Consider the following 228,925-nt stretch of genomic DNA (forward strand, 5'->3'; position numbering starts at 1 on the left):
GATCGCCGAACCGGCCGATGACACCCGCGTCTCGGACGCCCTCGCGGCAGCCGGCCTGGACCTGCGGCGCGGCACCCCGGACGAGGCCACGATGCGGGACGTCACCGGCGTGGCCGCCGTGGTGGACGACCCCGCGCAGGCCCTGCACGCCGTGCAGACCCACCAGTCCCTGCGCACCGACAGCCCGCTCTGGCTGATCACCAGCGGCGCCGTGGCCACCGGCCCGCACGACCCGGCGCCCACCCCGCCCGCCGCAGCCGTCTGGGGTCTCGGCCGAGTCGCCGCCCTGGAACTCCGCCGTGGGTGGGGCGGCGTCGTCGACCTGCCCGCCGGCCCGGTCGACGGACGGTTGCTCGCCGCCGCGCTGACCGGCTCCGGGGGCGAGGACCAGATCGCCGTCCGTGACGGGCTGCTCGGCCGGCGACTCGTCCCGTCGGCCGGTACGGGTCGACCCTGGCAGCCGCGCGGCACCGTCCTGATCACCGGCGGCACCGGCGCACTGGGCGCGCACGCTGCCCGGTGGGCCGCCGGCCACGGCGCCGACCACCTGGTCCTGCTCAGCCGCCGGGGGGAGGGGGCACCCGGGGCCCTCGACCTGCGCGACGAACTCGCCGCCGCCGGGGCGCGCGTCACGATCAGCGCCGTCGACCTGGCCGACCGGGACGCTCTCGGTGCGGTCGTCGCGGATCTGAACGCTGCGGGTGACACCGTCACCGCGGTGCTGCACACCGCAGGCGTCGCCACCCAGGCCCCGCTCGCGAAGCTGACCGCCGACGCCATCGCCGACGTCATGGCCGCCAAGGTGCTCGGCGCGACGCAGCTGGACGAGCTGTTCCGCGACACGCCGCTGGACGCCTTCGTGCTGTTCTCGTCCATCGCCGGTGTCTGGGGCAGCGGAGACCACGCCGCCTACGCGGCCGCCAACGCGGCACTGGACGCGGTCGCCGAACAGCGCCGCTCCCGAGGGCTCACCGCTACCTCGATCGGCTGGGGCCCCTGGGCGGACGGCGGCATGGCCGCCGACAACGCCGTGGACGAGCAACTGCGCCGACGCGGCCTGCGCCCGATGGCCCCCGAACGGGCCCTGCGCGGGCTGCGCTCGGCGGTCACCGACGACCGTACGAGTGTCGTCGTCGCCGACGTCGACTGGGCGACGTTCGCCCCGGCGTTCATCGCCGTCCGGCCAAGCCCGCTGCTCGACGGTGTTCCGGAGGTCCACGCCCTCACCGCCCAGCCGGAATCCGAGACGGACGACGGCTGGCGGACCGAGCTGCTGGCCCTCACCGGGACCGAGCGGACACACGCGGTGCTGGAGACCGTGCGGACACACGTCGCGGAGGTGCTCCGGCTGGGGTCGGCGCACGCGGTGGACCCCGGCCGTTCGTTCACCGAGATCGGCTTCGACTCGCTGACCGGCGTCGAGCTGCGCAACCGGCTCGGCACCACCACCGGGCTGCGGCTGCCCACCACGCTGATCTTCGATCAGCCGACGCCGGAGGCGCTCGCCGCGTACCTCGAGAACGAGGTTGCCGGGGTGACCGACACGACGCCGGCCGCCGCCGTCGCGGGCCGCACCGACGAGCCGATCGCGATCGTGGCGATGTCCTGCCGCTTCCCCGGCGGCATCGGCTCGCCCGAGGAGCTGTGGCGGTTGCTCGCCGACGGTGGTGACGCCATCGGCGCCTTCCCCACCGACCGGGGCTGGGACCTGGACGCCCTCTACGACCCGGACCCGGACGCCGTCGGCACCACCTACGTCCGCGAGGGCGGCTTCCTGGCCGGGGCCACCGAGTTCGATGCCGGGTTCTTCGGCATCTCGCCCCGGGAGGCGCTGGCCATGGATCCGCAGCAGCGGCTGCTGCTGGAGACCGCGTGGGAGGCGTTCGAGCGCGGCGGTGTGCCGACCGACGCGCTGCGCGGAAGCCAGACCGGGGTGTTCGTCGGCACCAACAACCTCGACTACGGTCCGCTGCTCACCGGTGAGCAGGAAGCCGCCGAGGGGTACGTCAGCACTGGCAACGCGGCGAGCGTCGTCTCCGGGCGGATCTCCTACACCTTCGGGCTGGAGGGCCCTGCGGTCACTGTGGACACCGCCTGCTCGTCGTCGCTGGTCGCCCTGCACTGGGCGAGTCAGGCCCTGCGGCAGGGCGAGTGCGACCTTGCCCTGGCCGGCGGTGTCACAGTGATGTCGACCCCGGGCGCGTTCATCGAGTTCAGCCGCCAGCGTGGCCTGTCCGCCACGGCCCGGTGCCGGGCCTTCTCCGCTGGCGCGGACGGGACGATCTGGGGCGAGGGCGTCGGCATGCTCCTGCTGGAACGGCTCAGCGACGCCGTCGCCAACGGGCACCCGGTGCTCGCGGTGGTCCGGGGAAGCGCTGTCAACCAGGACGGCGCGTCGAACGGGCTGACCGCCCCGAACGGACCGTCGCAGCAACGGGTGATCCGGGCGGCCCTGGCCAACGCGGGTGTGTCGGCCGCCGACGTCGACGTGGTGGAGGCGCACGGCACCGGAACGAAACTCGGCGACCCGATCGAAGCGCAGGCGCTGCTGGCGACGTACGGGCAGGGTCGGTCCACCGACCAGCCGCTGTGGCTGGGGTCGGTGAAGTCGAACATCGGTCACACCCAGGCGGCGGCCGGTGTCGCCGGCATCATCAAGATGGTCGAGGCGATGCGGCACGAGACCCTGCCGCGTACGCTGCACGCCGACCAGCCCAGCCCGCACGTGGACTGGAGCGCGGGAGCGGTGGCGCTGCTCACCGAGGAGCAGCCGTGGGCGCGGACCGGCGACCGGCCGCGTCGGGCGGCGATCTCGTCGTTCGGGTTCAGCGGCACCAACGCGCACGCCGTGCTGGAGGAACCGCCAACCCCGCAGCCGTCGGTTGCCGCCGAGCCCGAGCAGCAGCAGGCGCCGGTGATGGCGCTGCCGCTGTCGGCGCGTACCGAGCCCGCGCTGCGTGAGCAGGGTGCGCGGCTGCGGCAGCGGCTCTCGGCGGGGGCCGATCCGAAGGACGTGATCCACTCGATCGCCACCACCCGCAGTGTCCTGGAGGAGCGGGCGGTGGTGGTCGGCGCCGACACCGACGCCCTGGTCGCGGCGCTTGACACCCTGGTCGCCGGCGGTGACCATGCCGCGCTGGTCACCGGTTCGGCGGTGCGTGGACGGACGGCGTTCGTCTTCTCCGGGCAGGGGTCGCAGCGCCCGGGCATGGGCCTGGAACTGGCCGCCACGTATCCCGTGTTCGCCGAGGCGTTCGACGCGGCCTGCGCGGAACTGGATCGTTACCTCGACCGGCCGTTGCGCGCGGTGATCGCCGACGGCGGCGAGCTGGACCAGACCGTCTACACGCAGACCGCCCTGTTCGCGGTCGAGGTGGCACTGTTCCGGCTGGTCGAGTCGTTCGGTGTGACGCCGGACTTCCTGGTGGGGCACTCGATCGGGGAGATCGCCGCCGCGCACGTCGCCGGGGTGCTGTCGCTGGCCGACGCGGCGAAGCTGGTCGCGGCGCGCGGTCGGTTGATGCAGGCGTTGCCCACTGGTGGGGTCATGGTTGCGGTGCGGGCCACCGAGGCCGAGGTGCTGCCGCTGTTGACCGGCGGCGTGTCGGTCGCGGCGGTCAATGGTCCTCGCTCGGTGGTGCTGTCCGGTGCCGCCGACGAGGTGGCATCCGTGGCCGCGCACTTTGAGAAGTCGAAGCGGCTCCAGGTTTCTCACGCGTTCCACTCGGTGTTGATGGAGCCGATGCTGGTGGAGTTCGCACAGGTTGCGGAGACGTTGACCTACGCGTCTCCGCGGATTCCGGTCGTCTCGAACGTGACCGGGCAGGTTGGTGCGACGCAGGACGCCGCGTACTGGGTGCGGCACGTGCGGGAGGCGGTTCGCTTCGCCGACGGCATCGCCACCCTGGAGAACCTGGGTGTCAGCACGTTCGTGGAGATCGGCCCGGACGGTGTGCTGTCGGCGATGGGCGCGGACTGCGTGACCGATGCGGTCTTCGTGCCGGTGCAACGCGCCGGCCGGGACCAGCCCACCACCTTCCTGACGGCTCTGGCCGGCGCCTTCGTCCGCGGGGTCGCCGTCGACTGGGACACGTGCAGCCCCGGCGGTCGGCGCGTCGACCTGCCCACCTACCCCTTCCAGCGCGTCCGCTTCTGGCCGTCCCCGGTCGAGCGGGCCTCCGTCGACCCGGTGGACAGCGAGTTCTGGCAGGCCGTCGAGGAGGGCGACCTCAGCCCATTGGGTATCACCGGAGACGGCAGCGACCTGCTGCCCGCCCTGACCGCCTGGCGTCAGGAACGGCGGGCCACCCGAGCCCGCGACTCGTGGCGCTACGAGGAGGCGTGGACCCCGACGACCCCGACCGCCACGACGGTCAGCGGGGCGTGGCTGGTGCTCGGCGACGACGCGTACCCGACTGTCGCCGCTGAAGCCCTCGCCGCGTCCGGCGCCGAGGTGCGTGGCGTCCCGGTCCTCGGCCTGGACCGCGCCGCCGTGGCCGACCAGCTCCGCCTGGCCGACGCCGGCGGTCCGATCGCCGGGGCCGTCGCGTCCGCTGGCACCCCCGAGGCCGCGCTCGTCCTCGTCCAGGCGTACGCCGACGCCGCTGTCGACGCGCCGCTCTGGATGGTGACCACCGCGGCCGTCGCCACCGACCCCGGTGACCCGCTCGACCCGTCCGCCGCGGCGGTGTGGGGACTGGGCCGGGTCGCCGCCCTGGAACTGCCGCACCGCTGGGGTGGCCTCCTGGACGTACCCGCCGACTGGGCCGGCGAGCACCTCGCCGCCGCGCTCGGTGGCGGTGAGGACCAGCTCGCCATTCGCGGCGACCGGGTGCTCGCCCGGCGCCTGCGGCACGCTCCCGCGCCCGTCGGCCGGTGGCGCCCGCGCGGCACGGTCCTGGTAGTCGGCGACACCAGCGGCGACATCGCCCGCTGGGCGGCGGCCGAGGGCGCCGACCGGGTGATCGTCACCGAGAGCATCACCGAGGTGGACCACGGCGTGGTCACCCTGGAAACCTGCACCGGCAACGACCGCGCCGACCTGGCCGACCTGCTGACCCGCGTCCGGGCCGACGGCGTCGCGCTGACGGCTGTCGTCCTCGCCGACCGCTCCGAGCCCGCCCCCACGCCCCTGACCGACACCGACCCCGACGCCTGGGACACCCCGGCGGTACGCCGGGCCCGGCACCTGACGGACCTGATCCACGAGGACCTGGACGCGTTCGTCGTCTTCACCTCGGTCGCCGGCACCTGGGGCGGCGGTCTGCAGGCCGCCGCGGCGGTGGCCGCCACCACAGTGGAAGCGCTCGCCCAGCGGGCCGGCGGCACCGCGATCGCCTGGGGACCGTGGACCGGGAGCGACGAACGCCTGCGCCGCCACGGCCTGGCCCCCCTTGCGCCGCACGCCGCCCTCGACGCGATGGCGGCTGCGGCCGCCACGGCCGGCCAGGTCGTCCTCGCCGACGTCGACTGGCCACGGTTCGCGCTCGCCTTCACCGGCACCCGGCCCAGCCGGCTGCTCACCGACCTGCCCGAGGTGCCCGTCTCGGCGGCGGAGCAGGCCCCGGCCGGGGACGCCGGTGCCACCGCCGCGCTGCGCGACGCGTGGCGCGCCCTGACCGAACCGGAACAGGATCGGGCGGCCCTCGACCTGGTACGCGGCACCGTCGCCGCCGTCCTGGGGCACGGCACCCTGGAAGCCGTCCCACCCACCCGGGCCTTCACCGAACTCGGCTTCGACTCGCTCACCGCGGTCGAGCTGCGCAACCGGCTCGGCCGGGTCACCGGTCTCAACCTGCCGCCCACGGCCGCGTTCGACCACCCGACCGCGCTGGCCCTCGCCGGTCACATCCGGCACACGGTCATCGGCGACGGTCTGGACCTGACCGGCGGGCTCTTCGCCGAACTGGACCGTCTCGAAGCGGGCCTCACCGTGTCCACACCGGACAGCACCACCCGCAGCCGGACGGTCCTGCGACTCCAGGCCTTCATCAACCGCCTCAACGACGTCGTCGAGCCGGTAACCGAGGAGGCACCACCGCTCGAAGAAGCCAGCGACGAGGAACTGTTCGCCTTCATCCGCAGTGAGCTCGGTCGCGCCTGAACGCGCCGGGACAAGGAGGAACACACTCATGACACGCGACTTCCCGGTGCCCGCCATCGAGGACTGGCAGCGGCTCACCCTCAGCGTGCTGCGCAGGTCCGGAAGAGCGGACGAGAACACCGCCGCGGGCGACGCCGCCGACCTGCTGGCCACCACCACGTACGACGGGTTCCCACTGGCGCCGCTCTACACCTCGCGGGACACCACAGTGCCCGACGGGCTGCCCGGGCAGGCGCCGTTCACCCGGGGCGGCGGCGTCGGCGGCCGGTGGGACGTGCGTACGGTGCACACCGACCCGGACCCGGTACGTACCGCCGCGGCGGCGCGTGCCGACCTGCACGGCGGGGCGACCTCGCTGTGGCTACGGGCTGCCGCCCCCGAGCAGCTGGGCGAGCTGCTCACCGGTATCCCGCTGGACCGCACCGGCATCGTGCTCGACGCCGGCACCGAGACCGACAAGGCCACCGCCGCCCTGCTGGACGTGGCCGCTCGGCAGACCATCGAGCCCCGCGTGTTGCGGGGGAACCTGGGCGCCGACCCGTACGGCGCGTTCGCGGCAACCGGCATCGAACCGGAACTCGGCGTCGCCGCGGACCTGGCGGCCCAGTCGGTGACGGCACACCCCGAGCTGCGGGCGCTGACAGTGGACGTGACCACCTATCACGACGCGGGCGGCAGCGACGCCGAGGAACTGGGCTGCGCGTTGGCCACCGGTGTGGCGTACCTGCGGGCGATGAGCGACCGGGGGATCCCGCTCACCAGGTCGCTCGACCAACTCGAGTTCCGTTACGCCGCGACCGCCGACCAGTTCGCCACGATCGCCAAGCTCCGGGCGGCCCGCCGACTCTGGCACCGGGTCACCGAGGTCGCCGGCGCGAACCGACAGTCGGCGCAGCGGCAGCACGCCGTCACCTCGGGCGCGATGATGACCGCCCGGGACCCGTGGAGCAACCTGCTGCGCACCACGCTCGCCTGTTTCGGCGCGGGCGTCGGCGGCGCCGGGGCGATCACCGTGCAGCCGTTCGACGTGGCCCTCGGCCGGCCCGACGAGACGGCCCAGCGGATCGCCCGCAACACCCAGCTCATCCTGCTGGACGAGGCGCACCTGCACCGAGTCACCGATCCGGCCGGCGGGTCCTGGTACGTCGAGTCGCGCACCGACGAGCTGGCCCGTGCGGCGTGGGAGTGGTTCACCACGATCGAGAGGGCGGGCGGCATCGGGACGGCGCTGCGCAGCGGTCTGGTCGCGGACCGGCTGGCCGCGACCTGGGAGCGTCGGGCGACGCGTGTGGCCCGCCGCCAGGACGCGATCACCGGGGTCAGCGAGTTCCCCGATCTCGACGAGCAGGTCCCGGCCCGCCACGCCGTGCCACCGGCTCCGGTGGGCGGTCTGCCCCGCCACCGTTACGCGGAACGGTTCGAGGAGCTGCGCCGACGGGCCGACGGCGCGACCACGGCGCCGGTGGTGCACCTGGTCACGATCGGCCGGGCGTCCGACCACGGCGCCCGGGTCGCCTTCGCCGCGAACCTGTTCGCGGCCGGCGGCATCCGCACCGTGACGACCGCTGCCGACGAGCCGGTCCCGCCCGGTGCCGTGGCGTGCGTCTGCTCGTCCGACCGTCTCTACGCCGAGCAGGCCGCGTCGGTCACGGCCGCGCTCCGGCAGGCCGGCGCCGCGAAGATCTGGCTGGCCGGGCGGCCGGGCGGCCAGGCGGGCGTCGACGACCACCTGTACGCCGGGTGCGACGCCGTCCGCGTGCTGGAGACCACGCTCGACGACCTCGGAGTCCCGCGATGATCCCCTCGTACGCCGACGTCGAGCTCGGCACCCCACCCGCACCGAGCGGCCCCGCTCCGGAGTCGACAGATGTGTGGCAGACCCCGGAGGGGATCGGCGTCAAGCGGTTCTACACCGCCGACGACCTGGCCGGTGTGGACTTCCTCGACTCGCTGCCGGGCATCGCCCCGTTCGTGCGTGGTCCCTACCCGACCATGTACGCCACCCGCCCGTGGACGGTCCGCCAGTACGCGGGCTTCTCCACGGCGCAGGAGTCCAACGCCTTCTACCGGCGCAACCTGGCCGGCGGGCAGAAGGGACTGTCTGTCGCGTTCGACCTGGCCACCCACCGTGGTTACGACTCCGACCACCCCCGGGTGGCCGGTGACGTGGGCATGGCCGGCGTGGCGATCGACTCGATCCTCGACATGCGGGAGCTGTTCGCCGGCATCCCGCTGGACCGGATCAGCGTGTCGATGACCATGAACGGTGCGGTGCTGCCGATCCTTGCCCTCTACATCGTCGCCGCCGAGGAGCAGGGGGTCACGCCCGAGCAGCTGGCGGGGACCATCCAGAACGACATCCTCAAGGAGTTCATGGTCCGCAACACGTACATCTATCCGCCGGAGCCGTCGATGCGGATCGTGGCGGACATCTTCGCCTACATCTCGCAGCGGATGCCGCGGTTCAACTCGATCTCGATCTCCGGCTACCACATGCACGAGGCGGGGGCGACCGCCGACCTGGAGTTGGCGTACACCCTCGCCGACGGCGCCGAGTACGTGCGCGCCGGCAAGACCGCCGGGCTCGACGTCGACGCGTTCGCCCCCCGGCTGTCGTTCTTCTGGGCGGTCGGCATGCACTTCTTCATGGAGGTGGCGAAGCTGCGGGCCGGCCGCCTGCTGTGGGCACGGCTGCTGCGCGACGCCGGCGCGACCGACCCGAAGTCGCTGTCGCTGCGTACCCACTGCCAGACGTCCGGCTGGTCGTTGACCGCGCAGGACCCGTACAACAACGTGGTGCGCACCTGCGTCGAGGCGATGGCGGCGACCCAGGGCCACACGCAGTCGCTGCACACGAACGCGCTGGACGAGGCGTTGGCGCTGCCGACCGACTTCTCCGCCCGGATCGCCCGCAACACCCAACTGTTGCTCCAGCAGGAGTCGGGCACCACCCAGGTGATCGACCCCTGGGGCGGCAGCGCCTACCTGGAGCGGCTCACCCACGACCTGGCCCAGCGGGCGTGGGGTCACATCCGGGAGGTCGAGCAGGCCGGCGGCATGGCCCGAGCCATCGAGCAGGGGCTGCCCAAGCTGCGGATCGAGGAGGCCGCCGCGCGTACGCAGGCGCGGATCGACTCCGGTCGGCAGCCGGTGATCGGTGTGAACCGGCACCGACCGGTCGTGGAGGACCCGATCGAGGTGCGCAAGGTGGACAACACGGCGGTGCGCGCCGAGCAGGTCGCCAAGCTGCGCCGCCTGCGGGCCGAACGCGACCAGCCGGCCTGCGACGCCGCCCTGGCCGCCCTCACCCGGGGCGCCACCGACCCGGCGGCCAACCTGCTCGACCTGGCCGTCACCGCCGCCCGGGCGCACGCCACCGTCGGGGAGATCTCCACGGCCCTGGAGACGGCGTTCGGCCGGCACGTCGCCCACATCCGTACGACCGAGGGCGTGTACCGCGACGAGGCGGGCACCGATCCCGGCGTCGCCCGGGCCCGCGACGCCGCCGACGCGTTCGCCGACCGGCGCGGGGTCCGTCCCCGGATCCTGGTAGCCAAGATGGGCCAGGACGGTCACGACCGCGGTCAGAAGGTGGTCGCCACGGCCTTCGCCGACCTGGGGTTCGACGTCGAGGTGGGTCCGCTTTTCCAGACCCCGGACGAGGTCGCCCGGCAGGCGGCCGACGCGGACGTGCACATCGTCGGCGTCAACTCACTCGCCGCCGGCCACCTCACCCTGGTGCCCGCGCTGCGTGCGGCGCTGACCGCGCTGGGCCGCGCGGACATCATGATCGTGGTCGGCGGGGTGGTGCCGCCCGGTGACATCGCCGCGCTGCGCCGGGCTGGCGCCTCGGCGGTCTTCCCGCCCGGCACTGTCCTCGCCGAGGCCGCGGTGGACCTGTTGGAACGGCTCCAGCGATGAGTACGGTCGCGGGCTGACCCTGGACGACACGGTGGCCGCCTCCCACTCGGGAGGCGGCCACCGTGCTGTGCGCGGGGAAGTGCGGGCTCAGCGGTGCGCGGCGAGGCGGCCGGCGGGCCGGGCCTTCGGGACCACCGGCGCGAGGACGGTGATGGCGGTGACGACGAGGCCCTGCTCGACGAGCCACCGGCCGCTGAACCCGCTGAGCCGCCGCCCGTGCACCCACGGCCCGGTCACCAGCAGCGTGGCGTTGAAGGTGCCGTTCAGCGGGTCGATGACGATGTTCGCGTCCTCGAAGTCGAGCCACCGTGCGGTCAGCGGGAACCAGGCCTTGTAGACCGATTCCTTCGCGCTGAACAGCATCCGGTCCCAGGCGACGCCGGGATGGTCGCGCAGCAGGACGGCGATGCGGTCCCGTTCCTCGGCCAGGGAGACGGCTTCGAGCACGCCGTTGGCGAGAGCCTCGTTGGGTTCGGCGTCGATGCCGACAGTGGTGACCTTCTCCTGCTCGGCGAGGACTGCGGCGCGGTAGCCGGCGCAGTGGGTGATGCTGCCGACCATCCCGAAGGGCCACTGGGGCTCGCCGCGGGTGCCGGGCAGGACCGGCGCGGGAGCGATCCCGATCTGGCGCATCGCCTGGCGTGCGCACCAGCGGGCGGTGGTGAACTCGCGGCGGCGCTTGTCCACGGCCTTGCGGATGACGGCCTCCTCCTCGGGGAAGAGGTCGGCACCGGGCGGGTCCACGAAGGTGTCGACGGCCGTCACGGCGCCGGGAAGGATGGACTCGATCATGGCTTCCTCCGCGCCGGAGAAACGGTTCCGGAGTCAGCGGTGGCCGACCTGACGCCCTCGGGCGGCAGTGCACGGGCACGGCTGGCATTGGTCACGCTTCAACAGTATCGACGCTGGTAGCCGTAGGGAACGAACGCTGCGGCTTTCACGGGCCGCGCTCGCGCAGCTAAGGGAGTGCCCGTCCCGGCTAGGGGCCCGGGCAGTCGGTGGGCGTCCGATCGCGGGCCGCCGCCCCGGCGCCGCCGCCAAGGGTGCGACCCGCGATCCGTCCCGCGTCATTCCGCGATCTTGGTCCGCGCGGTCCAGGTGAACAACAGCGGGGAGCCGTCGCCGAAGCGGCGCTCGAAGTGCTCGTAACCGGCCAGGTAGGGCACTTTGATCTTTCCGTAGACCAGCTGCTCGACGCTGGCCACCACAGTGCGGGGGATGTCGGCAGGTCCACCCTGGAGGAACACCAGCACGGGCTCGGACGGTGCCAGGGCCGGCGGGTCGAGTGTCAGGTACTGAGGCATCGGATCGGTCCTCTCTGCCACGGAGCCTCGTCGCTCCGAATTCAGCATGGGGGCGTCTCCGGTGCCGACACAGACCCCTAGCACCCCGATGCCAGGGCGGGGAGGGCGTCACCTCTTCAGGCCGTGCTCGATCGCCTCGATGATGCGGGGCCGCAGCTCGGCGGTGCTGACGATGGCGTCGACCGAGCCGACCTGGACGGCTCGCTGGATGCTGTGCACCCGGTCGAACTCCGCGGCCACCTCGCCCAGCTTCTCCGCGCGGACCGACGAGCGCACCTCGGCGAGCAGGACGTTGAGGGCCGCCCGTTCCACGCCGGTCGCGCCCGCGACCTGCGCGTGCAGCTCGGCGACGCGGGGGTCCTTCGCGGTGCGGTTGGTGACCTCACCGGAGAAGACGACGGCCGCGGCCGGGGCGCCGCCGAGCACCGAGGCGAACGAGCCTTCCAAAGCGAGCACGGACATGTTCGGGTTGAGGGCCTTGGAGAAGACCACGAACGCGCCGCCGTGGTAGCGGGAGATCACCGTGAAGACGATCGGGCCCTCGAAGTTGACGATCGCCCGGCCGATCTCGGCGCCGTACTCCAACTGGAGGTTGCGCATCGACTCGGGGGAGCCGTCGAAGCCGGACAGGTTAGCCAGCACGACGAGCGGGCGGTTGCCGGAGGCCGCGTTGATCGCCCGTGCCGTCTTCTTCGACGAGCGGGGGAACAGGGTGCCCGCCGTGTAGGTGTCCGGACCGTCGGTGGGCGGGAACCCGCGCCGGGGGACCGGGCGCGACTCGATGCCGATCAGGCAGACGGGATAGCCACCGACGTGGGCGTCCTGGACCACCGACGTGTCGGCGTCGGCCATCCCGGCCCAACGTTCGAGGACGGGGTGGTCCTGGTCGGACAGGGCGCGCATGACGGTACGGATGTCGAAGGCCCTCTTGCGGTCCGGGTTGTGGCTCGCCGAGAAGATCTGCCCGACGGTGGTGAAGTCGCTGCCGTCGACGAGGTGCGGGTAGTCGGAGACGTCCCGGTCGACCGGGTCGTCGGTGTCGGCCCGCCGAGGCCCGGTCTCCCCGGGTACGACGTAGGTGTGGTCGTAGTGGGCCATGAGCACGTCCCGTGCCGCCGGCAGGCTGGGTGCCCAGTGCTGTGCCTGCCCGTTGGGCCCCATGACCCGGTCGTAGCCGCCGATGCCGAAGTTGTCCTCGGCCGACACGCCACCGGAGAAGTCCAGCGAGTGCTTGCCGGTGAGCACCATCGCCGAGTCCGGGGTCATCACCAGAATGCCCTTGGTGTGCATGAGCATCGTCGCTTCGGCGTTCCAGTACGGCTGCGCGCCGACGTTGATGCCGGCCACCACGATGTTGATCTCACCACCGGCCTGGGTGAACGTCACGACGCGCTTGAGCGCGGCGGCGACCCAGTCCATGTTCTCGGTTCCGGAACTCATCGAGATGCGGGCGCCCGCCGACAGGGCGAACCACTCCAGGGGCACCCGCATGGTCTCGGCCAGGTCGAGGGCGGCGATGACGCGAGCGCACTCCGGCTCGGACAGCGCGCCCAGCGCCTTGGTCGGGTCGCCGAGCAGCACCACGCGGGTGACGCCCTCCGGGTAGCGCTCGGTCGGGGTGGTCACCACGCCGGCCACGATGGCCGCCGAGTTCTTTCCCTTCGGCCGTTCGACGGGTACGAGCGTCCCGGACGGGTCGAGGTCGTACTCGGTGAAGCGGCCCAGCAGCCCGGTCAGTTCGTACGGGTAGGTGGTGCCCCGACGTGCGGCACGCAGCACCTTCTGCCGGTAGTCGTCGAGCGGTCGCACCGGCTCGGTGGACGGCGCGCCCACGTTGAGGTGAGCGCCGTTGCCCGGGTCCAGGGTGATCGTCACCGCCACGTCCCCGGCCGAGTGCGGCTGCCGGGCGATGAACTGCACCTCTTCCAGCCCGGCCCCGGTCGAGGTGGGCAGGATCCGCTGGACCAGCGCGTTCAGCTCGTCGAGCGACAGGTTGGTGGGCGGCCAGACGTACATCAGGATCCGGTTGGTGTCGAACCGCTTGTCCTGCGGCCGCCGCGCCTGGATGTCGCGGATCGCGTCCAGGGCCAGGGTGGTGGCCTCCTCCAGGGCGGGCAGCGCGACCAGGCGTCCGTCGGTCTCCCGCAGCGGGGTCAGGTCGCGGACCTGGCCCATGGCGATGAGCCGTTCGTCGGCGGGGTTGCTGCGCGCCACTGCCTTGAAGAGGTAGATCTCCTCGTCGGCCGAGGGCAGCCGGGTCAGGTCGAACTCGCGCAGCCGCTCCAGTTGCAGGCGCTGGGCGATCTGCGGGTGCAGCCCACGGATCAGCCGGTCCTCGGTGAAGCCGGCCTCGCCGGGCCGGAAGGTGAAGTAGTGGTGCATGACGGCGCCGTTGGAGCTGGCGACGGTCGCGGTGACCCGCTGGACGGTCGACGGCAGCGGGTGTGCCGCGAACAGCTCAGCGAGGCGTACCGCGACGGCGTCGTCGTCGGGTTGGTCCTGCACCGCGACGTACAGGTCGGCGACCAGTGGGGCCGGGGCGTCGGCGGCCAGCTCGGCGAGCGCGGTGAGGGTGTCGGGAAGACGGGCGATGTCGGTGGCGCCCGCCACGATGTGGGTCGTGCCGTGCTCGGCGGTGAGGAGCCCGCCCCGCGCGGTCACCGCGGTCAGGCCCCGGTTGCCGTAGTAGCGGCGGGTGAGCACCTCCAGCAGCGGGCCGTGCTCGGTGTGGCCGGGGCGTCGGATGCGCTGACCGATGATCCGCACGAGGGGTTGTCGACAGGAGACCATGCGTTGGATGCGGTCGGCCCGGTCCGGGGCGTCCGGGTGCTCATCGAGGTGGCGCAGGTCGGCACGGACCTCGGCATAGACCTCGGCGCGGGTGCGGCGCAGCAGGGGCTGGGCGTACCAGCGGAAGACCAGACCACGTGCCAGGTCGGCGATCACCGGGAAGCGGACCTGGGTCGCCTCGATCAGGCGCTCGAGGACGACACCGGCGGGTTCACGCAGGTCGCCGACGGGTGCGGGCCCGGCGAGCAGTTGGCGCAGCACCTCGGAGACGACCGGCGTCGCGGCGGCCATCCGTTGCTGGGCCAGGAAGATCCGGAAGACGGCGTCCTCCAGTTCCGGTGTGCGGTCCAGCCCGGTCACGCCGTAGTGGGCGAGGACCCGTTCCAGGCGTGCCACGAACCCGGGGGAGGACGCCGGCCCGTTCGGCGTCGAGGCTCTGCAGGTAGCTGTGGAAGAACTCGCGCGGGGTGTGCACGGCGCTGCCCGGCTGGGCGTCGGCGGTCCGACGCGGCTTGTTGCGGGCCAGCTCCGCCAGGTTCGCGAAGATCGTCAGAAGGTCGAGGTGACCGGCCGGTGCCCCGGTACGCACGGCTGGGCAGCGCCCGATCTCGCCCGGGGCGACGTCGTAGCCGAGCAGCAGCGCGCGCAGATCGTCCAGGACCTCCTCCGCCGACGGCCCGCCCGGTGCCGCCGGCAGGTCGATCTCGACGACCTCGGCCGAAGTGGTCGTCTCCTCGGTGGTGGTGTCGGCCAGTGGTTCGAGGCGCATCAGGGGGGTGCCCGTCTCGACCTGGCTGCCGACCGCGACGGGGCACTCGCGCACGCGGGCCCTGAACGGGGCCCGGAGCACGTTCTCCATCTTCATGCTCTCCAGCACCAGGATCGGCGCGCCGGCCTCGACCTCGTCACCGACGGTCAGGGGAGTCGCGACGACGAGGGCCGGCGCGGGGGAGCGGACCACGCCGCCCTCGTCCCTGCTGACCCGGTGGGTGACGCCGTCGACCTCGATCGTGTGGATCGGCCCGTGGGTCGCGGTCACCAACCGGAAGCGGTTGCCGTTGACCAGCATCTGCCCGCGGTGCTCGTCGAACCGTTCCATCCGCACGTCCACGCGGTGGACGTCCCCGCCGGCCGACAGGCCGATGCGGAAACACCTGCGGCTCACGCGGGACACCGCCACCCGGTAGGCGACGCCGCGCAGTTTCAGGTCGAGCGGGCGGCCGGTCTCGTGGCGCACCTGCGGGCGGCCGCCGTGGGCGGTGGTGAACAGGCGCTGCCGGCTGACCTCCTCCTCGTCCTGGTAGGCCTCGATGGCCGCCGCGGCGAGGGCGATCGCGGAGTGGCGGTGGGTGACGAGGCGGCCCTCGGAGCGGACGCGGTCGATCCAGCCGGTGTCGGCGGAGCCGTCGATCACCTCGGACTGGTCGAGCAGGTCCAGCACGAAGCTCTTGTTGGTGGCGCCACCCTCGATGATGACGGTGGTCTCGGCCATGGCGCGACGCAGGCGGCCGAGCGCCTCGTCGCGGTCCCGGCCGTACGCGATGATCTTGGCGATCATCGAGTCGAAGGCCGCCGGGATGCTGTCGCCCTCACTGACACCGGTGTCGACCCGGATGCCCGGGCCGGCCGGCAGCGCGAGCCGGACGATCCGGCCGGGGGAGGGTGCGAAGTCGCGGTCCGGGTCCTCGGCGTTGAGTCGGGCCTCGACCGCGTGACCCGCCTCCACCGGTGCCGGACCGTCGAGCCGGCCGCCGCCGGCCACGTGCAGTTGGAGTTTGACCAGGTCGGTGCCGGTGGTGATCTCGGTGATCGGGTGCTCGACCTGGAGCCGCGTGTTGACCTCCAGGAAGGCGAACAGCTTCTGGGCCGGGTGGTACAGGAACTCCACAGTGCCGGCGCCCCGGTAGCCGACCGCCAGTGCGAGCCGCACCGCGGCGGCCTTCACCTCGGCGACCTGTTCCGCCGCCAGCACCGGCGACGCGGACTCCTCGATGATCTTCTGGTTGCGCCGTTGCACCGAGCAGTCCCGCACCCCGAGCGCCCAGGCACCACCCTGCCCGTCGGCGATCATCTGCACCTCGACGTGCCGGGCGCCGGTCACCAGGCGTTCCAGGAAGACCACGCCGGAGCCGAAGGCCCGCAACGCCTCCTGGCTGGTGCGCTCATAGGCGTCGGTGAGGTCCACCGGCGAGTCGACCCGCCGGATGCCACGCCCACCACCGCCGGCGGTCGCCTTGAGCATCAACGGGTAGCCGATCTGGTCGCCCGCGCGAAGAGCGTCCTGGAGGGTCGCCACCTCGCCCCGGCTCCACGGGGCGACCGGGACGCCGACCTCCTCGGCGATCAGCTTCGAGCCGATCTTGTCGCCGAGCTTGCGCATCGCCTCCGCGCTCGGCCCCACGAACGTGACGCGGATCCGCTCGCACAGCTCGGCGAACGCCGGGTCCTCCGCGACGAATCCCCAGCCGACCCAGGCCGCGTCGGCGCCGGTCTCGACCAGGGCGCGTTCCAGCAGCTCGTGGTTGAGGTACGGGCGGGTGGCCGCGGCACCCAGTGGATACGTCAGGTCGGCCGCCCGGACGAACGTCGCGGTACGGTCCTCGTCGGTGAACAGGGCGACCGTCTCGACGTGGTCACCCGACTCCGCCGACAGGTCCCGTACGGCATGGATCAGCCGCATCGCGGCTTCTCCCCGATTGATGATCGCGATACGCCTGAACACCGGTCGACCCCTCCCCCGACGCCTGACGCTTCGACAGACGACGATTCTTAAGTGACCCGCGCGCGCATCGCGGTACGGGCACGGCCGGACCGTAACGCGCCCGTGGGAGCAGCCGACACCCCTAGCTTGGCCTGGGACGCGAGCCCGCCCAGGGTGGCGATGCCGGGACGACAGGGGTCACCGGTCGTGCTCACCGTCCACCGCGGACCCCCGTGCCGCTCGGTTCGGCCGTCGGAGTCACCCGGGGGGCTCTGGACCCGGTGCGGCCCATCGTCTCCCGGTACGCCCCGGCGATCCCGGCCAGGCCGCGGCCCAGCTCGGTGCCGCGCAACCCGGCGTAGCCGACGACCAGTGCTGGCGGCCGGTCGTCGGCGCGCAGGGCGTAGAAGCGGCCGCCACGGACCAGGACCGAGCGGCGTCGGGCGGCCTGCACCAGCGCCTCCTCGGCGCACCAGGTGGGCAGTTCCAGGTACGCCTGCAACCCGCCGTGCCCGTTGCGCAGGGTGGTGCCGGGCAGCTCGCGGGCGACGAACTGGTGGACCACCTGACGGCGTTTCTGGATGTCGGCGGTGAGTCGCCGCAGGTGCCGGTCGAACGCCCCGGTGTCGATGAGGCGGGCGAAGGCGAGCTGCTCCAGGCTGGAGCAGCCGAGGTCCCAGCCGGCGCGCAGGCGCTCGATCGGCGCGGTCAGCGTGGGCGGGGTGGCCAGCCAACCGAGGCGGAGCGCCGGGGCGAGCACCTTGCTGGCGCTGCCGGCGTAGATCACCCGGTCCGGGGCGAGGCTCTGCAACGCCGGCATCCGCTGCGCCGGGGCGACGAAGGCGGCGTCGAAGTCGTCCTCGACGATGTAGCCGTCGACCGCCTCGGCCCAGGCGACGAGCTGCTCCCGGCGTTGCGCGCTGAGCGTGGCCCCGGTCGGGAACTGGCTGGCCGGGGTGACGAGCACGGCGCGGACCCCGCTCGCGGCCAGGGCGTCGACCCGGATGCCGTCGGCGTCCACCGGTAGGCCCACCGGACGCAGGCCGGCGTCGGCGATGAACTCCCACTCGCCCGGGTGACCCGGGTCCTCCACGCCGACCGTGTCGTGGCCCCGGTCGCGCAGCTCCCGGCACAGCAGCGCGAGGCCCTGGGCGAAGCCGGACGTGATCATGAGGTGGTCGGGTCTGGTACGCACGCCGCGCACCCGGCCGAGGTAGCCGGCGAGGGTGTGTCGGACGACCGGCAGGCCGGACGGCGGGGCGTATCCCAGCTCGCGGAGGCCGGCCGAGGTGACCACCGCGCTGACCGCCCGGATCCAGTCCTGCCCGGGGAAGGTGGAGGCGTGCAGGCCGCCGGTGCGCAGGTCCCGCAGTGCCGCCGTCGGTGCGCGGTCGCCCGGCGTGAGCGCCGAGCCGATCTCGTCGCGCGCCGCCGCCGCCACCGAGGTGCCCGAGCCGTGTTGGGAGACGAAGTAGCCCTCGGCGCAGAGCTGCTCGTACGCCTCGACGACCACACTGCGGGACACCCCGAGGTCTGCGGCGAGCTGCCGGCTCGACGGCAGGCGGGTGCCGGGACGCAGCACGCCCTCCTCGATCTGCGTACGAAATGCGTTACGGAGCTGCACTGCCAGCGTTTCGCGCGACTGACCGTCTATTGACAGGTTTAGATTCAACAACAAGTGGTCCGCTCCGGCGTAGTCGAAGTGGTATGGACAGCGCGATCTGTACTTGAGGAAAGTGTTGGCCGGACGCGCAACCGTCCAGCGACCGGCGAATCAGGGCGTACGTTCCGAGTTGTCCAATATGGACCTCACTAACGTCCCTGGTGCCGGCGCGGGGCCGGTCGTGCGAGTCCTTTTGTGCGGGGGGAAAGTCCGATCTGCCGTGTCACGCGGCGGGGTCAGCGCCAACGGTGGCGCCGAAATCGGGCTGCTCAGAGGGGGTTTCGCAGTGTCCTCATTGTCAACCAAGACCGCCACGTGGCCCATTCGGTCGCATTCTGTGGCGATGCGGCCTACGCCACTGGCCAACTCAATTCCAATAGAGGTGACATCCGTCACACTGTCGGCAATCAATCCATTGTCGCTCTACACGGCACTCTCCGAATGTCGTCCGCACGACGATCTGTATCTCTTCGAAAGCCTAGACGGCCCGGCTCAGGACCGCTATGCGGCGGCAGTCGGCTGGGACACTCTCGCCGAGTTGCGGTTCATCGCCGACCGGCTTGAGGTGATCTGCGACGGTCCGCTCGGCGACGCCCTGTCCGCCGTGCTCACGGCGGTCCTGGGCGAGCCGGCCCGGCACCACGCGCCGGAGCGGGTCTGGTCGGTTTCCGGGCCACCCGAGGTCTGGGCGGCGGTCCGGGCCGTGCAGCGGGCCTTCGCGGTGCGGACCACCGCCCCCGCCGACAGCTTCGCCTTCGGCTTCCTCACCACCCTGGCGTACGAGGCCGCGCGGGACATGGACGAGCTCTCCGTCGACCGGGTGGTCGACGACATCCCGCGCTGCACCCTCGTGCTGTTCCGGCACACCGTCTGGTGGGACCTGCGCGCCGGCACCGTGCGGCAGCTCACCGCCAGCGGCCCGCACCTGCCCCCCGACAGCGGCGCTCCCCGGCTGTCGGAGCTGCTCGCCGGGCTTCCCGACGATCACGCGGCGGTGCCGGTCGCCCCACCGCCCACCCTGGTGCGGGACACCGTCGACGAGGAGACGTTCGCCGCCCGGGTCAAGCAGTGCCTGCGGCACATCGAGGTGGGGGACAGCTACCAGATCCAGATCGGCCACCGGATCGACGTGGAGACGGCTCTCGCCCCGCTGGAGGTCTACCGGCGGCTGCGGCACCGCAACCCGTCGCCGTACATGTACCTGACGCCCTGGGCCGGCGGGACCGTCATCGGGGCGAGCCCCGAGCTGTTCCTCCGCGTCGATGAGGGCCGGCTGTCCATGCGCCCGATCGCGGGCACCGCCGCCCGCAGCGCAGACCCGGAGACCGACCGCCGGCTGGTGGCCGAGCTGACGGCCAGCGAGAAGGAGCGGGCCGAGCACGTCATGCTGGTCGACCTCTGCCGCAACGACATCGGTCGGGTCTGCGTGCCGGGGACGCTCAGCGTGGACGCGATGTTCGACGTCGAGCCGTTCGCGTACGTGCACCACCTGGTGTCCACCGTCTCCGGGCAGCTCGCCGACGACGCCGACGTCTGGGCGGCGATCTGCGCCGCCTTCCCGGCCGGCACCATGACCGGCGCGCCGAAGCTGCGCTCCATGGAGATCATCGACGGGTTGGAGGACGAGCCCCGGGGCGTCTACGCCGGCTCGATCGGTCTCGTCGACGTACGCGGGTACGCGGTGCTGGCGCTCTGCATCCGCACCGCCGTGCACGACGGTCGCCGCTACCGCACCCAGGCCTCCGCCGGGGTCGTGGCCGACTCCACACCCGGGGCCGAGTGGCGGGAGACGCTGGCCAAGATGAGCGCCACGTTCTGGGCCCTGACCGGTACGGAGCTGCTGCCGTGAAGGTCCTGCTCGTCGACGCGTACGACAGTTTCACCCACATCATCGACCAGTACCTGCGGACCCTCGGCGCGCGGACCGTGGTGGTCCGTTCCCGGTCGCGGTCCACCGAGCAGCTCGCCGCCCTGCGGCCGGACGCGGTGGTGCTCGGCCCCGGGCCGGGGCACCCCGCCGAGTCCGGGCACGTGGAGCTGGTGCACGCCTTCGCCGGCCAGGTGCCGCTGCTCGGCGTCTGCCTCGGGCATCAGGCGATCGGCCTCGCGTACGGGGGAACGGTCACGGTCGCCCGGCACCTGATGCACGGCAAGACGAGCGTGGTCGCCCACGACGGCCGAGGTGTCTTCGCCGGCGCGCCCGCCCCGCTCACCGTCACCCGCTACCACTCGCTGATCGTCGCGGACCCGGCCCCGCCGGCTCTGGAGATCACCGCGCGCTCGTCCGACGACGGCTACGTGATGGGGGTACGACACCTGACCCTGCCGGTGGAGGGGGTGCAGTTCCACCCGGAGAGCGTGCTCACCGAGGACGGGCTGCGCCTGTTCGACAACTTCCTGGGCCGCGCGTCGGCGGCACTGCCGGCAGCCGGCGCCGGGGCGGTGGGGTCGCCATGACCGACCAGTCAGCCCCGCTCGCCGTGGTCACCGGCGCGGCGGGTGGCATCGGCCGGGCCGTGACCGTCGCGCTGGCCGGGGCTGGGCACCGGGTGCTCGGCGTCGACGTCGACCCGGCCGGTGACCCGGCGGCGTACGCCTCGCTGGTCGCCGACGTGGCAGTGCCGGAGCAGGTGGAGCAGCTCTTCGCGCGGATCCACGAGCGGTACGGCCAGCCCACGGTGCTGGTGAACAACGCCGGCGTCTACCACGCCCGGGACTTCCTCGACTACGACCCGAAGACGTACGCGCAGGTGCTCGACGTCAACCTGGGCGCCGCGTTCTTCTGCACCCAGGCGTTCGCCCGTGCGCTGGTCGACGCCGGCCGGCCCGGCACTGTGGTCAACGTGGCCTCGATCAGCGGGCAGTCCGGCAGCCCGGACGCTGCGTACGGGGCGTCGAAGGGTGCGTGCATAGCGTTGACCCGCAGCCTCGGCCGGGCGCTCGCCGAGCACCGCATCCGGGTCAACGCGGTCGCTCCCGGCCTGGTCGACACCCCGATGGCCGCCCGGATCCCGGCCGAGCGCCGGGACGACTACCGGGCCCGGATCCCGGTCGGCCGGTTCGGCTCGCCGGCCGAGATCGCCGCGGCCGTCGCGTGGCTGGCCGGCCCGGAGAGCAGCTACGTCACCGCCTCTGTTCTGGACGTCAACGGTGGCCTGCACTGACCTGCGCCACGGCCGGTGGCGACAACACCGCAGCCGGCTCACCCCTGGAGAGGATCCGACAATGTGGCTTCCGACCACCGGCCCGGCGGCGGACTTCGCCGCCGACTACCTGGCCCTGCACCAGGCCTTCTACGACCGCACCCTCGACACCGCCGACCTGGAGGCCTGGCGGGCACGACAGCTGCGCACGGTGCTCGACCAGGTGTCAACCGGCTCGCCGTTCTACGCCCGTCACCTGGCCGACGTCGACCTCGCCACGATCACCCCGGCGACCCTCGACCGGCTGCCCTTCACCACGAAGACGCACCTGCGCCAGGAGATGCTCGACGTGCTCAGCCGGCCACTGTCCGAGGGCGTCTTCTTCTACGAGACGACAGGCACGACCGGCCGGGCGACCCCGTGTCCCCGCGACGGCCGGGAGGTGGTGGCCAGCAACGCCCACGTCACCGAGTCCTGGGCGTCGATCTTCCGGCACCACTTCGGCGACGGCGCGCCCCGGATCGGGTTGATCGGGGCCGACCGAGGTGCACTCGTTCGGCGACACCCTCGGTGACGTCGCGCGCAACGTCGGCTCGCTGAACGCGAAGATCTGGCCGTACTCGCCGGTGATCGGGTTCGCCAAGGCGTTGCAGCTCATGAAGGACCTTGAGCTGGAGGTCATCTGCTGCACGCCGGGCGTGGCCATGATGCTCGCCAAGGCGGCCGAACACTACGGCTACCGGCTGCGCGAGGACTTCGCCGTCAAGCTGCTCTTCGTCACCGGCGAGATGTGCACCCCGGCGCTGGCCCGCAACCTGGAGTCCGTCTGGGGCGCGGACGTCTACAACATCCTGTACGGCTCGCAGGAGGCGTTCGTCATCGCCACCGCCTGCCGCAACAAGCGGATGCACCTCTCCCAGACCAACTACCTCATCGAGGTGGTGGACCCGGAGACCGGCGTGTCGCACGGCTCGCGCGGCAGCGGGGAACTCACCGTCACCATGCTGATCGACGGGGTGAAGCCGCTGGTCCGTTACCGCACGGGCGACGCGGTGATCATCGAGTCGTCGGACTGCGACTGCGAGATGGCCGGCGACCTGGTGCAGATCGTGGGCCGCACCCTGGACCGGATCGAGCTGGGCGGTAGACGTTTCACCGCCGGGCAGATCGAGATGGCCGTCCTGACCGGGGTCGTCGGCTCGGGCGGATACCAGGTGGTGATCGACCACGACCCGAGCGGCGGTGGCGACCGACTGACGGTCCGCCTGGAACTGCTCAAGGACCTCGTCGACGACCCCGGCGGGATCGCCGACGGCGTCCGGCAGCGGGCCGCCGCCGCGCTCGGCGTACCGGTTGAGGTGGAGCTGACCGACGGGCTCGACCCGATCACGAGCACCGGCGCCTTCGTGAGTTGGAAGGCCGCCCGGATCGTCGACCGGCGTGTGGAGGTCGACCACGAGACCCGGGTGGCGCAGCGAATGGCGGGCAACCGTGGCTACACCACCTGAGACGGCCGCGGACGAGTGGGTGCCGGCGCTGCCCGGCCCGCTCGCCGAGGCGTACGGGCGGCGCTGGCGCGCCGTGGTGGACCGGTGGGCGAGCCGGCCCGGCACGACGTTGGCCACCCTGGGCCCGCCCGGGACGTCCAGCCACCTGACGGCGGCCTTCCTCGCCGAGCGGCACGGGCTGCGCGTCGAGCTGTCCGACACCTTCGACGCGGTGCTCGCGGCGCTTGTGGACCGCCGGGTCGACCAGGCCCTCGTGCCGAGCGCGTACCAGGGGCTCACCCGCTTCCACTGGCACCGCGACCTGCGGCTGGACGCGTACTTCGCGCAGGCCACCCCGGAGTACGGCATCGCTGCCGACCCGGACCGCGAGCCGCCCGCCGGTCAGCTCGCGGTGGCCGCCCTCTGGGAGGTCCGGCGGCTCTTCACCGACCTCGCGCCACCCGCCCTGCGGGACCGCCCGATGCGGTGGGTCGACGCCGACTCCACCCAGCACGCCGCGGAGATCCTCGCCGCCGGAGGCGCCGACCTGGCGGTGACCAACGCGCCCGGGGTCCACCGCCACGCGTTGCGGTGGGTGGCCCGCCGCCCGGGCGCCGAGATCGTGTGGACCCTGTTCGGCCGCTGCTAGAGCCACCGTCGGCTCTCCTGCCCCGACACCGAGAGAACCGGAGTGATCGTCGTGTCCCGACGTACGTTGCTGCACCGCGCCACGGTCCAGGAAGGACTGGGGGTGGCGTCCCGCCCGCACCACAGCGTGCTGCTCGACGGCGAGCGGATCGTCGCGGTGCTGCCCGAGGCGCAGGCCCCGCTGCACGACCCGGACGTGGACGTCCTCGACCTCGACGGCCGGACGGTCATGCCGGGCATGACGCTGGGCCACACCCACATCGCGTACCTGAACGTGCTCGACGGTCGGGAGATGCTCTTCAAGTACACGATCCCGGAGGTCACCCTCGGCGCCGCCGCCAACGCGGCCGACATGCTCCGGCTGGGCTACACCGCCTTCGTCGGTGCCGGCTCGGTGGCCGGCATCGACATGGCCCTGCGCCGGGCGATCGACGCCGGCCGGCTGCCCGGCCCGCGGATCACCCCGTGCAGCCGGGACCTGATGGTGTCCGGCCCGCCGGAGCGCCGCAACCCGGGGGTCAAGCAACGCATCCCGAGCGACCTGATGCGGCTGGCCGACACCCCGGAAGAGCTGATCGAGTACGTCGACACCGAGGTCGCCCAGGGCGCGGAGATCATCAAGGTCTTCTCCACCGGGGACGACACCTTCCCCAACGGTCGATCGCACGAGCTGCTCTTCACCGCCGAGGAGCTGGTGATCGCGGCCCGGGCGGCGCACCGGCGGGGAGTCCGGATCCGGGCGCACTCGCGGGGGCTGGCCGGCATCCGCAACGCCATCGCCGCCGGGGTCGACGTGATCGACCACGCCACGTACGCCGACGACGCGGCCCTGGAGGCGATCGCCGAGCGGGGCATCTTCGTGGTGCCGAGCCTGCATCAGCCGCACCGGCTGCTCACCACCGGCACCCGGTACGGCAAGACCCCGGAATACCTGGAGACCCTCGAATTCCAGGCCGAGGTGGAGAACACCCTGCGCATCCTTCCGCTGATGGTGCAGATGGGCATCCCGATCGTGGCCGGCGACGACTTCGGCTTCGCGTGGACCCCGCACGGCCGCTACGCCGAGGAACTGGAGACGTACGTGACCATGGCCGGCATTCCCGCCCCGGTGGTGCTGACCTGGGCCACCGCCAACGGCGCACGGCTCGCGGGTCGCGGCGACGACGCGGGCACGGTGCAGCCGGGGCGGCTGGCCGACCTGGTGGTCACCGACGGGGACCCGGCCGAGGACATCACGGTGCTGGGCCGGCCGGAGGCGATCGAGCTGGTGCTGCTGGGCGGCAGGGTGGTCGCCGGGGACGCCACCCGTTACCGCGCCGGGCAGCCGGCGGGAGTGGCGTGATGCGCCGGAGCGTGCCGGTCGTCCCGCTGCTCGCCGTGGGCGCCTTCGCCATCGGCACCGACACCTTCGTCGTCGCCGGTGTGCTCCCCGAGGTGGCCCGTACGCTGCGGGTCAGCGTCGCCTCCGCCGGCTGGGTGAGCACCGTCTTCGCCCTGGCGTACGCGGTCGCCGCTCCGGTGCTCGGCGCCCTGACCGGCCGGCTGGAGCGGCGTACCGTGCTGGTGGTCTCGCTGGTCGGGTTCACAGTGGGCAACGTCGCCTCCGCGCTGGCGCCCGACCTGCCGCTGCTGCTGCTGGCCCGGGTCCTCACGGCGGTCAGCGCCGCGCTCTACATCCCCGCCGCCACCGCGTCGGCGGCCGCGCTGGCCCCGCCCGAGCGGCGCGGCCGGGCCATGGCCGTCGTGCTCGGCGGCCTCTCCGCGGCAACCGTGGCCGGGGTGCCGTTCGGCACCTGGCTCGCCGCCGACCTTCAGTGGCGCGCCACCTTCTGGCTGCTCGCCGCCATCGGTGCCGCCTGCGCGGTCGCGGTGACCGTCGGCCTGCCGGCGCTGACCCTGCCGCCCGGCCCGTCGCTGGCCGCCCGGCTCGCCCCGGCACGCGACAGTGGGGTCGGGTTGGCGGTGCTCACCACCGCGCTCTTCATGACCGGCGGCTACCTCGCGCTGACGTACGTCGGGGCGCTGCTCGCGCCGGCCACCGACGGCGACGGAACCCTGCTCGCGGTGCTGCTGCTGGTCTTCGGTGTGCCGGCGGTCGCCGGCACCGTGCTCGGCGGACGGGCCACCGACCGGTGGGGTGGCGTGCCGGTGCTGCTCGTCTCGGTCACCGGGCTTGCCCTGGTCCTGGTCACGCTGCCACTGACCCGGCAGGCGCTGCTGCCGGCCGCGCTGGCCATGGCGGCGTGGGGCATCACGGCGATGGCCACCCAACCGGCCCAGCAACACCGGCTCTTCACTGTCGCGCCCAGCTCCGGGCCGCTGCTGCTCTCCCTCAACTCGTCGGCCACGTTCGTGGGCATCGCCCTCGGCGGCTTCCTCGGCAACCGGCTGCTGCGACACGGTGGCACGGACGCCCTCGACCTGCTCGGGCCGGTCGGCGCGGCACTCTGCGTGCTGGCGCTGGGCACCACGCTGCTCGGTGCCCGGGCCCGTGCCGGCCGTCGCGACGACCAGCCTCCGACCGCCGGATTGGCCTCACCGGATCACCCCGGATTGGCCACACCCGGTGGTCGTCGCGCTGCGTACGGTCGGACCGACAATCGGACCCGAACCACGCGAGGATCACGATGACCCAGCTCAGCGACGGTGGGGACACCCTCACCGTGCGCATCGACGACCGGGTGTTGACCGCAGTGCCGGACTACGTGCTCGGCGTGATCGCCATACCGGCGATCGAGGTCCCCCCGGCGCCTCCCGCCGTGTCGGCACTGCTGACCGCCGCCGAGGACGCGCTGCACGCGGCAGGCCTGGACAAGGCGGGGGTGGCGGAGCTGCCGGGCATCGCCGCGTGGCGGGAGGCGTACCGGGCGGTGGGGGTGAACCCCAACCGGTTCCCGTGCGCCGCCGAGTCGATCGCCCGGCGGGTCGCCAAGGGTGACCGGCTGCCCCGGATCAACGCCCTGGTCGACCTCTGCAACGCGGTGTCGCTCGGTGCGGCGCTGCCGGTGGCCTCGTGCGCTGTCGACGGCCTCGCCGAGCTCGTCGTCCGGCCGGCTGACGGCACCGAGACCTACCTCCCGCTGGGCACGCCCGATGCGCCGGAGCAGCCCGAGCCGGGCGAGGTCGTCTACGCCGACGCCGACGGGCGGGCCCACTCGCGCCGCTGGAACTGGCGGCAGGGCCACCTGGTCCGCACCGATCTGGGCCGGCACCGGCTGCTGCTCACCGTCGAGTCGGCCCACCCCGGAGGCCGGGCCGAGGTGACGGACGCGCTGGCCCGGCTCGCCGCCGCCCTCGACGAGCTGTCCGACGGCACGCGGCAGGAGGCGGTGCTCGACGGCGCGACGACCAGCGCCGTCCTGCGCACCGCGGGTCCGGTCGCCAGCGACAGTGGGAGCCGATCGTGAACCGCGCGATCCTGGTGATCTACCGACCGGCGGCAGGCCGGTACGCGGCCCAGTTCCGCAGCGTGGTCGCCGCCGCAACCGAGCTGGGCGTGGCGACCGTCGCGCTGCTGCCGACCGGGCAGCCGGCCGCCGAAGCAGCTGGTCTGCCCTGCTATCACGCCGACCTCGACGACTCCGAGGCTGTCCGCTCGGCGGTCACGACGATCCTCGCCGCGCACCCGGTGGAGCGCATCTTCCCGCTCTTCGAGGGCGACGTGCTCACCGCCGCGCGCTGCCGCCGTGACCACGGCATCGGAGGGCTCGACCCGGAGCAGGCGCTGGCCTTCCGGGACAAGAACGTGATGCACCGCCGGGCCGTCGAGCTGGGCGTGCCGGTGGCCCGCTCGTGCCGTCCCGAGACGGTGGGCGCGGTCGCCGAGTTCGCCGCCGAGGTGGGCTGGCCGGTGGTCATCAAGCCGTACGCGGGCTGGGCCTGCGGCGACACCCACCGGGTGGACTCCACCGAGGACCTGGCCCGGGTCTGGCCGCTGGTCGCCGACGACCGGCACGACTACCGGGTGGAGGAGTACGTCCGGGGCGCCGAATACCACGTCGACTCGCTGCTGCGCGACGGCGAGGTGGTCTTCGAGCAGCTGTCCCGCTACACGTACTCGGTGCTGGAGTTCCGCGACGAGCCCGGCGGCACTGTCTCCCGCAAGCACGACCTGACCCCGGCGGAGCGGCGCATCCTGACCGCCAGCGCCACGGTGCTGCGCGGCTTCGGGATGCGTACCGGGGTGGCGCACGTGGAGTTCTTCCTGCGCGACGACGGCGAGCTGGTGTTCGGCGAGGCGGCCGCCCGGGCCGGTGGCGGCTCGATCGTCCCCGCCATCCAGGCCGGGCGGGGCATCAACCTGGCGGGGGAGTGGTGCCGGCTGGAGCTGGACCCGGGGCACGTGCCGGCGACCACCCTCGGCCCGGAGATCGGCACCGAATACCTCTGCTCCGACCGGTACGGCCGGATCACCGCGATCACCACCGCCGAGGAGCTGCGGGCGCTCGACTCGGTGCTCGACGCGGACGTGTGGAAGACCGTCGGGGACGTGCTCGCCGTGCCGACCGCCTCCAACGACGTGCTGGGCTGGTACGTCTGCGAGGGCCGCGACTTCGACGACGTACGCGCCCGGTTCAAGGTCATCCGGGACGCCTTCGAGGTGCTCACCGAGCCGGCCGGTGATCCGTCATGTGGCTGAGCCGGTTCCGGGCCCTGCCACGCCCCCTGCGGATGCTGGTCTACGCCTCGTTCATCAACCGGGCCGGGATGTTCGTCTTCCCGCTGCTCGCGGTCTACCTGGTGCAGAGCCGGCACCTCAGCACCGGCGAGGCGGGTGTGCTGATCTCCGTGGGCAGCACCGGCCTGCTCGCCGGCAGCCTGCTCAGCGGCCCGGTCTGCGCCCGGGCCGGTCGACGTGCCGCGCTGGTGTCGAGCCTGCTGCTCAACGCGGTCGGCTACCTGGGCCTCGCAGTGCTCGACGGTCCGACCTGGACGTACGCGGCACTGCTCTTCGTCGCGCTGGTCGGGATGGGGATGTTCGCCCCGGCGGCGAACACGCTGATCGCCGACCTGACCCAACCCGAACAGCGCCCCTTCGCGTACACGGTCAGCTACCTGGCCAACAATCTCGGCATGGGCGTCGGCCCGCTGCTCGGCGGGTTCGCGGCGGCCTACTCCTACCAGCTGATGTTCGCCGGGAACATCCTGCTCGGCCTGCTCGCGGCGGCCACCATCTGGCTCTTCGTACCGGCGGACACCCGGCGGGTGCCGACGGCCTCGCCGGCCGGCACCACCCGTCGGGCCGGCCTGCTGCGGGACATCGACGTGGCGGTGCTGGTGGTGGTCTCGATCTGTTTCGTCGCGCCGCTGATCGGCCTGGAATACACGCTGCCCCTCGCGGTCACCACAGTGCTGCACTCGTCGGTGGCGGTGGTCGGTGCCGTCTACACCATCAACAGCGTGGTCGTGGTCAGTGCGAGTCTGCTGATCGAGAAGCGGATGAAGGCGTACTCGACCCGGGCCCTGCTGATCACGGCGGGCCTGCTCTGGTCGACGGGGATGGCCATCCTGGTCTTCGCGTTCTCGCTGCCCGCCGTGCTGCTGTCGACAGTGGTCTGGACCCTCGGGGAGATCATCGCCTCGGTGGTGATTCCGACCTACATCGCCGACCACGTCCAGGAGCACCGGGTCGGCAGCTTCATGGCGCTGAACGGTTTCGTGCTCAGCTCCGCCCGGCTGGTCGTGCCGATGGGCCTCGGCTTCGTCTGGCAGGCCGGTGGGCACGGCCCCGTCCTCCTCCTGCTCCTGCTGACCCCGGTGGTCGGCGTGGTCGCGTTCGCAGTGCTGCGGATCCGACCGGCTGCCCGGCCCGTGCCGACGCCCGCCGAGCCGGCCACCGCCAGTTCCTGACACCCACCCCTGGAAGAGGCCATGACCGCGACGAAGTTCGTGCTGCCCGACAGTGACATCCCGACGACCTGGTACAACGTGGTCCCCGATCTGCCCAAGGGTCTGCCCCCGATGCTCCACCCCGGCACCCGGGAGCCGATCACGCCGGCGGACCTCGAACCGCTCTTCGCCAGCGGCATGATCGAGCAGGAGTTCTCCACCGAGCGGGAGGTGGACATCCCCGGGCCGGTGCTCGACATCTACCGGCAGTGGCGGCCCAGCCCGCTCGTTCGGGCCCGTCGCCTGGAGCAGGCGCTCGGCACGCCGGCCCGGATCTACTTCAAGTACGAGGGGGTCAGCCCCGCCGGCAGCCACAAACCGAACACCGCGGTCCCGCAGGCGTACTACAGCAAGCAGGACGGCGTGCAGCGGCTGACCACGGAGACCGGCGCCGGCCAGTGGGGCAGCTCGCTGTCGATGGCCTGCGCATACTTCGGCCTCGACTGCGAGGTCTTCATGGTGCGGGTCAGCTACGACCAGAAGCCGTACCGGCGGGGCCTGATGGAGACGTTCGGCGCGTCGGTCACCGCGAGCCCGAGCGACCGTACCGGGGCGGGCCGGGCGGCCCTCGCCGCCGACCCGGAGTCCAGTGGCAGCCTCGGCCTGGCCATCTCCGAGGCGGTGGAGGCGGCGATGCACAGCGGCGGCGCCGCCAAGTACGCCCTCGGTTCGGTGCTCAACCTGGTGCTGATGCACCAGACGATCATCGGCCAGGAGGCGCTGCTCCAGTTGGCGATGGCCGACGACTACCCGGACATCGTGATCGGCGCGGCCGGCGGTGGCTCCAACTTCGCCGGGTTGGCCCTGCCGATCCTGCGCCGGCAGTGGGGCGGCGGCCCGACGGTGCGGTTCATCGCGGCGGAGCCGGCCTCCTGCCCGTCTTTGACCCAGGGCAGTTACGACTACGACTTCGGCGACACCGCCGGGCTCACCCCGCTGACCAAGATGCACACCCTGGGCCACGACTTCCACCCGCCGGCGATCCACGCCGGCGGGCTGCGCTACCACGGCATGGCGCCGATCGTGAGCGCGCTACGGGAGATCGACCTGATCGAGGCGCGGGCGGTGCCGCAGACCGCGTGCTTCGAGGCGGGCGTGCTGTTCGCCCGCAGCGAGGGGATCGTGCCGGCGCCGGAGTCCACCCACGCGGTCCGGGTCGCGGTGGACGAGGCGATCCACTGTCGGGAGACGGGCGAGTCGAAGGCGATCGTCTTCTCCCTGTCCGGGCACGGCCACTTCGACATGCAGGCCTACATCGACTACTTCGCCGGAAAGCTGACGGACTGACCTCGCAGGGGGTGGGCGCCGTGCGGCGCTCACCTCCTGCCTCGCACCGGGGGTTAATGTGCACAGCGAAGCAGGGACCATCCTCGCCATCAACGGATCGGAACGGGTCGGCGGCAACACCGACCACGCCATCGCGTACGCGGGTCGGCTGATCGCCGAGCGCGGTGCGATCCTGCGCACCATCCAGCTACGTGAGCACCGGATCTCGCCGTGCAGCCCGTGCGGTGACTGCAACAGCCGTACAGTGCCCTGCCAGCTGGACGACGACGTCCCCGCCCTGGTGGAGCAGATGACCAACGCCGACGGGCTGATCTACGCGGCCCCGGTGCACGGCTTCGGCCTGGCCCACCTCATGCAGGTCTTCATCGAGCGTGCGGGCGTCGGCTACCTGCGGTTCACCCGTCCGCTGGCGGACAAGGTGGGCGGCATCATCGTCACCGGACGCCGCTACAGCGACTCCTCCGTACACAACCAGATCGTCAACAACCTGCTGCTCAACCGGATGATCCTGGTGGGCAGCGGGTTCCCCGTCCTGCTGCGCAACACCACCGGCACGCCCGGCCTGACCGACCCCGAGGGCATCGACGCGTTGGAGCGGATGGTGCACCGGATGCTCGACATGGTGCAGCTGCTCAAGCGACACCAGCGGGTCGACGGCGACCCGGTGCTTCCGCGCCGGGACCGCAACGAGCGCGTTCCGCGGCCCCGCCGCAACGAATCCGTCCAGACCAGAGGAGATATCGAGAATGTCCACTGAGCAGGTTGCCGCGCCGGTCGGCATCGACTTCCCGGCCACCGAGTGGGAGAGGTGGGACAAGCCGGGGGCCGAGGGGCGTGTCAAGATCTCGTACGTCGGTGGGCAGCGTCTGCGCCTGCTGGAGCTGCCGCCCGGCTTCGACGAGCATCACTGGTGCCTGCGGGGGCACACCGGTTACGTCCTGCAGGGCGAGTTCACCATCCACTTCCGGGACCGGTCGGTGCCGTGCCGCCCCGGGATGGGCTTCGTCATCCCCGACGACGAGGAGCACCGGTCCCAGGGCAGCGACGCCGAGCCCACCGTCGTCTTCGTGGTCGACCAGGTTCCCCAACCGTGAGCGACCAGCACCGGATCACCGCGCCGGCCGGCTCCCCGCCGGCCGGCTCCCCGCCGGCCGGCGCCGCCGACGGCCCGGCCCGGATCGCCGAGCTGCGCGGTGCCATCGACGGGCTCGACCAGCGGATCATCGCCCTGCTGGCCGAGCGCACCCGGGTGGTGCAGGAGCTGACCGCGCACAAGACGGACGAGGCGACCGTCCGGTCACCCGACCGGGTGCGGCAGGTGCTCGACCGGGTGCACGACCTGGCCAGCCGACACGGCATGCCGCCCGAGGTGGCGGTCGGCACCTACCGCGCCCTCATCGACGAGCTGACCCGGATGCAGCTCGACATGCTGGCCGCCCGTCGCGCCGCGGCGCCGCTGGTGGACGAGCGATGAGCCGCCCGCCCGTCGACCTGCGGCACGCCCTGGCCACCCTCGACCCGCTCCCCGGCGAGCTGGTCCGGGTCGCCATGGAGCTGCCGGCCCGCTACGGCGTCTCCGCCCACTATGCGCGCTGGGCCGGCGCGCCCGCCGCCCCGCCCACCGGCGCCGGCCCGGCAGTGCTCTTCGACCGGGTACGCCCCGACCACGGCCCGACCCGGGCGGTGCTGATGGGCCTGTACGGCACCCGCCGACGCGCCGCCGGCCTGCTCGGCTGCACACCGGCCGAGTTGCCGCACCGGCTGCTCGACGCGGTCGCCGCGCCCCGCCCGCCGGTGCCCGCACCCGACCCGGCCCGCTGGCCTCGCGAGACGCTGCCGGTGGACCTGACCGCGCTGCCGGTGCCGGTGCTCACCGACGAGGACGCCGGGCCCTACCTGACCCTCGGCGCGGTGCTCGCCACCGACCCGGACACCGGGGTCCGCAACCTGTCCGTGCACCGGATGTGCGTGCAGGGTCCGGACACGCTGACCATCTGGATGGTGCCCGGACGGGACCTGGAGCTCGCGCACCAGGCCGCGTTGCGCCGGGGGAGCCCGTTGCCGGTGGCCATCCACCTCGGCCTGTGCCCGGCGGTGCTGCTCTCCTCCTGCTGCCCGACCTCACTGGTGCCACCGGACCTCGACGAGCTGGCGGTGGCCGGTGCTCTCGCCGGGCAGCCGGTGGAGCTGCTGCCCTGCCGCACTGTGGACACCGAGTTCATCGCGCACGCCGAGTACGTCATCGAGGGGGAACTGCTGGCCGACCGGGCACCGGAGAGCCGGCACGGCACTGTCGCCACACCGGAGTTCCTCGGCTACCAGGGCCGGGCGCACCCCTCGTTGCCGTTGATCCGGGTCACCGGGATCACCGCCCGGGAGAGCCCGATCCTGCAGGCGGTGTCCGGCCCCGGGCACGAGCAGTCGGTGCTGCTCGGCTTCGGGATGGAGGCCGCGGTGCTGGACCTGCTGCGCCGCCGGGGCACGCCGGCGCTGGCCGCGCACTGTCACACCGCAGGTGGCGGTCAGCTCATGGTGGTGCTCCAGTGGCCGGCGAAGCGCGGCCCGGAGGACGACGTGGCGGTACGCGTCGCCGCCGAGGCCGTGCTGGAGCAGTTCCGGATGGCCAAGCTGGTGCTGTGCGTGGGCGACGACGTCGACATCGAGTCCGATCAGGACCTGTGGTGGGCGATGGTCACCCGCTTCCAGGCCGACCAGGACCTGCACGTGCTGCCGGACCGGGAGGGTTTCCCCCTCGACCCGAGCCAGCACACCGGCTACTCCCCGTCGCTCTCGGCCGACGGTCGGACGGCGAAGGCGGTCTTCGACTGCACAGTGCCGTACGCCCAGCGCGCCCGGTTCCAGCGGCCCCGGTTCACCGAGCCGTCACTTCCCGCACCGCGGCGGCCAGCAGCGCCACACCTTCGGTGATGCGGGCGGTGGGCAGTGCCGCGTACCCGATCAGGAAGGTCGGCTCGGTCGGCGACCGGGTGACGAAGTAGCCCGAGGCCGGGTAGATCCGGACGCCCCGCGCGGCGGCGGCGCGCACGATCGCCGCCTCGTCGGCGTCGGGCGCGCCGCCCAGGGTCACCAGCACGTGCAGTCCGGCGGCCGTGCCGGAGATCCGCACCCCCGCGCCGAAGTGTTCGTAGAGCGCCTCCAGCAGCCGGGCGCGTCGCTGCCGGTAGAGGCGGTCCATCCGGCCGATGTGCCGGGCGTACGCGCCGGAGGAGATGAACTCGGCCAGTGCCTCCTGGGTCAGCGTCGCCGTCAGCCGGTCGGTGATCCACTTGACGCCGAGGAAGGGTCGGACGAGGTGCGGCGGCAGCACCGCGTAGCCGATGCGCAGCGAGGGGAAGAGGGTCTTGCTGAAGCTGCCGACGTAGACGACGTCCGCGTCCTGCGGGTCGGCGGCCAGCGACGGGAGTCGCTCCTCGGCGAAGGTGAACTCGTTGTGGTAGTCGTCCTCCAGCACCGTGGCCGCGTGTTCGCGGGCCCAGCGCAGCAGCGCTCGTCGCCGCCGCTCGGACATGATGAACCCGGTCGGAAACTGGTGCGACGGAGTGACGTAGATCAGGCGTACCCGGGCCGGGTCGAGGCCGTGCGCGCGGACCTGGGAGTCGATCTCGTCGACCCGTAGGCCCTCCTCGTCGACAGCGACCGGCACCACCGCGGCCCGTGAGTAGCCGAAGATCTGCCGCAGCACCGTGTGGCTCGGGTCCTCGATGATCACCACGTCGTCGGGGCCGACGAGCAACCGGACCAGGATGTCCATGGCCTGGGTGGCGCCGCTGGTCACGACCGTGTGCTCGCGCGGGGCGTCGAGTGCCCGGCTGCGCCGCAGCAGCGCGCTGATCTGGGCACGCAGCGACGGGGAGCCCTCGGCCGGGCCGTAGCCCAGCGCCACCGCGTCGGCCCGGCTCACCGCCTCGGTGAGCGACTGTCGCCACCGGGTCACCGGGAAGCTGGCCAGCGCCGGGGTGCCGTGCCGGAAGTCGTACGTCCCGTCCGGCCGGTGCATCGGCGCTGGCTCCCAGGGCTTCCACAGTGGGCTGCCCGCGTCGGTGGGCAGCGGGGGCTCCGGCCACAGGTGCGCGCGGGTGGCGGCGCGTTGGGCGGGTGGCGGCGTGTCGGCCAGCGCGTCACTGACCCGCGTGCCGGATCCGCGCCGCGAGGTGAGCACCCCGTTGGCCCGCAGCAGTTCGTACGCCCGGGTCACCACGGTCCGGGAGACCCTGAGCTGGTGCGCCAGCTCACGGCTTGGCGGCACCGGGTCGCCGGGGCGCAGCCGACCGGTCCGGACGGACCCGCTGATCTGGTCGCAGAGCTGCTGCTGCAACGGCACCGAACTGGCGCGGTCCAGTGCGACGAGAAGCTGGGACGAACTCACCTGCGCACGCTCCCCCGATCGACGCCGGTGCCGAGTCTAGTCGCGCCACCCGCGTCCACCTCCGGTTCCCGCGGCGCGCCGGGCAGCCCGTGCGCTCACTGGTCACGACAGCCGAGCTGGTCGCCGAGCTCGTTCGGGATGCCGAACGGGCTGCATTCGAGCGCGCTGCCCTCGCCCAGCTTCTTCCACCCACCGCCCGTGTACTCGAACACCAGCACGCCGTCGCCTTGCATTTTCGGGTCGACAGCGATCACCCCGGCGGTCGCCCACCGACGTGCGCAGTTGATGTGATCGGGGTCGATCCGGTGGGTGTCGCCCAGCCCTGACGCCCGCTGCAGGGTGGCCGCGCTCACCGGACAGGCAGCCCGGGAGGTGGGTGTCGCGGGCGACGCGCTGCCGGTCGGCGAAACGCTGCCGGTCGGCGACGCGGCGGAAGAGGCGGGCGCGACGCTGGTCGCGGGCGGTGTGGTGTTTCCGCTGGCCAGCGGAGCGGGCGAAGTGGTGGTGCAGGCCGCCAGGCCCGCCAGTACGGTGATCGGCACCAGGGCACGCAGCGCTGTCGGTGTCATCAGGTCCTCCAGTCCAGCAGGGATGGGTCTCCCGATAGACGCCCTTCGGTCGGTCATGGTTGCGGCCGACAAGCCGGTCCGAATGTCGGTGTTGTTTCTCGGCCCTGTCCGCTGCCGAGCAGGCGTACCCGCGTGCCCGGCACCCGGTCCAGTTTCTCGGCCGCTGCGGCGACGGCAGAGCCTCGCGCGACGCACGAACACCAGCGCGCCGACACTCGGCGTACATCTGATGTATGTGGGTCTGAAGTGGTCTTTCCGGGCTGGTCCGCGCCCGCGATCCGCTGGTGGACCCGTTCTCGACGCGCTGCTCGGAGCCCTGCCGATGGGCGCAGACGCTGCCGATTCCACACATCGATCGACCATTGCCTATTCCGTCGCCTCGGAGTAACCTTCGCGAAACACATCGGATGTCTGGCTGGCTAAGGCGTTTTGGAGGATCGATGTCCGACCTGACCCGACGGCAGGCCCTCAAAGTCGGCGCGGCCGGCGCGGGTGGCGCTCTGCTGCCGTTGCCCTGGACCGCCGCGGCCCGAGCAGACTCGGCCGCGCCTCCGCAGGTGCTGGCCGCCGGGGACCTCGCACTCTGGTACGACGAGGGTGCCGGCACCGACTGGCTACGGGCGCTGCCGATCGGCAACGGGCGGCTCGGCGCCATGGTCTTCGGCAACGTCGACACGGAACGACTCCAGCTCAACGAGGACACCGTCTGGGCCGGTGGGCCGCACGACCCCAGCAACCCCAGGGGCGCGGGATCGCTGGCGGAGATCCGGCGGCTGGTCAACGCGAACCAGTGGACCCAGGCCCAGGATCTGATCAACCAGACCATGATGGGCAACCCCGGTGGCCAGTTGGCCTACCAGACCGTCGGCAACCTCCGGCTCGCCTTCGGATCCGCCAACGGGGCGTCCCAGTACGACCGGACGCTCGATCTCACCACCGCCACCGTCACCACGACGTACGTGCTCAACGGCGTCCGATACCAGCGCGAGGTCTTCGCCAGCGCGCCCGACCAGGTCATCGCGATGCGACTGACCGCCGACCGCAGCGGCTCGATCAGCTTCACCGCCACCTTCGACAGCCCGCAGCGCACGACGGTGTCCAGTCCGGACGGCAGCACGATCGGCCTCGACGGTGTCTCCGGCAACATGGAGGGCATCACCGGCGCGGTCCGCTTCCTCGCACTGGCCAACGCCACCGTCACCGGCGGTTCGGTGTCCAGCTCCGGTGGCACCCTGCGGGTCACGAACGCCACCAGCGTGGTCTTGTTGCTCTCCATCGGCTCCAGCTACGTCAACTACCGCAACGTCGGCGGCGACTACGGGGGCATCGCACGGCAGCGCCTCAGCGCCGCGCGGGGGAGCAGCTACGACCAGCTGCGCAGCCGGCACGTGGCCGACTACCAGGCGCTGTTCAACCGGGTCAGCCTGGATCTGGGCCGCACGTCCGCCGCCGACCAGACGACGGATGTCCGGATCGCCCAGCACAACAGCGTCAACGACCCGCAGTTCTCGGCGCTGCTGTTCCAGTACGGCCGGTACCTGCTGATCTCGTCGTCGCGGCCCGGCACCCAGCCGGCCAACCTCCAGGGCATCTGGAACGACTCGCTGACCCCGTCGTGGGACTCGAAGTACACGATCAACGCCAACCTGCCGATGAACTACTGGCCGGCCAACACGACCAACCTCGCCGAGTGCCACAACCCGGTGTTCGCCATGATCAACGATCTGTCCGTGGCCGGGGCGCGGACCGCCCAGGTGCAGTACGGCGCCGGCGGCTGGGTCACCCATCACAACACCGACGCGTGGCGGGCCACCGCGGTGGTGGACGGCGCGTTCTGGGGCATGTGGCAGACCGGCGGCGCGTGGTTGGCCACGATGATCTGGGACCACTACCTGTTCAACGGTGACATCGAGTTCCTGCGGGCGAACTATCCGGCCATGAAGGGCGCTGCGCAGTTCTTCCTCAACACCCTGGTGACCGAGCCGACCCTCGGCTATCTGGTGACCAACCCGTCGAACTCACCAGAGCTCAGCCACCACGCGAACGCCAGCGTGTGCGCCGGCCCCACCATGGACAACCAGATCCTGCGGGACCTCTTCGACGGCTGCGCGCGGGCCAGCGAGATCCTCAACGTGGACAGCACCTTCCGCGCCCAGGTTCGGGCCACCCGGGACCGGCTCCCACCCATGAAGATCGGCTCGCGCGGCAACATCATGGAGTGGCTCTACGACTGGGTGGAGACCGAGCCCAACCACCGACACATCTCGCACCTGTACGGGCTGGCACCCAGCAACCAGATCACCAAGCGGGGCACCCCACAGCTGTTCGAGGCGGCCCGTCGGACCCTGGCGCTGCGCGGCGACGACGGAACGGGCTGGTCGCTGGCCTGGAAAATCAACTTCTGGGCGCGGATGGAGGAGGGCAAGCGGGCCCACGACCTGATCCGCTACCTCGCCACCACCGCCCGGCTCGCCCCCAACATGTTCGACCTGCACCCGCCGTTCCAGATCGACGGCAACTTCGGTGCCACCGCCGGCATCGCGGAGATGCTGCTGCAGAGCCACGTCGGGGAACTGCACATCCTGCCCGCGCTGCCGCCGGCCTGGCCGAGCGGGCGGGTCTCCGGCCTGCGGGGTCGGGGCGGGCACACGGTCGGCATCACGTGGAGCAACGGGCAGGCCACCGAGATCCTCGTCCGACCGGACCGCGCCGGCACCGTCCGCCTGCGCGCCCGGATCCTCACCGGCACCCTCACCGTTGTCGACACCGGCGACGGTACGGCGGCGCGGGTCACCCGGATCGAGTCCGACCTAATCGAGATCACGGTGCAGGCGGGGCGCACCTACCGGGTCACCAGCTCCGGCGTGGCCACGCCCACGCTGGAACAGAGCTTCAGCAACGTCGGCATCACGAGTGACAGCAACACCAACGTCGGGAACTTCGACGGTGGCGGGGCCTCGCTCTCCGCGCAGGCCCTGGCGCAGGCCGGCGCCAGCCCGGGCGGCACGGTCAGCCGCAACGGGGTCAACTTCCGCTGGCCCAACGTCAGCTCCGGGGCCGCCGACAACGCCATCGCCTCGGGCCAGTCCATTGGCGTGACCGGCACCGGCAGCACGCTCGGCTTCCTGCTGACCGGCACCTACGGCACGGTGTCGGGCACCGGCACCGTGGTGTACGCCGACGGCACCCGCCAGACGTTCACGCTGAGCACGCCCGACTGGTACGGCGGGCCGCACTCCGGGGGGACCGCCGCCATCGTGTCCGCATACCAGAACCGGCCCAACAACCAGCGGCAGAACACCGCCGCCTGCATCTACTACGTGGGTGTCGCGCTGCAGAGCAAGGCGGTGGCCTCGGTCGTGTTGCCCAACATCAGCGCGCGGCCCGCGACCAACGTACCGACCATGCACATCTTCGCCATCGCGATCGGCGGCTGAGGGCACCGGATCCCGCATCCGGGGGGCTCTGACGGCTCCGGATCCCATATCGGGGGAGCGGGCCCGTCCCAACCGGGACGGGCCCGGCCCGTTGGGCGCCGACGCACCCCGCCCACCCCTGCCCCCGACCCCGGAAGTGGTGGAATACGACCGGTTTGCGGGGGGAAGATCGAGCATCGCCGACGTGAGTCGTGACAGGATTGTCGGCATGTCTGCTCGCGCACTGAGCTTCGGGATGGTGGCGGAACAATACGAGCGGTACCGGCCCGGTTACCCTGCCGAGCTTCTCGACCTGGTGCTGACGTACGCGGGTCGGCCGATTCGGACGGCCCTGGAGATTGGCGCCGGGACGGGCAAGGCGACCCGTCTGTTCACCGGGCGGGAGGTGACGGTCACCGCGACCGAGCCGGACGGCGCCATGCTCGCCGAGCTGCGCAAGCACGTGCCAGCAGGCGTCCGGACCATGCAGGCCGCCTTCGAGGACCTGCGGCCGGGGGAGCGGTACGACCTGGTCTACGCGGCGGCGGCACTGCACTGGACGAAACCGGAGGGCCGATGGTCGACCATGGCCGCGTTGCTGGAACCCGGCGGTGTGTTCGCCTCGTTCGGCGGGCCAACCCAGCTGGCTGATCCGGCCGTGGCGGACGCGGTCCGCGCCGCCCGGGCGCCCTTCCTGGAGAGCGACGAGGTCCCATCTCCCGATGGCACGCCCCCGGGGCATGCCATGCAGTGGCCGGGCACCGAACTCCAACGCTCCGATTGGTTCGCCGACGTCCAGCAGATCGTGGTCGAGCGTCGCCTGACGATGAGTGCGCGCGACTACGTCGGGCACCTGTCGACGATCTCGGCGTATCTCGAACTGCCGACCTCGGAGCAGGAGCAGGTCTTCGGCCAGATCATGCGGATCCTGCCCGAGACGGTCGAGCTTTCCGCCGACATCGTCGTGCATCTCGCGCGTCGGCGCGCCGAGCGGTAACGCCCACGGGCGTTCAGACCAGGAAGCTCTCTCGCATCCTCGCGCCCAGATTGATCCCACCGACAGCGCGGGGCCCGGCCGGGTCGTGCACGCTGACGGTGTTGTTGCGCCGCATCAGCTCACGGACCGCGGGCGGCAGCCGGGGCGGGTCGTCCATGGCCGCGATGACCTGCCCGGCGCTCAGGATCAGTCGATCGGCCAGGGCCGCCGCGTCGGTGTCCACCCGCACCCGCCCATACTCCCAGGCCGCGGTGGTGAGGTCGAGCACCTCGAACACGCGCGTCAGCAGCGGGTTCGGGTCGGTCACCCGGTCCAGCCGGGGCGCCTGGCTGCCGACCACCGCGACAGCGGCGGCCACCTGGGCGTACGGGTGGAAGCCGCACGGCAACGCGAACAGTGGCCAGCGCAGGGCGTGGCCGGCCTCCATCCACAGCGGCCGGTAGTTGCGGCGGTGCACCAGCAGTCGCCGGCCGGTCCGCCGGTGGATCTCCTGGGCCTGGGCCTGGAGGTCCGCGTGGGCCTCGTCGGCGACCTGGCTCACGATCCGGGCCGCCACCACCAGGCCGTCGTCGCTGTTGAGCGCCGCGGTCAGCGCCTCGACCTGCTCGGGGAACCGGACCTGTGCGTGGGTGCCGTACCGGGACTGGACGTCGCGGAGCAGCGCCTGCTGTCGTCCAGGGTCGAGCTGGACCCGCCTACCGCCCAGCAACCGCCGGAGCCAACGCATGTCGCCTCGTTTCAGCAGAGCCGTCGTGGACGGCGGCAATGCTAGTGCGTCGGGACTTCACCGGGTGCGGACGGGGTGGCTGACCGAGCCCGCGGGTCGTGTCGGCGACGACCGGCGACGCCGCGGCGTGCCACAGTGGTTCATGCCGCTGAGCAGGTATCACCTCAGAGCTTCGATCGCCGTCTCGGACATCGAGCGGGCCGTCGGGTTCTACGAAGGCACACTCGGCCTGCCGGTGCTGCGGTCCGGCCCCAGCGCCCATGTCGCCGGCGGCAGCCGCGTCTATGGTTCCGGCGGCGGGCCGGCACTCAACGTCTACCAGTCGGCCACCGCCGGGAAGACCCCGGCGACGCTGGCGACCTGGTACGTCGACGATCTCGACCAGACCGTCGACGAACTCGTCGCCTCCGGTGTCGAGTTCATCCGCTACGAGCAGCTGGAACACGACGCCAAGGGGATCACGCCTCGGGCCGGTGGTGGCCGCATCGCCTGGTTCCAGGATCCGGACGGCAACACCTTCGCCCTCGAAGCCGACACCTGATCCGGATCCGGTGTACGCCCCCGGGACGGCGTGGGTAGTTTTCCTGTCATGAGTGAGGACAGCTTCCGCTCGGTGCAGATCGAGCGCACCAGTGTGGGAAACTACGTCGCGCGCAACGTCCGCGGCGGGTCGATGTCGTTGGGCACGGGGGAGGACACCAGCTTCACGCCGGTGGAGTTGCTGCTGGCCGCCATCGCCGGCTGCACCGCGGTCGACGTGGACTACATCACCAGCCGCCGTGCCGAGCCGACCCAGTTCTCCGTCGAGGTCAGCGGCGACAAGATCCGGGACGAGACCGGAGGCAACCGGATGCAGAACATCCGAGTCGAGTTCACCGTGACGTTCCCGGAGGGCGCGGACGGCGACCGGGCACGCGAGGCGCTGCCCCGTTCGCTGCAACAGTCGCACGATCGACTCTGCACGGTCTCCCGTACCGTCGAGCTTGGCTCTCCGGTCTCGATCGTCGCGACCGGCGGGTCCAGCGGAGACTGACCCGCTCTGGCAATCAGGTCGGTGCCACCACCCTGACGATCAATTGACGTGCATCTACTTAAGGTTGATGCCGTGGGAGCGCTCCCGTAACATGCCTGACGCGGCCTGTTAACGCTCACAAGCCCCACTTGCAGCGACCACCACCAATGCATGGGCCGCCATCCCGTCAGGAGGGTGCTATATGACCAGATCCAGAGCCACCAATATCGGTCTGGTGTCGGCCGGCGTCGCATTACTGGTGTCGTCAACGGTCGTGGCTGCGTCACCGGCCGGCGCCACGGCTGCGGGCTGTTCGGTGACCTACGCCGTGTCGTCGCAGTGGCAGGGCGGCTTCGGCGCCAACGTGTCGGTCACGAACCTGGGTGACCCGCTGACCAGTTGGGCGTTGACCTGGTCGTACAGCGCCGGGCAGACCGTGACGCAGGCCTGGAACACGTCGTTGACGCAGAGCGGTTCGGCGGTGACGGCCGCGAATGTCAGCTACAACGGAGCGGTCGCGACCAACGGCACGGTGTCCTTCGGCTTCAACGGTTCGTGGACGGGCAGCAACCCGGCGCCGACGAGCTTCGCTCTGAACGGCGTGACGTGCACCGGCGACACGACGCCGACAACGCCACCTCCGACGACCCCGCCGCCGACAACGCCACCTCCCACGACCCCGCCGCCGACGACTCCACCTCCCACGACCCCGCCGCCCGGTGGTACGTGCAACCTTCCCTCGACGTACCGCTGGTCGTCGACGGGCGTGCTGGCGACCCCGAGGTCGGGTTGGGTGTCGCTCAAGGACTTCACCGTCGCCCCGTACAACGGCAAGCAGTTGGTCTACGCGACGACGCACGACTTCGGGACCAGGTGGGGTTCGATGAACTTCAGCCTGTTCACGAACTACTCGGAGATGGCGTCGGCCAGTCAGAACGCGATGAACTCGGCGACCGTGGCGCCGTCGCTGTTCTACTTCGCGCCGAAGAACATCTGGGTGTTGGCCTATCAGTGGGGTGGTACGGCGTTCTCGTACCGGACCTCCAGTGACCCGACCAACCCGAACGGGTGGTCCGCGGCGCAGACGCTGTTCACCGGAAGCATCACCGGTTCCGGCACCGGCCCGATCGATCAGACTCTCATCGGCGACGGTACGAACATGTACCTGTTCTTCGCCGGCGACAACGGCAAGATCTACCGGGCCAGCATGCCGATCGGGAACTTCCCGGGCAGCTTCGGCAGCAGCTACACGACCATCATGAGCGACACCACGAACAACCTGTTCGAGGCCCCGCAGGTCTACAAGCTTCAGGGTCAGGACCGGTATCTCATGATCGTTGAGGCTATCGGCTCGCAGGGCCGCTACTTCCGCTCGTTCACGGCCACCAGCCTCGGCGGTTCGTGGACGCCGCAGGCCGCCAGCGAGAGCAACCCCTTCGCCGGCAAGGCCAACAGCGGCGCCACCTGGACCAACGACATCAGCCACGGCGAGCTGCTGCGCACCAGTGCCGACCAGACGATGACTGTCGACCCGTGCAACCTGCAACTGCTCTACCAGGGCCGATCCCCGAGCTCCGGCGGCGACTACGGCCTGCTGCCCTACCGGCCAGGGCTGTTGACCCTCCAGCGCTGACGCGGGCCGAGCAGGACCGGACGGGCGGGCTCGGCGTTCGCGCCGAGCCCGCCCGACCCACGCCACGACATCCGTCATCGGTACGGGTCTGTGGCCGACGAGTTTGGGATGATGCGCCGGTCGATCCAGCCGACATCACCTGACTCGAAGGGACCTCCGCGATGGCAAAGGTCATCTCCACGTTGTTCATCTCGGCCGACGGTGTGGCCGAGATCGACCCCGACTGGCACTTCCCGTACTTCGACGAGAACATGGGTCGCGCCGTCAGCGAGGACTACGACACCGCCGACGTGCTGCTCATCGGCCGCGAGACCTACGACAGTTTCGCCGGAGCGTGGCCCGACCGTGAGGCCGCCGGTGGCGACGACGCCTCGTTCGCCAGACAACTCGGCGACGTCCGCAAGGTCGTCGTCTCGCGTCAGTCGCTCGACCTGCCCTGGCGCAACTCGGAGCTGATCCAGGGTGATCTCCTCGATGCCGTCGCCTCGCTCAAGGCCGACGCGGGTGTCCGAGGCATCCTCGTCCCCGGGTCGATCTCGGTGGTGCAGCAACTGCTCGCCGCGGGGTTGGTCGACGAGCTGCGTCTGCTGGTGCATCCGGTCGCGGCCCGCAAGGGCCGCAAGCTGTTCGACGAGGGCGATGCCGCGTACCACCTGCGTCTGGTGGCGTCCGAAGCATTTCCGACGGGGGTGCTGCGCGTCATCTACGCGCCGGGCGTGGCCCCCAACGCGGCCGGCTACGACGACGTCAAGGACCAGGTGCCGGCCCGAAGCTAGTACGCGTCCCACACCCTGACCCACCATTTAATTAGCCCCATCTATATTGACGTTCGGCCTTGGCAACGACAGGATCTTGGCACCACCCCCACTGTGATCCCGTCTGGGAGACGCCATGAACCGTCCTCGCCTGCCCCTCCTGCGGTCAGCCACCCGGCTGGCCGCACTCGCACTGGCCACCGCCGGCGTGCTGCTCACCGTCGCCACACCCGCCAGCGCGGCCGTGCCCGCCGGCCGCTACGTCGCGCTGGGCGACTCGTACGCCGCTGGTCCGCTGATCCCCACCCAGGTCGACCTGAACTGCCTGCGGTCCAACCGCAACTACCCGTCGCTGGTGGCCACGGCCGCCGGCTCGTCGTCGTTCGCCGACGTGAGCTGTTCCGGGGCCACCACGGAGGACATCCTCTCCGGCGGCAGCGGCGCGCTGGGCATCGCACTGCCGCCACAACTGAACGCGGTCACGTCGAACACGTCGCTGGTGACGGTGCAGATCGGCGGCAACGACATCGGCTTCTCCGGCATCATCACCGACTGCGCGGAGGCGAGCCTCAGCAGCCCGCTCGGCTCGCCGTGCAAGAACCGTTTCACCGCCGGAGGTGTCGACCAGTTGCAGGCGAGGATCGTCGCCGCGACGCCGAAGGTGACAGCGGTGCTCCAGGCCGTCCGCCGGGCCGCGCCGGGCGCGCGGGTCGTGGTGCTGGGATACCCGGCGATCCTGCCGGACTCCGGGTACGGGTGCTGGCCCGTCGTTCCGATCGCCTACCAGGACGTGCCGTACCTGCGGGGCGTCGAGAAGTCGCTCAACGCCATGCTGGCCAGCGCCGCAGGCGCCAACGGCGCCACCTACGCCGACGTCTACACCCCGTCGATCGGCCGCGACACGTGCAAGAGCAGCGGCACCCGGTGGGTCGAGGGGCTCGTCCCCCAGAACGCGGCCGCCCCGTTCCACCCGAACGCCCGTGGTGAGCAGGGCATGGCCACGGCCGTGCTCGCCAAGCTGAACAGCTGACCCGGCCCGCGAGCGGTTGAACCTGCCCCGTCGGCAACGGCGGGGCAGGTTCGCGCTTGCCGTCTCAGCGACGTGGCGATGCCCAGCCGCGCTGGTGCAGGCGTTCGATGCCGTCCAGCAGCAGGTCCAGCGCGAACTCGAACTCGAACTGGTCGTCACAGCCCTGCCCCAGGACGGACTCGTCGTCGTGCGACGCCGCCATGGCGATCTCCGCGACGTGCGGGAACCTGGCCGCGATCTCCGGTGGTAGGGCCGCCGGCGGTGGGGCCGGGTCGGTCCTGCCGGATCGACCGGCGCGCCGGGAGTCGTCGAAGAGTTCCTGGCTGAAGCCCAGAATTCGGCTGCCCATCGCGTGCATCACGTGGTGCGCGAGATCGACGGAGAATCCGCCGACCCGGAACGCCCCGATCATGGAGTCGAGGTAGGCCAGGACGGCCGGCGTCGCCATGTTCCGCGTCTCGATCGCCAGCGGCGCCCAGGGATGGCGCAGCAGCACCTGCCGCGCCGAGAGGATGCGCTGGCGGACCGCGTGCTTCCAGTCGGCCCCGGGCACGGGCGGGTCGATCTCACCGACGACCACGTCGATCATGCCGTCGAGCAACTCGTCCTTGTTGGCCACGTGCTTGTAGAGGGCCATCGGCACGACGCCGAGGTCCTGGGCGAGGTTGCGCATGCTGAGGGACTCGATCCCGGCCTCGTCGGCGAGCGCGACGGCGGCGCGCAGGATCCGGTCCCTGCTCAGCGGCGTACGGCGCAGCGTCTCAGCCTGCTCAGCCATCTCGCTCCTCGTCGTCGGGCGGGCATTCGAACCCTAATCCCCTTGACAGGTGTACGCCGTATACCTACCGTTCTCTGCAAGGTGTACGGCGTACACCAGGGGAGGGGAGAGGGATGAAGGCCATCGTTCAGGACCGATACGGTCCGCCGGAAACGCTCACACTCACGGACGTGGAGACGCCGGTGCCTGCCGCCGATGAGGTGTTGGTGCGGGTGGAGGCCGCCGCACTCAACGCGTACGACTGGCATGCCATGCGAGGCGACCCACGGATGGCCCGGTTGGCGATGGGCCGGTCGAGGCCCCGCGCGCGCATCCGTGGCCGGGACTTCGCCGGGCGGGTCGAGGCCGTCGGCGCCAGCGTTCGGCAGGTCCGCCCGGGTGATGCCGTCTTCGGCGACCTCGGTGACGCCAACGGCGCGTTCGCCGAGTACGTGTGCGTGCCCGAGACCCTGGTCGCGACGGCGCCGGCGAACCTGACGCCGCAGCAGGCGGCGGCCCTGCCGCTGGCCGGCATCACCGCGCTCATGGGTCTGGCCAGCGCCGGGCGGGTCGAGCCAGGCCACCGCGTTCTCATCAACGGTGCCTCCGGCGGCGTCGGCACGCTGGCGGTCCAACTGGCCACGGTGCTCGGCGCGAGCGTGACCGCCGTGTGCAGCACCCGCAACGTCGATCTGGTCCGGTCGCTCGGCGCCGAGAACGTCGTCGACTACACCCGTGACGACTTCGCCCGCGACACCCGCCGCTACGACGTCGTGTTCGACCTGGTCGGCAACCGTTCCCTCGCGGCGCTCCGACGGGTTCTGACCCCGACCGGGACGCTGGTGCTCTCCGGCGGCGGTGTGTACCGGGGCGGCAGCCTCATCGGCCCGGTCGGGCTCATCGCGCGTGGGCGGCTGCTGGCACCCTTCGTCCGACAGCGCATCGTCATCCTCGCGGCGGTGCCCGGTCGGCAGCACCTCGACGCGCTCCGCGCCCACGTCGAAACCGGCCGCCTCACCCCGGTCATCGACCGGACCTATCCGCTGCGCGAGGTGCCCCAGGCCATGCGTTACCTGGAGACCGAACACGCGCGGGCCAAGGTCGTCATCACCGTCTGACGTGCTGTTTCGCCATCGGTGTCGACGGTGGGGACGGTCAGGAAGCGGCCGGTCGCGCGCACCCACGAGGACGGTCGACCGACCGGGTGGTGCTTGAGATCGGGAAGTCCGGGGTACCGAAAGCTTCATGCCGAGTGTGGGGCAAGTCGTCGGAGACCGTTACCGTCTGGTCGAAAGCATCGCCAGTGGCGGTATGGGTGACGTGTGGCGAGCCGTCGACGAAACCCTCGACCGCTGTGTGGCGATCAAGATGCTGCAACCTCGGCTAGTCACCGACGCCGGCTTCAGCGAGCGGTTCCGCCGCGAGGCCCGGGCGATGGCGGCCCTGCGTCACCCGGGCGTCGCCCAGGTCTACGACTACGGCGAGGTGTCGCATGCCGGAGCGCCGGTCCTCGCCTACATCGTGATGGAATGCGTGCAGGGGCAGCCCCTGTCGCAGCGGATCGCCGAGGTCGGCCGGCTGGATGTGGCCGAGGCGATGTCGATCGCCGCGCAGACCGCCCGTGCCCTCCAGGCGGCGCACGACGCCGGGGTCGTCCACCGGGACGTCAAGCCGAGCAACCTGATCATCGAGCCGGACGGGCACGTCGTCCTCGTCGATTTCGGCGTCGCGGTGACGCAGGAGGCGGTGAGCCTGACCGCTACGAACCAGGTCGTCGGCACCGCCCTGTACATGGCCCCGGAGCAGATCGCGAAGAACGAGACCTCCTCGGCGATCGACATCTACGCGCTGGGCGCCGTCGTCTACCACTGCCTCGCCGGCCGGCCGCCGCACCAGGGCGAGACCGCCCTCGCGGTGGCGCTGCGGCACCTCGGAGAGGAACCGCCTCCGCTGCCCGAGGACGTTCCGGACGCGGTCCGGCGGCTGGTCGCCACCGCGATGGCCAAGGAGCCCGCCCACCGCTTTCCGACGGCGGCGGCCATGGCCACGGCGGCGCAGGCGGTCACCGACCCGTCAGATGAGTTGCTGCGGACCGCCACCGCGGCGACCTCGATCGCGGTGCCCGCCGAGCAGCGGGTTGCCCGGCGCTCAGCCCTCGGCGGCGCGGCGCGGCGGGCGCGTCGAGCGGGCAGCCCTGGGACCACCGGGCTCGCGGTGCTCCTCGGATCGCTGGCCGCCGCGGCTGCCGTCCTGGTGTTCGCCGATCCCACCGGGATGATGACGGGCCCGACCGGGCGGCCGTCGACGCCTCCCGCGGTGCCTCCCGCGGTGCCACCCGCGGTGTCGCCAACGGTGCCGCCGCAGGGGGAGCCCGGCCCCGGTGTCGGCGGCGGCGACCCGGCCACCCGCGATTCCGCGGGCCTGCCGGTGCGGGCACCCGGATCTCCGACCCCGACGGCCACCGGCTCAGCGGGCGGGGCCACGGCGAGCCCGTCGGCGTCGCCCGGTGGGGGCACCGTGGATACGCCCGAGCCCACCACGTCCGAGAGCGCCCCGGCTGAACCGACGGGAGCCCCGACGGGTGAGACGACGGAGGAACCGACGGACGAACCAGCTTCGGATGAGACCGACGAGCCGTCGACCGAGGAGTCGGCGGCGGGGGATGAGTCGGCGGCGGGGCAGACCGCGCAACCGCAGGTGTAAGGCGTGTTTCGGAAGTGCTGGCCGGCCTGCGCCGGGCCCGCCGGGAACGCCGAGGCGAGGTGGGGACGTACCCGTGGCACGGCTCTGGCGTGGCGGCCGGGGCCGCCACGCCAGAGTGTGATTGTCAGGAGCTGATCAGGTCAGCCCGTGCGGCAGGTGACGGTCGGCCAGTTCCAGTTGCCGTTGGCCATGATCGTGATCCCGAAGTTGTTGCCGTTGCCGTTCGGTCTCGCGGTTACCGTGCCGCTCGTGCCGCTGACGGAGGCGTTCCAGCTGTTCTGCACGCTCTGGCCGCCGCCGAGGCCGAGGCTGACGACCCAGCTGTTGGTGCCGCTGACCGCGACGTTGAGGTTGAACCGGTCGCCCCACTGCTGGCCGGCGGAGAGCGTCGCGTTGCAGTTGCCGTTGCCGGGCGGAGGGCTGGTGGTGGTGGTCGGGTCCGGGTTGCTGCCGCCGCCTTCCCGAACGGTGATGTCGGAGCTGCCGCTGCTCTGGTAGCCCTCGGTGGCCATGATCTGGTAGCTGTGGTTGGTGCCGAGGTTCAAGCCGGCACGGGCCCAGGCGTCGAAGTGGTTGGCGGTGGTGATGGTGCCACTCGAGCGCTTCTGCTGGCGGACGCTCCAGAACTGGTAGAACGTCTGGTTGCCGTCGATCGACGGGGCGTTGACCCGCTGGCTGCGCAGGATGTCGTAGGTGCCGCCGTCAGTGGTGACCGTGCCCATCCGGGTGGCGCCGCTGCTCGGGTTGTAGCTGCCGAAGTTCTCCACCACGTAGTACTCGATGAGCGGGTTGCGCGTCCATCCGTACAGGGCGAGGTAGGTGTTGTTGTTGCCCGGGTTGTAGCTGCCCGAGTAGGTGACCGTCCGTCGGTTGCCGGTGGCCCAACCCTTGCCGCCGACCCAGTTGTTGGTGCTCCTGTCCCAACTGCTGGTGTAACGGCCGTCGGCGCGCAGCGTCATGCTGGCGTTGCCGCTGTCCTTCCAGAACGAGAAGAAGTAGCCGTTGTGCGTGCCGGTGAGGTTCGAGGTGAGGGTCCGGTCGGCCTCCGCGTACGCGTTGGTGGCGGTCATCGTGCCGGTGACGGCCAGGACGGCGGCGCAGGCGGCGCCGAGGAGCAGCCGCATGCGGCCACGCCTCCGGGGTCTGGTGGGGATCTCGCCGGTGTCGATCATTAACGTGTTCCTCCTTGTGGCGGCTGGCGGGGGCCAGCGGTGCGATACGGCCCGCAGGCTGTCGGTGGCCCGGGACGGCCATCGGCGTCGTACCGCGTGGTGGTGGCCGGTCGTCCTGCGCGACGACCGGAGGAGTGGGTCGCGGTGACTGGTGCTGACGGCAATTGAGCGCCGTCGATGGCGACCGTATTAACCCGGCCGTCGACTTGTCAACAATTTCCGGAAACACGCTGGCAACGTCGCGACGACCGGCCGTCTGCCATGGGAGCGGTGTCTATCCAGGTCAGTAGTCGATCAGAAGCCGAGACGCTCTCCCTGGGAGCTGTGTCGGTCGACGAGAACGCTAGAAGAACCTGCTGAGAACTTCCGGAGACTTTCCGGACCGCAATCACCCGGCGGTCAAAAGGGTGCGAGGCAGGCAGGAGCCCGGTCAGCTCCGGAGGGCGTTGAGCCGCGCGGCCTGGCGGGTCAGGTGGTCGCGCTCGGCCAGGTTGGCGGCGTTGCGGGCCGCCTCGGCGTACAGCCGCGCCGCCGTCGCCGTGCTGCCGTCGCGCTCGTGCAGGTAGGCCGCGACCGCCGTGTAGCGGGGCAGTGCGTCGTCCAGTGCCGCGAGCGCCGCGAGACCGGCGCGCGGGCCGTCGGCCTCGCCGACGGCGACCGCGCGGTTGAGCCGGACGATCGGGCTGTCGGTCAGCAGCGCGAGTTCGCCGTACCACTCGACGATCTGCACCCAGTCGGTCTCCCCGGCGGTGGGCGCGTCGGCGTGCAGCGCCGCGATGGCGGCCTGGGCCTGGAACTCGCCCAGTCGGTCCCGGGCGAGGGCCGCCTGGAGGATTCCGACGCCCTCGGCGATCAACGCGGTGTCCCATCGGCCGCGGTCCTGCTCGGCCAGCGGCACCAGGCTGCCGTCGGCCGCCCTCCGGGCGGCGCGCCGGGCGTGGTGCAGCAGCATGAGGGCGAGCAGCCCCGCCACCTCGGGGTGGTCGATCGCGGCCGCGAGCTGCCGGGTGAGCCGGATGGCTTCGGCGGCGAGGTCGACGTCGCCGAAGTAGCCCTCGTTGAAGACCAGATAGAGGACGCGCAGCACGGTGGTGACGTCACCGGGCTGGTCGAACCGCACTCCGGAGACGGTGCGCTTGGCCCGGCTGATGCGCTGCGCCATGGTCGCCTCGGGCACCAGGTAGGCCTGGGCGATCTGGCGGGTGGTCAGCCCGCCGACGGCGCGCAGCGTGAGCGCGACCGCAGACGACGGCGTCAGCGACGGGTGGGCGCACAGGAAGTAGAGCTGGAGCGTGTCGTCCACCGTCGGGGTGGGGCCGGGCGGGGGTTCCTCGTCGACGAGGTCCTCACGCCGACGGCGGGCCGCGTCCGCTCGGGTCGCGTCGAGGAACCGTCGCCAGGCCACGGTGACGAGCCAGCCCTTCGGGTCCCGTGGCGGGTCGGCCGACCAGACGCGGACCGCCTCGACCAGCGCGTCCTGTACGGCGTCCTCGGCCGCCGCGAAGTCAGCTCCGCGGCGGACGAGGACCCCGAGCACACTCGGCGTGAGGCTCCGGATCAGTGCCTCGTTCACTCCGTGATGGTGGGCGGCTCGGTCAGGAACGGGCGCAGCTCGAGCCACTCGTGGATCGGCTTCCCGTCCTTTCCCGGGGCGGCGGACAGCTCCCCGGCCAGCTCGACGGCGCGCTCGTAACTGTCGACGTCGATCACCATCCAGCCGGCAATGAGGTCCTTCGTCTCGGCGAACGGGCCGTCGGTGACCGGCGGGCGGCCCTCACCGTCGTACCGGACGAACACCCCGTCGGGGGCCAGGGCCTGACCGTCGACGAACTCGCCGGTCTGCTCGAGCCGTGCCGCGAAGTCGTTCATGTACGCGATGTGCGCCGTGATCTCCTGCGGCGTCCACTGGTCCATGGGTACGTCGTTGACCCCGCGCGGGGCGCCGCGGTAGTGCTTGAGCAGCAGGTACTTCGCCATCGTCTTCTCCTCGGTGCGGGTGTGAGGCCCTTCGTGGCCGCCTTCACCCCGGGGACGGAGCGGGTCGCCGGTTCTCGACATGGCCGTCCGGATTATTTTTACTCTGGCTCAGGAGCGTGGGTGGAACCGGTCGGACACGGTGGCGCGGGATGGGCGTGAAACTTGATTCGTTCCAAAATAGTGAGCTAGTGTTCGTCGGGTGATGTCCGACTTCGAGGCGCAACTGCGGGCCGCTTCGCTGCGGGTGACCCGGCCTCGACTGGCGGTGCTCGCGGCGCTGCGCGACCACCCGCACGTCGGCACCGACGCCGTGATCGCGCTGGTCCGGGCGGATCATCCCACGGTGTCCCACCAGGCGGTGTACGACGTGCTGCGGGTGCTCACCGACGCTGGTCTGGTGCGGCGCATACAGCCGGCCGGGGCGACCGCCCGCTACGAGTCCCGGGTCGCGGACAACCACCACCACATCGTGTGCCGCTCCTGCGGCGCCATCGCCGACGTCGACTGCGCCGTCGGCCACGCTCCCTGTCTCACCGCCTCCGACGACCATGGTTTCGTGGTCGACGAGGCGGAGGTCGTCTACTGGGGCACCTGTCCCGACTGCGCGACCGAACGCACGCCCCAGAGATCCGCAAGCTCGGAAGGAATTACATGAGCGACACCCAGGACAACGGCCCCACCAGTGCGCAGGGCGTGGACCAGAAGGCAGCGGCCGGCTGCCCGGTCGCGCACGACTCGGTGACCGCGCACGGCAGCGAGAGCGAGAACCCGGCGATCGACTCGCCGACTCCGAAGACCGGCGGTCGTCCGCGCACCAACCGGGACTGGTGGCCCAACCAGCTCGACCTCTCGGTGTTGCACGCCCACTCGTCCAAGGGCAACCCGTTGGGCGAGAACTTCAGCTACGCCAAGGAGTTCGCCAAGCTCGACGTCGAGGCCCTCAAGCGCGACATCACCGAGGCCCTCACCACCTCGCAGGACTGGTGGCCGGCCGACTTCGGCCACTACGGCGGCCTGATGATCCGGATGAGCTGGCACTCCGCCGGCACGTACCGCATCGAGGACGGTCGCGGTGGAGCCGGCGACGGCGGTCAGCGTTTCGCTCCGCTGAACAGCTGGCCGGACAACGCCAACCTCGACAAGGCCCGTCGGCTGCTCTGGCCGGTGAAGCAGAAGTACGGCCAGAAGATCTCCTGGGCCGACCTGATCGTGCTCGCCGGTAACGTCTCCCTGGAGTCGATGGGCTTCAAGACCTTCGGCTTCGGTTTCGGTCGCGAGGACGTGTGGGAGCCCGAGGAGATCTTCTGGGGCCCGGAGGACACCTGGCTCGGCGACGAGCGCTACGCCTCCGAGAAGGAGATGGCGGCTGGCGTCGGGGCGACCGAGATGGGTCTCATCTACGTCAACCCGGAGGGGCCTCGCGGCAACGCCGACCCGCTCGCGGCGGCGCACTTCATCCGCGAGACCTTCGCCCGGATGGCGATGAACGACGAGGAGACCGTCGCCCTCATCGCCGGTGGCCACACCTTCGGCAAGACCCACGGTGCCGGCGTCGCCGACAACCACGTGGGTCCGGAGCCCGAGGGTGCCCCGCTGGAGGCGCAGGGCCTGGGCTGGTTGAGCACCCACGGCAGCGGCAAGGGCGGTGACACGATCACCAGCGGGCTCGAGGTGACGTGGACCGACGTGCCGACGCAGTGGAGCAACCGCTTCTTCGAGATCCTGTTCGGCTACGAGTGGGAGCTCACCACGAGCCCGGGCGGTGCGAAGCAGTGGGTCGCCAAGGACGCCGAGGCGATCATCCCGGACGCCCACGACCCGTCGAAGAAGCACAAGCCGACGATGCTCACGACCGACCTGTCGCTGCGTGTCGACCCGGCGTACGAGAAGATCTCGCGCCGCTTCCTGGAGAACCCCGACCAGTTCGCGCTGGCCTTCGCCAAGGCGTGGTACAAGCTGCTGCACCGCGACATGGGTCCGATCGAGCGTTTCCTCGGGCCGTGGGTGGCCGAGCCGCAGCTGTGGCAGGACCCGGTGCCGGCCGTCGACCACGAGCTCGTGGGTGACGCCGACATCGCCGCGCTCAAGGCGAAGGTCCTGGAGTCCGGTCTGACGACCGCCCAGTTGGTCTCCACCGCCTGGGCGTCCGCCGCGAGCTTCCGCTACACCGACAAGCGTGGTGGCGCCAACGGCGCACGGATCCGTCTTGAGCCGCAGCGCAACTGGGAGGTCAACCAGCCGGAGCAGCTCGCGACGGTCCTGACCACCCTGGAGGGCATCCAGCGGGAGTTCAACGAGGCCGGCGGCGCGAAGATCTCGCTCGCCGACCTGATCGTGCTGGCCGGTTCGGCAGCCGTCGAGAAGGCGGCGCGTGACGCCGGCGTCGAGGTGACAGTGCCGTTCCGGCCGGGCCGCACCGACGCCACGCAGGAGCAGACCGACGTCGAGTCGTTCCGGGTCCTCGAGCCGCGGGCCGACGGTTTCCGCAACTACCTGCGTCCCGGCGAGAAGACCCAGCCGGAGGTGCTGCTCATCGACCGCGCCTACATGCTCAACCTGACCGCGCCCGAGATGACCGTCCTGGTCGGCGGCCTGCGTTCCCTCGGCGCCAACACCGCTGGTGCCCAGCACGGTGTCCTCACCGACCGGCCGGGCGTGCTCACCAACGACTTCTTCGCCAACCTGCTGTCCCCGGGCACCCGGTGGAGCGCGTCGAAGTCCGAGGAGCACGTGTACGAGATCCGCGATCTGGCCACCGACGAGGTGAAGTGGACCGCCACCGCGGTCGACCTCATCTTCGGTTCCAACTCGCAGCTGCGGGCCCTCGCCGAGGTCTACGCCAGCCAGGACGCCCGCGACAAGTTCGTGGCCGACTTCGTGGCAGCCTGGACCAAGGTCATGGAGCTCGACCGCTTCGACATCGCCTGACCGCCTGACACCGACGAGCCCCGGTCAATCCATCAGTGATTGGCCGGGGCTCGTCGGCGTTCACGCCACCCGCGCCACTGTCGACGAGCGTCCGGAAAGGCGACTAATCTGTTGCCCCACACTCCATCGATGTGAGGAGATGCGATGGCGCGTCGCACCGGCCGGCCTTCCTACCTGTCGGACAAAGCCGACGTGCGCCATCGCCGCGCGACACGCTCCGTGGCGGTCGCGGGGGCGGTCGCGCTGGTCACCGCCCTGTTGGGTGGGCTGGTCGGCTACCAGGTGGGTCGCCCGGACGCCACCGAGGCGGCCATCGCGACCATCCAGGAGGCCGATGCGAAGCGGGACGCTCAGCAGATCCTGGAGCTGACCGGGACGGCTCGACGCGTCCGCGACCAGATCGCCCCCGTCCTGGCCGCCATCAAGACGGAGACGTCAGCCGGGCGTGCGCCGGATCCGGGCCAGGCGCGCCAATGGCAGGAGATCATGCGCCAGGCAGCCGAGCCGTTCGCTGACCCACCGTCGGGCACCACCGCCACCAACGTGGCGCGTGGAGGGTTGCGGGCGGCGATCCAGCAGGCGTCGCTGGCCGTCGACGCGTACGCGCTGGCCGTCGACGTCCCTGCGGCGCAGCGTGCGGCCCTGCTGGCCGTCACGGCGCGACAGGCGGCCCAGGCGGTGACGATGTGGTCTGTCGCGGCGACCCAGCTCGACCAGGTCAGCGTCGACGCCGGGCACGGCCATCAGCACGTGTTCCTCGACACAGACTCCCACGAGGGGGCGCTCACGCCGGACGGGGCGCCCGAGGGGACCGGCGGCTGAGCGGCGCTTTGCTGCTTGATGTCTGGTTCGACTGCGGGCGCTGCTGCCGTGGCCGCCGGACGGCCGCTCAAGATCTGGGAGTGGTCGGCCGGATCGGGTACGGTCGCTTATCGCAAAGTCTATGAACCAGATTGGCTTTCTGTGCAAGGGAAGCCGCATCGGAGGGACACAGCCGTGAGGTTCCCAACTGCCGTCCGTCGGGCCGGTCTCGTCGCGGCCATCGCCGCCCTCGCGCTGAGCGCGGGTTGCGCCAAGAAGGACGACAGCGAGGTCCAGGCGAGCGGGGTCAAGCTGGTCGAGGCGGGCAAGCTGACCGTCTGCACCCACCTGCCGTACCCGCCGTTCCAGTCGAAGGACGCCAGCGGCAAGGTCACCGGCTTCGACGTCGAGATCATGGACCTGGTGGCCAAGGAGCTGGGTGTCGAGCAGACGATCATCGACACCCCGTTCGAGGGGATCAAGTCCGGCCAGGACCTGAACACCGGCAAGTGCGACGCGGCCGCCGCCGGCATGACGATCACCGAGGAACGGCAGAAGGTGATGAACTTCTCCGACCCGTACTTCGACGCCACCCAGGCGCTGCTGGTGAAGACCGGTAAGCCGTACAAGTCGCTCGACGACCTCAAGGGCAAGAAGTTCGGCGTCCAGGCGGCCACCACGGGTCGTGACTACGCCAAGAAGTTCGAGGCGGAGAAGGGCCTTCAGCTCGTCGAGTTCGAGGACCTCGCCGCCCTGCAGCAGGCCGTCGCCAACGGCCAGGTCGAGGCCGCCATCAACGACCTGCCGGTCTGGAGCGAGTACCTCAAGAAGAACCCGGGCGGGTTCGAGGTCTCCGCCGAGTTCGACACCGGCGAGCAGTACGGCTTCCCCGTGAAGAAGGACGCCAACCCGGAGCTGCTCAAGAAGATCAACGAGGTGCTGGCCAAGGCCAAGCAGGACGGCACGTACGACACGATCTACGAGAAGTGGATCGGCAAGCGGCCGAGCGCCTGATCATCGCGTGGTACCGGAGGGCGTGCGCCCCGCGCGCCCTCCGTGTCGGTAATCTCCGGGAAGGCAACGAGCGAACGTGAAGCTGCGACGCCGCCAGCGGGAGCGGTTGTCCCTCGGGCTCCAGTACCTGGTCTTCATCGCCGTCATCGCCGCGGTGCTCTTCGCCGCCGACTGGGACAGGCTGGCCGACGCGTTCTTCCGCGTCGACATCATCAAGTCGATGTTCCCGACGATCATCACCGTGGCGCTGCGCAACACCATCCTCTACACGCTGGGCGCGTTCGCCTTCGGTCTCGTGTTCGGGACCATCCTGGCGCTGATGCGGCTGTCCCGGGTCGCGCCGTACCGCTGGGTGGCGACGGCGTACATCGAGCTGTTCCGGGGTCTGCCCGCCCTGCTGGTGCTGTTCCTCGTCGGGTACGGCATCCCGATCGCCTTCCCGGAGCGGGAGATCCCGGGCGGGGTGTTCGGTTCGATCGCGATCGGCCTCGGGTTGACCGCGGCGGCCTACATGGCCGAGACCATCCGCGCCGGCATCCAGGCCGTCCCCAAGGGGCAGATGGAGGCGGCGCGCACCCTCGGCATGTCGCACTTCACGGCCATGCGCACGATCGTCATCCCGCAGGCGTTCCGGATCGTGATCCCGCCGCTGACGAACGAGCTCATCCTGCTCACCAAGGACTCGTCGCTGGCGTACGTGCTGGGCGTGACGGCGCAGACCATCGAGATCACCAAGTTCGGTCGGGACATGCTGAACGACCGGGTGAACGCCACCCCGCTGCTGGTGGCCGGCCTCGCCTACCTGATCATCACTCTGCCCCTGTCCCAGGTGGTACGTCGCCTCGAACTCCGCTACGCCAAGGCCCGGTGACCGCATGACGACGACTCCATCCCGCCCTGCCATCGAGATCCGCGACCTGCACAAGTCCTTCGGGCCGCTCGAGGTGCTCAAGGGCATCGACTTCGAGGTCGGCCAGGGTGAGGTGGTCTGCGTGATCGGGCCGTCCGGGTCCGGCAAGTCGACGTTGCTGCGCTGCGTCGACCTGTTGGAGGAGCCGACGGCCGGCAGGATCTGGGTGAACGGGGTCGAGATGACCGACCCGGATGTCGAGGTCGACGCGGTACGCCGCGGCATCGGCATGGTCTTCCAGTCGTTCAACCTGTTTCCGCACCTGACCGTGCTGAGCAACCTCACCATCGCGCAGCGCCGGGTGCTCAAGCGCGGTCGGGCCGAGGCCGAGCGCGTCGCCCGGGCCAACCTGGAACGCGTCGGGCTGACCGACAAGGCCGACGTGTTCCCGGCGCAGCTGTCCGGTGGGCAGCAGCAGCGGGCGGCCATCGCCCGGTCGCTGTCGATGGAGCCGAAGGTGATGCTCTTCGACGAGCCCACCTCCGCGCTGGACCCGGAGTTGGTCGGGGACGTGCTCACCGTCATGCGCAAACTGGCCGAGGACGGCATGACGATGATGGTGGTCACCCACGAGATGGCCTTCGCCCGCGACGTCGCCGACCGGGTGGTGTTCATGGACGGTGGGGTGGTGGTCGAGCAGGGGCCACCGCAGGAGGTGCTGGGCGCCCCGAAGCACGAGCGGACCCGTGCGTTCCTCTCCCGGGTCCTCGACCCGACCCGGGTCGCCCAGCTCGGTCAGACCGACCAGTCGCCCGAGCCGCCGGAGGCCCCCGGCCTGCCGGCTGACGACCGCCACAACCTCTGACCAACTGATCCTGTACGTCGGGCCGCCTCAGCGATGAGGCGGCCCGACGTCGTTCTGGCGGCCTCGTGTCAGCTTCATGTCAATCGACGGCCGTCGTGATGTCAAGGTAATCTTCTTGCAACCAGACCCTGTACTTTCGTCGATGGATTACATAAGTTGCTGTCATCCACCGAAAGTCTTGAGTCTTCCGAGCAAAGTTCGCGACGAGCCTCACCCTCAGTCGTGCTACCGCCCCCGTGCTCGGGTCGATGCACCCTGTCCTCGTCGCGTCTTCGCCCGGTTGGGAACGGAGACCCATGGACGATCACGCCGTTGGCTCCCACCGCCACCTGTCCCGCCGATCGCTGATCGCCACCGGCGCGCTCGCCGCCGGGGCGTTGGGCGCGTCCGCCCCGACGATCGGCACCGCGTTCGGAGGCAGCCCCGCCCGGGCAGCCGCCGGCGTCACCAAGAAGATCACCATCTACGCCGAGCAGTTGCCCGGCAACCTGTTCGGCTACGGCCTCGCGCCCGGTCAGGCCACCGTGCCCGGGCCACTGCTGGAGATGTACGAGGGCGACACCCTGGAGATCACCCTGGTCAACACGACCGACCAGCGGTTGTCCATCCATCCGCACGGGGTGGACTACAGCACCGAGTCCGACGGCAGCCCGTTCAACGCCTCGTTCAACAATCCCGGTGAGACACGGACGTACGTCTGGCGCTCCCACGAGATGGTGGCCGCGGCGGGTCGGCGGTACATGCCGGGCAGCGCCGGCTACTGGCACTACCACGATCACGCGATGGGCACCGACCACGGCACCGCCGGTGTCGCGAAGGGACTGTACGGGGCGCTGATCGTCCGGCGCCGTGGCGACATCCTGCCGGAGAAGCAGTTCACTGTCGTGTTCCACGACATGATGATCAACAATCGGATGGCGCCGGCCACGCCCATGTTCGAGGCCAACCTGGGCCAGCGGGTGGAGTGGATCGCCATCGGCCACGGCAACCTGTTCCACACCTTCCACCTGCACGCCCACCGCTGGGCGGACAACCGCACCGGAATGCTGGAGGGCCCGAGCGACCCGAGCCTGGTCGTCGACAACAAGGACCTCAACCCGGGCAGCTCGTTCGGTTTCCAGGTGCTGGCCGGGGAGGGCGTCGGACCCGGGGCGTGGATGTACCACTGCCACGTGCAGACCCACTCCGACGGCGGCATGGCCGGGATCTTCCTGGTGCGCAACGCCGACGGCAGCATGCCACCGGGCGCCGAGGAGGCGATCCACCGGTTCCAGGGCCACACCCACACGCACGGAAGTTAACCGAAAGTGGGGACGGGGATGACCAGAAAAATACGACGAGCCCTTGCCGCGGTAGCGGCCTTCGCGACACTGATTCCCGCGACGACGGCGGCAGCCGCGCCGCCACCGGCAGCCGCCCCGCAGGCAGTGCAGGCGCAGCGGACCGCCGTCCTCGTGTTCCACGGGCCGGTAGCCGAGCAGCAGGACCCGGTGGCCCGTGCGGTGGACACCATCAAACAGCTTGCTGCCGGTCATGACATCGATGTCACGGCCACCACGGACCCCGCTGTCTTCACCACGGCCAAGCTGTCCGCGTACCGCAGCGTGGTGTTTCTCTCCGCGACGGGAGCCGCGCTCAACCGCGACCAGGAGTCGGCGCTGCAGAGCTACATGAAGGCCGGCGGCGGTTTCGTCGGCATCGCCGACGCCGCCCGCGCCCAGGTCGACTCCACCTGGTTCACCGGCCTGATCGGCACCCGCCCGGCGGGCGCCATCCCGGTGGCCGAGCCGGTGGCCCGGGTGACCGCCAGTGGTGAGAACCCACCCAACGAGACCAAGGAGAAGCTGACCGACGGCGACGCCAACACGAAGTGGCTCGTCCGCACCCCGACCGCCTGGGTGGCGTACGAGTTGAGCGCAGCCAAGCGGATCACCGGGTACGCGTTGACGTCGGCCAACGACTCCTCCGGCCGGGACCCGAAGGACTGGACCCTCCAGGGCTCCACGGACGGCCAGACCTGGACCGATCTGGACCGGCGCACCGGCCAGAGCTTCCCGGACCGGTACCAGACCCGCCGGTTCGACATCGCCACCCCGCAGGAGTTCACGCGCTACCGGCTCAACGTCACAGCGAACAGCGGCGAACCGCTGGTCCAACTCGCCGACCTGCGCCTGTTCACCGGCAGCACCACCGCTCCGGAGCCGCCCGCGGTGAACCGGGCGGTGATCGACATCCTGGACCGGAAACACCCGGCCACGGCGTCGCTGCCGCTGACCATCACCCGCTCCGACCGCTGGGAGAACTGGGACCCGAACCCGATCGGCACGGTGCACACCCTCGCCCAGGTCGAGGAGCGGCACTACAACCCGGGAGCGGCCGCCAACGGCGCCTTCCACCCGGTGTCCTGGTGCCGGGACTACGACGGCGGCCGGTCGTTCTACACCGGCATGGGCCACACCGAGGGCAGCTACGGCGAGGAGGCGTTCCGCACGCACCTCACCGGGGCTCTCAACTGGACCACCGGCCGCGTACGCGGTGACTGCCAGGCCACGATCGCCGCGAACTACAAGGTGGAGCGGCTCACCGCGGCCAACCAGACCGGGCAACTGGACCAGATCGGCGAGCCGCACGGGCTCACCATCGCGCCGGACGGCACGGTCTTCTACGTCGGCAAGGCGGCCTGCCCGAGCGGCCCGATCGCGGACTGGAACAACCCGCAGGTCGGCCTGGGCTGCGGCACCATCCACTCCTGGGACCCACGGACCAAGCAGGCAAAACTGCTCACGACCCTGGAGGTGATGGGCAACCGGGGCAGCGGCTCGGAGCTGGTGAAGAACGAGGAAGGCCTGCTCGGCATCGTGCCCGACCCGAAGTTCGCCGACAACGGCTGGCTCTACGTCTACTGGATGCCGCACGAGTCGGTCGACCGGGTGCAGCGGGTCGGGCAGCGCACCATCTCGCGGTTCACCTACGACCGCCAGGCGCAGACCATCGACCAGAGCACCCGCAAGGACCTGTTGCAGTTCCCGGTGCAGGTCCACAGCTGCTGCCACGCGGGCGGCGGCATGGCGTTCGACGCCAAGGGCAACCTCTACGTCGGCTCCGGCGACAACAACTCCTCCGAGGGGTCGCAGGGCTACTCCGGCAACAACTGGACCCAGGAGTACCAGGGGATCTCGTTCCAGGACGCCCGCCGCACCTCGGGCAACACCAACGACCTCGCCGGCAAGATCATCCGGATCCACCCGGAGGCCGACGGGACGTACACCATCCCGGAGGGCAACCTGTTCCCACCGGGCACCGAGAAGACCCGGCCGGAGATCTACGTGATGGGCGTACGCAACATCGCCCGCCTCCAGATCGACCCGGTGCACCAGTGGCTGACCGCGGGCTGGGTCGGCCCGGACGCCTCGTCGCCCAGCCCCACCCTGGGCCCGGCCAAGTACGAGACGGCCACCATCATCACCTCCGCCGGTAACCAGGGCTGGCCGTACTGCATGGGCAACCGGCAGCCGTACCGGGACCGCAGCAGCACCGACGCGACGGTGCTGACCGGCTGGTACGACTGCGACAACCTGAAGAACACCTCGCCCCGCAACACCGGTCTGGTGGACATCCCGGCCGCCCGGGACAACATGATCTGGTATTCGCCCGACGGCGGCGGCCCGGTCTTCCCGAAGCGGACCGACGGCAGCGGCCTGCCGACCTACGTCGCGGCCGACGCCACCTACACCCAGCCGTACCTGCGAGGCGGCGGCCAGGCCATCATGTCCGGCCCGACATACCACCGGGAACTCGTCGACACCACCAGCGGTGTGGCGTGGCCGGAGCACTGGGACGGTAAGTGGTTCATCGGCGACCAGTCCAACGCCGCCAACCGGGTAGCGGTCACCGTCGACCCGGCCGGCGTGCCGCAGGCCACCCCACCGGTGTACGCCGAGTCCCTGCGCGCCATCATCCCGGGCGGCAACGGCGACGCCCGGCTGCAGAGCTGGATGGACGCCAAGTTCGGCCCGGACGGCGCGCTCTACCTGCTGGACTACGGCGGCGGCTTCTTCAGCCTGCACCCCAACCAGAAGCTGATCCGGATCACCTACACCGGTGGCGCGCCCACCCCGGTGCCGGCGGCGAACTCGGTCGCTGTGCAGAACAAGCCGCTCACCATCGCCTTCGACGGCGCCCGCTCCGGCGGCGTCAGCCACCGGTGGGAGTTCGGCGACGGCACCACGTCCACCGAGGCGAACCCCCGGCACACGTACGCCACTGTCGGCACCTACACCGCGAAGCTGACCGTCACGTACGCCGACGGTGAGACCGCGACGGTGCAGAGCACGGTCACGGTGGGCTGCGCGGTGCCCGACAGCCGGCAGAACGTGTGGCTCGACGACACGGACACCGGGGTGCCCAGTCGCCCGGTCGGGCAGGGATGCACGATCAACGACCTGATCGACGACGAGAGCACCTGGGCCGACCACGACGCCTTCGTCCGACACGTGGGCGCGGTGACCCGCGCGTTGCAGGACGACGACCTGCTCACGGCCCGGGAGTCCGGCACCCTCACCCGCCTGGCTGCGGCGTCGGAGGTCGGTCGGAACGGGCGCACCGGCTACGAGCCGCTCTTCGACGGCACCGCCGAGTCGCTGCGCGGCTGGGAGCAGGCGCCGACGGGCTCGTTCGCCATCCAGCCGGACGGGTCGCTGCGCTCCAGCGGCGGCCTGGGCATGCTCTGGCACACGAAGGAACTGGGCGACTTCTCGCTGAAGGTCCAGTTCCGCGACATCGCACCGGGCACCGGCCGAGCCAACACCGGCGTCTTCACCCGCTTCCCGGACCCGCGGATCCCGCTGGAGCAACGCCCGCCGGGCAGCTGCGGCACTGTCGGATCGGCCCGCACCTCGCAGGCCTGGGTGGCGATCTACTGCGGACACGAGATCCAGATCTACGACGGTGAGACCGGCGAGCCGCAGAAGACCGGCTCGGTCTACAACTTCGACCCGGTGCCGCTCGCCCAGGCCGGCGTCACCCCGAAGGAGCAGTGGAACGACTACGAGATCCGCGTCGTCGGGCAGCACTACACGATGGTCCGCAACGGTGTGGTGATCAACGAGTTCGACAACACGCCGGGCAAGCAGTCGTCCCGCGCCGGCGACCCGCCGACGGACCTGCGGCAGTTCCTGCGTGGCTTCATCGGCCTGCAGAACCACGGTGACAACGACCTGACCGAGTTCCGCAACGTCCGCGTGCGCGAGCTCTAGGAGAGACGATGACCCGACGACTGACGGCTGCGCTGGCGGCGTTCCTGCTCACGGTGATCCCGTGGGCCGCGACGCCCGCCTCCGCCGCCCCGCGCGTCGCGGAACAGGTGTTGACCTGGACCGCCGACGGCGACATCACCCGCTACAAGTCCGCACCCGCCCAGGCGGTGGCCGGCGAGACCACGATCATCTGGGAGAACAGCGAGGCCACCGGCAACACCATCGGGATGCCGCACACGCTGACCTTCGACACCAGCACCGAGGGCTACAACCACGACGTCACGCTGAACATCCTGGCCAGCCCGTTCGACGCCAACAACGGCCGCCATCAGGCGACAGTGACGCTCACCCCGGGCCGGTACCGCTACTTCTGCTCGATCCCGGGGCACAGCCAGATGGTCGGTGAGCTGGTGGTCACCGACGGCGGCGGAGGCGACGACACCACGCCGCCGACGGTGACCGCCGCCGTGGCCGGTGACCGCGACGGCGACGGCAACTACCTGGGCGCGGCCACGGTGACCGTGACGGCCACCGACACCGGATCGGGAGTCGAGACCGTCGAGTACCAGGTCGACGACACCAGCTTCCTGCCGTACACCGAGCCGGTGCGGGTGACCGCGATCGGTGACCACTCGGTGCAGTTCCGGGCCACCGACCAGGATGGCAACGTCAGCGCGGTCGGCTCGGTGACGTTCCGGATCGTCGAGCCGGGGGAGGAGGACACCACCGCGCCGGTGGTCACGGCCGCACTGGCCGGCGAGCAGGACGGCGACGGCAACTACATCGGTACGGTCACCGCCACGCTGACCGCCACCGATGCCGGATCCGGTGTCGCCACCATCGAGTACGCGTTGGACGGGGCAGCCTTCACCGCGTACACGAATCCGATCGTCGTGAACGTGGCCGGGATGCACATGCTGCACTACCGTGCCACCGACGTCGCCGGCAACACCTCGGCGGAGCAGATGTCCCACTTCACCGTCGTCGCCCCGCCGGAGGAGGACGACACTCCGCCGGCCGTGGCCGCCACGGTGACCGGCGAGCGCAACGGCGACGGCGCGTACGTCGGTGCCGCGACCGTCACGGTCACCGCGACCGACGCCGGCTCCGGTGTGGCGTCGGTCGAGTACGCGCTCGACACCGGGGGCTGGACGGCGTACGCCACACCGGTCACGGTCCGCACCACCGGCGCGCACACCCTGCGGTACCGGGCGACCGACGCCGCGGGCAACGCCTCCACCGAGCAGTCGACGTCGTTCACCGTGGTAGCCGACGGCACCGACGCCTGCCCCGGGTCCGACACGCGGGCCACAGTGGTCATCGACGGTGACGACACCGGGGTCGGCAACGTCGACACCGGCGACGGCTGCACCATCAACGATCTGATCGACGAACACGCCGACTACCCCGGCCACGCCCACTTCGTCCGGCACGTCGAGGCGGTCACCACCGCGCTGGTGGCCGACGGAACGCTCGACCGGCGGCAGCAGGGCGCCATCGTCCGGGCCGCGGCCCGATCGGACGTCGGCGCATGAGTCCTCGAATCTCATCGACAGGGAGTACAACGATGCCCGGACGTACCGTCGCCAAGCTGGCCACCGTGAGCGCCGTCGTCGCCGCCTCGGTGCTGGCCGTGGCACCCACCGCCCACGCCGACCTGGTCACCCACTGCATCGGCACCGGTGGGGCGGTGACCGTGCCCAACGACCTGTACGTGCCGGCGGGGGAGTCCTGCGCGCTCACCGGCACCACGATCACCGGCAACGTCACCGTCGCGGCCGGCGGCAACCTGGTGGTGACCGGTGGGCGGGTCAGCGGCGAGGTCCGCGTCGCCGCTGACGGCTACCTCGACGCCACCGACACCACAGTCGACGGCCAGCTGGTGCTGGCCGCCGGCGGATACGGCATCTTCCTCAAGGACGCACAGACCGGCACCGTGACCGTGCGGCCGAAGGGCAGCGCGACCATCGACAGCTTCCTGTTCGCCGAGGAGTCGACGGTCGCCGGGAACGTCACCGTCGGTGCGGGTGAGGTCCGGCTCGACCGGGGCACCCAGGTGCAGCGCAACCTCAGCAGCACCGGCACCTACTACACCGACCTGCACGACTCGTTCGTCGACGGCACGCTGTCGGTGCTCAACAGCGCCACCGGCAGTGTCGTGTGCGGCAGTGCGGTACGCGGCAGGGCCACGTTCGCCGGCAACGTGGGCGGCGTCCAGGTCGGCCCGAACGGCGCCCTCGACAGCTGCGCCTCCGGTGGCTACTGGGGTGGGGACGTCAGCATCACCAGCACCACCGGCGGCGTCACCATCGACGACAACATCATCAACGGTCAGTTGACGGTGACCGGCAACGACCCGGTCGCCCAGGTGGCCGCCAACAACCGGATCCGTGGTGGCGTGACCGGCGACCAGGCGGCCACGACCACCAACCGGGCTGCGCGGGTGGCCGCTGCGGACCGGGACGACGCCGGTGACCAGCGGGCGGAGGTCCGGCGTACCTCGGCCGTGCTGGAGGCCGCCGCGGCCGGCGCCGCGAGGCTCTAGCCGAGCAAGCCCCAACCCTGGCTGGGACGGTGGGCGCAGCTGGCGGCCGGTGGTAATCGTCGGTCACCTCCGTCGGGGTGGATACGGTAGTGAGCGGTATACCTCAGAGGTGTAAATATGCCTCTGAGGTATACCGCTCAACAGCACATCGGCATGGCGGGCCAGCCGAGGCCCACGCCGTCAGCCCTGCCTAGAAGTTACCGGCCGAGTTGCACTTCACGCCCTGGTCGAGGCAGTTGCGCACCCGTGCCGCCAGCGCCTCGTCCTTCCACGCGTTGAAGAAGTCCGCGTGCATGGAGAACGACGTGCCGGACGCGAGGGTGATGCCGTCCGTGTTCGCGCTCAACGGGTACGAGATCACGAACGACACCGAGGGGACCGGCACCGGGTGGCTCTTCGGGCAGGCCCCGGTGTGGTCACCGTTGGCCATGTGCGCCTTGTGGTCCGGACTGTCCAGGTGCCTGCCGTCCCAGCAGTCCGGGAAGGTGATCTGCCGGACGATGTTCGCGGTCTTGGCGCACACCGGGAAGGTCTTGTCGGCGCTGCGGCCGACCTCGCCGCCGATACCGGCGCACCAGAAGTGGTTGCCCTGCTTGTCCGGGGTGTCGACCTGGTTCTTGGCGTTCCCGGTGATCATGCGCAGGCCGAACGGGAAGGGCTGGGTCCGGCTCGGGTCCTTCAGCCGGGAACCGTAGTAGACGGTCACCTCCGTCGGGTCCACGACCTTGCCGTTCTGGTACATCGTCGGCACCCAGTAGGCGGACTGATCGTCCGGCGAGTTGCAGGTGGTCGCCTTCGACGCCCGCAGCGACTCGGCGGTCGAGTTGGCGTCGGTCGACCGGTTGCCCCAGAAGGTGTGGTTGTGTGAGCCGCCGACGAGCTTGGGCAGCACGATCGGGTCGTCGCTGTTGTGGTGGCTGGTCTTGCAGCCGACATTGAACTCGGGGACCTTGACCGGGTTGCCGGTCACCGCCTTGGGTTTGCGCGTGAAGAACGCCTTCGTCGCGGCTGCCTGCGCGGCGGCGTCGATGGTGATCCAGCCCCCGGACGCGGTGGGTGGGACGGTGCCGGCCGACGGGGTGGTCGGCTTACCCGGGGTGGACGGCGTCGCGGACGTGCCCGGAGCGCTCGGCGTGACCGACGGGTCGGCCGGGGCCGCGTCCGTCGGCGCCTCAGGGCCGGACGAGCCGATGCCGGTGTCACCGGATGGGCCGGACGCACCGGGAGTGCCCGGGACCTCCTTGCATCCGCCGGCGAGCGCCAGGCTCACCAGCAGCAGGGCGGTGACGGAACGACGGTGTCGAGGGGTGGATCGCAGATTTATCAAGGGGGCGCACCTTTCTTCCGAGAAGGAAGAGTACGAGTCGCCCACCTGTTCGTTCGCAACCGCAGCGATTAAATCTGCCTTAAATATCGCTCAGCAATTGCCTGGTCAGCTTTGCGGAGCCGCCGCGCTGTCGATTCAATCTCATTTCCCTGATTCTTCTCCAAAAACTGTAATCGGCGACTCCGGCGGCACTCCACTTTTCTGGGCGTCCGGGGTTGCCGGGCGCGACGAGCTGATGGCCAGCACCGCGCGTCGACTGGCACCCCGTCTCGTCAGCAGCTGCCGCGTGCCTTGCGCAGGAAGGCCTTGCGCGACACCACCGTCGTCGCGTCCCGCCCGCGCGGGGCGAGCACCTCGTCCGGGCCGATCCGCGGGAGATCCGCGAGGGTGAAATCCACCGGGATGGAGTCACGACCGGCTGACCCTCTGACGGTGTAGGTGACCCCGGGTCGCAGTTCGGTGAGCGGCTCGACGTCCACATCCATGCCTGACTCGGCGGCGGTGAGGTCGACTGCGTCGGCGACCTCCCAGCCCTCCGGCGGCTGACCCAGCAGGGTGGCCTCCACGACCTCGCTCGTCGATCGGCCTTGGACGTCCCATGTGATCAGTGGTGGCCGGTTGGCCTGGTCACCCTGGTCGTCGTGGTTCACGTGCACGCCGAGCTGCCCGAAACTGCCACCGCACGGGACCAGTACGCCGACCGGCTGGCCATCGCGGACGGCGAGCGCGACCACCGGCTCGTCAGGTGGGCTGCAGGCGGTCAGGAGGAGGAGGGGAAGCGTCAGGAGAATCCAGGAACGTCGTCTTCTGCGCATGTCCGCAGCATTCCACGTCGGTATCACGCTTCGATGCCCCGCAGGTCACGAAAGGCGGACAGCGGCGACGAACCCCGGCCGGGTGGTGTGCGGCCGCGCCTTCCCACCTTCGCTTCGTGATTTCCAAAAACAGCGCGCGGCGCCGTGGACGTGGAGAGAATTGCGGCCACGGAAAGCACGTAGAGCCGGGAGACGTTCGATGGGTTTACGAAGGCGAATGGCGCTCGCGGTGGTGATCGTCGCGGCGACACCTCTGGTGCTCGGCGGATGCACCGTCGAGCGGAAGCCCGCCGCCCGGCCGGCCGAGCGGGAGGTGCCGTCGCCGGAGCTGACCCTCACGCCCGCCGACCGGTCCCGGAACGTGCCGCTCAGCGCCGAGGTCGTGCCGCTCGTCAAGGGCGGGACGATCACCGCCGTGCGTATCGCCGACGACAACGGGATGTTGGTCAGGGCGCAGCCACGGGAGGACGGCTCGGCGTGGGTGCCGACCGTTCCGTTGCAGCCCCAGCGCACCTACACGGCCGAGGTGATCGCCACCGGCGACTCCGGGGGGACCACCACCCGCACGACGACCTTCACCACCATGGCGACGTCGACGAAGCCGCAGGTGACCAGCACGCTGTATTTCGCCGACGAACGGACGTACGGCACGGCGATGCCGGTGACCCTCGCTTTCGATCCGCCCATCGCCAAGGCGGCTCGTGCCGACGTGCAGCGCCGGTTGTTCGTCACCACGAACCCACCGCAGCCGGGTGTCTGGTCCTGGGTGGACGACGGCAGCCAGGTCTACTACCGCGCTCCGGACTTCTGGCGGCCGGGCACGACCATCAGCGTCCGGGCCGGTCTGCAGGGTCTGCCGATCGGCCGGAACCGGGTCGGTGACGCCGACCGCACCGCGACGTCCACGATCGGGCGGCAGGTGGCGATCGAGGTCGAAAACGCCACCAAGCAGATGCGCGTGCTGCGCGACGGCAAGCTGATCCGCAAGATCCCGGTCAGCCTCGGCAAGCCGAGCACGCCGACCTCCAGCGGCAAGATGGTGATCATGGAGAAGCACCAGCGCACCAGGTTCGACACGCGCGGCGAGCCGAACGGCGGTTACGTGGTGGACGTCCAGGACGCCCAACGGCTCACCTGGGGCGGCGAGTTCATCCACGGAGCGCCCTGGTCGGTGTCGGATCAGGGACACCGCAACGTGTCGCACGGCTGCACCAACGTCTCGGCTGCCGCCGCCGACTGGCTGATGGGCATCACCCAGGTCGGTGATCTGGTCACCTTCACCGGCACCGAGGTCCGGCTGCAGCCGGGCAACGGGTGGACGGCCTGGAACACCAGTTGGGAGCAGTTCGTCAAGGGCAGCGCACTGCCGGTACCCGCCGCTCTTCGACCGGCTCCGACCCCGGTGCCCCATGAGGACGCGGTCGGCGGCGGCTCGCCGACGTCCGGTCCCTCCGCCTCCGGCGGCTGAACCGGCAGGTGTCCGACAGGCTCAACGCACTTGCCGGACGTCCCTACCCTCCGGGTCATGACGTACGAGCCGATGATGGTTCCCAGCCGGAAGCCCAACCGGACGACTCGTACCGTCCTGATCGTCGTCGGCGTGGTGTTGACGGTGTGCTGCGTTGTCGGCGTCTGCGGCGGGTTCTGGTTCTACCGCTCCATCAAGGACGCCGTCAAACCGGTCCGGGTTGCCACGGCTGCGTACATCGACGACGTGCGGGCCGGCAACTACCCGGCCGCGTACGGGCGTCTGTGCGGGGAGATACGCGAGACCATGACGCAGGCCGATTTCGCCCGTATCCAGGCTGCCCAGTTGAAGATCGGCAGTTACAAGATCGTCAGTGTGTACGTCAACAACTCCAACGGGCGGGTCACCGGGACCTCGACAGTCGAGATGGTCCAGGAGGCCACGGGTGCACGGATGACCCAGACCATGGTGCTGGTCAAGGAGGACGGTGAGTGGCGCGTCTGCCAGTGAGCGACGACCCGGCGAGTCGGTGGTCGGGGCTCAGGCCGGGGCGAGTTCCGGCACGCCGTAGTGCTGGTCGAGGACCTGCATGGCGGCGCCCGCGGCGATGACGTCGGCGCCGAGGCTGGACAGGGTCACCTTCGTGGTGAGCCAGTCCGCGCGTCGCGCGTCGGCCTGGACGGCCTCGGTGACCGCCGCGAGATAGGTCCGCGAATGCCGTAGGAGATCCGCGCCCGCCAGCACCACGTGGGCGAGGTCGAGTGTCTGGAGCAGGTTGACCACGCCCACCGCCACGACGCGGGCGGCGCGGTCGATGTCTCCGGCATCGGCGGCCTGGTTGTGCACGATCTCCAGGCACCCGTGGCGACCGCAGACACAGCGAGGTCCGTTCAGGTCGACGACCGTGTGGCCGAATTCGCCCGCGTTGGTGTGCGCGCCCCGATGGGCCGTGCCGCCCAGCCAGAATCCGCCACCGATGCCGGACTCGATCATGATGAGTGCCGCGTCGCCGAACGTGGCACCGTGGCGCCAGGCCTCGGCCGTGATCCCGGCGGTGACGTCCTTGTCGAGGTGGACGGGCAGGCCGAGGTGTTTCTCGGCGATCTCGCGCAGCGGTACGTCGTGCCAGTGCCGCAGGCCGTGGGCGTCACGGACCAGGCCGTGGGCGTGGTCCAGCGGGCCGATCATGCCGATGCCCACCCCGGTGAGCCGGCCCCGGACGTCGCTGCTGCCGGTCATCGCGTCGATGCCGGTCGTCAGGGCGTCGAGCAGCTGCTCCGGGGTGAAGTCGCCGGGCAGCGGGCTGACCGTCGAGTGGTGCACGGTGCCGGCCAGGTCGACCAGGACCAGCCGCAGGGTGCGCCGGGCCACGTGCGCGCCGATCGCGTACCGGCTGTCGGGGACGAGTTCGTAGACGACCGCGGGCTTGCCGATGCCCGTACGGCGCACACCGGCGGGACGGATCAGGCCGTCGGCGCTCAGGCGGGCGATGACCTTGGAGACCGCCTGCGGTGTCAGCCCGGTGGCCTCGACCACGGTCGACCGCTCGAACGTTCGCACGGTGCGCCCCAGTGCCATGACCCGTGCCTGGTTGTAGCCGCGCAGGAAGCTCACGTCGGCAGTGATGCGGGTCATCTCACCAGCCTATTACGCAACGCTGTTGCTAAATTTTTTCGGTGATCGAGTTGAGCAGAGGTCGACGGGTGGCGGCGTTGGTCGCGCTGGCACTGGGTGGCGTCGCGATCGGCCTGACCGAGTTCGCGGCGATGGGCCTGCTGCCCGACATCGCGCGCGGCCTGCTCCCGCAGGAGTACGCCCGGTCGTCCTCGGACGCGGTCGCCCGAGCGGGATGGACGATCACCGCCTACGCCCTCGGCGTGGTCGTGGGCGCGCCCCTGATCGCCGCGCTGAGCGCCCGCCTGCCCCGCAAGAAGCTCGTGCTCGGTTTGCTCGCGCTCTTCGCCGTCGGCACTGTCGCCTCCGCGATCGCCCCCACCTTCGACCTGGTGCTGGTGGCCCGGTTCGCGGCGGCGTTGCCGCACGGGGCGTACTTCGGGGCGGCCGGTCTGCTCGCGGCGACCCTGATGGGCCCCGGCAACGAGGCCCGTGGTTTCGCCACAGTGCTCAGCGGCCTGACCGTGAGCAACGTGGTCGGCGTACCCCTCATCACCCGGCTCGGGCAGGCGGCCGACTGGCGCGTCGCGTACCTGGTCATCGCCGGTGTCTTCGTGCTCACGCTGCTGGCGGTGCTGGCGGTCGTGCCGGAGGTCGCCGCGACGGTCGACGGCTCGCCGGCGGCCGAGCTGAGGTCGCTGCGGTCCTCGCAGGTCTGGCTCGTCGCGGCGACGGGGGCGGTCGGGTTTGCCGGGTTCTTCGCGGTCAACACCTACATCGCGCCGGTCACCACCGACGTGGCCGGCCTCTCGGCCACGACGGTGCCGTGGGCTCTGGTCGCGGTGGGGCTCGGCATGACCGTGGGAAATGCCCTGGGTGGCTGGTTCGCCGACCGTGACCTGCAACGGAGCATGGTCATCGGCTTCGTCGCGATGACCGTGAGCATCGCCGCGTTCAGCCTCGTCGCGTCGACTCGCGTCGGCCTTTTCGTCGGCGCGTTCCTGGTCGGTGCGACAAGCCTCTATCTCGGGCCGGTCCTCCAGGCGCGCCTGATCACGGTCGCCCCCCGAGCGCAGATGATGGGCGCGGCGCTCAACCAGTCCGCCATGAACATCGCGAACAGTCTGGGCGCGGCCCTGGGCAGCGTCGCCATCGCCGCCGGGCTCGGTTACCTCGCGCCGGCCCGGGTGGGCGTCGTCCTGGCGATCGTCGGGCTGGCCCTGGGGATGGTCAGTTTCGCCGTCGGACGCCGTACGCGTGAGCGGGTCCCGGCCACCGTCGGGAGCTGACGTGACCGGGCCGCCCGCGCTGGGGGTCAGAAGTCGTCGACGCTGACCGTCACGCGATGGGCACTCGATCTCCAGTTCGGCAGGTTGATCACGTCGTACCCGCCGCCGCGTTGACCCACTGTGATCCGCACCAGGCCGAGGTGCGCCGGCGTCGACGGGATGAACAGGTCGACGCCGGTGATGAAGGTCTGGCTGAAGAACTCCGGCAGGGGAGCGGTCAGATCGGTCACGCCGTCGCTGTCGTCGTCGAACGCGAAGATGGCGATCGTCCGCTTGACCCGCGGCGTGTTCGCCGCGTTCAGGACATCCCGGCCGTTGATCCAGAGGTTGTCACCGGCGTCGCCCTGGTCGCCCCACCACTCCTTCTGGCGTTGGATCGTCAGCGCGGTGTGCCGGTCGCTGGTGTCCACCAGCGCGCCGAGCCCCTCGCCGGGAATGCTGGTCGCCAGGCGGACGAACGAGTCCGAGCGGAGGAACGGCTGGGCGTAGAAGTGGTGCGTCGGCGCGCCGGCACGCACGATCGCGAACTCGTAGCGGGCCGTGGCGAGCACCGGGACGGGACCGAACGCGCCGTCGCCACTCAGGGGCAGCCGATGAGTGGGCCGGTCCGACAATCGACCACCGGTCAGCGAGTTGACCGGGTAGACCTCCAGGGTGGCGTCGGTGACGCCGACGTTGCTCGGGAAGAGCACCGCGCGACCGGAGACCTGGGCCGTGCCGAAGAGTTGCGGCACGATCCGTGTGGTGTGTGGCGCGCGACCCTGAAGGAAGCGGAAGATCTCGCCGAACGACTCCGCCGACGACACGGTCTGCGTGTGGGACTGGTCCGCCAGGTGCACGTTCGTCGCGCCGACGATGGCGCGGGCCGGATCGCCCTCACCCCAGATCGCGAGCGTGGGCACACCGCCCGGCGGGGACGTCGCGGTGCGCCCGTCCAGGTTGACGTAGTGCGCGACCCGGGCGGCACGCGCCGGTGAGCTGGTGAGGTAACCCTGCAGGACGAAGGTGCCCAGGGAGTGCGCGAGCAGGTCGACCCGGTCCGCGCCGGTCGTCGCCAGCAGGCGGGAGATCCGCGCGTCGAGCCCCGCGTACACCTGGGGGAGGATCGTGGCGATGTTCGGCGAGTCGTACTCGTGGGCCTCGATGATGTCGATCGGGTAGCCGTTGCTGGCGAGTCGTTTGGCCTGGGTCTGGAACTGCGAGGCCGACCCGGCGCTGCCGTGCACGAAGATCACTGGGCGGTACGTCGGCGTGGCTGCGGCGTCGGCGGCGCGCGGAACGGGGGTGACGGACAAGCCGACCGCGAGGGCGCCTCCGGCCAGCACGCAGAGCAGTCTCCGGCGGAACGTGTGCATCGGTCCTCCACCCTGAGCGACAAAGTATGTGCACTGTTAGCGCAAGTATCGTGTCAGGGTGAGGCGCGGCGGTCCACACCTTCCTTGGTCAGTTGACCTCTTTGGCGAGCAGGTCGCCGACGGCGGCGCGGACCGGGTCGGGGTTCGCCCAGCTCCAGTTGGGATGCGCGCGGTTGGTGAGCAGGGCCAGGACGAGTCTGCGGCCCGGGTCGACCAGGAGCGAGGGGCCGGCGAAACCGGTGTGGCCGAACGTCCGGGCCGAGGCGAGCCGACCCATGAACCAGCTCTGGTTGAGCACCACTCCCAGACCGTGGGCGGCGGTCCGATTGGGCCGCTCCGGGTCGACGGCGGGTTTCCCGGAGTTCTGGTTGGTGAGCATCCGGCGTACGGTCGCCGCCGAGAGGACCCGCTTGCCCTGGTAAGTGCCCCCGTCGAGGAGCATCTGACCGATCGCCGCCAGGTCGGTGGCGGTGGCGAAGATGCCGGCGTGGCCGGCCACACCGCCGAGGTGGTTGGCGACGTCGTCGTGGACGGTGCCCCGGAGCAGACCCCGCGACGAGCGGGCGTCGGTGGCGACGAGACGACCGGCCTTCGCGCTGCCGGACAGCCAGGTGTTCGGGTTGAAGCCGGTGTCGCGCAGGCTGAGCGGGCCGGTGAGGCCGCTCTTGAGCGCCTGGTCGAGGCGCTGACCGGTGACCTTCTCGACGATCTTGCCGGCGACCATGAGCCCGACGCTGGAATAGCGGAACGTGTTGCCGGGCACGGCACCGGAGACCAGCCCGGTGGTGAGCACGGCGTTCCAGCGAGCCGCGTTGTCGGAAAGCCCGGTGACCTTGGCGCCGACGGGCAGACCGCTGGTGTGGGTGAGCAGCATCTCGACGGTGACCCGCTCGGTGCCCGCGCCGGTGAAGGCGGGCAGGTAGTCGCGGACCGGCGTACCGAGGTCGACGCGTCCCTTGTCGACCTGCTGCAACAGCAGGATGGCCGTGTACACCTTCGTGACCGAGGCGAGGTCGAAGACGGAGTCGGGACGCATCTCGACGCGCTGGCCCGCCGCGAGCAGCTTGGGGCCCGCTCCGTAGCGCAGCGCGTCCCCGACCGCGGTGTGCACAGTCGTCTTCCCGTCGACCAGGACGACAGCGACAGCACCGGGAAAGCCCTTGTGCTGGACGGTCTGCGGTGTGGCGGGCAGGTGCCGCCGCAGCAGCGCGGTCACGTCCTGCGCGTAGCGGGCCTGCCCGGCCGGCGCGGCGGCGCCGCTCGGGGACGCGGTGGCGCTCGGAGAGCCCGACGGCGACGTGGCGTTCCCCGCCGCGCCGAAACCCACAGTGTTGCCAGCGGCGTCGGTCGCGGTCACCGCGTCACCGGGACCGGCCACACCCGGGTCCGGCGAGCCACTGTCGCCGCACCCGGCAATGGCGGAGGTGGCAGCGGCCAGGCCGGCCCCCAGCAGAGTACGACGCGCAACGAGCATGCCGGAGATCGTGACAGTTGACACTGACGCACGCCAACCGGACCGGCCGAACGTCGATGTCGTCCATCCCATCGGCCGACAAGTGGTCACCTGCCGGACACGGTCGGTCGACAACCGTGGGGTTGTGCGACGATCGGCGAGCGTCACGCCGAACGACCGTCCACCGGTCCGACCGCGCACCGAACGCTGGCGGGCACGGCGGAGGGCACACACCTCGCATCCCTTGGAGAGCACGATGTCCCTCTCCCCTTCCCGGGTCTTCGCAGAGCTGAACGCGGCTCGACCCCCTGACCAGGCCGCCCCGATGATGGGAACGGCCGTCGTGGTCGGTGGCAGCATCGCCGGCCTGCTGGCCGCCCGGGTGCTGTCCGATCACGCCGACAGCGTCGTCATCATCGACCGGGACGACCCCCAGGTGGCCGGCGCGCGGCCCGGCGTCCCCCAGGGGACGCAACTGCACGCGCTGCTGCCCGGCGGCCTCCTCCAGCTGGAGCGCCTTTTCCCGGGATTCCGCGAAGAGGCGCTGGCGCACGGGGCGATCGAGGCGCCACCCGAAGCCCGGCGCAACTACCTCGACGGCCGCGCGAAGGTCGTCGTCCCCGACGACGCCGACAGCCTGGCGGGCAGCCGGCCGCTGCTGGAGGGGCTGATCCGTCAGCAGGTGCTGCGGCTGCCCAACGTCAAGACGGTCACCGCCCGAGCCACCGGCCTCGTGTTCGAGGGCGCCGCGGTCACCGGTGTCCGCTGCGAGGTCGGCGGGGTCGTCGGCGTCGAGAGGGGCGACCTCGTGGTGGACGCCATGGGGCGGTCGAGCCGACTCTCGGACTGGCTGGAGCAGGCCGGCTGGGACCGGCCGGTCACCCGGCGGATGACCACGCACCTCAACTACGCGACCGCCCTGTTCCGACGCCCGGCGGTCACCCCGCCCTCGACGGTCGTGCTGGCGCTGCACACCCCGAAGATGGGGCTGGACGTCGCCGGGGCCGCGTTCTTCGCCATTGAGGACGGCCGGTGGATGGCCATGATGGCCGGTTACGGCGACAACCGCCCGGGGCGCACCGCGGAGGACTTCGTCCGCCGTCTGCGGGAGCAGTTCCCACCGGAGTTCGGCGAGCTCGCCGACCAGGAGATGCTCGGCGACGTCCAGACCTACCACCACGCCGACAGCCGGCGACGGGACTTCCACGCGCTGAAGCGGTTTCCGGCCGGCCTGGTCAGCGTCGGCGACGCCGTCGCGTCGTTCAACCCGGTGTACGGGCAGGGGATGACGTCGGCGGCCCTGCACGCGGCCTGCCTGTCGATGTATCTGCGGTCCGGCCCCGATCTGCGGGCGCCCGCGCACCACTTCCTCGCGCTGCAACAGGTCGTGGTCGACGCGGCGTGGTCGATCTCGACCTCCGCCGACCTGGCGTTGCCCCACGTCGACGGGCCCTACCCGCGCGGCTACCGGATCTCCAGCTGGGCGAGCCGGCAGATCATCGCCGCCACCGTCACGGACGTGGCGACCGCGCGCCGGTTCAACGACGTGGTCTCCATGCGCGAGCACCCACGGGCGCTGGCCCGGCCCGGCGTGCTCCTCGGCGCGCTGCGCGCCAACCGACGCGCCCGCTGACGACCCCGCACCTGAGCACTGACGGCCCGGCGACCTCGTGACGAGGCCGCCGGGTCCGATCGTCTAGCGGGGGAGCTTGCGCAGGACGTCGACGACGAAACGGTGGTCGTCGAGCTGCGGCAGCCCGGAGACACCGACCCAACCCACCACTCCGGTGCCGCGGACGCGCAGCGGCACCGCGCCACCGGCCGCCGCGTACCGCGAGGCCGGCAGGCCGTACCTCTCGGCCAGCGTCACCTGCTTGTCCTGGCACAACCGGGCCATGTACAGCGACGAGTGCTCGAACCGCATCACGACCCGACCCTTGCGGCGCAGCCACGCGTCGTTGTCGGCCGTCGACCCCGGCAGGCCACAGTGGAACAGTTGGCGCCCGGCCCGCCACACCCCGATCGAGACCGGCAGCCGCTGCTCGGTCGCGGCAGTGACGGCGAGCATCCCCAGCTCGTACGCGTCCGTCTCGGACAGGCCCGCGAGCTCCAGCTCGCCCTCCTCGCGTCTCAGCTCGTCCAGGGTCGGCCACGCGTCACGGTCAGTTGACATGTTTCTTCTCCTCGTCGAACGGGGCGGATCACCAGGCGCGGGGCGATCACCAGGCGCAGGGCGCGTAGTCCTTCAGGAAACAGCCGTACAGGTCCTCGCCCAGCTCGCCGCGGACGATCGGGTCGTACACCCGGGCCGCGCCGTCGACCAGGTCCAGTGGGGCGTGGAAGCCCTCGTCGGCCAGTCGCATCTTCGTCGGGTGGGGGCGTTCGTCGGTGATCCAGCCGGTGTCGACGCTGGTCATCAGGATGCCGTCGGTCAGCATCTCCTCGGCGCTGGTGCGGGTCAGCATGTTCAGCGCGGCCTTGGCCATGTTGGTGTGCGGGTGCCCCGGCCCCTTGTAGCCCCGGCCGAACTGGCCCTCCATCGCCGACACGTTCACCACGTACTTGCGGCGGGCCGCCGCCGCGGCCATCGCCGGGCGCAGCCGGCTGACCAGCACGAACGGCGCGGTGACGTTGCACAGTTGCACCTCGAGCAACTCGACCGGGTCCACCTCCTGCACCCGCTGGACCCAGCTGTTGACCGAGTCGAGGTCCGGTACGAGGCCACCGGCGTCGATGGCCGTGGACGCCGCGATGCGTTCCGGCGAGGCAGAACCGCTGGTGAGCGCCAGTGCGGTGAGCGCGTGCGGGGTGAGCGCCGTCGACTGTGGCGCGGCGGTCAGGCTCCCCACCGGGCCGCCCTGGCCGTCCGGCTTGGCGAAGGTGATCAGCTCCGGCAGCGGGCCGTCCGGGAGGGCCGCGGCCTCCGCGGCGATGAGCTGCGCGTACGCCCCGGGGGAGCGGCGGACGGTCTGCGCCGCGTTGTTGATCAGGATGTCGAGGGGGCCCTGGCTGCTGACCGAGTCGGCGAGGGCGATCACCTGGGCGGGGTCGCGCAGGTCGATCCCGACGATGCGCAGGCGGTGCAGCCAGTCCCCGCTGTCGGCCATCGCGGCGAACCGGCGGACCGCGTCGTGCGGGAACCGCGTGGTCACCGTCGTGTGGGCGCCGTCGCGCAGCAGCCGCAGAGCGATGTACATGCCGATCTTGGCCCGGCCGCCGGTGAGCAGGGCGCGCCGCCCGGTCAGGTCGGTACGGGCGTCGCGGCGCTCCCGGTTGAGCGCGGCGCAGGACGGGCAGAGCTGGTGGTAAAAGGCGTCCACCTCGCGGTAGCGCTGTTTGCAGACGTAGCAGCCGCGTGGGTTGTGCAGGAAGCCCGCCGTCTCGCCCGCGACGGAGGTGGCGAGCGGGATGCCCTGGGTCTCGTCGTCGATGCGTCCCGGAGCGCCGGTGGCGGTGGCCTCCGTCACCGCCCGGTCGGCCGCGAGGATGGCGTCCCGCCGTTCCTCGCGTCGCCTCTGCTTGATCACCTTGTAGAGCCGGGCGGTGGCCCGCTGCACACGCACCACGTCGGGATGGTCGGAGGGCAGCGCCTCCAACGCCTCGAAGACGCTGAGGCAGGCCTCCAGCCGGCTTCGGTCAATGCCGTCCTGACCGTTTTCGGTAATGTTGTCCACCGTCATGCGTCTTTGTCTCGTCCCGTATCCCGTGCCGGATCCAACCGGCTCGCCCGAAGTCCGACCCGAAACTGTACGCACCGTGCGGCCCGCGACGCACCTCGTGCTTCAGTTGGCGTCGGCGTGGCCGAGGCGCCAGTAGCCCATGAAGGCCACCGCCCGCCGGTCCAGACCTCGCTCGGCGACCAGGTGCCGGCGCAGTGTGCGGATGACGCCGGCCTCCCCGGCCAGCCACGCGTACAGCGGCGCCGTGGCCACTTCCTCGGGCACCTCCCAGAGGATCTCGGTGTCCACGTCCACGTCCGAGACGGGCTGCGTGGTCGCCGACGCGCGAGGGACCAGCAGGTGATCGGCCGCGGCGGCGACGGCGGGCACCAGCCGGCTGCCGTACCCGTCGACACCCCGGGGCATCCAGCGGACCTCGACGCCGGGAGGCGCCACCAGCGGCAGCACGTCGTCGGCGTCGGGCACCTCCAGCAGAACCACCCCCCGGGTGTCGAGGGGCAGTCGCTCGCAGATGCTGCTGATCGCCGGCACGGCCGTCTCGTCCCCGGCCAGCAGCAGGCAACTCCCGGCCGACGGTCGGAACTCGACCCCGCCGTGGTTGCCGTCGTAGCCGGAGTCCGGCCCGACGATGGCGATCTGGTCGCCGGCGCCCACCCGCCGCGCCCAGCGTGTCGCCGGCCCGCCGTCACCGTGCAGCACCAGGTCGAGGTCGACCTCGGCCAGGTGCGGTCGGACGGCCCGCACGGTGTAGGTGCGGATCGGGTTACGCCGGTGCTCGGGCAGCGCCCGCCACTGCGCGTACCAGTCCGCCCCCTCCGGGAAATCCACCCCGCGCTGGTCGGGCAGCGGCAGCGCCAACTTGATGCGCTGGTCGTAGCCGTTGTCGGCGAAGCGGTCGAGGTCCACTCCGGTGAAGGTCACCCGGAGGAAGGACGGGCTGAGCCGGCGTACCGCACGGACGGTGACGGTGAACACGCGCCACGGGGCGATGGGCAGGGTGTTGGTCATGGGTGCCTCTCCGGGTTCGGTCCGGCGTCTACCGGGTGTTGCTCGTCTTTGCGCGTGACCGCCACAGCAGCCAGACGAAGTACGGGGCGCCGATCATGGCGGTGACCAGGCCGGCGGGAATCTGGGCCGGAGCGATGAGCGTCCGGCCGACGGTGTCGGCGATGCTGACCAGCGCCGCGCCGAGCAGCGCGGCCACCGGGAGCACCCGGGAGTGCCGGCCACCGACGAGCGCCCGGGCGGCGTGCGGGGCGACCAGCCCGACGAAGCCGATGACCCCGACGGCCGAGACCGCGGTGGAGGTGAGCAGCGCCGCCGCGCCGAGCGCGATCAGACGGGTGCGTTCCAGGGGGACGCCCAGCACCCGGGGAGTGTCGTCGTCCAGCGCCATCAGGTCGAGTTCGCGACGGGCGGCGACGACGGCCGGGGTGAGCACCAGCAGGGCGATCAGCACCGGCAGCACCTGGGTGGGCATCCGGCCGTAGGTGGAGCCGGACAGCCAGGTCAACGCCTTGCCGGTGTTCCACGGGTCGAAGGCGACGACCAGGTAGGTGATGACCGCCATGCCGCCCTGCCAGGCGCCGAATCCGATCAGCACCAGCCGGTCGGAGCTCAGTCCGCCGCGCCAGGCCAGGCCGTACACCAGGGCGAAGGCCAGCATCGCGCCGAGCCCGGCGACACCGGAGACGGCCCACACTCCGGCCAGCGGCACGAAGGTGAGCAGTGAGACGGCCCCCAGCCCGGCGCCGGCGGTGATGCCGAGGATGCCGGGTTCGGCCAGCGGGTTGCGGCAGACTGCCTGCACTGTGGTGCCGGCAACCGCGAGCGCCGCGCCGGCCAGGACCGCCGCGGCGACGCGCGGCCACCGCTGGTCCAGCACAAAGGTGTACGCGGGCCCGGTGCTGCCGTTGAGCCAGTTCAGCACGTCACCGAGCAGCACCCAGGTGTCACCGGCGAGCATGCCGACCGCCACGGCCCCGACGGTCAGGACGGCGGTGACGGTGAGGACGCTGCGGTGGAAGGCGGCGGAGCGGACGGCCGCGTGCCCGCCGGGCGGGCGGCGGGTGGGGCCCGCGTCGCGGTGCCGGCGGGCCAGCCAGATGAGGATCGCCGCGCCGAACAGTGTGGTGACCACGCCGGTGGGAATGTCGACACCGGCCTGCCCGCCCATCACGGCGCGCAGCAGCACGTCGGAGCCGAGGACGATGATGACCCCGGCGATGCCGGACAACGGCAGCAGGATCCGGTGCCGGTGCACCCCCGGCACCACGGGGGCGAGCAGCCGGACGATCACCGGGGCGCACAGGCCGACGAAGCCGACCGGGCCGGTGAGGGTGACGGCCGCGGCGGACAGCAGCACGGCCAGCACCATGACGGTGAGCCGGGTGCGCCGCACGTTGAGACCGAGCACGGTGGCGGTGTCGTCGCCGAGGGCGAGGATGTCGAGGCGGTGCCCGAGCAGCATCAGCACCACGACGGCGCCGACGAGCACCGGGGCCAACTGGGTCAGCGCCGTCAGGTCGCTCTGCACCAGCGAGCCGTTGCCCCAGGCGAACAGACCGATGGTGGCCTGCTCGAACAGGAGCAGCAGCAGGGTCGTCACCGACCCGAGGGCCAGCGCGGTCGCCGAGCCGGCGAGGATGAGTCGGGTGGTGCCGGCCTGGCCACCGGAGGACATCGCCATCACCAGGCCGGCGGCGGCGAGCCCTCCGCAGAAGGCGAGGCCACCGGCGGGCAGCGCGGGCAGCGAGACGCCGAACGCGGCCACGGCGACGATCGCCAGGTGGGCGCCCGCGTTGACAGCGAGGGTGTCGGGGGACGCGAGCGGGTTGCGGGCGATCGACTGCAACGCGGCCCCGGCGAACCCGAGCGCGACGCCGATCGCCAACCCGGCGAGCAGCCGGGGCAACCGGGAGGCGAGCAGGACGCGGGCCGCCTCGTCGTCGGCGCCCGTCGCCAGCCGCAGCAGGTCGAGGGCGCCGACCGTCGAGGTGCCCTGGGTCAGGTGCACCGCGCCCACCACGAGCAGCAGCAGGATCGCGGCGACGAAGACACCGGCGACGCGGGGTACGGCCAGGCGTCCGCCCGGAGCCGGCCGGGTGGCCGGCTCCGGACGTGGGGGTGCGCTCAGCACGCTCACACCGCGTACGTCTTGACGAGTTCGTCGATGTACTGCTTGCCGGAGAGCGGGCCGCCGAAGGTCCACATGCCGTTGGGCATCTTGCGCACGTTGCCCTTCTGGACGAAGGGCAGCGACTTCCAGATGGCGTTGCCGGCGAGACCGTCGGCGAACACGTCGTCGCCGTCGGAGGCGTTGTAGAAGAAGCGCAGGTTCGGGTCCTTGAGGACCGTCATGCCCTCGACGTCGGTCTGGCCGAGACCCCACGCCTCGTCGACCTTGCCGGTCCAGGCGTTGGTGAGGCCGAGCTGGGTGCCGATCTCGGAGACGAGAGAGCCCTTGCCGAACATCCGGATGCTGACGGTGCTGCCCTCCTTCCAGCCGTCGGCCATGGCGAACGGACGGCCGGCGGCGCCCGCGTCGGCGATCTTCTTCTTGCCGTCGGCGATGGCCGCGTCGAAGTCGGCGAGCAGCTTCTCCGCCTCGGTGGTCTTGCCGACGGCCTTCGCGATCATGTTGAGGTCCGCGCGCATCCGGCCGAGGTTGTCGGTGGCGTCACTGCCCTTGGCGACCACGACGGGGGCGTACTTCTCCAGCTGGCTGACCATGTTGGCGCCCCGGTCGTCCTCCATCACGATGAGGTCGGGCTGGAGGGCGACGATCGAGTCGACGCTGGGCTCGCCGCGCGTGCCGACGTCCTTGACACCCGGGTCGAGCTTCGCGGAGGTGACCCAGGTGCCGTAGCCCTTGGGGTCGGCGACCCCGACGGGCATGACGCCCAGGCTGACCAGCATCTCGACCTCGCCCCACTCGAGCCCGACGACCTTGGTCGCCGGGGCCTTGAGGGTGATCTCCTTGCCGCGGCTGTCGGTGAGGGTGACCGGGCCGCCGGCCGCCGAGGATGAGGTCTCGGGGGCTGCGGCGTTCTCGGTGGTGCCGCAGGCGCCGAGCGTCAACGCGGTGACGACGGCGAGGAGGGCGGTGAAACGGGTACGGGTCATGACGGTCTTTCTCTGCTGGGGATGAGGGGTGTTCAGACCAGGGCGCGGATCGCGTGCCGCCCGACCGGGCGGGTGGTGACCAGTCCGCTGATCGGATCGGTGGTCACCTCGATGCGGATCCCGTAGGTCTCGGTGAGGGCGTCCTCGGTGAAGACCGCCGCGGGGGTGCCGGTGGCGCGCACCCGGCCCTGTTGCAGCAGGACCACCTCGTCGGCCACGGCGGCTGCCTGGTTGAGGTCGTGCAGCACGACGCCGACGGCGACGTCGTGGTCGTCCGCGAGGTCACGGACCAGGTCGAGGATCTCCACCTGGTAGCGCAGGTCGAGGAACGTGGTGGGCTCGTCGAGCAGCAGCACCGGGGTGTCCTGGGCCAGGCAGGTGGCCAGCCACACCCGCTGCAACTCGCCGCCGGACAGCTCGTCGACGGGTCGATCGGCCATCGCGGTCACGCCGGTGACGTCCATGGCGCGGGCGATGGCCGCCGGACCGTTCGGATCCTCCGCGCGCCAGCGCCCTCGGTAGGGGTGGCGGCCGTATCCCACGACGTCGTGGACGGTGACCCCGCTGGGCACCGGCCGGCTCTGGGCGAGCAGCGTGACCCGACGGGCGAACTCCCGGGACGGGAGGCTGGCGGCGGTGACGCCGTCGGCGAGGTGGACCGTGCCGGACTGGATCGGGTGCAGCCGGGCCAGGGCCCGCAGCAGGGTGGACTTGCCGCTGCCGTTGGGCCCCACCAGCGCGGTCACGGCACCCGCACGAAGGCTGATCATGGCACCGTGCACCACCGGCACACCGTGGTAGCCCAGACGGAGGCCGACGCCGGACAGGCTGCGCTCCCCGTTGGCCGACGCCAACTCGCTCTGCATTAGGTGAGGCTAACCTAAGGAAATGCCCGCGTGTCAAGCCGGTCCCGGAGTCGTGGTCCGCGGGGAGAGCGTCGGTGGTCGGGTCCGTGCACGCGTGGGGGATGCTGGTTCCGTGCAGATCACGACCCTCGGCCCACTCGCCGTCGACGGCCGACCGGTCCGGGGTGAACGGCTCGCCGCGGTGATCCGCGCGCTCGTCGACGCGCGTGGACGGGCGGTGTCGACGAGTCTGCTCATGGACGCCGTGTGGGACGGCGCGCCACCCGACGACGCGACCGGGGCCGTCCAGGCGCTCGTGTCCCGGGTACGTCGTCTCGGTCTGCCCGTGGTCGCGGTGCCGGGCGGATACCGGCTGCCCGCCGACGAGATCACCGTCGACGCGGTCGAGGCGCGCGCGCTCGTCGACCGGGCGCGGGCCGCGCTCCAGGCCGGCGACGCCGGTGCCGCCCGCAGCACTGCCGATCAGGCGCGAGCCCTGTTCCCCGAGGTCCCCGAACTCGGCACCACAGAGGACACCCGCCTGTTCGCGGACGTCGCCGCGCTGCGCGCACAGGCGGCACTCGCCGGCGCGGGCCCGTTCGACGAGGTCGACCTGGGTCGGCTCGTCGCGCGCACACCGCCGGACGAGCCGTCCGCCGCCCTGCTCGTCCGGGTCCTCGCCGCTCAGGGACGGGAGGCGGAGGCGCTGGAGGTGGTGGAGAGGCTCCGGGCCGAACTCGCCGACCGGTACGGCACCGACCCGTCACCCGTGATCACACAGGTCCACCTGGCGCTGCTGCGGGGCGAGCTGACCACCCCGGCCGTCGAGCCCTCGCCCCGGCAGCCGATGCGGATCGCCCTGCCCGCCGCGTGGCGCCGGCCGATGACCGCCCTCGTCGGCAGGGAACGCGACGTCGCGGCCGTGGTGGACGGACTCGCCGACGCGCCTCTGGTGACGATCGTGGCAGCCGGCGGCGCGGGCAAGACCCGTCTCGCCGCCGAGGTGACGCGTCGCACGGCGGCGGCCGGACGGTCGGTACGCGTGATTGAACTGGCCGGCCTGCGCTCGTCCGACGAGGTGCTGCCCACGGTGCTCGCGGCCCTCGGGGGCGCGGACACGTCGGCGACCGGCGGCAACCTGGGCCTGGAGCGGCGGGTGCTCAGCCCCGAGGAACGGCTTCGCGCCGTGGCCCCCGACCTCGACGGGTTGGTGGTGCTGGACAACTGCGAACACGTCCTCGACGCGGTGGCCACCGTCGTCGCGGACCTGGTCGCGGTGACCTCGCCCGAGGTCACCGTGCTCGCGACGAGCCGGGCACCGCTGGGCCTCGCCGGCGAACTGGTCCACCGGCTGACCGCCCTGCCGGACAGCGACGCGCTCGCCCTGGTCGAGACCCGGGCGAGGGCCGGTGGCGCGGTGCCCACCTGGGACACGACGCGGGCACTCGCACTGTGCCACCGGCTCGACAACCTGCCGCTGGCACTCGAACTCGCCGCCGCGCGACTGCGCAGCATGCCGATCGACGACGTCCTCGCCGGTCTGAGCGACCGCTTCGCGCTGCTCGACGACGCCCTGCGCGGCCTGCCGGAGCGGCACGCGAGCCTGTGGGCGATGGTCGACTGGAGCAGGGAGTTGCTCGCCGAGGACGACCGTGACCTGCTCCAGCGGGTCGCGGTCATCCCCGCGCCGTTCACCGCGGACCTCGCCGCTGCGGTCGCCCAGACCCCGGACGTCCGTCGTGGCCTGGCGACACTCGTGGAACAGTCCCTGTTGACCCTGGTCGAGGGGGACGGTCCACCGCGCTACCGCATGCTCGAAACGGTCCGTGAGTACGGCGAAGCCCGCCTCGACGCGGTAGGTGCACGGGGTCTGGCCATGGACGGCCTGGTCGAGTGGGCGCGGGAGCAGGCGGTCGCGCTCGCCGACCAGTTCATCGGCCCCGGCCAGATCGACGCGCTCACCCGCTGCGCCGACGAGCAGGACAACCTGCTCGCGGGTCTGCGCTGGGCACTCGGGCAGGACGACGAGCCCGCCGCCGTCGAGATCGCCACCGCGCTGTTCCACCTCTGGGCGGTTCGCGGACTGCACCTGGAGGTGTCCGGGTGGGCGGCGGGTCTGCTGCACGTCGAGGACCCGAAGCGACGGCTCCACTCCGCGATCACCTACGGCCGTCGCAGCGGCAGGCCGCTGCCCAACGCCGACCGGCTGGCCTGGATGTGCCTGTTGATCGGGGTCAACGCCGGCATCAGCGGCGACCTCCGGCTCGCCGTGCTCGCCCGTCGGGCACTTCGGACAGTCCTCGCCGAACGGCCGGACGAGGTGTCGTCCCGGTTGACCGTTATCGCGACTGCGCTACCCCTGTTCGACGCCGTCGACCCGGAGGAGAGCATGCAGGGCACCGTCGGCATGGTCGGGCATCCCGACCCGTACGTGCAGGGGCTCGGCCTGTTCGCCCGCGCCGCAGTCCGGGAGAACGGTGGCATGTACGAGGCGTCGGTCGTCGACGCCGAGCAGGCCTACCGTCGTTTCGAGGTGGCCGGTGACCAGTGGGGCATGGCGATGGCGGCGGGTGCCGTCGGGCAGTTCCTGGTGCCGGGCGAGGGTGCGCGGTCCGCCGAGTGGCTGGCGCGCAGCGTCCGCCACATGGAGCTGATCGGTGCCACGCAGGATGCCCGGTCCATCCGGGTGCGGCTGGACGTGCAGCTCGCCCTGGCCGGCGACCCGGACGCCGAGCGGCGACTGGTCGAGACGGCGGCGCCGGGCGAGGCCGAGGCCGTGGACGCCGCGGTGGCGTGTCTCGGGCTGGCCCACGTGGCGTGGCAGCGCGAGCGGTACGACGAGGCCCGGGCGTACGGCGACGGGGTGATCCGCATCCTGGCCGGCTGGACCGGCCCGCCGCCGCAGCCCCGCGCCATGCTCCGGGTCGCGGTGGCGGTCCTGCACCTGCGGGTGGCGCAGGTGCGACCGGTGCCGGGAGAGAACGCCGACGCGCGCGCGGCCGCCGCACTGACCCTCGCCAGCGACGAGGCGCTCTCCTCACGGGACCTGCCGGTCATCGGGGCATGGGCGCAGGGAGGCGCCGAACTCGCCGCGCACCGGGGCGACGTGGCGGCGGCTCGCGAGTTGTTCGCGCTCGCGACACGCATCGGCACCCATGCCGGGACGTTCTTCCCACCCGGCGACGCCGAACGACTCAACGCCGCCCTCGGGGCCGAGGAGCAACGCGAGTCGTTGGTGGCCGTGTGGCGCGGTCGGTCGGTCTCCGCGACCGTCGCCCGGGTCCGCGAGCTGATGGACGACCTGCTCGCCCAAGGGCCTGTGTCAAAGTCGCAGCTGGGCGCGGGCTGGGGTCTATCGTGAGCGGGAAGTGACGGTGCGGCGTCCCGGACCGGTGTGCTGGTGAGCCGCTGGTCCACCTTCCGGCCGGTCGACGAAATCATCGGGAGCAGGGCATGGGCCTCATCCACATCGAGCTGTTCGCCACCCTCGACCTGGTCGGGCAGTCGCCTGGCGGCCCCGAGGAGGACCCGGAGGGGTTCGCGTTCGGCGGTTGGCAGGCGCCCCTGCTCGACGAGGTCGCCGGGGCGCAGGTCGCCGCCGCGTACGAGGGCACGGACGCCCTGCTGCTCGGTCGGCGGACCTACGACATCTTCGCCGCCTACTGGCCGCACCAGGAAGGCGGCGAGGACAACGCCATCGCCAGCCTCTTCAACCGCATCCCCAAGTACGTGGCCTCCCGGGGCGCACCCGACCTCTCCTGGGCCGGCTCCACACAGCTCGGCCCGGATCTGGCGGGCGCGGTGCGCGAGATCCGTGACCGGCACCAGCACATCAAGGTCGTCGGCAGCCTGAACCTGGTGCAGACCCTGCTGCGCGAGCGACTCTTCGACCGACTCGACCTCTGGGTGCACCCGATCGTGCTCGGCGTCGGAAAGAAGGTGTTCGACGGCGGCGCGGTGCCCACCAACGTGACGCTCCTCGAACCGCCGGTCGCCAGTCCGAAGGGCACCGTTCACCTGCGCTACGGGATCGCCGACGGCACACCCCGGACGGGCGACATGTCCGCGCCCGATCGTGGTGTCGGGCGCGACGACTGACGCCGTCCGGGTGTTGCTGCCGTCGGCGGTGCATCCAGCCGGGCCAGCATTCGGCCACGGCGTCGGCAGGTCGAGGTGCCGACGCCGTGACCAGGTCAGATCTTCTTGCGGTACGCGCGCAGCGCCAGCGGCATGAACACCGCGACGAAGCCGGCGCACCAGGCGAGCGTCCACCAGACGTGGTTGCCGACCGGCGTGCCGAGGAACAGTCCGCGTACCGACGCCACCAGGTGGGTCATCGGGTTGACGTCCACGAACGCCTGCATCCAGCCCGGCAGCGTGTCGGCGCCGACGAACACGTTCGACGCGAAGCTCAGCGGCATGATCAGCGCGAACATCAGACCCTGTACGGCACCCGGGGTGCGCACCTTCATCGACACCAGCACCGGCAGCCAGCTCAGGCAGAGCGCGAACAGCACCGCGAGCAGACACCCGGCGATCGCCCGGAACGGGTCTGTGTCGATCCGGAAACCCATCAGGTAGCCGATCGCGAGGGTCGAGACCGTGACGATCACGTACCGGACGACGTCGCCGAGGACCGCACCGACCAGTGGTGCGGAGCGGGGGATCGGCAACGACCGGAACCGGTCGAAGATGCCTTTGGCGATGTCGGTGTTGAGGTTGACGCCGATCGCGATGGCGCCGGTGGCGATGGTCTGCGCCAGGATGCCGGGCAGCAGGAACTGCAGGTAGTCGTGGGTCGATCCGGCGACCGCACCGCCGAAGATGTACACGAAGATGATGAGGAACAGCACCGGTTGCAGCGTGACGTCGATGAGCGCCTCGGGCGTGCGCCAGGTCTTGATGAGGCTGCGCTTGGCCAGCGCCAACGAGTGCCGGACCAGCCGGAACGGGCGGGGGTTCGGGGTCGTTGTCGAGAGCGCGCGGCTTCTCGTGGGTGCCGTGTCGATCAGAGTGCTCATGCCGCGACCTCCGTGGGGCGGGTGGTGTCGTCAACGGACGCTGTACGCCCGGTGAGGGTGAAGAACACCTCGTCGAGGCTCGGCAGGTGCAGGGAGAGTTCGGTGACCGCGATGCCGGCGGCGGCGAAGCGCGCGACGCTCTCGGTCAGGGCCGCGTCGTCGGTGACCGGCACCGCGAGCACGCCCTTGCGGATCTCGTCGGCCTGCGCGCCGGAGCCGACCTGGGTCAGGATCGCCGCGGTGCGGGCCAGTTGCGCCGAATCGGCCGGCCGGACCTCCAGGGTCTGCCCGCCGACCACCCGCTTGAGCCCTTCGGGGGTGTCGTGCGCGATGACCCGGCCGTGGTCGATCACCGTGATCGCATCGGCGAGCGCGTCGGCCTCCTCCAGGTACTGGGTCGTGAGCAGCACCGTCGAGCCGTTGCCGACCAGCGAGCGGACCACGTCCCACATGTCCTCGCGCTTGGCCGGGTCGAGCCCGGTCGTCGGCTCGTCCAGGAAGATCACGTCGGGAGAGCCGACCAGGCTGGCGGCCAGGTCCAGCCGCCGCCGCATGCCACCGGAGTAGGTCTTGGCCTGCCGGTTCGCGGCGTCGGTCAGGTCGAACCAGTCGAGCAGTTCGGCTGCCCGCCGGCGGGCGCCGGTGCGCCCCAGTTCCAGCAGTGTGCCGAACAGTTCCAGGTTCTGCCGCCCGGTCAGGTCCTCGTCGACCGAGGCGTACTGGCCGGTGAGGCCGATGCTCTGCCGGACGCGCTCGGCGTCCCGTACCACGTCGAAACCGCCGATTCGGGCGGTCCCGCCGTCCGGGGCCAGCAGGGTGGAGAGGATGCGCACGGCGGTGGTCTTGCCGGCGCCGTTGGGGCCGAGCACCCCGAGCACCGTCCCGCGGGGAACGGTGAGGTCCACGCCCTGCAGCGCCCTCGTCTTCCCGAAGTTCTTCACGAGGCCCTCGGCCTCGATCACCAGGTCAGCTGTCATGCGTGCAGCCTGCGCGGGTCGGCTGACACCGCACTGACAAGCCACCGACACCGGCTGACACGGGCGCTGCGAGCGGTCACGGCGGGCAGTGATCGACTCGACTTTCGCAGAGGCGCTAGTCGGCGTCGTCGATTCCCTGATGGATGCGGGCGCGGATCGCCGGAGCATGCTGCTTGAGGTCGACGCGAGCCGCCTCACCCGCCTCGGTCACCCGGCTGTCCCCGTGCACGAGCCGCTACGGCGCAGACCGGCCGGCGACGGCGTTCGCGAGGGTCGTAGCCAGGTCTCCGTTGTGTGTAGGTTGCGGAAGTGACAAGAAGCGAGCGAATCGCGGACCAGCTGGACCGGCACTGGCAGAAGAACCTGCGGCCGCGGCTGCACGGTCTTGCCGATGAGGAGTATTTCTGGGAGCCGGTGCGTGGCTGCTGGAGCATCCGTCCACGTGGCACGTCGGCCACACCGATGTCGGCAGGTTCGGGGAAATGGACGATGGACTCCGCGTCCCCTGACCCGGTGCCGGCGCCGGTGACCACGATTGCCTGGCGGCTGGCGCACATCATCGTCTCCTGCCTTGGTTATCGGGTCGGATTTCACTTCGGCGGCCAGGATGTGGACTCCCGGACATTCGCCTACGCGGGGACCGCTGACGAGGCGCTGAAACAGCTCGATGAGATGTACGGGAGATGGAACGCGGGGGTCCGCGAGCTCTCGGACGCCGACCTGGATAATCCGCCCACTGTGGGTCCCGAACGGTTTCCCATGGAGGGCATCGTCCTGCACGTCAACAGGGAGCTGATCCATCACGGCGCCGAGATTTCCCTGCTGCGCGACCTCTACCGCTGGCAGGACGGCGGGGTCGGTTCCAAGATGGCGCAGCTTCAACGTTGAGGGGCACCGATGGGCAGCACGGTGTTGAGCATGAGCGTGTCGTTGGACGGCTTCGCCGCCGGTCCTGACGTCACCGCCGGACAACCGATGGGCAGAGGCGGCGAGCGGCTGCACGAGTGGCTGTTCCATGCCGACGGGGATCGCGCTGTTGCGGCTGACGGCGTCACCCCGGTCGGGGTCGACGCCGCGCAGGTACGAGAGCGTCATGCCACGACCGGCGCCGTGGTGATCGGCAAACGGACGTTTGATGTCGGTGTGGACCTGTGGCAGGACACTCCGTTTCCGGTGCCGTGCTTCGTGGTCACGCACGAGCCGCGCGACCCGTTGCGGATGAGGAGCGACGTCTTCACGTTTCTGAACGACGGCCTCCACAGCACGCTGCGCCAGGCGCGACAGGCAGCAGGCGACCGGAACGTCCTCATCATGGGCGGGCCCACCACAGGACAACAGTTCGTCAGGGCCGGGCTGGTGGACGAGATCCACGTGCAACTCGTACCGGTGTTCCTCGGCACCGGCACCCGCCTGTTCGACCACCTAGGCACCGACCACATCGAACTCGGACGCACCGCGGTGATCGAATCCCCACACGTCACGCACCTGCGCTTCCACGTCCCGAGGTGACCGCTCGGCGTCGGCCGGCTCGCGGTGCGGACTCGACTTCCGCCGTGCAGGCCGGCTGGCGCTTGCACGGCCGCACCAGTGGTCGAAGTCGCGATATATGCTGGCGACGGCAGAGCGCCTGCCAGCGCCCGATGTGGTGGCCCACGCCTGACCGCATCCCTGGGCCAAGAGTCTCCGACTCCGCGCCGCTGTGTCGACTCCCGGCGTGCCGGTCACGCCGCCTGCTCGGTGGAGTGCGTGGGGCTGCACCGGAGGCGTCATGTCTGATCACCCACCACGGCGGACCCCCACCCCGGGACGTGCTCGCAAGCGCGCCATCCGGGAGCATGCCGCCCAGGCCGGTGTCGCCTACTCGGTGGCTGCCCGCCACCTTGAGTCGGTGGGGCTGCGACCCGGCGAAACCCTCGCCAGGTACGGGCGGACGATCTATCCGATCGGGTTCGATCCGCATCGCCAACTGCTCGTCGAACGCCGTGAGCGGCGGTCGTTCGAGGAACGGGTGTCGGACACCAGGCGGGCCGCGGTCCTGCCTCATGGCCGCGCGCAGCACCTCGTCGAGCGGTTCCCGCCCAGCCGTGGTCGTACCGGCAGCGGGGTGGGCGCGCTCTATCACGGCGAGGGCCGGGTGGAACTGCTCGCGATGGTGTACGTGGTGATCGCGGCCGAGTCCCCGGGGCTGCTGCCCGAGGTGGGGGATCTCGTCTGGATCGCGGAGCTGGGCGAGGACACCGCGCTCGACACAGCCTGCGCCGAGGTCGACCGCGAGGCCCGCCGGGTGCTGGATCGGGAGCCTCTGGCGCTCTGGTCGGTCATCGAGATGGCGCTGGCCGTCGCCGAGCACACCGCGGACTGGCAGATCCGCCAGGAAGCGATCCGGCAGGCCGCGCTCCTCCGCACGATGATGACGCCGCGGATCGGGTACGCGGGCGAGCCGTACGTGCCGGGGCTGCCCGTCGCCGGCGTCCGGCAGATCCTCGACGCGCTGCTCATCGTCGCCGACGACGGACACGCGCCGGGCACCCGGGTACGCCTGCGCAGGCATCCGGACGACGTGGGGTTGGCCACGATCATCGGGGCCACGTGGGGGTCGTCGGGTCCGCCGGTGGGCTATCTCGTGTGGCCCGACGGGGCGACGGCGCCGCAGTCGGCCCGCGCCGACGACCTGATCGTCCTGGCCGACCAGGAGTCGCTTCCTCGGTGAGCGAGGGCCCGGCCGAGTCGGCTAGCTGAGGCGGCCGAGCCCGTGCGACCTCGCGGTGGACGGCCGCTGGCCGCAGCTCGGCGCGCGGTCGGCGCGCCGGGGGTGTACGAGGTGGCACGGCAGTGACGAGAATGGCGACCAACGTGAATGTCCCTCGGGCAGCGGCGCCCGGGGGCGACGGGGGGAGAACCGGTGACAGCATCAACACGCCTCGGCGCGGCGGGGGTGGTCCTGGGCTTGGTCCTGGTGGGCCTGAGCGGGCCCCCGGCCGGCGCGCACCAGCGCGACCGGGGCTACTCGGCCGAGATCCGACGCGCGTCGTACGGCGTCCCGCACATCACCGCCACGAGCTACGCCAACCTCGGCTTCGGGGTCGGGTACGTTCAGGCGGAGGACAACCTGTGCGTCATCGCGGAGAAGGCGGTGACGGTCAGCGGCGAGCGCTCCCGTTACTTCGGCGCGACCGGCCCGACCGACGCGAACGTGCGCAGCGACCTGTTCTTCCGCAAGGCCATCGAGGATCGGACGGTGGAGCGGCTGCTCGACGGTCGCCGCGACGGCGTGCACTCCCCGTCCGACGACGTCCGTGACCAGATTCGTGGCTTCGTCGCTGGCTACAACTCCTACCTGCGCCGCACCGGCGCGGCGAGGCTCACCGACCCGGCATGCCGGGCCAAGCCGTGGGTACGCCCGCTGACCGAGCTGGACATCTGGCGTACCACCTGGGACAGCATGATCCGGGCCGGCTCGGGGGCGCTGCTCGACGGGATCGTCGCCGCCGCCCCGCCCACCGCCACCGGCCCGGCGGCCGTCCAGGACGCGACCGGTGCGGCCGCCGTGCTCGCGTCGGTCGACGGCGCACCCGCTGGGGTGGGCAGCAACGCGTACGGGCTGGGCGAGGCGGCGACCGCGAACCGGGGCGGCATGGTGCTGGCCAACCCGCACTTCCCGTGGGAGGGCGCGGAACGCTTCTACCGCATGCACCTCAAGGTGCCCGGCCGCTACGACGTCGAGGGCGCCGCGCTGATCGGCGACCCGATCATCGAGATCGGGCACAACCGCACCCTCGCCTGGAGCCACACCGTCTCCACCGCTCGCCGGTTCGTCTGGCACCGCCTCGCGCTGGTTCCCGGCGACCCCACCTCCTACTACGTGGACGGTCAACCACGGAAGATGACCACCCGCACCGTCACGGTGCGGGTGCCCGGCCCGATCGGCGGCACGGTGCCGGTCAGCCGGACCTTCCACGACACCCACTACGGGCCGGTCGTGGTGGTGCCCGGCAGCTTCGACTGGACCGCCAGCACCGCGTACGCCATCACCGACATCAACGCGACCAACAACCGGGCCTTCGACGGCTGGCTGCAGATGGGCCGCGCCGAGACGGTCCGGGACCTCAAGCGCGTACTCGACCGTTACCAGTTCCTGCCCTGGGTCAACGTGATCGCCGCCGACGCCAGGGGCGAGGCGCTCTACGCCGACCACTCGGTCGTGCCCCGGGTGACCGACGCCCTCGCCGCCGCCTGCATTCCGGCACCGTTCCAGCCGCTCTACGCCAGCAGCGGCCAGGCTGTCCTGGACGGCTCCCGGTCGGCCTGCGCGCTCGGCGCCGACCCGGACGCCGTCGTGCCCGGCATCCTCGGCCCCGCGAACCTGCCCGTCCGCTTCCGCACCGACTACGTCACCAACTCCAACGACAGCTTCTGGCTCGCCAACCCCGAGGCCCCGTTGGAGGGCTACGCGCGGATCATCGGTGACGAACGCACCCCCCGCAGCCTGCGTACCCGTCTCGGCCTGGACCAGGTGCAGCAGCGCCTCGACGGCACCGACGGGCTACCCGGCCGCGGGTTCACCGCCGACCGTCTGTGGCGGACCGTCTTCGGCAACCGGGTGTACGGCGGCGAACTGGTCCGCGACGACCTGGTGGCGCTCTGCACCGCCCAGCCGACCGGGACCGCCTCGAACGGCGCGACGGTCGACCTGCGCGCCGCCTGCACGACACTGGCGCGCTGGGATCTGCACGCCGACCTGGACAGCCGCGGCGCACACCTGTTCACCGAGTTCGCCCTGGCCAACGGGCTGCGCTTCGCGGAGCCCTTCGCCGTCAGCGACCCGGTGCACACGCCACGCCGGCTCGACACAGCCAACCCGGGCGTACGTACCGCGCTCGCCGACGCCGTACAGCGGCTCGCTGGCATCCCGCTCGACGCGCGTCTCGGCGACGTCCAGACCGAGCAGCGCGGCGACCGGCGTATTCCGATTCACGGCGGGCGCGCCGAGGCCGGCATCTTCAACATGATCGTCAACAACCGGGTGCCCGGCGTCGGCTACCCGAAGGTGGTGCACGGCTCGTCGTTCGTGATGGCCGTGGAGCTGGGCCCGCACGGGCCGTCCGGGCGCCAGATCCTCACCTACTCCCAGTCGACCAACCCGAACTCACCCTGGTACGGCGACCAGACCGCGCTCTACTCGGGCAAGGGCTGGGACACGATCAAGTACACCGAGGCGCAGATCAAGGCGGACCCGAACCTGCGCACCTACCGGGTGGTGGAGGGCCGCCACCACTGACCCGCGAGCACGCGGCGGCCGGGCTCCCTGGCGGGGAGCCCGGCCGGTGCGGTTGCTCATTTCGGCAGGCGACCCCGCGTGGAGACGAAGTGGTACGACATGACGGCGAACCCGGGATCGCGGACCAGCCGCCGGAAGGCGTTCAGTTGGTTCGGTGACAGCCCGGCGGCGAGCAGGTCCGGTTCCAACTGGCGGGAGTTCGTCTCGTAGAGCGACGCTCCGGTCGAGCCGCCAGCCCAGCTCTGCGAGTGGGTGATGGTGTCCAGGTCGGTCAGACCGGCGAGGGCCATCTCGGTGTGCACGTCCTGCGCCCACCCGAGGTCGGCGCCGTGGTCCGCCAGGACACCCATCATGGCGTCCATGACCTGCGCGAAGAGCTTCGCGGCGTCGTCGGTCGGCGCGGTCAGCACCCGCAGCGGCGCGGTGCAGTCGAACTCCTCGACCACCAGCCACCCGCCGGGAGCCAGCGCGCCGGTGAGCGTACGCAGGACCCGTCGCCGGTCGGGGAGGTGCAGCAGCACCAGCCGGGCGTGGATCAGGTCGAACGCGTCCCCGGGTGGCGGTTCGGTGCGCACGTCGTGCCGGCGTACGTGCAGGTTGCCCTCCGCCACGAGGTGCGTGGGGTCGATGTCGGTGGCCAGCACGTGGCCGTCGTCGCCGACCGCGCGGGCGATCCGCCGGGCCATCGAGCCGCCGCCCGCCCCCACTTCCCAGCAGGTCGCTCCCGGTCGCAGCACCGGTTGGGCCAGTCGACGCGTCGTGATCGGGTCCAGGAAGGACTCCAGCGCCTGCATCTGGGGGACGGCCTCCGGTTGGCCGTTGTCGAACGTGTACGTGCCATCGCTGGTAGCGGTTGCCATCGGGTGTCTACCTCTCCGAGGGGTCGGGTGACGTGGGGGTGTCGGCCCAGAGCCGAGGGGCCGGTCGGTTGGGCGGCGGCGGCGGTGGGGCGGCGGCGACGCTCAACATCGCTGCCAGTGGGGCCGGGTCGACGCGCGCCTCGGCCGTCGGACGGTCGTAGACCACCCGGCCGTACTCCAGCACCGCCACCCGGTCCGCGACGTCGATCGCGTGCTGGAGCTGTTGTTCCACGAGCAGCACGGTCAGGCCGTCGGCGGCTAGACCGTTGACGAGTTCACGGACCCGCGCCGCCAGATCAGGTGAGAGGCCCTCACACGGCTCGTCGAGCAGCAGCACCCGTGGTTGGCCGAGGAGCGCCCGCGCTATCGCCAGCATCTGCTGCTCGCCGCCGGAGAGTTCGCACCCGCGGTGTCGCAGCCGCGCCGCCAACCTCGGCAGCAGTTCGAGGGTCCGGGCCACCGTCCAGCCCTCGCCACCGGAGACGGGTGCCCGCCATGGCGCGGCCGCCAGGTGCAGGTGCTCGGCCACGGTCAACCGGGAGAAGACCCGTCGGCCCTGCGGGACGAGACCGACGCCGGACTGGGCGATGCGATGCGGTTGCCGACCGGCCACGTGCACACCGCCGATCTCGATGCGACCACTGGAGGCTCGCACCAACCCGGCGATCGTGTGCACGAGCGTGCTCTTGCCCGCGCCGTTGCGACCCACCACGGCCTGGATGCTGCCCGGGCGGACCCGCAGGCTGACCTCGTGCAGCACGATCCCTCCGGCGTAGCCGGCGCACAGGCGATCCACCGACAGCATCACGCCACCCCGTCGGCGTACGCCTGCCGCACCAGCGGCGAGGTGCGGATCTCGTCCGGTGTGCCGGCGGCCAACGTCCGACCGTCGCGCAGGACGGTGACGGTGTCGGAGAGCGCGTACACCAGGTCCAGTCGATGTTCGACAAGCAACACGGCGACCGCCCTGGGCAGCGCCTGGAGCAACTCGACGAGCCGGCCGACCTCGACGGCGGACAGCCCGGCCGCCGGTTCGTCGAGGAGCAGCAGGCGAGGGCGACCGGCAAGGGCCATGGCGATCTCCAACTGGCGTCGTTGGCCGTGTGCGAGGTGCCCGGCCGGCACCGTCGCGACGTCGGCGAGGCCCATCTGCTCCAGCAGCGGGCCCGCCCGGTGTTGCGCGATGCGCCGACGTCCACCCGGCCACCACCTGCGGTGGGGTGTGAGCCGGGGCAGCGCGGCGACCACCACGTTCTCCATCGCGGTGAGTGTCGGAAAGACGGCGGGTCGCTGGTGGATGCGGTTGATACCTCGTCGGGCCCGGGCCGCCGGGCCGAGCCGACCGAGGTCGCGTCCATTGAAGATCACCCTGCCGCGCTGGGGTTTCGTGGACCCGCCGATCACGTTGAGCAGTGTCGTCTTGCCGGCTCCGTTGGGGCCGATCAGCGCGTGCCGCTGACCGTCGTGGATGCACAGGTCCACGCCGGCCAGCGCGGCCAGCGAGCCGTACCGCACGCTGACCTCCTCGACGTTCAGCAGACCGGTCATCGGTGCAGCTCCGGGACTGTGGCCTGGTCACGGGCGGGTGGCGCGTCCGGCTGATTCGCCGGCGCGCTCGGCAGACGCCACCGGCCCCGTGCCCGGTGCGTGCCGGTGGGCAGCAGATAGACCGTCGCGACGAACAGCGCGCCCAGCACCAGCGGCGCGTGGCCGGGCAGCACCCCGAACAACCAGTCCCGTACGGCGATGACCAGCGCCGCGCCCACCAGGGCGCCGCCGACCGAGGCGGTGCCACCGATGACGACACCGAGCAGCAGCAGCGCGGAGGTGTCGAAGCCGAAATCGGCGGGGGAGATGTACTGCTGGGCGACGACCAGGAGCGAGCCGGCCGCACCGGCTATCGCCCCGGCGGCCATGTGCGCGCCGGACAGGTACAGCGGCACCCGGTGACCGCTGGCCCGCAGCCGCGTCTCGTCGTCCCGGCCGGCCCGTAGCAGCAGGCCCGCCCGGGTACGCAGCAGCAACAGCACCGCGCCGACCAGCACGGTCACGACGACCAGGGCGTACAGGTAACGGGCCTGGTCGCTGGCCAGGACCGGAAGCCCCCAGAACGGGCGGACCGCGGCGATGCCGGCCAACCCGTCCGTGCCACCCGTCACCGACCGCCAGCGGCCGAGGACGGTGACGGCGAGTTCACCGATGGCCAACGTGATCATCAGGACGATCACCCCTCGGGCGTGGACGACGAGCGGCACGGTGAGCGCGGCCAGCACCGCCCCGGCGGCCGCCGCGACGGCGAGCTGCACGACGCCGACATCGGAGATCTGGCTGCCGACCACCGCGCAGGCGTAGGCGCCCGCCGCGTACGGTGCGGTCTGGCCGAGGGTGGGCATGCCTGCGACGCCGGTGAGCAGGGCGACGCTAACCCCGACCAGGGCCAGCGCCAGCGTCCGGGCGAGAATCGCCGTGGTGTAGTCGTCCACCACCCACGGCGCCACGACCAGGCCGGCCAGGGCGAGGGCCGCCACAGCGCCCCGCGCGCGCCGGATCACCTCGTCCCTCATGCCGCCCTCCACCTGCTGGCCAGGCCACGCGCCCGCACCGCCAGCACCGCCGCCATGGCGGCGAACAGCAGGAACGGTGCGGCGGACGGCAGCAGCGCCACTCCCAGCGTCTGGATCTCGCCGATCGCGAGAGCGGCCAGCAGGGTGCCGCCCATCGACCCGAGCCCGCCGAGGACGACGACCACCAGGGACAGCAGCAGCACGGTGTCGGCGGTGTCCGTGCCGGGGCCGATGATCGGCGCGCCCAGCACGCCGGCCGCACCGGCCAGCGCGCCGGCGGCGGCGAGCACGCCGGCGCGGATCCGCGCGGGACTCACGCCCAGACAGGCGACCATCTCGGGGTCGTCGACGGCCGCCCGGACCAGCATGCCGGCCCTGGTGCGTCGCATGACGAGGTAGAGCGCGGCGGCGATCACCGCGGCGACGACGATGAAGACCAACCGGTACGCGGCGTAGCGGTGACCGGCGACCACCACCGACCCCTCCAGGGCCGCGGGCACCAGGACCTGCGGATCGTCGGGACCGAAGCCGGCGACGAGCAGGCTGCCGCCGGCCAGCGCCACACCGAACGTCAGCAGCGCCTGGCTCAGATGGTTACCGGCGGCGACCGGTGCGAGCAGGCCGGCCAGGAGCACACCCGCCGCGGCGGCAGCCAGCACACCGACCGTCAGCGCCAACGCCAGACTCGCCCAGCCGCCGTCGAGCAGCGCCGCAGCGGTGTAGCCGCCGATCGCGTAGAGCATGCCGTGCGCCAGGTTGAGGATGTTGGCGACGCCGAAACAGAAGACCAGGCCCGACGCGGCGACGAACACGAGCAGCCCGTAGGCGACCCCGTCCAGCGCCGGTATCAGGTAAGGATCGATCCGATTGGTGCCGGCCGCCACCACCACCATCATCATCGGCCGACGGTCGCGAGGTCACCCACGACGGTGTTGGACAGCGCCCGCCCGTCCTGGCGGACCTGCCGCAGATACCACTTCTGCACCGGGGAGTGCGTGGTGGTGGAGAACTGCCAGGTGCCGCGCGGGCTGGCGATCTGGCCGAGCTGGCCGATGGCCGTGTTGATGGCCTCCGGAGTCGGGTCGCTTCCGGCGGCGCCGATCGCCCGGTCCAGCACCGCAGCCGCGTCGTACGAGGCGAGCGCGTAGGTCGTCGGTGAGCCGTCGTGCTTGGCCTTCCACGCCGCCACGAAGGCGCGGTTCTCCGCGTTGTCGAGGTCCGGCGAGTAGTTCAGCACGGAGAAGATGTCCCGGGCTGCCTCGCCCTGCGCGTTGAGCACGCCGCCCTCGGTGAGGAACCCGGCCGCGTACAGCGGGACGTCCTTGATCTCGGACTGCGCGTACTGCTTGACGAAGTCGACAGCGGCGCTGCCGGCGTAGAACGTGTAGACGGCTGCCGCGCCGGAGGCCTTGATCCGGGCGAAGTACGGGGTGAAGTTGGTGGTGGCCGGGAACGGGGTGAAGGTCGTCTTGCCGTCGGAGTTCGCGAGCTTCCCACCGATCTTCCCGAACGCGTCGGTGAACCCCCGCAGCTCGTCCCAGCCGCCCTGGTAGTCCGGGCCGATCGCGTAGACGGAGCCCTTCACGTTGTCGCGGACGTGTTGGGCGATCGCGGCCCCGGGCTCGTCGGAGAGGTACGAGGTGTGCCAGACCCGGGAGACGTCCTTGAGTTCCGGTCGCCCGTTGGAACCGACGAGCGGCACCTTCGTCTCGTCGAGCAGGGGGGTGACCCCGGCGACGGAGCCTCCACCGACGATGCCGGTGAGCGCGGACACCCGGTCCTGCTTGAGCAGTTTGGTCGCCGCCGGGACCGCGGTCTGGGCGCCGTTGCCCTCGTCGGCGATGACGAGGTCGACCTGTCGACCGCCGAGTTTGCCGTCGTGGGTGTCCAGGTAGAGCTGGAAGCCGTCGCGGATCTCCGTGCCGACCGCCTGGTACGTCCCGGACAACGAGGCGAGCAGGCCGATCTTTATCGAGCCGCTGGCGCTGGTGCCCGGCGCGTCGTTGCCGCAGGCCGTGCTGGTGGTCAGCGCGGCCGCGAGCAGCGCGGCGGTGAGGGCACGGCTGCGCCAAGGCGTGGTGAGAGGCATGTCTGACTCCAGAGGAAGGGAAGGGGTCACCGGCGTGGGGGCGCCGGGGTGGTCAGCGGCTGCGGGCGAGTGCCGCTCGGGCCGCGGGGGTCAGGGCGTCCCCGATACGGTTGGCCAGCTCGGTCATCTCGTAGGAGACCTTGCCCACGTCGCACTCGGGTGCGGCGAGCACCAGCAGCGAGGCACCGTCGTTGAAGGCCATCGAGAACATGAAGCCGCCCTCGAGCTGCGTGACGTTGGAGATCACCGCGCCGGCGTCGAAGAAGGCCGCCGCGCCCCGCAGCAGGCTGACGAGCCCGCTACCCGTCGCGGCCAACTGGTCTGCCCGGTCCGGCGGCAGGTCGCGGGTGGCGGCCACCATCAGACCGTCGCTGGAGATGGCGATCGCGTGGCTGACCTCGGTCGCCCGCGCAGCGAAGGTGTCCAGCAGCCAGCCGAGATCCTGTTGGTCGGTCACGTGCTCTCCTGTCGCGTCATTTGTTGCCGAGGTTGATCGGGGTGCGCCGGCGGTTCGCCACACCCCGCGCGTACGCCGCCATCGCCGTCGCCACCTGGGCCGGATCGCGGTACTCGGACCGTTGCTGCTGCTGGGGGACGGTCACGCCGCCGGGGACGAGTTGCCGTTGCGGTTGCCGTTTGGGCAGGCCGGAGTTGGTGGTGGTGGCGACCTCGGGGGTGTGCGCCTGGGCAGCCGTGCGCCAGGCGTCGTCGGCTGGACCGGACCATTCCTGGCCGTCGTGGCCCTCGGCGACGTCGCTCTGGAACCAGTGGTTGACCTGTTCGAAGATGAGGAGCTCCTCGGTGGGCGCATCACCCCGGTCCGGGGGCGGGGGAGCCGGTCGGAACACCGGCGCCGCCGGGAGGGTCCGCTCGGCCGGGGGTCGCCCGGCGGTGGGCTCGGGCCGCGGCTGATAGGGCGGCGGGGGACTGGCCGTGCGGGCCGCCCTCCGCGAGAGCCGTCCGGGTGCGAGCAGGTATTCCTCCGGTGGCAGAGACCGGATGATCGTCGCGGGCAGCGTCGCCTCGGCGAGGATGCCGCGTCGGGGGCCGCGTCGCAGTTGGACGGTGGCGTCCAGGCGGGCCGCGAGCTGACCCACGACGACCAACCCCATCGCCCGTACGGCGGCCACGTCGATCGCCGGTGGGCGGGCCAACAGCTCGTTGAGCTGCTGCATCCGTTGCGGGGACAACCCCACACCCTCGTCACTGATCTGGATGATGACGCGGTCACCGAGGCTCCGGCCGCTCACCCAGGTCTCGCTGGCCGGCGGCGAGTACGTCGTCGCGTTGTCCATGAGTTCGGCGATCAGGTGCACGACCTCGTCGACGGTCTTGGCCGCCACGGCGACGTCGCCGTCGATCATGCCGAGCCGGATCCGCGCGTAGTGCTCGATCTGGGACAGCGCCGCCTGGAGCACCTGTTGCAGGGGGACGTCGCGTTGTCGTACGCGACCGACGCCGACGCCGCCGAGCACCAGCAGGCTGGCGTTGATGCGGCCCATCCGGGTCGCCAGGTTGTCCAGCGTGTACAGCTGGTGGAGCCGGTCGGGATCGGTCTCGTCCCGTTCGACGAGGTCCACCTGGGCCAGGACGGCATCGACGAGCCGCTGTTCGCGGCGGCTCAGGTGGATGAAGATGTCGGCGGTGTTGGCGCGCATGACGGCCTGCTCGGCGGCGGTCCGCACGGCGGCCTGGTGCACGGCGCTGAACGCCTGGCCCAGCTCGCCGATCTCGTCACCGGTGGACGGTTCGAGGGCGGCGCTGGACTGCTGGCGGGCCAGTTTGTCCGGGTCGACGGCGGCGCTGCCCGGCTGCTGGAGCTGGGCCACCACGGCGGGGAGCTCTTCGAACGCCACAGCGTTCGCGGCGTCCCGCAGGCGACGCAGCCGCCGGGTGATCTGCCGGGCGACGGCCCAGGTCACCAGCGCGGTGAGGACGAGCGCCACGAGGACGCCGACCGCCTCGGCGACGGCCCGGCGGCGCTGGTCGGTGTGCGCGGCCCGGACGTCGTCGCGGACCGCGGCGTCGACCCGCCCCCGCAGCTCGGCCAGACGGGCGGCACGCGTCTGGGTGGTGGACACCCAGCCGCCGGTCTCCAGTTGCAACCGCGACCCCGGTTGGGCCCGGGACACCTCGTCCTGCATCCGTTGCAGGGCGAGCGCCTCCTTGCCGGTGCCGGCCTGCTCCCACCAGAGGCTCCACTCGGCCGGGGCCAGGGCCAGGAACGACAGGCTCGACTCGGTGTAGCTGGTGCGGGCGGCGGTGATGTCCTGCTGCATGGCCGGGGTCAGCTCGCCGCCCGCGACCGCCCGCAGCACGGCGACCTGCTGTTGACCGATCGCCTCGGCCGTCTTCGACAGTGCCGCCGACGCCCGGATCCCGTCGGCGAGCCGGGCGTCCACCACGCCGTGCGAGACGGTCTCCCGGAAGTTGATCAGGTCGGCGATGGCGATGCGGTAGCTGAAGGTCATCGCCGACACCGAGGCGTGCGTCGCCGTGCGTACCTGGGTGCGCAGCGGGGGGAGGCTGCCCAGGGCCGCGTCGATGCGGCGCAGGAGAGCTCGGTTGGCCTCGGCGTCGGCGGACAGCCGGTCTCGCTGCCTCCGGTAGCGCGTGACAGCGTCGTCGGTGGTGGCCATCTCCGCACCGAAGGCGTCCTGCTGCTCCGGCCCGCCGTAGGTGAGCAGGTCGGCGGCGGCGATGCGTTCGCGTTGCAGGCGGTAGGCGAGGTCACCGGCCTCGGCGCCGACCTGGGCCAGGACCCGCAGGTCGCTGGCTCGGGCTGTCTGGCGTGCGCTCTCGGTCAGCGCGAGACCGGCGAAGCCGATCACGGCGACGAGCGGTGCCGCGACGATGAGGCGCATCCGGCCGGCGATCTTCCAACCGCGTCGCCGGGTCGGGTAGGGTCTGGCCGCGTGGGACCGGGTGCTCGACGCCAAGATTGACTCCCACGACTCGTCGATGACGGTCTATCCGCACGTTGCCGAATGCAAGTCCCATTCGGCCGGAAGCCGCGCTCGTAGGCCAGACCTGGCCGTGGTACAAACTGGCCGTACCAGCATCTGTACCCAACGTCAGCGGCCGGTGACGCCCTGACACCTATCCGGGATCGTGGGGTCAGCGCTGGTCGTCGCGGGGGTCGGCCGGCGGCTGCGGCCGCTGTGCGTCGTCCGGACCGGACGGGCCGTTGAGCACCTGCCCGATCAGCTCACGCAGCTCGTCGATCGCGTCCACCACGGCGCCGGGGTCGCGCGCGTCGCGTCGATCACGCTGACGTGGCGCCGGCCGGTCCGGCCGGACCGGTGGTGAGGCGCGGGGGCCCCGGCGGCCGTCGGCCGCCGCCTGTTCGGCCGCCACCTGCGGCCACAGCGCCGCGAGTCGGCCGTCGGTGCCGAGCACGTCGTCGCAGCGCAGCGCGAACTCATGACTGCCGAACCGGCGACCGGACTCGACCGCCGCGACCGTCTCCCGGCTGAACCGCACCAGATCCGCCAGCGCCCGCTGGGTCAGACCCCGTCGGACGCGGCAGTTGCGCAGTTCCCATCGGAACCGTTCGCTGGCCGCAGGGGGAGCAGGGCTCGACGGGGACGTGTGCTCCATGCGCTCACCTTCGTGGCTTCGGGAATCAGCAGCGGAAGCCGGATCGAGACTGGCCGATGAGCTGAACATTCACAGGGGACAATTCTTAACCCAGGACACGATGGGTGTGAAGACGTTCACCGACCTGAATCGTCGGGCAAAGCAGAAAAGGGTGCGTGTCAGGCCCCTTGCCGGTGCGGGCAGGGGCGAGAAGGTCACCCTTCCCGCACTCGTCCGCGCGCGGGCAGGCCCGTTGGCGCTCCGGCACTGTCAGGCGGCCTGCGCTTCGACGGCCGCCTCACCTCGCGCCGCCGGAACGTCGGCCGGTGCCATGGTGTCGATTACCGCGAGCAGCGTGTGGTGGGCGCGAAACGCGACATTGGCCTTGTACGAGCGCTGTTGCCCAGTCGCCAGGCGGAGGCCGGGAATGGCTTCGGTGAGTCGGGTGATGGTGATTTCGGCTTCCAGCCGCGCCAATCCCGCGCCTATGCAGAAATGCGGGCCGTGGCCGAACGACAGGTGATTGCCCACGTCCGCCCGATGTGGATGAAACTGGTCCGGGTGGGCGAAGACCGCGGGGTCGCGGTTCGCCGCCCCGATCAGCAGCAGGCAGCGTGCCCCGGCGGGGATGGTCACCGTTCCCAGTGTGACGTCCCGGTTGGTCACCCGCAGCCAGCCGTCGATGGCGGGCGCGAAGCGCAGGGTCTCGCCCACGAACGCGGAGACGGCCCCCGGGTCGGTGGTGAGCTCCGACCAGTGCCGCGGACTGGACAGGGCCTGGTCGAGGGCGTGGGCGAGCAACCCGGCGGTGGTCTCGTGGCCGGCGACGAGGAGGTTGAAGGCCAGGCTCGCGACCTCGGGCACGGTCAGCACCGTGTCGTCGTCGTCCCGGTATGCCAGGGCGCGGCTGATGAAGTCGTCGCCCTGGTGTCCACTGTCCACCCGTCGGCGGACAAGCTCCTCGCAGTAGTGCCAGAACTCCAGCAGATCCTGCGCCAGGCGCACCTGCTCCGCAGGCTCCGGTTGCCCCCAGATGAGCGCGATCTGGCCGTCCGCCCAGCTCCGGATCCGCCCGATGTCGCCGTCGGGCACCCCGAGGATGTCCAGGACGACCAGCAGGGGGAGTTCGGTGGCGAATTCCGGGATCAGGTCGACCTGATCGCCCCGGCGGGCGGCGAGCCGGGACACCAACTGGTCGATCCGGCGCCGGATGATCGGGCCATACTCGACCTCGACCCGCTCGGGGGTGCTGGCGAAGGCCGCCCGTAGGGCCCGACGGGTGCGGGGGTGCACCGGCGGGTCGGCGGCGGCCGTCGTGGGGGGCGCGTCGATCTGCATGATCACGCTCATCGCCTCCGGGCACACCTCGTAGACCGGGGCGAGCGTGAGGGCGTTGCCGAACGTCGCGACGTCGGCGAGTGCGCGCCGGACGTCCGCGTGTCTGCTGATCAACCACAACCCCAGATCCTCGGCGTAGTGCACACCGTCGGGATCGTCGAGAATACGCCGCCAGATGCTTGCCGGGTCGGTGAGATAGGCCCCGACGAACGGATTCAACCGCATGGAAAGCCTCCTGATGCGCGCGGCGCGAAACCGGCAGCGCCTCCATTTTCGAGGATCGGTCAGTTTGGGCCGATAATGGCGCGCATCTGCCTCTGGCTCTTTACGGTGCGCTGAGTAGCCGCACAAGTCGAGATTGGTCACCGTCTATTTACGCCGCGACATAATGCGTGCTGCAACGGACGGCTGAAACCGGCTGGATGCAACTTGCGCCTGGGTCCTTGCCGTCGGTCGACCCCATTTCACGACGAGATGCCCGTTGCGCGCGACAACGAGACCATCGGGAAGGGATGAGGCGGACGACCGCCCATGATGGACGGCGAAATCACGGTGCCGCTCTCCCTCATGACCGGAAAAACGATCTCCGGACCGGCAGGTGACGCCGGGCTCGGGCCACCTGCCCGGCCGAGGGAGTGGCGACGCCCGCACGCGTCGCGGGGGCTCCGGCCCAGGCCGGAACCCCCACGATGTTCTGGCGTGACGACCCGCCGGGGTCAGCGGTCAGGGCGCCCAGGGACTGGCGATGTTCCAGGTGCTGTCGGCGGTCCACAACGTCGGCGTGTTGTACGCGTCGCCGCCGGTGCCGTTGCTGAGCCAGACCTCCGAGTTGTAGTGCCGCAGGTACCTGCCCCGGAAGTTGTACGACTCCAGCGACACACCCGAGCCGGTCAGCCCGACCCGTGCGCACCAGGTGGCGTCGGCACGCAGGAGCGCCGAGCCGTCGTCCGGCGAGTTGCGGACCCGGGAGTTCTGGTGGCGCAGGTACTGCCCGGGAAAGTTGACCGACTCGAACGAGTAGCAGCCGGCATCGGCCAGGCCGGCCCGGATGGTGTACGTGGCGTCGGCCTTGAGCAGGCTGGGGCTCGCGGCGGCGACCACCTCGGTGTAGGCCAGGCTGTCCTGGTGGCGCAGGTAGCGGTTGGTGAACCCGGGCGTCGTCACCTGCAACGACCGCCGGGTGTTGACCGGCAGGGCCACCGGCGCCGAGCTGCCGATGGTCTTCGAGGCGTTGACCAGGGCGGTGTTGGCGGCGCGGACCCGCGCCTGATCCATCTTGATCACCTGCCGGTCATAGGTCAGGAAGCCGTTCAGCTCGCCCTCCAGATCGGTGATCTCGGTGTAGACCGAGGCGCTGAGCCCCTTGCCGACCATCAGGTTCTGGCTGCCCTGCACCAGACCCACGTACCGGTCGGTGAGGGCGCTCGAACTGGTCTGCCACTCGTAGGCGAAGAAGCCGCCGCTCGGGCTGTACTCGTGGCCCGGCGTGTGCAGGCCCAGCCCACCGAACTCACCAAGTACGGCGATCCGGCTGCTCGACGGTGCGGGCGCGTCGGGCCCGAGGTAGACATGCCAGTCGTCGATGTCGCCGTTGCCGGGATTGCCGAGGGACTGGCAGCAGTTGTGGCCGCTGTGCGGGTTGACCAGACGTGTCGGGTCCTGGTTCTTGATGTTCTGCGCGACCCGCCGGGTGTCGGCGAGGGATCGCTCGCCCCACCCCTCGTTGTAGGGCGTGTACGCGACCACTGCGGGCGAGCTGCGGTGCTCGTCGACGATCTCGCGTGCCTCGGCCTCGAACTGCGCCTGCTGGGCGTCGGTGGGGTTGATGTCCTGCGCGGTCAGCGACGGGATGTCCTGCCAGACCAGCAGGCCGAGCCGGTCCGCGTGGTAGAACCAGCGCTGTGGCTCGACCTTGATGTGCTTGCGCACCATGTTGAAGCCCAGGTCCTTGTGCTTCTGCAGGTCGAAGGCGAGCGCGGCATCGGTCGGCGCTGTGTAGAGGCCGTCCGGCCAGAAGCCCTGGTCGAGGGTGCCGACCTGGAACACGAACTGGCCGTTGAGCTTGGGGCGCAGCACCCCGTTCACCAAACCCGTGGTGATCTCCCGCATGCCGAAGTAGTGCACTGTGCGGTCCACAGTGGAAGCTGAGCTATTGCGGAGGGTGACGCGGAGGTTGTAGAGGAACGGGTCGTCGGGCGACCACCGGCGTGCGTTCGGCACCGGCACGCTGAACTCGGTGAAGCCGCCGGTGGCCGAACCGACCACGGTGCTCCCGTTCAGCGCCTCGGCGAGCACGCTGTGGCCGCTCACGTCGCCCCGGGTGAAGACCCGCACCCGCAACGTGTTGGTGCTCAGGTTCGGGTAGACGTCCACGCTGCTGATGGAGGCGGTGGGCACCGGCTCCATCCACACCGTCTGCCAGATGCCGGAGCTGGGGGTGTAGAAGATCCCGCCGGGTGTCTTGGTCTGCTTGCCGATGGCGGGCAGGCTGCCGTTCTGTCGGGTGTCGGTGGGGTCCCAGACCTTGACGACGATCTCGTTCGCCCCGGTGGTGAGCTGGGGGGTCACGTCGAAGGTGAAGGCGTCGTAGCCGCCGGTGTGCGCGCCGACCCGTACGCCGTTGACCCAGACGATGCTCTGCCAGTCGACGGCGCCGAAGTGCAGCAGGGTCCGCCGTCCCGACCAGTTGGCCGGGACGGTGACGGTGCGTCGGTAGAACAGGTAGTTGCGGTTGTCGTTGGCGGCCCGCTGGATGCCGGAGAGCGCACTTTCCACCGGGAACGGCACGTTGACCCGCTCGGGCAGGGCGGTGCCGAACTGCGGGGCGTCGTCGGTGGCCGACTGGCGTAGCTGCCACTCGCCGTTGAGGTTGAGCCAGTCCGGTCGCGTCATCTGGGGGCGCGGGTACTCGGGCAGGGGTGTGCCGGCCAGCGCCTGGCTGGTCCAGGGGGTGGTCAGTGGCGGCGTCTTGGCCGGTGCGGCGTACGCCGGTGGGGTTGGCGCGGCGAGAACGCCGGCGATCAGGGCGAGGATGAGCAGCAGCGGCAGGGCGGGGCGGATGGGGACCTGACGTGTCATGCCGTCTCCGAGGGGCGAGTCGCCGCGGGCGGTGCAGCCAGGCCCGAAGCGCGTGGGTGGTGGGCATCGGGTGGTCACTGACGGGGGGGCGGGCGTCATCGACGGATGCCGGTGGGATCTCCACACGTCGGCGGGACTGGCATATTGACATCCATCATCGCCTGTATAACGTTATAGAGCCGCGCCGGGTCTCCCGTCAATCCTTGTCCGTCGATGCGTGCCCGGCTCGGCGGTCCCCCTGGCGAAGGGTCGGTGGATGGGCGTCAACCTCAAGGACATCGCCCAACGCGCGGGCGTGTCGCTGGCCACGGTCTCGAACGTGGTCAACGGATACCGGCCGGTGGGGGAGCGGACCCGGCTGCGTGTGCAGCAGGCGATCGACGAACTCGGTTACAGCCCCAATCTGGGCGCGCGACATCTGCGTCGGGGGCGTACCGGGCTGATCGCCCTGGCCATCCCGGAACTGAACAACCCCTACTTCGCCGAGCTCGCCGAGATCGCCATCGCCGAGGCCGCCGGGCTCGGCTACACCCTGGTCATGGAGAACACCGCCGCGGACCGGGGAGCGGAACTCGCGCTCCTCGACGGGTCCCGGCGGCACATCATCGACGGCCTGATCCTCAGTCCGGTGCGGATCGGCCGGGAGGAGGTGCTGGCCCGGACCGCGGGCACTCCGCTCGTGCTGATCGGTGAGGGCGTCTACGACGTGCCGCACGATCACATCGCCATCGACAACGTCGCCGCCGGCCACGCCGCGATCCAGCACCTCGTGGCGATCGGCCGCCGCCGGATAGCGTTCATCGGCGCCACGCACGGTGGCGACCGGCAGTCCGCCCACCTGCGGGTACGCGGCTATCGCGAGGCCCTGGCCGCCGCCGGCCTGCCGTACCGCTCGCGACTGGTCGCCCGCACCGACGCGTTCGGCCGGCTCGACGGCAAGCGGGCGATGCGTGACCTGCTCGCGCTCGGTGACCCACCGGACGCGGTGTTCGGCTACAACGACCTGGTCGCCGCCGGCGCGCTGCGGGCGCTGGCCGAGGCCGGTCTCCGGGTGCCGGAGGACGTCGGGGTGATCGGGATCGACGACATCGAGGAAGGTCGGTTCAGCACCCCGACCCTCACCACGATCGCGCCGGACAAGCGGGAGATCGGCCGTCTCGCGGTGCGCCGCCTCGTCGCCCGGATCGAGGGAGCGCAGGTCGCGGCACCGCTGACCGTGCAGACGCCGTTTCGACTCATCCGCCGGGAGAGCACGGGTACGCCCGGCGGCTGACGGCCGGTGCGCACCGGGCGAGACCCATAGCCCCGGTGGTACGACCCAGAGAGGATGGCCCAAGAAATCCATGCAGCTCAATATGATGACCGCTATCTCGAACGAGGTGCGCTCACGAGGCGTGCCATCCTGATGCGGAGGAATGCATGGTTCGCTGGCGTACCCTCACTGGCCTGCTGGCCACCACGTTGGCCGCGGTCACCGCGGCCAGCCTCACTCTCACCGCGCCGGCCGCAGCGGCCGACAACCCCATGACGCCGAACGTCGTCGGCGGCACCCGCGCCGCTCAGGGCGAGTTCCCGTTCATGGTGCGACTCTCGATGGGGTGCGGCGGGGCGTTGTACAGCGCCCGACTGGTGCTCACCGCGGCGCACTGCGTGGGCTCGACCGGCACCAACACCAGCATCACCGCGACGCTCGGGACGGTCGACCTCCAGTCGTCCAGCCGCATCACCGTCCGGTCGAACTACGTCTACCGGGCTCCCGGCTACAACGGCTCCGGCCGGGACTGGGCGCTGATCCGGTTGGCCAGCCCCGTCACCGGGCTGAGCACCCTGAAGATCGCCAACACGACCGCCTACGACAGCGGCACCTTCACCGTGGCCGGTTGGGGCGCCGCGCGCGAGGGCGGCGGCCAGCAGCGGTACCTGCTCAAGGCGAACGTGCCGTTCGTGAGCGACTCCACCTGCAACGCCAACTACGGTGGCGATCTCATCCCCGCCCAGGAGATCTGCGCCGGCTACGCCAGCGGCGGCACGGACACCTGCCAGGGTGACTCGGGTGGCCCGATGTTCCGCCGCGACGCCTCGAACGCCTGGATCCAGGTCGGCATCGTGAGCTGGGGCAACGGCTGCGCTCGGCCCAACTACCCGGGTGTCTACACCCAGGTGAGCTACTTCGCCTCGTCGATCGCCTCGGCCGCGGCGAGCCTCGGCGGCTGACCGGGAGAACCATCGGGCGGCCCGGACGACGATGTCCGGGCCGCCCGCTCGTCACCGAGGGGTACGCGACGAGTGGGCCACCCGACAGATTCGGCGGGCCGCGCGTGCGGCGCCCGCCCGGGCGGCCATGATGAGCCGGTGAAGATCCTGTCCATCCAGTCGTCGGTCGCCTACGGTCACGTCGGCAACTCGGCAGCGGTGTTTCCCCTGCAGCGGCTTGGCCACGAGGTCTGGCCGGTCCTGACGGTGCACTTCTCCAACCACACCGGGTACGGCGCGTGGCGGGGGCCGATGCTGGCGGCCGCCGACGTGGCCGAGGTGATCGAGGGCATCGCGGACCGTGGAGCCCTCGGCGGCGCCGACGCGGTGCTGTCCGGCTACCAGGGCGACCCGGCCATGGGCGCGGTGATCCTGGACGCGGTGGCGAAGGTCAAGGCGGCCAACCCGGCCGCGTTGTACTGCTGTGACCCGGTGATGGGCGACGCCGGTCGCGGCATGTTCGTCCGCCCTGGCATTCCCGAGTACCTGCGGGACACCGTCGTGCCGCGTGCGGACATCATCACACCCAACCACTTCGAGCTCGACTTCCTCGCCGGCCGTACGACGACTTCGCTCGCGGAGGTGCTCGACGCGGTCGACGTCGTACGCGCGACCGGGCCGCGGCACGTCCTGGTGACCAGCGTGCTCCACGGCGACCTGCCCCCGGACTCGCTGGAGGTGGTGGCCGTCTCGGACGAGGGCGCCTGGGCGGTGACCACGCCGCTGCTGCCGATCAACCCGAACGGTGGGGGCGACGTCACGGCGGCGCTGTATCTCGCGCACCTGTGGACCACCGGCTCACCCGCGATCGCGCTGGAGCGGACCATCGCCTCCGTCTACGCGGTGCTCGAAGCGACACTCGCGGCGGGCACCCGGGAGATCCAGCTGATCGCCGCACAGGATGTGATCGCCGACCCGCCGGCCCGCTTCACCGCCCGCCGGCTGCGCTGACGACGGGTCGACACCGACCGCCGACGCGTCGAGGAACGCCTCGACGCGGTCGGCGCGGGCGGTGCCGCGTGCCTGCGGCGGTCAGCGGCTCTCGGGGACGGCCATCTCGCCGAGCAGCGACCAGGTCTCCTGCGGCACTGTGGCGTTCACGATGCGCGGCGTCTCGGCCAGGTGCGGAGGCAGGGTCTCCTGCGCCGCGCGGAAGTGGGCGGACTGCACGTGGGCCGCGCCGGCCTGGTCGTCACGGAACGCCTCGACCAGCACGTACTCGGTCGGGTCGTCCACGCTGCGGGACCAGTCGAACCACAGACAGCCCGGCTCGGCCCGGGTCGCCTCGGTGAAGTCGGCGGCGATCTGCGGCCACCGGTCGGCGTGCTCGGCCAGGACCCGGAACTTGGCGGTAATGAAGATCATGGCGTCAGGTTACCCAGCCGGACGGGTCACCCGTCGAAGTCAGCCGGACAGCCGGCCGGACCCGCGCACCTCTGCCCGAGCCACAGTCATGATCAGCTTTAGGGGCGCTCGAAATCCCGACGGAAATGTCAGCCGAGCGGACTACCGTGCGGGACATGCGAGCAATCGGAACGTTCGACGTGGCTGAGTTCACCGCGGTCCCCGTGCCGAGCCCCGAGGTCAAGACTGGCCTGCCGGTCGGCTTCGCCACCATGCGCAAGACATTCACCGGAGAGATCGACGGCCGATCCGAAACACTCTTCACGGCTGCCTTCGATCCCGCGACCGGCACCGGCACCTACGTCGCCATGGAGTCGTTCGAGGGCAGTGTCGCCGGCAACGCGGGCACCTTCAACTTCGTGCACTCCGCCACCACCACGGGTCAGGACCGGCAGGCCGAGTTCCTGACGATCGTCCCCACGAGCGGCACCGGCGGCCTGACGGGCATCCGTGGAACGGGAGGCCTGACAGTCGACGAAGACGGCACCCACAGCATCTGGTTCGACTACGACCTGTCCTGACGCCCGCCTTGCCGACGGTCGGTGGGTCAACCGTCGACGCCGGCCGGGCGGGCACGGGCGATGACCTCCTCGGGGCTCAACGGCGCCTTCGGATGGTGCGTCAGGCACAGCGGGGTACGGACCTTGACGAACGAGAACCCCTCCCCGGCGGCGTAGAACTCACCGCTGTTGAGCAGGCCGATGTCCGGAAGTCGCCCGCCCTTGGCCTCGGCGAGCTGCCGGGCCGCGTCGATCTGCGCGGGTGCGTTGAGCAGCCCGAAGAACTGCGTCGTCGCGTTGCCGGAGATCTGGTTGTGAAGACCCTTGGGCGCCTGGGTGGCGAAGACCAGCCCGAGCCCGTATTTGCGCGCCTGCGAGGCGAGCGCGATTGAGCTGGCGGTGCAGGACGTGGTGCCGGTCGAGGGCGCTAGCGTCTGCGCCTCATCCATCACGAACAGCCCGCCCAGGGGTCGGTCACCGGCCGGGTGCCGCTTGATCCAGGCGAAGAGCGCCATCTGCAACTGGTTGACGAAGCTCTGCCGCTCCTGGTCGGAGGTGAGTCCGACAAAGCTGATCACCGACACCCGGGCCCGCCGCCCCGGCGACGGCGTCAGCAGCAGCCCCGGGTCGGCCGGTGCACCGACCCCACCGAAGAGCGGATCGGTGACCATAGCCGCCTTGAGGGCCTCGGCCAGTTCCTCGGCGAGCTTCCCGGCACGGGCCAGTCGACTGACCCCCTCGGGCAGGTCGGTGAGGAACTCGGTGAAGCCGGGCAGGCCCACCATCCCGCTTCGCGCGTACGCCTGGAGGGCCTCGGTGAGGACGGCCTTGCCCTGCTGGGCGAGCCTGCTCGACCGGTCGACGCCGGCGCGCGGCGCGAGCGCCTCCACGGCGGAGCGGACGGCTTGATCGAACTCGTCGGGCCAGTCGCGCAGTGAGGTGAAGTCGGGCAGCGGCTGGAAGCTCAGCGGCCGGCCGGCGGTGACCCGGGGCGTCCATACCACCACCTCGGTGTGTGCGAGATAGTCGGTGGCTCGTTCGGCGTCGCCGGGCCCCCAGCCGCTCGGCGGTTCGGGCCACGCGTCGCCCAGCCGGGCGAGATCGTTGTTGGGGTCGAGCACGATCGCGGAGACACCCTCCCGGGCGCACTCCTCGACCAGGCGGCGGATGAGCACCGTCTTGCCCGAACCGGACCCGGCGAACACGACGGCGTGCCGGCGCAACGATTCCAGAGCCACCGTGAACGGGTGGCCTCCGTCGACGGTTCGCCCCAGCAGGATGGCCCGATCGCCCGCGCCGACCACAGTGTCGACCGCGTCCGCGGGTACGGGCACGCCGGCCGCATTGGTCGACGGACCACCGGTCACGTCTGCGACCGGCACGCTCGTGGCGCTGGGATCGGCGCCGCCAGGCGCGCTCGTCGCGCCGGGATCGGCGCCGCCCGTCGCCTGGCCCGTGGGGTCGGACGGGGTGCTGTCGCGCGTCCGGTCGGGCCCGGGCAGGACCGCCCGGAACAGCTCGGTGCCGCTGGCCGGACGACGGGCCACCAGCCACTCCTGCAAGGCCGTGGACGGCTCGGTCGCCAATACCCGGAGCGCCGCGAAGACCCGCAGATCCGCCTCGGACACTCCACGCCGGAGGCCGCCGGCCGCGTCGAAGCCAGTCAACACCTCGGTCGTACGCTTCCCAGTCGGCCACGGACCGTTGCGCAGCAGGATCAGCCGCCGCTGTGGGAGGTCCCGGTCCAGTCCGGCCAGTGTGCACGCGGCCTTGACGCGGGCGGTGACGGCGATGGCGTTGAGATGCGTGATGGCCCGGAAGCACCAGTGCGCCTCGTTCTCGGTGGCCTCGTCGAGCACCTCGATCAGCCGCCCGTGCAGCGCGGGCTTGCGACCGGGCGGCGGATCGTACTTGTAGGTGGCACCGGTGGGCGCCTGCTCGGCGATCCAGGCGGCCAGGCCGGCGGCGAGCAACGGCGGCATGTGCTCGTCTTCGCCTGCCGGATCGACGGCGGCTGACACGTCCGCGGCCTGGAGCAGCTCGCTGAACCGTGCGTCCAACTCGCGCAGGCGGCGGTCGTCCGTCGGGTCGCCAGACCCGCCGCGGACGGTGGTGCCCTCCGTCGGCATCGAGTCCGCGCCGTCGATGAGCCGGTCGAGCTCGACCACCTCGTCGCGGTCGCGGCACCAGGCGACATGGCGGTCCACCCTGCGCAGCAGGGCGCGTGGCGTCAGGGTGGGTGCGTCGGCGAAGGCGGCAGGGGCAATCGGCCAGGTGGGGTGCGGCGCCACGAAGTGCGGAACCGCGAACGCGGCGGTGAGGCGCTTTGCCACGATCGCCTGCCCGATCTCCGGGGTGGGGATCCGATCCGGCAGGGTCGCCACCCGGAACCGGTCGCCGACCGGGGTGGGGACGGTGCGTGTCATCAGCACCCAGGTGTCCGGCAGACACGAGACGACGACCAGCGTGCGGCGGGTGATGTCGCGGAGCTTGAGCAGGCCGTCGGCGATCGGGCCGAGCACCCTGGCCTGGCCGTCCTCCAACCCGTTGTGGTGGTTCAGCAGCGAGGTGCTGGTCTGGGCGAACAGCGTGTCGAGCTGATCCACGGCGATGACCGTGGGGTCCAGGGTCAGGGCCATCAGTCGGGAGATGTCCTGCACGATCTGCTGCGGCGTGCGGACCGCGGTGCTCAACCCCCATGCCGCCCGCGCCTCCGGGTCGCCTGGTTCGGAGATCAGGTGGGCGTAACCCACGTCCTGCGCCTCGAAGTCGATGGCACCGTGCAGGACGAGCGCCCGAGCGGTGTCCTGGGTGTCCCGCCCGACCTCCCGATCGCGGGCGCGCAGTGCCCGGATGAAGGCGTCGAGCTGCGCACGGGTCACCGGTCGGGCACCGGCGACCGCATCGCGGACCTCCACCGGCAGACCGAGCTGCGGGGTGAGTCGACGCAGGAAGGTCTTCAGCTGGGTGCCCCAGCCGACGTGGGTGCGGCCCATGCCCTCCACCAGGGCCAGAGCGACGCTCTCCCAGAACGTCTTGCCACTGACCATGTCGACCAGGAAGAAGTAGCCCCCGTCGCGCTGGATCTGTCCGCGGACCGCCCCGAGCAGGTGCGTCTTTCCGGCGCCAGCGCGACCCTGCATGGCGACACCGAGTGGCATGCTCGTGTCGTCGGTGCGGGCCCGCGCCACCCCGCGCAGGATCTCCGCGACCACCGTCTCGTGCAGCTCCGGCACGTTGTGCGGGCTGGGTCGCCAGACGTCATCGGGGGTGACCGCGGGGTTGAGACTCACTGCTTCCAGCGCGACCCGCTGGTCGTCGGGGATCACGCCGGGCCGATCGCCAGGGCGTGGTTGTCCTCGTTCCCGATGCGAACGGCTGCAGCACGATCCCGTGGGGTCAGTGACTTGGTGTTCGCCACCGGGATGATACGGACATCCTCCCGACCGACCATCGCCCGCAACGCCGCGTCCAGGGTGGGCCGGTCGGTGTGGGCAAGCTGGTCCCGGACGTCGGCGAGACCGACCCAGGCGCCCGGCGCGGGGGCAAGCTCCCGGTACGCCGTACGAACCAGCGCCTCCACGTCCGCCGCGGCTGCGGGTGCCGGCGCCGGTGTTTCGTCCCGAGGTTCGCTGGCCGGCGAGGCCGTGGCGTCGGTCTGCTTGAAGAAGTCGCCGTGGCTGACCCGGAGCCGGTCCAGCGAACGGTGCAGGTTGGACAGGACGACGAACAGTGACCGGGTGGTCGAGCCGCCCTGCTTCGGCGGGGCAGCGGTGTGTAGCTGACGTGCCACACGCCAGCCCTCGTCGGTCAGCTCGTGGGCGAAGGTCCGGCGAGACTTGTCGGTGTCGACCAGGCCCAGATCGACGAGCTTCTTGTTGTCCTTGCCGGTCAGCGTGAAACCGGCCAACTCGCGCAGCTCGACGTTGGTGAGTTGGCGCGCCTCGGCCATCAGCACCACGAGGGCGTTGATCTGGTTCGGCGTCAGGTGCGGGACGTCCGCCGGGCTCGTCATGTCTTCTCATCTCCGTGGGGGTGCGTGCCGCCCGCGCGTCGCCGGGCCAGCAGCCGACGGATCCCGTCGACTACCGCCGGCGTGTCGGAGAGCACCTGCTCGTTGGTGAAGCGGAGAACATCCAGCCCGAGTAGTTGAAGCTGCACGTCTCTCCGCCGATCGTTGGCGAAAGCGATTCGCCCACGATGCTCCGGGCCGTCCACCTCGACCGCAAGACCCTCCACGGGCCAAAAAAGATCCAGTCGGTACGCCACACCCAGTACGTGCCACTCGTATGTCTGGTTCCAACGCCGGCCCCGTGCCCAGTCGTGCGGTGCCAGCGCGCGTTCCAACGCCTGCTCGGCCGCGCTGTCACCACGTGGCACGCCAGCGATCGGCGGCCAGACCAACACCGTCGACCCCGGCTCGGCGGCCGTGGCCGGCATCCGGTTGATCGTGCTGGTCAGCCCGGCGAATCGCGCCGGCACCATCAGCGGCACCGACTGGACGCGGTCGACGTGGCGCAGCGGCCCGCCGGCCAGCCACACCGTGAAGTCGGCGTGCCGCACGAGCCACTCGGCGGTGGCCACGAGTGTCCGCTCCGCACCCGCGCCCAGGTCGGGCAGAGCGATGACGAGAACGCAGCCCTCCCGGTCGTACGCCTCGGCAATCACCCGGGCGAGCCCGGCGGCGCGTACACCCGGGGCGAAGCGGGACCGGCCGACGGGCCGGCGCGGACCGCGCAGCCCACGCTCGGCGAGGTCCGCGAGGAACGGGCCGAAGTGCCGGGAACGGGCAGCGGTCCGGGCCGCGAGGGCGCGCACCGCCGCCACGCCGAGCGTGCCCTCGGTCTCGAAGTGGTCGGCGCCCGCCAACCAGCTGGGGAACATAGCGAGCGCCGCGGTGTCCAGTTGGTCGAGGAGAGCGTCCACGAGGTCGCCGAGGGGACCCACGACCGTGGGCCGGTAGTGCACCACCGCGGGCGCCGCTGGTGGCAACGGGTCGAGTGCCACCCGCAGCAGCTCCGGGTCGACGGCCGGCAGGTGACTCACCCGCCGCGTCGGCGGGGCGGCCCACCACGCCGTGCCGGCATCGTCGTCAGCCCGGACGAGGTGCGCCATGTCGGCACCCTACGACAGGGGGATACGGTGGCCCGTCAGCGCCTGCCCGGCCACCGGAGACGCTGCGGTCGCCGCTCAGCGCAGGCGGCGGATGTCGCCGAACGCCCGGTAGAACCCGCCCCGGCCGGCCTCGCGGACCTCGGTCACCAGGTAGCGGGCGCCCGGCTCGCGGATCCCCTTGGGGAACTGCACCGACCAGTCGCGTCGGTAACCGTCGGAGAGCACCTGGACCCGCAACCGCCCCCGATCGTCCAGGCACTGCACCACCACGCCCGCGCCGACGTCGCTGGTCACCTCGACGACCGTCGGCTGCACGGGCCGTGGTGCCTCACGGGGGGCCTTGACGTCGCGCACCTCGGGCACGTCCCCGGCCTGCGCCGCGCGGATCGCCGGCTCGCTCGCGTCGATGCAGGCCAGGTGGCCGCCGGTGGTGACGACGTAGAGCCGGTCGTCGTGGTATTGCATGGAGTAGGCCGAGCCGCAGCCGGTGCCGAGCTTCCACAGCCGCGTGCCGGCCGCGTCGAAGCAGTAGATCGAGGACTGGCTGTCACCGGCGAAGACGTACTGGCCGCCCTCCGCGGTGGCGCACGAGAACACCGGGGCGTCGCACCGGTAGGTGCGATCCAGTCGCCCTGCCTTGGACAGTCGCACCACCTCGCGGGTGCCGGTGCCGGCGAACACGCTGCCGTGCTCCTGCCAGCCGAAGAGCACCGAACCGGTCCTGGTGTGCCACAGCTCGCCGCCGGTCCGCCACTCGTAGCCGGTCACCCCCTGCGAATGGCCGTGGTAGATGGCGTCGCTGTCGCACCGCACCATCCACGCCGAGCGGCCCCGCCCGGGCCGACGCCACAGGAACTCGTCCTCGTGGTCGACCGCCGTGATCCCGCCGTCGGCATCCGACACGCCCAGGACCCCGTCGTGGATGTCCAGCCAGTAGATGTCGATCTCCGGGGCGATCGCGTACGCCACCCGGGGCATCTTGCCCGAGAGGTCGTAGACGTTGCCGTCATCGCAGCCGGCGTAGATCCAGGCGTCGTCGGCGACGATGCACTTGACCCCGTCGGGGAGGCGGACCTGACTGCGCACCTGGGCGTCGTGGTCGAGCGTGGTGATCACGCCGTGCTCGTTGCCGACCATGCAGTGCTGCCCGTCGACGAAGATGCCGAAGGCGGGAGCGCCCGAGTCGTAGCGCCAGAGCACCGGAGCGGTGTGGGCGGTGGAGCGGGTGCTGACGATCTGCCGCCGGGAGACGGTGCGCTTCTGTCGGACGCCGGGAACCGCCGGCGCGTAACCCTTGCGGACCTTCTCCCCGATCTTCTTCGCGGCGGCGGCGCGGGCCCGCGCGTTGTCCGGGTAGGCGCTGGCCTTGATCTGCCCCTGGTCGCCGATCCGGCCGTAGCGCACGGTCAGCGTGGCGTTGTCGACGATGACCTCGTAGAACTTGTGCGCACCGTCCACTTCGGACAGTTCGAGGTAGGTCGTCTCCTGGGACATGGGGGCCTCCGAGGGGTCAGCGACCGGCCAAACGTGGCCGGCGCGGCGACAGTGCGCACACGCTAACGGCGGCCCCCGACAGAATCGGCGCCCGGCCAGCCCAGCGCGTCGTCACGGAGGACCGCGTGCGCGCCGACGGTCTGATTGACGATCTGCGTCACCCGCACGTCGACCGCGATGCTGGCCAGCGCCACCGCGTCCGCGCGGCTGAGGCCGTGCAACCGCTGCATCAGGGTCAGCATCGAGTCCAGAGCCATGAACGAGGCATCGTCGAGGGACGCGCCGACGCCCAGGGTCAGCCACGCGTCCGCGGTGCGGGCCACCGGGCCGGTGACCGGGAAGTCGTCGCGGACGTCGAAGGTCAACGTCACCTCGTCCATCGGGCACTCGATCGCGGTGCCGCCGACCTCGCCGTCGCCCTGTGCGGCGTGGCCGTCCCCGACCGAGAACAGCGCGTCGTCCACCGGGATCGGCAGCAGGAGGGTGCTTCCCGCGGTGAGGTCCCGGCAGTCCAGGTTGCCGCCCCACGGGCGCGGCGGGATCGTCGAATGACGCCCCGGCTCGGCGGGTGGCATGCCGAGCACCCCCATGAAGGGCCGCAGTGCGATCGTGTGGCCATGCTGGTTGCGGCCGGTCATCGTCGCCGGGTCCAGCGTCCAGGCATGCACCACCGGTTGTTCCTGCACGCCGTAGCGCTGGTTGAACCCGCTCGGCCAGCCACCGGCCACTGTGGTGCCCCAGGTGGCGGGGACGACCGCATCGATGCGTACCGCGAGGGTCTGGCCGGCGCGCGCACCGCGGACCGCGACCGGCCCGACCAACGCGTGACCGTGGTCGGGTTGATGCTGCGCGACCCGGGGCCGGTCCCGGTTCGCTCCGCCGGGATACGGACCGGCCGACCACCAGCAGTCCAGGGTGCGGTACGTGACGGTGTCACCGGGGTCGATCGTGAGCACGGGCGGGAAATCGGGGGAGAAGTGGCCGTGCAGGCTGTCGTCGGAGGGGGTGAGGGTGTGTCGCATCAGTGCAGGTTAGTGGCCCCCCGATCCGCGCGACGGGGTGTGCGGCGGGCATCCGGGCGCCCGCCGCACACCGGCTCGGTGTCAGCCCGCCGTGCAGGAGCGGATCTGCGGACGAGCGCCGCTGTTGCCGTTGGTCATCGTGGTGAAGCCGAAGGTGTTGCCGCTGCCGTTGGACCGCATGGTCATCACGGTGCCGCTGCTGTCCCAGGTGGCGGTGCCGTTCCAGATGGTGGAGACCCGCTGCGGTGCGGTGATGGCCACCACCACGGTCCAGGTGCTGGCGCCGCTGACCGTCACCGAGGTGTTGTAGCGGTCGCCCCAGACGTTGGTGGTCGACGCCGTCGCCGTGCAGGTGCCGCCGCTGGGTGGCGGGGTGCCACCGTCGGGCGGCGGGGTCGTGCCGTCGGGCGCGACCGCCCGGCCGGTGGACGGCGAGATCATGCCGGGGCACAGGTTGCGGCTGGTCAGGTTGGCCATGATCTGCGGTATGGCGTCGCGGGTGTTCTGGATCCCGTCGTGCATGAGGATGACCTGACCGGCCTGGAGGCGGCTCGCGTTGGCCACGATCTGGCTGACGCTCGCGCCGTTCCAGTCCTGCGAGTCCACGTCCCAGATCACCTGTCGCATGCCGAGCGATGACGCGACGGACTGGAGGGTGGAGTTGGTCTCCCCGTACGGCGGCCGGAACAGCTGTGGCCGGATGCCCGTGGCGGACTGGATCGCCGAACTGGTCTGGGACAGGTCGGACTGCATCTGAGCCTGGCTCATCGAGGTCATGTGGGCGTGGTTCCAGCTGTGGTTGCCGACCCACATGCCGGCGGCCACCTGTGCCTGGGCCGCCGAGCGGTTGTTCTGGACGTTCTGCCCGACGTTGAACATGGTGGCCCGTGCGCCGTTGCTGCGCAGCACGTTCAGCAGCGCGCTGGTGCTGCCGGTCGGACCGTCGTCGAAGGTGAGACCGACGTAGCCGTTGCAGGTGGCGGCGCTCGACGGGGTCGAGGTGGCCGCGAGGACCACGCCGCACATCGCGACGGCGGTGGCGAGGACGGCGAGCGCGGCGCGAAGCCGCCTCGACCACAGCGCCGTGCGGGGGAAGAGCTTGCTCATGTGGTGCCCTTCTCGCGGGAGGCATAACCGGGACATCACGGAGCCGTTGCATCGACCGTGATGGATCGGAGTATTGCAGCGGGATTTCCGGCACGTCAACAAGTTCCGGAAGCCGTCCGAAACGAGATGGGTCGGCGGTTCGCTGGTCCTGGCAGTCAGCAAATCGACGTCCGATGAGTTGATCCCCAAGGCATCGCTCGCATGATCCGGAAAATGGCCGAAACTTCCAACATCCCGTCACCGCTCCGCCGAGGCGGTGGCTCCATCGCAACAGTAAAGAAAGTAAACAGAAAATGTTACAGTCAGCTATGTCTATACCTGGCCGAGTCTGCGGCCAGTGGGATCCCAGGAAGGAGTGATCACATGACGAGACTGCGCGCGCTGGTCGCGCTGGTGGCACTGACCGTGGTCGGCGGGTTGGCTGCGGTCATCCCGTCGACCGCTGCGTCGGCGGCCGCCTGTTCAGCATCGTGGCAGGCCTCGGCCGTCTACTGGGGAGACGCACAGGTCTCCCACAACGGCCGCAACTACCGGGCGAAGTGGTGGACCCAGGCCGAGGCGCCACCGGGTACGACCGGTGTCTGGGAGGACCTCGGCGCATGCGGGGGCGGCACCACGCCGCCGCCCACCGGAGGCACCTGCAACCACCCGAACTGGGCTGCCGGAACCTGGTATGCGGCAGGGGCGATCGTGCGGTACACCAACGGTCTCTACTACGTGGCCGAGCACGACAATCCCGGCTACGACCCCATCGTCAGCACCTGGTACTGGGAGCCCTACACCTGCGGCGGCCAGCCACCCACCACCCCGCCGCCCACCGACCCGGGCGGCTTCGTGGTCACCGAGGCCCAGTTCAACCAGATGTTCCCGGGCCGCAACTCCTTCTACACGTACTCCGGGCTCGTCGCCGCACTCAGCGCCTACCCGGCGTTCGCCAAGAGCGGCAGCGCCACCGTCCAGCGTCAGGAGGCGGCCGCCTTCCTGGCCAACGTGCACCACGAGACCGGCGGCCTCGTGCACGTGGTCGAGCAGAACACCGCGAACTACCCGCACTACTGCGACCCCGGCCAGCCCTACGGGTGTCCGGCCGGGCAGGCCGCCTACTACGGGCGTGGGCCGATCCAGCTCAGCTGGAACTTCAACTACAACGCCGCCGGAAACGCCCTCAACCTGCCCCTGCTGACCAACCCGTGGCTGGTGCAGACCGATGCCGCGGTGGCCTGGAAGACCGGAATCTGGTACTGGATGACCCAGAACGGGCCGGGCACCATGACCGCCCACAATGCGATGGTCGGCGGTGCCGGTTTCGGTGAGACGATCCGCAGCATCAACGGCTCGATCGAGTGCAACGGCGGGAACCCCGCCCAGGTGCAGAGCCGCGTGACGAAGTACCAGCAGTTCGTCGGCATCCTCGGTGTGTCCGCCGGAGCCAACCTCTACTGCTGATCCGCGGCCGGGCCTCGGCGCACGTCGCCGTACGGCGTCGGGGCCCGGCAAGCGGTCGTGGGTAGCCCGGCCCGTTTCATCGCCATCAACCCGTTGACACGGCCGTGCTGCGCCCGGAACTATCAGCGACAAGTCCACCCGCCCCGACTCTCGTTGTTCGCCAACTCCAATGACAACGATGTCAGGGCACCGCCCACCACGCTCCACTCAGTCCAGACCTTCGACGTACTCGACCCGTTCGAGTCGAAAGGCCCCGTCCCTCATGTCGCATACCCCCCTTGCGCGTTCCCTGTCTCCCCGCCTGATCGCCGCGACGACAGCCGTCCTGCTACCGCTGGGCCTGCTCGTCGCCGCGCCCCTGGCCAACGCCGCCCCCACCTCGGCGACGCCCGGCAACTTCAGCTCCTCGTTTGAGACCGCCGACCCGCAACCCGCCACCAGCACCGTGGAGGTCGGCGCGAACGGAAAACCGGTCCAGGGCAACCTGAGTGGCAAGGTCACCACCCTGCCCGGCAGCCTGCTCGGCCAGGTCAGCGCCGTGACCGCGAGCGACGAGAACCAGCCCCGAGAGATCGCTGCGAACCTCAAGGACGACGACTCGTCGACCAAGTGGCTGATCTTCCAGTCGAGCGGCTGGGTGACCTACCAGCTCGCCAAGCCGGCCACAGTGCTGCGCTACTCGCTGACCTCGGCCAACGACGCACCGTCGCGCGACCCCAGGGACTTCGTCGTCCAGGGCTCCAACGACGGCAGCACCTGGACCGACCTGGACAAGCGCGTCGGCCAGACGTTCAGCGGCCGGTACGCCACCAACAGGTACAGCTTCACCAACACGAACGCCTACGCCTTCTACCGGCTGAACGTCACAGCGAACTCCGGTGACTCGCTCGTGCAGCTCGCCGACTGGAACATCAGCGACGGCTCCGACGTCCGTCCGCCGGCCACGCCGATGGTCAGCGAAGCCACCGCCGGTCCGAACGGCGGCTACACCACCAAGCCGGACGCCGGGTTCACCGGGCTGGCCGCGCTGCGCTACTCCGGTGGCGCCGAGGGCGACGGCCGGTCGTACGCGACCAACAAGCTGTTCGACGTCAACGTGCCGGTCGGGCCGAAGACCCGTCTGTCGTACAAGATCTTCCCGGAGTTCACCACGGGCAACGCCCGGTACCCGTCCACCTACGCCGCCGTCGACCTGCACTTCACCGACGGCAGCTACCTGAGTGGGCGCTCGCCCGTCGACCAGCACGGCTACCTGCTCACCGGTGCCGGCCAGGGCGCGTCGAAGGTGCTCTTCGCCGACCAGTGGAACCTGGTGCAGGCCGACCTCGGCACCATCGCCCGCGGCAAGACGATCGACCGCATCCTGCTGGCGTACGACAACCCGCAGGCCACCGGGGACACCCAGTTCCAGGGGTGGCTCGACGACATCGAGCTGACGGCCGCGCCGGCGTCGATCGACGGCACGAAGCTGACCAACTACGTGGACACCCGTCGGGGCACCAACTCGACTGGCGGCTTCTCGCGCGGCAACAACCTGCCGATCACCGCGGTGCCGAACGGCTTCAACTTCTTCACCCCGGTGACCGACGCGACCTCCAACTCCTGGGAGTACGAGTACCACCGGATCAACAACGCAGCCAACCTGCCGATGTTGCAGGGGCTCGCGATCTCCCACGAGCCCAGCCCGTGGATGGGTGACCGCAACCAGATGTCGGTCATGCCCGTCGTCGGTGGCGGTTCCCTCACCGGCCAGCCCGCCAGCCGCGCGCTCGCCTTCAGCCATGACGACGAGACCGCGCAGCCGGACCTCTACCGGGTCACGCTCCAGAACGGCCTGGTCGCGGAGATGTCGCCCACCGACCACGCCGGGATCATGCGGTTCACCTTCCCCACCGGGCAGGCGACCGGAAGTCTCGTCTTCCACAACGGCACCTTCACCATCGGCACGGACGGCACCCTCACCGGCTGGGTCGACAACGGAAGTGGCCTGTCGGCCGGTCGTAGTCGCATGTTCGTGTCCGGTGCGTTCGACCGGGCGCCGACGGCAACCGCCGCGACCTCGGCCACCTTCGACGTCTCCACCACCCGGGAGGTGACGATGCGCCTCGCGACGTCGTTCCTCTCCGTCGACCAGGCGCGCCGCAACCTCGATCTGGAGGTCACCGGCAAGAGCTTCGACCAGGTCCACGCCGCCGCGACGGCGATGTGGAAGGACCGGCTCGGCCGGGTCGAGGTGCGTGGCGCCACCGAACCGCAGCTGGTCTCGATGTACTCGAACCTGTACCGGCTGAACCTCTACCCGAACTCGCAGTCGGAGAACACCGGCACCGCCGCCGCGCCGCGCTGGCAGTACGCGAGCCCGGTCTCGGCGCCGACCGGCGCGTCGACCCCCACCCAGACCGGTGCGAAGATCGTCGACGGGCAGATCTACGTCAACAACGGCTTCTGGGACACGTACCGCACCGTGTGGCCCGCCTACGCGCTGCTGTACCCGGACGTCGCCGCCCGGACCTCCGATGGCTTCGTCCAGCACTACCGCGACGGCGGTTGGATCGCCCGCTGGTCGTCTCCCGGCTACGCCGACCTGATGACCGGCACCAGCGCCAACGTGGCTCTGGCCCAGGCGTACCTCACCGGGGTCAAGCTGCCCGACCCGCTCGCGGCGTACGACGCGGCCGTCAAGGACGCGACCGTCGCGTCAGGGCGCAGCGCGGTCGGACGCAAGGGCATCGAGACGTCGCTGTTCCTCGGCTACACGCCGACCTCCACCGGGGAGTCGGTGTCGTGGGCGTTGGAGGGCTTCATCAACGACTACGGCATCGGCAACATGGGTGCGGCCCTCGCGAAGGACCCGGCCACGCCGAAGTCGGAGCGCGCCCGGCTCAAGGAGGAGTCGCGCTACTTCCTGGAGCGTGCCCGCAACTACGTCCACCTCTTCGACCCGAAGTCGAAGCTCTTCCAGGGTCGCGACGCCGCCGGTAACTTCCTCGCCGGCGACCCGCTGGACTGGGGTGGCGTCTACACCGAGACCAACGGATGGAACTTCGCCTTCACCGCCCAGCAGGACGGTCAGGGTCTGGCCAACCTGCTCGGCGGGCAGAAGGCGCTGCGGGACAAGCTCGACACGTTCTTCTCCACCCCGGAGAACGCCGACCGACCCGGCGGGTACGGCGGCGTCATCCACGAGATGATCGAGGCGCGCGCGGTGCGGATGGGTCAGCTCGGCATGAGCAACCAGCCGTCGCACCACATCCCGTACATGTACAACTTCGCCGGCGCGCCGGCGAAGACCCAGGCGACGGTACGGGAGATTCTGCGGCGCCTCTACGTCGGCAGCGAGATCGGCCAGGGCTACCTGGGCGACGAGGACAACGGCGAGATGTCGTCGTGGTACATCCTCAGCTCGCTGGGCATCTACCCGCTGCAGGCCGGGTCGTCCGAGTGGACCATCGGTTCGCCGCAGTTCACGAAGATGACGGTGCGTCGCACCACTGGCGACATCGTCGTCAACGCGCCGAGCAACAGCACCCGCAACGTGTACGTGCAGGACGTCAAGGTCAACGGCAAGAAGCAGCACGGTCTGTCCCTGGACGTGGCCGCACTCGCCAAGGGCGGCACCATCGACTTCCAGATGGGCCCCAACCCGTCCTCCTGGAGCAGCGGCAGGAACGACGCGCCGCCGTCGTTGACCAAGGGTGACCAGGCGCCGAAGCCGTTGCAGGACACCACCGGCCCCGGCCTCGGCACCGCGACCGCAACCGGCGGTCAGGACGCCTCGAAGCTGTTCGACGACTCGTCCACCACGCAGCTGACCTTCACCTCGGCGACCCCGCAGATCTCCTGGGCGTTCCGTGGCGGAAAGCAGAAGCCGACGTACTACACCGTCACGTCCGGGGCGAGTGCTGGCGATCCGGCGGACTGGCGACTGCAGGGCTCCAACGACGGCATCACCTGGACCACAGTGGACTCCCGCAGGGACCAGGTGTTCCGGTGGCGCAGTCAGACCCGCCCGTACACGATCGACAAGCCGGGTCGGTTCGCGCAGTTCCGTCTCGCGGTCACGAAGACCGTCGGCGCCGCGCAGACCAGTCTCGCCGAGATCGAGTTGCTCGCCGGTGGCGACGTGGCCATCGGAGGCGGCGACATCGCGGTGACCGCCGCGTCCGGCGTGCACGCAACGTCCGGCGTACCGGTCTCGGTGCCGCTGGCGTCCGTCACCGGTGGCACCGCGACCGGCTACCGGGCCACGATCGACTGGGGTGACGGCACACCGGTCACCGAGGGCACCGTGACGCTGAGCTCGCGGGCCGTCTACAACATCGGTGGGTCGCACACCTACGCCACGCCGGGCTACCACCAGGCGAACGTCACGGTGACCGACGGCGAGAGCCAGAGCTCCGCGACGGTCGGCGTCGAGGTGGCGTACGCCCCGACCTCCGGCCTCACCGCCGCGTTCGACACCGTCTGTGTCGGTGACGAAGGCGTACTCGCGGCGGACTGCGACGCCAAGTCGTGGGCGTACTCGCGGGCCGCCCTGGCGGCGGGCGGTGCGACGCAGGGCCAGCGGCAGCAGGTCCCGGGGACCGCGTTGCAGTTCACGCTGCCGGTGATCCCGGCCGGGCAGCCGGACAACGCCACCGGCAACGGTGCCACGGTCCTGCTCGACCTGCCGGAGGACGCGAAGAGCATCTCCTTCATCGGCGCCGGAACGCAGGGCAACCAGAGCACCACCGGCACGGCGAACTTCAGTGACGGCAGCACGGCCAGCATCCCGATCCAGATGAGCGACTGGACGCTGGGCGGCAACGCCAACGGCACCCCGTCCTACGGCAACATCGTCGTTGCCCGGACGGCGTACCGACTGCACGGCACGAGCCGGGACGGCGCCCAGCCGTTCCTGTTCGCGACCGCGCCGTACCAGATCCCGGCGGGCAAGACGCTGGTGTCGGTGACCCTGCCGACGCAGACCGGTGACCCCCGCTCGGCGGGCCGGATCCACGTGTTCGCCGTCGCCAACGACGGCACGCCGGCCCCCGCGCTGGCCACTGTCGCTCCAAAGGACCAGACGGCGAACGCCGGGCAGGCCCTCGCGGCGAACCTCGGTTCGGTGACCGGCGGCGTTCCCGGCACGACCGGCTACCGTGCCCGCGTCCAGTGGGGTGACGGCACGGCTCCGGACGACGTCACCATCGGTGCGTCCGGTGCGATGAGCGGGCAGCACACCTACACGCGGGAGGGCACCTACACGGTGCGCGTCACCGCGTGGGACACGCTGTCGAGCAGCACCGAGGCCTTCACCGTGACCGTCGCGCGAGGCGGCTCCCAGCCGACGATCGCGCTGTCGGCTGCCGGCGCCGTCACCACCGGCGGCACTGTCACCGTCGACGGCAGCGGGTTCGCCGCCGGCGAACAGGTGACCGTCAGCGTCGGCACCGACCCGGCCCGGGCCACGAAGGTCGCGGCCTCCGCGACGGGCACGGTCCGCGTCTCGGTCCCGACCTCCGGCGACGCACAACCCGGCCGGTACGCGGTCACCGCGACGGGCGCGTCGACGCGTACGCCGGCCACGGCCATTGTCCAGGTGACCGGGCAGGCCCAGGCGCCGACCTACCAGCCGCGGGTGGCACTGCTGACCACCTCGGGTCCGCGTGGCACGTCGATCACCATCGACGGTTCCGGGTTCGTTCCGAACGAGGCGGTCACGATCACCGTCGGGAACGGCCTCGCGGTCAGCACGGTTCGCGCGAACGGTGACGGTGTCATCTCCGGCGCGACGGTCAGCGTTCCGGGTGCGGCGAAGGCGGGCGCGACCAGCGTCACGCTGAGCGGTGAGAAGTCGGCGACGAAGGTGTCCCGGCCGTTCACCGTCACCGGCTAGCACTGAGCCGGGGACAGCGCAGCAGGGTGGGGCGGGCCGTGATCACGGCCCGCCCCACGCGCTTGTCGCGCAACCACTGTTAGCGTCGTCTGCCATGGCCGATCACGCGCTGCTCGCCTCGGGGCGCGACGCCGACGTCTACGTGCTCGACGAGTCGCGGGTGCTGCGCCGCTACCGGCAGGGCGGGGACAGCGCGCCCGAGGCGGCGTTGATGGCGTACGTCGCGGCCGCCGGCTACCCGGTGCCCATGGTGTACGAGGCCCGAGGGCCCGACCTGGTGCTCGAACGACTCGACGGCGAGACTCTCCTGGTGTCGATGCTCACCGGGCGCACCGGCATCGGCGCCGCCGCCGACCTGCTCGTGGGCCTGCACGACCGCCTCCACACCCTGCCGGCCCGCTTCAGCGTCGACCCGGCGGACCGCGTCCTGCACCTCGACCTGCACCCACAGAACGTCATGGTGACCTCGCGCGGGCCAGTGGTCATCGATTGGCGCAATGCGACCGAGGGGCCGGCCGACCTGGACGTGGCCATGACCGCTCTCATCCTCGCCGAGGTGGCGGTCAGTCAGGACCCGCAGGTCGCCGATCTTGCCCGGGACGGCCTCGACGCCTTTCAGCGACGCGCGCAGCCGCCCCGGGCCAGCCAACTACGGCGTGCGGTGGGTCAGCGCCGGGTCGATCCGGCGCTGACCGCCGTCGAGAAGTCCGCCCTGGGCCGTGCCGCCGCACTGGTCCAAACTCGGGAGGGTTGAAGCAGACCGTCCACCCGCGCTCAGCTCACTGCGGGCCCTGGATTCATGACCACACCATCGCGGAGTCGACCCACCTCGGCTCCGCGCCCAGTCGGAGTTGCCAGCGCGTGCCCTGGCTGGTGAGCCGGACGATCGCCAACGGCTCCACGTCCAGCTGTCGGTACGTCGCCGTCGGCAGCCCGAGGGCGTGCACGACCGCGACACGGATCACCAGCGGGTGGGTGACCGCGATGACCCGCCCGCCGGCTCGGTGCTGCTCGTCCAGCCAACTGCCGACCCGATCCCGCACGGCCGCGACAGACTCACCGCCGTGCGGAGCGGACTCCGGTGTGGACAGCCAGTCGTGCAGCGCCTGCGGCTGCGATTCAGCGATCTCCTCGAGCGACCGTCCGGACCAGTCGCCGTAGTCGCAGTCGGCCAACGCCGTCTCGATTGTCGGCAGCAGACTGAAGGCGGCGGCGGTCTGTCGAGCGGCCACCGCGGGGCTGGACAGGCAGGTCGCGTTGACGCCGATAGGCCCGCGCCGGTCCGGATCCGCCTGGGCCTGGGCGAGTGCGGCACGCAGGCCACCCTCGTCCAGGCCGTCGTCAGCGCCGCCGAAGCGGGCCCGGCGCAGGGCGGCGGTGTGACCGTGGGCGACCAGCCGGAGGCTGGTGGCGGTCACGTGCTCGGCAGTGCGGTGCCGACCCGGCGACGCCGCTCGTGGTGCATCAGGGCCGCGAACAGCAGGCCGATCCCGGTCCAGAGCACCACCTGGGTGCCGAGGGAGGCCAGTCGGAAGCTCCACAGCAGCGTCGCGGGGAAGTCGGTGGGGACCTCCTGGAACGACGGAAGCACCACGTAGGACGCGACGGTGACCAGCAGGAAACCGCCGACGGCTGCGGCGACGCGTTGCCACAGTGGCGCCTGCGCGCCGACTGACCGGTAGCCCAGCGAGCCCGCCCACACGGCCACCAGACCGAGCACCACCATCAGCAGGTAGGTGGCGGTGCGTTGGTTGATGGTGGCCGGGTCGCCGACCGCCGGTGGGTTCGCCGGGTACTTGAGGAACGGCACGATCACCGCGCCGAGCAGCGCCGCACCGGCCAGCAGCAGGCCGGAGCGCCCGTCGTCGTCGGTCCGCCGCCGACGGGCCAGCAGGACGTACGCCGTGGCCAGCAGACCGCCCATCGCGGCGCCGAACAGTGCGGTGGCCAGGAAGAGCCCGCCGCGCTGGCCGCTCCGGGTGACCAGGGCCTCGTCGTGCTGGTGCCCGCCAGCGGCGGGTTCGGCGTGCGAGGCCGCCTCCTCGATAGCGATGGCGGCCTCGACGTGCGGTTCGCCGGCGACGTAGGCGAACGTTCCGGCGAGCAGGCCAGCGATCAGGCCGGCGAGCAGGCCGCGGACGAGGACGGCGAGGAACGGGGGAGCGGTGGTGGCGTTCAGTGGCACGGAACACCGAGCAGGTGCCGGCCGTCGTGCATGAGCTCGTGCAGGTACGTCCCGCTGCGCGACACCGCACCCTGGTCGAACGCGACGAGGTAGGCCAGCAGGGTGAGCGCGACAACGGTCGCCAGGACCGTCCACAGAAGACGCGTGGTGCCAGCGGGATTCACCAACGGCTGGCTGGACGTGGAGCTGGACATATGATCACGAACCTCCCCGGGGATGACGCGTCCCCATCGCAAGGCTGCGGACGACCGAGCGTCCTGGCTCGCGGGCCCCATTTCTAGGTGGGGGAACCGCTCACAGTGGCGCGACCGCGCCGGAATCACACCGGCTTCCCTCGCGTCGCCGCAGATAGTGGGTCGACGGTATCGGTGCCGCCGCAGGCGGTCAACCCGGCCCCGCAGTGGGTGAAGCACCTGTGCCCGAGGATTCAGCGCCGCCCGATTCGTCAGATCAAAACCCGATCGCTGGCGGCGGGCATCGTCCGCCGCCGCCGAACCCGACGCGACGGCGAAGCTCTCCGAGCGGTGGCCGGGTGGACGGCGTGGCCTGGACGACTGTGGAACCGCGGCCCGCTGTCGAGCACGCGCTCGACAGCGATCGGCCCGGGCCGGCTGATTTTCGGCTCGGACCGGCCGGTGTGTCTGCTCGCCGCCTCGTGCACCGGCTGAGTCGGAACGAGGCGAGCGCGGCGGGCGTCGAAGGCATAGCATGTTATCGATAACAATCGGAGTGTGGCTCGTTGGCTCGCGGGGCGGCCATCGACAACAGATCATGCCGTTCTGGTCGGACGTAGGGCTCCGAAGGCTCGCGTAACGACGGCAAAACATGGTCGCAAGACCTTGGCAACACACGTACGTGCATGGCATGGTAACGCCTGATCAAGGGAAACATCCGACCTATCTCCATGGGTGGTGCGGGCTTCGAGTCCGTCTCTCCCTGCCGAGGAGGCTCGGCCGGTCACCGGTGCTCCGCTCGCCGACGGCTCTCCCGTCGCGTGCGGCGCCACGCTTGGGGAGGTCAGGGCCGACGATGAGCACCGTCGAGGCAACCACCGGCACGCAGCACGGCACGCCCAGCGACTGGTTCCGGGAACGGATCTCCCACGCCGTCTCCGAGCTGACCGCCGCCACCGCGCTCGTCGTGCTGTTCATCGTGTTGAGTTTCGCCAGTCCCTACTTCCTGACCGCCGACAACCTCTTCAACATCGGGGCGCAGACCGCGGTGATCGCCATCATCGCCACGGCGCAGACGATGGTCATCATCACGAAGGGCATCGACCTCTCCGTGGGATCGGTCGCCGCGCTCGCCGGCGTGGCGGGGGCGCTGGTCGTACGCGACCTCGGCTTTCCACTCTGGGCGGCGACGGCGGTCGCGATCGGCGTCGGCGCACTGGCCGGGCTGCTCAACGGGCTGCTGGTGACCGTGGCTCGGATCCCACCGTTCATCGCGACGCTGGGAACGATGTCCGTCGGACGAGGGCTCGTCTTCATCATCACCGGGGCGGTCGGCGTCTACGGCCTGCCCCGATCCTTTCAACTGCTCGGCAACGGGGAGATCGTCGGCATCCCGTTCGCCGTGGTGATCACCGTTCTGGTCGCCGTCGGTGTCGCTTTCCTGCTCTCCCAGACCCGCTTCGGTCAGTACACGTACGCGATGGGCTCCAATCTGGAGGCCGCACGCCGGTCGGGCATCCGGGTCGGTCGGCACCTGACCGGCGTGTACGTGCTGGCGGGTGTGCTGGTCGGTCTGGGCGGCATGATCGCGGCCTCCCGGGTCAACTCCGGTCAGCCGAACTACGGGATCTCGCTGGAGCTCGACGTCATCGCCGCCGCGGTCATCGGCGGGGCCAGCCTCTTCGGAGGTCAGGGTCGGATCGTCGGGACCATCATCGGCGCGTTCCTCATCGCCCTGGTCCGCAACGGCGCCGTCCTGCTCGACATCAGCATCCACTACCAGCAGGTGATCGTCGGCCTGATCATCTGGGCCGCCGTCTACTTCGACCAGTACCGCCGCCGGCGGCTGGAATCACGGGGTTGACATGCCATTTCGAGAGTCCGAACGAGGAAGGACACACACCATGGCACACACCACCACCAGCCGGCGGGCACGAGGGCCACTCCTGCGCGCGCAGGCGATTCTGGCCGTGGCCGCGGCGACCGCTCTGCTCAGCGCCTGCGGCGGGGTCGAGGTCCGGGACGGAGGCGACGGCGCGACCAAGGACGCGAGCGGGCCGTTGAAGCTCGCCGTCGTCCCGAAGGCGGTAGGGGCCGACTACTGGAACACGGTGAAGGCGGGTGCCGAGTGCGCCGCGCAGCGCGCGGGTGACGTCACCGTCCAGTGGGACGGGGTGACCACCGAAACCGATGTCGAGGGTCAGGTCAACCTGATCCAGAACTACGTCACCAAGAAGGTCGACGGCATCGTCTACGCGGCCACCGACTCCAGTGCGCTGGCGCCCGCCACCGACAAGGCGCTCGCCGCGAACATCCCGGTCGCGATGATCGACTCCGGCACCAGCCCGCAGCCGTCGAACGTGCCGCTGTTCGCCACCGACAACCGTGCGTCGGCCACCGAGGCGGCGAAGCTGCTCGCCACCGAACTCGGCCCCGGCAACCACGAGGTGGCGCTGGTCGAGTTCCAGCCCGGTTCGCAGACCAACACCGAGCGGGTCGACGGCTTCAAGGCCGGTCTCGCCCAGTATCCGAACCTGAAGCTGGTCGGTCAGCAGCCCAGCCGCAGTGACGTCAACGAGGCACGACGCGTCACCGAGAACATCCTCACCGCCAACCCCAACCTCGCCGGCGTCTTCGCTGCCAACGAGCCGAGTGTGCTCGGCGCCGCGCAGGCCATCCAGGCGGCCGGCAAGTCCGGCAAGGTGGTCATCATCGGGTGGGACGCCGCCCCGGACGAGATCGCCGGGGTACGCAGCGGCCAGATCTCCGCGCTGGTCGTGCAGAACCCGTTCAAGATGGGCTACTTCGGCGTCGACAAGATGGTCAAGCACCTGCGGGACAAGGCGCCGCTGGCGTCGGCCGACACCGGCGTCACGTTCGTCACCAAGGAGAACATCGACTCCGCGGAGATCAAGGCGGTGCTCGAGCCCAGCTGCGCCAACCCCCCGGTGCAGTGATGGGTACGACCCCGACGGCCACCGCCGACAGCGACCGGCAGCCCACCGCCGACGAGCCGCCGGTCCTCGAAGCCCGTGGCATCGTCAAGCGGTTCGGGCACGTCGAGGCGCTGCGCGGCGCCGACTTCACTGTCCACCGGGGTGAGGTCGTCGCGCTGATCGGCGACAACGGCGCCGGGAAGAGCACCCTCATCAAGACGCTGTCCGGTGTGCACCCACCCGACGAGGGCGAGATCCGGGTCGGTGGTCGTCCCGTCCGGTTCTCCACCCCGGTCGACGCCCGGCGCGCCGGGGTGGAGACCGTCTACCAGGATCTCGCCGTCGCCGACGACCTCAGCGTGGCCGCCAACCTGTACCTCGGGCGGGAGATCCTGCGCTCCGGGCCGCTGGGTCGGCTCGGGCTGCTCGACAAGCGCGCGATGCGGCTGGGCGCGGCCGCCGCCCTTGACGAGCTGGGCGTACGGATCCCGCGGGTCACCACCCCGATCGCGATGTTGTCCGGTGGGCAACGGCAGTGCGTCGCGGTGGCCCGCGCCATCATCTGGGCGACCAATGTGGTCATCCTCGACGAGCCCACCGCCGCACTCGGTGTCGTCCAGACCGGGCGGGTGCTCGACGTGGTCCGGCGCGCCCGCGACGCCGGCATGTCGGTGGTGCTGGTGAGCCACAACATGCCGCAGGTGCTCGAGATCGCCGACCGGGTCGAGGTGCTGCGCCTCGGTCGGCGGGCGGCCCGACTGCGCGCCGACGAGGTCACCACCGACGACCTGGTGGCGGCGATGACCGGGAGCACCAGTGTGGAACGCGACGAGCGGTGACCGTGGCCGTCGACCGCGTGGGCGTTCACGACCGCGCGGTGTCGGAGCCGGCCTCGGCGTCGTCGGGCAACCCGTACAACGACTCCTCCACCCCGATCAGGTGGTTGGCCATCCGGATGCGGGCCCGCTCCGGGTCACGTGCCGCAAGGGCCTTGAGGATCGCCACGTGCTCGTCGTGGGTGCGCCGGTCCGCGCCTTCCTCGTGCAGGCTCCGCCACAGCCGGCCCCGCACGGTGCGCCCGGCGAACGCCTCGATCAACCCGATGAGCACCGGATTCTCGGCGTGCACCGCGATGATCCGGTGGAAGGCGATGTCGATCTCGAGGATGCGCTCGTGGTCCTGCGGTGACTGGCCGACCATCCGGGCCGCCTCGGCGAGCAGGTCCCCGGCCTGGGCGAGGGCCTCGTCGGTCATCCTGGTCGCCGCCAGTTGGGCGGCCTCGCACTCCAGCAGTCGCCGGACTGTGTGGATGTGCCGGGGGTCGCCCTGGCCCTGGAAGTCCACCACGAAGCCCATCGGGGCCAGCAGTTGCGGCGCGTCGAGGTTGGTGACGTAGGTGCCGTCACCCTGACGGATGTTGACGATGCCGAGGATCGACAGAGCCGACATGCCCTCGCGCAGCGAGCCGCGCGAAACGCCGAGCGACTCGGCGAGGTCCTTCTCGATGGGCAGTCGGTCCCCGGGCTTGAACTGCCCTTCGAGGATCATCCGCTTGATGCCGTTCACCACTTCGTCGGTGCGCGACATGACACCCCCTAGCGGCCGGCGGGGGTGGCCGTCCCACCCGCGATCACGTACGGCTCCGAGGATGACACGGTAGTCGGGTCCGACGCCGCCCAGTAGTGGCCGTCGGGAAACCGGTAGAGCGCGACCGACTCCTGACGCATCCGGGTGGAGTAGCCGGGCTGGCTGGGCAGGACGTAACCGCTGCCCGAACCGGTGTCCCGGACGACGCACGGGTCGGTGAAGTGCTCGTGCAGGTGGTCGACGAACTCGGTGACCCGGTCGGTGAGATCCCCGGAGATCGCGACGTAGTCGAGCACCGACACGTGTTGGACCATCTCGCAGAGCCCGACTCCGCCGGCGTGGGGGCACACCGGCACGTCGAACTTCGCGGCGAGGAGCAGCACGGCGACGATCTCGTTGATGCTGGCCAGCCGACCGGTGTCCAGCTGGCAGAAGTCGATGGCCCCGGCCTGGAACAGCTGCTTGAACATCACCCGGTTGTGACAGTGCTCGCCGGTGGCCACGCCGATGGGAGCGACAGCGCGGCGGACGGCCGCGTGGCCCAGGATGTCGTCGGGACTGGTTGGCTCCTCGATCCACAGGGGTGTGAACTGGGCGAGGGCCTTGACCCACTCGATGGCCTGGCCGACGTCCCAGACCTGGTTGGCGTCGATCATCAGGTTGCGGTGCGGGCCGAGGATCTCCCGGGCGATCCCACAGCGGCGGATGTCGTCGTCGAGGTTGGCGCCAACCTTGAGCTTGACGTACCCGTAGCCGGCGTCCACCGCCTCCTGGCAGAGCCGGCGCAGCTTGTCGTCGCCGTAGCCGAGCCAGCCGGCCGAGGTGGTGTAGGCGGGGTAGCCGGTGCGGTCGAGCTCGGCGAGGCGGTCGGCCCTGGTGCTCTCCTTGGCCCGCAGGATGGCCAGTGCCTCGTCCCGGGTCAGCGCGTCGGACAGGTAGCGCAGGTCCGCGATGGCGACGAGTTGCTCGGGGGACATGTCGACGAGCAGTCGCCACAGCGGCTTTCCGGCGAGCCGGGCGACCAGGTCCCATGAGGCGTTCAACACGGCGGCGAGGGACAGGTGGACGACGCCCTTCTCCGGCCCGAGCCACCGCAGTTGGCTGTCGGAGGTGAGGAGTCGGTAGACCGCGCCCATGTCCGCGGCCATCGTCGCCACGTCCAGGCCGACCAGAAGCTGCGCCTGGTGCACCGCGGCCGCGGCGACGATGTCGTTGCCTCGACCGATGGTGAAGGTCAGCCCGTGACCCGCGAGCGGCACGCCCACGCTGTCGACACCGTCGGTGTGCAGGATGACGTACGCCGCCGAGTAGTCGCCGTCCTTGTTCATGGCGTCGGACCCGTCGGCGGTCAGTGAGGTGGGAAAACGGACGTCCTCGACGGTGACGGCGGTGATCTGCGGCATGCGCTCCTCGCCCGGCTAGGCAAAAGATCGGATGATCACCCGGAGTATACGGAGGGCGGTTCTGGCGCGTCAACGACCTTGATCCACCCTGAAGGACGGACATCCACCGTCCCGGGGCCGTCGAACCTGGTCAATGTCCGAACCCGATCCACTGTGCCCATTGGCGCGATACATCAAATCTTTGCCGGTGTCGGCGGCCCGTGGGTCGTGTCGTGCCGTCAGTCGCACCGCCTGCGGCTGCTGCTGCCGTCGACGTGCCTCGCCGGCCGGGACGAACCCGCCCCGGTGCGGCTGGTGATCACCGTCACCGGCCCGGCCGCGACACGCCGGGACCGACATGTGGGGTGTGACAACGCCTGCATCCCTATATATGGTGTCGAGCGCAGCTGGTTCGACCGCTCATCCGGCGCGGTCGAGGCAAGAGGGAACCCGGTGGAAATCCGGGACTGTCCCGCAGCGGTGAGTGGGAACGACCGCCGTCATCAGCACTGGGCCACCAAGTGGCCTGGGAAGCGACGGCCAGTAGGAGACCGGCCAGCCCGGTTGTGCCCACGAGTCCGAAGACCTGCCAGCGCGCCGCGTACCCGCACCCGGGTGGGCGGCGGTCCGAGGCCGCGTGGGACGGCTGACGCCACCTGACCCACGCCGTGCCGGCGTGGCGTCCGTCGGTGTCTGTCTCCTCGCGTCCGGGCCACCAGGTCTCGAACTCCGAGGAGCGAGTGGTGACAGTCACCGAGGTAGTCCCCGTCAGCGGCGACGCGACAGTGCGGCGGACGCCGATGCAGGTCCGCAAGCGCAGCGGCGCCACCGAACCCGTGGACGTGAACAAGATCGTCCGGGCGGTCGAGCGGTGGGCCGACGACCTGACCGACGTCGACCCGATGCGCGTCGCCACCCGCACCATCAGCGGCCTGTACGACGGCGCGACGACGGCCGAGCTGGACCGGCTGTCCATCCAGACCGCAGCCGAGATGATCGGCGAGGAGCCGCAGTATTCGCGCCTCGCCGCCCGGCTGCTGGCCGGTTACGTCGACAAGGAGGTGCGTCGGCAGGACATCACCTCGTTCAGCGCGGCGATCCGGGTCGGCCACGCCGAGGGCCTGATCGGAGACGACACCGCCGCGTTCGTCGCCGCACACGCCACGATGCTCGACGCCACCGTCGATCCGGACGGTGACCGGCGATTCGAGTACTTCGGCCTGCGTACGGTGGCCGACCGGTACCTGCTGCGCCACCCCACCAGCAGGCTGGTGCTGGAGACCCCGCAGTACTGGCTGCTGCGGGTGGCCTGTGGTCTGTCCACCACGCCCGACGAGGCGACCGGTTTCTACCGGCTGATGTCCAGCCTGGCCTACCTGCCCAGCTCGCCGACGCTGTTCAACTCCGGCACCCGGCACACCCAGATGTCCTCCTGCTATCTGGTCGACTCCCCGCTCGACGAGTTGGACTCGATCTACCAGCGGTACGCCCAGGTCGCCAACCTGTCCAAGTTCGCCGGGGGCATCGGCATCGCGTACTCCCGGGTCCGGTCCCGGGGCGCGCTGATCCGCGGCACCAACGGGCAGTCCAACGGGATCGTGCCGTGGCTGCGCACGTTGGACGCGAGCGTCGCCGCGGTCAACCAGGGTGGCCGGCGCAAGGGCGCGGCCTGCGTGTACCTGGAGCCGTGGCACCCGGACATCGAGGAGTTCCTGCAACTGCGCGACAACACCGGTGAGGACGCCCGACGCACCCACAACCTGAACCTCGCCAACTGGGTCCCCGACGAGTTCATGCGCCGGGTCGAGGCCGACGAGATGTGGTCGCTGTTCGACCCGCACGAGGTGCCCGAGCTGCCCGACCTGTGGGGTGAGCGGTTCGACGCCGCGTACCGCGAGGCCGAGGCGCAGGGCCGCTACGTGCGGCAGGTCCCGGCGCGGGAGCTGTACGGGAAGATGATGCGGACCCTGGCCCAGACCGGCAACGGGTGGATGACCTTCAAGGACGCCGCCAACCGGTTGTGCAACCAGACCGCCGAGCCGGGCAACGTGGTGCACCTGTCCAACCTCTGCACCGAGATCGTCGAGGTGTCCAGCGACGCCGAGACGGCCGTGTGCAACCTCGGTTCGGTGAACCTCGCCGCCCACCTCACCGACGGTGGCATCGACTGGGAGCGACTGCGTGCCACGGTCCGTACCGCTGTGACGTTCCTGGACCGGGTCATCGACATCAACTACTACCCGACCTCGCAGGCGGCGGCGAGCAACCCCCGCTGGCGGCCGGTCGGGCTCGGGCTGATGGGCCTTCAGGACGTGTTCTTCGCGCTGCGGCTTCCGTTCGACTCGTCGGCCGCGCGGGAGCTGTCCACCAGGATCAGCGAGGAGCTGTACCTGACCGCGCTGGAGACCTCGGCCGACCTGGCGCGTCGCTTCGGCGCGCATCCGACCTTCGCGCAGACCCGGGCCGCGCGGGGTCAGTTGCAGCCCGACCTGTGGGGCGTCGAGGGCACCCAGACCGCGCGCTGGGACGCGCTGCGCGAGCGGGTCGAGGCGTACGGGCTGCGCAACTCACTGCTGGTGGCGGTCGCCCCGACCGCGACCATCGCCTCGATCGCCGGGTGCTACGAGTGCATCGAGCCGCAGGTGTCGAACCTGTTCAAGCGCGAGACCCTGTCGGGGGAGTTCCTGCAGGTCAACACCGCTCTGGTACGCGAGCTGAAGGCCCGCGGTCTGTGGACCGAGCGGATCCGGTCGGCGATCAAGCGGGCGGAGGGGTCGGTGCAGGACATCGCCGAGCTGCCGGCCGGCGTACGGGAGTTGTTCCGCACCGCGTGGGAGCTGCCGCAGCGCGCTTTGATCGACCTGGCCGCGGCCCGTGCCCCGTTCATCGACCAGTCCCAGTCGCTGAACCTGTTCCTGGCCGCACCGACCATCGGCAAGCTGTCCTCGATGTACCTGTACGCCTGGAAGGCCGGGCTGAAGACCACCTACTACCTGCGCTCCCGCCCCGCCACGCGGATCCAGCAGGCCACTGTCAGCGCTGTCGCGCCCGTCGCGCCCGTCTCCGTCGACGCGGAGGCGCTGGCCTGCTCGCTGGAGAACCCCGAGTCGTGCGAGGCCTGCCAGTGACCGCCGCCGACACCACCGCCGCCGACACCCGCACCACCGACACGAGGACCACGCACATGCTGCTCGACCCCGGGATGGACCTCACCCTCCGCCCGATGCGCTACCCGCACTTCTTCGACCGGTTCCGCGACGCCATCCGCAACACCTGGACCGTCGAGGAGGTCGACCTGCACGCCGACCTCGCCGACCTGGACAAGCTGTCGTCGGCCGAGCGGCACCTGGTCAGCCGCCTCGTGGCGTTCTTCGCCACCGGCGACACGATCGTCGCGAACAACCTGGTGCTCAACCTGTACCAGCACGTCAACAGCCCCGAGGGCCGCCTCTACCTGTCCCGGCAGCTGTTCGAGGAGGCCGTGCACGTCCAGTTCTACCTCAACCTGCTCGACACGTACGTGCCCGACGAGACCGAGCGCTTCGGGGCCTTCGCCGCCATCGAGAACATCCCCTCGATCCGTCGCAAGGCCGAGTTCTGCTTCCGCTGGATCAACTCGCTCAACGACCTGCGGGAGCTGCGGTCCCGGGAGGACCGGCGGACGTTCCTGCTCAACCTGATCTGCTTCGCCGCCTGCATCGAGGGGCTGTTCTTCTACGGCGCCTTCGCGTACGTCTACTTCCTGCGCTCCCGTGGCCTGCTGCACGGCCTGGCCTCCGGCACCAACTGGGTGTTCCGGGACGAGTCGATGCACATGGCGTTCGCGTTCGACGTGGTCGACACCGTCCGCGCCGAGGAGCCGGACCTGTTCGACGACGACCTCGCCGACCAGGTTCGGCGGATGCTCACCGAGGCCGTCGAGTGCGAGGTGCAGTTCGCCGAGGACCTGTTGGGCCACGGTGTGCCCGGTCTGACGCTGACCGACATGCGGGAGTATCTCCAGCACGTCGCCGACCGTCGCCTCGCCCAGCTCGGCATCGCCCCGCACTACGGGTCGACCAACCCGTTCGCCTTCATGGAGTTGCAGGACGTGCAGGAGCTGTCCAACTTCTTCGAGCGGCGCGTCTCGGCGTACCAGGTCGGGGTGAGCGGCACCGTCGCCTTCGACGACGACTTCTAGACGACCGATCCGGGGGCCTGGCGTCGCTTGGTGAGCCACCGCATCACGTGCAGGGGGTGCGACGCCGGGTCCGGAATCGGGTGGAAGACCTGTTCGACAACGCCGTCGGCGATGATCAGCGTCAACCGCTCGTAGAGCGTCATGTCACCGGCGGTGCGGGTCGGCAGACGCAGCGCGTCGGCGAGCGTCAGCCTCGGGTCGGGGATCAGCGGGTAGGGCAACCGCAGCCGGTGCGCGAGTTCCCGCTGGTATCCGGTCGACTGCGCGGACAGGCCGTACACCCGGGCGGCGCCGGCCGCGCGCAGTTCCGCGTGGTGGTCGCGGAACCAGGCGGCCTGCTCGGTGCTGCCCCGGGCGCCATGGACCTCCAGCAGCCCGTTGGGCAGGTCGACGCCCGGCCGTCCGGTCAGTGGGTACACGAAGATGACGGTGCGTCCGTCGCCGAGCGCACCGAGATCGACCGGGCGGCCGTCGGTGCCGTAGAAGGACAGGGGTGGCAGGCGGGTGCCGACCAGCGCGGTGGGGTCGGTGCCGACCGCCGCGCTGCCGGGCACGACCTGGGTCGCGGCCGCGTCGAGGCGGGCGTCCAGCGCGTCCCGCTGGGCGGTCAGTTTGCCGATCCGTTCCTGCAGGCCGGTGATGGTGCTGCGGTACGTGGCCACCGCCGCCGCGCACACGTCGGCGTCGTCGGCGCCACCGGCGATCGACTCGACGAACGGGCGGGTCTCCTCGACGGTGAGGCCGAGCGCCATCAACTCGCGGATCTGTGCCACCAGCCGCACCGCGATCGCGTCGTACTCCCGGTAGCCGTTGCCCAACCTCCGGGGCACGACCAGCCCGGCCGACTCGTAGTACCGCAAGGCCCGGACCGTCGTCCCGGTCCGTCGCGCCAGCTCACCCACCCGCATCCCGCGACCCTAAACCCGCACCCTGGGGTACGGGTCAACGTGTCCATCGTCGCGGTGCCAGGACCGCCGTTTCCTGCCAGTCTGGCGGCGAAAAGGCATCGTGAACAGGGAGTGTGTGATGACGGCAATCAGTCGGGTACGTGGTCGGCAGATTCTCGACAGCAGGGGCAATCCGACCGTGGAGGCCGACGTGGTCCTCACGGACGGATCGACCGGGCGGGCGGCCGTGCCCTCCGGGGCGTCGACGGGGGCGAACGAGGCGGTCGAGTTGCGCGACGGGGACCGCACGCGCTTCCACGGCAAGGGCGTCACGACGGCGGTCGGCGCGGTGAACGGTGAGATCGCCGACGCGGTGACCGGGCTCGACGCGGAGGACCAGGCCCTGATCGACGAGACGATGATCGCGCTCGACGGGTCGAAGGACAAGGGTCGACTGGGTGCCAACGCGATCCTCGCCGTGTCCCTGGCGGCGGCGAAGGCGGCCGCGCTGGCGCACCGGCAGCCGCTCTACCGCTACGTCGGTGGCGTCGGGGCTCGCCTGCTGCCGGTGCCGATGATGAACATCATCAACGGCGGCGCACACGCCGACAACCCGCTCGACTTCCAGGAGTTCATGATCGCTCCGGTCGGAGCGCGGACGTTCGCCGAGGCGGTCCGGATGGGCTCGGAGGTCTTCCACACCCTCCGGGCGTCCCTGGCGGCGGCCGGGCACAGCACCAACGTCGGGGACGAGGGCGGCTTCGCGCCGAACTTCACGGATGCCGACGAGGCGCTGCGTTTCGTGCTGCGCGCCATCGAGGATACCGGCTACGAGCCCGGCACCGACATCACGATGTGCCTCGATCCGGCCAGCTCGGAGTTCTTCCGCGACGGCGTCTACGACTACGTCGGCGAGGGGCGGGAGCGCACCGTCGAGGAGCACGTCGACCACCTGCTCGACCTGGTCTCGCGGTACCCGGTCAGCTCCGTCGAGGACCCGATGGCCGAGGACGACATCGCCGGTTGGAAGCGGTTGACGGCGCTGGCGGGGGAGCGGGTGCAGTTGGTCGGCGACGACGTCTTCTGCACCGACGTCGACCGGCTGCGCGACGGGATCGAGGGCGGTTACGCCAACGCGATCCTGGTCAAGGTCAACCAGATCGGCACGCTCACCGAGACCCTGGCGACGGTGGACGCCGCCCACAAGGCGGGGTACCGGGTGGTGATGTCACACCGTTCCGGGGAGACCGAGGACACCACCATCGCCGACCTGGCCGTGGGCGTCGGCTGCGGCCAGATCAAGACCGGCTCGCTGTCGCGCTCGGACCGCACGGCGAAGTACAACCAGCTCATCCGCATCGAGGAGGAGCTCGGCGACCGCGCTGTCTACGCAGGCAGCCGCTGAGGCACGGGACCGTGCGGCTGCCGTGCGCCCGTCAGGTCGTCTGGCTCAGCTCGGCGAGGAGCTTCTCCACCCGGGCGCGGATCTCGTCGCGGATCGGGCGGACGGCGTCGACTCCCTTGCCGGCGGGGTCCTCCAGCTGCCAGTCCTCATAGCGTTTGCCGGGGAAGACCGGGCAGGTGTCGCCGCAGCCCATTGTCACGATGACGTCGGAGGACTCCGCGGTCGCGTACTCCAGACGTCTGGGGGTCTGGTCGGTGATGTCGATGCCGACCTCGCGCATGGCCTGCACGGCGGCGGGGTTGACCGTGTCGGCCGGCGCGGAGCCGGCCGAGCGGACCTCGACGGTGTCGCCGGCGAGGTGACGCAGCCAGCCGGCGGCCATCTGGGACCGGCCGGCGTTGTGGACGCAGACGAACAGGACGCTGGGCCTGGTGCTCATGAGGGGTTGCCTTCCGGGTTACGCGGTTGCCGAGGGTGCGGGAGTGAAGAAGCGGCGGCGCGCCCACAGGGACACGTAGACGAGCCCGACCAGGACGGGCACCTCGATCAGCGGGCCGACGACCCCGGCGAGGGCCTGACCGGAGGCGACGCCGAAGGTGCCGATCGCGACCGCTATGGCGAGCTCGAAGTTGTTGCCGGCCGCGGTGAAGGCCAGGGTGGTGGTGCGCTCGTAGCCGAGACCGATGGCCCGGCCGAGGGCGTAGGAGCCAGCCCACATGAGGGCGAAGTACACCAGCAGGGGCAGCGCGATGCGGACGACGTCCAGGGGGCGGCTGGTGATCGCGTCGCCCTGTAGCGCGAACAGGATCACGATCGTGAACAGCAACCCGTAGAGGGCGGCCGGGCCGATCCTGGGCAGGAAGCGTGCCTCGTACCAGGTTCGGCCCTTGGCACGCTCGCCGAGACGGCGGGTGAGGTAGCCGGCGATCAGCGGGATGCCGAGGAAGATGAGCACGTTGCGGGCGATGTCCCAGGCCGAGATCGTCAACTCGGCACCGGACAACCCCAGCCACCGGGGCAGCACCGAGAGGTAGAACCAGCCGAGCAGACCGAAGGCGACGACCTGGAAGACGGAGTTGAGCGCGACCAGGACGGCGGCGGCCTCCCGGTCACCGCAGGCGAGGTCGTTCCAGATGATGACCATGGCGATGCAGCGGGCCAGACCGACGATGATCAGGCCGGTGCGGTACGCGGGCTGGTCGGCCAGGAAGATCCAGGCCAGGGCGAACATCACGGCGGGGCCGACGAGCCAGTTGAGCACCAGCGAGGAGATCAGCAGGCGGCGGTCGCCGGTGACAGTGTCGAGCCGGTCGTAGCGGACCTTCGCGAGCACCGGGTACATCATGATCAGCAAGCCGATCGCGATCGGCAGCGAGATCCCGCCGATCGTCACCGCTTCCAGCGCGCTGTCCAGGCCGGGGGTCAGGCGACTGAGGAGCAGGCCGGCGACCATCGCCAGCCCGATCCAGGCCGGTAGGAACTGGTCGAGTCGGGAGAGGCGACCGACCACGGCGCTCTCGGCCGGGTCGCTCTGGACGGTGCTGGTCACGAGTAGTCCGGTCGGTCGGTGGGCGCGGCTGCGGGTGTGACGGTGAGCAGTGCGGAGAGCTGGCGCAGGAGGGCCGGCCGGGCGCGGTAGTAGACCCAGGTGCCCCGGCGTTGGGCGTCGACGAGCCCGGCCTCCCGCAGCGTCCTGAGGTGGTGCGAGATGGTGGGCCCGGTCAGGTCGAACGCGGGCGTCAGATCGCAGACGCAGATCTCCCCACTCTCGGCGGAGGCGATCATCGACAGCAGTTGCAGCCGCACCGGGTCGCCGAGCGCCTTGAACGCGGGCGCGAGCACCGCGGCGGCCTCTGCTGGCACGCGTCGCTCGGTCAGCGAGGGGCAGCAGGCCGCCGAAACCGGTTGATTAGACATCGCTCTAGGTTGACACTGATCTAATCAGTGTGCAACTGTCTGATTCGACAAGCGTCGAGACAGGCATCGTTGAGCAACGACCCCACCGGGAAGGAACACCTGGATGACTGACCTCACCGTGCGGCCCATGACCGAGGCCGACGCCGACCGGGTCCTCGCGATCTACCAGGCTGGCCTCGACGCCGGCAACGCCAGCTTCGAGATCACCGCCCCGACCTGGACGGCCTTCGACGCCGCCCGGTTGACCGGGCACCGATTCGTGGCCGTCGACCGCGACGGCACCGTCCTGGGCTGGATCGCGGTCTCGCCGACCTCGACCCGCGCGGTCTACGCCGGAGTGGTCGAACACTCCGTCTACGTCGACCCGGCCGCCCAGGGCCGTGGCGTCGCCCGACTGCTGCTGGACGCGCTGATCACCTCCACCGAGGCCGCCGGCATCTGGACGATCCAGTCCGGAGTCTTCCCGGAGAACGCCGCCAGCATGGCGCTGCACCAGCGGGCCGGGTTCCGCGTGATCGGCGTACGCGAGCGGGTCGGGCGCCACCACGACCGCTGGCGCGACGTCGTCCTGCTCGAACGTCGCAGCCCCACCATCACCTGACGAGCCCGCGCCCCTCAGGCGGGCCACCACATCGAGGAGTCAACGGATGAACGCTCTGGACGGCCTTCCCGTCGTCGTCATCGGCGCCGGCCCGACCGGTCTCGCCGCCGCCGCACACCTGCACGAGCGCGGCCTGCCCTTCACCATCCTCGAAGCCGGCGACACCCCCGGTGCCGCCGTACGGCAGTGGGGGCACGTGCGCGTCTTCTCACCGTGGCGGTACAACGTCGATCCGGCCGCCCGTCGGCTCCTCGACGAGGCCGGCTGGGTCGCCCCCGATCCGGAGGCCCTGCCCACCGGCGCGGAACTCGTCGGCGACTACCTCCAGCCTCTCGCGGAGTTGCCGCAGCTCAAGCCGCACGTGCGCTACGGGGCACGCGTGGAGGCGATCAGCCGCCTCGGCCTCGACCGGCTGCGCACCGCCGGACGCGACACCGCGCCCTTCCTGCTCCGCCTCGCCGACGGCGACGAGTTGTTCGCCCGCGCCGTCATCGACGCCTCCGGCACCTGGGGTACGCCGAACGTCCTCGGCGCGTCCGGCCTGCCCGCCAGGGGAGAGGCCGACTCGGCCGCCCATCTGGAGCACGCGTTGCCGGACGTGCTCGGTGCCGCCCGGGGCCGGTTCGTCGGCCGGCACACCCTCGTGGTCGGGTCCGGCCACTCGGCCGCGAACACCCTGCTGTCCCTGGCCGAGCTGTCCGCCGCCGAACCTGGCACCGAGGTGACCTGGGCGATCCGGACCGCCTCGCCGACGCGTACCTACGGTGGCGGGGCGGCCGACGCCCTCCCGGCGCGAGGCGCGCTCGGCTCGCGCCTGCGGGCGCACGTCGACGCCGGGCGCATCCGGCTGCTCACCGGGTTTTCCGTGCACGCGCTCGCCCCGACCGACGGGCGGGTGAGCGTGGTCGTGCGGCATGCCGACGGCACCGACGAGTCGATCACCGTCGACCGCATCGTGGCCGCCACGGGCTTCCGACCCGACCACTCCATCGCCGCCGAGCTGCGGTTGGACCTGGATTCGGTCCTGGGCGCGACCCGTGCGATCGCCCCACTGATCGACCCCAACGAGCACTCCTGCGGCACCGTTCCCCCGCATGGCGTGGACGAACTCGCCCACCCGGAGAGCGGCTACTACGCCGTCGGCATGAAGTCCTACGGCCGGGCGCCGACGTTCCTCATGGCCACCGGCTACGAGCAGGTCCGCTCGGTCGTGGCCGCCCTCGCCGGGGACTGGACCGCCGCCCGCGAGGTCCAGCTCGACCTGCCCGAAACCGGCGTCTGCAACAGCAACCCCGCCGAATCGGCGAGCGGCGACAACTGCTGCGGGCCGGAGCCGACGGGGCGTGGACTGAGCACCGGCATCTCCGGCGGGTTGCTGTCCGCGCCGCTCAGCCTCGTCGCCCTCGACGCCGCGCCCGCAGGCGCCTGCTGCACCAGCTGATCACCGGGTACGACGACGGTGCCCGTAGCCCTCGCGGTCGACGGGCACCGTCACCGCCGGCTGGCGCAGGCCACACACGTACGCGCCGACGGTCGGGCGACCAGCCGCTCGGCGGGAATGGGACGGGAGCACCGTTCGCACACGCCGTAGCTGCCGTCGTCGACCCGCCGCAGCGCGTTGTCCAGCTCGGCCAGGCGTCGGCGGGCCGCGTCCAGGACGGCGGTGAGCTGCGCGCGCTCGAAGGCGATGGTGCTGCCCTCGGGGTCGTGCTCGTCGTCGGCGTTGGACGACCGGGAGGCCTCGAAGAGGCTCCGAAGGTCACCGTCCAGGGCTGTGGCCTGCGCTTCGGTCTGCTCACGCAGCCGCAGTAGTTCCTCGCGGACCGCGCTGGAGTTCCTGTCCATGGCCACTCCACCGTACCCCCGCAGTGAGCGTGGTCGCTCACATGAAGTTGCGGGTGTGCAGGGCGGACAGCGCGGCCGCCTCGTCGGGCCGGAAACCCAGCCGTACCAGTCGGCGCTGGCGGCCCTGATCCATCGCGTGTTGCAGGGCCTGCACCCGGTCGAAGCCGGCGGACACGTCGTCGGGATGCCAGCCGCCCGCCGCGAGCACCACCAGCGCGTCGAAGACGTCCGCGTTGAGGCCGGCGGTGTCGACGAGCGCGTCGTGGCGGCGGTGGATGGCCGCCCGCAGCCGGTCCCGCAGCAGCGGGTCGAGCCGCGCCTGATGCTCCAGGTGCGCCATGCCGAACACCACGTGCCGGCGCTCGTCCTGCATGGCGAGCCAGCAGATCCGCCGCGTCACCGGGTCCGGGGCGAACTGGTGCAGGAACGAGAGCAGATCGACGAAGCTGCCCTCGCCCAGGACGGACAGCAGGAACGAGGCCAACGCGAAGTCGGACTCCGCGACGAGCGTGAAGAGCGACTGTCGACCGCCAGCGGATGACGTGCCCAACTCGGCGCCCCGCAGCAGCGCCCGTCGGCTGAACACCTCCATGTGCCGGGCCTCGTCGGCCATCTGCACGGCGAGAAGCTGCACCACCTCACGGAAGTGCGGATGGATCCGCCCGACGAACCGGGCCGGCACGACGAGAGCGGCCTGCTCGTTCTCGACCAGGTAGGTCATCACCTGCACCACCGCGGCCTCGACGTCGGCTGGCAGCGCGAACGGGTCGTCCCACGGCACCGCGGTCTGCGGGTCCCACTGCCGCGCCGCCGCCTGCGCGTAGAGGTGAGGAGCGACATCGGCCCACACCAGGTCGCGGTCGTCCAGGTCGAACCGGGCCTCGGGGCCACCGGCTTCGAGCAGCGCACCCCGGGCGCCGAGCCCCCACCGCGCCGGCGGACGGCTGCGAAGTGCCGTCGGGAGAGCGGGCCCGGCGCGCTCCGCGCCGAACCAGCGGTCGTCGTCCGCCGTGCCCCGGACCACCACCGCCACCACGTCGGTCCGGTCGCCCGGCTCCGGCGCTTCGACCCGATGACCCCGGCCACGACACCAGGCGGGCAGGTGCACCGGCAACGCCGGGTCGCGTCCGCGGACCGCCAACCGGCCTCCGGGCGGCAGACCGGCCAGGGCTCGGTGCACCAGCAGGTGTGCGCCCCGGCCGAAGCTCAGGTCACCGAGGTGGACCTCGGCGTCGGCGGCCGGCGCCGCGCTCACGGCCGGTAGTCCGTGGCCGTCACCCGCCCGTCAGGGGAGTAGAAGCCGGTGGCGTCGACCGCCCCGGCCAGGGCGTCGTACCCAGTGGTGCGGCCGTCCTTCCAGGCCGTCAGCCCTTCCAGGTCGAGCAGCGGACGCACCTGTGCGTCGGCGTACGACATGCTGAGCAGCAGCGTGCCGAAGAGCTGGACCCCGGCGGACTCCGGCTCGCGGACCGTCATGTTGCAGTGGTCGTACGGTGCGGTCTGCGCGACGATCCGGGTGCCGTCGGGCGGCAGCGTGCCCTCCTGGACGAACGCCAGGTGGTTGGCGTCGATCATGCAGGCGGCGTCGACCTCCCCGGCCAGCAGGGCGCGGGCCGCGTCGCGTTCTCCGCCGATGTGGTCGCCGTGCAGGCCGACGCCGACATCGAAGCGGCGCACGTCGACCTCGACCCCGGTGGCCGCGAGGTGACCCAGCGGAATGAGCGTCGCCTGGGGGCTGTCCACCGCCCCGACCGCGACCACCTTCCCGGCCAGGTCCGTGACCTGCCGCGCCGGCGAGTCGGCCCGAACCACCACGACCGAGGTGAGGTCCTGGTCGGTGTCGCGCATGGTGAGCGCGCGGACGGTCGTGCCGTTGGCGACCGCCAGTCGCTCGGCGCGCAGCCACGCCAGGGGTGAGTTCCATGCCGCGTCGATCCGTCCGGCGACGAGATCCTCGACCTGTCGCTCGTAGTGCGAGTAGAGGACGAAGTCGAAGTCCAGGCCGCGTCCACGTAGCCAGGCGCGGAAGCCCTCCCAGATGGTCACCACCTTGGGGTCGTACGCGACGGCGCCCATCAGGACCGATGGCGCCGGCATCAGCGGTTGGCCTTGTCGAGCAGTGGCAGGCCGGTGGCGACCCGGCCGACGAAGTCGTGCAGAGCGTCGGTGGTCGGTGCCATCACCCGGGCCGCCCGCGAGTCCCGGAAACGGCGCTCAAGGCCCAGCTCCTTGCGGAACGCGCTGCCGCCGCAGAGCTGCATCGCGCCGTCGGTCACGTCGGCGACGGTCTCGCCGGCGAGCGCCTTGACCTGGAGGACCCGCAGCGTCGCGTCGTCGCGGCCGGTCTCCAGAGCGGTGAGGGTGTCGCCCAGGAAGGCGCGTAGCGCGTCGGTGCGGATCATCAGTCGGGCGAGGTCGCGGCGGGTGACGGGCGCGTCGCGCAGGGCGGCACCGGTGTGCGCGAGCGTGGTCCTGGTGACATGGCGGCTCGCCTCGGTGACCGCGCTCTGGGCGAGACCGAGACAGAACGCGGCGTTGAGCACCAGGAACCAGGGGAGGACCGCACCGAGCGCGGTGTCGAGCCCGGCGCCGTCGGCCGCCATCATCGCCGTCGAGGGAACCCGGAGCCCGTCGGCGGTCATCGGCCGGGAGCCGTTGCCGCGCAGGCCGAGCCCGTCGAAGTCGCCCGTCACGCTCAGACCGGCACTGCCGGCCGGCACGAGCCACAGCGTCATCGGACCGGCATCGGGGGTCACCGGGAGGCTCGACCAGACGTAGCTGTCCACCTCGCCGGCGGAGGTGACCCAGCTCTTGCGGGCGTCGAGGCGGACACTGCCGTCGTCGGTGGCTGTCGCGGTGCCGGTGGGCGACCAGAAGTGGCTGCGGGAGCCGTACTCGGAGAAGGCCAACGTGGTGAGATGCCCGCCGGCCGCGATGTCGGCGCGGACCTCGCGCGGGCCATGCGCCTCGATGACGGCGGTCGCCGCGTAGTGCATGAGGACTACCATCGCCGTGGAGCCGCACTCGGCGGCCAGCCGCTCGACGACCTCGGCGACCACCCGCATGCCGTGGCCGCCGCCACCGACCTCGGTCGAGCAGGCCAGGCCGAGCAGGCCGGCCGCGGCGAGGGCGTCGACACCCTGGCGGGGAAGACCCCCTCCCGGTCGACAGTCGTCGCCTGCGGGCGGATCACGTCGTCGATGACGGTGCCGAGGGTGCTCGCGACATCGGTGGTGGGATGGGCATTGTCGACAGTGGTTGTCATGCTGGTGCCCCTTCGACCGAAGCGGTCAGGCCGCCGTCGACACTATCCGGTCTGGAGGACACAGCGCGAGCACCGGATCACCCTCTGGTACGCGTGCCGTCCCGGTGCGGCCGGCCGTGCCCGTCCTCCCGGTCGATCCGCAACTCCCGCTCCAACTCGGCGATGACCGCCCGCAGGTCGTCCAGCCGCTGGGTCAGCGCGATGCGGTCCACCTCGTCCGGTACGCCGTCGCCGTCCTCGTCGTAGTCGGGGGCCAGTCGCTCGGTCATCTCCAACCGGCGGGCCTCCTCCATCGAGTTGACGATGACCGCAATGAGGATGTTGAGCAGCAGGTTGACGGTGATGACCACGTAGCTGACGTAGTAGAGCAGTGTCCACGGCGAGATGGCCATGCCCTGCTCGATGAGATCCGGCAGGGTTTCCAGCGACAGCAGCACGAACAGCGTCAGCAGCGACTTGCCGATGTCGCCGTACTGCTCCGGGTATCTACCACCGAAGATCAGCCAGCCGGCCATGCCGTACACGTAGAGGGTCACCACGGCCAGGGCGAGGAACCCTGTCACGCCCGGCAGGCTGCGCCACAGCGCGGAGACGATGGTCCGCAGACCCGGCGAGAACCGCACCAGCCGGACCATGCGGGCGACCCGCACGACGCGCAGCAGCGCCGGGTCGCCGTGCAGGCCCGGTATGAAGATGGCCGCGATCACCACGAAGTCGAAGACGTTCCAGCCGTGCCGGAAGAAGTCCTGGGGACGCTTGCCGTAGGCCGCCAACCGCACACCGATCTCAACGACGAAGACGGCGCGGAAGAGCAACTCCAGCCAGTGCAGCGCCGTGTTGGCCCGGTTCGGGTCGTCGTAGGTCTCCAGGCCGAGGACGATCCCGTTGGCGAGGATGACCACGACGATGGCGACCTCGAAGGGGCGCGACCGGGCGAGCCGTGCGCAGCGGGCCGTCCAACCGGATCGGTGCTGCGGCGACGGGGTCGGCTCACCTCGCTGGGCGGGCGCGGGTGCGCCACTCACCAGCCGGCCGGCTCGAACAGGTGTGCCGGGGCCGCTGTGCGGGCCCACCTCCGGCCGTCGTGGTGGCGGTGCGGGTGGCGTGCGGGCATGCCCGTCAGCCTATCCAAGATCAATGATCGGGGGTACGGCCGTTGTGGCCGCCGCACACGACGAGGACTGCGAACCGCGCCCGCTATCTAGAGTGGGCCGGTGAGTGACACACCCCCCGTGAGCGCCGGTGATGGTGGCCCCGACCGCCCGCCCATCTGGAGCAGGCCCGAACGCGGCAGCCGTGGCCCCGCTCCCGCCCACAGCCGGGACGCCATAGTGGTTGCCGCCGTCGCCCTGGCGGACGCCGAAGGGCTCGCCGCCGTGTCGATGCGTGCCGTCGCCAGCGCCCTCGGCACCGGCGCCGGCTCCCTCTACCGGTACCTGTCGTCGCGTGACGACCTGCTGGACCTGATGACCGACCGGGTCATCGGGGAGCTGCGGCCGTACCCGCAGGCGGAGGGCGACTGGCTGGACACCATGGTGCTGTTGGGCCGCCGGCAGTTGGCGCTGTTCGGCGCCCACCCGTGGCTGCTCGACGTGTTCCACCGGGCCTCCGGCGTCGGCCCCGAGAGTCTGGCCTGGTTCGACAACTGCATCCGGGTCCTGGAACCCCTGCCCTGCGCGGTCAGCGCCAAGTTCGAGGCCATCGCGATGATGACCGGCGTCGTGAGCCTCTTCGCCCGCCGCGAGGCCGGGGCCCTCAGCTTCGCCGGTGTCGACCTCGCGGCGTACCCGCACCTGGTCGCGGCCTTCGGTCAGCCCCCCGTGCCGGCGCCCCGGGCGGACCTCGTCGAGCGGACCCTGCGCAGCCTGTTGACCGGTCTGCTGCTCGCCGAGGCGGGCTGAGCGGATCGGCCGATGGTGTCGGCCGATCCGTCGCCCGGCCGGTGTCAGCTGGTCTGGTTTTCGGTGGTGAGCGGGGGTCGGCCGGCACCGCCTGGCCGGTGCCGGGTCAGGCCCGCGCGGCCCGGACGGCGTCGCGCAGCGGGGTGCTCGGCCGCCCGATCAACCGGCTGAGGTCGTCGCTGTCGGTCGCCAGCTCGCCGATGGCGATCGAGTGGTCCAGCGCGGCGACGAACCTGGCCGTGCCCGCGTCGAGGCCGACGTTCTCCAGGGCCGAGGCCAGCTCGGCGGCGGACAGATCCCGGTGGACGACGGTGGTGCCGGTGACCTCCGTGACGGTTTCGGCCAACTCGTCGAAGGTGAACGCGGTGCCGCCCAGTTCGTAGACGGCGTTGCCGTCCTCCTCGCGGGTCAGCGCCGCCACGGCGGCCGCCGCGTAGTCGGCCCGGGTCGCGGCGGAGACCTTGCTGCCACCGGTGGCGCCGAGGATCGTGCCGGACCCCAGGTACTGCGGCAGCTGGTCGGTGTAGTTCTCCGTGTACCAACCGTTGCGCAGCACGGTGTAGGCGAGACCGGAGGCGGCGAGGACCTCCTCGGTGGCCTTGTGCTCCGGGGCGAGCGGGTTCGTGGTGGTGTCGGCCTTCAGGATGCTGGTGTAGACCAGCCGCTCGACCCCGGCGAGCGTGGCGGCCTCGATGACCGCGGTGTGCTGGGCGACGCGCTGACCGGGAGTGTCGCCGGAGATGAGCAGCAGACGGCGTACGCCGGCCACGGCGCCGGGCAGCGTCGACGGGTCGTCGTAGGTGGCCTTGCGGATCTCGACCCCGCGCGCGGCCAGGTCGGCGGCCTTCTCCGGGCTGCGGACGACGGCGGCGATGTCGGCGGCGGGAACGCCGGTGTCGAGCAACTGCCCGATCACCAGGCGACCCAGTCGGCCGGTGGCACCGGTGACGGCGTAGGTGGGCATGGGAACCTCCGGTGGGTAGCAGCAGATCTGTAAGCACTTACTAATCTACAGCACCAGTCGAAGCGTAACCGTCAGGTAAGCTGGTGAGGTGAGCGACATGCCCGCCCAGGACCCGGCGGGGCCTACCCAGGAATTCGTCAGCGATGTCTTCGCCCGGGGGTGCACCTCCCGGGCGGCCTTCGAGGACGTCACCTCGAAGTGGGCCTCGCTGGCCCTGTTGGCGCTCGGTGAGGGGCGCTACCGGTTCAACGCCCTGCGTCGCCGCATCGACGGGGTCAGCGAGCGGATGCTCTCCCAGACCCTGCAGACCCTCGAACGGGACGGGATGCTCACCCGCGAGGTGCTCACCGCGATCCCACCGCGCGTCGAATACTCGCTGACGCCGCTCGGCGCCCGCGTCGCCGAGCAACTGCGTGGCCTCGCCGACCTGCTGGAGGCATCGGTGCCCGAGTTGCAGACCGCCCGCGACACCCACGAGCGCGACCGGGGCTAGACGGGCCCACGCCTCGGGCGAACGGGGCCGTGCCTCAGGCGTTGAGCGTTTCGCGGGGCGGTACGCCGTAGCTGGCGTGGTAGCGGGCCGTGAACCTGCTGTGGCTGGCGAACCCCCATCGACTGGCGATCGCCGACACGGTCTCCCGGCGGGGGTCGGCGCGCACCAGGTCGTGATGGGCGCGGTCGAGCCGGATCCGACGCAGGTACGCCGTCGGGGTGGTGCCGAGATGACGGCGGAAGGCGAGCTGCACCGCCCGCAGGGAGACGCCGGCCGCACCGGCGATGTCGGCCGCGCTGATGTCCCGGTCGGCGTGCTCCTCGACGAACGCGATCGCCCGTCGCAGCGTGGCGGTGCTGGCGTCGTTCCGATCCGCTGTGGTCGGTTCGGTGAACGCGGTGTTGGGAAACACAGTGAGCGCCGCCGCGGCGAGCATCCGCGCGGCATTGCCGATCACCAGCGGCTGCACCCCGTTGGTCAGGCTGTTCCGCAGGACGTCGCTGACGAAGCTGGTGGTGTTGCGCCACTGCCGGGCGAGTGCCCCACTGACGGGACCCAGATCGGTGAACCGGATCCGACCGGGCCGTCGCGTCGGCGCCGTGGTGGCGACCTGCGTCAGCACCGACAGGTCCAGCACACAGAGTTCCACCTCGCCGGGATGCCACCGTACGCGGCACGGCTCCTCGGGCCTGGTGACGAGGAGGACGTCGCCGGGCGCGAACCGGTCGGCCGACCCGTCGCAGGAGCGCTCGCCACGGGCGGTCCGGGCGCTGCCGACGACCAACCCGCCGAGGGTGCTGGCATCGATCTCGAGATGCCCGGTCTGGCGGGTGGTCGAAACGACGAAGGGGCCGGCGTCGACACGGTGATGGCTGAGCCGGTATCCGTTCCTGCTGTGGATGCGCAGTTTCGTGTCGTACACGGTGGACAGAAACTGCTGAATGGTGACCGGGTCACAGCTCTCGAACTGGTCGGTCTGCAGTGGTGTTGACGACATCCGCTGTCTCCGTCCGGTGCGGGTGCCGCCGGTTGGTGAAACGGTGTCGGCGGCGAGATCGGGACGTGCCGGAATGCTCGGCGGTGACCCGGCACGTCGTTGGCCGGCGGTGCGGTGCGGTGAGGTGGGGTCGCGAGCGGGACGGCAGCGACCGGTCGAGGGCGTCGGATCTGGTCTGACCGTTGGATGTCGTGAGGACGCAATATCTGTCGATGGGAATGTCACCTTACGACAATCACGTCGCGTCGTCCCGCGAATCGCTGCGATGTGTCGCTAGGTCGACTTCGCTTTCCGGCTAGCGCGCCAACTGTTTCTACGCCTGCTGATCTAGCCACCCTCGTCGCCGACAGCGAAATCTTGTTCATGATTCCCCCGGGAGTCGGAGGACGACCGGGCCACCGCCGGGTGACCGGCCCACGGAAGGAGGAGCGTTGGACCGTATCGATCCTGACCGCGTCGTTCGGCTGGCCGTGGCCGAGGCGCTGGCCCGGGTGGCGGACGAGGACAGCCTGGGGCTGGGCGAGGGTGACGCGGTCGAGCGGCTCGGCCGCGCTCTGCGCGAGGTGCTGCGCCGCGCGCTCGACGACCGGGTGCCCCTCACCACGCCGGACTTCGTCGACCTCTGCCGTGACCTGGGTCTGAACCGGGACGCCTTCGACCTGCTGGGGCATTACCTGATGACGGCGTTGTTGGCCCACCACGTCGGGCCGGACGCCCTGATCCGCGTCGGGGTGCTCTTCGGCACCGTCGGGCGGTACCTGCCCGGTGCCCGCCCGGTCGGGCAGCGCAACGGCGGCCCCGCGCCACGGCGACGCGACGTGCGCGCGGACAACAGCGTCGTCGGCCGGTACCGTCGCACGAAGCTGCCGGAGCACCTTCCCAGCCCACCGAGCTGGACCTGCACCGGATGTGGTCGTGAGTGGCCCTGCGCCACGAAGCAGAGCCAACTGCTCGCCGAGTTCGGTGGCGCACGCGCCGCGCTCGCGGTCTATCTCGGCTCCTGTCTCGTCGCCGCCGCCCAGGACCTGCCCGCGGTGCCGCTGCCCCGGGTCCGGCTCCGATTCCTGGGCTGGCTGCCCCGCGCCCGGATCTGACCAGGACGCCCCGGCCGCCGGTGTCGGAGACCTCCCGACGGCACCCGGACCGGCGTGGGCACTAGTCAGCGAGGACATCGATGCGATGGAATGTGATCCACGCATCGCGCCCCGGGAGGACACCGATGACGCCTGCTCCGTCGCCCACCAGCATCCGCGCCCGCGCCGCCGTCGTCCTGGTCGGCCTGCTGGTCGCGGCACTACCGGCGGCCCCGGTGACCGCCTCTCCGGGGACCGCTTCCCCGATCGCGGCGGAGCCGGCGGCGCGGCATCCCCCGCTGCCCGCGCACGTTCGGGGCAACCAGACGGTCCCCGCCTACTCCTACGCCGACGCGATCCGCGAGAGCGTGTGGGTCCAGACCTCCGCCGACAGCGATGGTGACGGTGTGCGGGACCGGGTGGCCGTGGACCTCGTCCGGCCCCGGGAGGCCGCGGCCGCAGGGGTCCGCGTACCGGTCATCATGGACGCCTCGCCCTACTACCTCTGCTGTGGCCGGGGCAACGAGAGCGAACTGAAGACGTACGACGCGGCCGGTGTGATCGCCAAGGCGCCGCTGTTCTACGACAACTACTTCGTCCCACGCGGGTACGCCTTCGCCGCCGTGGACCTGGCGGGCACCGCCCGCTCCACCGGCTGCGAGGACGTCGGCGGCCCGGCCGAGGTGGGCAGCGCCAAGGCGGTGGTGGACTGGCTCAACGGGCGGGCCCGCGCGTACACCGCCGACGGGCGGCCGGTAAGCGCCACCTGGAGCACCGGCCAGGTGGGCATGATCGGCAAGTCGTGGGACGGTTCGGTCGCCAACGGGGTCGCCGCCACCGGCGTGCAGGGGCTGGCCACGATCGTCCCGATCTCGGCCATCTCCAGCTGGTACGACTACATGCGCTACCAGGGAAACCTGCGGACCACCGACTACCCCGGCTATCTGCACTCGTACGTCAGTGGCCGCACCGACGAAGCCTGCGCGGACGCTCTGGCCCGGCTGCGCGCGGACAGCGCCGAGGAGACCGGTGACTACAACGCGTTCTGGGCGCAGCGCGACTACCGGCCCTCGGCCGGCCGGGTCCGGGCCAGTGTCTTCGTGGCGCACGGCGTCAACGACCTGAACGTCACGACCAACCAGTTCGCCCGCTGGTGGCAGGAGTTGGCCGACCAGGGCGTGCCCCGCAAGCTCTGGCTCTACCAGGCCGGCCACGAGGACCCGTTCGACGTTCGACGCGCCGAGTGGGTGACAGCCCTGCACCGCTGGTTCGACTTCTGGTTGCAGGGGCTGCGCAACGGGGTGATGAACGAGCCACGCGTCGACCTCGAGACAGCTCCGGGCGCCTGGACGACGCAGCGGGACTGGCCCGCCCCCGGCACCCGCGACGTCCGGGTCGCCCTCGGCGCCGGCGACGGCGTGACCGGGACCCTCGGCGGGCGCGGCGCGCGACCGGGCCGGGAGCAGGCGTACGTCGACGCGTCACTGCCCGAGGCCGAGCTGGTCGCCCAGCCGAACACCGCGACCGCCGGGCGACTGGTCTTCCTCTCCGGTGCCCTGACCACGCCGCTGCGGATCTCCGGCAGCCCCTCGGTGCGGCTGCGGGTGCGGGTGGACCGGCCCACCACCGAGCTGACCGCCCGACTGGTCGACTACGGCACCGCCGAGCGGATCCGTTATGACAGCTCGGAAGGTGTGCGGACATTGGCAACCGAGTCCTGCTGGGGAGCCTCCACCGACGTCGACGACGCCTGCTACCGGGACACCGAGGAGATCACCGCGGTCTCCGACCACGCGGTGCTGACCCGGGGATGGCTCGACGCCGCGCACCACCGCTCGCTGCGGTTCAGCACACCCCTGCGGCCGGACCGCTGGTACACGGTGACCGTGCCGCTGAACGCGTACGACGCGGTGCTGCCCGCCGGGCACGTGCTCGGCCTGGTCCTCGGCCAGAGCGACCCGGATTTCACCGAGACCGACGACCAGGACGCCACCGTACGGGTCGACCTCGGCCGCAGTGAGCTGATCCTTCCGGTCGCCGGCCGAGCCGGGTTGCCCGCCGTGGACGTCGCGCCGCCGGTGGTCACCGCGCCCGCCGACCCGTCGGCCGCCTGGACGGCCGGTGACACGCGGCAGGTGCCCTGACCCGACGGGGCCTCGATCGGGCACCACGCGCGGTCGCGGTGTCACCCCCTGCTGCCCCGGCCCGGCCACAAACAGGCCGGGGCAGGGTGTTCATCGTGGGCACGCGTCCCGTACGACGGGTGTTCACCGCGCTCTCCGAAGCTCCTTGATCGAAAGAGCATTCGCTTGATCGAGGAGAGGCTCTCACGTGAGAGACAGACAACCCGAAGAGACCGAGCACGCGCAGCTGTCACGGCGCAAGCTGGTCAAGTACGCGGGCGTCGGGGCGACGCTGGCCGCAGCCAGCCCACTCGTCGGCGCGGGCGCGGCCTGGGCCGACGAGGAGCGCCGGCCCGGTGACGACGACAAGAGCGACCGGGGCGGCTCCAAGAACCGGGTGTGGCGTGCGGGAGACCACCACATCCACTCCGAGTACAGCGGCGAGTTCGACACCACGAAGTCCCCGATCGTCTTCCACAAGGGCGCGGACGCGGTCTACCCGATCGTCACCAACGCCATCATGGCGAAGAACTTCGGTCTGACCTGGGCCATGTGTACCGACCACGGTGGACCGACGCACTCGAAGGTGAACATCGAGCAGGCGTACCCGGACCTGCTGCGTTCGCGCAAGCTGGTCCCCGAGGTGCTCCAGTTCTGGGGCATGGAGTTCGACGCGCCCTCGCTGGACCACCACACGCTGATGATCCCGCGCCACGACGACGAGGCGAAGCAGCTCTTCGAGCTGGAGAGCCGGTTCGCGAAGTACGACGCGTTCCCCACCGACCCGGCCCGGGACACCGAGGCGAAGATGGTGGAGTTCCTCAAGGTTGCCCGGGGCATGCCGCACAAGCCGCTGGTGATCGCCCACCACGCGTCCCGTTCGGCGCCCGGCCTCGGCGTCTACGGCCAGGACACCCCGCGCGAGTTCCGCAACGGCAACAACGCCGCGCCGGACGTCTACATCGGTTTCGAGGGCGCACCCGGGCACCAGGCCGGCCCCCTCAACGGTGGCAGGCGCGGCGGTTACGGCAACCACCCCACCTACGGCGGCTTCGACCAGATGACCGCCCGGGTCGGCGGCCTGTGGGACTCGCTGCTCGGCGAGGGCCGGCGCTGGTGGATCACCGCGACCTCGGACTCGCACGTGCACTGGACCCGCGGCGGCTCCGACTTCTGGCCGGGCGAGTACAGCAAGACGTACGTGCACGCGCGCCAGGACTACGGCGACATCATGGACGGTCTGCGCAACGGCCGGATCTGGGTCACCACCGGCGACCTGATCCGCAGCCTCGACGTCACCGCCACGTCCCAGGGCCGGACCGCCGACGTGGGCGAGACCATCACGGTCAGCCGTCGTAGCCGTACCGACGTCGAGATCGAGATCACGTTCCGTCCACTGGGCGGCCCGAACGCGAACGGCGACCGCCCCGAGGTCCGCCGGGTCGACCTGATCATCGGCCAGATCACCGGACCGAGCGCCAGCCTGGACGCCGACACCAACCCCACCACCACTGTGGCGGCCCGGTTCGGCCCGCGGGACTGGCGCCGCAAGGGTGACAGCTATGTCATCCGGCACACGCTACGCAACGTCGAGGCCGACACCTACGCGCGCGTGCGGGGCACCAGCACCGACGAGGCCGAGCCGCTCGCCGACGGGCTGGAGAGCCCGTGGGACGACCTGTGGTTCTACTCGAACCCGGTGTTCGTGCACGTGCGCTGACCCGGCCCGGCAGTAACACCGCGGGTCCGTCCCGCGCCCCTCGACGTACGACAATCGGGCGGCGCGGGGCGGACCCGCGCCGCGTTCCCGCCCGTCGGTGGCCGTCAGTCGGTGTCGCGGCGGCGGGCTCGGGGGGCGGTGGTCCGCCCGCCTCGTCCGGGCGCGACGCCGGTGCGGCTCGTCGTCGGTGCCGGGGTGGGTTGCACCTGCGCCACCACCTCGCAGAGGTCGCGCAGCGGGTCCACCGCCTGGGCCGAGCAGGCGACCTGTTGGAGCAGCGTCCGTAGCGTCGCCGCGTCGGCTGGCGCGAGCGACCCCAGCAGGTGCGACTCCACCTGCCGCAGCGCCGAGCGCCGCTGCTCCCAGGCGGCGCGGCCGGCGTCGGTGACGTCGATCAGCCGGTTGCGCCGGTCCGCCGGGTCCGCGCGACGGGCGACGAAGCCGGGTCGTTCCAGGTCGTCGATCAGGTACGTGAGGACGGTGCGGTCGAGGCCGAGTTCCTCGGCGATCGCCCCCTGGTTGCGGGACGGCCCGTTGATCGCCGCCGTGAGCAGCTGGTAGCCGCGTGGACCGCCGGGGAAGTCGGTGAGTGTGTGCTCGGCCGCCCGGACGTAGCCACGGAAGACGATCCCGAGCATCCAGCCCAGGTCGTCGTCGAGCGGATCGGGCCGGTCCGGCCGGTGAGTGGCACCCGTCATTCCCCGACAGTAGCGCAGTGGCGCAGACCTTGTTGGCAGAAGATGTTCTGAGCGGCATAAGATTGAGGTCATGACGCATCGCCTGAGGCGTCGTGCGAATCGGGAGGCTCACAGATGAGCGACTACGGCCACGACCTGGTCTTCGGATCCTTCGTCACCCCCAGCAATGACGATCCGGACCGCACGGTCGGCGTCGCCGTCCTGTCCGAGCAGGTCGGGCTGGACCTGGTCACCTTCCAGGACCACCCGTACCAGCCGGCGTTCCTCGACACCTGGACGTTGCTGAGCTTCGTGGCGGCCCGGACCAACCGCGTGCACCTGGCGGCGAACGTGACGAACCTGCCGCTGCGCCCGCCAGCGGTGCTCGCCCGCAGCGTGGCCAGCCTGGACCTGCTCAGCGGCGGCCGGGTCGGCCTCGGCCTCGGCGCCGGAGCGTTCTGGGATGCCATCGAGGCGATGGGCGGCCGACGGTTGACCCCCGGCCAGGGCGTACGCGCGTTGGAGGAGGCCATCGAGGTCATCCGTCAGCTCTGGGACACCGAAACGCGCGGTGGAGTGCGGGTCGACGGCGAGTTCCACCGGGTGGTGGGCGCCAAGCGCGGGCCGGCCCCGGCGCACGCGGTCCCGATCTGGTTGGGCGCGTACAAGCCCCGGATGCTCCAGCTCACCGGTCGCCGGGCCGACGGTTGGTTGCCCTCGCTGGGCTACCTGCAACCCGGTGACCTGTCCAAGGGCAACGCGATCATCGACGACGCCGCGCAGCAGGCCGGCCGGGCACCGCAGGACGTCCGCCGGCTGCTCAACATCTCCGGCGAGTTCTCGGCCGTCGGGCGCGGTCAACTGAACGGGCCGGCCGAGCAGTGGGCGCGGGAGCTGACCGAGCTGGCGCTGGGGGAGGGCGTCAGCACCTTCATCCTCGCCAGCGACGACCCCGACGACCTGCGCCGGTTCGCCGGCGAGGTGGCCCCCGCCGTCCGCGAGTTGGTCGCGGCCGAGCGCGAGCGGGCTGCGGCGCCGGAGCGTACGCCGACTCCGGATCGGGCGGCGGAGCCGGAGCTGGCGGCGGAGCCGGAGTTGGCTGCGGAGCCGGCGCCGGTCGCCGCCGCGCCGGTACGGGCGAGTCGCGCGAGCGTGACCGGCGGCGCGTTCGCCGTGGTGCCTACCGCCGACGACGGCGTGCGGCGCAGCGACCAGAAGGTCTGGGACGAGTCGGTCCGGCCGACCGGGCCGACGCCCGACCCGGACCGTACCTACACCCCGCACGAGCAGGCCACCGGTGCGCACCTGGTGCAGATCCACGACGGCCTGCGCGCCGAGCTGGCCCAGATCCACGACCTGATCGAGCAGGTGGCGGCCGGCGAGATCGACGCGGGCACGGCCCGATCGCACATCAACACCATGACCATGCGGCAGAACCGGTGGACGCTCGGCGTCTACTGCGAGTCGTACTGCCGCATCGTCACCACTCACCACACGATCGAGGACCAGTCGCTCTTTCCCCGGTTGCGGGCGCGCGACCCGCGGCTCGGCCCGGTCGTCGACCGGCTGGAGCAGGAGCACCACGTCATCCACGACGTGCTGGAGGGCGTCGACCGGGCGCTGGTCGCGTACGTCGGGTCGCCGGACGGTCTGACCGAGCTGCGGGCGGCGGTGGACCTGCTGACCGACGCCCTGCTGTCGCATCTGAGCTACGAGGAGCGGGAGCTGGTCGAGCCGTTGGCCCGGTTGGGCATCGCCTGATCGGCACGGCCCCTCCGGGCGGCAGGGGTTGCCCCGACAAATCTGAGAGACTACTTTCGAAACATGTCTCTCAAGAACCCGTACGGGGATTTCGAGATCACCGAGCCGCAGGCGCTGCGGGCGCTGGCCCACCCGGTGCGGCTGGCGATCCTCGAACACCTTCAGCGGCATGGCCCGGCCACGGCGACCGGGCTCTCGCCGCACGTCGGGGCCACCCCATCGGTGGTCAGCTGGCACCTGCGGCACCTCGCGACGTTCGGTCTGGTCACCGACTGGGACGGTGCCAGCAGCAAGCGGGAACGCTGGTGGCAGGCCGCAGCCCGGGGCTTCCGTTTCACCGCGACCGACAGCGTCGAGGGGCAGTCCGCCAGCCAGCAGCTGCGCGGCGAGATGTTCGCCCGTAACGCCGACGCGCCGCAGCAGTGGCTGCTGAGCGAGGAGCCCCGACTGGACCCCGAGTGGCGCGCGCTGGCCGGCATCGCCGACACCCGGTTCGTGGCCACCGCCGACGAGCTGCGGCAGCTGGAGGAGTCGATCGAAGAGCTGATCGCTCCGTACGTGCGGCGCAAGGAGACGTCGGCGCCGGACGGCGCCCGGATCGTCCGGATGCTGCGCTACCTCCTGCCCGAGCTCGGCGACGACGCCCCGGGCGAGCCGGGCGACGACGAACCGGCCGCGTCGTGACCGCCGCCGGCACCGTGAGCGCCACCGGCGCCGTGCCCCCGCCGGCCCTGCACCGCGACCGACGGTTCCGCACCTTCTGGGCCGGCGAGACGATCTCCTCGTTCGGCGACCGGGTCAGCGAACTGGCCCTCCCGCTGATCGCCGTCTCCCTGCTCACCGCGACGCCCGTGCAGGTCAGTGTCCTCACCGCGCTGATCTGGCTGCCCAACCTGCTGGGCCTGTTCCTCGGTGCGTGGGTGGACCAGCGCACCCACAAGCGGCGGCTCCTGATCATCGCCGACCTGGTCCGCGCCGCCGTGCTGCTCAGCCTGCCGGTGGCCTACCTGTTCGACGCGATCACCCTCACCCAGCTCTACCTGGTGGCACTGCTCACCGGCCTCGGAGCGGTGCTGTTCGCCATGGCGCGGCAGGCCTTCTTCGTCGCCCTGGTGCCGCGATCGGCGTACGTGGACGCGAACAGCAAGCTGAGCATGAGCCGGTCGCTGTCCTCCATCGCCGGCCCCGCCGTCGGCGGTGGGCTGGTCCAGGCGCTCAGCGCGCCGGGCGCGATCCTCGTCGACGCGCTGTCGTTCCTCGGCTCCGCGCTGCTGCTGCGCCGCATCCCGGTCACCGAGACACCTCCGCCGCCGCGTCAGACGTCCACTCTCGGCCTGGTCCGCGAAGGGCTCGTGCTGGTGCTGCGGCACCCGGTGCTGCGGGCCGCCCTCGGCTGCACCAGCACTGTCAACTTCTTCACCTTCATCGTCGGCGCACTGCTGGTGCTCTACGCCAGCCGGGACCTCGGCCTGTCGGCCGGCGCGATCGGTGTCGCCCTCGGTTTCGGGGCACTCGGCGGGCTCGCGGGCGCGGCGCTCGCCCCACGGATCTCCCGCGCCATCGGGTTGGGGCGTACCGCCATGATCGGGGCGGTGCTCTTTCCCGCACCGCTGGCGCTGACCGCGCTGGTGACCGGCCCCACCTGGACGAAGGTGGCCATGCTGGCGGCCATCGAGCTGGTCTCCAGCGTCGGGGTGATGCTGATGGACGTCAACCTGAACGCCCTGCTCATCGCCGTGACACCCGACGACGCTCTGGCACGCCGGGCCGGGGCCTACAGTGCCGTCAACTACGGCATCCGACCGGTCGGCGCGCTGGTCGGTGGCGTGCTGGGCACCACCATCGGGCTGCGACCCACCCTGGCCATCGCCGGTCTGGGTGGCGTGCTCGCCGTGCTCTGGCTGGTCGCGTCGCCGGTGCGCCACATCAGAACCCTGGACGACCAGACGGCCTGACGCTGGAGCGGGTCGGCGCGGGCGGCGCTTACCCGGATGAGCGTGATGCCGCAGAGTCATCAACATGCCCCTGAGGCATCACGCTCATCGAAGCGACAGCGGGCCCTCGCCGCCACCGCCGGCTCAGCTCAGTTGGCCTCCGCCACCAGGATCCGGGCCAGCTCGGTGGGCTGGGAGAACATCGGCCAGTGGCCGGTGTCCATGGTGACCAGTCGCCAGTGGTCGCTGGTCAGCAGCTTGGCCACTGTGTCGTTGGGCTCAGGCCCGTCGAGCAGACACTTGACGTACGTCGCCGGAAGCTCACCCAACGGCCGGGTCAGCACGGCCGGCTCGGTCAGCGCGGCCCCCGGGTGCGGCGTGGAGCCCTCGATCAGCCGGGCGACCTGCTCGTCGGTGAGACCCTGACCGTCGAAGTCGGCCGCACCCAGCGGCGGCCAGTAGCCGCCGTTGTCGGCGATCAGCGCCTCGAAAACCGCCTGGCCCTGCCACCAACCGGACGCGAACGACCCGCCGTCGACCGGCACCTCCGCGTCGACGAAGACCACCCTGGCCAACCGATCGCCGATGCGCTCGGCGGCCTGACCCACCGGAATGCCGGAATAGCTGTGCCCGACCAGCACCACGTCGCGCAGGTCGCGGCGCTCGATCTCGTCGACGATGTCCTGCACGTGGGTCTGCTGCCCAGCGAGCACGCCCCGCTTGTCAGCGAGACCGGAGAGGGTCACCGCGTGGGCGCCGTGGCCGGCCGCCCGAAGGGGCGCCACCACCTCGTCCCATGCCGACGATCCCAGCCACGCCCCCGCCACCAGTACGAATTCAGCCATGGGCGGGACCCTAGCGGCACCCTCCGACAGCCCCGACGCGTCAGGACCAGCTGCGGGCCTCGGCGGCGAAGAGCTCCGGCGGGCTTTCCACCGGCAACACGCAGAGCAGGTGACCGCCGGGTGCCCGCAGGACCCGACACTCGAGCCACTGCGACACCTCGGTGGCGCCCAGACCGATCAACCGCGCGGTCTCGGCCGGCACGTCGTCGGTCTCGATGTCGAGGTGGAAACGCGGCTCGTCGTCGACCGCCTGGACCGCGGCGACCAGCCCCGGCAGCGCCTCGTGCAGACCGACGAACTGCGGCTCCGCCGGATGGGACCGGGTGCTGACGCCGAGCGCGGCCGACCAGAACTCCGCCGCCCGCGTGGCCTCCGCCGCGGGGGCGTCGATCAGCAGGGCGTAGACACGGCTTCGATGCATGCGTGGCAGCATATCGACGCCCGTCCACTCACCAATGGTCCAATGGGGACGGCCGGCGCCGGGCGCGCTCAGTCGGTCGGCGGGGCCGGCGGGCCGACCAGGGCGGCGAGCCGCTTCGGGGCCAGCATGCAGTAGCTCTCGGTGAGCAACTCGGCCACCTCGTCCCAGTCGGTGTCCCCGTCCAGGACCATGCCCATCACTGTCGGCCCCCACTCTGGCTTGTAGAAGGGGTGCCCGCCACCGAGGAGCCCGGCGATCTCGTCGAGTGGCGACCGGAAGGTCAGCAGACAGGCCGGCTCGTCGAGCTCGGCGGCCCGGGCGTGGGCCACCTGGCGGTCGGGGTCGACGGTGAGGACGTGGGCGAAGGTCCGCTTGCGGATCCGCCAGCGGGTGCCCACCCAGGCGGGCTCCTCGTAGGTCTCCGGCAGCCCGAGGCAGATCGGCCGCAGCCGGTCGAGGACCTCGGGCGGGACGTCTCCGGGTTCGGTCACGGGCAGCGACGCTAGCCGCCCGATGTGACAATTTCCGCTCGCCCCGCACCGCCCGCGCCGGTGGTGCGGGCCCTGTGGATCCGCCAGGATGGGGCCGGGGCGATCGTGGGCAGTCGTCCCGGCCCGTCCCACCCCCGTGCCCGCTGAGGAGTGCCGTGCCGTCCACCCTGCTCTCCCGCCGTGACCTCGACTTCCTGCTGCACGACTGGCTACGGGTGTCTGAACTCGTCGAGCGTCCCCGCTACGCCGAGCACTCCCGGGAGACCTTCGACGACGCCCTGGACCTCGCCGAGCGGGTCGCCACCGAGCAGTTCGCCCCGCACAACCGCGCCGCCGACCTCGCCGAGCCCACCTTCGACGGGCAGCGGGTGCGGCTGATCCCGCAGGTCCGCGCCGCGCTGGACAGCTTCGCCGAGACGGGCCTGCTCACCGCCGGCCTGGACGCCTCGGTCGGCGGCCTGCAACTGCCGCACGCCGTCGCGGCGGCCTGCTTCACCTGGTTCCAGGCGGCCAACGTGGCCACCTCGGCGTACCCGATGCTCACCCTGGGCAACGCCAACCTGCTGCTGGCGCACGGCAGCGCCGAGCAGGTGGACACCTATGTCCGGCCCATGCTGGACGGCCGCTTCTTCGGCACCATGTGCCTGTCCGAGCCGCACGCCGGCAGCTCACTGGCCGACATCACCACCCGTGCCGAGCCCCAGGAGGACGGCTCCTACCGGCTCTTCGGCACCAAGATGTGGATCTCCGGTGGCGATCACGAACTGTCCGAGAACATCGTGCACCTGGTCCTGGCGCGGATTCCCGGCGGCCCGCCCGGGGTGAAGGGCATCTCGCTGTTCGTCGTACCGAAGGTGCTGGTCGGCGCGGACGGGTCGCTCGGCGACCGCAACGACGTGGTCCTGGCCGGGCTCAACCACAAGATGGGGTTCCGGGGCACCACCAACACCCTGCTCAACTTCGGCGACGGCGGGCACACCCCGGGCGGCCGCCCCGGTGCCGTCGGTCACCTCGTCGGCGAGCCACACCACGGGCTGGCGCACATGTTCCACATGATGAACGAGGCCCGGATCGGGGTCGGGGCGGGTGCCACCGCGCTCGGTTACACCGGCTATCTCAAGAGCCTGGCGTACGCCAGGGAACGGCCGCAGGGCCGGCCGGTCGGCGCGAAGGACCCGGCGGCGGCGCAGGTGCCGATCATCGACCACCCCGACGTACGACGGATGTTGCTGGCGCAGAAGAGCTACGTGGAGGGGGCGCTGGCGCTGGTGCTCTACTGCGCGCGGCTGCTCGACGAGCAGGGGACCGCGCCGGTCGAGGCGGACCGCGAGCGCGCGCACCTGCTGCTGGACGTGCTCACCCCGATCACCAAGAGCTGGCCGTCGCAGTGGTGCCTCGCCGCGAACGACCTGGCGATCCAGGTGCTCGGGGGTGCCGGCTACACCCGCGATCACGACGTGGAACAGCACTACCGGGACAACCGGCTCAACCCGATCCACGAGGGCACCCACGGCATCCAGGCTCTGGATCTGCTGGGCCGCAAGATGACCATGCAGGGCGGCGCCGGCCTTGCCCTGCTGACCGCGACGATCGGGGACACCGTCGAGCGGGCCCGGCAGACCGGTGGCGAGGCGGCCGGTCTGGCGGACCGGCTGGCCGACGCGGCGGCCCGGGTGACGGCGGTGACCCGTCGGCTGTGGGCCGACGGTGACCCGGTGCTCGCGCTGGCCAACGCCAGCGCGTACCTGGAGGCCGTCGGGCACGTGGTGATCGCGTGGATGTGGCTGGAGCAGGTGCTGGCGCTGCCGCCGGAGGGGACCGGCGACGCGTTCCACGCCGGCAAGCGCCAGGCCGCCCGCTACTTCTTCGCGGTCGAGCTGCCTCGTACCGGTCCGCAGTTCGACCTGCTGGAGAGCCGGGACCGGACCACGCTCGACATGCGGCCGGACTGGTTCTGACTTCTCAGCGTCGTCGGCTCTGGTGCTGCATCGCCTGCCGCCCCTTGACGACGCCCCAGACGATCACGATCACCAGTGCGATGACACCGATGATGGCCAGCCAGCGGACCGCCTCGAGGAGCAACCCGAGCAGGATGAGCACGCCGGCGACCACGCCGACGACCCAGAGCAGTGCGCGCATCTCGAACCTCCCGTAACCGGCCGCGCCTGGTGCGGCGGGCCCGGGTTCAGGTTCCCCGTCCGGCCGACACCATGCCGATTGATCGACTCGGGTTCTTTCAGGCCAGGGTGTCCGGGGCGCGGAGACACCCCGACTCTCGAAAATCAGAGTCGATCAAGGACGAGCTCAGCCGCCGGCGCGCGCCACGTACACGGTGTTGGCCGACTCGCCACCGGTCAGCGGGTTGGCGAACGGCACGACGTGCGCCCGCACGTCCACGAACACCTCGGTGAGCGCCGCGGTGAACTCGGCGTCCGGCGGGTCGTCCGACCAGAGCGCGAAGACCCCCTCAGGGCGCAGCAGCGCGGCCAGCCGGCGCAGACCGGCCGGCGGGTAGAACGCGGCATGGCTGGGGTGCAGGACGTTGCGCGGGGAATGGTCGACGTCGAGCAGCACCGCGTCGAACCGCCGCCCGGGCACCTCGGCGTCGAAGCCGACGTCACCGGTCACCGCCGCGAAGAAGTCGGCCTGCACGAACCGGGTCCGCGGGTCTTCGGCGAGGCCCGCCGCGAACGGCAGCAGCCCCTGCCGGTGCCAGTCGATCACGTCCTCGATCGCCTCCACCACGAACAGCGAACGCACCCGGGGGTCGCCCAGTGCCGCGCAGGCGGTGTATCCCAGCCCGAGACCGCCGACCACCACGTCGACCGAGTCACCGGGCACCTCGGCGAGACCGAGCCGGGCCAGCTCGATCTCCGCGACGGGGAAGAGGCTGGACATCAGGTACTCGTCGTCGAGCTTGACCTCGTACACCTCGACCTGAAGTGCCGGGTCCCGGCGTCGACGCAGGCTGATCGCGCCGATCGGCGTCTCCCGCCAGGCCAGTTCCTCGAAACGCGCGCCCACGGGTGGCCCTCTCGCCGTCGTTTTCGTCCCCGGATGGTACCGGTTGCCCCGTGCCGGCCACGCAGGGAACACGGGACATCGACGGAACGCATATCCTGTGCCCGGCCGATCCGTCGGAAGGGACCTGATGCCGTCGCGGCAGGACCAGCTGCACTCCTACCAGTTCAGCGTCCAACGGGCGGTCGCCGCCCTGGTCATGCGGGAGACCGACCCCGCGCAGTCGCCGTTTCGGCGGCTGGCCGGCGCGGGTCTGGCCAGCATCCTGGTCGCGGCGATCGGGCTCGGTGGCTCGGCGCTCTACGGGCTGTTCGCCGGTGGCGGCAAGGGCTGGCGCGACCCGGGCGCGGTGATCGTGGAGAAGGAGTCCGGCGCCCGGTTCGTCTATCGCGAGCAGAAGCTGCACCCGGTGCTCAACTACGCCTCCGCGCTGCTCATCGTCGGTGCGGACCGGTCGAAGACCGTGCTGGTCTCCCGCCGCACGATCGACGGTGTGCCGCGGGGGCTGCCGCTGGGGATCGCGGACGCGCCTGATTCGCTGCCCGCCCCCGGCCGGCTGGCCAACGGGGGGTGGACGGTCTGCTCGACTTTCCCGGCCGGCGCGGGCAACGAGGCACCCCGCTCGGCCCTGCTGATCGGCACCGAGCCCGACGGCGGTCGGCCGCTGGGCGACGAGGCGCTGCTGCTGCGCCACCCCGACGGCGGGTTGTACCTCGTCTGGCACCAACGGCGATATCTCGTGCGTGATCCGAGCCGGGTGCTGGCCGCGCTCGCCACCACCCGGGCGCAGGCGGTGCCGGTGGCGCCCGCCCTGCTCAACTCGCTGCCGGCCGGCACCGACCTCGCCCCGCTCGACCTGCCCGGGCTGGGCCGTCCCGCCAGCGGCGTGCCGGGCACCACCGTCGGCACGGTCTACCTGGTGAGCAACTCCGGCGGCGGCCGGCAGTACGCGGTGGCGCTCGACGCCGGCTTGGCCGGCATCACCGAGTTGCAGGCGGGGTTGTTGCTGGCCCGCACCGGGCAGGGCGAGCCGGTGCCGATGACACTGGGTCAGTTCGCCGCGCTGCCCACGGTGCCCGACCTCGCCCCGACCGGCCCGAACGCCCCACCACCGAGCCCGCCCCGGCTCGCCGCGGGCGGCGACGGGGCCCTCTGCACCCGGGTCGCCGACGACGGCGGGGTTGGTGAGGTGCGGTGGGGCGTACCGCTGCGGGACCTGACGGCCGCTCCCCGCACCGCGCCGACCGGCGGCGCGGTGCTGGCCGACCATGTGCTGGTGGAGCCGGGTCGTGGCGCGGTGGTCGAGGCCGCCGCGGCGCCCGGTGCGACCGGCGGTGCGGTTTCCGTGGTCACCGACCTGGGCCGACGGTACGTGTTGGCCGACCGGGAGGTGCTCGCAATGCTCGGTTACCGCAGTGTCCGACCGTTGCGGTTGCCGGCCGGCCTGGTCAGCCTGGTGCCCGCCGGCGCGACCCTGGACCCGGCCGCCGCCCGCGCCGTCGCCGCCCCCGACTGAGGGGTGCCGCGGCCCGACCGGTGTCAGTCGGCCGGACGGCGCAGGACGCTGACCGCGAACGGCGCGTCGTCGCGCCACGGGCGCAGGTCCCAGGTGGCGAAGCGGTGCTCCACGCGCAGGCCGGCGGCCACGGCGTCGGCGTCGAACGCGGTCAGGGGATAACCGCGTTCGGTGCCGAAGCCCACTGTCAGCACACCGTCGGGGCGCAGATGCGCTGCGATTCGGCGCAGCACCTCCGGTTCGGTGCCGACGGCGACGAAGGCGAGCACGTTGCCGGCCAGCACCGCCGCGTCGAACGGCTCCGCCTCACCCAGCGACGGTAGGTCCAGCTCGGCCAGGTCGGCGACCAGCCACGTCGGGCCCGGATAGTCGGCGCTGGCCGCCGCCACCAGCGCGGGGTCGGCGTCCACCCCCACCACTGTGTGCCCACGCTCGGCCAGCGCGGCGCCGACCCGGCCGGTGCCGCTGCCGGCGTCGAGGATCCGTGAGCCGGGCGCGACCAGAGTGTCCACCAGGCGGGCCTCTCCGGCCAGGTCCGCGCCCTCGGCCGCGAGCTTGCGGAACCGGTCGATATACCACTGCGAGTGCTCGGGACCGGTGTCGGTCGCCCAGCGGGTCGGGTTGGCCATGAGGCCACCGTAACCGGGCCGGTGGGGGAGCGGCGGGGGACCCGGACGAGACGATCATCCCTTCTCCGCGCCGCTGGTCAGCCCCTCGGTAAGCAGGCGTTCGCTGGCGAAGAAGAGGATCACGATCGGCAGGGTGAGCACGACCGACCCGGCCATCAGCACCGTCTTGGGGACCTCCACCCCGTCGGCGAGCAGGGACAACCCCAGCGACACCGTCCACCGGTCGGGCTTGTCGACCAGGAACAGCAGGGCGAAGAGGAACTCGTTCCAGGCGATCATGAAGTCGTAGAGCGCGACCGCCATGACCGACGGCATGGCCAGCGGCAGGCTGACCCGCCGGATGATGCCCAGCCGGCCGGCGCCGTCGATGGCGGCGGACTCCTCCAGGCTGACCGGGATGGTCTCGAAGTAGTTCTTCAGCATGTAGACCGAGACCGGCAGTGTCTGCGAGATGTAGACCAGCACCAGGCCGAACAGCGAGCCGCGCAGCCCGGCGAGGCTGAACACCACGAACAGCGGGATCGCGATGACGATCGACGGGAACAGGTAGACCGCCAGGAACAGGAAGTCGACCTGCCGCCGGCCGAAGAACCGCAGCCGGGCCACCGCGTACGCGCCGGGAATCGCGACGAGCAGCGTGAGCACGGTCGCCGCGACGGCGACGAGGCCGCTGTTGCGGATGAAGGTGAGGAAGCCTTGGCCGCCGTCGTCGGTGGCCTTGAGCACCTCGGCGTACGTGGCGACGGTCAGCTCACCGAAGCCGACCACCAGCGCGCCCGGGTCGAGCAGCAGCCGCTCGATCGGGCGCACCGAGAGCACCAGCATGTAGTAGAAGGGAAAGACGGTGACCACCAGGAACGCGGCGATCACCAGTCGGCGCAGCCAGCGCAGGCTCACCGTCTCGACCACGTCCCGGTCCATCAGCTCACCCTCCGTCCGAAGAAGCGCAGGTAGATCAGCACGAACACGATGAGCACCACGGCCAGCACGACCGCCTGCGCGGCCGCGGCGCCGATGTCGGTACGCGCGGTGAGGAACTCGTACACCCGCACGCTGACCACCTCGGTGCCCGCCGCGCCGCCGGTGAGCAGGTAGACGTCGTCGAACTTGTTGAACGTCATGATGAAGCGCAGCACGCCCAGCAGGGCGATCACCGGCAGCAGTTGGGGCAGCAGGATGTGCCGGAACCGTTGGGTGGGGGTGGCTCCGTCGACCCGGGCGGCCTCCTCCAGCTCACCGGGCACCGCCTGGAGCCGGGCCAGCAGGAACAGGAAGGCGAACGGGAAGTAACGCCACGCCTCGAACACGATCACCGTGGTCAGGGCGGTCGACTCCTGGGACAGGAACGGCACCGGCGCGTCCCAGCCGAGCAGGCGCTGGCCCCACGCGTTGACGATGCCGAGCTGCGGGTCGAGCATCACCTGCCAGACGAAGGTCACCGCGACCACCGGCGCCACGTACGGCAGCAGCATGGACGCCCGGACCAGGGTGCGACCCCGGAACGGCCGGCGGACCACCAGGGCGGCCACCAGGCCGAGCACTATCGACCCGACGGTGCCGCCGACGCTGTAGATCAGCGTCACCCACAGCGTCTCGGCGAAGCCGGGGGTGTGCAGCACCCGGTCGATGTTGTCCATGGTGAAGTCGCCGAATAGGCCGGTCTTGCGCAGCGTGGCAAGCCGGACCCGTTGGAAGGCGAGCACCACGGTCCACACGATCGGAATGCCGATCACCGCGATCGTGACGAGCAGGGTCGGTGCGACCAGCGCGAGCCCGGCCCGGGATTCGCGGCGGCGCAGGGTCAGTGGTCGGCGCCGGGGTGGCTCCGGCCGCTCCCGGGTGGGGGAGCGGCCGGGGCCGGGCGCGGTGGTCGTCAATTGACGCCCGCCTTGATCGCGTCGACGTCCTTCTTGGCGCGGTTGGCGGTGGCCGTCGCGTCGGACTTGCCGGAGACGAGGTCACCCAGCACCTTCGGCACCGGCAACTCCCCGAGCATGGCGCCGACCAGCTTGCCCTGTCCCTGGCTGAGGCCCCACCGCCCGAACGTGTCCGGGCTGCGGCGCAGCGTGGCCAGCACCTCGTCGCCGTACACGTCGGCGAGGGGCTTCTTGGCGTCCACGCCGGCCTGGCTGGTGTTCCACCGGGTCAGGTACGCCTCCGGCTCGGTCGGTGTGCCCTTGCGGACCGGAAAGCGGCCCTCGGGGGACATGCCGAACCAGCTCGGGTAGCCGTCACTGAGCATGTACTCCACGAAGGACTTCGCCGGGTCGGCCGCCGCGCCGTCCAGCACGGCCCAGGAGCTGATCTCGCCGTACTGGGCCGGCTCGGTGCCGTTCGGGCCCTTGATCGCGGTGACGAAGCCGCTGTTCTTCGCGAGGAACCCCGGGTCGGCCTGGCACTGCGGGCAGGTCGGCTTGGCGTCGTTACGCAGACCGGCCAGCTCGTCGAGGATGAACGGCGACCAGATCACCATGGCCGCCTTGCCGGCGAAGTAGGTGGCCCGGGTGGTGTCGACGTCCTGCGCGCCCTTCACCGAGCTGGTGCGGATCAGGTCGCCGTAGAAGCGGAACGCCTCGACGCACTGGGGCGAATCCAGGGTGACCTTGCCCGAGTCGTCGCTGAGCTGGCAGTCGTTGGCCAGCGCCAGGTGTTCGAAGGTCTGCTGGGTGAACACGTCGCTGGGGGCGGTCGCCGCGGTGATTCCGGCGACGCCGCCGGTGTTCAGTCTCGCCGCGGCGGCGGTGATCCGCTCGTACGTGTCGGGGGCTGGCAGGCCGGCCGCGGCGAACAGGTCCTTGCGGTAGACGAGCAGTTGGCCCCAGCCGTCGCTGGGCACGGAGAGCTGCTTGCCGTCGTCGGAGGTGAGCTCCAGCGCCCGCGGTGAGAACGTCTGCCTGCCCAGCTTGTCGACGACCTCCGCGTTCGCCGAGGCGTGCAGCAGCTCGTTGCCGGCGAGCGTACGGATGCCGGCGAGGGAGACCGAACCCACCACGTCGGGCAGGTCACCGGCGGCGGCGTTGGCGGCGATCAGGGAGGGGAACTGGTCCTCGTTGACGGTCACCAGGTCGACCTGGATCCCGGTCTTCGCGGTGAAGTCGGCGACGATCGCCTTGGTGGCGGTGACCCGGTCGGCGACGTCTTCCAGGCTCCAGACGGTGATCTTCTTGCTGTTGCTGTCCGATTCGTCGTCTCCGCAGGCCAGCAGGGTGGACGCTGTCAGTGCCATGATCAGGGTGGTGGCGAGTATCCGCCTCGGAGGTGCTGACATCGGTGGCACTCCTCTCGAAGGGTACATGAAGGATCCAACACCTTCGATTGATCAATAGCAAGACATATGGCGATTTTTTGCTATCCTGGAACCCAGTGCTACCGGGATGTGACACATGGGCAACTGGGTGGTCTCTCTCGCCGGGCCTCGACGGATCAGCCTCGAGCCCTGCCCCCCGGATCCGCTCGGCCCCGGCCAGGTCCGGGTCCGCACCTCCTACTCGGGCATCTCCGCCGGCACCGAGCTGACCCTCTACCGGGGCAGCAATCCCCGGCTCAGCAAGGACTGGGACGATGCCGCCCGGATGTTCGTCCCCCGGCAGACCCCGGTGCCCTACCCGCTGATCGGCTTCGGCTACGAGGAGGTCGGCGAGGTCGTCGAGGTGGCGCCGGATGTCACCGACCGCCACCCCGGGCAACTCGTCTGGGGCATCTGGGGGCACCGGGCCGAGGCCGTGCTCGCCGCCGAGGCGGTGAATCCGCTCCCCGCCGGGTTGGACCCGCTCGCCGCGGTCTTCGCCCGCCCCGGGGCCATCGCGCTGACCGCCGTGCTCGCCGGTGACCTGCACCTCGGCGACTGGGTCGCCGTCTTCGGGCAGGGCGTCATCGGGCTGCTCGCCACCCGACTCGCCGTGCTCTCCGGCGCCCGGGTGGTGGCCGTCGACCCGGTGCCCGGCCGGTTGGAGCACGCCGCCCGGTACGGCGCGCGAACCACTGTGGACGTCCGCGCCGAATCCGCCGCCGCCGTGCTGCGGCGGGCCACCGACGGCCGGGGCGCGGACGTCTGCCTGGAGTTGTCCGGGGCGTACCCGGCGTTGCACGAGGCGATCCGATCCACCGCACACGCCGGTCGGGTCGTGGCCGCCGGCTTCTACCAGGGCCAGGCCGACGCGCTCGGCCTCGGCGAGGAGTTCCACCACAACCGCATCCAGTTGGTGGCCGCCCAGGTCTCCGGGCCCACCCCCGCGCCGAGCATGGCCGGGCGGTGGACCGGTGACCGGGTCGCGCAGACCTTCATGGACCTGGTGGCCGAACACAGCGTCGATCCGTTGCCGCTGGTCAGCCACATCGTCGACGCCAGCGCGGTCGCCGACGCCCTCGCGCTGCTCGACCGCGGCGCCGGTGATGTCCTCCAAGTGGTGCTGAGGTTCTAGATGACCACCATCGCGCTGGCCTGCCAGGAACAACTCCTGCCGGGCACCAACCTGATCCAGAAGTACGCCCTCGCGGCCGCCCTCGGCTACCAGGGCATCGAGCTACGCGGACGCGGTGACCTCGCGTTCGCCCGTCGCCTGCCCGAGCTGCGCCGCGCCCGCGCCGCCGGGGTGGTGATGCCCACCGTCTGCGTCGAGATGGACCACTTCATCGGCGACTTCGACCCCGCCCGGTCCGCCGACGCCGTGCGCAACCTGCGTTCCCAACTGTCGGTCATCGGCGAGCTGGGCGGCATCGGCGTGATGACACCGGCCGCCTGGGGCATGTTCTCCCGGCGGCTGCCGCCGTTCGAGCCGCCGCGCGCGCCGGCCGGTGACCGGCAGGTGCTCCTCGACGCCCTGGGCGAGCTGGGCGAGCACGCCCGGGCCGAGGGGGTCACCCTCTTTCTGGAACCCCTCAACCGGTACGAGGACCACATGGTCAACCGTCTCGACGAGGCGGTGGCGCTCTGCGCCGCTGTCGGGTTGCCGTCGGTCCGGGTGGTCGCGGACACCTTCCACATGAACATCGAGGAGGACGACATGCACCGCGCGCTGCGCGCCGCCGCGCCCTACCTCGGTCACGTGCAGGTCAGCGACTCCAACCGCTACCAGCCGGGCGCGGGGCACCTGGACTGGCCGGCGCTCGTGCGTACGCTGCTGGAGCTGGACTACCGAGGGTGGCTCGCCCTGGAGTGCCGGCTGCGCGGCGACCCGGTTCGGGCCCTGCAACAGGCCGCCACGGTGCTGCGTCACGCCCTGCCCCGGCGGGCCGCCGCGTGACCGCCGGTGCCGGGCCGACGCGCGTCGGCGTGACCGCCCACCTCGACACCGTCCGCACGGGTGGGCCGGCCGACGTGGCCGGGCTGCGCCGACTCGCTGTCGACACGCTCGACGCCAACTGGGAGCACGACCACACAGTGCCCTCCCGCACGCTCTACCCGCACCAGTGGAGCTGGGACTCGGCGTTCATCGCGATCGGGCTGGCCCAGATCCGTCCCGACCGGGCCTGGCGGGAGCTGACGAGCCTGTTCCGGGCCCAGTGGGCCGACGGACGGGTGCCGCACATCGTGTTCAACCCGGCGCTGCGGGTCGGCGCGTACTTTCCGGGGCCGGAGATGTGGCGCTCGGCGAACGCCCAGGGCACTCCTGACGTGGACACGTCCGGCCTGGTCCAGCCGCCGGTGCACGCGCTCGCCGCGTTGCTCGCGTACCGGCGGGCACCCGACCCGACCGGGATGGCCGCCCTGCGTCAGCTCTATCCCGCACTGGTCGCCCAGCAGCGTTACCTGGCCGACCGGCGGGACGTGGCCGGCGACGGGCTGGTCTGCATCGTGCACCCGTGGGAGTCCGGTCTGGACAACAGCCCCGCCTGGGACGAGCCGATGGCCGCGGTCGGAGCCGAGGCCGCGGTGATGCGCGCGTACCGCCGGCATGACACCGCGCACGCCGACGCCGCGCACCGCCCCACGGACCTGGACTACGCGCGTTACCTGGCGATCGTCGCCGCCTACCGCGACAACGGCTACGACGACCGGGGTCTGGCCGACGGCCATCCGTTCCTCGTGGAGTGCTCGCTGTTCAACGCGGCGTTCGGGGCGGCCGAGCACGCCCTGGCCGAGATCGCCGCGCTCATCGGCCACGACCCCGGGCCGCACCGGGCCCGTGCGTCCCGGATCACCGAAGCCCTGGTACGCAGGCTGTACGACCCGGACACCGGCACGTTCCAGCCCCGCGACCTGCGCACCGACCGGCTGGTCAGCGCCCGTACCGTGCTCGGGCTGACGCCGCTGATCCTGCCCGACCTGCCGACCCGGCAGGTCGACGCGCTGGTCGTCGAGGCCCGCTCGGCGCGCTTTGGGGTGGCCCGGCACATGGAGCGGCCGTTGCCCACCCACGACCGCACCGCGCCCGACTTCGAGCCGCTGCGCTACTGGCGCGGCCCGAGCTGGCTGAACACCGGCTGGCTGATCCGGCGCGGGCTGCTCGCGCACGGGCACCCGGAGCTGGCCGCCGGGCTGCGCCGCTCGATGATCGGTCTGGTCGCCGGGGCCGGCTGCCACGAGTACTTCCATCCGGACACCGGCGTCGGGTTGGGCTCACCGGCGTTCAGCTGGACCGCCGCGCTGCTGCTCGACCTGCTGGCCGAGTGAGTGTCTGGCGGGCCCCGGCTGGTAGCGTGCCCGGTCTTCGACCGGAAGGGGCGGCGTGCCCGAGATCGACAAGGTGGCCTGGGTCCTCATCGAGGACGGGCGGGTGCTGAGCACCCGGTCCGTGGGCAAGGACGTCTGGTATCTGCCCGGCGGCAAGCGGGAGCCGGGTGAGACCGACCTGGAGACCCTGCGCCGGGAGATCGACGAGGAGTTGAGCGTCGACGTGGACGTACGCGACGCGGTGCACCTGGGCACCTTCACCGCTGCGGCACACGGCCACGCGGGCGGCACCACAGTGCGGATGACCTGCTATCGGGCCGGATATCAGGGGCGGTTGCGCCCGGCCAGCGAGATCGCGGAGATGGACTGGCTGGGGTACGCCGACCGGCACCGCACCTCGCCGGTCGACCAGATCATCTTCGATCACCTGCTGGCCGAGGGCCTGCTGCGCTGACGGCGCAGTTTGCCGACGCCGGCCGGGGGTAACCGCCCGGGCGTGACCGACGGCGACGGGTTTCCGTACTTCATCGACGCGGTGTCCCGGCGTTCCGGCCTGCCGAGCGAGCAGGCCGCCGCGCTCGCCCGCGCCGTCCTCCAGACGATGGCCGAGCGGGTGACCGGCGACGCGCCCGACGACCTGGTGGGGCACCTTCCGGACGAGGTCGGCCGCTACCTGACCGGTCCCGCGCCGGATGAGCCCGGCACCGTCGGTCCAGCGCCGGACGCGGTTGGCCTCGCGCCGGACGCGGTCGGGACGGTTGGTCCTGCCCCGGGGCGGGGTGGGGTCGCCGGCCCTGGCCTGGACGGGCCGGACGCCGGGCTGGGCCTGGAGGTCGGCGGCACCGCCGTTCCGCCGCCTACGGACGCCGGTCCGGCGGAGTTCCTTCGTCGGGTGGGACGGCGTGCCGCGGTGGATCCGGCGACCGCCCGGGCCGGAACCGGGGCGGTCTTCGCGACCCTGCGCGAGGCGATGACCGTACGAGAGTTCCGGGAAATGGTGGCGAGGCTGCCGCGCGACGACGAGGGCGGGGCCGCGCCCGAACGGCTCTAGCCCTGACCCCTTCCTGTGCCCGTCCGGAGGTCGGCGGCGTCGGCCTCGGGCAGCTCTTCGGGCTCGGTGACCCAGGCGGAGAAGACCGGCACCCCGTGCCACGGCCCGGTGACACCGTCCGCCCGGGTGTCGGTGGCGACGGCCACCACGGCGTACGGGTGGCCGAACCGCAGCTCGGCGGTGCGGGCGACACCCTCGGGCGGCAGGCTGACCAGCCCGAACATGCCGGTGACGGCCGCCGCCTCGAAGCCGTACCGGCCGAACCGGGCCATCGCCACCTGACGCGCGTCGAAGCTCTCGATTGGTTGGGCAAGCGCCTTCGCCAGCATCGTCGACGCCGCCTTGAAGCCGAGCGCCGGCGCGATCAGGTCATGCTCACTGCGGGCAGACCAGCAGGGGAGGACGGCGTTGTGGCGCTCCTCGCGGCCGTCGCGCGCCCGGGTCCGCACCCGCTCCTCGCGTACCGTCCACAGCGGAGCATCACCGAGCGGCAGGTCGAACAGGGAACGGGCACCGGCCGGTTGCGCGCCGTCGGCCGCGCCGACACTGAGGTCGTACGCGACGGCCAGCACCTCGCTCGGCGGCACCTGCGGGTCGGCGGCCACCGAGAGGACCACCAACCCGGCACCGTCGGTCGTCTGGGCAGGGGCGGCGTGCACGATCACGTCACCGAGCCGCTCGGTGGACACGATGGCGCAGCGGTGACCATGGCTCGGGCTGCGCAACGCCCGTCGTAGTCCGCGCGCCCACGGGCTGCCGCCACCGAGCGCGCCGGCGTCGGCGACGTCGAACGGGGTCGCCCAGGACACCCGGGTGGCCAGCGCGCTGGCCAGGGCAAAGACCACGTTCGGGCTGACCTTCAGGGGAAACGTGTCGATCAGGCCGTCGGTGTGCTCGCGCGCCCAGGCGTCCAGACCGGCCTGATCGGGCAGCTCACCGACGTCGGTCGTCCTGGGCAGCGCGGCCCGCCACGCGGCCGAACCGCCGTCACCCCGCCCCGCTCGGCGCCAGAGCGCGGTGGCGGACCTGACCAGCGGATGCGGCGTGTCCAGCAGCACGCGGGCGACCTCGGCCGCGCTGGCCAGGTCGGTGCCCAGGGCGTGAGCCAGGTCCTCGGCGGTCGGGCCGTCGGCGCTCGGGCCCTCGCTGGCCGCGTCCTCGGCGGCCGGGTTGGATTCGGCCGGGTTGGATTCGGCCGGCTCGGTGGCGCAGACCGCGAGCAGCAGCCAGGCCCCGAGCGGGGAGGCGACGTGGTGCCGGTCGCCGACCGTGGCGTGCAGCCGTGCGGCGTACGCGGAGAGCGGCCCGTGCAGATCGGTGGTCATGCCCCCACTCTGCCCGCCGACCCGGCTCACGACCACAGCTCGAACGGCTCGTCGATCTCCTCGCCGGCGAGGAAGGCGGTGATCAGCCGGGGGAGCTGCCCGGGATAGAACCGTTCCGAGCTCGCGATCACCTCCGGCAGCGGCCACCAGCGGAAGGCGAAGTAGTCCTCCAACTCGTAGTCGAGCCGGTGCGCCTCGTCCACGTCGGGACCGGCACCGGCGAGCCGTACGCTGACGACGACCTCATCCTGGACGTGCCGCAGCTGGCGGTGCAGGAAGCTCGCCCGTCGGCGCCAGGTCGGTGCGCCCACCTGGTCGGCGGTGATGAGGATGCCGGTCTCCTCGTGCAGCTCCCGCACCGCCGTGTCGAGGTAGGTCTCTCCGGGATCCATGCCGCCGCCAGGCAGCTCCCACCAGGTGCCCAGCCGGGGGTGGTCCGGGTCGCGGGTGTGGAACAGCAACACCCGATCCAAGCCGTCGGTGACCACCACCCGCACCGCGCGTCGTTCCAGGATCGGCAGGTCGCGGGGCAGCTCGTCCATCGGGCCAGTCTGTCGCACCGAGCACTCGGGGCGGCGGGTAGGCTGCCCGCCGTGGCTGGTCTGTTGAGGAATGTCGCGGCTCGCATCTCCCGGGTAGGCGCGGCGATTCCGTCGCCTCGGCGCACCGGGCCGGCCCCCGCGCAGGTGGCCCGCCGCCGCCAGGTGAGCGCGTTGCAGCGTCGGGAGCTGACCTACGCTCCGGAGCGCGACGGCCAGGCCGACCCGGGCGAGATCGTCTGGACGTGGGTGCCGTACGAGGACGACCCCCGCCAGGGCAAGGACCGGCCGGTGCTGGTCGTCGGACGGCACAGCCGGACGCTGTTCGGGCTGATGCTGTCCAGCCAGAGCGAGCGGGACGGGCAGCGGCACTGGTTCGCGCTCGGGCCGGGCGAGTGGGATCGGGACAACCGGCCCAGCTGGGTCCGGTTGGACCGGGTCCTCACCATGCGTGAGGACAGCATCCGCCGCGAGGGCGCCGTGCTGGACCGGCCCCGGTTCGACCGGGTCGGGCAGGCGCTGCGCGCCGGCTACGGCTGGCGCTGACCCGCACACCTGTAGAGCTGCCCCACGGGTGGGGCGTCTGGGCGGTGCCCTGCGGCCCGATGGTCGCTGCGCTGCGAGCTGCCCCATTACCGGGGCAGCTCTACAGCGACGCAGGTAGGCGTCCGGGGTCAGGAACCGACGCGGACGTGACCGACGTGGTCAGGCCGACTCGCGGCTCGGGCCGACCGCGGCGCCCTTCGCGTCCGGCGGCGGGTACGGCCGGTCGGCGAGCAGCCGCGCCAGGTGTGCGGTGTTGAGCGCCAGCGCCTTCGTGGTGCGACCGGTGGTGTCGGGCTTGGGGCCGGCGTCGCGGTAGTCCACCTTGTGCAGTGCCTCACCCACCCAGTAGGTCGCCGCGGCGGCGGCGAGGGTGAACCCGACCTCGTTGAGCGCCTGCTGCACCTGGCCGATGGTGTGGTGCGCGCCGTCCTCGTTGCCGACGACTGCCACCCCAGCCACCTTGCCGTAGGTGAGCAGCCGGCCCTCGTCGTCGGTCTCGGAGAGTTCGGCGTCGAGACGTTCGAGGACCATCTTGCAGACGCTGGACGGTTGGCCGAGCCAGATCGGCGTGGCGATGATGAGCACCTGCGCCGCCAGCAGCTTGGCGCGGATCGCCGGCCAGCCGTCGCCCTCACCCTCGTCGGTGGACACGCCGAAGCGCACATCGTGGTCCACCACCCGGACCAGTTCGCCCTCCACGCCCTGGGCGGCCAACTCGTCGAGCACCTCCCGACCGAGCTGTTCTGAGCTGGACGGGCCCGGTGACGGCTTGAGGGTGCAGTTGAGCACGAGGGCGCGGATGGTCGCCACGTCGAGTTCCTTTCGGCCGAGTTGCTTGCCCATACCCGGACGGCGCCCGTATATTCAACCAACTGGTTGATTAGCCGACAGGTTGAAAGCGGCAGATGACAACAGATCCCGTCAGCGCGGTGTTCGCCGCACTCGCTGATCCCACCCGCCGGGCCATGCTGGCCCGGCTCGCAACCGGCGAGGCGACGGTCAACGAGCTGGCGGCGCCGTTCCCGATCAGCCTCCAGGCGATCTCCAAGCACCTCGCGGTGCTGGAGCGCGCGGGGCTGATCGTGCGGACCCGTGAGGCGCAGTGGCGTCGTTGCCGGCTCGACCCGGCGCCGCTACGGACGCTCGCCGAGTGGGTCGACCAGTACCGCCGACTCTGGGACGACCGTTACGACACCTTGGACGACTACCTACGCGACCTGAAGGAGACCCGTCATGAACAATCTCCCTGACCTCACGATCGACCTGCCGTCCGATCGGGAGGTCACCCTCACCCGGTCCTTCGACGCCCCACGCGAGCTGGTCTACGCCGCGCACACCCAGGCGGAGCACCTCAAGCACTGGTGGGGGCGGGGCAACCCGCTGGACGTCGAGATCGATTTCCGGGTGGGCGGCCACTACCGCTGCGTCGAGCACGCCCAGGACGGCAACGACTACGCCTTCCGCGGTGAATACCGGGAGATCGTCGTGCCGGAGCGGATCGTGCAGACCTTCGAGTTCGAGGGCATGCCCGGCCAGGTGGCGGTGGAGACGCTGGTCTTCACCGAGCAGGACGGGCGCACCACCATCACGAGCAGCACCCGCTTCGACACCACAGCGCAGCGCGACGGCATGATCGACTCCGGGATGGCCCAGGGGGCAGCCGAGTCGTACGCAGCGCTGGACCGGCACCTCGCCACACTGCGCTGACTCCGCCCCCGTCACCGTTAAGCGGTTCGCTGGTGGGCCGCCCGGTGGGATGGTGTCCGCGTGAGTGAGGACATCACGCGGCAGGTGGCCGAGCGGGTCCACACTGGCTTCGGCCTGCACCTGTCCACACTGGAACGGGTGACCCACGGCGCGGACCAGCGCGCCCGACTGTGGCTGGCCCACAGCGTCGACGGCTCCCGCTACGCGGTCAAACTGAGCGATGGCGGCACTCGCGCCGGCCTGGCCGTGACGGCGTACCTGGCCGGCCAGGGGGTGCCGGGCATCGCCGCACCGATGCTTACCCGGGACGGGCGGCTGTCCGTCGACCACGACGGCCACCGCCTCTCGGTGGTGCCCTGGGTCTCCGATCAGCGGACGCTCGACGGCCCGATGACCGACGCGCACTGGCGCGCGTACGGCGAGGTGCTGGCCGCCGTGCACGCGGTGCCGGTGACCGACGAGGTGCGACGACTGTTGCCGGCGGGCGGCGCGGCGTACCCCTCGATCGTGGCCGGGACCCGCGCGGTGGCCGAGCGGCTGCGCGATCCGGACCCGGACGACCTCGCCGGGCCGCTGGCCGCGGAGCTGGCGGGCGTGTGGTCCGGGGTGGCCGACCTGGTGGCCACACTGACCCGCGAGGTCGAACGCCTCGCCGTCGATGAGCGCGCCCGGCCCGGCCCGGCCGTCGTCTGCCACGGCGACCCGCACCTGGGCAATCTGCTGCTGGGCCCGGACGGGCAGGTCTGGTTGATCGACTGGGACGACGTGGTGCTCGCCCCGCCCGAGTGTGACCTGATGTTCGTGCTGGGTGGGGTGCTCGCCTTCGCGCCGATCAGCACCCGTCAGCAGAAGGCCGTTCTGGCCGGCTACGGCCCGGCCCACATCGACCCGGCCCGCCTGGCGTGGTTCCTCGCGGTCCGCGCGCTCGACGACCTCAGCGACTGGACCCGCCAGGCGCTGGACCCGGACGCCGAGACGGCCGACCGGGATCGGGCGGCGCGCATCGTGCGGGGGCTGGTATCGCCGGTCGGTCTGGTCACCCTCGCCGACGTGGCGCTGCGCGATCTCGACCGGCGGCGTTGACCGCGAGACCGGCCGTCCGAGACGGGAAACAACAAAGGCAAGGAGCTCAGGGGCTCCTTGCCACCTCCAACATATATCGCACCCGGGGCCTTGTGGCAAGACCCGGGTCGTGCCGCAGAATCACCACCCTGAGCCCAAAACTGGGAAAATCGGGGGATTTCATGATCGATGTGATCATTGCCGGCGGTGGGCCGACCGGCCTGATGCTGGCCAGCGAGTTGCGACTGCACGGGGTGCACGTGCTCGTGGTGGAGAGGGAGACCGAGCCGACCCCGTACGTCCGTGCGCTCGGGCTGCACGCGCGCAGCATCGAGGTGATGGATCAGCGTGGCCTGCTGGAGCGGTTCCTCGCGCTCGGCCAGCAGCACCCGGTCGGTGGCTTCTTCGCCGCCATTCCCAAGCCGTCGCCGAGCGGGCTGGACACCGCCCATCCGTACGTCCTCGGCATCCCGCAGACCACGACGGACCGCCTGCTGGGCGAGCACGCCGCCGACGTCGGCGTGGAGATCCGGCGCGGCTGCGAACTGGTCGGGCTCAGCCAGGACGACGACGGGGTGACAGTGGGGTTGGCCGACGGCGGGCAGCTGCGGTCGCGCTATCTCGTCGGCTGCGACGGTGGCCGCAGCACCGTGCGCAAACTGCTCGGCGTCGGCTTTCCCGGTGAGCCCAGCAGGGTCGAGTCCCTGTTGGGCGAGATGGAGGTGGGCGTCGCACCGGAGACGGTGGCCGAGGTGGTGGCCGAGGTGCGCAGGACGCACCTGCGGTTCGGTCTCGGGCCGCTGGGCGACGGGGTGTACCGCGTCCTGGTTCCCGCCGAGGGGGTGGTCGAGGATCGCTCGGTCCCGCCGACCATCGAGGAGTTCAAGCGACAACTGCTGGCGTACGCGGGCACCGACTTCGGCGTGCACTCACCGCGCTGGCTCTCCCGCTTCGGCGACGCCACCCGGCTGGCCGAGCGCTACCGGACCGGCCGGGTGCTGCTGGCCGGCGACGCGGCGCACATCCACCCGCCAACCGGCGGGCAGGGGCTCAACCTCGGCATCCAGGACGCGTTCAACCTCGGGTGGAAACTGGCCGCCGCCGTCAACGGCTGGGCGCCGGACGGGCTGCTGGACAGCTACCACACCGAACGGCACCCGGTGGCCGCCGACGTCCTGAACAACACCCGCGCGCAGATGCTGCTGCTGTCGCCCGAGCCGGGACCCCGGTCGGTGCGTCAACTGTTGTCGGAGCTGTTGGACTTCGAGGACGTCAACCGGTACCTGATCGAGAAGGTCACCGCGATCGGGGTCCGCTACGACTTCGGCGAGGGCCACGAGATGCTCGGCCGCCACCTGCGCGACGTACGGCTCAAGCAGGGACGCCTCTACGAGCTGATGCGCGGGGGCCGCGGACTGCTGCTCGACCAGACCGGCCGGCTCTCCGTCGCCGGGTGGGCGGACCGGGTCGACCACGTCGTCGACGTCAGCGAGGAACTGGACGTGCCCGCCGTGCTCCTGCGGCCGGATGGCCACGTGGCGTGGGTGGGCGACGACCAGACGGAGCTGCTCGGCCAGCTGCCCAGATGGTTCGGCGCAGCCGCTTGCTGAACGGTCAGAGCTCGGTCAGCCAGGCGCTGTCGACCAGTTGCCGGGGTGACCGGGCACCGCCGAGGCTCTTCGCCTGGTACATGGCGGCGTCGGCGCGGCTGAGCGCGTCGGTGAGCTGGGCTGGGCCGGACACCGGGGCGAGCCCGACGGACGCGGTGACACGGACGCTGCACCCGTTGAGCCGGATCGGCGCGGCGACGGTCTCGGCGAGTCGGCGGGTGGAGTGCTCGATCCAGCGCCGGTCGACTGTGGGGCTGGAGAGCAGCCCGGCGAACTCGTCGCCACCGAGGCGGGCGACGAGGTTGTCCCCGGCGAAACCGGCGAGCCGGTCGGCCACACTGATCAGCACCTGGTCGCCGGCGGCGTGCCCGTACCGGTCGTTGATCTGTTTGAAGTCGTCCAGGTCGAGCACCACGGCGATCAACGGCTGACCGGCCGCGTCGGTGAGCAGGGTGGCCGCCAGGCGATAGAAGGCGCGCCGGTTGGGCAGCCCGGTGAGTGGGTCGTGACTCGCGGCGTGCCGCTCGGCGGCGAGCTCGGCCTGAAGGTGATCGATCTCGGCCTCGGCGCGCACCGCCCGTCGGCGTAGTTGCCAGGAGGAGAGCAGGGCGCCGGCCGCGCAGATCCCGGAGGCGACACTCATCGGATCCGGCACGAACCCTCCCATCCCCGCGACCGCCTCCAGCCTCCGGTCGACACGTCACACCGCGTCGGGCCCACTTTTGCCTGATGGTTGCCCCTGCGGGGGTAACTCAACGTGAACGGATGGGCACCGATCATGTGCGTTATCATGCTCGCCGTCCGGTGCAGATGCAATAGCAGATGCACGTGCAGAACTGTCCGAAGTCGATACCGCACCCCTCGCCGTCACCGCTCCTCCCACGGCCACCGGCGGGCTCGTGAGCAGAAAGACGCCTCCATGCATCAGCCACCCAATGGCGTACCGATCCATCAGTTGCCTCCGCTGAGCTGGCAGAAGAGCCGCCGCAGCAACCCCAGCGGCAACTGCGTCGAACTCGCCGAACTGCCCGGGGGAGCGGGCATCGCGGTCCGCAACTCACGGCACCCGGAGGGCCCGGCGCTGATCTACACAGTGGACGAAATCGCCGCCTTCGTTCTCGGAGCGCGCGACGGGGATTTTGACCACCTGATCAACTGACCGTCCCGCGTGAGCCGTCCCGGCGACGGGACTGAATCACCGGTGCGGAGGAGTTCATCTCACTGTCGGTCCATGGCATGCTTACACGTCGGCCGGGCCAGGTACCCGGTCACGGGGGTTGGTGTCCGGAGGTCCGCACGTGACGATGGTTCCCGCCGAGGGTGGCCCGACAACCGGGCCAACAGTGCTGCGCATGCTGCTCGGTGCCCAGCTGCGCCGTCTGCGGGAGTCCAGCGGGGTGACCCGGGAGGGCGCCGGCTGGGAGATCCGTTCCTCTGAGTCGAAGATCAGTCGGATGGAGCTGGGTCGGGTCGGCTTCAAGGAACGCGACGTCTCCGACCTGCTCACCCTCTACGGCGTCACCGAGGAGCACGAGCGTGACGCGCTGCTCAAGCTCGCCCGCGACGCCAACAGCCCCGGCTGGTGGCATCGCTACGGCGACGTGTTGCCGACCTGGTTCCAGTCGTACCTGGGCCTGGAGGCCGCGGCGGCACTGATCCGCACCTACGAGGTGCAGTTCGTCCCCGGCCTGTTGCAGACCGGGGACTACGCCCGCGCTGTCGTGCTGCTCGGGCACGGCGCGGCAGGTCCGGACGAGATCGAGCGCCGCGTCGCTCTGCGGATGCAGCGTCAGCAGTTGCTCCACCGGGAAAACCCACCGCAGCTCTGGGCCGTGGTGGACGAGGCAGCCCTACGGCGTCCGATCGGTGGCCCCGCCGTCATGCGCGGCCAGCTCACCGCTCTCATCGAGGCGACCAAGTCACCCAACATCCGGCTCCAGGTCATCCCGTTCGCCGCCGGTGGTCACGCCGCCGCCGGGGGAGCCTTCACCATCCTGCGATTCGGTGACCAGGAGCTGCCCGACATCGTCTACATCGAACAGCTCACCAGCGCCATCTACCTCGACAAGCGCGACGACCTCGACTACTACGCGGTGGCCATGGAACGGCTCTGCGTCGAGGCCGAGCCGCCGGAGCGTACGCCGGACATTCTCGGCCGGTTGCTGGACGAGCTCTACCCGGCGTGACCGCTGCCTGGGGCGGCGGTTCGGTGCAGGCGGCTCGGGGCGGTGCAGGTCGCTCGGGTGGCATTAGCATGGTCGGCGACCGGCGACAGTGGACGGACGTCATCGCGGAGGCAGCCATGACAAGCGAGGCCTCGGGCCCAACGGCCGGCTCGTCGAGCGACCGGATCGACACCACTGTGGCCCACCCCGCCCGCCGCTACAACTACTGGCTGGGCGGCAAGGACAACTTCCAGGCCGACCGCGAGTCCGGCGACACGATGGCGGCAGCCTTCCCGACGATCCGCACCGCCGCCCTGGAGAACCGCCGTTTCCTCCAGCGGGCCGTGGGCTTCCTGACCCGCGAGGCTGGCATTCGGCAGTTCCTCGACATCGGCACCGGCATCCCGACCGCCGACAACACCCACGAGGTCGCCCAGGCCATCGCACCGGAATCCCGGGTGGTCTACGTCGACAACGATCCGATCGTGCTGGCCCACGCCCGCGCGCTGCTCAGCAGCTCACCGCAGGGCGCCACCGCCTACATCGACGCCGACCTGCGCGACCCGGCGCGGATCCTCGCCCACCCGGAGTTGCGACGCACCATCGACCTGTCCCGACCGGTCGCCCTCATGCTGGTCGCCGTCCTGCACTTCGTGCCCGACGGCGACGACCCGTACGCGCTGGTGCGGCACCTGCTCGACGCGCTGCCGGCGGGCAGCTGGTTGGCCGCCTCGCACGCCACCCACGAGTACCTTCCGCCGGCGGTCGCCGCGCAGGCTCGGACGGCGGCCAGGGGCGGCGGCCCACACGGGCTGATCAACCTGCGCACCCGGGACGAGTTCAGCCGTTTCTTCGTCGACCTCGACGTGGTGGAGCCGGGCATCACCTCGGTCGCCGAGTGGCGGGCCGAGAGCGAGCCGCAGCCGCGCCCGTCGGTGGTCGAGGTGAGCATGTACGGCGGCGTCGCCCGCCTGCCGTGACCGCGCGGACCCCCGTAGGCGGGATTCACCAGCGGAGCGTTCAGCCGGCTGAGGCGTCGTGGCGGGCGCGGGCCGCGTGCACCTCGTCGATGTGCGTCTCGGCCCAGGCCTTGATCGCCCGCTGCACCGGCAGGAGGCTCTCGCCCAACGGGGTGAGCTGGTAGTCGACCCGGGCCGGCGCGTCGAGCCGACGTATTGACCGATGCCGACCGGTCGGGTTAATCTCTGCATCGATACAGACTGGATCGATACAGAGGGGTGCCGGTGAAGCCAACACTGCAAGCCGTGGCCGACGCCGTCGGCGTCTCCCGCAGCACCGTGTCCAACGCCTACAGCCGCCCCGACCAGCTCTCCGCCGCCCTGCGTGAGCGGATCCTGGAGGCCGCCCAGCAACTCGGGTACCCCGGCCCCAACCCCACCGCGCGCTCCCTGCGCCGGGGCTTCGTCGGGTCGATCGGGGTGCTGTTCACCTCGCAACTGTCGTACGCCTTCACCGACCCGTTCGCGGTGCGGTTCCTCGCCGGGGTTGGCGCGGCGGCCGAGCGGCACGGCACGAGCATGCTGCTGGTGCCGCTGCCGCCGGCCGTGACCGACGCCCGACGGGCGGTGGAGAACGCCGCTGTCGACGGGTTCTGCGTCTACTGCGTCGCCGACGAGGAATGGGCGTTGGACGTCATCCGCCAACGCGGGCTGCCGTTCGTCAGCACGGCCTCCCGCGACAACGCCGGCGCCGACGAACGGTTCGTCGGCATCGACGAGCGGGCCGCCGCGCACAGTGCCGCCGCGCACGTCGCCGGCCTCGGCCACCGTCGGGTGGCGCTGCTCGCCGACTCCGTGCTGCCCGACGCGCCGGCCGGCCCTCTCACCCTGGCCGGGGTCGACCAGGTGCCGCACCCGACCACCCGAGGTCGGCTCACCGGGTTCGCCGACGCCTTCGCCGAGGTCGGCGTCGGCTGGGCCGAGCTGACCCTGGTCAACGTCCTCGGCAACAGCCGCCGGGCGGCAGCCGAAGCCATCGCCGGGCTGTTCGACCAACCCGCACCGCCGACCGCCGTGCTGGCCGGCTCCGACGTCCTCGCACTCGGTGTGCTGGACGCCCTGGCCGCGCGGCCGGCCCATGATCGTCCGACCGTCTCGGTGACCGGCTTCGACGACGTCCCCGAGGCCGCCGCGGCCGGCCTCACCACCGTCCGGCAACCGGCCGAGGAAAAGGGCCGGATCGCCGCCGAACTCCTGCTCGACCCGCCCGCGGACGCCGCGGCCGGTCATGTGTTGCTGCCCACCGCACTCGTCGTCCGGTCCTCCACCGGACCTGTCCCGAGGAGTTGACCATGGAACTTCCCACCGGCTACGTCACCGCGCTCGACGCCATGAACCGACACGTCAACTCGGCCCGACCGGACGCCCCGGTCCAGCTCGAACGCCCTCGCCGGGCCCTGCTCGCCCCCACCCGGCAGGCCATCGCCCTCGCTCTGCGCCGGCTCGCCGACCGCATCCAGCCGCGACCGCTGCCCGGCACCGCCCGCTGCTCCTGACCCGCACGAAACCCATTCCGGCATGCACGGGACGAACAGTGTGGGCCCGGACACGGAGGGTGGTCGAGTTGGGCGTGACCAGGCAGACTGGTGAAGCCATGTCGCCCTTCATGCCCACCCTCCGTCTCCGCGACCGCTACGTACTGCACGAGCGGATCGGTCTCGGCGGCATGTCCGAGGTGTGGCGGGCCGACGACGACGTGCTCGGCCGGCCCGTCGCCATCAAGGTCCTCGCCGGGCAGCTCGCCGCCGACCCGCAACTGCGGGCCACCATCCAACGCGAGGCCCGCGCGGCCGCCCGCCTCACCCACCCACACGTGACCCAGGTGTACGACTACGCCGAGGCGACCCTGACCGGCGGCGTCGTTGTGCCGTACCTGGTGATGGAACTCGTCGACGGCCACAACCTGGCCGACCGGCTGCGGACCGGACCACTGCCGTGGCCGGAGGCGGTCCGGGTGGCCGGGCAGATCGCAGCCGCACTGGCCGCCGCGCATCGCATCGGCGTCGTGCACCGCGACGTCAAGCCCGGCAACGTCATGCTGACCGACACCGGCGCCAAGGTGCTCGACTTCGGCATCGCCGCCCTCGGCGGGCTCGACAGTCAGTCCGGCGAGCCGCTGATGGGCACACCCGCCTACTTCGCCCCCGAGCGGCTGACCGCCGGCCCGCCCGACCCGGCCAGCGACATCTACGCCCTCGGCGCGCTGCTCTACCGCACCCTCACCGGGCAGGCGCCGCTGCCCGTGCAGAGCTGGGAGGACGCGCTGGAGGTGCACCGACGTGGCACTCCGGTGCCGCCGCTGCGGGTGCCCGGCCTCCCCGCCGACATCGCCGAGCTGACCCTCGCCTGTCTGGCCGCCAACCCGGCCGACCGGCCGAGCGCCGCGCACCTGGCCCGCCGCTTCGGCGCCGGCCAGCCGGTCGAGCCGCCCACCGAACTGCTGCGGCGTGTCCTCCCGGCGGCTCACCCTCCCACCCTGATCGACCGCTCGGCGGCACGCCCCGCCCCGGTCGCCGCCGCGCCGGCCCGCCGCCGGTCGCGCCGACCCCTCGCCGTGCTGGTCGCAGCCGGCCTCGCCGTGCTGGTCGGCGTCGGCGCCCTGCTCGCCGAAGGTCCCCTCGGCACACCAGGCGCACCCAACTCTCCGCAGGTGGCCGCCCCACCGTCGACCTCCGCCCCCAGGCCCACACCCACGACGCAGTCGCCGACGCCGACGGCACCCTCCTCGCCCCGACCCAGCGCCAGCACCGCCCCACCGACCGCCGGGCAGCAGGTGCCGGTCAGCCTGCGGGAGGTGACCAGTGGGTTCTCCGCCGTCCTCGCCAACGCGGTGGCCCGCGGCGACGTCGACCGCAGGACCGCCGAAGATCTGCGCGACGACCTGGCCGACGTGAGCCGGCACAGCAGGGACCGGGCCAAGCGCGTCGCCGACCTGCGGGAACGCATCGCCGAGCTGGTGGAACGCGACAGGCTGGCAGCGCGGACGGGCGTCCAACTCGACGCTCTGCTCGCGCAGACCGGCAGCTTCACCACCGGCCGTACGGACGACTGATATCCGCGTCGATACCGCTGGCATGATGTCCCGATGCGGACACGTCTGATCTTCGTGCGACATGGCGAGTCGCTCCACCAGCTCGAAGGGATCGTGGGCGGGCCACGTGGTTGTCGGGGCCTCACCGCCCTCGGCCACGAACAGGCACACGATCTCGCCAACCGGCTCACCAACGAGGTCGCCGCCGACCGCCCGGTGGCGGTCTACTCGTCCGTGCTGCGTAGGGCGGTCGAGACCGCCCAACCGATCGCCACCGCCTTCGGCGTTCGGCCCGTGGCCGACTGTGGCCTGTGCACCTGGCACACACCCCCGTACGCCGACGGCCTGCCGACCGCCCGCTTCCGCACCGAACACGCGGTGCCCGGCGGGGGCGTGTTCCGGCCGTTCGAGGAGGGCAACGAGAGCTGGGCCGAACTGGTCGTCCGGGTCAGCCGGGCGATCATGGAGATCGCCCACCGGCACCGGGGCGCCACAGTGGTTCTGGTCGGTCACAGCGAAACCGTCGAGGGCGCGTTCCACGCGCTCGCCGCGCAGCCGGTCTTTCGGGGGTTCGACCTGGACGTGCCTCCGGCCTCGATCACCGAATGGACCACCGACCACGACCCCGGCGGTTGGCCTCCCGCCCGGTGGACGCTGCGCCGCTTCGGTGACACCGGCGGGTGGGCTAAGGCGTGATCCAGTACCGCCGTGCACCCGGTCGTTCTCGACGATCCACCGGTACGTGCATGGATGTCGTCGGCACGGCGTACTCGCCCATCGGTTTCTGCCGGTCGTAGTCTCACCGACATGACGACAACGCAGACACACACCCTCGCCGTACCCGGCGTCGACCTGGTCTACGACGTCCGCGGTCCGCTGCCCCCGTCCGGCGGGCACCCCGTGCTGCTCATGATCGGTCAACCGATGACGGCGGAGGGCTTCACCGCGCTCGCCCCGCACTTCACCGACCGTACCGTCGTCACCTACGACCCACGCGGGCTCGGCCGCAGCGTCCGCAGGGACGGTCGCATCGACCACACGCCGCGGCAGCAGGCGGCCGACCTGCACCTGCTGATCGAGGCGCTCGGCGCCGGCCCGGTCGACGTGTTCGCCAGCAGCGGCGGTGCGGTGACGGCACTCGAACTCGTCGCGACGTACCCGCACGACGTCGTCACGTTGGTGGCGCACGAGCCGCCGATCAACGCGGTGCTTCCCGACGCCAGCGCCGCCGAGCGCGCGCGGGCCGGCTTCTACGAGGCGTACCAGGCGAAGGGCACCGGCGCCGGCATGGCCGCGTTCATCGCGATGACGTCGTGGCAGGGCGAGTTCACCGATGCCTACTTCGCCCAGCCGACGCCCGACCCGGCGATGTTCGGCATGTCGACCGACGACGACGGCACCCGCGACGACCCGTTGTTGTCGCAGAGCTCGTGGGCGATCACCGACTACCAGCCCGACGCGGGCCTGCTCACCGCCGCACCGACCCGGATCGTGATCGCGGTCGGTGAGGAGTCGGCGGGGACGTACACCGCGCGGACGGCCCTCGGCATGGCGGCCGTCCTCGGTCAGCAGCCCGTGGTGTTCCCGAGTCACCACGGCGGCTTCCTCGGCGGTGAGTTCGGCTACGCGGGCAAGCCGGAGGAGTTCGCGACACGGTTGCGGGAGGTGCTGGACGCAGGCTGACTGCCCGCGCTATTCGGCCAGGAGCTGCTCACGCAGGATTTCGGCGTGCCCACAGTGCTGGGCCAGCTCGCGCAGCACGTGCAGGTACACCCAACGCAGCGGCAGCGGGCCGCGCCGGTTGCCGCGGAGCACGTCGTCCAGGCCCAACGACGCCGTCGCGCGGTGGGAGGCTTCGCACGCCTCGCGGTGTGCTCGCTGGATCGAGGCGATCGTGTCGTCGTCATCGAGGATGAACGACTCGTCCGGCGTCGCGGGAATGCCGATCTCGGAGCGGGGCCGGCAGGTGACGGCCTCGTCGAACCAGACCTTCTCCACGAACGTGGCGTGCTTCACGAGACCCAGCAGCGTGGTCCGGGACGGCACCAACGACCGGCGCGCCTGCTCCTCGGTCATCCCGTCCAGGCAGCCGTTGAGCGCCCGGCGGTGCTCGTCGATGAACGCCTCGATCTGCGCCTGCGCCGGCTGGTCGATGACATCGTGAGCGAACGTCCCCGGAAAAGAAGTCACCCGCGAAGCATTCCAAGGTCATGGTCGAGACGCAAACACCAGCCGCTCAGCCGAACGAGGTGAGCGCGCCGCGCTCGTCGAAGCGGGCCGTGCCCGCCCAGGCGATCTCCCAGCGGTTGCCTTCCGGGTCTGCGATGTAACCGGAGCGCCCACCCCAGGACCGATCGGTCGGCGCCGCCACCACCGTCGCGCCCGCCTCGACGGCCGCGGCGAAAGCCGTGTCGACCTCCTCGCGGCTGTCGACATTGCAGGCCAGGGTTACGCCCGACCAGCCACCGGCCGGGGCGGGCGCGTCCGGCGCCGCCTCGGCGGCCAGCTCCGGCAGCGGGTAGAGCGCGAACAGGACACCACCGAGCAGGAAGGCCGACCAACCATCGTCGCTGGCCGGCAGCTCAGGCCACCCCAAAGACCGGTAGAACGACCGCAACGTCACGATGTCGCGTGCTCCCACCGTGACCACGGACAGTCGGGAGGGGACAGTTCTCATCAGCTGATCCTGCCCGAGGCGTACAACACTGTGCTGACCGACTCGCCCGGCTCGGTGCCCGCGCGCGCGACGACCTCGCCCTGCGGCGTCCACACCCCCGACCGTCCGGCCGCCTCGGTGTAGCCACCGCCGGTCGAACCGGCGAAACTCGCCACCGCCACCCAGACCCGGTGGGCGGTGGCGATCCGGTGCGCCCGCTGGTCCGTCACGGCGGCGTCGCGCGCGGACTCCAGGACACCCGCCGCGTAGACGTCGATCCCGAGCGCCGCGGTCCGCTCCGCGTGGGCGGCGACCCCGGTGTCCTTGCAGATCGCCAACCCCATCCGCCAACCGTCCACATCGAGCACGACCGGCGCATCGCCCGGCCGGAACCGGCGGGCCTCCGCGTCCCCCAGCCACATCTTCCGGTACGCCACGGTCGCACCGGCCCCGGTCACCGCCAGCACCGCGATGTGATCACCCGCGACCGGTGCACCGGCCAGGGCCAGCGCGCCCACCTCGCCGCACGCCTCGACCAATGGCGCCAACCGCGGGTCATCGGACGACACGACCGGGGCGTCCAACTCGTACCCGGTCAGCGAAAGCTCCGGAAAGACCACCACCCGGGCACCCGCCGCACGGACCGCGGCGGCGTGCGCCCGCGCGTTCGCCGCGACATCCAGGGGTACGCACAGCGGCTGCGCCACCGCGAGCCGTAGCGGGGTGCGGGTTTCCGCACCCCCGCCGGTGGGGTCCACCCGCGCGGCCGGGCGGTCAGCCTCATGGTCGGCTCTCAGGATCACTTCGTAACGTGGGCGCATGATTCGAACGTCCCACGCCGTGCTCGCCACCGGAACCCCCACCGCTGCGGCCGAACCACCCCAGGATGGGATGGTCGGCTACGTCAGTGACCTGGTGGAACGACTCGGTGGGCCGGGTGCCGGCCTGGCGGTGGCGCTGGAGAACCTGTTTCCGCCGATCCCCAGCGAGGTGATCCTGCCGCTGGCCGGGTTCGTCGCCGCCCAGGGGCGGATCAGCCTGATCGGTGCGATCTTCTGGACCACACTGGGCTCGGTGGTGGGCGCGCTGGCGCTCTACCTGATCGGGGCGTCGCTGGGCCGGGACCGGATGCGCGCCATCGTGGCCCGACTGCCGCTGGTGAAGCTCACCGACGTGGACCGGACCGAGGCGTGGTTCCTCCGGCACGGCGTGAAGGCGGTCTTCTTCGGCCGCATGATCCCGATCTTCCGGAGTCTGATCTCCATCCCGGCCGGCGTTGAACGGATGCCCGTCGCCACGTTCCTGCTCTACACCACGCTGGGCAGCCTGATCTGGAACACGACCTTCGTGCTCGCCGGCTACCTGCTCGGCGACAACTGGCATCTCGTCGAGGGGTACGTCGGCATACTCCAGAACGTCGTGATCGTGGCCTGCGTGGCGGGCCTGGCCTGGTTCGTCGGGTCGCGCGTGCTGCGGGCACGGCGCGCTGCCCGTAACCCCGAATCGGATGACCTCGACTCGGGCCGGTCATCGGGTGTGCCCGGTGGGGTCGGTTCCGGTGGTGGCTTTGATTCGGGTGGCGGCTCCGGTTTGGGTGGCGGCTTCGGTTCCGGTGGTGGTTACGGGGCCGATGGTGGGTTTGGCGTGGATCGTGGGGTTGGGGCTGGCGGTGGTGTGCCGGATCCGGGTGGTCGCGGCACGCTCTACCGCAGCGGTTCATGGGGATCCGACCAGCGGTAGGGCCGGTTTCGCGGCATCGGTTGCGATTCTGGTCTTTCCAGAACGTCTGCCTCGAACGGTTTCGCTGCCGGCGAGGTGACCTTTCCGGGCCGCGATGGATTCGTCCCGTGACTCAAGGGCCCGGTTGGGGTGATTGTCCGATCCGGGCGGCCCTGGCACTGACGCCCTTGGACTTGATCGACTCGGTCTTCGTGAAGTCGGGGCATCCAGACGTCTTGGATGCCCCGACCTCCCTGAAGCCGAGTGGATCATGCCCGGCCGGGGTGGGTTCGTGACCGCCGGGGTGGGACTTTGGGTGATTTGCCGGATCCGGAGGCTCCGTGGGCAGTGACCGGCTACACCCGTCGGTCGGAATGATGGCCGGGGCGGGGTCGTTACACACTCTGACGATCGCAGGACCACCGGCTCACCGCCCCGCCCGCCGGGTGCCGTCGGATGGCCCGGCCTGCGGAATGACCCCGGGCCCCCGGTCGTTGCAGTCCCCACGAGCGACCACCCCGCCACCGCTTCACACGAGCGGACGTCGGTGGATGGGCCCACCGGGGAATGACCCCCGACCCCCGGTCGTTACACATGGACCCGGCGCCCGAGCCCTCCGCTCGCAGGCCGCCGACCCGGCCCCCGCAAGCCCCCCGGCTTAACTGGTGCCGATCTCCCCGAAGACTTTTCCCTTTGTTTGATGCAGCGCCGGACGAGGTGCTCACACCCTTGTGTCGCCGACCCCCCTTGGCGGTGCGGGTGTTTCCTACCCCCGAAGGAGCTACCCCCATGAACACGATCTTCCGTAAGAGCATGTTGTCTGTTGCTGGTCTCGCGTTCGCCGGTGGTGTCTTCGCCGGCCCGATCGCCGCCCACGCCAACCCCGTGGATGCCAAGCCGGTGGCGGTGGCGGTGCAGTCGGCCGCCCCGAAGCCCCAGGGCGAGCAGTCCCACATCACCCTGAATGACGAGCAGACCGCCAACGTCAAGGCGATCATCGCCGCGACGAAGAAGGCCGGCCTGCCCGAGCGCGCCGCGGTGATCTCCATCGCGACGAGTCTGCAGGAGTCGAAGCTGGAGAACCTGGGCCACCTCGGCGACGCCAACGACCATGACTCGCTGGGCCTGTTCCAACAGCGCCCGACCAGTGGTTGGGGCACCCCTGAGCAGATCACCGACCCCGCCTACTCCACCACCGCGTTCCTCAAGGGCCTCCGCCAGGTCGACGGCTGGCAGGACATGGCGCTGACCGACGCCGCGCAGACCGTCCAGGTCTCCGCCTACCCCGACGCCTACGCCCAGTGGGAACAGCAGGCCACCGACCTGGTCGCCCAGCACTGGAACAGCTGACACCAACACGAACACTGAACGACCCGACCGCTGGCCGGCACCCCCACCCGGGGTGCCGGCCAGCGGCATTTCCGTTTCCGTGCGGCAGGCGCACGGGCTGGTCGCTGCGGGGGATGGCGTGCGCGGCCGACGCCCGGCTCGGTGGTGGGTGGATGGTCGTGGCCGTGCGGCGATCGGCGGTGCAACTCGACGACGGGGCGATTCGGCGGCGGCAGACCGGCCGGCGGTGCGGCGAGCCCACGTGGCGGGCGGTGCGGTAAGCCCACGTGGCGGGCGGTGCGGCGAGCCGTTGCGGTGGGCAGTCGCCTGCCAGCGGGGACGGCGGACAGCCGGGCGGTGCATCGGACGGGCGGGTGCGGTCAGGTGGGGGAACAACGTGGGGGCCGAGCCGGTTGTGGTCAGTGTCGGTGTGACTCAGTGTCCCCGGGCCTCACCTAATATGCCTTCGCGGAATACCGTTCGGCTGGAGCCGCGCCGCGCCACTCGCCGAGAGGCGACCTGCACACCGACACCAGCGCCGCCCCCGAGCCCACAAGGGCCGGGGGCGGCGCTGTCTGTGCCCATGGATCAGTCAGTCGGCGGCACAATGCTCGGATGACCGAGCCGCAGCCATGGTCCGAGCAGTCGGGCGTACTCGTACTCCCCAGCGGGGCGACGGTGCGCGGGCGCCGCATCGGTGCGGTGACCTCGCCCGCCGACTTCGCCCTGCTGTTGGCGTCTGGTCCGGAGCCGACCTGGCCGCACCGGAAGATCCGGTGGCCCGATTTCTGGGTACCGCTCGATCGGGCGGACGCCCTCGATGCCCTACGGGTGGCGCTGCGGCGGGCGCACGACGGGGAGCGCGTCGAGGTGGCCTGTCGGGGTGGGGTGGGGCGCACCGGAACGGCGTTGGCCGCGCTGGCGATCCTCGACGGCCTGCCTGCCGACCGGGCGGTGCCGTGGGTCCGGGCGGGCTACCACCCGAAGGCGGTGGAGACGCCCTGGCAGCGACGCTGGCTGCGCCGAGTGGCCTGACCGCCGCGGCCATCGGCCGACGCGTGGCCGACCACCGCCCGCCCGACCACCCGGCCCTCGACCGCCGCAGCCGCGCCGCCCAGCGCAGGCTCCGCTGACCGTCGGGTCGCGCGCCTAGGCGACTGCTGCCGCCTCGCCGACGTACTCGCGCAGGTGGGTGGCGGTGAGGGTGTCGCCGTGGGCGACCAGTTCGGCGGGTGTGCCGGTGAAGACGATTCGGCCGCCGTCGTGCCCGGCGCCCGGGCCGAGGTCGACGAGCCAGTCGGCGTGCGCCATGACCGCCTGGTGATGCTCGATGACGATCACCGTGTTGCCGGCGTCGACCATCCGGTCGAGCAGGGCCAGCAACTGGTCCACGTCTGCGAGGTGCAGGCCGGTGGTGGGTTCGTCCAGCACGTACGTGGTGGTCTTCTCCGCCAGGTGGATGGCGAGCTTGAGTCGCTGCCGTTCCCCGCCGGACAGGGTGGTCAGCGGCTGACCGAGGCTGAGGTATCCGAGGCCGACGTCGACCAGCCGGCCGAGGATGAGGTGCGGGAAGAAGGCGTGCGCCTCGGTGACCGACATGGCCAGCACCTCGCTGATGTTCTTGCCGCGCAGCGTGTACGTGAGCACCTCGTCGGTGAAGCGTCGCCCCTCGCACCGTTCGCAGACGCTCGCGACGCCGGCCATCATCGCCAGGTCCGTGTAGATCAGCCCGATTCCCTTGCAGGCCGGGCAGGCGCCCTCGGAGTTGGCGCTGAACAGGGCGGCCTTGACGCCGTTGGCCTTGGCGAAGGCGGTACGGATCGGGTCGAGCAGCCCGCTGTAGGTGGCCGGGTTGCTGCGTCGGGACCCCCGGATCGGGGACTGGTCCACGATCACGACCCCGGCCCGGCCGCGCAGCGACCCGTGGATCAGTGAGCTCTTGCCGGAGCCGGCGACTCCGGTGACCACGGTGAGCACCCCGAGTGGGATGTCCACGTCCACGTCGCGCAGGTTGTGCAGGTCGGCTTGGCGGATGGTGAGCTGCCCGGTGGGCCGGCGCGTCTCGTCGCGCAGTGTCACCCGGTGGTCCAGGTGCCGGCCGGTGAGCGTGTCGGAGCGGCGCAGTCCGGGGACGTCGCCGGTGAAGCAGATCCGGCCACCGTCGGTGCCGGCGCCCGGCCCGAGGTCGACCACGTGGTCGGCGATCGTGATGGTCTCCGGCTTGTGCTCGACCACCAGCACGGTGTTGCCCTTGTCGCGCAACCGCAGCAGCAGGTCGTTCATCCGGGCGATGTCGTGCGGGTGCAGGCCGACTGTGGGTTCGTCGAAGACGTACGTGACGTCGGAGAGGCTGGAGCCGAGGTGCCGGACCATCTTCACCCGTTGGGCCTCACCTCCGGAGAGGGTGGCCGACTCCCGGTCCAGGCTGAGGTAGCCCAACCCGATCTCGACCAGGGACTCCAACAGGTCCCGGAGGTTGGCGATCAGTGGTGCCACCATGGGGTCGTCGATGCCTCGGACGAACGTCGCCAGGTCGCTGATCTGCATGGCCGAGCAGTCGGCGATGTTGCGTCCGGCGATCCGCGATGACAGGGCCGCCGCGTTGAGTCGGGTGCCGGCGCAGTCGCCGCAGGTGGTGAAGGTGACGGCCCGGTCGACGAAGGCGCGGATGTGCGGTTGCATCGACTCGCGGTCCTTGGTCAGCAGGAGCCGCTTGACCTTGACGGCCAGACCCTCGTACGTCCAGTTGTTGCTCCCCACCTTGATCTTGGTGGCCGGCTTGTGGAGGAAGTCCTCCCACTGTTGCGGGGTGAAGTCCTGCAGCTTGACGTCCGGGTCGAACAGGCCGGAGCCGACGATGGTCTGCCAGTACCAGGAGTCGACAGCGAAGTTCGGCACGGTGATCGCGCCGTCGTTGAGGGAGCGCTCGACGTCCACCAACTCGTTGATGTCGAGGTCGGAGACGCGGCCCAGCCCTTCACAGGTGGTGCACATGCCCTCGGGCAGGTTGAAGCTGAACGCCCCGGCGCCGCCGATCGACGGCTGGCCGAGCCGGCTGAAGAGGATCCGCAGCATCGCGTACGCGTCTGTGGCGGTGCCGACGGTGGAGCGGGAGTTGACGCCCATCCGCTCCTGGTCGACGACGATGGCCGCGCTGAGGTTGCGCAGCGAGTCGACGTCCGGCCGGTTGAGGTTCGGCATGAACGACTGGAGGAACGCGCTGTAGGTCTCGTTGATCATGCGCTGGGACTCGGCGGCGATGGTGCCGAAGACCAGCGACGACTTGCCCGATCCGGAGACACCGGTGAAGACGGTCAACCGGCGCTTGGGGATGTCGACCGAGACGCTGGCGAGATTGTTCTCCCGCGCTCCGCGTACCTCGATCATGTCGTGGCTGTCGGCGGCGGACCATGCTGGCTGCGACATGCGAACCCTTCACAGAGTCGTGGCGGGACTCTTCCCCGCGATGCTGGCGGGTTCCATTGTCTCATTCATCACCATGTAGAGACTTTTGCCGGAATCGGAGCGCTCACGTCAGCAGCACGTCCCGGAAAGTCTCAAATCACGTCGTAAGCGGTAGGGTGACTCGCGTGGACGGCACCCGGGAGAGTCGGCTGCGCGCCGTCGACCTGGCGGCCACCGTGGGGATCTCGGTGCAGCAGGTGCGCAACTACGTCGAGTCGGGGGTGCTGCCGCCGGCGGGGCGCACCGCGAGCGGCTACCGGATCTTCACGACCGAGCACGCCCGGGCGCTCACCGTGGCGCGGCGGTTGGCCGAGGGGCACGGCTGGGGTCGTACCCGGGAGATCATGTCGGCGGTGCACGGGGGTGACCTGCCGGCCGCCCTCGCGGCGCTCGACGGCGGTCACGCCGAACTGGACCGCGAACGCGCCGAGATCCGCCGGGTGCTCGGCGCGTTCGAGACCGTGCTGGCCAGCCCACCGGCGGCCCGGCCCGCACCACGCCGCGCCGCCCGCATCGGCGAGGTCGCCGCCCTGGTCGGCGTCCGGACGTCGCAGCTACGGCTGTGGGAGCAGCGCGGGCTGCTGCGGCCGCGCCGCACCCCGGGCACCAACTACCGGGTGTACGACGAGGCCGAGCTGCGTGCCGCGCAGGTCATCGCGTTGCTGCGCCGAGGTGCGTACCCGTTCGAGATCATCGAGGCGGTGCTGGGGGAGTTGCGGACCACCGGGAGCCCGCAGCGGGTCCGCGCGGAGCTTGCCCGCCGCGAGCAGGAGCTGCACGCACGCAGTCTGCGCCGGCTGCGGGGCAGTGCCGCCCTGGACGACTACCTGCGCGCTCGCGAGGAGGCCGGGCGACCGACCGCGGCAACCCGTCCCGCCGGAGGATCTTGTTGACCAGGGTCGGGCACATGAGGACTGCGCTGCTGGCGGCCACCGCGTCCGCCGTTCTGCTCGCTCCCGCGCCGGTCGCCTCCGCCGGAGCGTCCGCCGCGCCGGTCGTGCGGTGCCCCCGCGCGCCGGCGCCGGGGGTGTCCCGCCCGCCCCGGCCCTCGCCCCCGCCCGGCGTGCCCGAGCAGCGGGTGGTCGGCGGCGCGGCGCTGGACACGACCGGCCTGGTCGCGCCGGCCGGCGTCAGCGCGCCACCGGGGGTCAGCGCCACCTCCTGGCTGATCGCCGACCTGGACAGCGGCCAGATCCTCGGCGGGTGCGGCCCCCACGAGTACGGCACCCCGGCCAGCGTGCAGAAGCTCCTGCTCGCGGCCACGATGCTGCCCCGGCTCGACCCGAAGCAGACGGTCACCGTCACCGAGGATGACATGAACATCGAGCCCGGCTCCTCGGCAGTGGGTCTCGTCGCGGGCGGCCGGTACACCATCGAGACCATCTGGCTCGGGTTGCTGCTCAACTCCGGCAACGAGGCCGCCAACGCGCTGGCCCGACTCGGCAGCGGGACCGACAGCGCCGCCGGCGTACGCGCCATGAACGAGCACGCACACCATCTCGGCGCGCTCCAGACGCACGCGGTAACCCCGTCCGGGCTGGATGGCCGGGGGCAGTTCACCAGCGCGTACGACCTGGCGTTGATCGCCCGGGCCTGCTTCGCTGATCCGACCTTCCGCCGGTACGCGCTGACCGAGCACACGCGGATTCCCGTCCAGCCAGCGCAGCGCACCAAGGGTTTCGAGATCCAGAACGAGAACCAGCTCATCTACCGGTACCCGGGAGCGCTCGGCGGCAAGACCGGCTTCACCGACCTCGCGCGGCACACCTACGTGGGCGCGGCGGAACGCGGCGGGCGACGCCTGGTGGTGACATTGCTGGGCGCGGAGTCCACGCCCATGCGCGGTTGGGAGCAGGGCGCCGCCCTGCTGGACTGGGGTTTCACGCTGCCCCGGGACGCCTCCGTCGGCCGGCTGGTCGAGCCGGGTGAGTTGACCGCGACGCCGTCGGCTGCGCCGTCCGCGCTGGCGGCACCGGGTGCGCCTCGGCCGGCGGCAGCCAGCGGGCCGACGCGTACCGGCTCGGGTTGGCTCTGGTCGGTGACCGCGGTGAGCGCCGCGGGTGTGGTGATGCTGCTGGGCGGGCTGCTGTGGCGCCGCCGCCGTCGGCTGCCCTGACGAATCGACATCCGGCGCTGCCCTCCATAGACTCCGGTCGTTCTGGCACCACGAGTCCAGGAGGATCCCTGTGTCGAGTGAACTCCCACCGCGCCCCGGCGTGGCGGCACCCCGCCGACCGGTGCGCGCCCTGACCCGCCTCGCGGGGGTGACAGTGCTCGCCGGGGCGCTGGTCGTCGGCGCGTCCGCCGCCGCGGTCGCCGCGCCGGGCCCGTCGGGCGATGCGGTCACCGCGTCCGCCGCGCCGCCCACCGCTGCCGACGCCGCCACCCGACCGCCGCGCACCACCCACGGCCCCTGCGCGTACACCGAGACGCCGGACGAGCCCGCGGCCCGGCCGGTGCCGCTGCCACCCGACCCGCGACGCACGCCGGCCCGGGGCACCGTCCGGGTGACACTGGCGACCAACCACGGGCCGATCGGGCTGACCCTCGACCGGGCAGCCGCGCCGTGCACCGTGCAGAGTTTCCTGCACCTGGTGGGCAAGCGCTTCTACGACCGCACCCCGTGCCACCGGCTCACCGCGTACCCGACGTTGAGCGTGCTGCAGTGCGGTGACCCATCGGGCACCGGCGAGGGGGGCCCGGGATACCGGTACCGCGACGAGCTGCCGACCGACCTGCCGCCGGCGCCCACCGACCCGACCGGGGAGCGTCGGGTGTACGCCCGGGGCGTGCTGGCCATGGCCAACGCCGGGCCGGACACCAACGGCAGCCAGTTCTTCCTGGTCTACGCCAACTCGGCGCTGCGCCCCAACTACACGATCTTCGGCGAGGTCGACGCGGCCGGCCTGGCCACGCTGGACCGGATCGCCGCCGGGGGAGTGGCGCCGACCGCCGAGGACCCGGCACCCGTCGACGGCGCGCCCGCGCTGCCGGTGACCATCCGCAAGGCCGTCCGCACGCACCACCACCACTGACGGCGTCGGCGCGGTGGGTGACCCTCGGTCGCTCACCGCGCCGTACGGTCGACTGGCGTCAGCCGCGCAGCGCCGGAATTCCCGGAAGTGGACCGGAAGTGGTCCAACCGGATTCCGACGCAGTTCCGGCCGTCACGACGGGTCGGGCGACCCGGTCGGTGGGGCGGCGGTGCTGTCGCGGACGACCAGTTCGGTGGCCAGCTCCACCCGGGGCGAGTCGATGCCCTCGCCCTGGGACAGGCGCAGCACGGTCCGTGCCGCCAACCGTCCCATCTCGACCAACGGTTGGCGCACGGTGGTCAGCGGTGGGGACGCCCAGCGGGCCTCCGGCAGATCGTCGAAGCCGACGACGCTCACGTCGTCCGGGACTCGCAGCCCCCGACGCCGGATGGCCTCGTAGACGCCGAAGGCCATCTGGTCGCTGGAGGCGAAGATGCCGGTCGGCGGGTCGGCGAGGTCGAGCAGCGCGGTGCCGCCGGAGAACCCGGAGGCGTGGTAGAAATCGCCCGGGTAGATCAGCTTGTCGTCCACCGGCACACCGGCGGCCTCCAACCCGGCCCGGTAACCGTCGAGCCGGGCGCGGCTGCACAGCAGATGCGTCGGCCCGGCCACGAAGCCGATGCGGCGGTGCCCGATCGACAGCAGGTGTTCGGTCGCGGCGAGACCACCGGCCCAGTTGGTCGCCCCGATGGTCGGCACGTCCATGGCCGGCACGCCGGCCGGGTCGACGACCACCACCGGCACGTTGAGGCGACGCAGTTGCGCGTGCAGCGGCGGGCTCAGGTGGGAGGTCACGAAGATGACGCCGTCGGTGGCCCGGGTGCGCAGATTCTGCAGCCACTGCCGGGCCGCGGTGGGCTGCCGGTGGATCGCGGAGACCACGGTGCCGAGGCCCGCGCCGTGCCCGACATCCTCCACACCCCGGATGATTTCCACAGCCCAGGGGCTGTCCAGGTCGTTGAAGACCAGGTCGATGAGGCCGGCGCGGCGCACGCTGCGGCTGGTGCGCCGCCGGTAGCCGTGGTGGCGCAGCAACTCCTCGACCCGCTCCCGGGTGCCGGGAGCCACATCGGAGCGACCGTTGAGCACCCGTGACACGGTCGGCACCGACACCCCGGCCTCCCGTGCGATCGCGGTGATGGTCACCCTGCGTCCGTCGTCCGCGCCCACCCGCGTCTCCTTCACCGAGCCGGAGGAACGACCACAAGACGTCGTCCACCGTGTGTCCCGAAACGGCGTGCCCGTTCCACGCGTCATCTTGCCTCACGGGAGGGGGTTCACGACATTCCAGGTGAGTGCTGATGATCACCGAAGTTGCGGAAATCTTCCGGAAAAGCCAGTGGATCATGTCCTGTTGCCGCGGCGGCCCGAGCGCGGCTGATAGACAGGGTCGGTGGGTAACAGCATCGGGGTCGTGCTCGTGCTCGCCGCGCTGCTCGGGGGCTGTTCGCGGCCGGAGCCCCGCCCCGCGCCGGTCGCGTCGCAGCCGACCTCGGTGAGCCCCTCGCCGACCCCGGCATCGGTGGGCCCGCCGACGCCGACCACCAGCGAGCGGCTGCCGGGGTTCGTGGTCCTGACCGACCTCGACCCGCGCATCCACGCCGACATCCGCTACGCGACACCGCACAACTTCGTCGGCCGCCCGATCGCCGGTTACCCCGAGCCGTTGTGCCTGCTCACCCGGCAGGCGGCCGAGGCGTTGCGCCGCGTGCAGGACGCCGCGCTGGCCGGTGGGCACAGCCTCAAGGTGTACGACTGCTATCGCCCGCAGCCGGCCGTGGACGACTTCGTCGCCTGGTCGAAGCGCCCCGACGAGCAGCAGACCAAGGCCGAGTTCTACCCGGACGTGGCCAAGAACCGGCTCTTCGCCGAGGGGTACATCGGGGCGCCCACCGCGCACAGTCGAGGCAGCACCCTGGACCTGACCCTGGTCGACGAACCGGCCGCCAGCCAACCCCCGTACCGGGTCGGGCAACCGCTGGTCGCCTGCACCGCGCCCCGGGGGCAGCGCTTCGCCGACAACAGCATTGACATGGGTACGGGCTTCGACTGTTTCGACTCCCGGGCGCACACCGCCGACCCTCGGATCACCGGGACGGCGCGCGACAACCGCCGGTTGTTGCAGCGGCTGATGACCGACGCCGGGTTCGTCAACTACGACCGCGAGTGGTGGCACTACAGCCTGCGCGACGAGCCGTACCCGGACACCTTCTTCGCCGAGCCCGTCGCCCGCTCGTCGGTCGGCTGATCCTCCGCGGTCAGGCCGATCCTGTGCGGTCAGGCTGGTCCTCCGCGGTCAGGTCCAGTAGAGGATGCGGCAGGCCGGTACGCGGGCGGCCAGCTCGGCCGTGAACCACTCGCGCAGCTCGGCCATCGTGTCCCGGGGGTAGACGTACTTGATCGCGCCGAACTTGCCGTGTTTGCGGGTGCGGGACTCCTCGTCCATCTCCAGCCGGGTCCGTGGGTACCAGCCGAGCAGCACGTCCTTGCTGCCCGGGGTGAACCGGTGGGTGATCAGCTCGGCGGTCAGGTCCAGCTCGGGGACCCCGTCGACCGCCGCGCGGACCTGGTCGAGCAACTCGCCGTAGCGTTCCCGCCAGTCGGGCATTGCGATGATCGGCGCGATGGTCAGCCCGACCGGGTAGCCGTCGAGCGCGAGCCGGCGCAGCGCCGCCAGGCGGTCCGGCACCCGGGCGGTGCCGCCCTCGAACCGAACGCTCACCGGGGCGCAGTTGACGCTGAACCGGACCCGGGTGCGGCCGGCGTGCGGCAGCCCGACGAAGGTGCCCACGTCGGCGTACTTGGTGGTCCAGCGCAGTTGCACGGGCGCGTCCCAGTCGGCGAAGTGCTGCACCGCCCGCCGCCAGCTCCCGGTCAGGTGTTCCAGGGCGAGCGGGTCGGTGTAGCAGGACGCCTCGAAGGTGGTGCCCTCGTCGGCGCGTCGGGCGTTGCGACTGGTCACCGTCCCCCGACCGGCGTACGCGGCGAGCCCGTCCAGGATGTCGTCGAGGTCCGCGTACACCCGGGTGACCGGCGGGCCGGACAGTGATCCGGCGAGGTAGCAGTACTGGCAGTGCGCCGGGCAACCCTCGGCGAGGTCGACCCGCCAGTCGGCGCTGGGCGCGATGGGTTGCAGGTCGCGCCGCGACGGTGGGCTCACCACGATCGCCATGGTCGCCTTCGCTCGGGCGTACGTCTCCCGGTCGGTCTGCCCGCGGACCCCGGTGAGCCGGTTGGCCCGCAGGCGTTCCACCTCGATGCCCTGCGCCTGCACCCGCTCGACGATCCGTTGGCCGTGCGGGTGGTCGAGGGCGGCCGGGGTGGCCACCACCCGGCTCGGGGTCCAGCGGCGCGCCGGCCGGGCCGCTGGTGCGAGGCCGGCCAGGTCGCGAATCGGCACCCGCTCACCGCTGGCGTCGTGCGGGGCGGCGGGCAGGTCCACGGCGAGCGGTTGGTCGACGTCGACCGCGTCCGGGCTGGTCATCCGGCTGGGGTACCCGTTGCCGCAGGAATCCCACCCGGATCGGTCGGGTCGCGATTGACGACACCGGAGACGCGACATAATCTTTCGTCTATCTGTAAGGCTTGTGAACAGAAGCAGGTCGACGCGGCGGCGCGCGTCCCCACCGAAGGGACGATCAGGTGATCGCAGAACTCTCCTCCCGTACCAGACGGATCGTGTCGTTGTTCGTCGCACTGCTGGTCGCGCTGAGCGCCGGTCTCGCGGTCAACGCCTCGCGTGCCGCGCAGGCCGCGCCGACGTTCAAGGTCCTGGCCTTCTACAACGGCACCTGGGACGCCGCGCACATCGACTTCGTCAAGGACGCCCGGGCCTGGTTCCCGCAGGCCGCCGCCCAGTACGGCTTCTCCTGGGAGGCCACCAACAACTGGGGCCTGCTGAACACCGCGAACCTGGCCCAGTACAAGGTCGTCATGTTCCTGGACGACGCGCCGCCCACCGCGCAGCGTGCCGCGTTCCAGCAGTACATGCAGAACGGCGGCGCGTGGCTGGGCTTCCACGTCAGCGCGTGGACCGACAACCCGTCGAGCTGGAGCTGGTACTACAACACCTTCCTCGGCACCGGCGCGTTCCAGACGAACACCTGGGGACCCACCCGGGTCACGATGCGCGCCGACAACCGCACCCACGCCGCCACCCGGAACCTCCCGGCGACCTTCCCGTCGTCGATCAGCGAGTGGTATTCCTGGAGCAACGACCTGCGGCAGAACCCCAACATCGACATCCTCGCCTCGGTCGACCCGTCCAGCTTCCCGGTCGGCACCGACCCCAACCAGTCCTGGTACGGCGGCTACTACCCGCTGGTCTGGAGCAACCGGCAGTACAAGATGCTCTACGCCAACTTCGGGCACAACGCGATGAACTACAACACCAACACCGGGCTGTCGTCCACCTTCGACAGCGCCCAGCAGAACCAGCTGCTGATCGACGGGCTGCACTGGCTCGCCGGCGCCGGCACCGTCCCCCCGACGACGCCCCCGCCGACCGGCGGCCCGATCTCGCCCACCGCCTGGCACACGGTGGTCAACCGGGGCAGCGGCAAGTGCGTCGACGCCCGGGCCGCCGCCAGCGCGAACGGCACCGCCATCCAGCAGTACGCCTGCAACGGCAGCGCCGCCCAGCAGTACCAGTTCGCGCCGACCAGCGGCGGCTACCTGCGGGTCAACAACCGCAACAACAGCGCGCAGGTGCTCGACGTGACCAACGTGTCGACAGCAGACTCCGCGCCGATCCAGCTCTGGTCCTACAGCGGCGGCAACAACCAGCAGTGGCGGGTCGAATCCGAGGGCGGCGGCTACTACCGCCTGGTCAACCGACTCAGTGGCAAGTGCCTCGACGTGCCGGCGGCGTCCACGGCGGACAGCGTCCAGCTCGTCCAGTACACCTGCAACGGCACCGCGGCGCAGTCCTTCCGGCTGGTGCCGCAGTCATAGCTCCACTGCCGCGTCCGCGCCGGGGTGAACCGCGATTCGCCCCGGCGCGGGACCGGCGGCCCGACCGAACCGGGCGGCGACGTCGCGGATGACGGCGCGCAGCTCCGGTGGGTCCAGCACGTCGAAGTCGACAGCGAGGGTGCCGAGGAAGGCGGCCAGGTTGCCCAGCGACTCGCCGCCGGTGTGCAGCAGGCAGGTCTGCCCGTCGATCGCCTCCAGCAGGCCAGCCGTGGTCGGGATCCGTTGCGCCATCTGCTCGGCCGACGCGTGCAGGCGTACCCGTGCCGGGTGTGGCCAGGCGGTGGAGCCGACGCCGCGCAGCACGTGCGCGACCGCGTCGCCACCCGGCGGCTCCCGGGGCGTGAAGCGTGGGCCGGTCGGCACCCGGGGCCGGATCCGGTCGGCGCGGAAGGTGCGCCAGTCGGCCCGGTCGGTGTCCCAGCCCAGCAGGTACCACCGGCGCCCGGTGTAGACAAGCCGGTACGGCTCGACATCGCGCACGGTCGCCGTGCCGTCGTGTCCGGCGTAGTCGAACCGCAGCCGCTCCCGGTGATGCACCGCCGTGGAGACAGCGGTGAGCGTTTCGGCGTCCACGGTCGGGCCGCCGCCCGCGGCGGAGACCGTCGCCGTGCGCAGGGCGTCGACCCGGTGCCGCAGCCGCGACGGCAGCGACTGTTCCAGCTTCGCCAGCGCCCGCAGCGACGTCTCCTCGATACCCGTCACCGACCCGCCCGCCGCGGCCCGCAGCCCTACGGCCACCGCCACCGCCTCGTCGTCGTCAAGCAGCAGCGGTGGGAGCGCGGACCCGGCACCGAGCTGGTAGCCGCCGCCGACCCCGGGGTGCGACTCGATCCGGTAACCCAGCACCCGCAGCCGCTCCACGTCAGTGCGTACCGTGCGGGTGGTGACCGCCAGTCGATCGGCCAACTCCGCGCCGGACCACTCCCGGCGGACCTGGAGGAGGGTCAGCAGCCGCAGCAGCCGCACGGAGGTCTCCACCATGGCGGCAAGTCTGCCAGCGGTCTCGGACACTCATGGGAGCGTCGGTTATTCGGTTGCCCGACCCGACGACGGCCTGCTGAACTACCCGAAACCGCCACCAACCTCCAGGGAGCACCAATGCGCGCTGCGTCGATGTCCGACCAGAAGCGATCTGTCGCCTACCTGAAGGACCTGACGCTGCGTGAAAACCCTGAACCTCGGCATCCTGGCTCACGTCGATGCCGGTAAGACCAGCCTGACCGAGCGGCTGTTGCACGACGTCGGTGTGACCGACCAGCTCGGCCGGGTCGACGCGGGCAGCACCCAGACCGACACCCTGGCACTGGAACGGCAACGTGGCATCACCATCCGCTCGGCTGTCGTCTCCTTCGTCCTGGACGACGTGACCGTCAACCTGATCGACACGCCCGGTCACCCGGACTTCATCGCCGAGGTCGAGCGGGTGCTTGGTGTGCTCGACGGCGCGGTGCTGGTGATCTCCGCTGTGGAGGGGGTGCAGCCGCAGACCCGGGTGCTGATGCGGACCCTGCGCCGGCTGCGCATCCCGACGCTGATCTTCATCAACAAGGTCGACCGGGCCGGCGCGGACAGCGAACGGGTTTTCCGGGCGGTCGCGGAGAAGCTCACGCCGGCCGTCGTGGCGATGGGCTCGGTGGCGGTGCCGGGGACCCGCGGCGCCTACTGCACGCCGTACGGCCCCACCGACCTCGCCTTCACCGACCGGCTGCTCGACCTGCTCACCGGGCAGGATGACGTGCTGCTCGCCGACTGGGTGGCGGACACGTCCTCGCTGCCGTACCCGCGCCTGCGCGCCGCGTTGGCGACGGGGACCGGCCGCGCGCTGGTGCAGCCCGTGTACGCCGGCTCGGCGATCACCGGTGCCGGGGTGGACGCGCTGATCGCCGGGATCACCGAACTGTTGCCCACCGTCCAGGGCGACGCCGACGCCCCGGTCTCCGGCACCGTGTTCGCCATCGAACGGGGCCCAGCCGGAGAGAAGATCGCCCTGGTCCGGCTCTTCGCCGGCACCATCCGGATTCGCGACCGGGTCCGCGTCGGGGCTGTCGACGCTGAACTGGTCACTGCCGTACGAGTCGTCGCCCATGGGGCCGACGTGGAGGCGTCGGCGGTCGAAGCCGGCCACATCGCCCGGTTGTGGGGTCTCAAGCACGCTCGGATCGGCGACCCGGTGGGCGTACCACCCGAACGTGGCGGCGCGGACCGCCACTTCGCGCCGCCCACCCTGGAGACGGTGGTGGTGCCGACAAGCCCCGGAGACCGGGTCGCGCTGCACGCCGCGCTGGTCCAGCTCGCTGAGCAGGACCCGCTGATCAACCTGCGGCAGGACGACCGGCGGCACGAGATCACCGTGTCGCTCTACGGCGAGGTGCAGAAGGAGGTCATCCAGGCCACCCTTGCCGACGACTTCGGCGTGGGGGTGACGTTCCGGGAGACCAGCACGGTGCACGTGGAGAGGGTGTGCGGCATTGGCGAGGCGGTCGAGGTGATCGCTGTGGCGCCCAACCCGTTCCTGGCCACCGTCGGGCTGCGGGTCGCGCCGGCGCCGACCGGTGCCGGCGTGACTTTTCGGCTCGGCGTCGAGCTGGGTTCGATGCCACCGGCCTTCTTCACCGCCGTGGAGGAGACCGTGCGTCGAACCCTGCGCCAGGGCCTTCACGGGTGGGAGGTCCCCGACTGCGAGGTGACGATGACCCACGCCGGTTACTGGGCGCGGCAGAGTCATTCCCACGGCACCTTCGACAAGAGCATGTCCAGCACGGCGGGGGACTTCCGCAATCTCACCCCGTTGGTGCTGATGGCCGCACTCGCCCGCGCCGGCACGCGGGTCCACGAGCCGGTACACCGCTTCCGGCTGGAGGTGCCGGGTGACATCCTCGGCACGCTGCTGCCCGCGCTCACCCAGCTGGACGCGGTGCCGACCGACACCACCGGGCAGGGCGGGTCCTACCTGGTGCAGGGTGAGATCCCGGCCGGTCTGGTGCACGCGCTGGAGCGTCGCCTGCCTGCGCTGACCCGGGGGGAGGGCGTGCTGGAGACCGAGTTCGACTGCTACCGGCCGGTGCGTGGTGCCGCCCCCGTCCGGACCCGCTGGGACAACAATCCGCTGGATCGCAAGGAGTATCTGCTGGCGGTCGCGCGCCGGGTCGGCGGCCGGTAGCGGCGATATCCATTGCGGACGCGCCGTGGCCCTCCTAGTCTCGTCCGTGCAAGGTCAACCGATCACACCCCGAGGGGAGTACGCCGTGCCGCGACGCACCCGCACCGATGCCGCCTCGCACCTGCTCCCCGTCGGCGCCGCTGTGCTCATCACCGCCAAAACCTGTGCCTGCCGCCCATTGCGGCGCATCGACCCGGGGTGGCGCGACTGACGTCGACGCTGACGCGTCCGTCGGCCGCCCATCCCACCGGGATCGGGCGGCCCTTTCGTATCCGCGTACCGCCGCCGGGCCCCGGCCAACCAGCGCATGATCATTAACGGTCACCGCACGAAAGAAGGAGACCACTATGGGATTCACCCCTCTCGCCGGCACCCGGGCGCCGGTCCGGGTCTGGACCGACCCGTACGCCATCGAGCCGCAGGCCGCCCGGCAGCTGCGCAACATCGGAGCGCTGCCCTGGGTGCAGGGCGTCGCCGTCATGCCCGACGTGCACTTCGGCAAGGGCGCCACTGTCGGTTCGGTGATCGCGATGCGACAGGCCGTCTCACCGGCCGCGGTCGGCGTCGACATCGGCTGCGGGATGTCGGCGGTCCGCACCTCGCTGACCGCCGCTGATCTCCCGGACGACCTGGCCGCGCTGCGCTCGGCCATCGAGGCCACCATCCCGGTCGGCTTCGCCCAGCGGCAGGACATGGTCGACACCCGTCGGATCCGTGGTCTGGAGCAGTCGGGCTGGGACGACTTCTGGGGCCGGTTCGCCGGACTGGACCGGCGGGTGGCGCAGCTGGAGACGCGGGCGCGTCGGCAGATCGGCACCCTCGGCGGGGGCAACCACTTCATCGAGGTCTGCCTGGAGCAGGGCGGCGCCGACGAGGGACGGGTCTGGCTGATGCTGCACTCCGGGTCCCGCAACATCGGGAAGGAGCTGGCCGAGCGGCACATCGGGGTGGCCCGGGGCCTGCCGCACAACGCCGACCTGCCGGACCGGGACCTGGCGGTGTTCCTCGCCGGCACGCCGGAGATGGACGCGTACCGGCGGGACCTGTGGTGGGCGCAGGAGTACGCGCGCCGCAACCGGGCCGTCATGCTGGCTCTGCTCTGCAACGTGGTGCGCGAGCAGTTCCCGCAGGTCTCCTACGACGAGCCCATCTCGTGCCACCACAACTACGTCTCGGAGGAGAGCTACGACGGGATGGACGTGCTGGTCACCCGCAAGGGCGCGATCCGGGCCGGCCGGGGGGACCTGGGCATCATCCCCGGGTCGATGGGCACCGGGTCGTACATCGTGCGGGGTCGGGGCAACCCGGACGCGTACTGCTCGGCGTCGCACGGGGCGGGGCGTCGGATGTCCCGGGCACAGGCCAAGCGGACGTTCAGCACGGAGGACCTGGCCGCGCAGACCGCCGGGGTGGAGTGCCGCAAGGACGCCGGGGTGGTCGACGAGATCCCCGGCGCGTACAAGGACATCACCGAGGTGATGGCCCAGCAGGAGGACCTGGTCGAGGTGGTCGCGCACCTCAAGCAGGTGGTCTGCGTGAAGGGTTGAGAGGCCGTGCGGACCGGGTGACCGGCCCGCACGGCACCGGCTCAGAAGCCCACGAAGACCCGACGCAGGTCGTCCAGGGTCACCGGCCCGGTCACCCGGACCCCCTCCGGGGTGTGCTGGGGACCGAGCCGGCCGGTGGCCAGCCGCAGCCACGCCTCGGCGGGGGCGGTCAGCTCCCCGTCGGGCTGCTCCGGCGCGTCGACGACGTCAACCTTCTCGCCCAACCGCAGCCCGAAGGTCCGCTCGGGCGCCTGCAACCGGACCAGCAGGGTGGCCTCCCGACCGCCCAGCTCCTGCGGGCGGCTGGTCCAGGCCAGCATGCCGCCGATCTGGTCGAGCAGCAGCCCCACCGCCGCCGGCGTCACCGCCGCGAACGAGTTGAACCCCACCTCGACGTCCCACTGGTGCAGGGCGAACTCGCTGAGGCGGAACCGGGCCGCGGTGGCCACGTCGACCGGCTCCGGCAGGAAGCCGAGGTCGATCCGCATGGAGGCCCGGGTCTCGGCGTCCAGCGCCTCGTACGCCTCGACCAGCCGCTCGTTGGTGGCGAGGAAGCCGGCGGCGTGCTCGGCCGGGGACATCGCGTCCCAGCGTGCCCAGACGCCGCGGTTGAAGTCCCCGTCCGGGCCGGGCGCGCCGGTGCGGGCGGCGTCCAGCGTCGCCAGGTTGATCTCGGCGCCGCTGCCCAGGTGGCTCAGCACCTGGGACACCTGCCACTCGCTGGCTCCCGACGGGCGGAGCAGGTCGTCTTCCTTCAGGTCCCGTACGAGCGCGGCGAGCTCCTCGTGGCCCGCGCGCAGAGCCGTGATGATCTGGTCAGCAGGGGTCGACATGGATCTCCTCAAACGGACTTTCGACGATGGTCGGGACGTTACCGGAAGCGGCCGCCGGCCGGGCTCGCCCCACGTCGGGGCGGTCCGGCCAGCGAACGCGTCGGTCGGCTCAGCCCATGTGCACGGTGTTGCCGGTCGGGACGTCCTCCTTGCGCACCTTCACCAGGACCAGTGTGGCCAGCCCGGCGAGCACGATCAGCGCCGCCCCCCAGGCGAACGCCACACGGTAGCCGTGCACCAGTGCTTCGACCTGGTTGACCGGGTTCGGTGCCCGGCCGACCAGGTAGGCGGCGACCGCGCTGGTGTAGAAGGTGTTCAGCAGGGCGGTGCCGAGCGAGCCACCGATCTGCTGGGTGGCGTTGAGCGTCGCGCTGGCCGCGCCGGCGTCGTGCTCCGGCACCCCCACCAGGGCGAGGCTGGACAGCGGGACGAAGGTGAAGCCCAGGCCGAGGCCCAGGACCACCTGGGCGGGCAGCAGGTGGGTGAGGAACGAGGTGTCCACGTCGATCTGGGTGAGCACCAGCATGCCCACGGCGGCGAGCGCCGACCCGGCGACCATCAGCGGCTTGGCACCCACTCGTGGCATCAGCTGGCTGGCGCCACCCGCCGCGATCAGCACACCGGCGGTGACCGGAAGCGACGCGAGCCCGGCCTCAAGGGGCTTGTACTGCAACACCACCTGGAAGTAGAAGGTCAGGAAGAGGAACGCCCCGAACAGGCCGGCGCCGATCAGCGTCGAGGTGAGGAACGCCCCGCCCCGGTTGCGGTCCAGGAGGATCCGCAGCGGCAGCAGCGGGTGGCTGGAGCGCAGCTCGATGACCACGAAGACGGCGAGCAGCACCACGCCCGCGGCAATGAAAGCGAGCGTCGCGGTGGCGTCCCAGCCGTCCTCGGCGGCCTTGGTGAAGCCGTAGACCAGGGAGACCAGGCCGGCGGTCACCACGATCGCGCCGGGCACGTCGTAGCGGGTGTTGCCGTGCGCCCGGCTCTCCGGCACCAGCGGGAGGGCCAGGGCGATGGCGATGGCCGCCACCGGGATGTTGACCAGCAGGCACCAGCGCCAGTCGGCGTACTCGGTGAGCACCCCACCGAGCAGCAGACCGACCGCCGAGCCACCGCCGGCGATCGCGCCGTACACGGCGAAGGCCTTGGCCCGCTCGGTGGCCTCGGTGAACAGGACGGTGAGCAGCGCCAGCGCCGCCGGGGCGAGCAGCGCGCCGAAGGCGCCCTGAAGCGCACGGGCGGCGAAGAGCATGCCGCCGGTGGTGGCGAGGCCGCCCAGTGCCGAGGCGAGCGCGAAGCCCGTCATGCCGACCAGGAAGGTGCGCTTGCGCCCCCAGTAGTCGGCGATCCGGCCGCCGAGCAGCAGCAACCCGCCGAACGCCAGCGTGTAGGCGGTGACCACCCACTGTCGGTTCGCGTCGGTGATGCCCAGGTCGGCCTGGGCCTGCGGCAGCGCGATGTTCACGATCGTGGCGTCGAGCACGACCATCAGCTGCGAGACCGCGATGACCGCCAGCGCGATCCAGCGCCGCGGGTGCGGCGCTCCTGTCGACGTCCCGGCGCCGGGCGCGCCGGGGGCGGTCGAGGTGGTTCCGGGCATGGTGAAGCCTTCCGTGTTGCGAATGTCGAGAAAGAGATCAGGCCTGAGACGGGCGGTCGTGCTGGTAGCGGAGAACCGGGATCAGCACCTGGTCGACGACCTGGGTGAGGAACGCGTCATCGGCGGGTAGGCCGTGCGCGATGATGCGGGACATGGTGAGCGCGGGCGCCAGATCGTGGAACAACTCGCGCTCGCCGGCCTCCGGCGGGATCTCCCCCCGGGCGGCGGCACGGACCAGGATGGCGGTGCTCGCCACCCGCCCGGCCGGGAGCACCTGGCGGCGTACCAGGCGTTCCAGCTCGGGGTTGGTCCGCATGGCGAACGTCAACGCCTGCATGAGGTCACAGTCGGCCACGCAGATCGCCGCCGTGGCGCGCAGCAACTCGATCAGGTCACCGCGCAGGGAACCGGTGTCGGGCGGGTTGTGCACCCCCACCTGCCGGCCGCCCAGGGCGGCGACGACCAGCTCGGCCTTGCCGTCCCAACGCCGGTAGATGGTGGCCTTGCTGACGTGGGCGCGAGCGGCGACGGCGTCGATCGTCATCCGGTCGTAGCCGACCTCACGCAGCAGGTCGGTGACGACGGCGAACAGGTCGCCGTCGGTGCAGCGTGGGCCCCGGGCCGCCGGCACTCCGGCGCCCGCTCCCACCTGCTGACCACCCAGCATCCCCGCACCCCCATGAAACGATGTCGTACTGACACTAGTTCTCCAGGGTGGAAACATGCAGGCTTTCGTGAGTTGCGTCGCAGGGCGTCAACGAAACGATTACGTTTCCGAGCGGAGTCCGGTGGGTGAACGTGCTGGTCAGACGCCGGGTGCGAGGATCACCGGCACCGCCGTCGTGTTGATCCGTGAACCGTCGAGGGCGGACACCTCGTACACCTCGACGGTGCCCTGCTGCTCCCGAGCCGTCCGCCAGCCGACCACCACGCGGTAGCCGCCCCGGCAGCCGCTGCCGCAACTGGCGGTGCCGAAGCCGGTGGCCACCTCCCGGCCGGCGGCGTCCAGCACCCGCACGCTCACCGTGGCCTCGAACACCGTGGCGGTGCCCGTGACGACGAGCGGGGCGGCCACCCGCTCACCGGCGACCGGGCTGGTCACCACTATCGGCGGCAGCAGGTCCGCGTAGTCCGGCCGACCGACCGGGCCCGCGCCGCCCAGGCTGACCTGACGCACGGTGGGGAACTGGGTGAGCGTCCACACCACCTGCGCCTCGCGTAGTCGCCGCTCCGCCGGATCACCGACGGACGGAACCCGCAGCGTCGCCGTGCCGTCGGTGATTCGGGTGACCTCGATGCCGGCCGGGACGAGGGTGGACATCCCGGCGGCGGTCTCGGCCGACGTGGGTCCGGCGGCCAGCTCGGTCAGCGCCAGCCGGGACGTCGACACGGTGGCCGGCCGGGCCCGCCTGGTCGGCACGAGCTGCCCGGCGCGGACGAGCCACAGCTCGATGGTCACGGTGTCGCGGGTGCCGGCCGGCCCCGGCGGGGTCGTCGTGGGTGATCGTGGAGGCCCCGCCGAGGGGGTCGGATCCGGACGGTCGGTCGATGCGGCGCTCGGCGGGGCCGTGCTCGGCGGTGCGCTGGACGGCGTCGTGCTGGACGGCGCCGCCAGGGGTGCCGGGCCGAGGGCCCCGGAGCGCGGGGTGCCGCACCCGCTCACCAGCAGGCCGGCGACGAGCACCGACGCGATCACACAGTGCCGGCTCATGCGCTGTCACCTGCCGCCGTGCCGGCCGGCTCGCCGTCGTCGCTCGCTGGCGCGGGGGGACCGTGCGCCGGCAGCTCCAGCCGGAAGCAGGTGCCGGCGCCGGATTCGCTGCGGACGCTCAGCACACCGCCGAGCACTGTGGCGTGTTCCCGGGCGATGGCCAGCCCGAGCCCGCTGCCCGGCGCGGACCGGGACGGGTCGACCTTGTGGAACCGGTCGAAGACGTGGGGCAGGTGCTCCACCGGGATGCCCGGCCCCTGGTCGGTGACCTCGAAGACGACCACCGGGCCCGCCCCGGTCACGGTGGCCCGGATCTCCCCGCCGCCGTGTTCGACCGCGTTGGCGACCAGGTTGGCCAGCACGCGCTCCAGCCGGCGCGGGTCGGTGCGCAGCGTGATCGCGTCGCCGCCGACCAGAACCCGCTCCGACCAGCCGCGTGCCGCGACGATCACGTGCAGCAGCGCCGACGCGTCGACGGACCCGACGGCCGGCTGCTCCCGGCCGGAATCCAACCGGGAGATCTCCATCAGGTCCTCGACCAGCCGGCGCAGCCGGACCACGTCGCCGACCAGCAACCGCGCGGCCGGTCGCGCATCGCCGGGCAACTGGTCGAGGTGCTCACCCAGCAGCGACGCCGCGGCCACCAGGGCGGTCACCGGGGTACGCAGCTCGTGCGCCACATCGGCGGTGAACCGCCGCTCACGGGCCTGCGCGGCCGACAGTGCCGCGATCTTCGACTCCAGTGCCTCGGCCATCTCGTTGAACGTCGCCGCCCAGACGCTGAACTCGTCGCGCCCGCGCACCGGTAGGCGGGTGTCGAGCAGGCCCTCGGTGAGCGCCCGGGCGGCCCGGCTGGCCCGGCCCACCGGCTCCAACGTGCGGCGGGCCAGCGCGTGACCCACGCCGGCGGCGAGCAGCACCACGAGCACCCAGCCCGCCACCAGTGCGGAGCGCAGCTGACCCAGGTCGGTGGCGACGTCATCCTCCACGGTGAGGACGTACAGCTCGGCGGTCGAGCCGGGAATGCGCCCGCCGACCACCAGCAGCCGAGGACGTTGCGCCGGTGCGGAGCGCTGGTATCCGAGCTGTCCACCCGCGACGGTTGCCCGCAACCCGGTGCCCAGCGTCGGGGCGTACGCCGGGTGCGAGGGGCGGCTCGGGCCGTCGACGAGCACCACGTGCCGGCCGCTTGCCTCAAAGCTGGTGAGCAGGTCGGTGCTGCGTTGCTCGGTCAGCGGGAGGAACTGTCCGGCGAGCACGAGTTGATAGCGGGCGTCGGCGGCTGCCTCCTGCAGCGACGCGTCCCACCAGGACTGCCGCAGCAGCAGCCCGGTCCCACCGGCGAGCAGGCCGGCCGAGACCCCGGCGACCAGCACGAACGCGATAGTCAACCGGCGCCGCAGGCGGCCCGGGATCACCGCGCGTCCGGCCATCGCCGACCCTCCCGTCAGCTCACCGACAGCTTGTAGCCGGCGGCACGCACGGTACGGACCAACCGTGGCTGCGCAGGGTCCTCCTCGATCTTGGAGCGCAGCCGTTGCACCGCCACGTCGACCAGCCGGGAGTCGCCGAGGAAGTCGTGGTGCCAGACCAGGTCCAGCAGCAACTCCCGGGTGAAGACCTGGCCGGGTCGGCGGGCCAGCTCCAGCAACAGGCGGAACTCGGTGGCGGTCAACGCCACCTCCCGGCCGTGCCGACGGACCACGAAGCTGCCCGGGTCGATCTCCAGGCTGCCGACCTCGATGATGGTGGACGGGGCGGTAGCGCTCATTCTGCGAAGCACCGAGCGGACCCGGGCCACCAACTCGGGCAGGTCGAAGGGCTTGCGCAGGTAGTCGTCGGCGCCGCACTCCAACCCGACCACCACGTCGATGGTGTCGGTGCGCGCGGTCAGCATCAGGATCGGCACCTGGCTGGTACGCCGGATCTCCCGGCAGACGTCCAGGCCGTCCAGACCGGGCAGCATGACGTCGAGCACGATCAGGTCGACCGGGTGGGCTCGCCACGCCGCGAGGGCCTGCCGCCCGTCGACGGCGGTGTCGACCCGGAAGCCGGCGCGGCGCAGTCCGAGGGCGGTGACCTCCCGGATGGAGGCGTCGTCCTCGACCACCAGCACGCGGCCCTCCATCACCCGAGAGTAGACCCGCCGCCACGGTGCGCAGCCTGGCGAAACGGTCGGGTTCCACGGACCGGCCGGACCGTTGAGCGGCACCGACAACCCCACCTCGCACCGGGCCGAGCATTGATCTCGACGTGGGCTACTGAGATCATCGATCGCTCGGATCAGCACACCGCCTGATCCGGCGGTCAGCCCGTACCGACCGCCACGCCCATCGGCGGCGGACGGCGCGTGCCGTTGCCGGTGGCCCGCGGGCCGCCTCGATCCGACCAGTTCACACGAAGGGGCACGACGTGCAACGTCACGGCTGCGTGATCCGACTCCGACCGGAGCAGCGGGAAACCTATCTTCGGCTGCACGCCACCGTCTGGCCGAGCGTCGAGCAGACGCTGCGCGAGGCGAACTTCCGCAACTACACCATCTTTCTCCACGACGACCTGCTCTTCGGCTACTACGAGTACGTCGGCGACGACTACGACGCCGACCTGCGGCTCATCGCTGCGGACCCGCAGACACAGGAGTGGTGGAAGCTGACCGACCCGTGTCAGGAGTCGCTCGCCGAGCCCGGCTCGGGGGACTGGTGGGCGCCGATGCGGGAGGTCTGGCACCTGGCCGACGAGGCCGTCGAGCAGGCACCCGACCCGGCGGGGCAGGGCTCCGGCAGCTAGCTGACACGGAGCTACGACGGCAGTGCCGCGGACTTTCGTACGCCCCGGTGGGGTGACAACTCCGCTCCCGCATTGAAGACTACCTTCATTCGTTGGTGGAGATCGGTCAATATCCTACGGAGGAAGCGTGCTCACCAGAAGAAGCCTGCTCGTCGCTGCCGGTGCGGCGGTGGTCGGCGCCGTACCGCTGGCCAACTCGGCCACTGCCGCGTTGCCGCAGCTGGACATGGAAGCGCTGATCAAGGCGGCGCAGATCGACCCGCGTCGGCCGGACACCGCGCTCACCGACGGGGCCAAGGACAGCGTCCTGCTGGTGGAGCGCGCCCTCCAGGCGAGAGGGCTGCTGTCGTCGACGTACGTCGACGGGCATTTCGGCACCAGCACGATCGCCGCGTACGCGGCGTACCAGCGGTCCCTCGGCTACACCGGTCTCGATGCGACCGGCCTGCCCGGTCCGTCGTCGCTGCGGTCGCTCGGCGAGGGGCGTTACACAGTGGTCAGGGCGATCTCACCCGGCAGTGTGGTGACCCTGCGCGGTGTGCAGGTCAACACGCGCACCAGGTCGATGCTGTTCGAGGCCGAACGCCTGCTCGGCCGTCAGCTCGGCATCACGCAGGGCTCGTACAGCAGCGGTGTGGGCGCATCGGCCGGCACGCACGACGGCGGCGGTGCGCTCGATCTCTCGGTCAGCGGGCTCTCCTCAGCCGTGCGAACGGATGTGCTGCGTCGCCTGCGGACTGTGGGCTTCGCCGCGTGGCTGCGGACCCCGGCCCAGGGGGACTGGGGCTATCACATCCACGCCATCGCGCTGTCCGACACCGACCAGTCGACAGGTGCGCAGAACCAGGCCGGCGACTATTACCTCGGTCGTAACGGGCTGGCCAACCGGGGCGCCGATGACGGGCCGGCAGTCAGCCCCAAGCGGACCTGGGAGGAATACCAGCGCACGCTCTGAGGCTCACGGTCCTCCCATGACCGTGGCCGGAGCATGATCCACTCGCGTTCGTGACAGTCGGGGCATCCGCGGTGTCCGGACACCCCGACTTCACCAACGTCGAGTCGATCAAGTCTTCGAAAAGATTCTGGCGTGCCTGTCGATTGGGGTTGATCCTCTTCGTAGCCCTGGTGAGAGCCCGGCACAACAGCGGGCCACGCACCCACTGGAGGGCACGATGACCAGCACAGCGACCACCACTCCCACCACCACCTCGACCTTCGGCGCGCTGATTCGTACCGGTCTCATCGCCACGGTCGCCGCGAGCGCCGCCACCATGGCCGTCGCCGCCGTCGGCCACGCGGCAGGCATCAGCCTCGACGTGGCCGACGCGCCGATCCCGGTGACCGGGTTCGGCGTGCTGACCGCCGTATTCTCGCTCGTCGGGGTGCTCCTCGCCGCGTTGCTGTCCCGTTTCGCCCGGCGTCCGCGGCGCACGTTCGTCCGCACGACGGTGGTGCTGACCGTCCTGTCGCTGGTGCCGGACGTGATCGCGGACGCCGGGGCGGGCACCAAGGCGCTGCTGATGCTCACCCACCTGGTCGCGGCCGTGATCGTGATCCCCGCCGTCGCGCGCCGCCTGGCCGCCTGACCTGCCGCCATCCACCCGCCGACCTACCGGAGGAACGTCATGAAGCAGTACCTGCTGTCCGTGCACTTCGTCGAGGGCGCGCCGGCCCCGTCCGACGAGGAGATGCAGACCATGTTCGCGGAAACCGGCCGGATCAACGACGAGATGCTGGCCGCAGGCGCCTGGGTCTTCGGCGGGGGGCTCCTCTCGCCGGACAGCGCCACCGTCGTCCGGGTCGAGAACGGCGCCACCACCATGAGCGATGGGCCGTTCGCCGAGACGAAGGAGCACATCGCCGGGTTCTGGGTCATCAGGTGCGAGGACCTGGACCAGGCGCTCGCCTGGGCCGAGAAGTGCGCGGCGGCCTGCGGCCCGGTCGAGGTGCGCCCCTTCGACGACCTGTCCCAGGCCTGAACAGGGGTCGGTCACCCGACATGGACCTGGCGAGCATCTACCGCGCGGAGTACGGCCGCTGCGTCGCGACCCTGGCCCGCGTCCTCGGTGACATCAACCTCGCCGAGGAGGCGGTCCAGGACGCCTTCACCACGGCGTTGCAGAAGTGGCAGACCCCGCCGCCCAACCCGGGCGCCTGGATCGTGACCACCGCCCGCAACCGGGCCGTCGACCGGCTCCGCCGGGAGTCGACCCGCGAGGCCCGGCACGCCCAGGCACTGCTGCTGCACCACCAGGACGAGCCGCGAGAGGTGGGACCGGTGAAGGACGACCAGCTGCGACTCATCTTCACCTGCTGCCACCCGGCGCTCGCCCCCGACGCGCGGACCGCCCTCACGCTGCGCCTGCTCGGTGGCCTCGACGTATCGGAGATCGCCCGGGCCTACCTGGTCCAGGAGGCCACCGTCGCCCAGCGGATCGTGCGCGCCAAGAAAAAGATCCGGGACGCCAACATCCCGTACCGGGTGCCCGCCGAACATGAGCTGCCGGACCGACTGCCGCCGGTGCTCACCGTGCTCTACCTGATGTTCAACGAGGGGTACGCGTCGACCGCCGGGCCGTTGATCAGAACGGACCTGTGCACCGAGGCGATCCGACTCACCCGCGAACTCGCCGCGCTGATGCCCGACGAGCCCGAGGTCCTGGGCCTGCTCGCCCTGTTGCTGCTGACCGAGGCCCGCCGCCCGGCCCGGCTCGACTCGACCGGCGAGCTCGTGCTGCTGGCCGACCAGGACCGGTCACTGTGGAACCGCGCACTCATCGCTGAGGGCCACAACCTGGTCCGCCGCTGCCTGCGGCGCAACCGGCCCGGCCCGTACCAGATCCAGGCCGCGATCAGCGCGGTGCACACCGACGGCGCCGCCACCGACTGGCCACAGGTCCTCGCACTGTACGACCAGCTCCTCGTGATCACGCCAACGCCGGTCGTCGCGCTCAACCGTGCCGTCGCCGTCGCCGAGGTGCACGGGCCGGCAGTGGCCCTCGCCGCGTTGGAGGGTGTCGACCTCCCCGGCTACCACCGGCTGCCCGCCACCCGGGCCGAGTTGCTCGCCCGGCTCGGACGCGACGACGAGGCACGAGCCGCCTACGACCAGGCCGTGGCACTGGCCACCAACGAGACCGAGCGGGCCTACCTGCGGACCCGTCGTACCGCACTGAGTCACCCGTGAGCGGAGAACATCTTGAACAGCTCCCAGGAACTCGTCTACCGCCCCACCCTGCACGTCTGAGCCGTCCCGACACCCACCGCCCCGGCGACGGACGCGTCTGCCGGGGCGGCTCGGTGTCCGGTATTGATCACCACTGGTGGGCCACGTCGAGCACGACCCGACTGTGTCCGCCGGGGCCAGCGAGGACGAACGTGCGGAACGGCAACCGCGCCCGTACGCCGACCGCGAAGGTGCTGTAGCCCTCGAAGCTGCCGCCGAAGACGACGTCACGCAGTGTCGGGTAGCGCAGCAGGTTCGCGACGTGCTCACCGACCGCGTACGGCACGGTGCCCTGGTGTGCGTCGTCGTACGCCGGTGCGCGCAGCGAGACCCGCAGCAGCGCCCCTCCGGCCGTGTACGGCGACAACGCCAGCCCCTCGCCCTCGGTCCACGTCTCGCCGTAGCCGACCGCGTAACCGTCGACCGGGCCGGCGAACTCGAACACCACCCGGTCGTAGCAGTCGTGCCGCCCGGTGCGGACGTCGACCAGCGGGGCGTCGCTGAGCGCGCCGGCCGACTTCTCCCCGCTGCCCCAGGTGATGCCGCAGTACGCCGACCCGGTCGTGGTACCCGCCGCGGTGCTGCTGCTCGCGCCGACGAGCAGCCCGGCGAGGACGACCACCATCGCCGTCAGTGCGCTTCTGATCCTCATCGTGGTTCTCCGTTCGAGATTCGGGGCCACGTGGCGGCGGCGCTGCCGGTGGCCCTCTGCCGCCACCGTCGTCCCTTCTCGGCACGGGCACTTCGCCACGGCGTAACCGCCGCGTAACAGTGGATTCCCTCGGCGGTATGACGCTTCCGCTATGTCGGACATCGGTCGCCCGGGCTCTAGCATTCACATACATCGATGATCGGTGGCCGGTGGCCGCCGGGCGACCGTAGGGGAGTGCGTGATGTTCCGACGACAACTGAGACGTACGGCGATGGCCATGCTGGTGGCCGTGCTGGCGGCAGCCGGGGTGCAGCTCGCCACGGGCGCTCCGGCCGCCGCCGTACGGACCGTCTACTACGACGCGAGCCGGACCGGTGAGTTCCGCACCAACTTCGACCAGGCGGCACAGATCTGGAACAGCCGGGTCAGCAACGTCCGGCTGCTGGCCGGCACCCCGGCCAGCATCACCATCTACGTCGACGACGGCTGGCCCCGGGCGCAGCCGACCGGCCTCGGCTCGGGACGGATCTGGATGGGCCGCACGGCCGTCAACCAGGGCTACGACCGTAACCGCATCGCCGCCCACGAGATCGGGCACATCCTGGGCCTGCCGGACCGGCGTACCGGACTGTGCACCGACCTGATGTCCGGCAGCAGCGCCCCGGTGTCCTGCCGCAACGCCAACCCCAGCTCGACCGAGGCGAGCCGGGTGAACTCGCTGTTCGCCGGCAGCCTGGCCGCGCCGGCCAGCACGACGTACACCTGGACCGGCGACTCCGACATCGAACCGTTGGTGGTCGGCGGCCGACCGGCGTCGGAGAACTACCCGTTCATGGTCTACGTCTCCGGCTGCACCGGCACGCTGATCAAGGGCAACTGGGCGGTCACCGCCAAGCACTGCTCGACGCCGTCCTCGGTGCGGGTGGGCAGCGTCAACCGCTCCAGCGGCGGGACTGTGGTGCGGGTGACCCGTGCGGTCAACCACCCGAGCGTCGACGTCAAGCTGCTGCAACTGGCCAGCTCGGTCACGTACGCCCCCGCACCGATCCCGAGCACCTCCGGCGCGGTCGGCACCGCCACCCGGATCATCGGCTGGGGCCAGACCTGCGCGCCCCGGGGCTGCGGATCGGCACCGGCGGTCGCCAACGAGCTGGACACGTCCATCGTGGCGGACAGTCGGTGCTCCGGCATCAACGGCCCGTACGAGATCTGCACCAACAACACCAACGGCAATTCCGGCGCCTGCTACGGCGACTCGGGTGGGCCCCAGGTGCGCCGCGTCAACGGAGTGTGGAACCTGATCGGCGCCACCAGCCGGGCCGGCAACAACAACTCCACCTGCGCCACCGGCCCGTCCATCTACGTCGACCTGCCGTCCATCCGGTCCTGGATCTCCACCCAGGTCGGGGGTCTGCCCGTCTGACCATCAAGGACAGTGCAGCGGGGACGCGCGCACGACGCGTCCCCGCTCGCGGCGTGTTGGGGTCACCCCACGCAGTCGCCCATGGGATACGGTGCGTGGCATCTCGACACATCCGAGGTGGACCCATGCCTGCCCTCGTCGCCCTCGCGCTGACCCTCGCTCTCGCGCCCACGCCGTCCCCGTCGGCCACCTCAGGTCCGGTCGCTGACCTCCTCGGTGGCGTCGGTCGGATCGTCGACGACCTCCTCGATGGCGGCGATCCGCCGAGCACGGCGCCAACCGCGCCCCCCACGCCGAGCCCGACGGCGGTCACTGACCAGCCCAGCCCGGTGCGGCCAACCGCGGCCCCCACGCCCGCGGGGTCGTCGGCCGCGGTCCAGGTCCCGGCCGCTCCGGTCGCACCGGCTCGACCCGCCGGTGGCGAGGTCACCGGCACCCGGGAGGCAACCGTGCCCCGCCGTGCCGGTGCCCCTCCCGCTCCGGTCACCCCGCCGTCGCTCGCCAGCCCCGCCCGCGACAGGTGGCCGCCGGTGTCCTACGTGCTGGTCCTGGCTGCCATGGTCGTGTTGGCCGTGTGGCTCCTGCGCCGTCGTCCGTCGGCCCCCGCCGCCGCACCCGCGCCGGATCTCGCACCCGCGCCCGATCCCGCACCCGCGCCGGATCCTGGACCCGTGCCGGACAATGTCAGCCGGTTGCCGACCAGCCTCAACGCGATCTACGAGCTGGGCCGGCTGGACGAGCGGCTCGCCCAGGAGCGCGGTCGCCCCACTTGATGAGGCGCGCCCACTGGCCTCACTGCGCCGAGTAGGCACCACGGCCGCCGGCTGGTCGCTCAGGCCGGTTCGGCCAACCGGCGCTCGATGGTCACCGTCGTCCCCTCGAGCGTGGAGACCAGCCGCACGTCGCCGTACGCGTTCATCAGCAGCGCGCCGCGTCCCCGGTCCATCGCCGGTCGCCGGTCCCGCCAGGTGCCGAAGTCCCGCACCGAGATCCGGACCAGGCCGACACCGACCTGGACCCGCACCCGCACCTCCGGACGGCTGGGCCGCTGCGCGTGCTCGACGGCGTTGTTCATCGCCTCGGACGCGGCGAGCAGCAGATCCTCCAGCACGTCCGGGTCGACGTCGAGCTCGCCCAGTGTCCGCCGGACGTCCCGACGCATCATCGCGGCCGAGGTGGGTGCGGACGGGTACGCCCACCTGACGTCCAGGACGTCGCCGAGCCCGTCGCCCAGCCCGTTCCGGTCGGCCGGAGCCGCCGGCACCACTGACGTGTCGCCGACGGGTTCGATCGCCGAAGCCGGTGCGGTGGCGGTGACCTCGGCTGGTCGCGTCGTCGCCGATGCGGGATCGAGCGTCGCTGGGTTGGCGGCGATGCGGTCGCGGGCCCGCCGGATGGCCGCGCGGATCCGCGCGATCAGCTCGGTCGCGGCGAACGGCTTGACCAAATAGTCGTCGGCCCCCAGGCTCAGGCCCTCCACGCTGGCCTCACCGCCGGCACGGGCCGAGAGCACCAGCACCGGCAGCGCCCGGGTCGCCGAGTCCGCGCGCAACCTGCGCAGCAGGTCGAAGCCGTCCATCACCGGCATCATCACGTCGGTCAGGACCAGGTCGGGTCGCTCTCGGTGGATCTCGTCGAGGGCCTGCCGGCCGTCGGTGACGGCCCGTACCCGCCAGCCCTGCCCGGTGAGCAGCCGGGTGAGGTACGCCCGCATGTCGCTGTTGTCGTCGGCGACCAGGATCCGGGACCCGGCCAGCTCGTCCACCGGCGGGCCGATCGTACGGTCGGGCTCCGTCACACTGCCGTCCGGTTCGGCGAGCCAACCCATCGCCTCCTCGACAGCGGCGCGGGCGGCGTCGCCCCGCCCGTCCACCGGCGGGCCGGTCAACGCCGTTCGGCGCGCCG

General features: G+C 71.4%; 195 protein-coding genes, 3 pseudogenes and 2 riboswitches (2 of these 200 cut by a window edge). Of the genes and pseudogenes, 109 read left to right on the forward strand and 89 right to left on the reverse strand.

Annotated elements, in window-relative coordinates; genetic code table 11:
- The 3 genes from AC3CF1_RS00090 to scpA form a co-directional block, all read left to right on the forward strand.
- Positions 1–6,103 carry the 3' portion of a type I polyketide synthase gene (locus AC3CF1_RS00090; RefSeq protein ID WP_488449198.1) on the forward strand. 12,833 nt of this gene lie to the left of the window's left edge, so 6,103 of the gene's 18,936 nt are visible here — the last part of the coding sequence; the start codon falls outside the window, past its left edge; it ends in the stop codon at positions 6,101–6,103.
- A gap of 28 nt (positions 6,104–6,131) precedes the next feature.
- Entirely contained in the window at positions 6,132–7,901 is a 1,770-nt protein-coding gene (locus tag AC3CF1_RS00095) for a methylmalonyl-CoA mutase family protein (RefSeq protein WP_488449199.1), read from the forward strand.
- A 71-nt stretch (positions 7,902–7,972) separates the two neighbouring features.
- A complete protein-coding gene (gene scpA / locus AC3CF1_RS00100) occupies positions 7,973–10,024 on the forward strand; it encodes a methylmalonyl-CoA mutase (RefSeq protein ID WP_456152693.1) in 2,052 nt (683 codons plus the stop codon).
- Between the two features lie 87 nt (positions 10,025–10,111).
- Here scpA and AC3CF1_RS00105 read toward each other — a convergent pair whose 3' ends face one another.
- The 4 genes and pseudogenes from AC3CF1_RS00105 to pdxR (AC3CF1_RS00120) all read right to left on the reverse strand — a co-directional run bounded on the left by AC3CF1_RS00105 (position 10,112) and on the right by pdxR (AC3CF1_RS00120) (position 18,497).
- Entirely contained in the window at positions 10,112–10,816 is a 705-nt protein-coding gene (locus AC3CF1_RS00105; RefSeq protein WP_488449200.1) for a 4'-phosphopantetheinyl transferase family protein, read from the reverse strand.
- A gap of 275 nt (positions 10,817–11,091) precedes the next feature.
- Positions 11,092–11,328: a DUF5988 family protein gene (locus AC3CF1_RS00110; RefSeq protein ID WP_088947727.1), complete on the reverse strand. Its 237-nt coding sequence runs from the start codon at positions 11,326–11,328 to the stop codon at positions 11,092–11,094.
- Between the two features lie 108 nt (positions 11,329–11,436).
- A pseudogene (locus AC3CF1_RS00115) lies at positions 11,437–16,840 on the reverse strand (ATP-binding protein).
- Between the two features lie 190 nt (positions 16,841–17,030).
- A complete protein-coding gene (gene pdxR / locus AC3CF1_RS00120) occupies positions 17,031–18,497 on the reverse strand; it encodes a MocR-like pyridoxine biosynthesis transcription factor PdxR (protein ID WP_488449201.1) in 1,467 nt (488 codons plus the stop codon).
- 400 nt (positions 18,498–18,897) lie between these two features.
- Here pdxR (AC3CF1_RS00120) and AC3CF1_RS00125 point away from each other — a divergent pair, with 400 nt between their 5' ends.
- The 16 genes from AC3CF1_RS00125 (at position 18,898) to AC3CF1_RS00200 (ending at position 33,864) form a co-directional block, all read left to right on the forward strand.
- Entirely contained in the window at positions 18,898–20,331 is a 1,434-nt protein-coding gene (locus tag AC3CF1_RS00125) for an anthranilate synthase component I family protein (RefSeq protein WP_488449202.1), read from the forward strand.
- Positions 20,328–20,939: an anthranilate synthase component II gene (locus AC3CF1_RS00130; RefSeq protein ID WP_099852508.1), complete on the forward strand. Its 612-nt coding sequence runs from the start codon at positions 20,328–20,330 to the stop codon at positions 20,937–20,939. The genes AC3CF1_RS00125 and AC3CF1_RS00130 overlap by 4 nt, the downstream gene beginning before the upstream one ends.
- Complete coding sequence (locus tag AC3CF1_RS00135; protein WP_488449203.1) at positions 20,936–21,646, forward strand: SDR family NAD(P)-dependent oxidoreductase; 711 nt, start codon at positions 20,936–20,938, stop codon at positions 21,644–21,646. Before AC3CF1_RS00130 ends, AC3CF1_RS00135 begins: the two co-directional genes overlap by 4 nt.
- Positions 21,647–21,707: 61 nt before the next feature.
- The gene (locus AC3CF1_RS00140; RefSeq protein ID WP_488449204.1) at positions 21,708–22,199 is read left to right on the forward strand and encodes a hypothetical protein; all 492 of its coding nucleotides are present in this window, start codon (positions 21,708–21,710) and stop codon (positions 22,197–22,199) included.
- Positions 22,171–23,133 (forward strand): phenylacetate--CoA ligase family protein, encoded by a 963-nt coding sequence (locus AC3CF1_RS00145; RefSeq protein ID WP_488449205.1) that lies wholly within the window; start codon positions 22,171–22,173, stop codon positions 23,131–23,133. Before AC3CF1_RS00140 ends, AC3CF1_RS00145 begins: the two co-directional genes overlap by 29 nt.
- A complete protein-coding gene (locus tag AC3CF1_RS00150) occupies positions 23,117–23,761 on the forward strand; it encodes a prephenate dehydratase (RefSeq protein ID WP_307871349.1) in 645 nt (214 codons plus the stop codon). The genes AC3CF1_RS00145 and AC3CF1_RS00150 overlap by 17 nt, the downstream gene beginning before the upstream one ends.
- A 51-nt stretch (positions 23,762–23,812) precedes the next feature.
- Positions 23,813–25,102, forward strand: coding sequence for an amidohydrolase family protein (locus tag AC3CF1_RS00155; protein ID WP_328375370.1), 1,290 nt, complete (start codon positions 23,813–23,815; stop codon positions 25,100–25,102).
- Positions 25,102–26,391, forward strand: a complete 1,290-nt coding sequence (locus tag AC3CF1_RS00160) for an MFS transporter (RefSeq protein WP_354981673.1) — start codon at positions 25,102–25,104, stop codon at positions 26,389–26,391. Before AC3CF1_RS00155 ends, AC3CF1_RS00160 begins: the two co-directional genes overlap by 1 nt.
- Positions 26,388–27,167 carry a B3/B4 domain-containing protein gene (locus tag AC3CF1_RS00165; RefSeq protein WP_354981672.1) on the forward strand — a complete coding sequence of 260 codons (780 nt, stop codon included), beginning with the start codon at positions 26,388–26,390 and terminating at the stop codon, positions 27,165–27,167. The genes AC3CF1_RS00160 and AC3CF1_RS00165 overlap by 4 nt, the downstream gene beginning before the upstream one ends.
- Positions 27,164–28,399, forward strand: a complete 1,236-nt coding sequence (locus tag AC3CF1_RS00170) for an ATP-grasp domain-containing protein (protein WP_099852519.1) — start codon at positions 27,164–27,166, stop codon at positions 28,397–28,399. Before AC3CF1_RS00165 ends, AC3CF1_RS00170 begins: the two co-directional genes overlap by 4 nt.
- A complete protein-coding gene (locus AC3CF1_RS00175) occupies positions 28,390–29,610 on the forward strand; it encodes an MFS transporter (RefSeq protein WP_355162795.1) in 1,221 nt (406 codons plus the stop codon). Before AC3CF1_RS00170 ends, AC3CF1_RS00175 begins: the two co-directional genes overlap by 10 nt.
- A 21-nt stretch (positions 29,611–29,631) precedes the next feature.
- On the forward strand, positions 29,632–30,936 hold the full coding sequence (locus AC3CF1_RS00180) for a TrpB-like pyridoxal phosphate-dependent enzyme (RefSeq protein ID WP_088947740.1): 1,305 nt from the start codon (positions 29,632–29,634) through the stop codon (positions 30,934–30,936).
- 58 nt (positions 30,937–30,994) lie between these two features.
- Positions 30,995–31,693 (forward strand): flavodoxin family protein, encoded by a 699-nt coding sequence (locus AC3CF1_RS00185; protein WP_099852523.1) that lies wholly within the window; start codon positions 30,995–30,997, stop codon positions 31,691–31,693.
- Positions 31,683–32,030 (forward strand): cupin domain-containing protein, encoded by a 348-nt coding sequence (locus AC3CF1_RS00190; protein WP_145783082.1) that lies wholly within the window; start codon positions 31,683–31,685, stop codon positions 32,028–32,030. Before AC3CF1_RS00185 ends, AC3CF1_RS00190 begins: the two co-directional genes overlap by 11 nt.
- Positions 32,027–32,410 (forward strand): chorismate mutase, encoded by a 384-nt coding sequence (locus AC3CF1_RS00195; RefSeq protein ID WP_488449206.1) that lies wholly within the window; start codon positions 32,027–32,029, stop codon positions 32,408–32,410. The genes AC3CF1_RS00190 and AC3CF1_RS00195 overlap by 4 nt, the downstream gene beginning before the upstream one ends.
- Entirely contained in the window at positions 32,407–33,864 is a 1,458-nt protein-coding gene (locus tag AC3CF1_RS00200) for a UbiD family decarboxylase (RefSeq protein ID WP_354981669.1), read from the forward strand. Before AC3CF1_RS00195 ends, AC3CF1_RS00200 begins: the two co-directional genes overlap by 4 nt.
- On the opposite strand, the gene pdxR (AC3CF1_RS00205) is transcribed toward AC3CF1_RS00200, so the two are convergent.
- Both pdxR (AC3CF1_RS00205) and AC3CF1_RS00210 read right to left on the reverse strand, forming a co-directional pair.
- Entirely contained in the window at positions 33,809–35,323 is a 1,515-nt protein-coding gene (gene pdxR / locus AC3CF1_RS00205) for a MocR-like pyridoxine biosynthesis transcription factor PdxR (RefSeq protein ID WP_488449207.1), read from the reverse strand. The genes AC3CF1_RS00200 and pdxR (AC3CF1_RS00205) overlap by 56 nt on opposite strands.
- Before the next feature lie 95 nt (positions 35,324–35,418).
- On the reverse strand, positions 35,419–35,892 hold the full coding sequence (locus AC3CF1_RS00210; protein WP_355161419.1) for a hypothetical protein: 474 nt from the start codon (positions 35,890–35,892) through the stop codon (positions 35,419–35,421).
- A gap of 440 nt (positions 35,893–36,332) precedes the next feature.
- On the opposite strand from AC3CF1_RS00210, the gene AC3CF1_RS00215 reads away from it, so the two are divergent.
- On the forward strand, positions 36,333–39,329 hold the full coding sequence (locus tag AC3CF1_RS00215; RefSeq protein WP_488449208.1) for a glycoside hydrolase family 95 protein: 2,997 nt from the start codon (positions 36,333–36,335) through the stop codon (positions 39,327–39,329).
- Positions 39,330–39,537: 208 nt separating this feature from the next.
- Positions 39,538–40,305 (forward strand): class I SAM-dependent methyltransferase, encoded by a 768-nt coding sequence (locus AC3CF1_RS00220; protein ID WP_488449209.1) that lies wholly within the window; start codon positions 39,538–39,540, stop codon positions 40,303–40,305.
- A gap of 13 nt (positions 40,306–40,318) precedes the next feature.
- Here the strand turns inward: AC3CF1_RS00220 and AC3CF1_RS00225 are convergent, their stop codons facing one another.
- Complete coding sequence (locus AC3CF1_RS00225; RefSeq protein ID WP_210792776.1) at positions 40,319–41,032, reverse strand: hypothetical protein; 714 nt, start codon at positions 41,030–41,032, stop codon at positions 40,319–40,321.
- 127 nt (positions 41,033–41,159) lie between these two features.
- On the opposite strand from AC3CF1_RS00225, the gene AC3CF1_RS00230 reads away from it, so the two are divergent.
- From AC3CF1_RS00230 to AC3CF1_RS00250, 5 genes are all read left to right on the forward strand, one after another.
- A complete protein-coding gene (locus AC3CF1_RS00230) occupies positions 41,160–41,573 on the forward strand; it encodes a VOC family protein (protein WP_488449210.1) in 414 nt (137 codons plus the stop codon).
- 48 nt (positions 41,574–41,621) lie between these two features.
- Entirely contained in the window at positions 41,622–42,065 is a 444-nt protein-coding gene (locus tag AC3CF1_RS00235; protein WP_488449211.1) for an OsmC family protein, read from the forward strand.
- Between the two features lie 181 nt (positions 42,066–42,246).
- Complete coding sequence (locus AC3CF1_RS00240; RefSeq protein WP_488449212.1) at positions 42,247–43,677, forward strand: glycoside hydrolase family 62 protein; 1,431 nt, start codon at positions 42,247–42,249, stop codon at positions 43,675–43,677.
- 161 nt (positions 43,678–43,838) lie between these two features.
- Positions 43,839–44,453, forward strand: a complete 615-nt coding sequence (locus AC3CF1_RS00245) for a dihydrofolate reductase family protein (RefSeq protein ID WP_488449213.1) — start codon at positions 43,839–43,841, stop codon at positions 44,451–44,453.
- 115 nt (positions 44,454–44,568) lie between these two features.
- Positions 44,569–45,462: an SGNH/GDSL hydrolase family protein gene (locus AC3CF1_RS00250; RefSeq protein WP_141909034.1), complete on the forward strand. Its 894-nt coding sequence runs from the start codon at positions 44,569–44,571 to the stop codon at positions 45,460–45,462.
- 64 nt (positions 45,463–45,526) lie between these two features.
- Here the strand turns inward: AC3CF1_RS00250 and AC3CF1_RS00255 are convergent, their stop codons facing one another.
- Positions 45,527–46,240, reverse strand: a complete 714-nt coding sequence (locus AC3CF1_RS00255; protein ID WP_488449214.1) for a TetR/AcrR family transcriptional regulator — start codon at positions 46,238–46,240, stop codon at positions 45,527–45,529.
- A 113-nt stretch (positions 46,241–46,353) separates the two neighbouring features.
- On the opposite strand from AC3CF1_RS00255, the gene AC3CF1_RS00260 reads away from it, so the two are divergent.
- On the forward strand, positions 46,354–47,337 hold the full coding sequence (locus AC3CF1_RS00260) for an NAD(P)-dependent alcohol dehydrogenase (RefSeq protein WP_488449215.1): 984 nt from the start codon (positions 46,354–46,356) through the stop codon (positions 47,335–47,337).
- A 193-nt stretch (positions 47,338–47,530) separates the two neighbouring features.
- Positions 47,531–48,922 carry a serine/threonine-protein kinase gene (locus AC3CF1_RS00265; protein WP_488449216.1) on the forward strand — a complete coding sequence of 464 codons (1,392 nt, stop codon included), beginning with the start codon at positions 47,531–47,533 and terminating at the stop codon, positions 48,920–48,922.
- 140 nt (positions 48,923–49,062) lie between these two features.
- On the opposite strand, the gene AC3CF1_RS00270 is transcribed toward AC3CF1_RS00265, so the two are convergent.
- The 3 genes from AC3CF1_RS00270 to AC3CF1_RS00280 all read right to left on the reverse strand — a co-directional run bounded on the left by AC3CF1_RS00270 (position 49,063) and on the right by AC3CF1_RS00280 (position 52,071).
- Positions 49,063–50,046: a glycoside hydrolase family 11 protein gene (locus tag AC3CF1_RS00270; RefSeq protein ID WP_488449217.1), complete on the reverse strand. Its 984-nt coding sequence runs from the start codon at positions 50,044–50,046 to the stop codon at positions 49,063–49,065.
- Positions 50,047–50,524: 478 nt separating this feature from the next.
- On the reverse strand, positions 50,525–51,667 hold the full coding sequence (locus AC3CF1_RS00275; RefSeq protein WP_488449218.1) for an RNA polymerase sigma factor: 1,143 nt from the start codon (positions 51,665–51,667) through the stop codon (positions 50,525–50,527).
- Positions 51,664–52,071, reverse strand: coding sequence for a YciI family protein (locus tag AC3CF1_RS00280; protein WP_210792793.1), 408 nt, complete (start codon positions 52,069–52,071; stop codon positions 51,664–51,666). The genes AC3CF1_RS00275 and AC3CF1_RS00280 overlap by 4 nt, the downstream gene beginning before the upstream one ends.
- A 199-nt stretch (positions 52,072–52,270) precedes the next feature.
- Here AC3CF1_RS00280 and AC3CF1_RS00285 point away from each other — a divergent pair, with 199 nt between their 5' ends.
- The 10 genes from AC3CF1_RS00285 to AC3CF1_RS00330 all read left to right on the forward strand — a co-directional run bounded on the left by AC3CF1_RS00285 (position 52,271) and on the right by AC3CF1_RS00330 (position 66,329).
- Complete coding sequence (locus tag AC3CF1_RS00285; protein WP_269458571.1) at positions 52,271–52,726, forward strand: Fur family transcriptional regulator; 456 nt, start codon at positions 52,271–52,273, stop codon at positions 52,724–52,726.
- Positions 52,723–54,999 carry a catalase/peroxidase HPI gene (katG, locus tag AC3CF1_RS00290; protein WP_406084690.1) on the forward strand — a complete coding sequence of 759 codons (2,277 nt, stop codon included), beginning with the start codon at positions 52,723–52,725 and terminating at the stop codon, positions 54,997–54,999. The genes AC3CF1_RS00285 and katG overlap by 4 nt, the downstream gene beginning before the upstream one ends.
- Before the next feature lie 144 nt (positions 55,000–55,143).
- Positions 55,144–55,821 (forward strand): hypothetical protein, encoded by a 678-nt coding sequence (locus AC3CF1_RS00295; RefSeq protein ID WP_488449219.1) that lies wholly within the window; start codon positions 55,144–55,146, stop codon positions 55,819–55,821.
- Positions 55,822–55,995: 174 nt separating this feature from the next.
- On the forward strand, positions 55,996–56,814 hold the full coding sequence (locus tag AC3CF1_RS00300; protein ID WP_088947762.1) for a basic amino acid ABC transporter substrate-binding protein: 819 nt from the start codon (positions 55,996–55,998) through the stop codon (positions 56,812–56,814).
- Positions 56,815–56,890: 76 nt separating this feature from the next.
- Entirely contained in the window at positions 56,891–57,685 is a 795-nt protein-coding gene (locus AC3CF1_RS00305; RefSeq protein WP_088947763.1) for an amino acid ABC transporter permease, read from the forward strand.
- Positions 57,686–57,689: 4 nt separating this feature from the next.
- A complete protein-coding gene (locus AC3CF1_RS00310; protein WP_328375333.1) occupies positions 57,690–58,529 on the forward strand; it encodes an amino acid ABC transporter ATP-binding protein in 840 nt (279 codons plus the stop codon).
- Between the two features lie 296 nt (positions 58,530–58,825).
- Complete coding sequence (locus AC3CF1_RS00315; RefSeq protein WP_088947765.1) at positions 58,826–59,830, forward strand: multicopper oxidase domain-containing protein; 1,005 nt, start codon at positions 58,826–58,828, stop codon at positions 59,828–59,830.
- A gap of 18 nt (positions 59,831–59,848) precedes the next feature.
- A complete protein-coding gene (locus AC3CF1_RS00320) occupies positions 59,849–63,784 on the forward strand; it encodes a ThuA domain-containing protein (RefSeq protein ID WP_488449220.1) in 3,936 nt (1,311 codons plus the stop codon).
- A gap of 8 nt (positions 63,785–63,792) precedes the next feature.
- Positions 63,793–65,319, forward strand: a complete 1,527-nt coding sequence (locus tag AC3CF1_RS00325) for an OmpL47-type beta-barrel domain-containing protein (RefSeq protein ID WP_488449221.1) — start codon at positions 63,793–63,795, stop codon at positions 65,317–65,319.
- 32 nt (positions 65,320–65,351) lie between these two features.
- Entirely contained in the window at positions 65,352–66,329 is a 978-nt protein-coding gene (locus AC3CF1_RS00330; protein ID WP_488449222.1) for a hypothetical protein, read from the forward strand.
- A 190-nt stretch (positions 66,330–66,519) separates the two neighbouring features.
- Here AC3CF1_RS00330 and AC3CF1_RS00335 read toward each other — a convergent pair whose 3' ends face one another.
- Positions 66,520–67,656 (reverse strand): DUF1996 domain-containing protein, encoded by a 1,137-nt coding sequence (locus AC3CF1_RS00335; protein ID WP_488449223.1) that lies wholly within the window; start codon positions 67,654–67,656, stop codon positions 66,520–66,522.
- Positions 67,657–67,928: 272 nt separating this feature from the next.
- On the reverse strand, positions 67,929–68,471 hold the full coding sequence (locus tag AC3CF1_RS00340; RefSeq protein WP_488449224.1) for a hypothetical protein: 543 nt from the start codon (positions 68,469–68,471) through the stop codon (positions 67,929–67,931).
- 217 nt (positions 68,472–68,688) lie between these two features.
- On the opposite strand from AC3CF1_RS00340, the gene AC3CF1_RS00345 reads away from it, so the two are divergent.
- Positions 68,689–69,939, forward strand: a complete 1,251-nt coding sequence (locus tag AC3CF1_RS00345) for a L,D-transpeptidase (RefSeq protein ID WP_488449225.1) — start codon at positions 68,689–68,691, stop codon at positions 69,937–69,939.
- A gap of 57 nt (positions 69,940–69,996) precedes the next feature.
- Positions 69,997–70,449 (forward strand): Rv0361 family membrane protein, encoded by a 453-nt coding sequence (locus AC3CF1_RS00350; protein ID WP_488449226.1) that lies wholly within the window; start codon positions 69,997–69,999, stop codon positions 70,447–70,449.
- A 30-nt stretch (positions 70,450–70,479) separates the two neighbouring features.
- On the opposite strand, the gene AC3CF1_RS00355 is transcribed toward AC3CF1_RS00350, so the two are convergent.
- The gene (locus AC3CF1_RS00355) at positions 70,480–71,574 is read right to left on the reverse strand and encodes an ROK family protein (RefSeq protein ID WP_488449227.1); all 1,095 of its coding nucleotides are present in this window, start codon (positions 71,572–71,574) and stop codon (positions 70,480–70,482) included.
- A gap of 41 nt (positions 71,575–71,615) precedes the next feature.
- On the opposite strand from AC3CF1_RS00355, the gene AC3CF1_RS00360 reads away from it, so the two are divergent.
- A complete protein-coding gene (locus tag AC3CF1_RS00360; RefSeq protein ID WP_355160397.1) occupies positions 71,616–72,842 on the forward strand; it encodes an MFS transporter in 1,227 nt (408 codons plus the stop codon).
- A 26-nt stretch (positions 72,843–72,868) separates the two neighbouring features.
- Here the strand turns inward: AC3CF1_RS00360 and AC3CF1_RS00365 are convergent, their stop codons facing one another.
- Positions 72,869–74,197, reverse strand: a complete 1,329-nt coding sequence (locus tag AC3CF1_RS00365; protein WP_488449228.1) for an alpha/beta hydrolase — start codon at positions 74,195–74,197, stop codon at positions 72,869–72,871.
- Between the two features lie 88 nt (positions 74,198–74,285).
- On the reverse strand, positions 74,286–75,671 hold the full coding sequence (locus AC3CF1_RS00370; protein WP_488449229.1) for a serine hydrolase domain-containing protein: 1,386 nt from the start codon (positions 75,669–75,671) through the stop codon (positions 74,286–74,288).
- A 235-nt stretch (positions 75,672–75,906) separates the two neighbouring features.
- Here AC3CF1_RS00370 and AC3CF1_RS00375 point away from each other — a divergent pair, with 235 nt between their 5' ends.
- Complete coding sequence (locus AC3CF1_RS00375) at positions 75,907–77,283, forward strand: FAD-dependent oxidoreductase (RefSeq protein WP_328375312.1); 1,377 nt, start codon at positions 75,907–75,909, stop codon at positions 77,281–77,283.
- A 63-nt stretch (positions 77,284–77,346) separates the two neighbouring features.
- Here the strand turns inward: AC3CF1_RS00375 and AC3CF1_RS00380 are convergent, their stop codons facing one another.
- From AC3CF1_RS00380 to AC3CF1_RS00405, 6 genes are all read right to left on the reverse strand, one after another.
- Positions 77,347–77,823 (reverse strand): heme-degrading domain-containing protein, encoded by a 477-nt coding sequence (locus tag AC3CF1_RS00380; protein WP_488449230.1) that lies wholly within the window; start codon positions 77,821–77,823, stop codon positions 77,347–77,349.
- Between the two features lie 46 nt (positions 77,824–77,869).
- Positions 77,870–79,330 carry an SDR family NAD(P)-dependent oxidoreductase gene (locus AC3CF1_RS00385; protein ID WP_488449231.1) on the reverse strand — a complete coding sequence of 487 codons (1,461 nt, stop codon included), beginning with the start codon at positions 79,328–79,330 and terminating at the stop codon, positions 77,870–77,872.
- A gap of 102 nt (positions 79,331–79,432) precedes the next feature.
- Positions 79,433–80,338 (reverse strand): siderophore-interacting protein, encoded by a 906-nt coding sequence (locus AC3CF1_RS00390; protein ID WP_488449232.1) that lies wholly within the window; start codon positions 80,336–80,338, stop codon positions 79,433–79,435.
- Between the two features lie 28 nt (positions 80,339–80,366).
- Positions 80,367–82,466, reverse strand: a complete 2,100-nt coding sequence (locus AC3CF1_RS00395) for an iron ABC transporter permease (protein ID WP_488452022.1) — start codon at positions 82,464–82,466, stop codon at positions 80,367–80,369.
- 5 nt (positions 82,467–82,471) lie between these two features.
- A complete protein-coding gene (locus tag AC3CF1_RS00400; RefSeq protein ID WP_210926460.1) occupies positions 82,472–83,455 on the reverse strand; it encodes an ABC transporter substrate-binding protein in 984 nt (327 codons plus the stop codon).
- A 32-nt stretch (positions 83,456–83,487) separates the two neighbouring features.
- The gene (locus AC3CF1_RS00405) at positions 83,488–84,321 is read right to left on the reverse strand and encodes an ABC transporter ATP-binding protein (protein WP_355163071.1); all 834 of its coding nucleotides are present in this window, start codon (positions 84,319–84,321) and stop codon (positions 83,488–83,490) included.
- Between the two features lie 112 nt (positions 84,322–84,433).
- Between AC3CF1_RS00405 and AC3CF1_RS00410 the strand changes: the two genes are divergently transcribed.
- Positions 84,434–87,661, forward strand: coding sequence for an ATP-binding protein (locus AC3CF1_RS00410; RefSeq protein ID WP_488449233.1), 3,228 nt, complete (start codon positions 84,434–84,436; stop codon positions 87,659–87,661).
- 92 nt (positions 87,662–87,753) lie between these two features.
- Complete coding sequence (locus AC3CF1_RS00415; protein WP_488449234.1) at positions 87,754–88,398, forward strand: dihydrofolate reductase family protein; 645 nt, start codon at positions 87,754–87,756, stop codon at positions 88,396–88,398.
- A 95-nt stretch (positions 88,399–88,493) separates the two neighbouring features.
- Here the strand turns inward: AC3CF1_RS00415 and AC3CF1_RS00420 are convergent, their stop codons facing one another.
- Both AC3CF1_RS00420 and AC3CF1_RS00425 read right to left on the reverse strand, forming a co-directional pair.
- Positions 88,494–89,321: an ABC transporter permease gene (locus AC3CF1_RS00420; RefSeq protein WP_328849917.1), complete on the reverse strand. Its 828-nt coding sequence runs from the start codon at positions 89,319–89,321 to the stop codon at positions 88,494–88,496.
- The gene (locus AC3CF1_RS00425; protein ID WP_488449235.1) at positions 89,318–90,298 is read right to left on the reverse strand and encodes an ATP-binding cassette domain-containing protein; all 981 of its coding nucleotides are present in this window, start codon (positions 90,296–90,298) and stop codon (positions 89,318–89,320) included. The genes AC3CF1_RS00420 and AC3CF1_RS00425 overlap by 4 nt, the downstream gene beginning before the upstream one ends.
- A 309-nt stretch (positions 90,299–90,607) precedes the next feature.
- Here AC3CF1_RS00425 and AC3CF1_RS00430 point away from each other — a divergent pair, with 309 nt between their 5' ends.
- The 4 genes from AC3CF1_RS00430 (at position 90,608) to AC3CF1_RS00445 (ending at position 95,576) form a co-directional block, all read left to right on the forward strand.
- Positions 90,608–91,186 carry a DinB family protein gene (locus AC3CF1_RS00430; RefSeq protein WP_354981634.1) on the forward strand — a complete coding sequence of 193 codons (579 nt, stop codon included), beginning with the start codon at positions 90,608–90,610 and terminating at the stop codon, positions 91,184–91,186.
- A gap of 30 nt (positions 91,187–91,216) precedes the next feature.
- Positions 91,217–91,807, forward strand: coding sequence for a dihydrofolate reductase family protein (locus tag AC3CF1_RS00435; protein ID WP_488449236.1), 591 nt, complete (start codon positions 91,217–91,219; stop codon positions 91,805–91,807).
- 259 nt (positions 91,808–92,066) lie between these two features.
- The gene (locus AC3CF1_RS00440; protein WP_488449237.1) at positions 92,067–93,008 is read left to right on the forward strand and encodes a hypothetical protein; all 942 of its coding nucleotides are present in this window, start codon (positions 92,067–92,069) and stop codon (positions 93,006–93,008) included.
- A gap of 192 nt (positions 93,009–93,200) precedes the next feature.
- The gene (locus AC3CF1_RS00445; protein ID WP_488449238.1) at positions 93,201–95,576 is read left to right on the forward strand and encodes an acylase; all 2,376 of its coding nucleotides are present in this window, start codon (positions 93,201–93,203) and stop codon (positions 95,574–95,576) included.
- Positions 95,577–95,632: 56 nt separating this feature from the next.
- Here AC3CF1_RS00445 and AC3CF1_RS00450 read toward each other — a convergent pair whose 3' ends face one another.
- The 11 genes from AC3CF1_RS00450 to AC3CF1_RS00500 all read right to left on the reverse strand — a co-directional run bounded on the left by AC3CF1_RS00450 (position 95,633) and on the right by AC3CF1_RS00500 (position 109,084).
- Positions 95,633–96,436 (reverse strand): class I SAM-dependent methyltransferase, encoded by an 804-nt coding sequence (locus tag AC3CF1_RS00450; protein WP_488449239.1) that lies wholly within the window; start codon positions 96,434–96,436, stop codon positions 95,633–95,635.
- Between the two features lie 7 nt (positions 96,437–96,443).
- On the reverse strand, positions 96,444–97,241 hold the full coding sequence (locus tag AC3CF1_RS00455) for an ABC transporter ATP-binding protein (protein WP_141909064.1): 798 nt from the start codon (positions 97,239–97,241) through the stop codon (positions 96,444–96,446).
- Positions 97,241–97,984: an ABC transporter ATP-binding protein gene (locus AC3CF1_RS00460; protein ID WP_354981628.1), complete on the reverse strand. Its 744-nt coding sequence runs from the start codon at positions 97,982–97,984 to the stop codon at positions 97,241–97,243. The genes AC3CF1_RS00455 and AC3CF1_RS00460 overlap by 1 nt, the downstream gene beginning before the upstream one ends.
- Entirely contained in the window at positions 97,981–99,000 is a 1,020-nt protein-coding gene (locus tag AC3CF1_RS00465; RefSeq protein WP_355161922.1) for a branched-chain amino acid ABC transporter permease, read from the reverse strand. The genes AC3CF1_RS00460 and AC3CF1_RS00465 overlap by 4 nt, the downstream gene beginning before the upstream one ends.
- Positions 98,997–99,899, reverse strand: a complete 903-nt coding sequence (locus AC3CF1_RS00470) for a branched-chain amino acid ABC transporter permease (RefSeq protein WP_488449240.1) — start codon at positions 99,897–99,899, stop codon at positions 98,997–98,999. Before AC3CF1_RS00470 ends, AC3CF1_RS00465 begins: the two co-directional genes overlap by 4 nt.
- Complete coding sequence (locus AC3CF1_RS00475; protein ID WP_210792826.1) at positions 99,896–101,089, reverse strand: ABC transporter substrate-binding protein; 1,194 nt, start codon at positions 101,087–101,089, stop codon at positions 99,896–99,898. The genes AC3CF1_RS00470 and AC3CF1_RS00475 overlap by 4 nt, the downstream gene beginning before the upstream one ends.
- 52 nt (positions 101,090–101,141) lie before the next feature.
- Positions 101,142–101,546 (reverse strand): roadblock/LC7 domain-containing protein, encoded by a 405-nt coding sequence (locus AC3CF1_RS00480; protein WP_088947795.1) that lies wholly within the window; start codon positions 101,544–101,546, stop codon positions 101,142–101,144.
- A gap of 16 nt (positions 101,547–101,562) precedes the next feature.
- Positions 101,563–104,028, reverse strand: a complete 2,466-nt coding sequence (locus AC3CF1_RS00485) for a sensor histidine kinase (protein ID WP_488449241.1) — start codon at positions 104,026–104,028, stop codon at positions 101,563–101,565.
- 178 nt (positions 104,029–104,206) lie between these two features.
- Positions 104,207–104,689: a helix-turn-helix transcriptional regulator gene (locus tag AC3CF1_RS00490; protein WP_488449242.1), complete on the reverse strand. Its 483-nt coding sequence runs from the start codon at positions 104,687–104,689 to the stop codon at positions 104,207–104,209.
- Between the two features lie 249 nt (positions 104,690–104,938).
- Entirely contained in the window at positions 104,939–106,372 is a 1,434-nt protein-coding gene (locus AC3CF1_RS00495; protein WP_488449243.1) for a cytochrome P450, read from the reverse strand.
- Between the two features lie 357 nt (positions 106,373–106,729).
- On the reverse strand, positions 106,730–109,084 hold the full coding sequence (locus tag AC3CF1_RS00500; protein ID WP_488449244.1) for an AbfB domain-containing protein: 2,355 nt from the start codon (positions 109,082–109,084) through the stop codon (positions 106,730–106,732).
- Positions 109,085–109,340: 256 nt separating this feature from the next.
- Between AC3CF1_RS00500 and AC3CF1_RS00505 the strand changes: the two genes are divergently transcribed.
- The 3 genes from AC3CF1_RS00505 (at position 109,341) to pdxY (ending at position 112,288) form a co-directional block, all read left to right on the forward strand.
- Positions 109,341–110,357 (forward strand): LacI family DNA-binding transcriptional regulator, encoded by a 1,017-nt coding sequence (locus tag AC3CF1_RS00505; RefSeq protein ID WP_488449245.1) that lies wholly within the window; start codon positions 109,341–109,343, stop codon positions 110,355–110,357.
- 146 nt (positions 110,358–110,503) lie between these two features.
- Positions 110,504–111,298: a S1 family peptidase gene (locus tag AC3CF1_RS00510; RefSeq protein WP_088947799.1), complete on the forward strand. Its 795-nt coding sequence runs from the start codon at positions 110,504–110,506 to the stop codon at positions 111,296–111,298.
- 138 nt (positions 111,299–111,436) lie between these two features.
- Positions 111,437–112,288 (forward strand): pyridoxal kinase PdxY, encoded by an 852-nt coding sequence (gene pdxY, locus AC3CF1_RS00515; RefSeq protein WP_088947800.1) that lies wholly within the window; start codon positions 111,437–111,439, stop codon positions 112,286–112,288.
- Between the two features lie 81 nt (positions 112,289–112,369).
- Here the strand turns inward: pdxY and AC3CF1_RS00520 are convergent, their stop codons facing one another.
- Positions 112,370–112,702, reverse strand: coding sequence for a putative quinol monooxygenase (locus AC3CF1_RS00520; protein WP_088947801.1), 333 nt, complete (start codon positions 112,700–112,702; stop codon positions 112,370–112,372).
- Positions 112,703–112,857: 155 nt separating this feature from the next.
- Here AC3CF1_RS00520 and AC3CF1_RS00525 point away from each other — a divergent pair, with 155 nt between their 5' ends.
- Positions 112,858–113,262, forward strand: coding sequence for a DUF3224 domain-containing protein (locus AC3CF1_RS00525; RefSeq protein WP_355160458.1), 405 nt, complete (start codon positions 112,858–112,860; stop codon positions 113,260–113,262).
- A 26-nt stretch (positions 113,263–113,288) separates the two neighbouring features.
- On the opposite strand, the gene AC3CF1_RS00530 is transcribed toward AC3CF1_RS00525, so the two are convergent.
- The 6 genes from AC3CF1_RS00530 to AC3CF1_RS00555 all read right to left on the reverse strand — a co-directional run bounded on the left by AC3CF1_RS00530 (position 113,289) and on the right by AC3CF1_RS00555 (position 121,979).
- Positions 113,289–116,570: an ATP-binding protein gene (locus tag AC3CF1_RS00530; protein WP_488449246.1), complete on the reverse strand. Its 3,282-nt coding sequence runs from the start codon at positions 116,568–116,570 to the stop codon at positions 113,289–113,291.
- Positions 116,567–117,256, reverse strand: a complete 690-nt coding sequence (locus tag AC3CF1_RS00535) for a hypothetical protein (RefSeq protein ID WP_488449247.1) — start codon at positions 117,254–117,256, stop codon at positions 116,567–116,569. The genes AC3CF1_RS00530 and AC3CF1_RS00535 overlap by 4 nt, the downstream gene beginning before the upstream one ends.
- Positions 117,253–118,356: an endonuclease domain-containing protein gene (locus tag AC3CF1_RS00540; RefSeq protein ID WP_488449248.1), complete on the reverse strand. Its 1,104-nt coding sequence runs from the start codon at positions 118,354–118,356 to the stop codon at positions 117,253–117,255. Before AC3CF1_RS00540 ends, AC3CF1_RS00535 begins: the two co-directional genes overlap by 4 nt.
- A 75-nt stretch (positions 118,357–118,431) precedes the next feature.
- Complete coding sequence (locus AC3CF1_RS00545) at positions 118,432–119,850, reverse strand: WGR domain-containing protein (protein WP_488449249.1); 1,419 nt, start codon at positions 119,848–119,850, stop codon at positions 118,432–118,434.
- 62 nt (positions 119,851–119,912) lie between these two features.
- Positions 119,913–120,872: an acetamidase/formamidase family protein gene (locus AC3CF1_RS00550; protein ID WP_141909077.1), complete on the reverse strand. Its 960-nt coding sequence runs from the start codon at positions 120,870–120,872 to the stop codon at positions 119,913–119,915.
- A gap of 81 nt (positions 120,873–120,953) precedes the next feature.
- A complete protein-coding gene (locus AC3CF1_RS00555; protein WP_488449250.1) occupies positions 120,954–121,979 on the reverse strand; it encodes a polysaccharide deacetylase family protein in 1,026 nt (341 codons plus the stop codon).
- 363 nt (positions 121,980–122,342) lie between these two features.
- Between AC3CF1_RS00555 and AC3CF1_RS00560 the strand changes: the two genes are divergently transcribed.
- From AC3CF1_RS00560 to AC3CF1_RS00570, 3 genes are all read left to right on the forward strand, one after another.
- Positions 122,343–123,425 carry a glycoside hydrolase family 19 protein gene (locus AC3CF1_RS00560; protein WP_141909078.1) on the forward strand — a complete coding sequence of 361 codons (1,083 nt, stop codon included), beginning with the start codon at positions 122,343–122,345 and terminating at the stop codon, positions 123,423–123,425.
- Between the two features lie 262 nt (positions 123,426–123,687).
- Positions 123,688–129,303: a GH92 family glycosyl hydrolase gene (locus AC3CF1_RS00565; RefSeq protein WP_488449251.1), complete on the forward strand. Its 5,616-nt coding sequence runs from the start codon at positions 123,688–123,690 to the stop codon at positions 129,301–129,303.
- 94 nt (positions 129,304–129,397) lie between these two features.
- Positions 129,398–130,057, forward strand: a complete 660-nt coding sequence (locus tag AC3CF1_RS00570; RefSeq protein WP_354981614.1) for a phosphotransferase — start codon at positions 129,398–129,400, stop codon at positions 130,055–130,057.
- Between the two features lie 43 nt (positions 130,058–130,100).
- On the opposite strand, the gene AC3CF1_RS00575 is transcribed toward AC3CF1_RS00570, so the two are convergent.
- Genes AC3CF1_RS00575 through AC3CF1_RS00585 form a run of 3 tightly spaced genes read right to left on the reverse strand, consistent with a single transcriptional unit; the run spans position 130,101 to position 131,682 of the window.
- A complete protein-coding gene (locus AC3CF1_RS00575) occupies positions 130,101–130,721 on the reverse strand; it encodes a histidine phosphatase family protein (RefSeq protein ID WP_488449252.1) in 621 nt (206 codons plus the stop codon).
- Positions 130,718–131,488, reverse strand: coding sequence for a CbtA family protein (locus AC3CF1_RS00580; protein ID WP_488449253.1), 771 nt, complete (start codon positions 131,486–131,488; stop codon positions 130,718–130,720). The genes AC3CF1_RS00575 and AC3CF1_RS00580 overlap by 4 nt, the downstream gene beginning before the upstream one ends.
- Entirely contained in the window at positions 131,479–131,682 is a 204-nt protein-coding gene (locus AC3CF1_RS00585) for a CbtB domain-containing protein (protein ID WP_088947809.1), read from the reverse strand. The genes AC3CF1_RS00580 and AC3CF1_RS00585 overlap by 10 nt, the downstream gene beginning before the upstream one ends.
- 35 nt (positions 131,683–131,717) lie before the next feature.
- A riboswitch (cobalamin riboswitch) is annotated at positions 131,718–131,864 on the reverse strand.
- A gap of 653 nt (positions 131,865–132,517) precedes the next feature.
- On the opposite strand from AC3CF1_RS00585, the gene AC3CF1_RS00590 reads away from it, so the two are divergent.
- Genes AC3CF1_RS00590 through AC3CF1_RS00600 form a run of 3 tightly spaced genes read left to right on the forward strand, consistent with a single transcriptional unit; the run spans position 132,518 to position 135,436 of the window.
- Entirely contained in the window at positions 132,518–133,525 is a 1,008-nt protein-coding gene (locus AC3CF1_RS00590; RefSeq protein WP_488449254.1) for an ABC transporter permease, read from the forward strand.
- Positions 133,526–133,565: 40 nt separating this feature from the next.
- Positions 133,566–134,618 (forward strand): ABC transporter substrate-binding protein, encoded by a 1,053-nt coding sequence (locus tag AC3CF1_RS00595; RefSeq protein WP_088947811.1) that lies wholly within the window; start codon positions 133,566–133,568, stop codon positions 134,616–134,618.
- On the forward strand, positions 134,618–135,436 hold the full coding sequence (locus AC3CF1_RS00600; RefSeq protein ID WP_247667507.1) for an ATP-binding cassette domain-containing protein: 819 nt from the start codon (positions 134,618–134,620) through the stop codon (positions 135,434–135,436). Before AC3CF1_RS00595 ends, AC3CF1_RS00600 begins: the two co-directional genes overlap by 1 nt.
- A gap of 25 nt (positions 135,437–135,461) precedes the next feature.
- Here AC3CF1_RS00600 and AC3CF1_RS00605 read toward each other — a convergent pair whose 3' ends face one another.
- Together AC3CF1_RS00605 and AC3CF1_RS00610 are read right to left on the reverse strand one after the other, a co-directional pair.
- Positions 135,462–136,184 (reverse strand): FadR/GntR family transcriptional regulator, encoded by a 723-nt coding sequence (locus AC3CF1_RS00605; RefSeq protein ID WP_210792843.1) that lies wholly within the window; start codon positions 136,182–136,184, stop codon positions 135,462–135,464.
- A gap of 8 nt (positions 136,185–136,192) precedes the next feature.
- A complete protein-coding gene (locus tag AC3CF1_RS00610) occupies positions 136,193–137,587 on the reverse strand; it encodes an enolase C-terminal domain-like protein (RefSeq protein WP_488449255.1) in 1,395 nt (464 codons plus the stop codon).
- Positions 137,588–137,957: 370 nt separating this feature from the next.
- A riboswitch (cobalamin riboswitch) is annotated at positions 137,958–138,174 on the forward strand.
- Between the two features lie 192 nt (positions 138,175–138,366).
- Here AC3CF1_RS00610 and AC3CF1_RS00615 point away from each other — a divergent pair.
- Together AC3CF1_RS00615 and AC3CF1_RS00620 are read left to right on the forward strand one after the other, a co-directional pair.
- Positions 138,367–140,694, forward strand: coding sequence for a ribonucleoside-diphosphate reductase subunit alpha (locus tag AC3CF1_RS00615; protein WP_488452023.1), 2,328 nt, complete (start codon positions 138,367–138,369; stop codon positions 140,692–140,694).
- A gap of 56 nt (positions 140,695–140,750) precedes the next feature.
- Positions 140,751–141,746 carry a ribonucleotide-diphosphate reductase subunit beta gene (locus tag AC3CF1_RS00620; RefSeq protein ID WP_488452024.1) on the forward strand — a complete coding sequence of 332 codons (996 nt, stop codon included), beginning with the start codon at positions 140,751–140,753 and terminating at the stop codon, positions 141,744–141,746.
- Here the strand turns inward: AC3CF1_RS00620 and AC3CF1_RS00625 are convergent.
- Positions 141,743–142,654 carry a MerR family transcriptional regulator gene (locus AC3CF1_RS00625; RefSeq protein ID WP_488449256.1) on the reverse strand — a complete coding sequence of 304 codons (912 nt, stop codon included), beginning with the start codon at positions 142,652–142,654 and terminating at the stop codon, positions 141,743–141,745. The genes AC3CF1_RS00620 and AC3CF1_RS00625 overlap by 4 nt on opposite strands.
- Positions 142,655–142,772: 118 nt before the next feature.
- On the opposite strand from AC3CF1_RS00625, the gene eno reads away from it, so the two are divergent.
- Entirely contained in the window at positions 142,773–144,038 is a 1,266-nt protein-coding gene (eno, locus tag AC3CF1_RS00630; RefSeq protein ID WP_358006284.1) for a phosphopyruvate hydratase, read from the forward strand.
- A 31-nt stretch (positions 144,039–144,069) separates the two neighbouring features.
- Here eno and AC3CF1_RS00635 read toward each other — a convergent pair whose 3' ends face one another.
- The 3 genes from AC3CF1_RS00635 to AC3CF1_RS00645 are packed head-to-tail and all read right to left on the reverse strand — an operon-like array spanning position 144,070 to position 145,955.
- The gene (locus AC3CF1_RS00635; RefSeq protein ID WP_210792847.1) at positions 144,070–144,477 is read right to left on the reverse strand and encodes an arsenate reductase ArsC; all 408 of its coding nucleotides are present in this window, start codon (positions 144,475–144,477) and stop codon (positions 144,070–144,072) included.
- A gap of 18 nt (positions 144,478–144,495) precedes the next feature.
- Complete coding sequence (gene arsB, locus AC3CF1_RS00640) at positions 144,496–145,587, reverse strand: ACR3 family arsenite efflux transporter (RefSeq protein WP_488449257.1); 1,092 nt, start codon at positions 145,585–145,587, stop codon at positions 144,496–144,498.
- A complete protein-coding gene (locus AC3CF1_RS00645; protein WP_488449258.1) occupies positions 145,584–145,955 on the reverse strand; it encodes an ArsR/SmtB family transcription factor in 372 nt (123 codons plus the stop codon). The genes arsB and AC3CF1_RS00645 overlap by 4 nt, the downstream gene beginning before the upstream one ends.
- Positions 145,956–146,058: 103 nt before the next feature.
- Here AC3CF1_RS00645 and AC3CF1_RS00650 point away from each other — a divergent pair, with 103 nt between their 5' ends.
- Positions 146,059–146,556, forward strand: coding sequence for a GNAT family N-acetyltransferase (locus AC3CF1_RS00650; protein ID WP_488449259.1), 498 nt, complete (start codon positions 146,059–146,061; stop codon positions 146,554–146,556).
- Positions 146,557–146,602: 46 nt separating this feature from the next.
- Positions 146,603–147,997 carry an FAD-dependent oxidoreductase gene (locus tag AC3CF1_RS00655; RefSeq protein ID WP_488449260.1) on the forward strand — a complete coding sequence of 465 codons (1,395 nt, stop codon included), beginning with the start codon at positions 146,603–146,605 and terminating at the stop codon, positions 147,995–147,997.
- Between the two features lie 50 nt (positions 147,998–148,047).
- Here AC3CF1_RS00655 and AC3CF1_RS00660 read toward each other — a convergent pair whose 3' ends face one another.
- From AC3CF1_RS00660 to AC3CF1_RS00685, 6 genes and pseudogenes are all read right to left on the reverse strand, one after another.
- Positions 148,048–148,401 (reverse strand): TraR/DksA family transcriptional regulator, encoded by a 354-nt coding sequence (locus AC3CF1_RS00660; RefSeq protein WP_327643939.1) that lies wholly within the window; start codon positions 148,399–148,401, stop codon positions 148,048–148,050.
- A 37-nt stretch (positions 148,402–148,438) separates the two neighbouring features.
- The gene (locus AC3CF1_RS00665) at positions 148,439–149,656 is read right to left on the reverse strand and encodes a ferritin-like domain-containing protein (protein ID WP_488449261.1); all 1,218 of its coding nucleotides are present in this window, start codon (positions 149,654–149,656) and stop codon (positions 148,439–148,441) included.
- Entirely contained in the window at positions 149,653–150,498 is an 846-nt protein-coding gene (locus tag AC3CF1_RS00670) for a phosphate/phosphite/phosphonate ABC transporter substrate-binding protein (protein WP_488449262.1), read from the reverse strand. The genes AC3CF1_RS00665 and AC3CF1_RS00670 overlap by 4 nt, the downstream gene beginning before the upstream one ends.
- Positions 150,498–151,409 (reverse strand): acyl-CoA dehydrogenase family protein, encoded by a 912-nt coding sequence (locus tag AC3CF1_RS00675; protein ID WP_488452025.1) that lies wholly within the window; start codon positions 151,407–151,409, stop codon positions 150,498–150,500. Before AC3CF1_RS00675 ends, AC3CF1_RS00670 begins: the two co-directional genes overlap by 1 nt.
- Positions 151,401–151,547, reverse strand: a pseudogene (locus AC3CF1_RS00680) (acyl-CoA dehydrogenase family protein); the annotation flags it as partial. The pseudogene AC3CF1_RS00680 and the gene AC3CF1_RS00675, both read right to left, overlap by 9 nt.
- 196 nt (positions 151,548–151,743) lie before the next feature.
- On the reverse strand, positions 151,744–152,691 hold the full coding sequence (locus AC3CF1_RS00685; protein ID WP_488449263.1) for an ion transporter: 948 nt from the start codon (positions 152,689–152,691) through the stop codon (positions 151,744–151,746).
- A gap of 189 nt (positions 152,692–152,880) precedes the next feature.
- Between AC3CF1_RS00685 and AC3CF1_RS00690 the strand changes: the two genes are divergently transcribed.
- Positions 152,881–153,567 (forward strand): TetR/AcrR family transcriptional regulator, encoded by a 687-nt coding sequence (locus tag AC3CF1_RS00690; RefSeq protein ID WP_488449264.1) that lies wholly within the window; start codon positions 152,881–152,883, stop codon positions 153,565–153,567.
- 106 nt (positions 153,568–153,673) lie between these two features.
- Here AC3CF1_RS00690 and AC3CF1_RS00695 read toward each other — a convergent pair whose 3' ends face one another.
- A complete protein-coding gene (locus AC3CF1_RS00695) occupies positions 153,674–154,531 on the reverse strand; it encodes an NAD(P)H-binding protein (RefSeq protein ID WP_088947830.1) in 858 nt (285 codons plus the stop codon).
- 97 nt (positions 154,532–154,628) lie between these two features.
- Between AC3CF1_RS00695 and AC3CF1_RS00700 the strand changes: the two genes are divergently transcribed.
- On the forward strand, positions 154,629–155,024 hold the full coding sequence (locus tag AC3CF1_RS00700; protein ID WP_088951681.1) for a winged helix-turn-helix transcriptional regulator: 396 nt from the start codon (positions 154,629–154,631) through the stop codon (positions 155,022–155,024).
- Between the two features lie 34 nt (positions 155,025–155,058).
- Here the strand turns inward: AC3CF1_RS00700 and AC3CF1_RS00705 are convergent, their stop codons facing one another.
- Positions 155,059–156,021 (reverse strand): helix-turn-helix transcriptional regulator, encoded by a 963-nt coding sequence (locus AC3CF1_RS00705; RefSeq protein WP_488449265.1) that lies wholly within the window; start codon positions 156,019–156,021, stop codon positions 155,059–155,061.
- 431 nt (positions 156,022–156,452) lie between these two features.
- On the opposite strand from AC3CF1_RS00705, the gene AC3CF1_RS00710 reads away from it, so the two are divergent.
- The 3 genes from AC3CF1_RS00710 (at position 156,453) to AC3CF1_RS00720 (ending at position 160,937) form a co-directional block, all read left to right on the forward strand.
- Positions 156,453–157,115, forward strand: a complete 663-nt coding sequence (locus AC3CF1_RS00710) for a hypothetical protein (protein WP_354981597.1) — start codon at positions 156,453–156,455, stop codon at positions 157,113–157,115.
- Positions 157,116–157,240: 125 nt separating this feature from the next.
- Positions 157,241–159,238: a Xaa-Pro dipeptidyl-peptidase gene (locus AC3CF1_RS00715; protein WP_488449266.1), complete on the forward strand. Its 1,998-nt coding sequence runs from the start codon at positions 157,241–157,243 to the stop codon at positions 159,236–159,238.
- A 187-nt stretch (positions 159,239–159,425) separates the two neighbouring features.
- Complete coding sequence (locus AC3CF1_RS00720) at positions 159,426–160,937, forward strand: CehA/McbA family metallohydrolase domain-containing protein (protein ID WP_488449267.1); 1,512 nt, start codon at positions 159,426–159,428, stop codon at positions 160,935–160,937.
- Positions 160,938–161,041: 104 nt separating this feature from the next.
- Here AC3CF1_RS00720 and AC3CF1_RS00725 read toward each other — a convergent pair whose 3' ends face one another.
- Positions 161,042–161,635 (reverse strand): MarR family winged helix-turn-helix transcriptional regulator, encoded by a 594-nt coding sequence (locus AC3CF1_RS00725; protein WP_488449268.1) that lies wholly within the window; start codon positions 161,633–161,635, stop codon positions 161,042–161,044.
- 114 nt (positions 161,636–161,749) lie between these two features.
- On the opposite strand from AC3CF1_RS00725, the gene AC3CF1_RS00730 reads away from it, so the two are divergent.
- From AC3CF1_RS00730 to AC3CF1_RS00740, 3 genes are all read left to right on the forward strand, one after another.
- On the forward strand, positions 161,750–163,375 hold the full coding sequence (locus tag AC3CF1_RS00730) for an LLM class flavin-dependent oxidoreductase (RefSeq protein ID WP_488449269.1): 1,626 nt from the start codon (positions 161,750–161,752) through the stop codon (positions 163,373–163,375).
- A gap of 63 nt (positions 163,376–163,438) precedes the next feature.
- Positions 163,439–164,059, forward strand: coding sequence for an ArsR/SmtB family transcription factor (locus AC3CF1_RS00735; protein WP_488449270.1), 621 nt, complete (start codon positions 163,439–163,441; stop codon positions 164,057–164,059).
- Entirely contained in the window at positions 164,056–165,330 is a 1,275-nt protein-coding gene (locus AC3CF1_RS00740) for an MFS transporter (protein WP_488449271.1), read from the forward strand. The genes AC3CF1_RS00735 and AC3CF1_RS00740 overlap by 4 nt, the downstream gene beginning before the upstream one ends.
- A 128-nt stretch (positions 165,331–165,458) precedes the next feature.
- On the opposite strand, the gene AC3CF1_RS00745 is transcribed toward AC3CF1_RS00740, so the two are convergent.
- The 3 genes from AC3CF1_RS00745 to AC3CF1_RS00755 form a co-directional block, all read right to left on the reverse strand.
- Positions 165,459–166,154 (reverse strand): alpha/beta fold hydrolase, encoded by a 696-nt coding sequence (locus AC3CF1_RS00745; RefSeq protein ID WP_488449272.1) that lies wholly within the window; start codon positions 166,152–166,154, stop codon positions 165,459–165,461.
- Between the two features lie 40 nt (positions 166,155–166,194).
- Entirely contained in the window at positions 166,195–166,575 is a 381-nt protein-coding gene (locus tag AC3CF1_RS00750; protein ID WP_488449273.1) for a VOC family protein, read from the reverse strand.
- 68 nt (positions 166,576–166,643) lie between these two features.
- The gene (locus AC3CF1_RS00755) at positions 166,644–167,066 is read right to left on the reverse strand and encodes an MmcQ/YjbR family DNA-binding protein (protein WP_330467661.1); all 423 of its coding nucleotides are present in this window, start codon (positions 167,064–167,066) and stop codon (positions 166,644–166,646) included.
- A gap of 155 nt (positions 167,067–167,221) precedes the next feature.
- On the opposite strand from AC3CF1_RS00755, the gene AC3CF1_RS00760 reads away from it, so the two are divergent.
- Complete coding sequence (locus AC3CF1_RS00760; protein WP_330467660.1) at positions 167,222–169,024, forward strand: acyl-CoA dehydrogenase; 1,803 nt, start codon at positions 167,222–167,224, stop codon at positions 169,022–169,024.
- 4 nt (positions 169,025–169,028) lie between these two features.
- Here the strand turns inward: AC3CF1_RS00760 and AC3CF1_RS00765 are convergent, their stop codons facing one another.
- Positions 169,029–169,205 (reverse strand): hypothetical protein, encoded by a 177-nt coding sequence (locus AC3CF1_RS00765; RefSeq protein ID WP_172862018.1) that lies wholly within the window; start codon positions 169,203–169,205, stop codon positions 169,029–169,031.
- A gap of 165 nt (positions 169,206–169,370) precedes the next feature.
- Entirely contained in the window at positions 169,371–170,090 is a 720-nt protein-coding gene (locus tag AC3CF1_RS00770) for a polyamine aminopropyltransferase (protein ID WP_488449274.1), read from the reverse strand.
- Positions 170,091–170,217: 127 nt separating this feature from the next.
- Here AC3CF1_RS00770 and eccB point away from each other — a divergent pair, with 127 nt between their 5' ends.
- Positions 170,218–171,603 carry a type VII secretion protein EccB gene (eccB, locus tag AC3CF1_RS00775; protein WP_488449275.1) on the forward strand — a complete coding sequence of 462 codons (1,386 nt, stop codon included), beginning with the start codon at positions 170,218–170,220 and terminating at the stop codon, positions 171,601–171,603.
- 23 nt (positions 171,604–171,626) lie between these two features.
- Here eccB and AC3CF1_RS00780 read toward each other — a convergent pair whose 3' ends face one another.
- From AC3CF1_RS00780 to AC3CF1_RS00795, 4 genes are read right to left on the reverse strand one after another with little or no spacing between them, the layout of a single operon-like run.
- A complete protein-coding gene (locus tag AC3CF1_RS00780) occupies positions 171,627–172,232 on the reverse strand; it encodes a class I SAM-dependent methyltransferase (RefSeq protein WP_488449276.1) in 606 nt (201 codons plus the stop codon).
- A 54-nt stretch (positions 172,233–172,286) separates the two neighbouring features.
- Positions 172,287–173,153 (reverse strand): carbohydrate ABC transporter permease, encoded by an 867-nt coding sequence (locus AC3CF1_RS00785; RefSeq protein WP_099852729.1) that lies wholly within the window; start codon positions 173,151–173,153, stop codon positions 172,287–172,289.
- Entirely contained in the window at positions 173,153–174,109 is a 957-nt protein-coding gene (locus tag AC3CF1_RS00790) for a carbohydrate ABC transporter permease (protein ID WP_141909117.1), read from the reverse strand. The genes AC3CF1_RS00785 and AC3CF1_RS00790 overlap by 1 nt, the downstream gene beginning before the upstream one ends.
- Entirely contained in the window at positions 174,106–175,500 is a 1,395-nt protein-coding gene (locus AC3CF1_RS00795; protein WP_354981590.1) for an ABC transporter substrate-binding protein, read from the reverse strand. Before AC3CF1_RS00795 ends, AC3CF1_RS00790 begins: the two co-directional genes overlap by 4 nt.
- Positions 175,501–175,615: 115 nt before the next feature.
- Here AC3CF1_RS00795 and AC3CF1_RS00800 point away from each other — a divergent pair, with 115 nt between their 5' ends.
- From AC3CF1_RS00800 to AC3CF1_RS00820, 5 genes are read left to right on the forward strand one after another with little or no spacing between them, the layout of a single operon-like run.
- On the forward strand, positions 175,616–176,653 hold the full coding sequence (locus tag AC3CF1_RS00800; RefSeq protein WP_088947846.1) for a zinc-dependent alcohol dehydrogenase: 1,038 nt from the start codon (positions 175,616–175,618) through the stop codon (positions 176,651–176,653).
- On the forward strand, positions 176,654–177,475 hold the full coding sequence (locus tag AC3CF1_RS00805) for a sugar phosphate isomerase/epimerase family protein (RefSeq protein WP_328849943.1): 822 nt from the start codon (positions 176,654–176,656) through the stop codon (positions 177,473–177,475).
- Between the two features lie 29 nt (positions 177,476–177,504).
- Positions 177,505–178,845, forward strand: coding sequence for an MGH1-like glycoside hydrolase domain-containing protein (locus AC3CF1_RS00810; protein ID WP_488449277.1), 1,341 nt, complete (start codon positions 177,505–177,507; stop codon positions 178,843–178,845).
- A gap of 55 nt (positions 178,846–178,900) precedes the next feature.
- The gene (locus tag AC3CF1_RS00815) at positions 178,901–179,299 is read left to right on the forward strand and encodes an NUDIX hydrolase (protein WP_488449278.1); all 399 of its coding nucleotides are present in this window, start codon (positions 178,901–178,903) and stop codon (positions 179,297–179,299) included.
- A 42-nt stretch (positions 179,300–179,341) separates the two neighbouring features.
- Positions 179,342–179,896 (forward strand): DUF2267 domain-containing protein, encoded by a 555-nt coding sequence (locus AC3CF1_RS00820; RefSeq protein WP_488449279.1) that lies wholly within the window; start codon positions 179,342–179,344, stop codon positions 179,894–179,896.
- Here AC3CF1_RS00820 and AC3CF1_RS00825 read toward each other — a convergent pair.
- Both AC3CF1_RS00825 and AC3CF1_RS00830 read right to left on the reverse strand, forming a co-directional pair.
- Positions 179,893–181,221, reverse strand: coding sequence for a hypothetical protein (locus AC3CF1_RS00825; protein WP_488449280.1), 1,329 nt, complete (start codon positions 181,219–181,221; stop codon positions 179,893–179,895). The genes AC3CF1_RS00820 and AC3CF1_RS00825 overlap by 4 nt on opposite strands.
- Positions 181,222–181,247: 26 nt before the next feature.
- Positions 181,248–181,763 carry an NUDIX hydrolase gene (locus AC3CF1_RS00830; protein ID WP_210792874.1) on the reverse strand — a complete coding sequence of 172 codons (516 nt, stop codon included), beginning with the start codon at positions 181,761–181,763 and terminating at the stop codon, positions 181,248–181,250.
- Between the two features lie 51 nt (positions 181,764–181,814).
- On the opposite strand from AC3CF1_RS00830, the gene AC3CF1_RS00835 reads away from it, so the two are divergent.
- On the forward strand, positions 181,815–182,306 hold the full coding sequence (locus AC3CF1_RS00835) for a type II toxin-antitoxin system PemK/MazF family toxin (protein WP_141909123.1): 492 nt from the start codon (positions 181,815–181,817) through the stop codon (positions 182,304–182,306).
- Positions 182,307–182,465: 159 nt separating this feature from the next.
- Here AC3CF1_RS00835 and AC3CF1_RS00840 read toward each other — a convergent pair whose 3' ends face one another.
- Positions 182,466–183,116, reverse strand: coding sequence for a flavodoxin family protein (locus AC3CF1_RS00840; protein WP_488449281.1), 651 nt, complete (start codon positions 183,114–183,116; stop codon positions 182,466–182,468).
- A 95-nt stretch (positions 183,117–183,211) separates the two neighbouring features.
- Here AC3CF1_RS00840 and AC3CF1_RS00845 point away from each other — a divergent pair, with 95 nt between their 5' ends.
- The 4 genes from AC3CF1_RS00845 to rox all read left to right on the forward strand — a co-directional run bounded on the left by AC3CF1_RS00845 (position 183,212) and on the right by rox (position 186,685).
- Entirely contained in the window at positions 183,212–183,556 is a 345-nt protein-coding gene (locus AC3CF1_RS00845) for an ArsR/SmtB family transcription factor (protein ID WP_488449282.1), read from the forward strand.
- Positions 183,540–184,013 carry an SRPBCC family protein gene (locus AC3CF1_RS00850; RefSeq protein ID WP_488449283.1) on the forward strand — a complete coding sequence of 158 codons (474 nt, stop codon included), beginning with the start codon at positions 183,540–183,542 and terminating at the stop codon, positions 184,011–184,013. Before AC3CF1_RS00845 ends, AC3CF1_RS00850 begins: the two co-directional genes overlap by 17 nt.
- 60 nt (positions 184,014–184,073) lie before the next feature.
- Complete coding sequence (locus AC3CF1_RS00855) at positions 184,074–185,096, forward strand: phosphotransferase enzyme family protein (RefSeq protein WP_488449284.1); 1,023 nt, start codon at positions 184,074–184,076, stop codon at positions 185,094–185,096.
- 161 nt (positions 185,097–185,257) lie between these two features.
- The gene (gene rox, locus AC3CF1_RS00860; protein ID WP_488449285.1) at positions 185,258–186,685 is read left to right on the forward strand and encodes a rifampin monooxygenase; all 1,428 of its coding nucleotides are present in this window, start codon (positions 185,258–185,260) and stop codon (positions 186,683–186,685) included.
- A 4-nt stretch (positions 186,686–186,689) separates the two neighbouring features.
- Here the strand turns inward: rox and AC3CF1_RS00865 are convergent, their stop codons facing one another.
- On the reverse strand, positions 186,690–187,340 hold the full coding sequence (locus AC3CF1_RS00865) for a GGDEF domain-containing protein (protein ID WP_088951690.1): 651 nt from the start codon (positions 187,338–187,340) through the stop codon (positions 186,690–186,692).
- Positions 187,341–187,604: 264 nt separating this feature from the next.
- On the opposite strand from AC3CF1_RS00865, the gene AC3CF1_RS00870 reads away from it, so the two are divergent.
- The 3 genes from AC3CF1_RS00870 to AC3CF1_RS00880 all read left to right on the forward strand — a co-directional run bounded on the left by AC3CF1_RS00870 (position 187,605) and on the right by AC3CF1_RS00880 (position 189,830).
- Positions 187,605–187,844 carry a DUF397 domain-containing protein gene (locus tag AC3CF1_RS00870; protein ID WP_088947853.1) on the forward strand — a complete coding sequence of 80 codons (240 nt, stop codon included), beginning with the start codon at positions 187,605–187,607 and terminating at the stop codon, positions 187,842–187,844.
- Between the two features lie 145 nt (positions 187,845–187,989).
- Positions 187,990–188,871 (forward strand): helix-turn-helix domain-containing protein, encoded by an 882-nt coding sequence (locus AC3CF1_RS00875; protein ID WP_247667547.1) that lies wholly within the window; start codon positions 187,990–187,992, stop codon positions 188,869–188,871.
- Positions 188,872–188,987: 116 nt separating this feature from the next.
- Positions 188,988–189,830, forward strand: coding sequence for an SAM-dependent methyltransferase (locus AC3CF1_RS00880; RefSeq protein ID WP_354981583.1), 843 nt, complete (start codon positions 188,988–188,990; stop codon positions 189,828–189,830).
- Between the two features lie 40 nt (positions 189,831–189,870).
- Here AC3CF1_RS00880 and AC3CF1_RS00885 read toward each other — a convergent pair whose 3' ends face one another.
- A complete protein-coding gene (locus tag AC3CF1_RS00885; protein ID WP_354981582.1) occupies positions 189,871–190,107 on the reverse strand; it encodes a winged helix-turn-helix transcriptional regulator in 237 nt (78 codons plus the stop codon).
- Positions 190,108–190,115: 8 nt separating this feature from the next.
- Between AC3CF1_RS00885 and AC3CF1_RS00890 the strand changes: the two genes are divergently transcribed.
- From AC3CF1_RS00890 to AC3CF1_RS00910, 5 genes are all read left to right on the forward strand, one after another.
- Complete coding sequence (locus AC3CF1_RS00890; RefSeq protein ID WP_488449286.1) at positions 190,116–191,159, forward strand: LacI family DNA-binding transcriptional regulator; 1,044 nt, start codon at positions 190,116–190,118, stop codon at positions 191,157–191,159.
- Between the two features lie 2 nt (positions 191,160–191,161).
- Positions 191,162–191,365, forward strand: a complete 204-nt coding sequence (locus tag AC3CF1_RS00895; RefSeq protein ID WP_488449287.1) for a hypothetical protein — start codon at positions 191,162–191,164, stop codon at positions 191,363–191,365.
- A 110-nt stretch (positions 191,366–191,475) separates the two neighbouring features.
- Positions 191,476–192,921 carry a serine/threonine-protein kinase gene (locus tag AC3CF1_RS00900; RefSeq protein WP_488449288.1) on the forward strand — a complete coding sequence of 482 codons (1,446 nt, stop codon included), beginning with the start codon at positions 191,476–191,478 and terminating at the stop codon, positions 192,919–192,921.
- Positions 192,922–192,954: 33 nt separating this feature from the next.
- On the forward strand, positions 192,955–193,596 hold the full coding sequence (locus AC3CF1_RS00905; protein ID WP_088947860.1) for a histidine phosphatase family protein: 642 nt from the start codon (positions 192,955–192,957) through the stop codon (positions 193,594–193,596).
- 111 nt (positions 193,597–193,707) lie between these two features.
- The gene (locus tag AC3CF1_RS00910) at positions 193,708–194,583 is read left to right on the forward strand and encodes an alpha/beta fold hydrolase (RefSeq protein WP_488449289.1); all 876 of its coding nucleotides are present in this window, start codon (positions 193,708–193,710) and stop codon (positions 194,581–194,583) included.
- Between the two features lie 9 nt (positions 194,584–194,592).
- Here the strand turns inward: AC3CF1_RS00910 and AC3CF1_RS00915 are convergent, their stop codons facing one another.
- The 3 genes from AC3CF1_RS00915 to AC3CF1_RS00925 are packed head-to-tail and all read right to left on the reverse strand — an operon-like array spanning position 194,593 to position 196,377.
- Positions 194,593–195,090 carry a DinB family protein gene (locus AC3CF1_RS00915; RefSeq protein WP_088947863.1) on the reverse strand — a complete coding sequence of 166 codons (498 nt, stop codon included), beginning with the start codon at positions 195,088–195,090 and terminating at the stop codon, positions 194,593–194,595.
- A 46-nt stretch (positions 195,091–195,136) separates the two neighbouring features.
- Positions 195,137–195,577 (reverse strand): VOC family protein, encoded by a 441-nt coding sequence (locus AC3CF1_RS00920; RefSeq protein ID WP_488449290.1) that lies wholly within the window; start codon positions 195,575–195,577, stop codon positions 195,137–195,139.
- Complete coding sequence (locus AC3CF1_RS00925) at positions 195,577–196,377, reverse strand: carbon-nitrogen hydrolase family protein (protein WP_488449291.1); 801 nt, start codon at positions 196,375–196,377, stop codon at positions 195,577–195,579. The genes AC3CF1_RS00920 and AC3CF1_RS00925 overlap by 1 nt, the downstream gene beginning before the upstream one ends.
- On the opposite strand from AC3CF1_RS00925, the gene AC3CF1_RS00930 reads away from it, so the two are divergent.
- From AC3CF1_RS00930 to AC3CF1_RS00940, 3 genes are all read left to right on the forward strand, one after another.
- On the forward strand, positions 196,376–197,296 hold the full coding sequence (locus AC3CF1_RS00930; RefSeq protein ID WP_488449292.1) for a DedA family protein: 921 nt from the start codon (positions 196,376–196,378) through the stop codon (positions 197,294–197,296). The two genes, AC3CF1_RS00925 and AC3CF1_RS00930, sit on opposite strands and share 2 nt — an antisense overlap.
- Positions 197,297–198,064: 768 nt before the next feature.
- Positions 198,065–198,625: a hypothetical protein gene (locus tag AC3CF1_RS00935; RefSeq protein ID WP_488449293.1), complete on the forward strand. Its 561-nt coding sequence runs from the start codon at positions 198,065–198,067 to the stop codon at positions 198,623–198,625.
- A 594-nt stretch (positions 198,626–199,219) separates the two neighbouring features.
- Complete coding sequence (locus AC3CF1_RS00940) at positions 199,220–199,639, forward strand: protein-tyrosine phosphatase family protein (protein ID WP_328534564.1); 420 nt, start codon at positions 199,220–199,222, stop codon at positions 199,637–199,639.
- A gap of 114 nt (positions 199,640–199,753) precedes the next feature.
- On the opposite strand, the gene AC3CF1_RS00945 is transcribed toward AC3CF1_RS00940, so the two are convergent.
- Complete coding sequence (locus tag AC3CF1_RS00945) at positions 199,754–202,030, reverse strand: ATP-binding cassette domain-containing protein (protein ID WP_488449294.1); 2,277 nt, start codon at positions 202,028–202,030, stop codon at positions 199,754–199,756.
- Positions 202,031–202,194: 164 nt separating this feature from the next.
- Between AC3CF1_RS00945 and AC3CF1_RS00950 the strand changes: the two genes are divergently transcribed.
- The 3 genes from AC3CF1_RS00950 to AC3CF1_RS00960 all read left to right on the forward strand — a co-directional run bounded on the left by AC3CF1_RS00950 (position 202,195) and on the right by AC3CF1_RS00960 (position 205,104).
- The gene (locus tag AC3CF1_RS00950; RefSeq protein ID WP_488449295.1) at positions 202,195–202,962 is read left to right on the forward strand and encodes a MerR family transcriptional regulator; all 768 of its coding nucleotides are present in this window, start codon (positions 202,195–202,197) and stop codon (positions 202,960–202,962) included.
- A gap of 14 nt (positions 202,963–202,976) precedes the next feature.
- Positions 202,977–204,185, forward strand: a complete 1,209-nt coding sequence (locus AC3CF1_RS00955) for a D-alanyl-D-alanine carboxypeptidase family protein (protein ID WP_210792889.1) — start codon at positions 202,977–202,979, stop codon at positions 204,183–204,185.
- A gap of 70 nt (positions 204,186–204,255) precedes the next feature.
- Positions 204,256–205,104: a peptidylprolyl isomerase gene (locus AC3CF1_RS00960; protein ID WP_488449296.1), complete on the forward strand. Its 849-nt coding sequence runs from the start codon at positions 204,256–204,258 to the stop codon at positions 205,102–205,104.
- Between the two features lie 132 nt (positions 205,105–205,236).
- On the opposite strand, the gene AC3CF1_RS00965 is transcribed toward AC3CF1_RS00960, so the two are convergent.
- Complete coding sequence (locus tag AC3CF1_RS00965) at positions 205,237–206,274, reverse strand: LacI family DNA-binding transcriptional regulator (RefSeq protein WP_488449297.1); 1,038 nt, start codon at positions 206,272–206,274, stop codon at positions 205,237–205,239.
- 223 nt (positions 206,275–206,497) lie between these two features.
- Between AC3CF1_RS00965 and AC3CF1_RS00970 the strand changes: the two genes are divergently transcribed.
- A complete protein-coding gene (locus AC3CF1_RS00970) occupies positions 206,498–207,352 on the forward strand; it encodes a M15 family metallopeptidase (protein WP_488449298.1) in 855 nt (284 codons plus the stop codon).
- A gap of 48 nt (positions 207,353–207,400) precedes the next feature.
- Here the strand turns inward: AC3CF1_RS00970 and AC3CF1_RS00975 are convergent, their stop codons facing one another.
- Positions 207,401–208,588: a spore photoproduct lyase family protein gene (locus tag AC3CF1_RS00975; protein WP_488449299.1), complete on the reverse strand. Its 1,188-nt coding sequence runs from the start codon at positions 208,586–208,588 to the stop codon at positions 207,401–207,403.
- Between the two features lie 158 nt (positions 208,589–208,746).
- On the opposite strand from AC3CF1_RS00975, the gene AC3CF1_RS00980 reads away from it, so the two are divergent.
- Positions 208,747–210,057: an RICIN domain-containing protein gene (locus AC3CF1_RS00980; protein WP_488449300.1), complete on the forward strand. Its 1,311-nt coding sequence runs from the start codon at positions 208,747–208,749 to the stop codon at positions 210,055–210,057.
- Here the strand turns inward: AC3CF1_RS00980 and AC3CF1_RS00985 are convergent.
- Entirely contained in the window at positions 210,052–211,059 is a 1,008-nt protein-coding gene (locus AC3CF1_RS00985) for a helix-turn-helix transcriptional regulator (protein WP_488449301.1), read from the reverse strand. The genes AC3CF1_RS00980 and AC3CF1_RS00985 overlap by 6 nt on opposite strands.
- A 181-nt stretch (positions 211,060–211,240) precedes the next feature.
- Between AC3CF1_RS00985 and AC3CF1_RS00990 the strand changes: the two genes are divergently transcribed.
- Both AC3CF1_RS00990 and AC3CF1_RS00995 read left to right on the forward strand, forming a co-directional pair.
- Entirely contained in the window at positions 211,241–213,238 is a 1,998-nt protein-coding gene (locus tag AC3CF1_RS00990; protein WP_488449302.1) for a GTP-binding protein, read from the forward strand.
- Between the two features lie 347 nt (positions 213,239–213,585).
- The gene (locus AC3CF1_RS00995; protein ID WP_488449303.1) at positions 213,586–214,785 is read left to right on the forward strand and encodes an RtcB family protein; all 1,200 of its coding nucleotides are present in this window, start codon (positions 213,586–213,588) and stop codon (positions 214,783–214,785) included.
- A 41-nt stretch (positions 214,786–214,826) separates the two neighbouring features.
- Here AC3CF1_RS00995 and AC3CF1_RS01000 read toward each other — a convergent pair whose 3' ends face one another.
- The 6 genes from AC3CF1_RS01000 to AC3CF1_RS01025 all read right to left on the reverse strand — a co-directional run bounded on the left by AC3CF1_RS01000 (position 214,827) and on the right by AC3CF1_RS01025 (position 221,060).
- Complete coding sequence (locus tag AC3CF1_RS01000; RefSeq protein ID WP_088947875.1) at positions 214,827–215,618, reverse strand: maleylpyruvate isomerase family mycothiol-dependent enzyme; 792 nt, start codon at positions 215,616–215,618, stop codon at positions 214,827–214,829.
- Between the two features lie 109 nt (positions 215,619–215,727).
- On the reverse strand, positions 215,728–217,221 hold the full coding sequence (locus AC3CF1_RS01005; protein WP_488449304.1) for an MFS transporter: 1,494 nt from the start codon (positions 217,219–217,221) through the stop codon (positions 215,728–215,730).
- Positions 217,222–217,258: 37 nt separating this feature from the next.
- Entirely contained in the window at positions 217,259–217,888 is a 630-nt protein-coding gene (locus AC3CF1_RS01010) for a TetR/AcrR family transcriptional regulator (RefSeq protein WP_328375150.1), read from the reverse strand.
- Positions 217,889–218,026: 138 nt separating this feature from the next.
- Positions 218,027–218,932: a Gmad2 immunoglobulin-like domain-containing protein gene (locus AC3CF1_RS01015; RefSeq protein WP_488449305.1), complete on the reverse strand. Its 906-nt coding sequence runs from the start codon at positions 218,930–218,932 to the stop codon at positions 218,027–218,029.
- Complete coding sequence (locus tag AC3CF1_RS01020) at positions 218,929–220,365, reverse strand: ATP-binding protein (protein WP_488449306.1); 1,437 nt, start codon at positions 220,363–220,365, stop codon at positions 218,929–218,931. Before AC3CF1_RS01020 ends, AC3CF1_RS01015 begins: the two co-directional genes overlap by 4 nt.
- Positions 220,366–220,379: 14 nt before the next feature.
- Positions 220,380–221,060 carry a response regulator gene (locus tag AC3CF1_RS01025; RefSeq protein ID WP_488449307.1) on the reverse strand — a complete coding sequence of 227 codons (681 nt, stop codon included), beginning with the start codon at positions 221,058–221,060 and terminating at the stop codon, positions 220,380–220,382.
- 302 nt (positions 221,061–221,362) lie between these two features.
- Between AC3CF1_RS01025 and AC3CF1_RS01030 the strand changes: the two genes are divergently transcribed.
- The 5 genes from AC3CF1_RS01030 to AC3CF1_RS01050 all read left to right on the forward strand — a co-directional run bounded on the left by AC3CF1_RS01030 (position 221,363) and on the right by AC3CF1_RS01050 (position 224,906).
- Positions 221,363–221,719, forward strand: a complete 357-nt coding sequence (locus tag AC3CF1_RS01030) for an L-rhamnose mutarotase (protein ID WP_307871512.1) — start codon at positions 221,363–221,365, stop codon at positions 221,717–221,719.
- Positions 221,720–221,846: 127 nt separating this feature from the next.
- Positions 221,847–222,674 (forward strand): peptidoglycan-binding domain-containing protein, encoded by an 828-nt coding sequence (locus AC3CF1_RS01035; RefSeq protein WP_099852825.1) that lies wholly within the window; start codon positions 221,847–221,849, stop codon positions 222,672–222,674.
- Positions 222,675–222,891: 217 nt separating this feature from the next.
- Positions 222,892–223,305 (forward strand): DUF6069 family protein, encoded by a 414-nt coding sequence (locus AC3CF1_RS01040; RefSeq protein ID WP_099852827.1) that lies wholly within the window; start codon positions 222,892–222,894, stop codon positions 223,303–223,305.
- A gap of 39 nt (positions 223,306–223,344) precedes the next feature.
- On the forward strand, positions 223,345–223,698 hold the full coding sequence (locus AC3CF1_RS01045) for a YciI family protein (protein ID WP_088947882.1): 354 nt from the start codon (positions 223,345–223,347) through the stop codon (positions 223,696–223,698).
- Between the two features lie 20 nt (positions 223,699–223,718).
- Positions 223,719–224,906: an RNA polymerase sigma factor gene (locus AC3CF1_RS01050; protein ID WP_488449308.1), complete on the forward strand. Its 1,188-nt coding sequence runs from the start codon at positions 223,719–223,721 to the stop codon at positions 224,904–224,906.
- Between the two features lie 127 nt (positions 224,907–225,033).
- Here AC3CF1_RS01050 and AC3CF1_RS01055 read toward each other — a convergent pair whose 3' ends face one another.
- Positions 225,034–225,597 carry an AMIN-like domain-containing (lipo)protein gene (locus AC3CF1_RS01055; protein ID WP_488449309.1) on the reverse strand — a complete coding sequence of 188 codons (564 nt, stop codon included), beginning with the start codon at positions 225,595–225,597 and terminating at the stop codon, positions 225,034–225,036.
- 307 nt (positions 225,598–225,904) lie between these two features.
- Between AC3CF1_RS01055 and AC3CF1_RS01060 the strand changes: the two are divergent.
- The 3 genes and pseudogenes from AC3CF1_RS01060 to AC3CF1_RS01070 form a co-directional block, all read left to right on the forward strand.
- A pseudogene (locus AC3CF1_RS01060) lies at positions 225,905–226,312 on the forward strand (snapalysin family zinc-dependent metalloprotease); the annotation flags it as partial.
- Between the two features lie 18 nt (positions 226,313–226,330).
- Positions 226,331–227,020, forward strand: coding sequence for a S1 family peptidase (locus tag AC3CF1_RS01065; protein ID WP_425888059.1), 690 nt, complete (start codon positions 226,331–226,333; stop codon positions 227,018–227,020).
- A 125-nt stretch (positions 227,021–227,145) separates the two neighbouring features.
- Entirely contained in the window at positions 227,146–227,793 is a 648-nt protein-coding gene (locus tag AC3CF1_RS01070) for a hypothetical protein (RefSeq protein ID WP_488449310.1), read from the forward strand.
- 59 nt (positions 227,794–227,852) lie between these two features.
- Here AC3CF1_RS01070 and AC3CF1_RS01075 read toward each other — a convergent pair whose 3' ends face one another.
- Positions 227,853–228,925: the 3' end of an ATP-binding protein gene (locus AC3CF1_RS01075; RefSeq protein WP_488449311.1), read on the reverse strand. The gene runs 1,711 nt beyond the window's last position; 1,073 of the gene's 2,784 nt are visible here — the last part of the coding sequence; its start codon lies off the right edge, out of view — the gene reads right to left on this strand; it ends in the stop codon at positions 227,853–227,855.

This window comes from Micromonospora sp. MGP-C2 (assembly GCF_057766525.1).

Excerpts from the sequence above, each read along its gene's own strand:
- AC3CF1_RS00095 (WP_488449199.1), top strand. The coding sequence starts at position 6,132 with ATGACACGCGACTTCCCGGTGCCCGCCATCGAGGACTGGCAGCGGCTC.
- AC3CF1_RS00105 (WP_488449200.1), bottom strand. The coding sequence starts at position 10,816 with ATGATCGAGTCCATCCTTCCCGGCGCCGTGACGGCCGTCGACACCTTC.
- AC3CF1_RS00110 (WP_088947727.1), bottom strand. The coding sequence starts at position 11,328 with ATGCCTCAGTACCTGACACTCGACCCGCCGGCCCTGGCACCGTCCGAG.
- AC3CF1_RS00135 (WP_488449203.1), top strand. The coding sequence starts at position 20,936 with ATGACCGACCAGTCAGCCCCGCTCGCCGTGGTCACCGGCGCGGCGGGT.
- AC3CF1_RS00140 (WP_488449204.1), top strand. The coding sequence starts at position 21,708 with ATGTGGCTTCCGACCACCGGCCCGGCGGCGGACTTCGCCGCCGACTAC.
- AC3CF1_RS00160 (WP_354981673.1), top strand. The coding sequence starts at position 25,102 with ATGCGCCGGAGCGTGCCGGTCGTCCCGCTGCTCGCCGTGGGCGCCTTC.
- AC3CF1_RS00165 (WP_354981672.1), top strand. The coding sequence starts at position 26,388 with ATGACCCAGCTCAGCGACGGTGGGGACACCCTCACCGTGCGCATCGAC.
- AC3CF1_RS00175 (WP_355162795.1), top strand. The coding sequence starts at position 28,390 with ATGTGGCTGAGCCGGTTCCGGGCCCTGCCACGCCCCCTGCGGATGCTG.
- AC3CF1_RS00180 (WP_088947740.1), top strand. The coding sequence starts at position 29,632 with ATGACCGCGACGAAGTTCGTGCTGCCCGACAGTGACATCCCGACGACC.
- AC3CF1_RS00190 (WP_145783082.1), top strand. The coding sequence starts at position 31,683 with ATGTCCACTGAGCAGGTTGCCGCGCCGGTCGGCATCGACTTCCCGGCC.
- AC3CF1_RS00200 (WP_354981669.1), top strand. The coding sequence starts at position 32,407 with ATGAGCCGCCCGCCCGTCGACCTGCGGCACGCCCTGGCCACCCTCGAC.
- AC3CF1_RS00210 (WP_355161419.1), bottom strand. The coding sequence starts at position 35,892 with ATGACACCGACAGCGCTGCGTGCCCTGGTGCCGATCACCGTACTGGCG.
- AC3CF1_RS00215 (WP_488449208.1), top strand. The coding sequence starts at position 36,333 with ATGTCCGACCTGACCCGACGGCAGGCCCTCAAAGTCGGCGCGGCCGGC.
- AC3CF1_RS00220 (WP_488449209.1), top strand. The coding sequence starts at position 39,538 with ATGTCTGCTCGCGCACTGAGCTTCGGGATGGTGGCGGAACAATACGAG.
- AC3CF1_RS00225 (WP_210792776.1), bottom strand. The coding sequence starts at position 41,032 with ATGCGTTGGCTCCGGCGGTTGCTGGGCGGTAGGCGGGTCCAGCTCGAC.
- AC3CF1_RS00235 (WP_488449211.1), top strand. The coding sequence starts at position 41,622 with ATGAGTGAGGACAGCTTCCGCTCGGTGCAGATCGAGCGCACCAGTGTG.
- AC3CF1_RS00240 (WP_488449212.1), top strand. The coding sequence starts at position 42,247 with ATGACCAGATCCAGAGCCACCAATATCGGTCTGGTGTCGGCCGGCGTC.
- AC3CF1_RS00245 (WP_488449213.1), top strand. The coding sequence starts at position 43,839 with ATGGCAAAGGTCATCTCCACGTTGTTCATCTCGGCCGACGGTGTGGCC.
- AC3CF1_RS00250 (WP_141909034.1), top strand. The coding sequence starts at position 44,569 with ATGAACCGTCCTCGCCTGCCCCTCCTGCGGTCAGCCACCCGGCTGGCC.
- AC3CF1_RS00255 (WP_488449214.1), bottom strand. The coding sequence starts at position 46,240 with ATGGCTGAGCAGGCTGAGACGCTGCGCCGTACGCCGCTGAGCAGGGAC.
- AC3CF1_RS00260 (WP_488449215.1), top strand. The coding sequence starts at position 46,354 with ATGAAGGCCATCGTTCAGGACCGATACGGTCCGCCGGAAACGCTCACA.
- AC3CF1_RS00265 (WP_488449216.1), top strand. The coding sequence starts at position 47,531 with ATGGGTGACGTGTGGCGAGCCGTCGACGAAACCCTCGACCGCTGTGTG.
- AC3CF1_RS00270 (WP_488449217.1), bottom strand. The coding sequence starts at position 50,046 with ATGCGGCTGCTCCTCGGCGCCGCCTGCGCCGCCGTCCTGGCCGTCACC.
- AC3CF1_RS00280 (WP_210792793.1), bottom strand. The coding sequence starts at position 52,071 with ATGGCGAAGTACCTGCTGCTCAAGCACTACCGCGGCGCCCCGCGCGGG.
- katG (WP_406084690.1), top strand. The coding sequence starts at position 52,723 with ATGAGCGACACCCAGGACAACGGCCCCACCAGTGCGCAGGGCGTGGAC.
- AC3CF1_RS00295 (WP_488449219.1), top strand. The coding sequence starts at position 55,144 with ATGGCGCGTCGCACCGGCCGGCCTTCCTACCTGTCGGACAAAGCCGAC.
- AC3CF1_RS00310 (WP_328375333.1), top strand. The coding sequence starts at position 57,690 with ATGACGACGACTCCATCCCGCCCTGCCATCGAGATCCGCGACCTGCAC.
- AC3CF1_RS00315 (WP_088947765.1), top strand. The coding sequence starts at position 58,826 with ATGGACGATCACGCCGTTGGCTCCCACCGCCACCTGTCCCGCCGATCG.
- AC3CF1_RS00320 (WP_488449220.1), top strand. The coding sequence starts at position 59,849 with ATGACCAGAAAAATACGACGAGCCCTTGCCGCGGTAGCGGCCTTCGCG.
- AC3CF1_RS00325 (WP_488449221.1), top strand. The coding sequence starts at position 63,793 with ATGACCCGACGACTGACGGCTGCGCTGGCGGCGTTCCTGCTCACGGTG.
- AC3CF1_RS00330 (WP_488449222.1), top strand. The coding sequence starts at position 65,352 with ATGCCCGGACGTACCGTCGCCAAGCTGGCCACCGTGAGCGCCGTCGTC.
- AC3CF1_RS00340 (WP_488449224.1), bottom strand. The coding sequence starts at position 68,471 with ATGCGCAGAAGACGACGTTCCTGGATTCTCCTGACGCTTCCCCTCCTC.
- AC3CF1_RS00345 (WP_488449225.1), top strand. The coding sequence starts at position 68,689 with ATGGCGCTCGCGGTGGTGATCGTCGCGGCGACACCTCTGGTGCTCGGC.
- AC3CF1_RS00350 (WP_488449226.1), top strand. The coding sequence starts at position 69,997 with ATGACGTACGAGCCGATGATGGTTCCCAGCCGGAAGCCCAACCGGACG.
- AC3CF1_RS00355 (WP_488449227.1), bottom strand. The coding sequence starts at position 71,574 with ATGACCCGCATCACTGCCGACGTGAGCTTCCTGCGCGGCTACAACCAG.
- AC3CF1_RS00365 (WP_488449228.1), bottom strand. The coding sequence starts at position 74,197 with ATGCACACGTTCCGCCGGAGACTGCTCTGCGTGCTGGCCGGAGGCGCC.
- AC3CF1_RS00370 (WP_488449229.1), bottom strand. The coding sequence starts at position 75,671 with ATGCTCGTTGCGCGTCGTACTCTGCTGGGGGCCGGCCTGGCCGCTGCC.
- AC3CF1_RS00375 (WP_328375312.1), top strand. The coding sequence starts at position 75,907 with ATGTCCCTCTCCCCTTCCCGGGTCTTCGCAGAGCTGAACGCGGCTCGA.
- AC3CF1_RS00380 (WP_488449230.1), bottom strand. The coding sequence starts at position 77,823 with ATGTCAACTGACCGTGACGCGTGGCCGACCCTGGACGAGCTGAGACGC.
- AC3CF1_RS00385 (WP_488449231.1), bottom strand. The coding sequence starts at position 79,330 with ATGACGGTGGACAACATTACCGAAAACGGTCAGGACGGCATTGACCGA.
- AC3CF1_RS00390 (WP_488449232.1), bottom strand. The coding sequence starts at position 80,338 with ATGACCAACACCCTGCCCATCGCCCCGTGGCGCGTGTTCACCGTCACC.
- AC3CF1_RS00400 (WP_210926460.1), bottom strand. The coding sequence starts at position 83,455 with ATGACCCGTACCCGTTTCACCGCCCTCCTCGCCGTCGTCACCGCGTTG.
- AC3CF1_RS00405 (WP_355163071.1), bottom strand. The coding sequence starts at position 84,321 with ATGCAGAGCGAGTTGGCGTCGGCCAACGGGGAGCGCAGCCTGTCCGGC.
- AC3CF1_RS00415 (WP_488449234.1), top strand. The coding sequence starts at position 87,754 with ATGGGCCTCATCCACATCGAGCTGTTCGCCACCCTCGACCTGGTCGGG.
- AC3CF1_RS00420 (WP_328849917.1), bottom strand. The coding sequence starts at position 89,321 with ATGAGCACTCTGATCGACACGGCACCCACGAGAAGCCGCGCGCTCTCG.
- AC3CF1_RS00425 (WP_488449235.1), bottom strand. The coding sequence starts at position 90,298 with ATGACAGCTGACCTGGTGATCGAGGCCGAGGGCCTCGTGAAGAACTTC.
- AC3CF1_RS00435 (WP_488449236.1), top strand. The coding sequence starts at position 91,217 with ATGAGCGTGTCGTTGGACGGCTTCGCCGCCGGTCCTGACGTCACCGCC.
- AC3CF1_RS00440 (WP_488449237.1), top strand. The coding sequence starts at position 92,067 with ATGTCTGATCACCCACCACGGCGGACCCCCACCCCGGGACGTGCTCGC.
- AC3CF1_RS00450 (WP_488449239.1), bottom strand. The coding sequence starts at position 96,436 with ATGGCAACCGCTACCAGCGATGGCACGTACACGTTCGACAACGGCCAA.
- AC3CF1_RS00455 (WP_141909064.1), bottom strand. The coding sequence starts at position 97,241 with ATGCTGTCGGTGGATCGCCTGTGCGCCGGCTACGCCGGAGGGATCGTG.
- AC3CF1_RS00460 (WP_354981628.1), bottom strand. The coding sequence starts at position 97,984 with ATGACCGGTCTGCTGAACGTCGAGGAGGTCAGCGTGCGGTACGGCTCG.
- AC3CF1_RS00465 (WP_355161922.1), bottom strand. The coding sequence starts at position 99,000 with ATGAGGGACGAGGTGATCCGGCGCGCGCGGGGCGCTGTGGCGGCCCTC.
- AC3CF1_RS00470 (WP_488449240.1), bottom strand. The coding sequence starts at position 99,899 with ATGATGATGGTGGTGGTGGCGGCCGGCACCAATCGGATCGATCCTTAC.
- AC3CF1_RS00475 (WP_210792826.1), bottom strand. The coding sequence starts at position 101,089 with ATGCCTCTCACCACGCCTTGGCGCAGCCGTGCCCTCACCGCCGCGCTG.
- AC3CF1_RS00490 (WP_488449242.1), bottom strand. The coding sequence starts at position 104,689 with ATGGAGCACACGTCCCCGTCGAGCCCTGCTCCCCCTGCGGCCAGCGAA.
- AC3CF1_RS00500 (WP_488449244.1), bottom strand. The coding sequence starts at position 109,084 with ATGACACGTCAGGTCCCCATCCGCCCCGCCCTGCCGCTGCTGCTCATC.
- AC3CF1_RS00505 (WP_488449245.1), top strand. The coding sequence starts at position 109,341 with ATGGGCGTCAACCTCAAGGACATCGCCCAACGCGCGGGCGTGTCGCTG.
- AC3CF1_RS00510 (WP_088947799.1), top strand. The coding sequence starts at position 110,504 with ATGGTTCGCTGGCGTACCCTCACTGGCCTGCTGGCCACCACGTTGGCC.
- AC3CF1_RS00520 (WP_088947801.1), bottom strand. The coding sequence starts at position 112,702 with ATGATCTTCATTACCGCCAAGTTCCGGGTCCTGGCCGAGCACGCCGAC.
- AC3CF1_RS00525 (WP_355160458.1), top strand. The coding sequence starts at position 112,858 with ATGCGAGCAATCGGAACGTTCGACGTGGCTGAGTTCACCGCGGTCCCC.
- AC3CF1_RS00535 (WP_488449247.1), bottom strand. The coding sequence starts at position 117,256 with ATGACGAGCCCGGCGGACGTCCCGCACCTGACGCCGAACCAGATCAAC.
- AC3CF1_RS00540 (WP_488449248.1), bottom strand. The coding sequence starts at position 118,356 with ATGGCGCACCTCGTCCGGGCTGACGACGATGCCGGCACGGCGTGGTGG.
- AC3CF1_RS00545 (WP_488449249.1), bottom strand. The coding sequence starts at position 119,850 with ATGTCCCAGGAGACGACCTACCTCGAACTGTCCGAAGTGGACGGTGCG.
- AC3CF1_RS00550 (WP_141909077.1), bottom strand. The coding sequence starts at position 120,872 with ATGCGACACACCCTCACCCCCTCCGACGACAGCCTGCACGGCCACTTC.
- AC3CF1_RS00555 (WP_488449250.1), bottom strand. The coding sequence starts at position 121,979 with ATGAGCAAGCTCTTCCCCCGCACGGCGCTGTGGTCGAGGCGGCTTCGC.
- AC3CF1_RS00560 (WP_141909078.1), top strand. The coding sequence starts at position 122,343 with ATGACGAGACTGCGCGCGCTGGTCGCGCTGGTGGCACTGACCGTGGTC.
- AC3CF1_RS00565 (WP_488449251.1), top strand. The coding sequence starts at position 123,688 with ATGTCGCATACCCCCCTTGCGCGTTCCCTGTCTCCCCGCCTGATCGCC.
- AC3CF1_RS00570 (WP_354981614.1), top strand. The coding sequence starts at position 129,398 with ATGGCCGATCACGCGCTGCTCGCCTCGGGGCGCGACGCCGACGTCTAC.
- AC3CF1_RS00585 (WP_088947809.1), bottom strand. The coding sequence starts at position 131,682 with ATGTCCAGCTCCACGTCCAGCCAGCCGTTGGTGAATCCCGCTGGCACC.
- AC3CF1_RS00590 (WP_488449254.1), top strand. The coding sequence starts at position 132,518 with ATGAGCACCGTCGAGGCAACCACCGGCACGCAGCACGGCACGCCCAGC.
- AC3CF1_RS00595 (WP_088947811.1), top strand. The coding sequence starts at position 133,566 with ATGGCACACACCACCACCAGCCGGCGGGCACGAGGGCCACTCCTGCGC.
- AC3CF1_RS00600 (WP_247667507.1), top strand. The coding sequence starts at position 134,618 with ATGGGTACGACCCCGACGGCCACCGCCGACAGCGACCGGCAGCCCACC.
- AC3CF1_RS00605 (WP_210792843.1), bottom strand. The coding sequence starts at position 136,184 with ATGTCGCGCACCGACGAAGTGGTGAACGGCATCAAGCGGATGATCCTC.
- AC3CF1_RS00610 (WP_488449255.1), bottom strand. The coding sequence starts at position 137,587 with ATGCCGCAGATCACCGCCGTCACCGTCGAGGACGTCCGTTTTCCCACC.
- AC3CF1_RS00615 (WP_488452023.1), top strand. The coding sequence starts at position 138,367 with ATGCAGGTCCGCAAGCGCAGCGGCGCCACCGAACCCGTGGACGTGAAC.
- AC3CF1_RS00620 (WP_488452024.1), top strand. The coding sequence starts at position 140,751 with ATGCTGCTCGACCCCGGGATGGACCTCACCCTCCGCCCGATGCGCTAC.
- AC3CF1_RS00625 (WP_488449256.1), bottom strand. The coding sequence starts at position 142,654 with ATGCGGGTGGGTGAGCTGGCGCGACGGACCGGGACGACGGTCCGGGCC.
- eno (WP_358006284.1), top strand. The coding sequence starts at position 142,773 with ATGACGGCAATCAGTCGGGTACGTGGTCGGCAGATTCTCGACAGCAGG.
- AC3CF1_RS00635 (WP_210792847.1), bottom strand. The coding sequence starts at position 144,477 with ATGAGCACCAGGCCCAGCGTCCTGTTCGTCTGCGTCCACAACGCCGGC.
- AC3CF1_RS00645 (WP_488449258.1), bottom strand. The coding sequence starts at position 145,955 with ATGTCTAATCAACCGGTTTCGGCGGCCTGCTGCCCCTCGCTGACCGAG.
- AC3CF1_RS00650 (WP_488449259.1), top strand. The coding sequence starts at position 146,059 with ATGACTGACCTCACCGTGCGGCCCATGACCGAGGCCGACGCCGACCGG.
- AC3CF1_RS00655 (WP_488449260.1), top strand. The coding sequence starts at position 146,603 with ATGAACGCTCTGGACGGCCTTCCCGTCGTCGTCATCGGCGCCGGCCCG.
- AC3CF1_RS00660 (WP_327643939.1), bottom strand. The coding sequence starts at position 148,401 with ATGGACAGGAACTCCAGCGCGGTCCGCGAGGAACTACTGCGGCTGCGT.
- AC3CF1_RS00670 (WP_488449262.1), bottom strand. The coding sequence starts at position 150,498 with ATGCCGGCGCCATCGGTCCTGATGGGCGCCGTCGCGTACGACCCCAAG.
- AC3CF1_RS00675 (WP_488452025.1), bottom strand. The coding sequence starts at position 151,409 with ATGGTAGTCCTCATGCACTACGCGGCGACCGCCGTCATCGAGGCGCAT.
- AC3CF1_RS00695 (WP_088947830.1), bottom strand. The coding sequence starts at position 154,531 with ATGCCCACCTACGCCGTCACCGGTGCCACCGGCCGACTGGGTCGCCTG.
- AC3CF1_RS00700 (WP_088951681.1), top strand. The coding sequence starts at position 154,629 with ATGCCCGCCCAGGACCCGGCGGGGCCTACCCAGGAATTCGTCAGCGAT.
- AC3CF1_RS00705 (WP_488449265.1), bottom strand. The coding sequence starts at position 156,021 with ATGTCGTCAACACCACTGCAGACCGACCAGTTCGAGAGCTGTGACCCG.
- AC3CF1_RS00715 (WP_488449266.1), top strand. The coding sequence starts at position 157,241 with ATGACGCCTGCTCCGTCGCCCACCAGCATCCGCGCCCGCGCCGCCGTC.
- AC3CF1_RS00725 (WP_488449268.1), bottom strand. The coding sequence starts at position 161,635 with ATGACGGGTGCCACTCACCGGCCGGACCGGCCCGATCCGCTCGACGAC.
- AC3CF1_RS00730 (WP_488449269.1), top strand. The coding sequence starts at position 161,750 with ATGAGCGACTACGGCCACGACCTGGTCTTCGGATCCTTCGTCACCCCC.
- AC3CF1_RS00735 (WP_488449270.1), top strand. The coding sequence starts at position 163,439 with ATGTCTCTCAAGAACCCGTACGGGGATTTCGAGATCACCGAGCCGCAG.
- AC3CF1_RS00745 (WP_488449272.1), bottom strand. The coding sequence starts at position 166,154 with ATGGCTGAATTCGTACTGGTGGCGGGGGCGTGGCTGGGATCGTCGGCA.
- AC3CF1_RS00750 (WP_488449273.1), bottom strand. The coding sequence starts at position 166,575 with ATGCATCGAAGCCGTGTCTACGCCCTGCTGATCGACGCCCCCGCGGCG.
- AC3CF1_RS00765 (WP_172862018.1), bottom strand. The coding sequence starts at position 169,205 with ATGCGCGCACTGCTCTGGGTCGTCGGCGTGGTCGCCGGCGTGCTCATC.
- eccB (WP_488449275.1), top strand. The coding sequence starts at position 170,218 with ATGCCGTCGCGGCAGGACCAGCTGCACTCCTACCAGTTCAGCGTCCAA.
- AC3CF1_RS00780 (WP_488449276.1), bottom strand. The coding sequence starts at position 172,232 with ATGGCCAACCCGACCCGCTGGGCGACCGACACCGGTCCCGAGCACTCG.
- AC3CF1_RS00785 (WP_099852729.1), bottom strand. The coding sequence starts at position 173,153 with ATGGACCGGGACGTGGTCGAGACGGTGAGCCTGCGCTGGCTGCGCCGA.
- AC3CF1_RS00795 (WP_354981590.1), bottom strand. The coding sequence starts at position 175,500 with ATGTCAGCACCTCCGAGGCGGATACTCGCCACCACCCTGATCATGGCA.
- AC3CF1_RS00800 (WP_088947846.1), top strand. The coding sequence starts at position 175,616 with ATGGGCAACTGGGTGGTCTCTCTCGCCGGGCCTCGACGGATCAGCCTC.
- AC3CF1_RS00805 (WP_328849943.1), top strand. The coding sequence starts at position 176,654 with ATGACCACCATCGCGCTGGCCTGCCAGGAACAACTCCTGCCGGGCACC.
- AC3CF1_RS00825 (WP_488449280.1), bottom strand. The coding sequence starts at position 181,221 with ATGACCACCGATCTGCACGGGCCGCTCTCCGCGTACGCCGCACGGCTG.
- AC3CF1_RS00830 (WP_210792874.1), bottom strand. The coding sequence starts at position 181,763 with ATGGACGAGCTGCCCCGCGACCTGCCGATCCTGGAACGACGCGCGGTG.
- AC3CF1_RS00845 (WP_488449282.1), top strand. The coding sequence starts at position 183,212 with ATGACAACAGATCCCGTCAGCGCGGTGTTCGCCGCACTCGCTGATCCC.
- AC3CF1_RS00850 (WP_488449283.1), top strand. The coding sequence starts at position 183,540 with ATGAACAATCTCCCTGACCTCACGATCGACCTGCCGTCCGATCGGGAG.
- rox (WP_488449285.1), top strand. The coding sequence starts at position 185,258 with ATGATCGATGTGATCATTGCCGGCGGTGGGCCGACCGGCCTGATGCTG.
- AC3CF1_RS00870 (WP_088947853.1), top strand. The coding sequence starts at position 187,605 with ATGCATCAGCCACCCAATGGCGTACCGATCCATCAGTTGCCTCCGCTG.
- AC3CF1_RS00875 (WP_247667547.1), top strand. The coding sequence starts at position 187,990 with ATGGTTCCCGCCGAGGGTGGCCCGACAACCGGGCCAACAGTGCTGCGC.
- AC3CF1_RS00880 (WP_354981583.1), top strand. The coding sequence starts at position 188,988 with ATGACAAGCGAGGCCTCGGGCCCAACGGCCGGCTCGTCGAGCGACCGG.
- AC3CF1_RS00895 (WP_488449287.1), top strand. The coding sequence starts at position 191,162 with ATGGAACTTCCCACCGGCTACGTCACCGCGCTCGACGCCATGAACCGA.
- AC3CF1_RS00900 (WP_488449288.1), top strand. The coding sequence starts at position 191,476 with ATGCCCACCCTCCGTCTCCGCGACCGCTACGTACTGCACGAGCGGATC.
- AC3CF1_RS00905 (WP_088947860.1), top strand. The coding sequence starts at position 192,955 with ATGCGGACACGTCTGATCTTCGTGCGACATGGCGAGTCGCTCCACCAG.
- AC3CF1_RS00910 (WP_488449289.1), top strand. The coding sequence starts at position 193,708 with ATGACGACAACGCAGACACACACCCTCGCCGTACCCGGCGTCGACCTG.
- AC3CF1_RS00920 (WP_488449290.1), bottom strand. The coding sequence starts at position 195,577 with ATGAGAACTGTCCCCTCCCGACTGTCCGTGGTCACGGTGGGAGCACGC.
- AC3CF1_RS00930 (WP_488449292.1), top strand. The coding sequence starts at position 196,376 with ATGATTCGAACGTCCCACGCCGTGCTCGCCACCGGAACCCCCACCGCT.
- AC3CF1_RS00925 (WP_488449291.1), bottom strand. The coding sequence starts at position 196,377 with ATGCGCCCACGTTACGAAGTGATCCTGAGAGCCGACCATGAGGCTGAC.
- AC3CF1_RS00935 (WP_488449293.1), top strand. The coding sequence starts at position 198,065 with ATGAACACGATCTTCCGTAAGAGCATGTTGTCTGTTGCTGGTCTCGCG.
- AC3CF1_RS00940 (WP_328534564.1), top strand. The coding sequence starts at position 199,220 with ATGACCGAGCCGCAGCCATGGTCCGAGCAGTCGGGCGTACTCGTACTC.
- AC3CF1_RS00945 (WP_488449294.1), bottom strand. The coding sequence starts at position 202,030 with ATGTCGCAGCCAGCATGGTCCGCCGCCGACAGCCACGACATGATCGAG.
- AC3CF1_RS00955 (WP_210792889.1), top strand. The coding sequence starts at position 202,977 with ATGAGGACTGCGCTGCTGGCGGCCACCGCGTCCGCCGTTCTGCTCGCT.
- AC3CF1_RS00975 (WP_488449299.1), bottom strand. The coding sequence starts at position 208,588 with ATGACCAGCCCGGACGCGGTCGACGTCGACCAACCGCTCGCCGTGGAC.
- AC3CF1_RS00985 (WP_488449301.1), bottom strand. The coding sequence starts at position 211,059 with ATGGTGGAGACCTCCGTGCGGCTGCTGCGGCTGCTGACCCTCCTCCAG.
- AC3CF1_RS00995 (WP_488449303.1), top strand. The coding sequence starts at position 213,586 with ATGGGATTCACCCCTCTCGCCGGCACCCGGGCGCCGGTCCGGGTCTGG.
- AC3CF1_RS01000 (WP_088947875.1), bottom strand. The coding sequence starts at position 215,618 with ATGTCGACCCCTGCTGACCAGATCATCACGGCTCTGCGCGCGGGCCAC.
- AC3CF1_RS01005 (WP_488449304.1), bottom strand. The coding sequence starts at position 217,221 with ATGCCCGGAACCACCTCGACCGCCCCCGGCGCGCCCGGCGCCGGGACG.
- AC3CF1_RS01010 (WP_328375150.1), bottom strand. The coding sequence starts at position 217,888 with ATGCTGGGTGGTCAGCAGGTGGGAGCGGGCGCCGGAGTGCCGGCGGCC.
- AC3CF1_RS01015 (WP_488449305.1), bottom strand. The coding sequence starts at position 218,932 with ATGAGCCGGCACTGTGTGATCGCGTCGGTGCTCGTCGCCGGCCTGCTG.
- AC3CF1_RS01020 (WP_488449306.1), bottom strand. The coding sequence starts at position 220,365 with ATGGCCGGACGCGCGGTGATCCCGGGCCGCCTGCGGCGCCGGTTGACT.
- AC3CF1_RS01025 (WP_488449307.1), bottom strand. The coding sequence starts at position 221,060 with ATGGAGGGCCGCGTGCTGGTGGTCGAGGACGACGCCTCCATCCGGGAG.
- AC3CF1_RS01040 (WP_099852827.1), top strand. The coding sequence starts at position 222,892 with ATGACCAGCACAGCGACCACCACTCCCACCACCACCTCGACCTTCGGC.
- AC3CF1_RS01045 (WP_088947882.1), top strand. The coding sequence starts at position 223,345 with ATGAAGCAGTACCTGCTGTCCGTGCACTTCGTCGAGGGCGCGCCGGCC.
- AC3CF1_RS01050 (WP_488449308.1), top strand. The coding sequence starts at position 223,719 with ATGGACCTGGCGAGCATCTACCGCGCGGAGTACGGCCGCTGCGTCGCG.
- AC3CF1_RS01055 (WP_488449309.1), bottom strand. The coding sequence starts at position 225,597 with ATGAGGATCAGAAGCGCACTGACGGCGATGGTGGTCGTCCTCGCCGGG.
- AC3CF1_RS01070 (WP_488449310.1), top strand. The coding sequence starts at position 227,146 with ATGCCTGCCCTCGTCGCCCTCGCGCTGACCCTCGCTCTCGCGCCCACG.